Raw genomic sequence first — 230,686 nt, forward strand, 5'->3', positions numbered from 1 at the left:
GCGGCGGCCTGCTCTGCCTCGCCGCCGTCGCCGCGGTGGGCGCCACCACGGCGGATCTGCGCGGTCCGTCCGGACGGGGCCGGTCCGGCACCGCACCGGCCGGCGGCGGGGTGCTCCGCGCGAAGTGAGGTGTGGCGCGGGGACACCGGGCGGGGCGCTCCAGGCGGCTGCCGGGCGCCGCGGTGCGGACGCCGAGGATCAGGACCGGCCGGCGGCGGCCAGGGCGTCACGGATCCGGACGAGCGCGTGGCCGAGTTCGTCGTCGTCCTCCAGGTCGTCGGGCGGGGCCCTGAACGAGGAGACGACGAGGTTCAGGACATGGGCCTTGTCCGGATCGCGCGCGTAGGCGTCGAGCTTCTCCAGCCGTGCCGCGGCGACGGCCGACACATAGCGGACCAACGCGTAGTTGGAGCCGGCGAGTTTCCCGATGCTGTTGCCCCAGTTGCCGAGGCAGTGCACGACCTCCCAGGAGGGCTGTTCGAGGCCGTGCACGAGGGAGGCGATCTCGTTCTGCGCGTACTTTCGGGGCGGAAGGCCGAGGGCGAGCAGCAGCGCCTGGCTGTGGAAGAGGTACGACGCCTTGAACAGGCCCTGGTCGTAGTGGGCGTTGCCGAGCAGGTCGTAGCAGAGCCGGCGCTGATCCTGGATGCGTTTCCATATGCGGTCCGGGAGGTCTTCCTGCCGGTCCGGCATGAGGCGCAGGGTGAGCTGCGCCCACTCGATCGCACGTTCGGTCTCGCCGAGCCGTCTGCTGAGGGTGGCGACCGCGTAGGCCGCTCCGATCAACTCCGAGCGGGCGGCGACGTCGTCGGCGAAGAACTCGCGGTCGAGGATCGCCGTCACCGACTCGAACACCACCCTGGCCTCGTGGAGCCGCCCCTGGTCCCACAGGTCGTCCGCGAGAGCGACGGCGGGCCGGACCTCTTCGCGTATGACGTCGGCCCGGAACCCGCCCGGGTCGACGGGGCCCGCGTCCAGCACGTCCTGCACGACCTCGACGGAACTCATGCTGCGGGCGGCCAGGAACTTCGCGGCGGAGACCGTCACCACATCCGGAACGTCGACGCGCCGCCCCAGGATCCACGCGGTCTGCTGCTCCAGAACCTCGGTCCACACGCTCTCGACCAGATCCTTCGCACCGGTGTGCCACAGAGCGGCCCGCATGCTCCTGGAGGCGTCGAGATCGGGACTCCAGCACGCGATGACGACGTACGGCCGCAGCCGCTCCACCGGCGCATCCGACAGGGCGAGCGCCCGGGCCGCGTAGACGCAGGCGGTCAGCGAGACGGGGAAGACACGCTTGGCGAGGAGTTCGTCCGCCAGGGCGACGCAGCCCTCGAAGTCCTCGGCGCGGAGCAGTCGCAGGCACAGCCGCAAGGCGCAGCGGTCGGCGTACGCACCCCCGCCGGGCACCGTGCTGCCGACGCGGTCGTTGGCGAGCGCGGCGTCGTGTTCGCCGCGTCTGTCGAGGATGTCGCCGCGTAGGTAGCGCGCATCGGCCAGGACCGTGTCGGTCGCGTGCGTCAGCAGTTCGTCGACGACCGTCAGCGCCAGGTCGTGGCGGTCGAGCCGCAGCAGGCAGCCCACGCGGAGCAGGTCCAGGATCGAGCGGGTGCGCGGGTTCGCTTCCGTGAGATCCGCCGTGGCGAGCAGCCTCTCCGCCTCGGCGTGGCGCCCGGAGTCCATCAGCGCGAGGCAGCGCTGTTTGATCAGCCAGGGCGGCAGGGTGTCCGAGGGGGTCCGCAGGAGCCGGGCGGTCAGCCGGAGATGGGTGGGGAGGTCCTCACCGCGCCTGATCTCGTCCAGAAGCGCGTCCAGATGCCGGGCGAAGGTCTTCCAGTGCGGTGTGTCGGAGAGCCGCGAGGCCAGGGCCACCGCGCCCTGCCACCGGGACGTCTCATGCCTGCGCCGGTGTTCGCGCGCCTGCATGGTCAGGATCTCCACGCAATGCCCGGTGTTGTGCGGACCGTCCATGGCCATGTACAGGCCCAGCGCGTCCGCGAGATACGGCGCGGCCTCGTCGGCAAGGCCCGTCCGGGTCAGCTGCGCGGCGAGGTCGAGCAGGAAGTGGCCGCGTTCCTCCGGCCATGGGAAGAGGGTGAGGACGCGCTCGACCGCGTCCCGGTCGAAGGCGCCGCTGAGCAGCATCGCGCCGATGTGCATCTCCATGGCCTGACGTACCTGCAGCGGCCCCGCGCTGCGGTACGAGCCGTTGTTGACGATCAGCGAGGCCAGGTCGGCCTGGGACTGAGCGGTCAGGTCGACCACCGAACGAGCGATCCGCGCCGCCGTCTCGCTGTCCGCCGGACGCCACGCGTTGTCGGCGCGGTTCAGCTCCAGGACGACGGCCCGGGGTACGGGCGTGCCGGTCTCCCGGGCTTGCGGCCCTGCTGCCGCACGGGCGAGGGCGGCGCGGTCGACCTCGGCCTGTACGCGTTCCAGCCGGCGGCGGTCCCGGGCGCCGACCTCGTCCCACGCGTGGGGCCACGGCTGACGCGCGACGCGCCCGGCAGCCGACTCGGTCATGGCGTGAAAGCAGTAGTTGCGCAGGCTCACGGCGGCGGCGTCCGGGCCGAAGATCCGCTCCGGGCGGCGCAGCCGGTCCTCGAGGGTGCGGTAGTCGGGCAGCGCGAGGCTGGACGAGGAGTCGTACACGAGGTCCGGCGCACAGGCCGCGACGCGGAACACCCAGTCGTACCAGGGCGTCTGTCCCGCATCGGCCGACCGGAGGATCCGTCGGTGCACGGCCGCCACGATCCCCGGATGGTAGACGTCGAAGACCAGGTCGCCCGCCGACACCCGCCACGCCAGCCCCACCCGCCACGCCAGGTTCGCGAACCGGTCGAGCGCGTCGAACACACCACCCGCCTCCGACGGGCGGTGACGGTCGCTGCGCAGAAAACCCGAGGAACAGGACCGCAGGCCGGACAACAGGTCCGTCGCCGGCGGACCGCTTCGCCCGAGGAGTACGTCGAGCAGCCGGTCGAACCGGTCGGCGCCCGAAGGCTCTGCTTCCCGGGACGCGGCCGGCCGCGCCGGGTCGGGCAGCGCGTCGAACTCCTGACGGCTCCACGACGGCGCGGGCACCAGGACCAGATCCGGCGAAAGGGACGATCGTACGAGCAGCCGTGGGCTGCACATGACGAACACGACGTCGAGTTCCCGGCGTTCCCGCCCGGCGCCGAGGACGCGATCCAGGGCGACGAGCGGCATGTGGCCCTCCGCGACGCGGTCCAGCATCGTTTCCGGGCGGGTGAGCCCCGTCCAGTCATGGAACCGGATCAGGGGAGCGGAGGGGTCGTGACCGTCCTCCCGACGTTCTTCGAGCCCGGCGGAGACATCGGCCGGAGCGGGGGCCTCGATCACGCCGGGGCGCGTCACGAGAGCACCGGCCCACCAGGTCAGCCGCTGCCGCCACCGGTCGGCCTCCTGTGCGTCGGCGACCTGCACCACGGCCAGGCGACGGCCCGTGGCCGGCCGGGCGAACAATGAGGGCGCCGACGGCGGCGCCGCGTCGCCCGCGGCACGCCACGGCCGGGCGATCGTCGCGTTCTGCGGCTGGGTGCCGTCGTCGACCGCGTAGACGGCGAAGCTCGCCCAGGCGAAGCTGCCGATCCGCGCGGACGGCCCCGCGGGCGCCGGCGCGACGGCGCGGTGCAGTGTTCTGCGGCCCTCCGCCACCGCGCCGGTGAGCGTGCCTCCGTCCGCCAGCACCCGGTAGAAGCCGGTGGAGAAGAGCCGCACCTCGTCCGGGGTCAACCGGCGCCGCGAGGCGATCACGACGTCCACGCCCCGCCGGAAGGCCTGCCCGTGGACGGTGTCGCCGAGTTCGAGGTCGGTGGAGTCCGACTCGCACGAGGTCAGCAGCAGCGCGACCGGCGGATCGACGGGCAGGTCGTCCAGCACCGCGCCCACCGTGCGCGGCTGCGGACCGGCCTCGGACTCCAGGACCAGGTGCGGCACGAGCCGACTGCCCAGCTGATCGGGATCGGCCGACTCCAGCCGAGTCCCGTGCATGTCCGCGTGGATCAGGAAATACCGGTGGGCGGGCGCCGGGATCCGCCGCAGCGCGGCGCGTGACGTGCCGGGCAGCCACGCGGGCGGTGCATGACCCGACTCATGCAGATGCGTGGCCACATCGGCGATGGGCACGTCGAAGGGCACATCGTCGTCCAGGTACGGGCGTGCGGTCAGCAGGAGCGCGTCGCACGCGTCCGGGCGGGGCGTCGCCGTGGGACGCGACGCCGGTACGCGCACCACGGAACCGCCCAACGCGAACCACCGGGGGGCAGCGGGTTCGCCTGTGTCGAGCAGTTCCCAGAACGGCTCGCGGGCCCGGTCCAGCCCCCGGACGAGCACGGTCGGCTCGTCCTGGGCCAGAAACGCCGTCACGTCGTCGGCGGGGAAGGACTGAGTCAACCACGCCCACAGAGCACGACCGTAGGTCGCGACGTCCGCGTCCTCGTCGGACGTCAGCTCGTCGCCGAAGGCCCTCGCCCGCAAGAGGTCGGACACGCGCAGCGCCAGCCTGCCGCCGAGCCCGGGCCATTGATGCAGCGGCGCACGCGGCAGTCGGCGGCCGGCGAGTTCGGCGACACGCGAGCCGGACTCCGCGACCTCCAGGACCAGGGCGCCGCCGCTCACGGCACGTCGCTCTCCGCGTCGTCGTCGGAGTCGCCGTCGGGACCGGCCTGCGCCGGGGCATCCTCGAGACGCACCACCAGATGGACCGTCAGGTCCGTGGGCGCACGACGAAGCTGTTCCACCCGCGTCTCGGCGCCGTGCTTGCGGGCGCGGGCCGAGACGGCGCTCTTGACGAGCTGGATGAAGCCGTCCGCTGTGATCCCGCCCGCCACGAGGATCGCGAATTCGAGCAGGTGCGCGCCGACGGTGAAGTCCTCACCGATCTCCCGTCGCGGCGGCAGAACCCGTGCGGCCCGGGCCAATTCGTCGGGGAGCCCCCCGGGTTCGGCCAGCTCCTGGGCGAGGGCGGCACTCGGGCGGTCGAACTCGACCTCGACGACATCGCCCTGCCGTAGCACCAAGTCGGACACGGAAACTCCCTCACCGAAGACGGCCGTCAGAGCGGGCACCGCGGACACACACAGCTGAAAGCGGCTCGACCACCATATGCCTCGAACGCGTACACCGGTGGGTTCCGGACCAAATCGATGCGTCCGCCGCGCGGTTGAGGCGAACGGCGGTGCGGCCGGCGGTCAGCGGAGGCGGAACTGCGGGCCGTAGGTCTGGTCGGTGGCGCCCGGGATCGGGGTCTCCATCAGCTCCACGGCAGGGGTCTCCAGCCTGCGCATGTGCCGTACGGCGGTGCGCAGGCTGTGCCGGTCGCCCTCCGCCCACGCCGTGTCGAGCGCTTCCAGCAGCCGGGTGTACGTCGTGTCGAAGTCGTCCAGGAGCCGCCGGGCCCCGGCCGGCGGGCGGTCCCAGCCGCCGGCCGGGACGCGGGCCATGGGCCGGGTGTCGGGGAAGGGCACCGGGGCTCCGGTGAAGCGCCACTCGCCGTCGGTCTCCCGCAGCCGACGGCCGTGGTGGATCTCGGCGAACGCGTAGTAGTGCGCGATGTGGCCGTCCTCCTGGCCGTCGGACGGCGAGCGGGCGGTGCCCTCGCCCTGGTCCTTGATGATCTCGATCGCGTGCTCGACGTCCGCCGCACTGCCGACCGGCCGCAGCGTGTCCTCGCCGATCCGCTCGTGCAACTGCCGTTCGGTGGACAGCTCCGGCGCGAGCGCCCGGAACGCCTTCAGCAGCTCGTCGTAGAACAGACCGATGCTCATCGCGTCGTGCGCGCGGCCGGTGAGCGGCGCCGCGGGGGCCTCGATGGCCATCATCACGTCCCGCACCAGCTCCCTGGTCAGGCCGGACAGGTACACGGTGACCCCCGGATGCACGCCGCCCGGCAGCGGACCGGGGTAGACGGGCGCCGCCTCCTTGATCCGCGGCCGTCCGCCCAGGGCCGCCAGCAGGTTGCAGACGATGCCGAGGTGGTACATCTCGTCGGACACGATGCGCCGGATCAGCCGGGCGGCGTCGGTCTTGCGGTTCCTGACGGACCACCAGCCGCACAGGTACGGCGGGATCGTGGCGAACTCGATCTCCACGGCCACGTGCAGGGCCGCTCTGAGCCAGTCGATGTCGCGCTGCTCCCGGGGCACGGCGACCAGGCGGGCGGCGGCCCCGGGCTGTCGCGGTGTGCCCTGCCCGGCGGCGCCGGTGCGGGTGCAGGCTGCCGCCGAGATCGGCGTGCCCGCCGCGAGCGCCAGAAGACTGCGGCGCCGGACCGCGGCGCCGGCCGCCCTGCCGGAAGCCCTGCTCGCCTTCGCCACCACTGCCTCCCTGCCCGCCCGCGCTCCGGGCGCCGACCTCCGACCAGGTGCGCGAAGCTAGCAGTCCCGCCCGGCCGCGCCGCGCCGCCCGCCCCGCAGCACGCGCCTTCCCACGCCATCGGTCCACGGCCGGGAACTCCGCACCGGCCGGACCCGACTACGTACTGAATGCGCGGGGAGCGAACGGGGCGCACAGGCCGTCCGCGCAGGAGGGGCCACCGCCCGCCCGGCCGCCTCGTCGCTCAGCGCAGGGCCGCCACCAGCGCGTCGCTCGCCGAGCACCACCCCTGCCGCGCCTCCGCGAAACCCTGCTCCCGCAGCGTGCCGAGGTGCCGGCCCGGGGCCGTCGGACGGTCGGGCTCCGCCCCGGCGGGGCGCGGTTCGCGCGAGTCGCCCAGCAGGGCGAAGCGGCGGGCCGCCGGTTCGGCGAGGCGGTACGGGCCAGTTCCCGGACGCCGGGCAGGGCTGCCCCTCCGGGACCTGCCCCCGCTACGCCTCAGGGCTCGCGGTACTCCTGTTCCGGCCGCCCCGCCACCCCGTAGCGCAGACGCATCCGCAGCGCACCGCGGCCGACCATGTCGGCCAGATACCGCTGCGCGGTGGCGCGCGAGACGCCGATCATCGCGGCGACCTCACCGGCGGACAGCGGACCGGCGGCCTCCCGGACCGCGCGCAGCACCAGTTCCCGGGTCACGGTCTGCGCGGCGGTCGCGGTCCGGCGACCGCCGTCCCCGGTCCCGCGCAGGGCGGCCAGCGCGTCGTCCAGGGTCCGCTGGTCCACGGTGTCCGCGTCGGTCAGCTGCCGGTAGCGCACATAGCCGCGCAGCCGCCGGCCCAGCTCGTCCGGCGGGAACGGCTTGATCAGATACGCCAGCGCGCCCGCCGCCAGCGCCGTGCGCACCGTACGCCCCTCGGCCGCCGCGCTGAGCACGAACGTGTCGCAGGGCAGTGCCCGCAGCAGCTCCAGCCCCGGCCGGTCCGGCAGGTACAGATCCACGAGCGCGAGGTCGACCGGGGACTCGGCCCGCTCCAGGAGCGCCAGCGCCGCACCGGCCGAGTGCGCCGTGCCGGCGACCGCGCAGCCCGGCGTCTGCGCCACGACGTCGGCGTGCAGACCGGCGACCCGGAAGTCGTCGTCGACGACCAGGACGGACAGCGGCCGCCCCGGATCGGCGGCCGCGGCCGCGGGGCTGGTGCTCACGTGACGCACTCCGGAGGGAGGTCGGGGCGGGCGGGGGAGGAGGGCCGGGGGGCGCCCGCCTCCGTAGGGGTAGGGGTAGGGGTCCCGGAACCGGTCCCGGTCCCTGTCCCGGTCTCGGTTCCGGCACCGGGCCTGGTCCTGGTTCCGGTCCCGGGCCTCGTCCCGGTCCCGGTCTCGGTCTCGGTTTCGGTCCTGCTCTCGCTTTCGGCACTGGTGCCGGGGCGGGGGATCGGGGCGGTTCCGTAGGGCGTACCCGAACCGCTGCCCGCACCGGAGGGTGACGCGCCGGGGCCGTCCCCGGTCCCGGGAGCGTCCTCGTCGGCCCCGGCGGCGACGGCCTCGTCGTCCGCGAGCACCCCGGGCAGGCGGGCCACGAAGACGGCCCCGCCGGTGACCCGGTCGTCCGGACCGCCGGCCGCGCCCGCGACCGTGTCACCGATCGCGTCCCCGACCGTGTCACCGGCCGCGCCGTCGACCAGGTCACCGGGCGCGTCGCCGCTCGCGCCGGGGCCGTCCGCCGTCGCCCCGTCGCCCGTCGCGGCCTGCGGCGGCGCGCCCGGGTCCGTGAGCCGGAGGTCGCCGCCGCGGGCGCGGGCGACCTGGCGGGCCAGCGCGAGCCCGATGCCGCGCCCGGTCGGGGCGGCGGAGTCCGGCTCCTTCGTGGAGACCCCCTCCTCGAACAGGTCCGCGCGCCGCGCCGGGTCCACACCGTCCCCGCTGTCGGCCACGGTGATCAGCAACTCGTCGTCCACGCCGATGAGTTCGACCTCCACCCGGCGCGGGACGCGGCGCCCCGACCGCGCGGCGTCGACGGCGTTGTCCACGAGGTTGCCGAGGACCGTGGTCACATCGACGGGCGAGGTGACGGTCCGGCGCACCCAGGTGCCGCCGCCCAGCACCAGCGTCACCCCGCGCTCCCGCGCCGCGGCCGCCTTGGCGGACAGGAAGGCGCGCAGCGAGGAGTCCCGCAGGGCCTTGTCGTCGAAATCCGGCAGGGTCTCGCCGAGCGGCCCCGAGCCGAGCAGGGCCTCCAGATAGCCGGTGGCCCCGGCCGCCTGCCCGGAGCGCAGCAGCCCGAAGAGCACGTGCAGCCGGTTGGCGAACTCGTACCGCTGCGCCCGCAGCGCACCGCTCATGGTGCGTACGGCGTCCAGCTGCCGGGTCAGCGACTCCACCGCAGTACGGTCCTGGACGGTCAGGAGCGTGCCCAGCCGGCGCCCCTCGCGCCGCACGGTCCGCGCCGACACCACCAGGACGCGCTCGCGGACGACGGCCATCACCGCGCGCCCGGCGGTCGGCGTGCGCAGCACCGCGCGCACCCGCGGGGTCAGATCCAGCTCGGCGACGGGTGTGCCGGGCGCCGCGTCCACGCCGAGCAGTCTGCGCACCTCGTCGTTGGCGACCGTCACCCGGTCCCCGGCGTCCAGCGCGAGGACGCCCTCGCCGATGCCGTGCAGCACGGCCTCGTGCTCCTGCACCAGCGTGGCCAGCTCCTCCGGTTCGAGACCGAGGGTGAGCCGCTTCCAGCGCTGGGCCAGCAGCACGGACGCGGCGAGACCGACCAGCAGCGCCGCGACGAGCCAGCCCACGCCGCCGAGCAGAACCCGCGTCTGCGCGGCCCGCACGGCCGCGGCGGAGACGCCGACGTTCGCCTCGCCGACCACCTCGCGCGAGCCCGGCGCGCGCACCGGGACCTTGGCGACCACCTCCTCGCCGAGGTGGGCGTGGTGGCGGGCCAGCTCCTCGTGCCCGGAGAGCGCGACCGACGGGTCGGTGCTCACCGGGCGGCCCAGCTGCGCGGGGTCGGGGTGGGTCAGCCGGATGCCGCGGTCGTCGGTGACGACGACGAACAGCGCGCCGGCCGCGCGCCGCACCTCCTCGGCGCGCGCGTTGAGCGGGCTGTCGGCCAGGACGGCACGGGACACGTGTGCGGCGCCGCCGCCGGGCCGCTCGGCCGCGGCCGACCACCGGTCCGCGGCCGCGCGCACGGCGGGCTCCCCGGCCACGGTCCGGGCGACGGCGAGGGCCCGCTGCTGGTACTCGCGGGTGAGGCGCTGCTCGCTGTCGTACGCGAAGGCGCCGAAGGCGGTGCTCACGACCAGGGTGACCACCGCGCACTGCAACAGCACCGTACGGGTGCGCAGACGCAGATGCAGGCGCAGGCGCGGGCGCGGCCAGGCCCGGCGCCGCCGACGCGCCGACGGCCCATGGGGGCGGCCGGCGGCGGACGGGGGCGGTGCGGGTCTCACCGGCCCTACGGTAGCTCCCCCGCCGAGCGGTGAGCACAATGCGCACAACTCGCGGAAAGGCGGTTTCGCGGGTAACGCGCGCATGCTTCAAAGCCGCCGGGTCCGGCGCATAGCTTCCCCGCTGGGACACACGCGACGCGACCGGAACGCCCCCACGGGGCGCGGCCGGGCCGACCCGGTCCGGCGCCTGCAGGGCCGCGCCGGCGGCGTCGCGGCACGAGCCGCAACCGCAGGAGAACACATGCTCATACCGTGCGCAGCGTGGCGCGACGGCACCGTACGCACCGGCACCGCCCCCGACCGCAGCCCCCACATCGCCCCCGACCGCGGCCCCCACATCGCACCCGACCGCGGCCCCCTCACCGCCTCCGACCGCGGCCCCCTCCCGGCGGGCACGGCCTCCCTACGCCCGGTACGTCGTCCCGTACACCGCGTGCTCCGCACCTCCGCGACCGCCGGGCGGCGGCCGTGACGGGCCACGCGTGGCTGCTGCTGGCCACCCTCGCGGCGGCGATCGGCGTCCTGGTGCTGCTGATCAACTCACGGCTGAGGTTCCACCCCTTCGTGGCGCTGATGGCCGTGTCGATCGGCGTGGCGCTGGTGGCGGGCCTGTCCACCGAGCAGATCGCGGACTCGGTGGAGAAGGGCGCCGGGGACATCCTCGGCAACGTCGGCATCACCCTGGCGTTCGGCGCGATGCTGGGCCGGCTGCTGGCGGACTCGGGCGCCACCGAGCGGATCGCCCGGGTGATCGTGGACCGCGCCGGGACCGGCTCGCTGCCCTGGTACATGGCCGGGGCCGCGTTCGTCATCGGCATCCCGATGTTCTTCGAGGTCGGGCTGATCGTGCTGCTGCCGCTGATCTTCAGCGTCGCGCGCAGACTCCAGGCCGACGGCCGGATCAAGGGCTCGGCCCATGTCTATCTGGCCGCCCCCACCATCGCGGCGCTGTGCACGCTGCACGGCATGGTGCCGCCGCACCCCGGCCCGCTCATCGGCGTCCAGGGGCTGCACGCCGACCTCGGCACCACCATCCTGGTCGGCCTGATCTGCGCGGTGCCCACCATCGTGGTCTCCGGCCCGCTGTACGGCCGCTGGATCGCGCCGCGCCTGGCCGTGCACCCCGACCGGGAGCTGGTCGCGCAGTTCACCGGGGTGGCGGGGGCCGCCGAGGACGCGGACACGTCGTCGACGGCGGGCGGCGCCGCGCGGCCGGGCGCGGCGGGGGCCGGGGGGACCGGCGGCGTCGCGCTGGGCTGGGCCCTGGCGTCGGTGCTGGTGCCCGTGGTGCTGATGCTGTTGCGCACCGTCGCGGAACTGGCGCTTGCCGGGTCGAGCCCGGTGCGGCATGTGCTCACCTTCACCGGCGAGCCGGTGATCGCGATGTTCGCCGGGTTCCTGTTCGCGCTGTTCGCGCTCGGCTACCGCAGCGGGCACGCGCCGGAGAAGGTGCGCGAGTCGCTGACCGGGGCCATCAAGTCCGTGGCCGGGATCCTGTTGATCATCGCGGGCGGTGGCGCGTTCAACCAGGTGCTGGAGGACACCGGGATCGGCAAGGCCGTGGAGTCGGCCGCCACCGGGGCACACCTCAACCTCCTGCTGCTGGGTTGGCTGATCGCCCTGGTCCTGTCCTTCTCCACGGGTTCGGCGACGGTCGGCATCGTCGCCGCGACCGGCATCCTCGCCCCCATGGCGGGTGACGGAGGGGTGCAGAACTCCCTGCTGGTCGTCGCGATCGGCGCCGGCTCGATCGGCCTCAACTACGTGAACCACGCCGGTTTCTGGCTGGTCAAGGAGTCCTTCGGCATGACCCTCGGCCAGGCGACGAAGTCGCACACCGCGATCCAGACCCTCGTCAGCGTCTGCGGACTGCTGATGGCCCTGCTGATCTCGGTCCTCGTCTGACGCGGGCGATCCTGGTCTTCGTCCGACGCAGGCGATCTCGGTCTTCGTCCGGCGCGGGCGGTCCGGGACGGGTGACAGGGGCCGGCCCCGGAACGCGGGCCGCGCGTAAGGGAGTTGGAGCGGGGAGGGTGGGCGGAGGCCGGGGTCAGTCGACCCGGCGGGACATGAACAGCGCCACCTCGCCCGCCGACTCCGTGCCCTCGTAGAGCGAGGTGTCCAGTCCGCACAGGACGAAGCCCGCCCGCAGATAGGCGTGGACGGCGGGGGCGTTGACGCTGCTGACCTCCAGCCACACGTGCGCGGCCCCGCACTCCTTCGCGAAGCCGACGGCGTGACGCATCAGGGCCCGTCCGACGCCCCTGCCGCGCCACGCCGGGGCGACGGCGATGTCGCGGATGGTCAGGCGTCTGTTCCACGGGGCGAAGGAGGCCGTCACGAAGCCGCACACCTCGCCTCCGTCGAGGGCGACCACGGTCCGGCCCGGCCCGGGGCCGCCCTCGGCGTCCTCACCGCCGCCGTCGGCGTCGTCGGCGGGGAACACCTTGTGGACGGGAGGCTCCACCCGGGTCTCGACGACCCTGAAACCCCCGTCCCCGCCGGTCACTTCGAACACCGAGTCCGTCGTGAACGACGTGTCGATCCCGGCGACGGCCTCACCGTCCTCCGGACGCGCCACCCGGCAGACGACGGTCCCCGTCGTACCGGGCGCCGCCGCCCCTTCTGCCGTCCTCTTCATGACGCGATCTTCGCTCAGTTCCCGGCGTCCTGGCGAGCGGGTCGTTCGGGGATCGCCGGAATGACCTTCTCGGCGATCGCGGAGAGGCGGCTGTCGTCCGGGAGGGCCCCGGACTCGCTCCACACGGTGATGTCGTAGTGGCCGCCCCGGTCCTCGCGGTCGAGGGCGACGGTCAACGTCCTTGCGAGGGGCCCCTGTTCGACCGGTCCGCCGGTTCCCCCGGTCACGCCGCCGCCGAGGCTGATCTCGATCTTCATGGTGTGGTCCGAGGACAGGACGGCGGGCCGGCCGAGGACGGTGAGTGTCCTGACGTCCTGCTCGTCGCCGAACTTCATCAGCTTCACGTACTGGGCGGTCGTCAGATGGTTGTACGTGGCGGAGAGGTTCACGGAGTACGTGTCGAACGTGACCTTGGCCTCCGGCAGGGCGACCTTCTCGTCGGTGAGGGGCGCGGTGCCGTTGCTGCCCGAGGCCGTGTCCGCGATCTCTCCGGGCGTACCGAGGAGTTGGGCCAGGTCCGGCCGGTTGAGCGCCTCGCACAGCTCGTCCCCGGTGACGGCGCGGGGGTTCTCGCGGTAGGCCTTCGGCGGTGCCTCGGTCTCTCCGCTCGCGCACGAGGCGGCCTTCGGCGTGCTGTCGGCGGACGTCAGCCGGTCCGGAACCAGCCACAGCGCGACCCCGATCGCCGCGAACACGGCCACGGCCGCGAGGGCCTGCAGCCACCAGTTGGGCTCCTTCTCCGGAGCCGCTTGCTGCGGAGCCGCCTCCGGGACGGCCCTCGCCGGAACGCCCTTCTCCGCAACGGCCCTCTCAGGGGCGGCGTTCGCCTGGACAACGGGGCCCGGGTGCGGCGCCGCTCCCGCAGGGACCGGGCCCTGGACCGGGACCGAGGCCAGGGCCGGGGCCGAACCCCGGTTCCGGCGTGCGCGCACCGCGCGGACCACGCCCGCGACGCGGATCGCCGTGAAGACCAGGAACACCGTGCCGATACCGGCCGCGACCTTGTCGTGGTCGTGGACGGCGAGATACATGATGCGGACGCCGAACACGGAGCCGACCACGATGAGCAAGGGCTCACGGACCCAGAAGGGCAGGAGCCGGACGAGAAGACCGAGCATTCCTCGATCTGATCATGACAAGATCATATTCGCCACAGTGGACGCCAAGGTTCCGCAAAAAGGGCGCACAGCTCATCGAAAGGGGCGGCCTGCGGCCCCCTCGGCGGCCTGCGGCCCCCTCGGCGACCCGGGCCCCCTCGGCGACCCGGGGCCCCCGCGGCGATCCGGCGGCGCGCGCCCCCGCCCCCGCCGGGCCTTGCTCTACTTCGCGGGTTCCGACGGCGCCGCCGCCGTGCCCGCGAGGGTCGTGGAGGCGGTGAACAGGGCGTGGACGGCGGTGCGGACCTGCGTGTCGACCACCTCGGAGGTGGAGGCGTCGAGTTTGCCGTCGAGGTGGAGGAAGGCCAGTCCGTGGACGAGGGCCCACACGGTGGTCGACAGGGCGTCGGGGTCGACGCCGGGGAAGGCGCGGTGGACGATTCCGCGGACGTACTCGGAGATGACCGCGGTCGCCTTGACCCGCTCCTCGCTGCTGGGGTCGCAGGGCTCGGCGAACATCACCCGGAACAGGGGCGGGTGGTCCAGCGCGAAGCGGACGTAGGCGACGGCGACCGCGGCCAGATCGTCCGGCGTCGAAGGCGAGGGGTGCGCGGCGTCCAGGTATCCGGCGAGTTTCTCGTACCCCTGTGCGGCGACCGCGGAGACGAGCGCGTCACGGTCCGCGTAGTGGCGGTAGGGGGCCGTCGGCGACACTCCGGCCCGCCGCGCCACCGCCCGCAGGGACAGCCCGGAGCTGCCGTCCTCCTCCAGCAGTTCCCGCGCGGCGCGCAGGCAGGCGGCGCGCAGATCGCCGTGATGGTACGCACCCGCTTGCGGCACAGGTCACACTCCCTCATGTTTGCAGCGCTCACATCGTCGGTCTAATGTAAACGGTGTACACATTGTACGCGATGAACACGACGAGAAGGAATCTCTCATGACCAGCGAGCTGTTCTCACCCCTGTCCCTGCGCTCCGGTGCGGTGCTGCCCAACCGGACGGCCAAGGCGGCGATGGAGGAGAACATGGCCGGCGACGGTCAGCTGCCCGGTCAGGAGCTGCTGACGCTGTACCGGCGCTGGGCCGCCGGCGGCACCGGATTGCTGATCACCGGCAACGTCATGGTGCACGCCGAGGCGCTGACCGGCCCCGGCGGCGTGGTGCTCGACGCCGCCTCGCCGCTCGAGCCGTTCCGGGAGTGGGCCGAGGCCGGCAAGTCCGGCGGCGGGTCGATCTGGATGCAGATCAACCACCCCGGCCGCCAGGTCGCCTCCGACATGCCCGGCGTCGTGTGGGGGCCGTCCGATATCGGTGTCTCGCTGGGCAAGCACAGCAGCCGCTTCGGCCGCCCCACCGCCATGACCCCCGACCAGATCGAGGCCACCGTGACCCGGTTCGCCACCACCGCCCGCCGCGCCGAACAGGCGGGCTTCGACGGGGTGGAGGTCCACGCGGCGCACGGCTATCTGCTGTCGCAGTTCCTGTCCCCGCTGGTCAACAAGCGCACCGACCAGTGGGGCGGCTCGCTGGAGAACCGGGCCCGGATGCTGCTGGACGTCGTCCGCGCCGTCCGTGCCGCCGTCTCCCCGTCCTTCGCGGTCGCCGTGAAGATCAACTCGGCCGACTTCCAGCGCGGCGGCTTCGGCGCCGACGACGCCCGCCAGGTCATCGAGATGCTCGCACCGCTCGGCGTGGACCTGGTCGAACTGTCCGGCGGCAGCTACGAGAGCCCGGCGATGACCGGCCGCCCCGCCGACGCCCGCACCCAGGCCCGCGAGGCCTACTTCCTCGACCTGGCCAAGGACCTGGTCGGCACCAGCCCCCTCCCGCTGATGCTCACCGGCGGCATCACCCGGCGCGAGACCGCCGACCGGGTCCTCGACAGCGGCGTGGCGGTCATCGGCATGGGCACCGCCCTCGCCGTCACCCCCGATCTTCCCCTGCGCTGGCGCAGGGGCCAGGAGGCCGACCGGCACCTGCGGCCGGTGACCTGGTCCGACAAGGCCCTCGCCTCGGCGGCGAGCATGGCCCTGGTCCGCAACCAGATGCGCCGCCTCGCCGAGGGCGGCGAGCCCAAGCCCGGCACCCACCCGGCGCGCGCCCTGCTCTCCGAGCGACGCCACCAGCGGCGGTCCCTGCGCCGCTACCGCGCCTGGCTGCCCGCCGCGATGAACGCCGCGCGCTGAACGGGCCCGTACGGGACAGGCCCCTACGGGACGGGGGCCTGCGGGACAGGACCCGTACGGCACGGGATCCGTACGGCACGGGACCCGCACGGCGCCTCCGTGGGCGCCCTCCGACAGGCGACCGGCCGAGGCGCGGGGACGCCTCGGGCCGGCCGGAACGGTGCTCGTCAGCCGTAGAGGGCTTGACGGAGGGCGGCGGTGGTCTTGGCGACGGCGTCCTTGGCCGACCAGGTGTCGCGCAGCGCGTCGAGCATCATGAAGTCGTGCACGGTCTGCGCGTAGTGGAGGTGCTGGACGTTCACGCCGGCCGCGCGCAGCTTGCCGATGTAGGTCTTGGCGCCGTCGAGCAGGACGTCGGAGTCGGTGACGACGAGCGCCGGGGGCAGCCCGCGCAACTGCTCGGTGGTGGCCTTGGCGGGCGAGGCCAGCGGCTGGTTGCGGACGGCGGCGTCGGGCGCGTACTTGTCCCAGAACCACTTCATGTTGGCGCGGGTCAGCCAGCAGTTCTCCGAAAACTGCCGGTAGGAGGGGGAGTCGAAGTCCGCGTCGGTGACGGGGTAGAGCAGGACCTGCTCGCGGAACGCCGGGCCGCCGCGCTGCTTGGCCATCATGGTGACCGCTGCCGTCATGTCGCCGCCGACGGAGTCGCCGGCGACGGCGAGGCGCTTGCCGTCGATGCCGATCTCGGCGCCGTGCTCGGCCACCCACTTGGCGGCGGTGTACGCCTGCTCGATGGCGACCGGGTAGCGCGCCTCGGGGGAGGGCGTGTAGTTGACGAAGACGACCGCCGCGCGGGCGCCGTTCGCGAGCTGGCGCACCAGCCGGTCGTGGGTCTTCTCGTTGCCCAGGACCCAGCCTCCGCCGTGGATGAAGACGAGGCCGGGGAGCGTGCCCTTGACCCCGGCGGGGCGCACGATGCGCAGGGAGACCTCGCCGGTGGGACCGCCCTTGATCGTCTTCTCGCTGATGTCCGCGGGCAGTTCGGGCACGGGGCCGGCCTGGAGCTTGTCCAGGACCTCGCGGGCCTGCGCGGGCGTCTGCTCGAACAGAGGTTTGCCGTCCTGCGCGGCGAGCTGGTTGAGGAAGGACTGGGTGGTGCGGTCGAGCGCGACGGGAGGCATCCCGCAGGGGACGTTGCCGTGGGAGGTGTCGCCGCCGGCGGTGCCGCCGCCCGTGACGGCGGCGGCCGGGGCGAACGCCGCGGCGGGCGCGGCGCAGTAGCCGGTCAGGACCGTCCCGGCGACCACGGCCGCCGCCATGGCGAGCTTGGGCCTGCGGAGGCCTCGCCCGTCGAATGCACGCATGCGCTTCTCCTTTTGAGTGAATTCACCCCCCGGCGCACACCCTTCCGGGTGACGTCTCGGCTCGGCCAACGGGTGAACGCGCTCGGGTGATGCGGCAGCGCCGAAGGAGTGATGCTCGGTGGGAGACGGTTTCGGCGCACGGCCGCCGGTGCGGCCTCGTCCCGCGGCGTGCGGATCAGCTGCTTCCCGGCCGGTCCGTGCCGGCGGCGTTGACGTGGGCGGTGAGCAGGCGCAGCAGCTGCTTGGCGGTGGCGTCCTGTTCGGGGGTCAGCCCCATCGCCTGGCCGATGGCCAGAGGCACGGAGCGGGCCCGCTCCCGGAGTTCCGTGCCGGCCCGGGTCAGGGTGACGGCCACCGACCGCTCGTCGTCGGGGCGGCGCCGGCGGCTGATCAGACCCGCGGCCTCCAGACGCTTGAGCAGCGGGGAGAGCGTGCTGGAGTCCAGTTGCAGGGAGGCTCCCAGCTCGCGCACGGACACCGAATCCTGCTCCCACAGCGCCAGCATGACCAGGTACTGGGGATAGGTGAGCCCCAGCTCCTCCAGCAGGGGCCGGTAGCGCGTGGTGACCGATCGGGAGGCCGCGTACAGGGCGAAGCACAACTGGTCCTGCAGCAGGAGCGAACCCTGCTCGTCGGGCGAACCCTGCTTGGCGGGCGAACCCTGCTCGTCGGGGTGGTCCATGGCTCGGCTTTCCTCGCGTCGGCGGCGTCTCGGATCCTAACATTTCACGCCCCCGCGATGTGTTTGCGCCCGATTCAGTTGTGCACGATCTAATCGCGCTGTACTGTTCTTCCCGTGCTGACGGGTGGCCTCCCGGTCACCGGCACGCTCGAGAAGGAGCGACCTCATGTCCGAGAACAGCGACAGCCCGGTGCTGGAGCCGGCCGCCGCCGCCTTCGCCGAGGCCACCGCGAATCCGCCGTACCTCTTCGACCTGGGGCCGGTCGAGGGCCGCAAGGCGGTGGACGAGGTGCAGTCCGGCGAGATCGCCAAGCCGGAGATCGCCGAGGAGTGGGTCACCGTGGAAGGAGGCCCCACCGGTTCGGTCCGGGCCCGCGTCGTCCGGCCCGCCGGCGCCACCGGCACCCTGCCGGTGATCCTCTACATCCACGGCGCCGGCTGGGTCTTCGGCAACGCGCACACCCACGACCGCCTGGTGCGGGAACTGGCCGTGGGCGCGCGCGCCGCGGTGGTCTTCCCCGAGTACGACCTGTCGCCCGAGGCCCGTTACCCGGTCGCCGTCGAGCAGAACTACGCCGTGGCGCGGTGGATCGTGCGCGAGGGCGCGGCCAGGGGCCTGGACAGCACGCGGCTGGCCGTGGCCGGGGACTCGGTGGGCGGCAACATGTCCATCGCGCTGACGCTGATGGCCAAGGAGCGCGGCGATGTCCCGCTGGTGCAGCAGGTGTTGTTCTACCCGGTCACGGACGCGGCCTTCGACACCGAGTCCTACCACCGGTTCGCGGAGGGCTACTTCCTGCGCCGCGACGCCATGCAGTGGTTCTGGGACCAGTACACGACGGACGAGGCCGAGCGGGCCCGGATCACAGCCTCCCCGCTGCGCGCCACCCCCGAGCAACTGCGGGATCTGCCGCCCGCGTTGGTCATCACCGCCGAGGCCGACGTGCTGCGCGACGAGGGCGAGGCCTACGCCCGAAAGCTCCGGCGGGCCGGGGTCCCCGTCACCGCCGTCCGCTACCAGGGCGTCATCCACGACTTCGTCATGCTCGACGCCCTGCGCGAGACCCAGGCGGCCGGGGCCGCCATCGACCAGGCCGTCGCCACCCTGAGGGCGGCGCTCGGTACCGTGTGATCCGGTCGGCCCCCGCGACGCGGCCCGGTCGGTCCCCGCGACACGGCCCGGACGGCACCGTCGTCCGGGCCGCACGTCGGCCCACGGCACCGGCCTTCCGCGACGCCCCGATCGCCGCCGACCACTGTGACCCGCGCTGCCGTTCGGCACGTCCGCCGCACCGGGAGCGACCAAGAGGACGGACAGGAACACCCATGCCGCTCATCTGCCTCGTCCGCCACGGCCAGGCCTCGGCCGCCGCGGAGGACTACGACGTCCTGTCGGAACTCGGCCGCGCCCAGGCCGCCGCCGCAGGCCGGGAACTCGCCCGCCGCGAACTGCGCGACCCCCACCTCGTGTCGGGCACCCTCGACCGCCAGCGCGACACGGCGCGACTCCTCGCGGACGCGGGCGGGTTCAAGGGACCGCTGCGCCAGGACGCCCGCTGGAACGAGTACGACCACCTCGCCCTGCTGGCCCGGTACGCCCCCTCCTCGCAGGAGGGCGTGCGGAACCTGGAGGGCCGGTCCGTGCAGGACCTGCTCGATCACGCCCTGCTGGCGTGGATGCGGGACCCGCACGCGCCCGGCGGCGAGACCTGGTCCGCCTTCGCCGCGGGGGCGCGGGCCGCGCTGGCCGACCTGACCGCCGCGCTCGGCCGGGGCCGCGACGCCGTCGTCGTCACCTCGGGCGGCCTCCTGGCCGCGCTGTGCGGCACGCTGCTGTCGCTGCCGTACGAGGGAGTCGTCGCCCTCAACCGCGTGACCGTCAACGCCTCCGTCACCACCCTCGTGGCGGGCGGGTCCGGGACGAGGCTGCTGACCTTCAACGAGCACGCCCATTTCGCCGGCGACCGGCGCCACCAGCTCACCTACCGCTGAGCCGGACCGCAGGCCGCCCTCAGGCGGGCGCTGCCGTCGTCCGCGACATCGCCGTGGAGGCGGTGAACAGGGCGCGGACGGCGGCGCGGACCTGGGTGTCGACCACCTCGGGGGTGGAGGCGTCGAGTTTGCCGTCGAGGTGGAGGAAGGCCAGTCCGTGGACGAGGGCCCACACGGTGGTCGACAGGGCGTCGGGGTCGACGCCGGGGAAGGCGCGGTGGACGATCCCGCGGACGTACTCCGAGATGACGGCGGTCGCGGCGGCCCGTTCCTCGTTGTCCGGGTCGCAGGGCTCGGCGAACATCACCCGGAACAGGGCCGGGTGGTCCAGCGCGAAGCGGACGTAGGCGACGGCGACCGCGGCCAGGTCGTCCGGCGTCGAGGGGGAGGGGTGGGCCGCGGCCAGGCTCTCGGCCAGCTCCCGGTATCCCTGCGCCGCGACCGCGGAGACGAGTGCCTCGCGGTCCGCGTAGTGGCGGTAGGGGGCCGTGGCCGACACTCCGGCCCGGCGGGCGACCGCGCGCAGCGACAGCCCGGCGCTGCCGTCCTCCTCCAGCAGTTCCCGCGCGGCGCGCAGGCAGGCGGCGCGCAGATCGCCGTGGTGATACGTGTGGGACGGGGACACAGGTCACACCCTCTTGTGTCGGCGATGCTTGCGTTCTGCCCTGATGTAAGTGGCGCATACATGTTAGGTGATCGACGCGGGAGAAGGAAACGGGACGAAGATCCGGGCAGGCCAGGAGGGCGGCCTGTCGTGTGGACGGGCCGCCCTCCCCTCAGGGGCGTGGCTCGCTCGGGGCCACGGCCGTGCGCGAGTCGCCGTTCAGCGGACGCCGGCCGCCTTCATGACCTTCAGCGCGCCGGTGAGGAGAGCGGCCCACGCTTCGGGCGTGATCCGGGGCGGCGGAGAGAACCCCTGCACCCGCTGGTGGGCGACGGTCTGGGCCTCGGTGTACTTCAGGATGCCGTCGGCGCCGTGGCGGCGGCCGAGCCCCGAGTCGCCCATGCCGCCCATCGGCGCGTCGATGCTGCCCCATGCGGCGGCGAAGGCCTCGTTGACGTTGACGGTGCCGGCGTGCACACGGGCGGCGACGGCCCGGCCCCGGGCGCCGTTGCCCGACCAGACGCTGCCGTTGAGGCCGTACGGCGTCGAGTTGGCCAGCTCGATCGCCTCCTCGACGTCCCGGTAGGGGTAGATCGAGACGACGGGACCGAAGGTCTCGTGGGAGTGGAGCGTCATGTCGGGCGTGACGTCGGTGAGGATGGTCGGCTCGTAGAACAGCGGGCCGAGGTCGGGCCGCGCCTTGCCGCCGGCGAGGACCGTCGCGCCCTTGGCGACGGCGTCCTCGACATGGGTGCTGACGGTCTCCAGCTGGGACGGGTTGGTCAGGGAGCCGACGTCCATGCTGTAGTCGAAGGCGGCGCCGACCTTGAGCCGTTCGGTGCGGGCGACGAACGCCTCCACGAACCGGTCCCGGATCGACTCGGCCACATACAGGCGCTCGATGGAGACGCAGAGCTGGCCGGCCGAGGGGAAGCAGGCGGCGACGGCGCCGTCGGCGGCCTTGTCGATGTCGGCGTCGTCGAGGACGATCATGGCGTTCTTGCCGCCGAGTTCGAGGGACGCGCCGATCAGGCGCTCCCCGGCGTCACGGGCGATCCCGCGTCCGCTGGCGGTGGAGCCGGTGAACATCATGAAGTCGGCGCCCGCCATCAGCGCCCCGCCGATCGAACTGCCCCGGCCGATCACCATCTGCCACACCCCGGCGGGCAGCCCGGCCTCCTTCATGAGGTCGAGGGCCCACAGCGCGCTGAGCGCGGTCTGGGTGTCGGGCTTCTGGACGACGGCGTTGCCGGCGATCAGGGCGGGGATGGCGTCGCCGGCGGCCATGCTCAGCGGGTAGTTCCACGGGGAGACGACGGCGACGACGCCCTTGGGGTGGCGCAGCTCGGTGGTGTGGGTCAGCACCGGGATCGCGCCGCGCCGGCGCTTGGGCTGCAGGTACTTGGCGGCGTTGCGCGCGTAGTAGCGGGAGGTGATCGCGATGTCGGTCACCTCCAGGAACGCGTCGCGACGGGTCTTGCCGTTCTCCGCCTGCATCAGGTCCAGCACCTCGTCCTGGCGGGCGAGGACGAGATCGTGGAAGCGCAGCAGGATCTCCTTGCGCCGGCGGAACGACGTGGCGGCCCAGGTCTTCTGCGCGATGCGGGCGCGGGCGAAGGCGTCCTCGACGTCCGCGGGCGTGGAGACGGGCAGGTCGGCCAGCGGGGCGCCGGTGTACGGGGCGTTCGTGGTGACCCGCGCGGCGTCCGGCGCGGCGGTCACGTGGGCCGCCAGCCGTTCGATCCGGTCCGGAGCGAGCCAGGCGGGCAGGCCGACGGTGCGGCGGGCGGCGGCGGGAGCGGTGATGGCGGGCGGGGCGGCGGCGGCAGGGGTGGCGGCGTGGTCGGGGACCATGGTGGGGCTCCTTACTTCCGGCTCTGGACCGAGGTGGGGACCGGCATGTGCAGGGCCGCCTGGCCCTCGGTCATGACGTCGAGCTGGATCTGCCGGATCGGCTTGAGCGAACGCAGATCGTCGGCCATGCGGCCCTCCCCGACCTGGAGCCGGACGTCACGGGGGAGGAGCGCGGTGCCGGCCGACAGCACATTGGTCTGGTTCAGGGTCGAGTGCCAGGCGCCGTCGACCGTCGTGTACGAGGTGAGGGCGGAGACGCGCTCGCCGCTCGGGTAGACGGTCTGGGCCGGGGTGGCCACCGAGAGGGCCAGATCGGTCCCGCCGGTGGCGTTGGCCACCCGGGCGCTCGTGCGGTGGGCGTCGATGTCGACGTCGAGTTCGGTGACCCACTTGGGGAAGCCGTAGCCGTCGTGGCCCCGGACCTGCGCGATCTCGGTGCTGACCGGCAGGGACAGCACATAGGTGTCGAGGTGGTCGTTCTTGAGGGCGGCGACGAGGTCGAAGAAGCCGAGCTTGCCGTGGCGCGCGGGCTTGACGGCGATGCCGATGGCGGCTTCGGTGTAGAAGTCGATGTCGCACACGTCGTAGCGGAAGAACATCGCCGAGATCAGCCCGAGCCCCGGCGCGACCTCCAGCGGGGCCAGCTCCCGGGGAAGGCGGCTGCGGATCGCGCGGGACGGGGCCAGCGTCGTCAGCCGGGCGGTGGAGATCCGGTAGTAGAAGTTCGGGGTGAGTGTGGGACCGATGGGGGAGTCGACCTTGGTCTTGGGCAGCTTGCGGAAGAAGTCCACACTGCTGACCCTGGGGTCGCGGGCCACCTCGTCGAGATCGGTGGCCATCCGGTACCGGTCGTACAGGCCGCCCTTGGGGACCGCGACCGATCGGCCGCCGAGGTCGACCTTGACGGTGTCCTTCTGTGTCGTCGCCATGACGTAGCTCCCTCACTCGCTCATGTTTACGGTGCATACATGACTGTACGCCCGCCATGTATGCACCGTCAACACTGAGGGGTGCCGACTACTTCACCGCCGGTTTCCCAGGAGCGGTCCGGGATCGGGCGAGGGGAAGGGGAACGCGGGTCACGAGGCGCCCACCGTCATCCGGACCATGGCGCGGTAGCGCTCGGCGAGCGCCTGGGGAGTGTGCTCGCCCTCCGCGCGGTACCACTGGGAGACCCCGGTGCACATGGTCACGACCGCCCGGGCGGCCTCGCGCGGATACGGGGTGGTGAAGACCCGCCGCGCCACGCCGTCCTCGATCACGCGGTCCATCAGGCGCTGCTGGCGGTCGCGGGCGGCGATATAGGTGGTGCGGGCCTCCCCGGTGAGGCTGCGGATCTCGCTGGAGGCGATGAAGGCGAGATCCCGCCGGTGGGCGTGGAACAGCACGAGGCACTCCACGAGCAGGTCCAGCCGCCGCCGCACGTCGTCGCCGGCCTCCTCCAGGGCCGCGGTGCTGCGTCGCCACAGCTCGTCCATGGCGTGGGAGACGATCGCGACGAGCAGCGCCTGCTTCGAGGCGTAGTGGTGGTACAGGCCCGGCACGGACAGCCCCGCCCGGGAGGCCACCGTGCGGATCGTCGTCCCGTGGTAGCCGTGCTCCACGAAGCAGGACAGCGCCGTCTCCAGGAGGGGCGGCAGTCCGCCGACGGCGTACGTTCTCCAGGCCGTCCTGGCGTCGGTCTCGGTCACAGCGCTCCCCTTGCCCGGATTCTCCGTCGCGTCGGCACGCCAGTATGCGGGGCCGCCCGCCCGTGCCGACGGCAGACCCCTTGACACGGCGTCGCCGCCCCATCAGTCTCTCACCGAGCGACCGCTCGGTATGCCGACTTCACCGCGCCCCATTCCACCGAGCGACCGCTCGGTATCCCACGACGACGCACCACGACGCACCCCGACGACGCACCGCCCCGGGCGAACGCTCGGTCACTACGTACGGGCCCGCGGACGACGCGGGCGGAAGGGACGAGAAGTGACGGTTCCCGAGGACCCCGCGCGGGACTCCCTGCCCTCGACCGGTGCCGCGGCAAAGACGGCGGAGGCCCACGACTCCCTCGTGTCCGCCTGGCGGGCGCGGGTGGCGAGGAACCCGGACGCCGCGGCGCTGCGCTACTTCGACGGCGTCCTGTCCGCCCGGGAGGCGGACGCGGCCTCGGACGCCCTCGCGGCCGCGTTCGAGGCCCGCGGCACCCGGCGCGGCGACCGCGTCGGGGTGTACCTGCAGAACGTCCCGCAGTACGCCCTCGTGCTGCTGGCCCTGTGGAAGCTGGGCGCCACCGCGCTGGGGCTCAACCCGATGTACCGGCGGCACGAACTGCGCCGCATCGTCGACGACGCCGCAGCGGTCGGGATCGTGTGCGCGGACACCGACGTCGAGGAGACGCTCGGCACCCTCGCGGGAAGCACGGTCCGGTGGCTGATCAGCACGTCGGCGCTGGACTACCAGTCACGCGACGACCCCAGGGTCTTCACCACGACGGACCGCCCCGCCCCGGCGCCGGACGGCGATCTCGTCGCGCTGATCGAGGAGTTCGCCGGCTCCCGTCCCGCACCGGTGCGGCCGGCCCGGGACGACGTCGCGTTCCTGACCTACACCTCCGGCACCACCGGGCCGCCCAAGGGCGCCATGAACACCCACGGCAACGTCCTCAGCGTGGTGGAGAGCTGCCGTGCGTGGACCGGTCTGGGCGCCGGGGACGTCGTCCTCGCCGTCGCCCCGCTGTTCCACATCACCGGCGCCGTGGTCAACGCGGCCATCGCGCTGCTCTCGGACGCCACGCTCGTCCTCGCGGGCCGGTTCCGTCCCGAGGTGGTGCTGGACGCCTTCGCCGAGCACGGGGTCACCTTCACGGTCGGTTCCATCACGGCGTACAACGCCCTCTACGCGCTGCCCCACGCGAAGCCGGAGCACTTCGCGTCGGTGAAGACCCTGTACTCAGGGGGCGCGCCGATCCCGCCGACGACCGTCGAACGGTTCCGGGAACGGTTCGGCGTCTACATCCACAACGTCTACGGCATGACCGAGACGACCTCCGCCGTCATCGCCGTCCCCCCGGGACGGCCGGCGCCGGTCCACGCGCCCAGCGGGACCCTGTCCGTCGGGCTGCCCCTGCCGCACCTCACCGTGCGCGTCGTGGACCCGCACGGCCGCCCGGTGCCGAGCGGGGAGCAGGGCGAACTGGAGCTGAGCGGCCCGCAGGTGGTCCCCGGGTACTGGGGCAGGGCCGAGGCCACGGCGCAGACGATGCCGGCGGGCCGGCTGCGCACCGGCGACGTCGCGATCGTGGACGCGGAGGGCTGGGTCTACCTCGTGGACCGGCTCAAGGACCAGATCAACGTGTCCGGCTACAAGGTGTGGCCGCGCGAGGTCGAGGACGTGCTGTACGAGCACCCGGCGGTGCTGGAGGCCGCCGTCGTCGGCCGGCCGGACGCCTACCGCGGCGAGACGGTCGTCGCCTACGTCTCCCTCAGGTCCGGCCGGAGCGCCACCCAGGACGAGCTGATCGCCTTCTCGCGCGAGCGCCTGGCGGCCTACAAATGCCCCCGCCAGGTCCACTTCATCGCCGACCTGCCCAAGACCCAGAGCGGCAAGATCCGGCGCGCCCGACTCCGCGACGCCGCCGCCCCGGCGAGGCCCTCCGGGGCGACGGACTGACCGACGGGCCCGCATGGCACGGGGATTCGCCCACGGCGGCGAGTCCGCGACGGCCGACACCTGCGTCGCGGAGATCGCCCCCAGCGACCGCCGCGGCCTGTGGGGAAGCGTCGTGTTCGTCGCGATCTCCAGCGGGTCCGCCACGGGCCTCCCAGGCGGCGGCCCGCTCGCGGAGGTCCACCTCGAACCTCGGCCCCGGCGGTGACACCGAGGAACACGGGCCGGTGGAACGGCCGTTCAGTGTGCCGACGCGGTGACGTCGGCGACGAGGCGTTCGGCGAGGCGCTCGGACGACGGCGGGTTCTGGCCGGTGTACAGGTTGCGGTCCACGACCACGAACGGGAGCAGCGGCAGCCGGGCCTTGACGTAGTCGGCCCCGTTCTCCCGCAGCCGGTCCTCCAGCAGCCAGCGGGCCTTGCGGCCGAAGCTGTTGAGCTTCTCCTCCAGGTTGGACAGTCCCGTCATCCGGTAGCCGGCGAAGGGCCACGACCCGTCCTGGTCCGTCGCGGCGAGCGTCGCCGCCGGCGCGTGGCACAGCAGCGCCAGCGGCTTGCCCGAGGCGAGGACCTTCGTGAGCAGCGCGCCCGAGACCGGGTCGACCGACAGGTCCTCCATCGGTCCGTGCCCGCCCGGGTAGAACACCACGTCGAAGTCGTCCGGATCGATCCCGTCCAGCGACCGCGGACTGTTCAGCTCGGCCTCGATCGATTTCAGGTACGCGGCCACCTCGCGCAGCTTCGAGGGCCGGCCCGCCGTGCGGGACATGCTCAGCCGGTCCAGCGTGGGGGCCTTCCCGCCCGGCGTCGCGATCGTGATCTCCCAGCCGGCCGCGGTGAAGATCTTGTGCGGCATCGCCAGCTCCTCGCCCCAGAACCCCGAGGGATGCACCTCCCCGTCCCGCAACGTCCAGCGATCCGCCGCGGACACCACGAACAGCACCTTGGTCATGCCGACACTTCCTTCAGCCGGAACGGCTCCACCGCCGACGCGTTGGACCGTGCAACGGGACATGGCAGGCGCGCCCGGAACCATCGTCGGTCCCGGGCGGGTCCAGGGCGACCGCTCGCCGCACGGGACCCGTGCCCTCCATGGCAGACTACGTCACGCCTGGCACAGACTGCCACTCCTGGCACTGATACCCTCACGGCATGAGGGAGACCACCACGCCCGGCCTGCGCATGAAGACCCGCCGGGCCGTCACCGAAGCCCTGGCCGACACCGCCCTCGACCTCTTCGACACCGCCGGCTTCGACCAGGTCACCGTCGCCGACATCGTCGCGGCGGCCGGCATCTCCCAGCGCAGCTTCTTCCGCTACTTCAGCAACAAGGAGGACGTGGTCTTCGGCGACCGCATCCCCACCGCCGAGGAGGTCCGGGACGAACTGCTCCGGCACCTCGGCACGGACCCGGCGTGGGACGCGCTGTGCGCCACCTTCCGGACGGCCGCCGAGCAGATGGACGCCGACTCCGGACGCTGGAAGCGGGCGAGCCGCGTCATCTGCAACACGCCCGGTCTGCGCGCGCGGTACCTCGAGAAGCACCTGGCCTGGGCCGGCCTCCTGGTGCCCGAGATCGCCTCCCGGATCGACCCCGGCCCCGGCGATGCCGTGCTGAAGGCGCAGACGATGCTCAACACCGCGCTGGGCTGCTTCGACGTCGCCATCGCACGGTGGGCCGAGAGCGACACGGACCGGCCCCTCGCCGCTCTCGTCGACGAGGTGTTCGGCTTCGTCCGCATCCCCCACGACTGACCCCGGCCGGGCGCCGCGCCGCCGGGCCGGGGCCTGCCGGTCGGGAGACGGCGAAGGGCGGATCATCCGCCTGATCCAGGGCGCCCCCGGGAACGGGTGACCGCTCCCGGGGGCGCGGCGCGTGTGCGGCACTTCCCGCACGCCTGATGTTTACAGGGGTTACATCGACGCCTTAATGTAAACGATGCATACATACCAGAGGCGTCGAGACGAAATGGGAAACCCCGGATGCCCCGTGACCTGCTCCTGCCATCGCCCCCCTGCCCCCGGCGGGAGCCGCTCGACCGGATCGCCGAAGCGGCGGCGGAGGACCGAGTCCCGCCGGACGCCGCCCCGGAGGACGGCGCCATGAGGGACGACGACTGTCCGCCGGACGCCGCCGGAGAGGACGACGACTGTCCGCCGGACGCCGTCGCCCCGGCGGAGGGGCCGGGCGCCGCGACGGTATACGGGCCCGCCGAGGCCGCGGCGCCGACCGGGGCCGTGGCGTCCGTGTGGTCCGACATCTTCTCGACCGCGCATCTGCGCCTCAGCGAAGCCCGCGCCGTCGCCGCTGCCCCGGCTCGCCCGACCCCTCCGGTGCGGGACCTCTGACCTCTGACCCCTGACCGCGGACCCGCCCGCCCTCAGGAGCGCCCGCGCTACGACGGTGACGACGGTGACGGCGGGGGGTGCGGAAGCGGTAGCTCCGCCCAGATCACCTTGCCGTCCCGGGTGTAGCGCGTGCCCCATCGGGCGGCGAGTTGGGCGACGAGGAACAGGCCGCGGCCGCCCTCGTCGAAGGTCCTGGCGCGGCGCAGCCGAGGAGCGGTGGCGGCGGCGTCCGAGACCTCGCAGGTGAGCGTGGACTGGAGGATCAGCCGCAGCCGGATGGGCTCCCGCCCGTAGCGGATCGCGTTGGTGACGAGTTCGCTGACGACGAGTTCCGCGCTGAAGGCCAGTTCGTCCAGGTTCCAGGCGGTCAGCAGGCCGGTCGTGTACGAGCGTGCCCGGGAGACCGCCGACGGGGTGCAGGGCAGTTCCAGGGTGCCGACGTGATGGGCGTCCAGCCGGTGGGTGCGGACGAGGAGGAGGGCGACGTCGTCCGCCGGCCGGGACGGGAGCAGGGCGGTCATGAGCCGGTCGCAGGCGTCCTGCGGCGAGGAGCCGGTCCGCCGCAGGACGTCGAGGAGTTCGGTCAGCCCGAGGCCCGGGTCGCGGCCGGGGCCTGCTACGAGGCCATTGGTGAACAGGGCGAGGAGAGTGCCCTCCGCCAGGTCCAGCCGGGCGGTCTCGAACGGCAGACCCCCCAGTCCCAGCGGCGGACCGATCGGCGCGTCGAGGAAGTGGGGCGCGGCGGGGCGGCCCTCGGCCGCGGGCGGCACCACGGCGGGCGGCGGATGTCCGGCGCTGGCCAGCGCGCACTGCCCCGTCACCGGGTCGTAGACCGCGTACAGGCAGGTGGCGCTGATCCCGTCCAGGTCCCCGCCCTCCTCGTGCTGCATCCGGGTGACCACGTCATCGAGATGGGTGAGCAGTTCGTCGGGCATCAGATCGATGTCCGCAAGTGTGCGCACCGCCGTGCGCAGCCGTCCCATGGTGGCCGCGGCGTAGAGGCCGCGGCCGACCACGTCGCCGATGACCAGGGCCGTCCGGGCGCCGGACAGGGGGATCACGTCGTACCAGTCGCCGCCCACGCCGGCCCGGGTCCCGGAGGGGAGGTAGCGGGCGGCCGTCTCGACGGCGCCGCCCCGGTGCGGGAGGTCGGGCAGCAGGCTTCGCTGGAGGGCCAGCGCGGTGGCCCGTTCCTGGGTGTACATGCGGGCGTTGTCGATGTACACGGCCGCTCTGGAGGCGATCTCCTGCGCCAGGAGGAGGTCGCCGTCGTCGAACGGCGCGGCGGTGCGGTGGCGGAAGAGCTGTGCGACCCCCAGCGGGCTGCCGCGGGCCCGGAGCGGGACCAGCAGCATCGTGTGGATGCCGGAGTCGACGAGACGGCGGCGCTGGCCCTCGGAGGGGGTGAGCCACGCCGGGACGTCGCCGACGGTGACCCGGTGGCACAGGGGGCGTCCGGAGGCGAGCGCCTCGGCGGGGCCCGAGTCCCCCGCGAAGCTGTGCGTGCTGCCGGTGGGCAGCAGCGACTCGGGGCAGCCGTCGAGCACGGAGTGCTGGGCGACGCGCCGGACCGCGAGGGCGCCCCGCGCGGGAAGGGGGCCTTCGTCGCCGAGGACGGATTCGAGGAGGTCGACGGTGACGAAGTCGGCCAGATGGGCGGTCCCCACCTCGGCCAGTTCCTGAGCGGTGCGGGCGATGTCCAGCCGGGTGCCGATCAGCCGGCTGGCCTCGTTGACGACGATGAGCCGCCGTTGCAGCAGGCTGTCCCGTGCCTGCTGGAAGGCCGTCACCACTTGTTCGGAGGCGAGGTCGACGTAGCCGAAGGACCCCGTGATCAGGGTGTCGGCGACCTCGTTGCGCAGGGTCGGGTCGTCCGTCAGCCGGGTTGCCTCCTCCCGGACGATGGTCAGGGCGGTGGCGTGCCCGATGCGGTAGGAGCGCAGCAGCTCGGTGATCTCGCCGCCGCACTCCGCCAGACGCCTGGCGAACCCGATGGCGGCCTGCGGAGCCGGGACGGCGGCGAGGTCGGAGCCGTGTTCGAGCGCCCGCAGCACGGTGTCCACGTGTTCTTGAGCGGACCGGACGGCGAGGTCGGTGAGGTCCTCGTGCTCCCAGACGACCTCCTCGCGCATGCTCGACACCAGTCGGTCGACCAGCTCGTCCATGCGTGGCCGGAGCCGGAGCGCGATCTCGCGAAGAAATGCGTCGACATCGGTCCTCACCATCCGAATGTACCGGAATGTGAGGATCATCCCGGTGTGCGGCCCGGAGGCGAGCCGCCGGCCGTCGGCGGTGTCCGGCGGACGGGCCGCCGCCGGCCGTGTGGCGCCCGTCCGCGGCGCGGACGGGGACGCCGGGACCGGGTCAGTCCGTGGACAGGGTGGCGGCCGCGGCGCGGATGAAGGCCATGGCCGTCTCCAGGTCGCCCGGCCCGGACCGGTGCATCAGCTCGCCGATCACGCTCGCCACCGTGGCCGCCAGGATGCGCGGGGCGAAGTCGTCGGGCCGCCGGCCCTGCTCTTCGGCCAGGAGCCGGGCGCACGTCTTGGACGACCTCGGTCAGCCGGCCCCTGCACAGGCCCTTGAGCTGGGGGTCGGTCTGGAGCATCCGGTCGTGGAGCCGGTCGAACTCGCTCCGGGCCGCCGCCTGTTCGCGCAATCACTTCTCGACGGTGTCGAGGATGCCCTGCCCCTCGGGCCGGGCGTGCGGCGTCCGCGCCAGCTCGTCGACGAAGGCGTTGAAGTGCGCCATCGCCAGTTCGAGCTTGGACGGGAAGTACAGCGTCACCGTGCGGGGCGACACCTCGGCCGCCTCGGCGATGTCGGCGATGCTCGTGGCGTCGAAGCCCCGCTCCGCGAACGGTTCGTGGGCCGCGGTGAGGATCGCGTCCCCGCGCCGCGCCTTGCTGCGTTTCCCGAGGCTGTCACCCATGCCGTGATCTTCCAGCAGGGCCACGCCGACGGCCTGCCGGACGTGGCCGCCGCCGGCCCGGTCCCCAGCTTCCTCCCGGTCCTGCTGATCGGCGTGCTCTTCGGACTCGCCATGGACTACGAGGTGTTCCTCGTCAGCCGGATGCGCGAGCACCATGAGCACTCCGGGGACCCGGCCGAGGCGATCGCCGAGGGCATCTCGCGCAGCGCGCGGGTGGTGGTGGCCGCCGCCCTGATCATGGTCGCGGTCTTCGGCGGCTTCGTCTTCAACGAGGACCCGATCATCAAGTCCATCGGCTTCGCGCTGGCCTTCGGTGTGTTCGTCGACGCCTTCGTCGTCCGGATGACGCTCGTGCCGGCCGTGATGGCGCTGATCGGCCGGCACGCCTGGCGCATGCCCCGGTGGCTCGGCCGGCTGGTGCCGGAGGTCGATATCGAGGGCGCCCGCCTGCCGGCCGCTCGCGCGGCGGGCCCCGCCGGGGGAGCGGGCGTCGTCGTGGGTCGGGATACGGCGGCGGACAAGTCGGGCGCCCGCCTCTGACCTGCAATGTTGACACTGCACACTTCCATTTCTTAGTGTATGCATCGTAAACATTGGCTCCCGGGCCGGCCGGCGCGGGAGCCCCTCATCTCAGTCATGTGAACGGAGTGCCATGAAGGCGATATCCATCAGGGAACCCGGCGGCCCCGAGGTCCTGGAGTGGGTCGAGGCCGACGACCCGACGCCCGCCGCGGGAGAGGTGGTCGTCGACGTGGCGGCCGGCGCCCTCAACCGGGCGGACGTCATGCAGCGCTGGGGCCTCTACCCGCTCGCGCCGGGCACCTCCCCGTACCCGGGTCTGGAAGTCTCGGGCCGGATCAGCGCGCTCGGTGAGGGGGTGACCGGGTGGCAGGTGGGCGACGAGGTGTGCGCGCTGCTGACCGGCGGCGGCTACGCGCAGAAGGTCGCCGTCCCGGCGGGACAACTGCTCACGATCCCCGAGGGCGTCGGCCTGGCCGAGGCGGCGGCCCTGCCCGAGGTGACCGCCACGGTGTGGTCCAACATCGTCATGACGGCCGGGCTGAAGGCGGGCGAGACCCTCCTCGTGCACGGCGGCGCCGGGGGCGTCGGCACGATGGCGATCCAGATCGCCAAGGCGCTCGGCGCCCGTGTCGTCACCACCGTCGGCGGCCCGGAGAAGGTCGCGCAGGCGCGGGAGCTGGGCGCCGACGAGGCCGTCGACTACCGCACCCAGGACTTCGCCGACTTCGGCCCCTACGACGTGATCCTCGACGTGATCGGCGGTGACTACCTGGAGCGCAACATCCGCTCCCTGGCCGCCGACGGACGTCTGGTCGTCATCGGCCTCCAGAACGGCCTGGAGGGGCAGCTCAACCTGGCCGAGATCGTGTTCAAGCGCGTCTCCGTCCACGGCACCACCCTGCGCACCCGGTCCAAGGAGGAGAAGGCCGCGATCGTCGCCGAGGTGCAGAAGCACGTGTGGCCGATGATCGAGAGCGGCGCCGTCCGGCTGGTCATCGACCGGACCGTGCCCCTGGCCGAGGCCGCCGAGGCGCACCGGCTGATGGAGGCCGGCGGCCACACCGGCAAGATCCTGCTGGTGAACGAGTAGCAGGCGGGGGAACGTTCCCGGGCTCCTCCCGGGGAGGAGCTGCCGGGCGCTCCGGTCCCCGGTGTGCGGATCAGGCGGGTCCTCGCCTCGGGCGGGCCGCCGGCGCCGCCGCGCCGTGCGCCCGGCCGCCGCCCCCGTGCGGGTACCAGCTACCAGCCGCTCGCGGGGTATCCGCTCCCGGAGTGACCGCTCGGGGACTGGCTGCCGGCGGAGTGACTGCTCCCGGAGTGGCCGCTCGAAGAGTGGCGGACCGCCAGGAGCGCCGCCCTGATGTCCGCCGTCGCCCGCGGATCGGAGAGGGACCGGCCCGTCAACTCCTCGACACGGCGCAGGCGGTAGCGGACCGTGTTGGGATGGACGAAGAGGGTCCGGGCCGCGGCCCCGGCGGAACCGGCGGCGGCGAACCAGTGCTCCAGCGTTCGCAGCAGCCGGGACCGCTCCGCCGCCGGGAGATCGAGCACCGGCCGGAGGACCACCTCCACCAGGTGCGCGGCCTCGGCCGGAGCCGCGGAGACCACCATGGCCAGCGGATCGTCGTCGAAGCGGGCCACCCCGGGGCCCGCGCCCTCCAGCCCGGACAGGGCCAGACGGGCGAAGCGCAGCGCCTGCGGAGTCTCCCGCAGCGAGCGGAAACACGGACTGAGCCCCACACGTGCGCCGGTGCGGCGCAGCACACGCAGACACGTGTCCTGCGCCGACGCAGTGGGCAGGGCGATCAGGGCGAGCTGCTGGTCGGGCAACAGCCTCCAGGCGGAGGGAAGTTGCGCCTGCAGCAGGGCCGCCTCCGCCTCCGCGAGCGGTTCCCCGCCCGCCGCGCCGGCCTCCGCCACGGCGACCGCGTACGGCCCGTGCGCGGGCAGTCCCAGCTCGCGGGCGGCCTCCCACAGCGTGCGGTCGGCGATGACACCCGTGAACAGCGCCTCGGTCAGCGCCGAACGCCGCGCCCGCACATGTGAGGTCAGTTCCGCGGCCGTCTCCCGGTAGGCCGCCGCCACCGCCTCCGCGTACAGCCCGGACAGGGTCCAGAACCCCGCCGACTCCGACACCAGGAGATCGTCGGAGACCTCCGGGCGCGTCCGCGCCTCCGCGAGGATCGCCGTCCACAGCAGCTCGGAGCCGATCCGATACGCGTGCAGCGTGTCCGCCAGCGGCACCCCCTGCTCCGCGCGGACCCGTCCCGTCTCACGGGCCGGACTCGCGTCCGGGGCGCCCTCGCGGCACAACTGCGCCAGGACCAGGTCCGCGTTGGCGGCGCAGGAGCGGCACAGCGAGTCCAGGGGCACCAGGGACTCGTCGTTGTAGGAGTCGACGTCCGAGCGGATGCGCAGCGCCATGCGCTCGCCCAGTTCCGGAAGCCTCGCCCGCAGCGCGGCGGCCACACCCGAAAGTCTCGTCTCCACGGTCATCTCCGCAGCTTAACCCCGGTGAATTGTCGCCGGGAACAATCCCGCGGGCCGAGTGCTGTGCCCTCGCCCATAGGGCACGGCCGCATGTGGCGGCAATATGTCAGCGATGTAAACATACGGCGACACCGTGTAACGGAGGCGGGTCATGGCCAATCTGGCAGGGTTCCTCGTGGAGACGGCGGGGCGGCAGCCCGAACGCCCCGCGCTGCGCCTCGGGGAACACGTCATCACGTACGCGGAGCTGGACGAACGCAGCGCCCGCGCCGCCGCCCTGCTCAGGTCCGAGGGCATACGACCGGGGGACCGGGTCGCCCTGATGCTGCCCAACGTCCCCGAGTTCGTCGTCCTGTACTACGCGGCCCTGCGCGCCGGAGCGGTCGTGGTCCCGATGAACCCGCTGCTGAAGACCAGGGAGGTGGAGTTCCACCTCGCCGACTCCGGCGCGGTGCGCCTCTTCGAGTGGCATCAGGCGCCGGGCGAGGGCGCGCAGGGCGCTGCCGCCGCGGGCGTACGCCACACGGCCGTGGAATCCGCCGCGTTCGCCGCGTTGCTGGCCGGGCACGAGCCGCTGCCCGCCGTCGCCGACCCGGACGGCGAGGACATGGCCGTCCTGCTGTACACCTCCGGCACCACCGGCCGCCCCAAGGGGGCCGTTCTCACCCACGCCGGGCTGCGGCACAACACCGAGGTCAACAGCATCCGGATCCAGCGGATGACACCCGAGGACGTGGTGGTGGGCTGTCTGCCGCTGTTCCACATCTTCGGGCAGGTCTGCACCATGAGCGCGGCCGTGCGCAGCGGCGCCTGTCTCGTCCTGATCCCCCGGTTCGACCCGCAGACCGTCCTCGACGCCGTCGCCCGTGAGCGGGCCACTGTCTTCGAAGGCGTGCCGACCATGTACGCGGCGCTCCTGCAGCACCCGTCGGACGCGGACGTGTCCACGCTCAGGATGTGCATCTCCGGCGGCGCCTCGCTGCCGGTGGAGATCCTCCACGGCTTCGAGGAGCGGTTCGGCTGCCCGGTGCTGGAGGGCTTCGGCATGTCCGAGACCAGTCCGGTGGTCACGTTCAACCATCCCGACCGGCCGCGCAAGGCCGGCTCCATCGGCACCCCCATCCAGGACGTGGAGGTACGGCTGCTGGACGCCGACGGCAAGGACGTGCCCGCCGGCGAGATCGGCGAACTGGCCGTCCGGGGGCCCAACGTGATGAAGGGGTACTGGAACCGGCCCGAGGAGACCGCGGCCGCCCTTCCCGACGGCTGGCTCCGCAGCGGCGACCTCGCCCGCGCGGACGAGGACGGCTACCTGTACATCGTCGACCGCAAGAAGGACATGATCATCCGCGGTGGCTACAACGTCTACCCGCGCGAGATCGAGGAAGTGCTCCACGAGCACCCGGCTGTCGGCATGGCCGCGGTGCTCGGCGTCCCGCACGCGAGCCTCGGCGAGGACGTCGCCGCCGCGGTCGTGCTCCGCCCCGGCGCGCGGGCCACGCCCGACGAGCTGCGGCAGTACGTCAAGGACCGGGTGGCGGCCTACAAGTACCCGCGCCACGTGTGGCTGGTGGACAGGCTCCCCATGGGGCCGAGCGGCAAGATCCTCAAGCGGGAGATCACCGTGCCGACGCCGTGAGCCGGGCGCGGCGCGGGGCGCCGGACGGGCCGGCCGCCGCCTCTCGGGCGGCGGCCGGCCCCGGTCCGTCCCCGCGCGCGGTCAGGAGGCGAACGCCCGCTCCAGCCGGGGGATCAGGTCCCGCAGATCCTGTTCCCAGCAGTAGCCGTTGTGGCCGCCGTTGCACTGGGTGCCCCAGCCGGAACCGTCGCCGTAGTCGACGTAGTGGTACGGCATGCCGAGCGCGTCCATGCTGTCCTTGACGTGCTGGGCCGCGCCCTCGAGCCAGAACTCCGGTTCGGTGGGGACGCCGCCGCCGTTGCCCACGTAGACGGAGACGCCGATCCCGGCGAGCTTGTCCATGTGCGCGGCCGGATCGACCTCGTTCCACCGCCAGTCGGCGTTGAACACCGGATAGGGGGAGCCGAACAGGGCGTCGCTGTCCACGCCGGGCTTGTACGGGGAACTGCCGGGGTCGCAGGCTCCGGACGACGAGCCGCAGATCGCGCCGAGCGCGTCGGTGACCGAGGCGACGATGGCCAGCCGCAGGTCCATGGACCTGGCCGACAGGTCGATGTCCCCCGACAGGGACGCCGTCTGGCTGAACAGGTCGGGCCGGTCCTGGGCGTAGTGCAGGGCGCCGAACCCGCCCATGGAGACGCCGGCGACGGCCCTGGCCTTCTTGGTGGGGATGGTCCGCAGGTTCGCGTCGATGAACGGGATCACCTGCTTGAGGTGGAAGTTCTCCCAGTTCTGGGCGCCGATCTGGGTGTTCTGGTTCAGCCAGTTGGCGTACCAGCCGCGGGCGCCGCCGTCCGGAATGACGGTGATCATCGAGTCGGACATGGTCAGCGCCGGATAGTTCTGCTGGATCGGGTCGTCGGGCGAGCCGTGCAGGAAGTACAGCACGGGGTAGCGCCTGTTCGGGTCGTCGTAGTAGCCGCTCGGCAGAATGATCTTGATGTGGTGCTTGCCCGAGACCTCCGGCGTGGTCACCGTGATGGTGAAGTTGGTGGGACCGCCCACGGCCGTGTCGACCTGGGTCAGTCCGAACCCGTTCGTCAACGGCGGCGGTGCGGTGCCGTCGGCGGCCTGTGCCGGGCCGGCCGGCAGGGCCAGGGCCAGTGCGGCGGCGGTGACCATTCCGGTCGCCGTCAGTCGCAGGCGGTTCGATGTCCTTGCCACAGTGTGTCTCCTCGTGAGCCTTCGTGCGGTGCGGGGCGAATGGTGCCGGGGCGCGATGACGCCCTGGGAGGAGCACGCCGGAGACCCTCAGCGGCGTTCCGGCGTGCTCGCACGGCGATCTCAGTCCAGGACCTCGACCTCCAACTGCGGTGAGGCCGCGATCTGTTCCTCGGTGAAGCGCTCGGTCACCCACTGGCCCGCCGAGAACAGCCTCGTCTGATCGGCGTAGTGCGGCGAGGTCGGGTCGGCCGACTGGGAGTAGGTCAGCAGGGAGGAGGTCTGCGGCGGGCCGTCCGCGGTGAAGTGCACCTCCTGGATGAAACTGGACCCGAAGACGACGTCCGTCCGGCCGTCGACCTGGCCGGGGGTGATGACGTTCAGCACGCCCAGCTCGCCGATGGAGCCGTGGACCGGGATCTGCTCAGTGCCCCGGGTGACCTTCTGGACGTCCGAGAGCCGCGCGTTCAGCGGAATGCCGGCCTTGCGCAGGGCGAACACCGCGCGGGCGAGCGCGTCGCGGACCGCGGAGCTGCCCGGGTCGAGCGAATTCGGCGTGTGCACCGGGTCCTTGGCGTCGAAGGGCACCCGCCAGGGCAGCTTCTCGACGGCCTGCCCGCCGAGCAGATACGACCAGTAGTTGGCGAACAACCAGGAGCCCTGGCTGTCCGAGGTGTAGGCGTGACTCTTCCAGGCGGCCAGGATCGGGCAGGCTTCGCTCACATTGACCAGGTTGCCGTCGACCAGGACCGTCCCGAAAGGCGTGTTCCGGCACGCCGTCACCGTGCTGTCGAGTGCCAGGTCGGCCGCCCTGCTGTGGTCGGCGAACAGCGACTGCCGCATCGTCTCGGGGGTGAAGCCCTTGCCGGGCAGGCCGTCGGTGCCGTCGATCCGGTGCTGCGCGGTGAGGATCAGCTCCTGGGTGCGCAGCGACCGGGGCGCCGCCATGTCGCCCATCACCCGGGGGAAGGACAGCGGCTGCTCCGGATTGGCCAGCCAGGCGCTGTCGTTGGCGTTGCCCACGAAGTCGGAGCGGATGAGGCGAGGCTGCTTGCGCGGGTCCATCAGGCCCGGCGCGACCGCGTTCGGGTCGTCGGGCCAGTCGCACGCGCTGCGCTTGCCGTCGAGGATGGAGACCGGCGGCACGTTCGGCAGCCGCAGCGTCTGCTCGAACAGCAGCCGGCCGGTCTCGGTCAGGCACGCCTGCGCGTGCTCGTCGGTGATGTTCGGGGTCGCCTGGATGTCCGCGTACAGCGCGTGGCCCTCGCGGTCGGCGGCGACGGTGTTGAAGAAGGGGACGCCCTCGGTGGCCTCCAGGGTGCCGACCACGTCCTCGACGTCCTTGGCCTGGTCGAGGTGGAACCAGGTGTTCAGCGCCCGCAGGTTGTCCATGTTCACGTCGCGCACCGCGTGGGCGCTGACGGTCCACGGCAGCGGAACGCCCTGGACCGAGGTGGTGATCGGGCCGTAGCGGGTGGACCACAGCGTCCTGGTGACCTTGCCGAGGGAGCCGTCCGGGTTGCGCACGTCCACGGTGACCTGCTGCGAGGTCATCCGCTGCCAGACGCCGTCCACCAGGTAGGAGGTCGGGTCGAGCGGGTTCACCTGCACGTCGAACAGCCCGAACGGCGCGACCGTGGCGACCGTGTGGCTCCAGGCGACGTCGTTGTTGTGGCCGATGTTCACCGCGGGCAGCCCCAGCAGCCCGGCCCCGGAGACGTCGACCTTCCCCGGGATGGTCAGCTGGCTCTGCCACATCCGGTTCTTGCCCTGCCACGGGAAGTGCGGGTTGGCCAGCAGCATGCCCGTGCCGCCGGACACCCCCTGCGAGCCGACCGCCAGCGCGTTGCTGCCCATGCTCGCCCGCGCGCTCGCTGCCATGGCGTCGCGGATCCTCTGCGCGGTCCGCGCGGGCGAGGACGCGGGCGAGGACGCGGGGGAGGCGGGGGCCTTGGCCCTGGACGGCGACGCGGCCTTGGACCCGGACGGTGACGCCGCCTTGGACCCGGACGGCGACGCCGCCTTGGACCCGGACGGTGACGCCGCCTCGGCCCCGGACGGGTTCGCGGCGGCCGGCCCGGAAGGCGCGGCGGCGGACTGCGCGCCGGGCGGCGCGGCGTTCACCTCGCCGTCCAGCAGCGCGTCGGCGCTGCCCATGATGATCTCGGCGTGCGCGTGCCGGTAGACGTCCAGCTCCGTGATCGGCCGCACCCAGGCCGCGCCCCGGCAGGCCGGGTCGGTGATGGCGTCCACGCCCGTCTCGGCCAAGTACCGGTTGTACCCCCGCACATAGCCGCGGACGGCCTCCTTGACCTCCGGCTCCGGGCCCTGGGGCGCGGGCTGGTCGATCAGCCGCTCCACCACCCGGTCGTCGTTGATCCGCTGGAAGTACAGGTCGCTGGCGAGGTTGGTGGTGGTGTTCTGGTCCCGGCCGGGGCTCGCCCTGCCGTCCGGCCCCAGATAGCGCGACCTCTGGGCGTCGACCATCAGATACGTGTCGGCCAGGGTGCAGATGTTGTCCCTGGCGGCGGCATACCCGTATCCCAGCCCCAGCCCCTCCCAGTCGGAGGCGGTGATGTGCGGGATGCCGTACTCGGTGTAGCGGATCGTCGCCTCGGCGCTCCCCTCCCCGTCGGCGGGCGAGGCGGCGACCGCCGTCGTGCTCATCAGGGCGACCGCGGCCATCACCGCCATCGGCAGCCTCGATCTGAGTCTCCTGCGTGTCATCGAGCCGTCCCTCCCGTACCGGCGGCTTTGTCCGGACCCGGTCACGCTAAGGAGGGCCGATGAAATTCCCATGACGCCGCTGTGGGCGCGCGACGGTCCGGGCCGCCGGGTGACGGCTCCGCGACGGCCCCTCACCGCGGGCACGTGGGGCGTGAAAACCCCTCGCTGAACCGGGATTTCATCGTTTCTTCAACGCCCCTCGCCAGGATGATCCGGCCGCCGCGGGCTGTCCGCCCCCGTCCGGTCCGCATCCGTATCCCCAGCCATGGCGCGGCGATCGCCTCGTGCCGCCCCGGCACCGGCCGCGGCGCGCCAACCCGCACGACCGCCGGCACAGCGCCCGCGGCCCGCATCCCCGACCGACCCCGACCGACACCCAGTACGCCGCGACCGATCGACCGACCGAGTCCACCGCGGCGAACCGAACACGAAGGGACGCCATGTCCGACTCCGCACACCCCGACCGCCGTCCGCCCACCCGCCGGACCCTGCTCAAGGCCGGCGCGGGCGCCGCCCTGACCGCCGGCGCGCTCGGCGGCTCCCTCGCCGCGGCGCCCTCCGCCGCCGCGGCGCAGAACGGCGCGCCGCTGTGCGAACAGCCCGGCGACTCGGCCCGCGCACAGGGCCTGGGATCGGGCGACCTCGCCATCCCCTACCACCGGGAGCACGACGACACCTGGGGCTATGTCTTCGGCGACTCCTTCAGCGAACCCGCGCTCGGAGGCGAGTACCTCGGCTCCCCGGTCATGCTGAACCAGGCCTCCTTCGACGCCTCCGGCTCGACCCCGATCTCGTTCACCTGGGCCATGCCCACCGGAGGCGGCGCCCGGCAGCTGTTCGACTACCAGCACAACGCCGACAACGGCTACGGCTTCGAGGTCAGCCGCATCCCGAACGACTGCATCGAGTTCGGCGGCCGCACCTACATCCAGTACACCTCCGTGGAGGTCTGGCAGCCGCCCGCCGGCTACGACGGCTCGCGGATGTCCGGCGTCGCCTACTCCGACGACCACGGCGTCACCTGGCACGACTACCCCTACCACTGGGCCGGCGACACCCAGGGCGTCAACCAGTCCATGTACGGCATGTGGTCGTTCGCGGGCATCGACCCCGACGGCTGGCTGTACATCTTCTCCAAGCGCTGGAACGGCAGCCACCTCAACACCGGCGACGGCGGCGCGATCCAGCTCTTCCGGATCCGGCCGGAGGAGTTCCGGGCCGGCAACTTCGGAGCACAGGAGAACTGGGCCTACCTGGACGGCCGATGGCAGTGGACCCGCGCGGTCCAGCCGTCCGTGATCCTCTCCGGGAACAACATCGGCGAGTTCTCCGTCAAGCGCATCGGCGGCACGTACTGCATGAGCTACTTCGACGTCACCGACTACTCGATCTGCACCCGCACCGCCCCCCGGCCCGACGCCGTGTGGAGCGCGCCGAAGCCGCAGATCGTCGGCAACGCCGCCTGGCCGCCCAACCACTGGGGCAAGCCCCAACTCCCCTTCCTCTACGGCGGATACATCCACCCGGGCAGCGCGAGCGCCACCTCCCTCACCCTGATCGTCTCGCAGTGGAACGGCCAGCCCCACCAGTCGCCCTACCGCGTCCTGCAGTACGACGGCGTCAACCCGTGAGCCGCGCCCCGCACCCGCCCCTCTGCACCCGCCCCCACAGGAGGAGACAAGTGAGCACAGTCCGCTTACGCCGCGCGAGAGCGGGCGGCACCGTCCTGCTCGCCGCCCTCACGGTCCTGACCGTCCTCGGCGCCGGCCCCGCGAGCGCCGGCAGCACCGGGCCCGCGAGGATACCCGGCCCCCTCGGCAACGCCGCGCCCGCCACGGCGTACTGCGACATCCCCGCGCAGCGCGACATCGCGGTCACCCGCAAGGTCTACGAGGTCGGCCAGCGCATGAACGTGTCCCCGAAGGTCATGCTCGCCGGCTTCGAGACCGGCTGGGTCGAGTCCCGGATGAACAACCTGGCCTGCGGGGACCGGGACTCCCTCGGCGTCTTCCAGCAACGCCCCTCGCAGGGCTGGGGATCGCCCGAGCAGGTCCTGGACGTCGACTACGCGGCGTCCAAGTTCTTCGAGGTCGCCGAACAGATGGAACCCGGCATGGAGGGCAGCACCGCAGGCCAGCTCGCCCAGGCCGTCCAGCGCTCCGCCTACCCCGAACGCTACGACCAGGCCGAAGGCACCGCCGTGGCGCTGCGGGACGAGGCGTTCCAGCCCTACGGCACGATCGGGGCGAAGTACGGCGCCATGGGCGGTGCGGGCGGCGTCCTCGGCGCACCGGTCCGGGCCGAGGAGGCGGCCTCGCTCGGCGGGCGCTTCCAGCTCTTCCAGAACGGGATCATCCTGTGGCACCCGGATGTGGCGTACGCGGTGTACGGGGACATCCTGACCAAGTTCTGGGCGACGGACGCGGAGCGGCGCTGGGGTTTCCCGACGATGGACGAGGCGGATGCGTCGCGGGCGCCGGACGGGACGAAGGGGCGGTACCAGTTCTTCGAGCGGGGGCTGTTCCTGTGGTCGCCGGCGACGGGGACGCACGTCGTGCACGACGCGATCTACGACGCGTTCCACGCGGGCGGTCATGAGTCCGTCCTCGGGTATCCGACGACGGACGAGACGGACGAGGCCGGGGGCGGGCGGATGCAGCGCTTCCAGAACGCCACCATCCACTGGCGCGCCGACAAGGGCACCTGGATCACCGACAACTGAACAGGAGAACTCCCTTGAAGTCCCTTCACCGCAAGGTGCTCCGCACGGCGGCCGTCACCTCGGCGCTCCTCGTCGCCACCCTCTGCGCCGTACCCGCCGCGAACGCGTCGAGCCCCGACGGGCCGATCGGGCGGGGCGAGGCCATGGACCGCGCCTGGTCGTGGATCGCCGAGCAGGTGCCGTACAGCCAGTCCGGCTGCCATCAGAACCAGTTCGGCTGCTACCGCCCGGACTGCTCGGGCTATGTCTCCATGGCCTGGCACCTGAGCAGCTCCCTCACCACCTGGAGCCTGTGGGACGTCACCTTCGACATCCCGGCCGACGACCTCCAGCCGGGCGACGCCCTGCTGCGGGACTCGGGCGGCGTCGACCACGTGGCGCTGTTCGTCCGCTGGGCGGACCCGGAGCACACCCGGCCGGTGGTCCGCGAGGAGTACGACTTCGGCCATGTGGCCGAGGAACACGTGTGGAACGACGGGCTGCGCGGCTTCTCGCCCCGCCGCTACAACGCGCTGGACGACCTCGTGCCGTACGGCACCATCGCGGCCAAGTACGACAGCATGGGCGGTGCGGGCAGCGTCCTGGGACAGCCGATCCGGGGCGAACGCGACGCGTCGCTCGGCGGACGCTTCCAGCAGTTCCAGAACGGCATCATCCTGTGGCACCCGGATGTGGCGTACGCGGTGTACGGGGACATCCTGACCAAGTTCTGGGCGACGGACGCGGAGCGGCGCTGGGGCTTTCCGACGATGGACGAGGCGGATGCGTCGCGGGCGCCGGACGGGACGAAGGGGCGGTACCAGTTCTTCGAGCGGGGGCTGTTCCTGTGGTCGCCGGCGACGGGGACGCACGTCGTGCACGACGCGATCTACGACGCGTTCCACGCGGGCGGTCATGAGTCCGTCCTCGGGTATCCGACGACGGACGAGACGGACGAGGCCGGGGGCGGGCGGATGCAGCGCTTCCAGAACGCCACCATCCACTGGCGCGCCGACAAGGGCACCTGGATCACCGACAACTGACCCGCACCACCGGCACATCGCTCGACGGACAGACACGTCCCCGGGGCCGCCGGCTCAACCTCGCCGGCGGCCCTGCGCGGAACGGCCCTGCCCGACACGGGCCTGCCTGACACGCCCCTGCGCGAGACGGCTCTGCAGCCGGGCGTGGCGGAACTGGTACACCGCACCCGCCTGGCGCAGGACGCCGCGCTGATAGGCGTCGTCCAGGAAGGCGGCGACGGACCAGGGCAGGCGTCCGGTCAACGGCAGCCAGACCCGGGCGAGCAGACACCACTGGCCCCAGGCGGTCATGGTCAGCGTGTAGCCGAGCGCGCCGCCCAGACCGCTGATGGTGCCGAGCATGAGACTGACCATGGGATCCGCGACCAGCCGGCCCAGATGCCCCTGCAGCAGATCCACCACCACCCCGGCCCCGAGCCCGACCGCCGAGCCGAACACGGGAGCCCAGAAGCACAGTTGGGTGAGCACGGTGCGGCGGTCGGTGCGCAGGACACTGCCCGGGCTGACGGCGGAGACGACGTCGAGGGGCGTTTCGAGGAGGCCGAGGAGACAGAAGGTGAGCCCGGCGGCGCCGCCGAAGATCAGCCCGAAGACGATCGCGTCGATCAGCCCGAGGCTCAGCGCGGACGACAGCCCGGCGTGCCAGCTGAACGCGCGCACCAGGCCGACCGCGAACCCGTAGGCGCAGCCGAAGAGCGTGCCGCCCAGCGTGCCGATCACCAGCCGGGGACCGGCCCGCCACGTGGTGGTCTCGGGCCGGCCGCGGATGCGCAGCCGTACGGCGGACGGCCGGACGTCCTTGCCCGTGACCGTGTAGGTGAACCAGTGCACCAGCCCGAACAGGAATCCGGCCAGCAGGCCGACGATCGCCCCGTCGAGGAGGCCGTTGGCCAACGAGCCGCTGAAACCGACGGACATGACCGTGTCGACGAACCCGATGACCAGCGCGGTGACCAGGGCGGTGACCAGCGTGCGGGTGGAACGGCGCAGCCCGTGGCCGAGCCGCCACCAGGCCAGGTCCGGAGTCCTCAGCTCCGTCAGATGGCGGGCGAGATGGCCGAGCCAGCGCTGGACGCGCTCGGGGTCCCAGCCGCGCGCACCCGGACGGGCGCCGCGGTAGACGGTGGGCAGGAAGCTGTCGAGCAGGTGTTCTTCCAACTCCCGTACGCCGGGAAACCGTTCGGCGTCGAGCAGCTCGGCCGGATCGTGCTCCGGGGTGTCGCTGTAGACGGTGCGGGCGAGCGCCACCATCAGCGGCGTCGTCAGAACCGTGACGAGCGGGGCCGGCGACCCGTCCGGCGAGGGCTCGCGCAGCTTCTTCAGCACGGCCTGCCAGGCGCCCGCCGCCGGGTCCGAGCGGTCCGTCTTGCGGGTGGTGCGGGGCAGGTAGTGGTCCAGGTCGTCCAGGGTGAGATCGGTGAGTTCGATCGGCGCGGCCGAGGTCAGCACATCCGTCTCCTCGACCGCGGCGGCGTACTCGGCGGGCCGGCTGGTGAGCACGAGCGGCAGCGTGGTGGCGTTCAGGGCCTCCAGCGCGGGGCGGCGCAGCCCGTCGGCCATCTCGTCGAAGCCGTCCAGCACCGGCAGCACACGGCCGGAGTCGACCAGCGCGGAGGCCAGGCTGACCTTGCCGGGGCCCGGCGCGGCCGTACCCGGATGGTCGCGCGTCAACCGCTCGGTCAGCCAGTCGCGCAGGGTGACGGCCGTGGGGTCCCAGGCGCCGATGCTGAAGATCACCGGAACGGGCTCCGCAGGCATCCGCGACCTGAGATGGTCCAGGACGAAGCGCAGCGTCAGGACCGTCTTCCCGGACCCGGACCTGCCGAGGACCACCAGCCGCCCCGACGGGATGCTCCGGTAGGTCTCGGCGATGCCCTCCAGCCGGCCGCTCAGATCCAGCGGGCCGCTCGGAGCGCCCGGCGGGAGGCGGCGGATGTTGGCCCAGTGGTCGGTGAGCGTCTCGCAGGCGGCCTTCCAGCGCACCGGCAGCGGGTACGGGTCCTGGATCCGCCGCTGCTCCTCCTCGCGCTGCCAGCGGGCCGCCACCGCCTTCGCGAGCTGTTCGGCCGCCTCCGCCGGCGCGGTCTGCGCCGCCGAGAGCGGCGGAGGCGACGGCACGGCAGGCGGCGCCACGCCCGCCCCGGCTGCCGAGCCGTCGCCCGCCTCCGGCTCGCCCGCCCGCGCCTCGCCCCCTCCCGGAGAGCCCCCTCCCGGAGTGCCCCCCACCGGAGCGCCCGCCTCCGCCGCGCTCGCTTCCGCCTCGCCCCCCGTGCCGTCGCCCCGGCGCCCTGGGACGGCGGCGCCGAGTAACTCCTCGCGGTCCTCGCTGCGCAGGGCGAGCGCGTCGGCCAGCTGCTGCACCGTGGTCATCCGCGGGTTGCGGCGCTTGCCGGTCTCCAGGCCGCGGACGGTGCTCACACTGACACCGGAACGCCGCTCCAGCTCGTCCTGGGTCAGTCCCGCCTTCTCGCGCAGCCGACGCAGCACCGCGCCGAACTCACCGGCCACAGGTCATGGCCCTTCCCCCTTGAGTTGTCCGTTTCCGCAGGTCGGGACTCTAGCGCGGGCACCGGTCACATATGACCGGTTGAATGCTCTGTCCACATTTCCTGCACGACGGCCAGCCTCGACCACATCGACGTGAACGACCGGGGCGAGCGGATCGACCGGTCCGGAGAAACGGGGAGTGGCCATGCCGACGACGACCGCGGGCCGGTGCGACCGGGGCGTCACGCATCTCACGGCCGAGGAACGCGAAGTGCTCTACGCGCTCGGCTGCGGCCTGGGGGACGCCGAGATCGCCGCCGCCCTGGTCCTGCCCGAGGAGGTGGTGGCCGAACGGCTCGGCCGCGTGCTCGGGAAGCTGGGGCTGCGCGACCGGGCCGCCGCCATCGTGCACGCCTTCGACTGCGGTCTGGTCGTGCCGGGCCAGGGGCCGCGCCGGCCGGTACCGGGGAACACCGCCGCCCGCCGCACCGGCGCCGCGTCCGGCCCCTGGCTGCGGGTGTCGGTGCTCGGCCCGCTGCGCACGACGCTCGCGGGCCGGCCCGTGGACGTCGGCCCCGTGCGGCAGCAGGCCGTGCTGGCGGCGCTGGCCCTGAGCCCGAGCCGTTCCGTCAGCCGGGGACGGCTGCTGGAGGACGTCTGGGGCAGGGAGATGCCGGACGGCAACGTCGTGCCGGTCTACGTGTACCGGCTGCGCAAGATCCTGCGGCTCGGGGACCGCCCGGACTCGGTGATCCGGCGCGACCGGTACGGGTACGGACTGGTCCAGGGCATCGCCGAGGTGGACGCCCTGTGCATGGACGACCTCGTCACCCGGGCCGAGGCGGCCGAACGCGCCGGCGACCTGCCGGGGGCCGTACGGCTGTGCGACCGGGCGCTGGAGCTGTTCCGCGGCGAGCCGCTGGCCGGACTGCCCGGGCCGTTGGCCGAGTCGGAGCGGCTGCGGCTCGCACAGCGCAGGGTCGCCCTGGCACAGCGGAAGGCGGACTGGCAGCTGCGGCTGGGCCGGCGCATCGAGGCGATCACCGGGCTGTCCGCCCTGGCGCTGGAGGAGCCGCTGAACGAACCGGTCGCCGCGCTGCTGATGCACGCGCTGCGGCGGGACGGCCGGCGGGCCGAGGCCCTGGCGGTCTTCGACCGCATCGCCCGGCGCCTGGCCGACGACCTCGGCGTCGATCCCGGCGCCCTGCTCGTACGGGCTCGGCGGGCGGCCCTGCTCGGGGAGGACACCGGCCCCGGCCGGGGCAGGGCCGGTGCGGCGTGAACGGGGCGGCGGACGACCGCGAGCGCGCCGAGGAACTGCTGTTGGCGCGGATCTCCGCGACCGCCGGCCTGGCCCGGCTGGGCAGACGGCGCGTCACCTACCGGGCGCCACCCACCGAGCCGGGGCGGTGGACGGCCACCGCGCGGGTGCGGCGCCTGCTGTGGGCCGAGCCCGGGGCCGCCATGAGCCCGGGCGCCCGGCTGGACCTGTACGAGCACGGACTGACGGCCGCCGTCGGCCGACGGATCCACGCCGTCCGCTTCGACGCGACGGTGGTGCGCCGGCGCACGGTGCTCACCTCGCGCGGCCTCACCGGCGCCCTCGTGCTGGTGGACGTCCACGGCGCGCGGGTCGTGCTGCGCTGCGGCGGCTTCGGCCGCCCGCACGAGTGGTGGCCCGGGATCTGCCGGGCCGTCGTCGCCGCGCAGGCCCCGCGGGCGCTGGCCGCGCTGCGGCAGGGCGCACGGCTGGCCTTCGGCCCCCTGTGGGTCACCGCGGACGCCGTCGGCTCCGCCCGGACGTCCCTGCGCTGGACCCAGGTCCAGCGGATCGAGGTCCGGGGCGGTTTCGTCGCCGTCCGCGCCGACGGCCGCTGGCAGGTGTGGGCCACCGCCGCGTCCGGGATCCCGAACCTCTGCGTCTTCCAGGCCCTCACCGAACACCTGGCGGGCGCCGGGCGGAACGACGACTGACGCACGGTCCCTCGACCGGCTGCCGCCCGGCCCACCGAACACACGCCGAACACCCACCGAACACACGACGAACGCAAAACGACCGACGGACACAGACGGACACAGAAGGAGACAGTCATGGCCGACAGCTACCGGTACCGGTGCGGCGAGTGCGGGCACCGCACCTCCTGGGGGAGCGAGTCCGAGGGGGAGAAGGCGATCGAGAAGCACTACCGCCACAACCACCCGGCCGTCGTCCCCGGCGGGATGGTCGAGTTCCGCAAGGGATCGTCCGGCGGTGGCGGCGGCTGCCTGCTCGCCCTGGGCATCCTCGTCGTCATCCTGATCATCGCCTCGCAGCACTGACCGGGCACACGACTCCTGGGCGGCCACCGCCGGTCGGCACGGCACGGCGTGGGCGACCGTGCGATCCGCCGGGCGGCGTCCGCCCGGCGGAAGCCGTCACTTCTCCCAGCCGACCGTCTCCGGGAGCGGGTTGTAGAAGATGGTCGCGCCGACGTTGGCGAGGCCCTTCTTCACGCCGTAGGTGGAGGGGCCGCTGAACAGGGGGAGGAAGGCGTACTCCTGGAGGGCCTCGCGCTCCACCTCGTTGGCCTTGCGGGTCTGCTCGGTCAGGTCGCCGATCCGGGAGACGGCGCGGATCTGCTCGTCCAGCGCGGGCGTTCCGGCGCCGGTGAGGTTGGAGTCGCGGTCGGAGCAGTAGAAGTCGCACAGGTAGCGCGCGCCGAACGGGTCCATCGAGCGGTTGCCCGACAGGAACAGATCGAACTTGCGGTCGCTGAGGATGCGGGAGAAGTCCGCCTCCTCGGCCTTCCGTACGTCCAGGCGCACGCCCACCGACTTCAGCATGGCCGCGATCGCCCCGGCGGTGGCCTTGCCCAGCGGGTCGTCGCCGAGCAGCGGATAGTCGAGGGCGAGCTTCTGGCCGTTCTTGACCCGGATGCCGTCGCCGCCGGGCTTCCAGCCGGCCGCGTCGAGCGCCTTCTTCGCCTCCTCCGGGGCGTACTTCAGCACGGCCGCGACGTTGTCCTGGTAGCCCTTCTGGAAGCTGTAGAGGATGGCCGAACCGGGCAGCGGCTCCGAGTAGTCCAGGCCCTGGAACTGGATCTTGGCGATCTGCGCGCGGTCGACGCTCTCCTCGATCGCCTTGCGCACGGCCTTGTCGGCGAGGACGGAGGATCTGGTGTTGAAGTACAGCGAGTACTCGAAGGGGCTGCCGCCGCTCCGGATCTCCGTGCCCTTCAGTCCCTTGATCTGCTTCAGGCTCTCGGCGTCGACGGCGGAGACGTAGTCGAGCTGCCCGTTCTTGAAGGCGTTGACCGCCGCGGTCGTCTCCAGGTTGACGTAGACCCGCTTGTCGAGTTTGCCCTTCTTGCCCCACCACTTCGGGTTGCGGACGAAGGTGATGTCGCCCGAGTGGGCGTCCCACTTGCCGACGGTGTACGGTCCCGCGCCCCACTCCGGGTGGGCCTTCTTGACGTAGGCGTTGTTGAAGTGGGCGACCGTGGCGGCCTTGGGGTGCAGGAAGGTGGTGAACAGGGCGGACCAGGCGGGGTTGACGCCCTTGAAGGTGAGGACGGCCTGCTTGGCGTCCGCGCCCTTGGTGACCGAGGTGATCTGGGCGTAGCCGTCCGTGGAGGAGGCGGCGAAGGCCTTGTCGGAGCCGTTGTTCGCCTGCCAGGTGGCCTTGATCGCGGTCCAGTCGATGGGGGTGCCGTCGTTGAAGACCGCCTTCGGGTTGACGGTGAGGACGACCTTCTGGTTCCCGCCCTCGACGGAGACCTTCACATCGCTGAAGTAGTCGGGGTTGTACTGCACTTCGCCGGTGGGCGAGTAGGTGATGGCGTCGGCGTTGTACCAGGACCAGATCCGGCTGGCGGTCAGCGTGGAGTTCACGTTGAAGGGGTTGCCCTGGTCGTCGAAGGTGCCGACCGTGGTGTACGTGCCGCCGTCCCTGACCCGGTCGTAGGGCGTCGGGTTGTAGTCGGCGGCGGACGGCGCGGCCGAAGGCGCCTTCCCGGCGCCCGAGTGCGCCGAGCCGGTGCCGGACGAGGACTGGCACGCGGTGGCGGTGACGGAGACGGCGGCGATCAGGGCGACGGGCAGGGCCAGTCGTGTGCGCATGACGGGATTCCTTTCGGGTGGGCGGATCGGGCGCGGGCACACGGCACGGCGCCGCGGGTGCGGGCGCGCGTGCGGGCACGGGGGAGCGGCCCCGGGTGCCGGGGCCGGTGTGTGCCGGTGCGGTCAGACGGCGTGACAGGCGTAGCGGTGGCCGGGGCTGCCGGGTACCGCGGTCTGTGCGGGACGCTCGGTGCGGCAGCGGCGCTTCAGTTCCTCGCCGGCCTCGCGGTACAGCGGGCAGCGGTCCACGAAGACGCAACCCTCGGGCGGGCGCGCGGCGTTGGGCGGTTCGCCCGTCAGCACGACGCGTTCGCGGGTGCGTTCGCGCCCGGGGTCGGGGATCGGGATGGCCGACAGCAGCGCCCGGGTGTACGGATGCCGGGGGTCGGCGAAGATCGCCTCGGTGTCCCCGGTCTCCACGATGTGCCCGAGGTACATCACCGCGATGCGGTCGGAGACGTAGCGGACCACGGCCAGGTCGTGGGCGACGACGAGGTAGGCGAGGCCGAGTTCCCGTTTGAGCCGGGTCAGCAGGTTGATCACCCCGGCCTGCACCGAGACGTCCAGGGCCGACAGCGGCTCGTCCAGCGCGAGCAGCTTCGGCTCCGTGGCCAACGCCCGGGCGATGCCGACGCGTTGGCGCTGGCCCCCGGAGAGCGCGGCCGGGAAGCGGTCGCCGATCGCGGCGTCCAGGCCGACCAGGGCGAGGAGTTCGCCGACCCGGGTGCGGACCGCCGCGCGGTCGCGGCCGATCGCCCGCAGCGGTTCGGCCAGCGAGTGGAAGACGGGCATCCGCGGGTCCAGCGCCCCCAGCGGGTCCTGCATCACGATCTGCACGTCCCGCCGCAACCGCCGTACGGCGGCCGCGGAGTCGAGCGTGCCGACGTCGGTGCCGGCGATCTCGATCCGGCCGCCCTCGGGCCGGGCGAGCCGGAGGATCTCCAGCAGTGTGGTGGTCTTGCCGCTGCCGGACTCGCCCACCAGAGCGAGCGTCTCACCGGCGCGCAGCTCGAACCCGACCCCGCCCACGGCGTGCAGCGTGCCGATGCGGCGCTTGAGGACCGCGCCCTTGGTGATCGGGAACGTCTTGACGAGGTCCTCGACCCGCAGCACCACCTCACCGGCCGCCGCCCGCCCCTCGGGCGAGCGCGGTTCGACGGGCGCGGCGTCGCGCTTGGGGTCGAGGGAGCCGTCGGCGATCTCGGTGGCGCGCAGGCAGGCCACCTCGCCGTGCCCGGGGACCTGACGAAGCTCCGGCTCGGCCGTGCGGCAGGCGTCGAGGGCGACCGCGCAGCGCGGCGCGAAGGGACAGCCGCCGGGCAGGTCCACCAGGGCGGGCGGCTCCCCGCCGATCGGGACGAGGGGGCGGCGCGTGCCGCCGTCCACGGTCGGCACGGCGGCCAGCAGCCGCGCGGTGTACGGCATCGCCGGCCGGCGGAACAGCTCGGTGACGTCCGCGTGCTCCACGAACCGGCCCGCGTACATGACGGCGACGTCGTCCGCGTGGCCCGCGACGACCCCGAGGTCGTGCGTGATGAGGACGAGTCCGGCGCCGGTCTCGCGCTGGGCGAGTCTGAGCACGTCGAGGATCTGGGCCTGCACGGTGACGTCGAGCGCGGTGGTCGGTTCGTCGGCCACCAGCACGGCGGGCCGGTTGGCGATGGCCAGGGCGATCACCACGCGCTGGCGCATGCCGCCGGAGAACTCGTGCGGGAAGGCGGCGGCCCGGCCGCGTGGGTCGGGGATGCCGACGAGGTCGAGCAGCTGCACGGCCTGCTCCCAGGCCGCCCGCCTGGTCAGGTCCTGGTGGACGCGCAGCGCGTCGGAGAGCAGCCTGCCCACCGAGTAGATCGGGGTGAGGGCGGACAGCGGGTCCTGGAAGACCATGCCGATGGACCTGCCGCGTATCCTCGACAGCGCCCGGTCGTCGAGGCCGACGAGGTCCTGCCCCTCCAGCAGCACCCGGCCGCTCAGTCCGGCGGAGGGCGGCAGCAGGCCCATGATTCCCATGGCGGTGGCGGACTTGCCCGAGCCGGACTCGCCGACGACGCACAGGGTGCGGCCGGGCATGAGGTCGAAGCCGACGCCGCGCACCGCCTGGACGGGGCCGGCCTCGGAGGGGAAGGTGACCCTGAGGTCCCGTACGGACAGGACGGGCCGGGCGCCCTCGTGGGACGCGGGGTCGAGCTGCGGGGTCGCGAGGGTCATCGTCGGCCTCCTGCCGAGCCGGTCGCCGAGGTGGGGTCGAGGGCGTCGCGCAGGCCGTCGCCGATGAGGGTCATCGACACGGTGAGCAGGACGAGCAGCCCCGCCGGGAACGCGAAGAGCCAGGGGGCGCTGGTGACGGTGGTCGCGCCGTCGGCGAGCATGGTGCCGAGCGAGACGTCCGGGGTCTGGACGCCGAATCCGAGGAAAGACAGGGCGGTTTCGCTGAGGACGGTCGCCACGACGCCGAGCGTCAGGTTGACGATCAGCAGCGAGCCGAGGTTGGGGATGATGTGGCGCAGGATGATGCGCAGCGGGCCCACCCCCATGAACTCGGCGGCCTTCACGTAGTCCCGCTCGCGCAGCGAGGTCGACACCGACCAGATCACCCGCGCCGTGGACATCCAGCCGAACACGGTGAGCACCACGATCAGCACCCGCCAGTCGCCGGCCAGCCGGTGCGAGACCAGGGCGAGGATGAGGAACGAGGGCACGATCAGCAGGAAGTGGATCACCGCGAGGGTCGCCCGCTCGGTCCGGCCGCCGAAGTAGGCGGCGCCGGAGCCGATCACCGCGGCGAGGACGATCGTCAGCACCGACACGCTGACCGCGATCGTCAGCGAGCGCTGCAGGCCGTGCACGGCGCAGGCGTAGACGTCGTTGCCGCCCTGGTTGGTGCCGAACCAGTGCACGCCACTCGGCGGTTGGGTGAGCGCGGCGAAGTCGGCGTCGGTGTAGGCGTGGTCGGTGAGCCGGCCGCCGAAGGCCGCGAACAGCACCAGCAGCGCGAAGATCACCGCACCGGCGACGGCGAGGCGGTTGCGCGAGAAGCGCCGCAGATAGAGCCGGCCGAGGCCGAGGTGGGCGTGCGCGGGGGCGGGGTCCGCCGCGTGCGGCGGCAGCGTGTCCGGGCGGGCGGGGTCCGCCGCGTGCGGCTCCGCGGTCGGATCGGCGGGGCGGGCCGTCCGCGGCTTTGCCGCCGGGCCGGCGGAGGGCGCCGGGTGCGGCGGCTCCGCGTCCGGGCGGCCGGCTGAGCCGGCGGGGACGTCGGTGGTCGCGTCGCTGCTCACGTCAGCTCACCCGCACTCTCGGATCGAGGAAGACCGTGGCGATGTCCGCGAGGATCGCGCCGACCGCGGTCAGGGCCGCCGCGAAGGCGGCCGTGGCGACCGCGCCGTGCACGTCGTTCTTGCCGATGGTCTGCACGAAGTAGCGGCCCATCCCGTTCCAGCCGAACACCGTCTCGGTGATCACCGCGCCGGTGAACACGGCCGGGACGCTGAACGCCACGGAGGCCGCCGTCGGGATGAGCGCGGTCCGCAGCGCGTGCCGGCGGATCGCCTGCGCCCGGGTGAGCCCGGTGGCCTGCGCGGTGCGCACGAAGTCGGCGCCCAGCGTGTCGAGCAGCAGCGAGCGCTGGGTGAGGTGGTAGCCCACGTAGCCCATCAGCGTCAGCGACGCGGTCGGCGGGATCAGATGCAGCAGCCGGTCGCCGATCGTGGGCAGCAGACCCTCGACGTCGGGCGAGTTCTCCCCGGCGACGTAGAGGAAGTGCATCCCGGCGTGCTGGTTCAGCCAGATGGCGACGAACACCACGACGAGCGCGGCGACCGAGGCCGGGATGTTGAAGACCACGACGGACACGGCCTGCGAGATCCGGTCGGCCCAGCCGTACTGGCGGGCGGCGGTGTAGACGCCGAGCGCGACGCCGATCACCACGGACAGGACCGTCGCCAGGATCACCAACTCGGCGCTGACCAGGGCCCGGTAGCCCACCTCGCCGTTGACGGAGACACCGGTCGGGGACTTGCCCCAGTCGAAGTGCAGGGTCACCGAGGTGAACCAGTCCCACCAGCGGTGCACCAGCGGCTCGCGGGGGTCCAGGTTGTACGGCGCGAGCGCCCGGTCGATCTGCTCCTCGCTGCGCACCGGCCGCAGCTCCCGGTAGTTGGAGCGCGGATCGAGCAGCCAACTGGCCAGGAAGTACGTGGCGTTGGTCGCCACGGCGATCATCAGGAGCCAGCCGGCCGCCTTGCGGATCACATGGCGCACCATGTGCGGCACCTCCTCACCGCACAGATGGGGCGGTGCGCACGGAGAGCGCCGGGAGGTGAGGGCGGATACATGTGGGGGAGGCCTTCTGCGGATACGGATCGGAGACACGTGGGGGGTGTGATCGCCATCCTGGTCCGCACTGTGAGACGGCGCCAGGTCTCGCCGGGGGCTGCCACAAGGCCGACATGTCGCCGTAGCAAACACCCCGGCATACGACGCGAATCGGACCGCCGGCGTCCGGGCCCGGTTCCCGCAGGCCCCGACATTCACAGGGCTCACGGGGTGCAGCGGCGGCCCGGTCCGGGTATCCCCATCGAACTCGATGTTCGATCAGGCGGATGCGACGGGGGCGGAGCACATGGGAAGACGGGTCTGGACCGGCAGTGCCGGAGTGGAGGCCGCCGACGCGGTCTTCGCGCTGATGAGACGGCTCATCGACGGTTTCCGGGCGAACCCCCCGGTGACCCCGCTGGTGGTGCTCCAGGCCACCGAGGAGGACGACACCGGCGCCCTGGACCGGCGGGTCGCCCAGGTCGTGGAGTTCGTCCGCCAGAGCCAGCAGCCGCGCGGGCTGATCGCCAAGCGGCTCGACGGCGGGGGCGGCCCGGACCCGTACTCCTCGGCCGTCGACATGGTGCGCCAACTGTGCGAGCACTCCTGGGACAACGCACGGCAGTCGCAGTACAAACCCTTCAGCTTCCCGCGCTCGCGCCTGCTGCGGGCCATCGAGCAGGCCGCGCCCGAGGTCGGCGCCGAGGTGACGACGGTGTGGACGGCCGCGGAGCGCCGCGAGCGCCTGATGCGCCGGCTGGCCGAACTGCGCTGGCGGCCCGGCGGCGGCCCCGACGGCGAGGAGGGCCGGCGCCGCGCCCCGGCGCTCGCTGACACCGTCGGCGCGGTCGTCAACCCCTCCGGGTTCGTGGGGGCGATGTTCATCGCCTGCCTCAGCGTGCTGCTGGGCGAGGGCGGTTGGCGCACGGCCGTGTGGGGCGGCGCCCTGGCGCTGACGGTGTTCGGCCTGGTGCACCTGCTCGCGCGCAGCGCGCCGCCGCTGCTGTGGCTGCGCCGGGCCACCCGCTGGTTCGCGACCACCACCTTCCTGGCCCCGCTCAGCGACCGGCCCGCAGCCGCCGACTGGTCGCGCTGGCGGCCCGCGAAGTCCTGGGAGACCATCCGCGGACGCGCCTTCGCCGTCGCCCAGCAGGTGGTCGCCGCACAGGCCGGCGATGCGACGGCACGTCAGTTCCACCTCGAACTGCGGGTGCTGGCGCTGCTGGAGGACCTGCGCGAGAACTTCCGCCCGCGCGCCCTCGACCTGCGCCGCCGCAAGCGCACCGTGCCGCCCGTGGTGTACCTGCCCCGGGCCACCGAGGAGGACGGCGGCCTGCTCCTGCTGCGCACCCTCAGCGACGTCCGCAGCCGGCGCAGCGAGGTCGACCCCCTGCTCGTGCTGGCCGCGGTCCCGGCGGCCGAACGCCTGCGGCCGCAGGTCCCCGCCGACCCGGAGCCCGGCACCGCGCCGCACCGCCCCGACGCCGACGACGAGGAGGGGGCGTACGGGGCGGACGCCCGGTACCAGCGCTGGGTGACCAACCTCAACGCCGGCCAGTCCCCGGGCCGGGCCGCCACCCTGCCGTGGATCCTGTACATCCCGATGCCCGCCGACGAGCTGCGCCACCGGCACTCCGCGCAGCACTCCACCGACCGCATCCGCCGGACGCCCGCCTGGGTCCTGTGGTCCCGGCCCTGCCTCGCCGTGGTCCTCGCCCTCGGCCTGGCCGCGGGCTTCCTCGGCAACCGGTACCTCGCCGGACGCTACTGCGAGGGCCGGCTGCTCGGCTCCAACACCGACTCCGGCCGCTACGACGGCGAATGCGTCGGCGTCGCCACCGGGAACGTCCGGCTCGCCCAGGGCAACACGCTGAGCCTGTCCGGCGCCGGCAAGGGCGTCACGTTCGACGCGGTGGAGCGGGCGATCAGGGCCGAGAACGCGGCCATCGGGCCGCACGAGGCCCATGTGACGATCGTCTACGCCGGCCCGGTCACCGCCGCCCGGCAGGCCGACACCCGCAAGGGGCTGGAGGAGATCACGGGGGTCTACCTCTACCAGCACTACGCCAACGTCAGCACCGACCAGCCGACCAAGATCAAGGTCCTGCTCGCCAACGCCGGCGAGAACATGCTGCACGTGCTGCCCATGGCGCGGCACATCGCGGACCTGGCGCGCCGCGACCGCTCCGTCGTCGGCGTCGTGGGCATGGGACGCGACACCACCGAGACCGAGCAGGCCGCCCGCATCCTCAAGGGGGCCGGGCTGCCCGTGGTGAGCACCACCAACTCCGGCAGCCACCTCGCGCGCAGGCTCTCCAACTGGTTTGGGCTGGCCGCCACCGACGAGGAGGAGGCGAACGCCCTGAAGGTCGTCGCCCGCCAGCTGGCCGCCCGCGAGAAGGGCGCCCAGGGCGTCGTGCTGTCCCGGTCGGTCGGCAGCGAGAAGGACTTCTACACCACCGAACAGGCCAGGGTGGGCAAGCGGATGCTCGCCGAGGCGGGCTTCGCGCCGGCGCCCTCGCGGACGTACCGGCTCAGCGGCGAGGGCGAACCCGAACTGACCACCCCCATCGGCTACATCTGCGGCAGCCGGCCCGTGCCGAAGGCCCTCTACTTCGCCGGCCGGGTCGAGGACGTGCCCAACCTGATGTCCCAACTCGGCTCCACGCCGGGCTGTTCGGGCCGCGGCATCACCGTGTTCACCGGCGACGACCTCACCAAGAGCAACTACGAGGAGGGCGAGGCCCTGCGCATCCCCGACGAGGTCACCCTCTACCACTTCGCCCTCGCGCCCATGGACCTCGCGGCGACGACCGGCTTCTACATCGACGCCCACCGCGTCCTGATGGACCTGCTGCCGGCCGGAGCCCGGCGGACGGCGCTCACCGATCCCGCCCGGCCCTGGACCGACGGGCTGTTCTCCAGCGGCCAGACGGTGCTGTCCTACAGCGCCACGGCCGTGCTGTACCGGGCCGCGCGCAACGGGGACGTCCCGCAGACCGCCGCGGAGACCTGGGCCGATCTGCGCTGGCACCCCAACCCGAACCTGCCGGTCGGCACGGTCGGCTTCGCCGGCAGCCGGCCCTACGCCGACCAGCGCGGCCACGGATACGAGATCGTGCGGGTGAGCTACGACGGCGGCGAGGTGCGGTCGGTGAACGTGTGCGGTCGGCCCGCCGGCAGCGACGCGCCGCTCACCGCGCCGCCCGGCCCCGAGGGAGCCGACCCGCACACGATCTGCCGCCTGCGCTGACCCTGGCCCGCTTCAGCGGCTCCCATCACAGATCCCTGCGCATGCACACCCGCGGCCACCGGTCCAGGCCGTGGGCCGCCTCGCGCGCACGGATCTCCCGCAGACCGGGTGTGAGCATGTCCTCGGCCAGCACCCGGAAGCCGCAGCGGGTGTAGTAGGAGGCGTTCCACGGGACGTCGGCGAACGTGGTGAGGGTCAGGGCGGGGGCCTGCCGGCTCCTGGCGTGGTCGGCCAGATGCTCCAGCAGGGCCCTGCCCACCCCGCGCCGCGCGCTGCCGGGGTGCACCGAGACCTGCTCCACATGGAAGTCGCCGTCCACGCGGTCGGCGATCAGGTAGGCGACCGGGACGTCGGCCACGTCGACGGCCACCCAGGCCGCACCGTCGCGCCGGTACCGGGCGAGTTCGTCCAGCGCGAGCGGCTCGTCCTCGGCGATCTCCGGCATGCCGATGTCGTGGAAGCGCTGACCGGCGGCCCTCTCGATGTCCTGGAGAAGGGGCAGCTCGCTCACACGCGGGGGTCGGATGTCCATGTGATCATTGTCCGGGACGGGACGCCACAGGCGGCGCCCCGTCCCCGCGACCGCCCGCTCAGGCCGCCGAGTACGGCAGGAGTGAGCTGTCGATCCGCTCCCAGGCCGCCTTCAGCTCGGCGAGCAGCGCGGGCCGGTCGGCGGCGAGGTCGGCCTGCTCACGGGCGTCCGCGGCGAGGTCGTACAGGTGGTCCCTGCCGTCGGCGTCCTGGTAGTACTTCCAGTCGCCGCGCCGCAGCGCGCGGTTGCCGCGCACCCGCCAGAACAGATCGCGCTCGGGGACGTCCTCCCCGCGCAGCAGATGACCGGCCAGACTGTGCCCGTCCAGCGGGTACGCCGGGGCCGGCCGGGCCCCGCCCAGCTCCAGCAGAGTGGCGGTCCAGTCGGGGGAGTAGACGGGGGTGCGACTGACCTGGTGACCGTCGACGGCGGCCGGCCAGCGCAGCACAGTCGGCACCCGGATGCCGCCCTCCAGCAGCTCGGACTTGCCGCCGCTGAGCGGCCACTGGTGGGAGAAGCGCTCGCCGCCGTTGTCGCTGGCGAAGACGACGACGGTGTTCTCCTCCTGCCCGGAGCGGCGCAGCGCGGCGAGCACCTCGCCGATCGACGCGTCCAGGTTCTCCACCATCTCCTTGTACTTCTCCACCGAGCCGCCGTCGGTGTGCATGAGGGCGCCGAGGACGTTCCCGGCGCGGATGTCCGCGGCGATCCCGGCGGCCGTCTCCTCGTCGTCCTCGGTCAGCCACGGCCAGTGCGGGGTGGTGAAGTTGAGGTTCAGCAGCCAGGGCCGGTCGTGGCGGCGGCCCACGTACTCCACCGCCCGCTCGGTCAGGACGGTGGTGTAGTAGCGCAGGTCCTGGTAGGTGGTGTCGCCCTCGTACAGGTCGTAGTCGCCGAGCTGGCCGAGTTTCGAGAAGTACTCCAGCGCGCCGCCGAAGTTGCCGAAGAACTCGTCCCAGCCGGACTTGGTGGGGCTGTAGTCCGGGAGCCAGCCGCAGTGCCACTTGCCGATCAGCGCGGTCGCGTAGCCGGCCCGCTTCAACAGCGAGGCCACCGTGGGGTGGCGGGGGTCAAGGCCCTGAGTCCTGCTGCCGATGGGCTCGGCCAGACCGCCCTTGGTGCGGCCGGGGTAGCGGCCCGTGTAGAGGCTGAAGCGGGTGGGGGAGCAGGTCGCCGAACCGGAGTAGGCGTCGGTGAAGCGCACGCCCTGGCGGGCCAGCCGGTCCAGGTTCGGGGTGCGGATGTGCGGGGCGCCGTAGCAGGAGAGGTCGGCCCAGCCCATGTCGTCGCCGAGGATGAACAGGAAGTTGGGCCGCCGGCCGGGCCGGTACCCGCTCCTGGCCCGGAAGGGCCGCTCGGCCTCGTCCCGTGCGGCCGCGGACTGCGCCGCCGCGGCGGGGCCGGCGACGGCGGTGAGCGCACCGCCGCCCACCAGGCCACCGAAGGCGCGACGGGAAACACCTGATATGTCGGGCATGAGACATCCTTGTTCGGGCGGCCCTCGTGACGGGACGCGGATCAGCGGACGGGACACCACCGCGCACACCTCACGGCGCGGGCGGCCAAGGGGCCGTGTGCGCGCGGGGAATGCGGGAGAGGGTGTGGAACAGCTCTGGGCGAGCGGGGAGTTGGCCCGCCAAGGGCACACCGGACGACCCGGAGTGCCGGCCGGCGGAGGTCACCCAGCGGGCGAAAGGCTCTGCGGGCTCAGCGACAGAGAGCGCTGGACTGCCGGCACAGATCGACGTGCCGCCGCTCCACGAGCGCGGTGCACGCACGTCGGTGATCGGTGGGCAGCCTCATGACCAGGGAGGCTGCCAGCGGGAGACGCGCCGCGTCAAGCCACGTCCGCACAGCGGGACATGGCGGCGCGACGCGCCGTCCGGCGCCCGAGCGCAATCCGCTCGTGATCCGCGAACCCCTGTTCACGCTACGCGCGTTGACCATAGGCTCCGCACAGCTTCAACCGTCTCGTAGCCACAGAGGGAGACTCATGACCCACCCGACCAAGCCAAGACGGCGCACCCACCGGTTCCTCGGGGCCGTCGCCGCTTTGGCCACGGCCGGTGCGCTGACCGCCGCCGCCACCCCCGCGAGCGGATCGCCGACGGCCCATCGAGGGCACAGCGGGCACAGCGGTCGCACGGTCGACGTCCAACTGCTGTCGTTCAACGACTTCCACGGGAACCTGGAGCCGCCGGCCGGCTCCTCCGGGCAGGTCACCGAGACCGAGCCGGACGGCGCCACGAAGAAGATCGACGCGGGCGGCGTCGAGTACCTCGCGACCTCGCTGCGCACCGCGCGCAAGGGCCACCCGTACAGCGTCACGGCCGCGGCCGGCGACCTGATCGGCGCGAGCCCCCTGCTCTCGGGCCTGTTCCACGACGAGCCGACCGTCGAGGCGATGAACAAGCTCGACCTGGACGTGACGAGCGTCGGCAACCACGAGTTCGACGAGGGCGCGAGCGAACTGGCCCGGATGCAGAACGGCGGCTGCCACCCCAAGGACGGCTGCTACCAGCCCGGCCGGACCTTCAAGGGCGCCGACTACCCCTATCTCGCGGCCAATGTGACGGACGAGAAGACCGGCAGGCCGATCCTCGAGCCGTACTGGGTGTGGAAGCACGACGGCGTGAAGATCGGCTTCATCGGCGTCACGCTGGAGGGCACGCCGGACATCGTCACCGCCGAGGGCGTCAAGGGACTGAAGTTCCGGGACGAGGTGGAGACCGTGAACAAGTACGCGAACATCCTCGACAAGCAGGGCGTCAAGTCGATCGTCGCGCTCATCCACGAGGGCGGCGAGCCCGCGTCGCAGTCGTACGACTACGACTGCGACTCCCCGGGCGCCGGCGACGGCGTCTCCGGGCCGATCGTCGACATCGCCAAGCACCTCACACCCAAGGTGGACGCCCTGGTCACCGGCCACACGCACCAGGCGTACGTGTGCACGATCCCCGACCCGTCGGGCCGGCCGCGCATGGTCACCTCCGCCTCCTCGTACGGCAAGCTGTACACCGACACCACGCTGACCTACGACCGCCGCACCCGCGACATCGTCCGCACCAGCGTGAAGTCCGCGAACCACGTGGTCAGCCGCACCCAGCCGAAGGCCGCCGACATGACGGCGCTGATCTCCCGCTGGAACGCGCTGGCCGCCCCGGTGGCGAATCGGCCCGTCGGCTACATCTCCGGCGACGTCAACGGACGCGGTGCGACCACTCCCGAGTCCCCGCTCGGCGATCTGATCGCGGACGCCCAGCTCGCGCACGCCAGGTCGCTCGATCCCAAGGCCGTGCTGGCGCTGATGAACCCCGGCGGCATCCGCTCCGACCTGGTCCACAAGGCGAGCGGCGGTGAGGGCGACGGCGTCGTGACGTACGGCGAGGCGTTCACCGTCCAGCCCTTCAGCAACACGGTGAACCTGGTGGACCTCACCGGAGCGCAGCTGATCACCGCGCTCCAGCAGCAGGTCAGCGGCCCGAACGAGGCCTCGCCGAAGATCCTGCAGATCTCCGCGGGCCTGACCTACACGCTGGACCTCACCAAGTCGGGCGCGGCCCGCGTGGTCGCTGACTCCGTCCGGCTGAACGGGGCGGCCATCGACCCGGCCGCCACCTACCGCGTCGCGATGAACTCCTTCCTCGCGGGCGGCGGCGACGGCTTCACCGAGCTGGGCAAGGGGAAGAACCCCCTGGTCGGCGCGGACGACCTGAAGGCGTTCAACGACTACCTGACGGCCAACTCGTCGGCGAGCAGCCCGATCGCGCCGCCGGCGGCCGACCGGATCACGGTCGTGAAGTAGGCGCGCGAGCGGAGGAAGCGAGCGCGTGAGCGAGGCACGGGCGCCCTGCGGCGTCCGTGCCTCTTCCCTGTCCGCTGCCTGCCTACGGGAAGAACCGGCCCGCGCTCGGATGGTCCTGCGCGCCGTCCACGCGGATGTCGGCGCCGTCGACCCCGCCGGCGCGGCGCAGGACCGTCGGTCCTCGCCGCCGCCCCGTCCTCGTCGTGCGGGTCACGCGGTGGGCCGGGGGCCCGCCGCGCGGCGCAGCCGGTTGGCGATGGCCAGTCCCAGCCCCGTCTCCTCCGGCAGCGAGGCGACGATCAGGTCGCAGCCCCGCTGGTCGAGTTCGCGCAGGTGCCCGTACAGACCGCGCGCGTAGGCGGCCAGGGAGCCCGGGACGGGCACCACGGCGTGCGCCGGCACCGCGTCCTCGGTGAGGCCGGGCGGGAGGAGGACGCCCACCCGGTGTCCCAGCTCCCGGGCCCGTTCCGCCTCGTGGACGACCTTCTCCGGTGCGACGAGGACGACCCGCGCGCGCGGCGCGTAGTGGGAGGGATGCTGGCCCGGCACCCGGACGGTGCTGGTCGCGGGGACCGCGAGCGGGTGTCCCAGCGCCGCTTCGAGGTCCTCGCGCGTCACCCCGCCGGGCCGCAGGATGCTCGGCGTGTCGCCGGTGACGTCGACGATGGTCGACTCGACGCCGACCTCGCAGGAGCCGCCGTCCAGCACGAAGTCGACGGCGTCGCCCAGCTCCGCGCGGACGTCGTCCGCGGTGGTGGGGCTGACCGCGCCGAAGCGGTTGGCGGACGGGGCGGTGACGCCGCCGCCGAAGGCCGCCAGCAGCGCGAGGGCCACGGGATGGTCCGGCACGCGCACGGCCACCGTCTCCAGACCGCCGGTCGCCTCCAAGGGCACCCGGCGGCCGCGCCGCAGGACCAGCGTGAGCGGGCCCGGCCAGAAGCGTTCGGCCAGCAGCCGCGCCGTGGCCGGCACCTCCTCGACCCAGTCGTCCAGCTGCTCGGCACCGCCGAGGTGGACGATCAGCGGGTGGGAGGGCGGACGCCCCTTGACCTGGAAAATGCGCGAGACGGCCGCGGGGTCCTCGGCGTTCGCCCCCAGGCCGTAGACGGTCTCGGTGGGGAGGGCCACGAGCCCGCCGGCGCGCAGCACGTCGGCCGCCTTGGCGATGTCGGTCTCGATGTCAGTGGTTCTTGCCGTCACTCTCGCCATCCTAGGGCCTCTCGTTCGGGCCAGGCCGGGCTCGCGGGGTCTGGCACCGCTCCCCCAAGCTCTTCGAGCAGGGGGGACCCCCACGCCGCGTTGTCGTCGGTTGCCATGGCTCCGCCATGACGCCCTCCTCCGCCTTGCGATGCTCCCCCACTGCCTGAACGGCGTGGGAGGTGCCCCCATCACCAGACCCCGCTCCCTGATCCGGCCTGACCCAAACGAAAGACCCTAGGCCGTGTCGTCAAATTCCCGCCGTCCGCCCGGAGGGCGCGCTCTGCGGCGTCAGGTGCGTGCTCTGGGGGTCCCCCCTGCTCGGAGAGCTTGGGGGAGTGCCGGATCCTGACCCTCGTACTGGACGTACTCGGGTCTGGCTCCGGTGCGGCGAGAGTGCGTGCATGGCGTCGCGGAGCAGGCGGGAATTTGACGACACGGCCTAGGCGCAGGCCGGGACCCCGCGGCGGCCCCGGTCGGTCCCGCCCCCGGGGCGCGGCCCGCGCACCGGCCGCCGGAACCGGGGCCGTACCCGGGCCGCCGTGGCGAAGGCGGCCTCAGGCGTCGCCCATCACCAGTCCCTCGATGGTGTGTTTCTGTGTGAGGGGCCGCAGCGCGTCCACCACGGGGCAGTCCAGGTGCCGGCGCACGCGCTGCGGCAGCGACTCCCAGAAGGCCCGGGTGACCGCGGCGTCGTGCCGGTCGCCGTTGTCCGCCTCCGGTCCGTCGACGCCGAGGACCAGGACGGGCCGTGACCTGGCGGACTCGTTGCGCGTGCCGCGGTGGACGGTCAGGGCGGTGCGGCAGGAGATGTCGCCGCGCCGCGGGTACTTGCGCACGGCCAGCTCCTCGTACCGGCCGTAGTGCGACTTCGGCGGGAACATGCCGTGCCCGAACTCCGGGCCGTCGTCCCACTGGGTGCCCGGCGCGATCTCGAAGGGGCCCATGTCCTCCTCGGTGTCCACGCCGGTGACGTTGAAGGCGAGGGAGGTCAGCCGGTGCTCGCGCCGGGTCTCCTCGGGCATCGGGAAGTCACGGTGCCAGGGCTGGTCGACGGCGCCGGCCAGCGGGACGTCGAAGCCCAGCTCCACGATGCGGTAGTCCGGCCCGAGCACCGCGGTGCACAGCGACCGTACCCAGGGGTGGTCGACCAGCTCGACGAAGCCCCTGAGCTGCTCGGGGTGGATCTCCACGTAGTAGCGGTTCGGGCCGCGTCCCACGGCGCCGTCCGGGCGGGCCAGCGCCTCGGCGAACGCCTGCTCGATGTCCTCGCGGACCAGGTCGGCCCATTCGGGGGCGAACGCGCCCTTCCGGGCGGTGATGCCGTCGGTGTACAGGGCCGCCACGTCGGCCGACACGTCGACGGGCGTCGGGCCGGCGGCGGTGCCGGGATGGGCGTGCGGGGTCATGGGCGCCTCCTTGCGCTGCGGGCGGGATGGCTCCGGCTCATGGTTGCAGCGCTGCATGCAACGTTGCAATACCTGGTGCCGCCCCTTTCCCGCGGCCTTTGTCCCGCTGCCGCCGCCCGTGCCAAGATGGCCGCCGTGAGCAGTCGCCTGAAGGACGTCGCGGCCCTGGCCGGGGTGTCGATCCGCACCGTCTCCAACGTCGTCAGCGGCACCGGGCCCGTCGCCGAGGCGACCCGGGCCCGCGTCCAGGCCGCGCTGGACGAGCTGGGCTACCGGCCCAACCTGGCCGCCCGCAATCTGCGCGCCGGCCGCACCGGCCTGATCGGCCTCGTCATCCCCGAGCTGCACTCGCCCTACTTCGGGGAACTGGCCGGACTGATCGTCGAGGCGGCCCGGCAGCGTTCGTGGACGGTGGCCATCGACCAGACGTACGGCGACGGCGAGGCGGAACGCCGGCTGCTGGAGGGCACCGGAGGCTGGGTGGTCGACGGGCTCGTCATCAGCCCGTGGTCCCTGCGCCCGGAGGAGCTGACCGCCCGCGCCCGCGACCTGCCGCTGGTCCTCCTCGGCGAGCAGCCCGCGCCGGGACTGGCGGACCGGGTGGCGGTCGACAGCGTCCTCGCGGCCGACGAGGCGACGACCCATCTGCTGCGGACCGGACGCCGGCGCATCGCTGCGATCGGCCCGCAACCCCATCTGCACAACGGGACGGCACGCCAGCGGCTGGAGGGCCACCTGCGGGCACTGCGGCGCGCCGGACTGGAGCCGGAGGAGGCGCTGCGGCGGCCGGTGCGGTCCCTGCACCGCCGGGACGGGGCCGAGGCCATGACCGCGCTGCTCGACTCCGGCGCGCGGCCCGACGCCGTCTTCGCCTTCAGCGACGAACTCGCGCTCGGCGCGCTGCACGTGGCGCACGAACGAGGGCTGCGCGTCCCCGAGGACCTGTCCCTCGTCGGGTTCGACGGCATCGAGGACGGCCGCTACGCGCACCCGCCGCTGACCACGGTGGTGCCCGACAAGAAGCAGATCGCCGAACGCGCCCTGCAGTGCCTGGCGGACCGCATCCACGGCCCCGTGTCCCAGGTGCCGCCCCTGGACGTGGTGGTGCCCCACCGGCTGGAGATCCGGGGCAGCACCTGCCCGGTCCGGGACGTATGACGGTACGGCGCTCCGTCCCGCCCGGGGCCGGGGCCGGGTTCGCGGCCTGACGGACGGCCGCCGACGCACGCCCCGACGTCCCGTCGCCCGGCCCCGCAACGGATTTGCCGTGCGCCCCGACGTCCCGTCGCCTGGCCCCGCACCGGGTTTGCCGTGCTTCAACTCCCTTTGTGGCGAACCGCGTTGCACGGGGTGCGTCCGACGGTCACAGAGTGGTTGAGACCTCTTGTCGGCGTGTTCGCCGAGTACCTAGCCTCCAGGGTGTTGTGCAGAGCAAAACCGCCATTGCATATGTTGCAACACCTTGACCGGAGGTTCGCTCATGAAGCTCTCCGCAAGACACCCGGGCCGACGACTGGCCCTGTTGCTGGCCGCGGCCGTCGTCACCGCCACCGCCTGCGCCCCGCAGACGTCCGACAACTCCTCGGCCGGCAAGGACGAGAAGACCGGCACCCTGCGCGTCTGGCTGTTCCAGGAGGTCGACAACAAACCCAAGGAACAGGTGGTCGACCAGGTCCTCGCCGACTTCCGCGCCGCACACGAGGGCGCCGAGGTCACCGTCGAGTACATCCCCGTGGAGACCCGCGCCCAGCGGATCAAGGCCGCCTTCAACGACCCGAAGAGCGCCCCCGACGTCGTCGAGTACGGCAACACCGACACCGCCGGCTACGTCGAGGACGGCGGACTCGCCGACGTCACCGCCGAGTTCGGCGCCTGGGCCGAGGCCAAGGACACCGACCCCACCGCACGCACCTCGGTCACCGTGGCCGGCAAGGTCTACGGCGCGCCCTACTTCGTCGGCGTCCGCGCCCTGTACTACCGCACCGACCTCTTCCGGAAACTGCACCTCGCACCGCCGAGGACCATGACCGAACTCGCCGCCGCCGCACGGAAGATCCGCGCCGCCGAACCCGGCCTCTACGGCCTCGCCGTCGGCGGCGCCTACACCTACGGCGCCCTGCCCTTCATCTGGGCCGGCGGTGGCGCGCTCGCCACCGCCGAGGGCGGCTCCTACACCGCCGCGATCGACACCCCCGCCGCCCGCAAGGGCATCGAGGCGTACACGTCCCTGTTCGGCGACGACAACTGCCCCGCCGCCAAGTGCGCCGGGATGACCGGCAACGACACCGTCACCACCTTCGCCGCCGGCAAGGCCGGCATGGCCATCGGCGGCGACTTCAGCCACCAAGCCGTGGAAGCCGGCCAGGTCAAGGGCAAGTACGCGGTCGTACCGCTGCCCGGCGTCACCCCCGGCTCGGTCGCGCCCGCCTTCGCCGGCGGCAACAACATCGGCGTCCTCAGGAGCACCGCGCACCGCACCCTCGCCGTCGACCTGATGAAACGGCTCACCTCGAAGAAGACCCAGGGCGAGATGTTCGACGCGATGGGCTTCCTGCCGACCTTCACCGACGTGCGCGCCCAGATCGCCGCGAAGGAGCCGTTCGAGAAGCCCTTCGTCGACACCCTCGCCGCCGGCACCCGGTTTTTTCCGGACTAAGGACCGATGGAAGGCTGGCACGCGGCGGCCCGACTAGGTTGAGCGCATGACAAGCCTTGATCACCCCCAACTCTCCGGGTTGGGGCGGAACCCGTCGGCTCCTCAGGATGTCCTGGTACGTCTGGCTACACACAAGGCCGGCCGACACGGGATATCGCAGCGTCGCGGGCGGCTGGAGGACGCCGTTGTCGATGCTCTGCTGACGCAGGGCAACTGCAACACCGCTGTGGCCCTTCACGGGGACCGGATCTCCCCGAAAATGCGCCGAAGGATTGCCGAGCATCCCGATCCGGCGATCCGCAACGCGTTCACAGATTTTGTCCGCGACATGGTTGACCACAAGGTGCAGATCGGCATCGAAGCCCTGGAGGAAGCCTATGGCCAGTCGCGGATGATGCTCGCCAGCGCGCCGAGTCCGAGCCTGCGTGCCGCGGTCGCACGAGCTTGGTACGACCGGCCTATCACCGTGCAAGTGGAACTACTCGCTGACCCGGATCCGCAGGTCCGTGCAGCCGCCACCGAGCACAGGAATCCGGGTGTCCCGCCTGAGTGGAGGGAGCGTTGTCTTGCCGACCCCGCAGTGCGCACCAGCGTGGCACGCTATGTCCCACTCACATCGGAACAGTTTGCGCAGCTCATGCGGCACGAGGAAGAGGAGCTCCATCAGGCTGTCGCCGGTAACCCTCATCTATCGGCAGAGATGGTTGCCCAGCTCCTGGGCATCGACGACCCGCTCGTGCGGGTCGCGGTTGCGCAGAGTCGGCATGTGGACGCCGAAACCCGGGCGCGACTGTATGCGCTCGTAGAAGCCGAACGCGCGGACGGAAGCATCGAGGCGGAAGTGGCTCTGAGCTGGAACTTCGCCGAACCGGACTGGCTACGCGAGGCGCCTCTCGATGAGCAGATGTCCTACCTGGACTGTCAGTACACACCATTCCGGCGCGTACTGGCCTCCTGTCACGACCTGCCTGAAGAGGCATGGCGTCGGCTGGACAGCGACCCGGAACTCGTAGTCCGCCGTGCTGCCGCCCGTCGGCCGAACACACCACCGGAGGTTCTGGAAGGACTGGTCCGCGCTCACGGCGACGTATTGCACATCCGACCACTGCTCGTCGACCACCCCAACTTCCCTCGTGACGTGCTGCGCACGTTCGTCGACGAGCCAAGCCCGAACGTGCGCTACCTCGCCCTGGAGGACCCGGAACTGCCCCTGCCGTACCTTCAGCAGCTCGCCGCCGCTGCCGAGCCCTTCCTGCGCCGCGGGGTCGCCCGTCACCCCAACGTCACGGACGTGTTGCTGGAGCGGCTGCTCGGTGACCCGGACCCCCAGGTAGCCGACGACGCCGCTGCCAACTATGTGCTGCGGCCGACCCAGATGTATCGGATCCTTACCGCTGCTGGCTTGTGACCCCACGAGGGGCCCAGGCCCCAGGATTTCCCGGTTCTCGCGGAGGCGGCGGTGCGGGGTCGGTGAAGACGGGCATGCCGAGGTCGACCAGCTGTGGTCGGCCGTCGGCGGGGCGCGCTTGAGGCTTTGCAGCTTGGCGGTGGCGGCGTCGAGGCTGCCCTGGAGCCCATCGACCTCGCCGAGCCAGCCGTTGCCGCGGGCTTCGCGGATGCTTTCGCGGAGGTTGTGGATGATCTCGATGAGCCGTTCTCGCTGGCTAGGGTCGATTTGCAGGACGGGGCAGCGGATGCAGGCGTGCTCGTGCTTGCAGGGCGTTCCGTAGGGGCGGCCGCAGGTGCCCAGGGAGACCTTGCGCAGTTCGAAGTGCTGCTGGAAGTCGTGCCACTCCTGCTCGGTGGGTTCCCGGTATTCCTCGACGCGCCGCTCGGCCCGGCGGGGGTCGAGGAAGCCGCGGTAGGTCCGGATCAAGTCGTCCTGGAAGACGGCTAATGGTGGGCTCGGGTATCGGAACTCTCCGAATACCTGGCCGTGGACATGATCGACAGCGGTGTTCGACGCTGGCAGGCTGGCCTAATGCGGATACCCAGACGAGCAGCCAGAGTCGCAGTCCTGGACCCGGCAGGGTCGGTCTTCATGTTCCGGTATGACAACGAGGAAGTCGGCGTCCACTGGGCGATGCCCGGTGGCGGGCTGGACCCGGGTGAATCGCCGCTGCAGGCCGCTGAGCGCGAGTTGCGCGAGGAGACCGGATGGACCGACATCGAGATCGACGGCACCCTGCTGTGTCTGTGGGAACACGACTTCACCAGGGCAGGGGTGCCGGTTCGTCAGCACGAGCACATCTTCCTCGCGCATGGTCCCCGGCGGGACCCAGTCGGCGACCTTGCTGCTTCGCATGCCGCAGACAAGATCCTGCGGTGGCGATGGTGGTCGCCAGCTGATCTATCCGGTGATTGTGAGCCGTTGTGGCCGCCGCAGCTGCCCGAAATGCTCGCCGATGTGCGGAAAGGCGGTGCACCGGCGACGCCCGTCGACCTTGGTTTCGTCCGGAACGGGTTCGTCGGCGGGAGCTGATCCGGGGGACGGATCTCAGGAGCTGTTCCCGCGGCTGACCTCGGCTGCGTAGGTGCCCCAGTCTCCGGCGGCGGCTCGCTGCCATTTGACGGCGACGGTGATGTCGATCCCGAGGGTGCGGGCGAGGACCGCGGCGGGCAGTTCGGTGGCGAGCTGGAACAGGGCGGTCGAGCGGGTCTCGGCGAGCCTGATGCCGAGTTTGCGGAGTCGTTCGCCCATGGCCCAGACGCTGATCGGGCGGCCGGGCTGGCCGCCGGGGAAGAGCCAGGGCGAATCCGTCCGGGCGAGAACGGCATGGCTGCGGCGAACCGCGACCTGGTGGAGGGCAAGTTCGGCGACGGGGCTGGGCAAGTCGACGGGGACGGCGCCGAGGCGGAGGCGGACGGCTCCGTCGGTCTCCTCGATGTGGTCGACGGTGAGCCGGGAGATCGCCGCGGGCCACTGGGCATAGAGGAGCAACAGCAGGCCGGCGAGGCGGTCTCGCGGAATGTGTGCGCGCCGCCCTGCGCGGCTTCGTCGCGGCCCGGAGCCACAGGACGAAGTCCCGGACCTCTGCCGAGGTCGCACGGTTCCACTCGACATCGACCACGCGCAGCCACCGCCACCAGCGCAGTAGGTCGTAGGCGTAGCTGCGTACGCTGCCGGTCCGGTTGTCTCGGGCGATGAAGTCGATCAGGAACCTGCGGACCGGCTGCACGGCTTTCCCTTTCTCATCGAGGACCAGCCAGGGCACAACACCGGGGTCCGCAGCCACCCGCCCCCACGGCGGGAGCTGGATGGTGCGGATGTCACGGGATTGCTCGTTCAACTCCGTTGCGCTCCTTCGTTCTCGGATGGCGCAACGTCTACCGACTAGGCCAGGCGGGGGATGCGCTCCGGCCCGGCGTGTCTTTCCGTAGTCCGGTCAACGACTCCGTGCCGGCCACCCCCGCATGGGCCCAGATCGACTCCGCGCAGGTGCTGCCGACCATGTTCCAGCAGATCGTCAGCGGCAAGAAGGACGTCGAGTCGGCCGCCGGCGACGCGGCGAAGAAGATGAACGACGCGTTCGGCGCCGCCGGATGACCGCGACGCCCACCACCCCGCGCGGCGCGGTGCGCGAGCGGCCCCGATCCGTCCGCCGCCGCCCGCGCACATCCCCCCGGCCCGCCGGGCGCACCGCCACCCCCTGGCTGTATCTCGCCCCCGCCCTCGTCGTCCTCGGCGCCCTGCTGGTCTACCCCGTCTGCCAACTCGGCCTGATCTCCCTCCTGAAGTACACCCAGGCCCAGGTCAGCGGCGGCCGGCCGACCACCTTCCAGGGCCTCGGCAACTACGCCGAACTGTTCGGGGACGACCAGTTCTGGCACGTCCTGCTGGCCACCGTCGTGTTCGCGGCCGCCTGCGTGCTCGGCACGCTCGCCGTCGGCTGCGCCCTCGCCGTCCTGCTCACCCGGGTGCGCGCCGTGCCCCGCCTCGCGCTGATGCTCGCCGCCCTCGGCGCGTGGGCCACCCCGGCGGTCACCGGCTCCACGGTCTGGCTGCTGCTGTTCGACGCCGACTTCGTGCCCGTCAACCGGGTCCTCGGACTCGGCGACCACTCCTGGACGTACGGACGCTACAGCGCCTTCCTCCTCGTCCTGCTCGAAGTGGTCTGGTGCTCCTTCCCGTTCGTCATGGTCACCGTCTACGCCGGCATCCGCGCCGTACCCGGGGAGGTGCTGGAGGCCGCCGCGCTGGACGGCGCCTCCCCGTGGCGGATCTGGCGCTCGGTGCTCGCCCCGATGCTGCGGCCGATCCTGGTCGTGGTCACCATCCAGTCGGTCATCTGGGACTTCAAGGTCTTCACCCAGATCTACGTCATGACCAACGGCGGCGGCATCGCGGGGCAGAACCTCGTCCTCAACGTCTACGCCTACCAGAAGGCGTTCGCGTCCTCGCAGTACGGCCTCGGCTCCGCGATCGGCGTCGTGACGCTGCTGATCCTGCTCGCCGTGACACTCGTCCACCTGCGGCTGCTGCGCCGCCGAGGGGAGGAACTGTGAACCCCGTACGCCTCCGGGTGCGCCGGCCGGGGCGGCTCGCGGCCGAGGCGTCGGCGCTGCTGGCCGCCGCCGTGGTCGCCTTCCCGCTGTACTGGATGGTGCTGAGCGCCTTCAGACCCGCCGGGGAGATCGAGTCGGCCCAGCCGCGGCCCTGGACGACCTCCCCCTCGCTGGACTCGTTCCGACGGGTCTTCGGACAGCAGGAGTTCGGCCGCTACTTCCTCAACAGCCTCGTCGTCGCGGGCGCCGTGGTGATCGCCTCCGGGCTGATCGCGTTCCTGGCGGCGACCGCCGTCACCCGGTTCCGCTTCCGGTTCCGCACCACCTTGCTGATCATGTTCCTGGTGGCCCAGATGGTGCCCGTGGAGGCGCTCACCATCCCGCTGTTCTTCCTGATGCGGGACTTCGGCCAGCTGAACACCCTGGGGTCGCTGATCCTGCCGCACATCGCGTTCTCGCTGCCGTTCGCGATCTGGATGCTGCGCGGCTTCGTCAAGGCCGTACCGGAGGCCCTGGAGGAGGCCGCCGCCCTCGACGGGGCGAGCCGGTCCCGGTTCCTGTGGCGGATCCTGTTCCCGCTGGTCCTCCCGGGGCTCGTGGCGACCAGCGTGTTCTCCTTCATCTCGGCCTGGAACGACTTCCTGTTCGCGAAGTCGTTCATCATCAGCGACGTCTCCCAGTCCACGCTGCCGATGGCCCTGCTGGTCTTCTACAAGCCCGACGATCCCGACTGGGGCGGGGTGATGGCCGCCTCCACCGTGATGACGGTCCCGGTGCTGGTCTTCTTCGTGCTCGTGCAACGGCGGCTCGTCTCCGGCCTCGGCGGGGCGGTGAAGGACTGACGCGCCCCCGGCACCGCCCCGGGACCCGGTTCCGTCACGGCGCGTCGGCCGCGACCGCCGTGCCGGGCCGGGGCCGGCGGCGCGACGGGAGGTGGTGGAAGAACAGGTTGAGCGCCACCGCGGTGAGCGTGCCCAGCATGATGCCGCTCTCGAAGAGCACCCGCAGCTGCCGGGTCGGCATGTGCTCGGCGAACTGCGGATACGCGGTGGGCAGGAAGCCGATGCCGAGGCTCGCGGCGACCAGGACCGTGTTCCGCGCCTGCGACAGATCCGCCTTGGCCAGGATCTGCATGCCCACGACCGCGATCGTGGAGAACAGCACGACCGTGGCCCCGCCCAGGACCGCCGGCGGCATCGCGGCGACGACCGCGCCCACCTTGGGGACCAGCCCGAGCACCAGCATCATCACGCCGCCGGCCGCGACGACCCAGCGCGACGTCACCCGGGTGATCCGCAGCAGGCCCACGTTCTGGCTGTAGACCGTGGTGGGGAAGGAGTTGAGCAGACCGGCCGCGACCGTGGCCAGCCCGTCGGCGCGCAGCGCGCGGGCGATGTCCCGCTCGTCCACCTCGCGTCCGGCGACCTCCCCGACGGCGAAGAACTGCCCGATCGACTCCACCGCGATGATCACCATGACGAGGACGATCGACAGGACCGCCATCACGTCGAAGCGCGGCATGCCGTAGTGCAGCGGCGCCCGCATCCCGAACCAGGCGGCGTCGCCGATGCCGGAGAAGTCGGTCCGCCCGGCCAGTGCCGCGACCGCCGTGCCCGCCACCAGCCCCAGCAGGACGGCCACGGAGGCGACGAAACCCTTCGCGAACCGGTACAGCACGACGATGACGCCCAGCGTGACGGCGGCCAGACCGAGCTGCCCGGGCGTCCCGAAGCCGGGCGCGCCCGGGTCGCCGCCGCCCACCTGCCGGGCGGCGACCGCCATCAGGGTCACGCCGACGACGGTGACGACCGTGCCGGTGACCAGGGGCGGGAAGAAGCGGACCAGACGGCCGAAGACCGGCGCGACCAGGAAGAGCACGAGCCCGGCCGCGATCACCGCGCCGAACACGGTCGGCAGCCCGGCGCGCGCCCCGCCCGCCGCCACGCCGACCGACACCAGGGACGGCACGGCAGCCGTCGACATGCCCTGCACGACCGGCAGCCGGACGCCGACGCCCGGCAGGCCCACGGTCTGCAGCAGCGTCGCCACGCCGCACGCCACCAGTGCGGTGTTCACCAGCGAGGCCGTGTCGGCCGCCGACAGGCCCATGCCCTCGGCGACCAGGAGCGGCATGACGACGGCGCCCGCGTAGAACGCGAGGACGTGCTGGAGCCCCAGCGCGGCCAGCCGCCACCACACGGGCACGGTGTCGACGGCAGCGCCGCCGGCAGCGGTGCGCGTACGGCCCGCCCGGCCGCCGGACCGGTCACCGACGCCCTTGCCGCCCGCCGCCTCCGGAACACCCGGGGCGCTCGTCGCTCCGGTGCCGGCCGCAGCGCTCGCGGTGGGCGCCGCGGGTGTCGAGACCGTGCCGCCCGCCGACCGTGTCACATCCGTCATGCGTTCCTCCCCAGTCGTTCCGTCCGGCGCCGCCACGGCTCGGTCAGCGAGCCGAACCCGGCCCGCCGGACCAAGCGGTCCGCCAACTCGCTGGCGTACGCCGCCAGTTGCTCTTCGTCGATGCCGGGGCAATGGCCGTCCTCGAAGACGACCCGGCCGCCCACCAACGTCATCACCACGTCGCCCGCCCGCGCCGCGTACACGAGCGCCGACACGGCCCGGTGCACCGGCTGCACGGCCACTCCGCCGAGGTCCACCACCACCAGGTCCGCGAGCGCCCCGGGGCGGAGCACACCCGCGTCCGGCACACCCGCGTACCGGGCGCCGTCGCGGGTGGCCGCCTCCAGCACGTCCTCGCAGCGCACCCCGGCGGGATCGAGGGCGGCCAGCCGCTGCGCGAACAGCGTCTGCTTCATCACCTCGAACATGTCCTGCCGGCCGCCGGCGCTCGGCCCGTCCGTGCCGAGCGCCACCACCGCGCCCGACGCGCGCAGGGCCTGCCAGGGCATGGTGCCGGAGGCCAGATACGCGTTGGAGCAGGGATTGTGGGCGACGCCGGCGCCGGCCGCGCCGACCGCCGCCGTCTCCTCGGCGTCCAGCCACACCGCGTGGGCCAGGGTCGCGCGCCCGTCCAGCAGGCCCTCGCGGGCCAGCCAGGTCACCGGGCGGACGCCGTGGGCGTCCAGATAGCTCTGCGGGTCCTTGGCGCCCTCACTGCAGTGGGTGTGCCAGCGGACACCGTGTTCCCGGGCCAGGGCGACCGCGCCGGCGACGAGGTCCTGGTCCCCGTAGGAGAGGTTGAGCGGGGCGGGCCAGATACGGACGCGGGCGTCCGGACCGCGGACCGCCATGCACTGCCGGGTCAGCTCCAGTTCCTCCGCCGTGCCGTACCGGTACAGCGCGTCCGGCAGCCCGCGCGCGTCGGCCACCTTGGTGCGGTCGCCGAGCATGCCCCGGGCGACCGCGCCCCGCAGGCCAATCTCCTCGACGGCGTCGGCGACGGCGAGGACCGTCTCGGGGTCGGTGGGCGCGTAATGATGGTCCACGACGGTGGTGATGCCGGCGCGGGCCGCCTCCACGGCGCCCAGCCGGACGGCGGTCAGCGCGTCCTCGGCGTCGAGGTGCACGGCGTAGGGCCACATGAAGTGGTTGAGCCAGGGCCAGATCGGCTCGCCGTCGCCGATGCCCCGGGCCAGGGACTGGAAGAGATGGGTGTGGGCGTCGGTGAAGCCGGGCAGGACCGCCCGGCCACGGCAGTCGATCCTCCGGCGCGGCCGCCAGCGGGCCTCGACCTCCGGGGCCGGGCCGACGTCGACGATCCGGTCGCCGTCCACGGCCACCGACCCGTCGGTGTACACGGCGCGTTCGTCGTCCACGGTGACGACCTGCGCGCCGGACAGCAAGAGCGCGCAGGGGCGCGGTGCGGGCGGCATCGGCTGGTGCGACGCCGCCTCGGGGAGCAGCGGTTCGGGCATGGGCGTACCCCGCTTTCGGTCCGGGGGTGCCGGGACCGCCGCCGCGACCCGCGCGTCGGGGCGCGGGCCGCGGCGGTCGGCCGCCGGTGCTGGAGAAGGGAGAACGGGCGGGTCAGCCGCCGAAGTTGGCGGCGATCCGCTGCCGCAGATACTCCTCGGCGGTGATCGGCGCGTGGCGGCCGTCCGGCGAGGTGATCACGGCGTCCCGGTCGGCCTGCGCGAAGTAGGCGACCGAGTAGCGCGGGCCCTGGTCGCCGTCGGGAGCGGGCGGGGCGACACGGTGGAAGTTGGACAGCAGCCGGTCGCCGCTCCACCGCATCAGCATGTCGCCGATGTTGCAGGTGACCAGGTCGGCGCGGGCCGGAACCGGCGTCCAGGCCCGGGTGTCGGCCTCCTTGCCCGGGCACACCTGCAAGCCGTCCTGCCCGTCCCGCTGGAAGAGCAGCGTCAGACAGTCGAAGTCGGTGTGCGCGCCGGCCCGCCACGCGCCGTCGGAGCGTCCGCGCGCCGCCTCGGGCACGGCGTAGTAGTGCAGCAGGCGCAGCGTGCTCTGGTGCAGCGGGCCGGCCGGGTCGTGCCGCTCGGCGAAGAAGTCCCGGGCGAAGCCGAGGCGTTCGGCGAAGCAGGACAGGATCTGCTGGGCGAGGGCGTGGCAGCGCGCCTCGAACGCCAGCAACGTGTCGCGGAACCCGGCGAGTTCGTCCTCGCTCGGCCACAGTCCCGCCATGTGCGGGCGGGTGAGCTGATAGGACTCCTTCTCGTCCGGAAGGCCGGTGGAAGGGCGCACCTGACTGCGGTACTCCCAGCCCGCGTTGAGGCCCTTCTTGAGCGCGTGCCTGCGCTTGACCTGCTTCGGGAGCGCGAAGTAGGCCTCGGCGGCGGCGAACGCGGCGTCGGTCTCGGCGCGGGTGACGCCGTGACCGGAGAGCTGGAAGAAGCCGGTCTCCGTGGCGGCCTGCCACAGCTCCTCGGTGATCCGGGCGCGGCGCGCGTCGAAGTCCGTCAGATCGACGACCTTGATCTCGCGTGCCGCCGTCGCGGTGCCCGGGGCGCCGCCCATGCGCCGCTCGCGGTCGAGTTCGGCCTCGGCGTTCGGGGTGTGCGGGTCGTAGTGCTGGGTGGTCAACGTGGTTCTCCCTGTCCGGGACGCGCCGGGGACCTGCCCTGACGCGCGGGGGAACGAAGCGCGGTCACCGCCCCCGGCGCTTCCACCGGCCCGCTCGCGGCGGACCGGGCACGCTCGCGTACGGCCCTGCTGCCGACGCGTCGTGAACTGGCAGCCTCTCAGGGCCCTTTCGCGGGGCCCGCGGTGCTGCGCGATGACGAGGAGTCTCCCCGCCCGGTGTTACGGGCCCGCGACGCCTGGTGTCCTCCGCGTAAACGGTGCCGAGGGCCCCCGACGGTGCCGCGGGCGCGGGCCGACGGCCCGGGGCAGCGCCCTGTTGGGACACTCGCCGCCCAACGCCACTCGCCCACCGCGTTATTACGGCGTAATGGCGCATGACCTCCACCCGTCCGCGTCAAGGCCCGGCCCACCCGTCGCGGCGGCCGTCGGATGCCGGACCCTGGCCACGGGGGGAGCCGCGTACCCGGGTGGTACGGCGAGGAAGGCCCGGATGCCTGCCCGGCCCCGCCCCTTCACACCTCCTCACGAGCGGTGGCGGGATGTCCGGGCCCGGGGAGGGGGACGCGGCGCCGGGGGAGCGGAGGGGCGCGGGCGCAGCAGCGACAGGACGGCGGCCGCCGCGGGCAGACCGGCGCAGAGGACGGTCGCGTGCGCGAAAGCCGTACGCGGGGCGCCCGCCGGGGCCGACGTACCGCGCGGATAGCTGCCGGAGACGGCGCTCACGGCGACGGCCGCGGCGATCCGCTGCGCCATCTGGAGAATGCCGCCGGCCACCCCGGCGGCGTCGGCCGGGGCGTGCCGGAGGACCAGCGCCTGATCGGGGGAGACGGTGAGCCCGGCGCGCCCGCGGGCGCCCCTCACACGGGCGGCGCGCCGAACAGCCGGGCGGCGTCGAACATCGCCTCGACGGCCCGCCCCACACTGATCTGGCCGTTGCCGCCCACGATGTGCAGCCCGTAGGCGTCCTCCAGCGCCACGAGGTTCAGGGCCGCCGTCGACGTGTCCAGCAGGAGGTCGAACACCCCCGCCTCGGCTCCGCGCTCCAGCACGTGGCGGTACGTGGCCAGTTGCCGCTCGTACATCGCCTCGACCAGCGTGCTGTGCAGCGGGGAGCTGCCCGCCACCACGTCGAACTCGTACAGCAGCCGCATCAGCGCGTCGTCCGGTCCCGTCGGCAGCCCGGCGCGGATGGTCTCGCCGAGCAGCTTCGCCGGGTCCGCGATCGTGTCCCGCAGCGCGTCGCGCCGGTCGCAGAAGCGCTCCATGCCCGCGCGATAGGCCTCGCTCAGCAGCGCGTCCAGGTCGTCGTAGTAGTACAGGACCGCCCCCCGGGTCAGCCCCGCGCTGCGGGCCACGTCGGCGAGCGAGAGGGAGCGCAGCCCGGTGCTGGCGGTGGTGTCGATCACCGCCTGGATGAGGTGGGCGCGGCGTTCGTCCTGGTTCTTGGGGCGGGCCATGTCTTGACAGTAGCCGAGAACGTCATGACACTCGACCCATTCTTTGACGCCGACGTAAAAAAACTCGTGCCGCGTCTCCGCGCGCCCTCGCGCCCGTTCGCCGTGCGACCCAGAACCGAGGAACACCCATGCTCGACACCCTGATCACCGGCGCACGTGTGCGCACCTTCGACGACGCCCGGCCCTGGGCCGGCGCCGTCGGCATCACCGGCGGGCGCATCGCCTTCGTCGGCGAGGAGACGGACGCCCCCGCGGCCCGCGAACACCGCCGCCTGGACGGCGGCCTGCTCACCCCCGGCATCATCGACAGCCACAACCACCTGCTGCTCGGCTTCGACCCCGACGCCGTCAGCCTGGAAGGCGCCGACACGCTGGACGAGGTGCGCCGCCGCCTCGCCGAACTCGCCGCCGCCCGCCCGGACCTGACCTGGATCTGCGCCGAGAACGCCGTCTACTCGGTGGTCCCCGGCCGCCGCCCGCACGCCCGCGACCTGGCCGGCATCACCTCCCGCCCCGTCTTCGTCACCACCTACGACCAGCACTCGGTGTGGCTCAACGACGCCGCGATCCGCGCCCTCGGCCTGGACGAGGGCGGCGACATCCCCTGGGGCCGCCCCGAGCGCGACGCCGACGGCCGCGCGACCGGCTGGGTCACCGACTTCTACACCAGCGCCATGACGACGGCCGGCCTGGCCGGCCTCCAGCGCGACATCCCCATGTACTCCCCCCAGCGCCGCTACCGCAAGCTGCTCGGCAGCCTTGAGACGGCCACCGCCGCCGGCATCACCACCGTGGTCGAACCGCAGGTCCCGCTCGCCGAGATCGACCTGTTCCGGCGCGCCCAGGACGAAGGCCGCCTCAGCTCCCGCGTCATCGCCGCGCTCTTCCACCCCATGGGCTCCGACGGCGCCTTCCGCCGGGAGCTGCGCGCGGCGGCCGACTCCGCCCCGGGCGGCGACCGCCTCGCGTTCGGCCCCGTCAAGCTCTACGCCGACGACGTGATCGAACCCCACAACGCCTGGATGCTGGACGACTACGCCAACCGGCCCGGCCACCGCGGCCACCCCTCCGCGCCGCTCGGCGAACTCACCCAGGTCGTCACCGAACTGGACCGCCTCGGCTTCCAGACCCACACCCACGCCACCGGCGACGGCGGCATCCGCCTCGCCCTGGACGCCATCGAGCACGCCGCGCGCGCCAACGGCACCCGCGACCGCCGCCACGGCATCGTGCACGTCGAGTGCCTCGCCCCCGAGGACCTGCCGCGCTTCGCCCGGCTCGGCGTCACCGCCGCCATGCAGCCGCGCCACTGCTCCCCGGACCTGGTGGCCGGCACCTGGATGGAGAACGTCGGCGAGGCGCGCTGGGACCGCGCCTGGCGGCTGCGCTCCCTCATGGCCTCCGGCGCCCACGTGGCCCTCTCCAGCGACTGGCAGGTGGGCGAGATGGACCCGCTGGTCGGCTTCTACTCGGCCCTCACCCGGGCCGGGTTGGACGGCAAGGACGCCTGGACCCCGGCGGAGCGCCTCGGCCTCGACGAGACGCTGCGCGGCTACACCGCCGAGGGCGCCTGGGCCTGGCACCGCGAGGACGAGTACGGCGTCATCCGCGAGGGCGCCAAGGCGGACCTCGTCGCCTGGTCCGAGGACCTCTACGCGCTCGAACCGGACCCGGCGGCGCTGCTGCGGCAGCGGGCCGAGATCACCTGGGTGGGCGGCGAGATCGTCCACGAGGCCGCCACGGCGCGCACCACCGCCGGCCACTTCGGCGCCCTCACCACCTGCTCCGCCCACACCCGAGACGGTCACACCCAGAACACCCACACCCGAGACGGTCACCCCCACGGTCACACCCAAGGCGGACACACCCATGTCTGACGTCTCCTCGCACACCTCCGAGACCACCGCGACCACCCCCGGGGCGTCCGGGGCCACCGCCGAGGCGACCGACGGGACCGCCACCGCCGGGCACGCCGACGGCACTCCGGGCGGCGCACGGCTGCGACGTGGCCTGAAGCTCCGTCACATCGTCTTCCTCGGCCTCGCGTTCATGGCGCCGCTGGCGGTGTTCGACACCTTCGGCCTGGTCTCCGAGGAGACCGACGGCCATGTGCCGCTGGCCTACCTGGCCGTCCTCGTCGCGGTGGGCCTCACCGCGCTCAGCTACGCCCGGATGGCCCGCCGCATCACCTCCGCCGGATCGGTGTACACCTACGCCGGCAAGGCGCTCGGCGCACCCGTGGGCTTCCTGGTGGGCTGGTCCGCCACGCTGGACTACGTCCTGCTGCCCATGCTCAACGCCCTCCTGGCCGCGATCTACATGGGCGCCGTCCTCCCGGCGGTCCCGGCGTGGGTGTGGGTGCTGTCCACCGTGGTGATCTGCACGGCGCTGAACCTGGTGGGCGTACGGCTGGCCGCCAAGGTGAACGTGGCGCTGGTGATCGTCCAGGCCGGGGTGGCCGTCGCGTTCCTCGTCTTCGCGGTGCGCGCCGTCGTCACCCACGGCCACTCCTTCGGCACCACCGGGTTCGACCCGACGACGGTGCCGCTGCCCGACCTGTTCGGCGGCGCGTCCCTGCTCGCCCTGTCCTTCCTCGGCTTCGACGCCGTCTCCACGCTCTCCGAGGAGGCCGAGCGGCCGCGCCGGGACATCCCGCGGGCCATCCTGCTCATCGTGGCCGCCGCCGGGGTGTTCTTCCTCGCCGTCACCTACGTCATGCAGACGCTCTTCCCGGACGTCTCGGCCGTGGGCGACATCGTGGGCGCCTCGCCGCAGATCGCCCGGTACATCGGCGGCGCCGCGTTCCAGGCCGTCTTCGTGGGCGGGTATCTCACCGCCGTCCTCGGGTGCGGCCTGACGCAGCAGATGAGCGCGGCACGGCTGCTGTTCGCCATGGGACGCGACGGGATGCTGCCGCGCGCGGTCTTCGGGCGGGTCGATCCGCGCACCGGCGTCCCGGCCCTGAACGTGCTCGTCGTGGGCCTCATCGCCGCCTCCGCGGTCTTCCTGGACCTCGGCAGCGCCGCGTCGCTCATCAACTTCGGGGCGTACGTGGCCTTCGCCGCGGTGAACCTGGCGGTGATCGGCTTCTGGGTGCGCGACCGGCGCGCGGGGCGAGCGGAGGCCCGCGGGCCCGCCGCCGCGGTCCTGCAACTCCTGCTGCCGGCCCTCGGGCTCGTCGTGAACGTGGCCCTGTGGATCAGCCTGGACACACCGGCCAAGGTCGTGGGCGTCGTGTGGGCGCTGGCGGGCGTGGGCATCCTCGCCGTCCGCTCGGGCGGATTCCGCCGCCCGGTGCGCACCCCCGACCTGGAGGAGTGAACGCTCCTCGTCTGCGGCCGTCACGCCTGCCCGCGGCGCCGGGACCGGACGCGGACGCCGTCGCCCCGCACCACTGACGAGTCGGCGCACGGCGGGCGGTGCGGCACCGAGTCCGCGCGCGCCGCGTCTCATCCGCCGTAGGGGACCCAGGCGCGCTCGCCGGCCTCGTCGGAGCCGTACCAGTAGCGTGGCATTCCCTCGATGCCGGTGGTGCGGAAGGGGCGGCCGTGGTCGTCGATACGGATCGTGCCGGTGCGGCCCTGGCAGGACCAGTCGAGTTCGAGGTACCAGCGGGCGTCGTAGGCCTGTGTCGACGCGTCGACCAGCAGGGCCTCCGGGTCCTGGGCGGAGACGCGGTACGGGAAGTGCACGGCCGGAAGGGTGCGTCGGCTGTCGGCGCCGTCCTCGGGGCGGGCGACGGGACGGTCGACGTCGAGGTTCACGGTGAAGCGACGGGGCGTCAGCTCGCCGCCGCATCCCTGGTCCATGGCGTACGCGTTCCCGGCCGCGGGTTCGCCGCGGCTGACGACACGGACGCGGAGCGCCTCCAGGACCACGGCCGTCGACGACCGCCCCTGCACCGAGATCCGGACCATCGTCTGCCGCCCGTGCACCGCGCCCTGCGTCGCCGACCACACCCCGGCGTCCTGCTGCGACGGCGGCGGAGGCACCTGCGCGGGCGGCTTGTCGATGACGTAGTCGTGACCGCAGCCCATCGCCCACACCTGGGAGTCGGCGCTCCACGTGAGGGGCGAGCCGGTGACCGGGCCCTTCGCGGACGGGGCGGGCGTGCCGCCGGCGGAGGGAAGGGCGGGCGTCTTCCGTCGGGAGCCGGGCGAGACGGAGCCCGGGGGAGGGGCGGCGGAGCCGGCCGAGGACGACTCCGCCGAGCGGTGAGGTGCGTTCGGGGCGGTCGTCCGCGGGCCCGTGGAGCGGTCGGCGCCCGCCTCCGAGGAACGGTCGTCCGAGAGGGCGGAGGCGATGCCCAACGTGGCGAGCAGCGCGCAGGCGACGGTCGTGGACGCCAGGATCCGCCGGCGGCGGTACCAGGGGCGGGGAGTGGGCGGCGGCGCAGAAGCTCCGTCCGCTGAAGTGCTTTCCTCGGCGAGTGCCCCGTCCCCGTCCCCGTCCGCGTCCCGGTGCGCGTCCCCGCCCCCGCCCCCGTACCCGTCCCGGTGCGCGTCCGGCGCCGGAATCGCCGTCTCAGCTGCCGGAATCGCCGCCTCAGCCGCCGCCTGCACCTCCGTCTCCGCCTTTCCCTCCGCCGAACCTGCCGTACGTCCCCGCTGCCGGGCAGCCACCGCGGACAGCCAGAGCCGGTGCAGTTCGAGCCGTTCCTGCGGTGTCGCCCGGCAGAACGCCGCGAGCCGTTCCACCGGCGCGAAGTCCTGCGGCACCGCCTCGCCCGCGCAGTACCGGTGCAGCGTGGAGGTGTTCATGTTGAGGCGGCGGGCCAGGGAGCCGTAGCTCCGGTCCGTGCGGTCCTTCAACTGACGCAGCGCCGCCGCGAACTCCTCGACATCGTCTCGAGTCGACACCGTTCCCCCGTCGTCCGCTCGCGTCCCCGTATCCCAGGTGCTCGTATACCTGCACGTCAGATGGGCTGGGATGGTTCCACCGTCGGCGAGAGGCCGGCAGCCGTTGCGCCGGCCGCCGGTGACCGCCGATGCTCGTTGGTGTCGCACCGACCGGGCCGCACCCGGCGGGGCGCACCCGGCGGGGCGCAACGGCCGCGCCGAACCGGCCGGCCGGCGTAGGCCGGCCGATGTCGACCGGCACCCGACACGCATGCACCGCAGACCGCAACAGCAGACCGCAACCGGATTCATGCGTTCACCGCACTCACTCACTCACGGGGGACACCCATGCCCAGGCGCACACCAGCAGGCGCGCTCCTCGCAGTCGCCGTCACGGCTCTGACCGTGGCGCTCTCCGCACCGGCCACCGCCGCCGCTCCGAGGGCGCCCGGCTTCCTCGACGCCGCGGACCTGCCACCGCACCCGACCTCGTCCTGGACCGCCGGCAAGATCACCGCCGGCGTGCCGGAGGGGACGGACCAGGACACCTGTCTGCGGGCGCTGCCCGGTGATGAGCCCGCCTGGCACCGCGACTTCCGTACCGACCTGGACACGAACGCCCGGCAGATCACCGTGGTCCTGCCCGACATCCGTTCGGCGAAGCAGCTGACCTCGCGGCTGAACAGGGACGTCGCGTCCTGTGCGGCCCGCATCGAGCGGCAGGACCCGGACACGGAGGCCACCGGCGAGGACTACGGCGAGCTGCCCGTCGAGGAGGGCGCCCACGTCTACGGCGTCCACACCGAGACTTCCTGGGGCGCAAGCGACGTCCGCCTGCTGGCGGTCGGCCGGGACGGCCGCACCGTCACGGTCGTCAACTGGGCGCAGCTCGGCGGCTTCGAGGGCGCTCCGGTGACGGCCTTCGAGAAGACGACCGTCAGGGCCGTGAACAGGCTCCACTGACGGTGTGCTGGACGGTGGCCCTCCCGCCACGGGGGTCGGGAGGGCCGCCGCCCGGCACCACGACCGCAGCACAGCCCGGCCACGCACAGCCCCGGCCACACGACCACCGGGCCACACCACCCAGCCATATGACCACCGGGCCACACCACCCAGCCACCTGACCACCTGACCGCATGACCACCCAGCCACCTGACCACCCGATCACATGACCATCCGACCACGGATCACTCGAAACGGGGAACAGACATGAGCAGCAAGACCCGCACCGCCCTCGCCGCCGGCGTCCTCGCCGTCGCCCTCGGCCTCGGCGCCACCGTCCAGGCCTCCGCCGGAACCCCGCGCAGCGTCAGCGGCAAGCCGTCCGACGACATCACCCGCATCGCCGACTTCTACGGCGCCTACATCGACGCGGTGACCGACGAGGACAGCGGCGGCCTCGGAGCGGCCCTGCGCGGCCACTACCTCACCGCAGCCTTCCAGAAGGAACTGAACGCCTGGGAGGAGAAGAACCACGCCAACGGCGTCCTGCGCGCCCAGAACGTCCCGCTCGCCTGGAAGGTCACCGACAACGGCGCCGTCGGTCACACCGAGGCCGTGATCACCCTCACCTGGAGCAGGTCCAGCACGACCGAGCTGGTGGTCGACATGGCCCGCGACAGCCACAAGATCTTCCGTATCGCCGAGAAGGGCATCGGCGGGAAGTGACGACTCGCGACGAAGGGACGCTCGGACAGGACCGGACACCGTCGGCCTCTGCCGCACGTCGGCCAGAACACTGAAGTACGCGCCGGTCAGCAGCCCGCCCGAACGAGCGCGCACGGAGTCGGCTGGCGCCCGCCCCTGGTGGAGCGTCAACCGGAGGCCTTCGCGCTCGCCGGTGTTCCGTCCGGGGCGAACGAGTGGGGGAAGGTGAAGGCGTACGGCGCCGGGCCGGACGCGTGGAGGTGCTCCAGTCTGGAAACCCCGTCCTGCCAGGTGGGTATCACGCCGTCGGCGATCCACCAGCACACGTGACTCGGGTGGCCCGTCCGCTCGAACCAGTCGTGCCGCCTGTTGAGCGCCACGCGGTGCAGACCGGTGTAGACGGCGTCGAAGGCGGGTCGCAGGTCGGTCCAGACCGAGAGGGTCGCCGCCAGGGCGATCGTCTCCGCGGTGCGGCCCTTGTCGTACCAGGCCGGTACGGCGAACTCGCCCCATTCCCTCCAGTCCAGTTCGAAGTGCGTGCCGCGTTCCCCGTCCGCCGGTTCGGCGTGAGCGACGTATCCCGGATGCCGGCCGATCTGCTCGTAGACGCCCCCAGAGCTGTCGTGGAACTCCCGTACCAGAGGGGCGGGATCGGCGAGAGGCGCCTTGAGGGCGCCGAAGGTGTACAGAGCGAGGCGGGGCATGCGTCTCTCCTTGGCTGAGAGGGGCCTGGTGGGGGATTCCCCGACGGTCTCGAAACCCTCCGAGACTGCGGGCGTCGCCGAATGCCGGCATGACGATAGCCGCCTCCGCGGACCCTGTCGAAGTTGCGATTTCCCTGCACAAGTGGCCTCTCGGGGAAGCCGTCGCGGGAATTCGAGGGCAGCGGAGGCGCTCGCACCGGTCGCGGTCCGGGGAGCGGATGTTCCCGGTGTTCGGCGCCATCCCGTCGGGCTCGATTTTGTGCCGACTTCCCCTTTCCAAAAGGGAGTCGGAGATGCCTAATGGTCTCCACACCGTCATGGGTCACACGGCGTACGGGGGACTTGTGGAGACGAAGGGGACCTGGGGATCGCCGTCGATGCCGCCGGCGCCGCCGGGCGGCAAGACCGTCGATCTGCGGGTGAGCAAGCGGCTGCTGTGGCTGGGCGATGCCGCCTACCCACTGCACAACATCGTGCGGGTCTACACCGCCGAGTTCAGACCCAAACGCGTGCAGGCGTTCTGCTACTTCCTGATCGGGAGCGCCCTCGCGCTCTCGGTGGCGCACGCGCAGCCGGAGGTGCGCGGCGTCAGCCTCGTCGCGGTGGTCGTCCTGTTCGCATGGTTCGTCAAGGTGCTGACGTCACCGAGCAAGTACGCGCTGGCCATCGACACGTCCGGCGCCGCGAGCGCGCTGGTCACCCTGCCGGACCGGGAGGAGCTTCGAGGGCTCGTCGGCGCCATCGTGGAGGCAGTCGAGAATCCGGAGAAGGAACTCCATCTGCCGGTGCAGAGCGTCCAGTTCAACCGCAGTGAGTACCACTACGGCGACAAGGTCAATATGTACGGCGGTCTGGGCAACACGGGAATGCTGAAGAAGTGAGCCCTGCCACCGCCGACTTCGGCCGGGCCCAAGGGCGTTCGCGGCACCACCGGCCGGTACGGAGCCGGACGCACCGGCCGGTACGGAGCCGGACGCTAGGGTGTCGGCTCGCCCGAGGGGGCGGCCGTGCGGCGGGTGTTCCGGCGGATCAGCAGGGTGGCGGCGGTGAGGGACAGTGCGGTGAGCGTCGCGGGCACCAGGATTTCGGTGGTGTCTCCGTGCCACAGGCGCGCGTTGGTGAGCCAGGCCACCGGCAGGTCCACGAGGAGCAGGCCCAGGCCGGTCGGCCAGTAGCGGCGGCGGGACGTCTCCCGGATGCCCGAGACGATCAGGATCGCGGGGACGACGAGCATCAGCAGCGTCACCAGGACCCGGTTCGGGCGGGGATCGAAACTGTCGCCGCCGGGAATGAACAACGCCACGGCGGTCAGGACGACACCCAGCACGATCCGCCCCTTGCCGGGCCGGCTCTTCCGCACGGGGGCGACGACGAGCGCGGAGGCGGGCACCTGCGCCGGTGCGGCGGGATGCGGCGGGGCCGGTGTCGCGGGAGGCGGCGGGGCCGCCGCCGCGGCGATGCGGCGGGCGAGGGCGTTGACCGCGGTCATCGAGCCGTCCAGGCCGTAGACGAACAGCGCGATGCCGTTCTCGGCGGCGTACTCGACCGCGGTGGCGGCGTAGCCGCTGCCGGTGAAGAAGAGCAGGTCCTTGTCCATGGCCCGGCCGCGAGCGCCGAACAGGCGCTGCAGCTCGGGCCGTCCCACCGCGGCTGCCTGGTACTTGACCTGCCCGAGCGCCCGGCGCGAGCGCACGTCGACGCCGCCGTCGCTGCCGCCGGGCCGGGCCTGGGCATCCTCGTACCCCCAGTGCCGCATCCAGGCCGCGGCGTTGTGCTCGGCCTCCTGCCAGGACTGGATCTGGCGTCCGGCCGGAGGCTGCGGCGTTCTGACCGCCGAGGTGTTTTCGCTCGTCACAGCCATGAAGTATCGCCGACGTGAGCACGCCGCAGGCGCGGGGGCCGGTGCGGGCCTCCCCGCCGTGGCAAGCCGTCGGCGGCCGGCGCTGTGTACGGGGGTTCCGCTGGCCGGCCGGTGTCCACTCCGCCCTGCGCGCGGCGTACCGTACTCTTCAACTTGTTGCAAAGTTATCCGTCCGGCCGGTAACTTTCCGGCAAGTCAAAAGGTTCTCCGAGAAAGGGCGGGCAGGAGTGCTGCAGATCCGGCTGGGAGCCGAGCGGCCCGCCGACGCCGGTGACGGGCTGGGCCGCGCCACGGTCGGATGGCGTCCCGGGATGTCCGAGGACGAGGCCTGGCAGGCGGGTCGCGGCATCTGGAAGTTCAACGCCGACCGGGCCCTGTCCCAGGACGAGGTGCAGATCATCAACGTGGACGGCACGGTGCTCGCGGTCGCGAGGATCACCGGGATCTCCAAGCACGGCGACCGCTACGCTCTGGAGGGCGAGCTGTTGCGCGGGGATGCGCGGGTGGGCCGTCCCACCCCGAACCCGCACCTGTCCCGCAACCCCGTCACCTACGTCTGAGAGCCGTGGACCGATGAGCGACTTCGACGCGATCGACTCGCTGCTCGCCTCCCTCACTCCTCAGCCCGCGCTGCCCGAGGCGGAGGCGCGCCGCGACCTGCGGGAGCGGGCCGGCCTGTCGAAGGCCCAGGTGGCCCGGACCCTCGGGGTGAGTCCGTCCACGGTCACGGGGTGGGAGACGGGCCGGGACCCCTCCGGGGAGCTGAGGGCGAAGTACGCCTACCTCCTGGACGGCCTGGCCGCAAGGTTCGCCTCGCCTACCTCGCCTGCCTCGCCCGTCTCATCTGCGCCGCTTGCCTCGCCTGACTCGGCGGCGGCAGGGGAGGCCGCCGCGCCCGGGCCCGCAGGGGCCCAGAGCACGACGCCCCAGCCCACGGACCCGACCCCGGACTCGACCCCGAGCCCGACCCTGAGCCCGGACTCGACCCCGAGCCCGGCCACGGGGGGCGACGGGGACGACGTCGCGGCCCTGGCCGTGCCCGAGCCCTGTGTCCTGTGCGGGCGGCCTGCGCGCCACCAGGTCGCCGGTTTCCCCCAGCACCTCGATGCCGCCCAGTGCACCGCCCCGAACGCCCCCCCCGCCGAGCCCCCTGTCCCCACCGTCCCCGCCGAACTGCCGTCGAGCCGGACGACGGCCCCCGCCCACCCCGCGCCCGGCACCCGAGCCGCACCCCCCGCCCAGCCCGCGCCCGGCCCCCAGCCCGCACCCGGAGTCCAAGCCGGGGCCGGGGTCCGAACCGGAGCGGGCGCCCGGCGTCGGCGGACCGTGCCCGTTGTCGAGGCGTCGCCGGACCCCGTCGCAGCGGCCGTCGCCGAGGCGCTCACACGTCATGAGGGCGACGTGGAGGCGGCGACTGCGGCCCTCCTCAAGCGGGCCATCCCGGACGCGATGGCCCTGCTCGACGACTGCCGCAAGGGCGGCCGCTACGCCGTCGTCGCGCACCCCTGGATCCCCGACGTCCTGCGCAAGCAGTCCGCCCGCGGCGCCGACCAGATCTGGGAGGCGCGCCCCAAGTGGACCCGCCCGGAACTGCCCGAGGGCCGGCACGAGGTGACCGCCCTGGACATCAACGGCGCCTACCTCAGCGCGCTCAAGACACACCTGCCGCTCGGGCAGCTCGAGCACACCGTGGGCGACGTGCACGACCGCCGCCGCGCCGGCGTCCACCTGATCACCCCGCCCGAGTGGGAGCACGGCGCGTATCTGCCCAACCCGATCGGCAACCGCGACGAACCCGGCCCGCTCTGGGTCACCGAACCCACCCTGCGGCTGCTGCTGCGCCTGTCCGGCCCGAAGTACGCGCTGTGCGAACCTCCCGAGATCCACGAGTCGTTCACCTCGGGCGCCACGGAGAACCTGCTGGAGAAGTTCCGTGTCGTCCTCAAGGACGCCCGGGACCGGGCCCTCGCCGACGGCGACGAGGTGACACTGGAGTATGTGAAGGCGATGTACTCCAAGTTCGTCTCCACGATGGGGGAGTCGAACTACAACCGGGAGTTGTACCGTCCCGACTGGATGCACCTGATCCGCTCGCAGGCCTTCGCCAACCTCTGGGTCAAAGCGCTCAAGGCGCACGACTCCGGTCTGGCGGTCGTCCGTGTGATGGGCACCGACGAACTCCACGTCGTCGGCGACTGGCGGCGTGTCTTCCCCGAGGGCCGCGGGGTCGCGGAAGTGAAGGTCAAGGACGTCTACTCCGTCGGCGCCGCTCCCGAGACCCCGGCCGCCGCCGGCGACGCCGACGAGAACTGACAGGACGGGGAGACCTCACGTGCCGCAGCACACCATCGAGTTCGGCAAGTTCGGCGCCCAGGGCGTCAAGGGGCACGAGGCCGTCGCCCGCCAGCTCGACGCCCTCGCCGACTTCATCGCCTCTCCCGTCACCACCCGGCGCGGCCTCATGGCCCGCCTGCACTACCTCACCCGCACCCCCCACGCCCGCGCCGCCGCCCGGGAGGCGGGTCTGACCGTCACCGACCGCACCCTCAGGGCGTGGCTGGCCGGCGCCCGCAACCCCACCCCGCACAACCTCGTCCGGATCGACACCGCCTACCGCACGGTCCGCCGCCACAACATCGCCCGCTACCTCCTGGCCCGCCTCAACCGCAGGGGCCGCGGCACCCGCGTCGAGATCCACCCGCTCGACCAGTCCGGCGTCCGCCCTCCCCACCAGCGGTTCGTGGAGTTCCGCACCCTCAACGTCCGCCGCTGGGAGGCCATCGTCGACGCCTGGGCCGCCGGCGACGACCAGGCCCTGGACGACGCGTGGACGGACCAGATCATCGACCTCGGCTCGCAGTGGGGCCAGTACGAGTACGTCACCAACATCGGCTTCGCCGCCTGACCCTCACCCGCCCCCGGAGGCCCCCGGCCGTCACTCGTACCGGTACTTCAGCGAGTCCGCCTCCGCCTGCTCGATGTCGGCGATCGTCAGCTCCGGCATCCGCAGTTGCGCCAGCGTCACCTCGGCCGAGGTCGGCTGGGCGTCCGCCGGCAGCCACTGCTCCGGCTGCCACGCCCCGCCGCGCAGAAGCGACTTGGGGCAGTGCGGGTAGACCTCCTCGATCCCCAGCACCAGCGCACTGGCCGGCGGCTTGCCCACGGCGGTCAGCTGCGACAGCAGCTCCGGGCGGGTGGAGACACAGGCCCGGCCGTTCACCCGGAGCGTCGTGGTGCGCCCCGGCACGACGAACAGCAACCCGGCCCGTCCGGTGGCGATGACGTTCTGCAGGGTGTCCAGACGCTTGTTGCCGGTCGCGTCCGGTATCGCCAGCGTCCGCGCGTCCAGGACGGAGACGAACCCGGCGGGGCCGCCGCGCGGGGAGACGTCGCAGTTGCCCTCCGCGTCCGCGCTGGCGACCAGGACCAGCGAGGAGCAGGCGATCAACTGCCGGGTCTGATCGGTGAGTTCGGTCATCTGCTTGCGCAGCGCCGTGTCCTTGGGGAGTTCGTAGACCCGGCGCAGCGCCTCCCGGTCGGACACGGAGTCGAGGCGGAGCGAGTCGAAGGCACTGCCGGCAGGAGACGTCGTCATGCCACCGACCCTAAGGGGCCGGGCCTGTGACCGATCTCGGCGATGGGACGGGTTCAACAGGCGGTGGCCGCCCGTCGGTCGGCAGGCAGGTGGTCGGCCTCCAGCAGCACGGGGAAGGACGCCGCGGAGGACCTTCTCCACCGGCTGCCGGTCAGCGGCACCGGTCGCCGGTGGTCAGCGACGGTAGGCGGTGGTCGCGATGTCGACGAAGGACCGGACCAACGGGTTGGCGTCACCCTCGTTCCACACCGCCACCACACGGCTCGGCGGCATGTCGGTCAGCGGCACCACGACCAGCTCCGCCGGCAGATCGTGCCCCAGCGGAGCCAGGCCCACCGTGCCGTTCCACAGCACGGACTGCAGGCACTCCTGGACGGCGCGCACCACCGGCCCCTCGCGCGGCCTCCCGCCGTTCCAGTACGACTGCCAGAGGGGGTCGGTGCCCGGCGGGAACCGGAACCAGCGGCGGTCGCTCAGCTCCGCCAGCCGCAGCCCGTCCCGGCGGCCCAGCGGATCGTCGGCGCGCAGCACCACACCGACCGGATCGGCGCGCAGCGCACGCACGCTCAGGGCCGTCTCGTCGAACGGCGCCCGGGTCAGCGCGACGTCGACCAGCCCGGCGCGCAGCCCGCAGGTCGGGTCGGTCAGATCGGTGTCGCGGATGTGGATGTCGACGCCGGGGCGATTTCGGCGGAAGGCGGCGGCCAGCCGGGCCACCGCCGGGTCGGTGCTGTCGCCCAGGATGCCGATGGTGACGGCCGTGACGCCGGCCGCCGCGCTCACGCGCCGCCGGACGCGGTCGGCACGGTCGAGCAGGGCCCTCGCTTCGTCGAGCAGCACCGAGCCCGCCGGAGTGAGCCTGACGCCCGTGGGGGAGCGGGTGAACAGCGGCGCCCCGAGATCGGCCTCCAACTGCTTGATCGCCCGGCTCAACGGCGGCTGGCTCATATGCAGTCGGGTGGCGGCCCGACCGAAATGCAGTTCCTCGGCGACCGTCACGAAGTAGCGCAAGGTCCGTAGCTCCACGCTGCAACGATACCCACGAGGTATCGACGGCGTAGGACAGGTCTTGGACACCGGCAGGTGTTCGGCGGTGCACTCGTGAGCATGACCGACGAAGCGAAGACCAGCGAGCCGCACACCCGCCCCGCCGTATCGGTGGTGGGCGCCGGCGACGGCGAGACGATCGTGCTGGGCACCACGCGCATGCGGATCCTGGAGGACGGCAGCCACACCGGGCACCGCCTCGCGATCGCCGAATCCATCCTCGCCCCGCACACCCAGGGACCGCCGCAACACCGCCACGCCCGGCACGACGAGGGCTTCTACATCCTCTCCGGCACCGTGCGGTTCACCGTCGGGGACGAGGACCACGACGCCGCCGCGGGCACACTCGTGATGGTTCCGCCCGGCGCCCCGCACACCTTCGCCAACCTGACCGACCGACCCGCCGTCATGCTCAGCACCTTCACCCCCGACCTGTACGTGCAGTACTTCCGGGACCTCCAGGAGATGCTCGCCGACGGCCGGACGCCCACACCGCAGGCCGGCATCGACGCGATGAGCCGCTACGCGACCGAGCCCGCCACCGACCTCCCCTGAACGGAACCCATGAACATCGCCTACTGGAGCGTCGCGGGACCGCTCGCGCTCTTCTACCTCTACGCGGGCACGCTGAAGATGATCCGCAGCCGCGATCGACTCCGGCCGATGATGGCCTGGGTCGACCACATGCCCCTGCCCGCCCTCAGGGCGCTGGGGGCGGTGGAGACACTCGGCGCGACCGGCCTGATCCTGCCGCCGCTGACCGGCATCGCTCCCTCACTGGCGCCGGCCGCGGCGGTCGGCTTCGTCCTCCTGCAGGCGGGCGCGATCGCCGTCCATCTGCGGGGCGAGGACCGCCGCATCGCGCTCAACGCGGGGCTCGCCGTCGCCGCGGCCGTGACCGTCTGGCCGGCCACCCGGCTGTGACCGGCACAGTGCTCGCTGCGCATCCCGGCGACACCGAGGCCGCGCTTGTCGAGTACGAGCGGGCCTTGTTGGCCCGCGGTGCCGAGTCCGTCACCTTCGATGGCGCCGAGGTCCACGGGATCGACTCCGAGAACGACACAGCCCAGGCCATGCTCCAGATGATCACCGCGCGGAATTACGACTGAGCAGAGTCACGACTGAGATGTGTGCCGGTCGCAGACCAGCGGGCGGTCACCGTGGCGTCGCCGTCGGCGCCGCACGCGCTGGAGTGGGCGTACGCGGACGGCATGGGTGTCCGCGTACGGCTCGGGCCGTCCCGGGCGGCGTTCAGCCTGTCGCCGAGCGGGTGGGGTGCGGGACGGCGCCGTGTGCCAGGAGGCTGCGGGCGCAGTCGAGGACGGTCTCGCGGGCGGGACGGGGGCGCCAGTCCAGGAGGCGGTCGGCCTTGGCGGTGGTGTGGCGGTTGCGGCGCCCGAGGGCGGGAGTGATGTCGCGCAGGGACGGGTCGCGGAAGCGGGCGGCGAGGCGGACGGCGACGTCGGGGATCCGACGGGTGGAGACCCGGTCGGCGTCCGGGCCCAGTTCCTCGCGCAGGGCGCGGGCCATGTCCAGCATCCAGGTGAACTCACCGGTAGCCAGGAAGCGTTCACCCGCCGCGGCGGGGGAGGTCATGGCGCGGATGTGGACGTCGGCGAGGTCGCGGACGTCGACGATCTCCAGGCCGATACGGGGCACGCCGCGCAGGGCGCCGGTGAGCATCCGCTGGACCATGCCGACCGAGCCGATGGTGCCGGTCGTCAGGATCGGTCCGAGGACGGCGCCGGGCAGGATCGTGGTCAGCTCGGTGGGGCCGTCGCAGGAGACCATGAAGTCCCAGGCGGCGCGCTCGGCGAGGGTCTTGGAGCGGCGGTAGGGGATCAGGGTGGGATCGTCGGGGTCGGTCCACAAAGTCTCGTCGGTGACGCCCTCCTCGGCGTAGGAGGAGGGGCTGGCGGCGTTCGCCGCGGACGTCATCACCACACGCCGCACTCCGGCGGCGGTCGCGGCGCGCAGGACCCGCAGCGCGCCGTCGCGCGCGGGGGCGATCATGGCGTCCGAGTCGTCGGCGACGGCTCCGCCGAGCGGGGAAGCGACGTGCAGGACGTGGTCGACGCCCTCGACCGCCGCGTCCCAGCCGTCGTCCGAGGTGAGGTCGGCGACCGCGAACTCCAGCCGGTCGCCGGCGTCGGCCCCGGCGGCGACGGTCTCGCGCGCCACCTGCTCCTTGCTGTGGCCGCGCACGGTGGTCCGCACGCGGTACCCGCGCCGCAGGAGCTCCACGACGCACCATCCGGCGATGTAGCCGCTGCCTCCGGTGACCAGGACCGTTTCCGGCATGGCTGTCCTCCACGGGGTGTGACAAGATGAAACGGAAGGGCTTCCGCCTTGCCCTTCGAACGTAACGGAAGCCCTTCCGTTTAGCAATCGGACGATCGGATCGGAGCCGCCATGCCGCCGTCATCCGCCCGAGCCCCGCGCAGCGACGCGGTGAACAACCGGGCCCGCATCCTCGCCGTCGCCGCGGACGCCTTCGCCGCGTCCTCGGGGGTCTCCATGACGGCCGTCGCCAAGCAGGCCGGGGTCGGCGTGGGGACGTTGTACCGGCACTTCGCCACCCGCGAGGAACTGATCGTGGAGCTCTACCACCACGAGATCCAGAAGGTCATCGACCTCGCCCACTCCCTCGCGGCCGACCTGCCCCCGCTCGACGCGCTCCGCCGCTGGTTCGAGGAGGTGGCCCGCTACGGGAAACTCAAGCACGGCGTATCGGAGGTCATCCACGCGGCGACCAACGGCGGACTCGACGACAAGAACTACCAGCCGTTCCTGGGCGCCATCGCCGCCCTGCTCGACGCCGGCGTCGCGACCGGGGAACTGAAACCGGGCACCGACCCCGAGGACGTGCTCCTCCAGCTCAGCGTCCTGTGGCGGATTCCACCGGGCGAGGGCGCCGAGGCCCGCGCCGACCGCATCCTGGAACTCATCCTCGACGGCCTGCGCACCCGGCCCCAGGCCCCGGCGCCTGACCCCGCGCCAGACCTGCAGGATGATCTGCCCACCCCCTCCGGCCGGAGTGGAACGGCAACGAGGACACCCTCTCCGGCCTGAGCCGAAGGGGGTGTCGAGAGGACGAGCCGGGCTGTACGTTGCAGCACTAAATGAAATCACCCACACCGTCGGGTAAAGTCCCAGCTCAACAAGCGTCGCCCCCGCGCCCGCGGGGATGCTCCGGCCTCCGTGGTGGCCCCGTCGAGTCGAAGACCGTCGCCCCCGCGCCCGCGGGGATGCTCCGCGGGTTATCGCGGGTCCGACGGTCTGAAGGTGGTCGCCCCCGCGCCCGCGGGGATGCTCCGACCATGGGCGACTTCCTGCGGACTCACGACCGGTCGCCCCCGCGCCCGCGGGGATGCTCCGAAGGAGCTGCGCGAGGAACTCGCCGCCGAGTCGTCGACCCCGCGCCCGCGGGGATGCTCCGAAGTACGGCACGCATTTCACGTGGCAACAGATGTCGACCCCGCGCCCGCGGGGATGCTCCGGCCACCGACAGCGTGCGCGTCATGAACGCGATGTCGACCCCGCGCCCGCGGGGATGCTCCGATCAGCTTCGAGGATGTCGCCGGGTCCATGGCGTCGACCCCGCGCCCGCGGGGATGCTCCGTGGAAACCGGTGGTAGCGGGGGCCGCCGTGCAGTCGACCCCGCGCCCGCGGGGATGCTCCGGCCGCTACCGGATTCGATGCCGAGTGGATGACGTCGACCCCGCGCCCGCGGGGATGCTCCGATGCTCGCCGACACCGGCATCGACGGCCCGGTGTCGACCCCACGCCCGCGGGGATGCTCCGCCGCTGACGAATGCACGCCTCGGCGGCCCGGTGTCGACCCCGCGCCCGCGGGGATGCTCCGTCCACGACAGGCTGGTACCACGCCGGGATGGCGTCGACCCCGCGCCCGCGGGGATGCTCCGAGGACGGGTTCGAGGACTCGGTCATCGCGGACGTCGACCTCGCGCCCGCGGGGATGCTCCGCAGCTCGGAGAGATCGCCACCAAGGTCAAGGAGTCGACCCCGCGCCCGCGGGGATGCTCCGATCCAGGCCACGACCGAGGGCCGCACCGTGCGGTCGACCCCGCGCCCGCGGGGATGCTCCGTACCGCGCCCAGCGGCACGTGTTCGAGGAGAAGTCGCCCCCGCGCCCGCGGGGATGCTCCTCCGACGTCGCCCTCGCCGTCCACGTCAGTGCGGACCCCGCGCCCGCGGGGATGCTCCGGTCCGGCCCTCCGGCCGCTTGCCATTCGCGGAGTCGACCCCGCGCCCACGGGGATGTTCTGCTCCTGGAGGAGGCGGTGTGGATCGCAGATCGAGTCAGTTCCGACCTGGGTCGGGGCTGTGGGTTGCTGGCGTCGCGTATTTCGGGGCCGCGAAGCTCCTCTGGGCGTGAAGAGAGGAGTGTTTTTGCAGGTGAAGGACTGTTGTCAGTGGTGGCCTCTATGCTCCGGTGCTCAGTTGTGGTTGAGCGAGTGGGGGCGGGGTGGACGTTCGGGAACTGAGCGCTCGGTACGAGCCGTTGGTCGTGCGGGCGTTGGAGACGTTGTGGGGGAAGTCGCGGGAGCGGGCTGGAGGCAGTACCCATCTTCTTCTGGCGCATCTCTTGGACACGGCAGCGGTCGCGGAGTTGCTGTGGGACGGCTTTCTCGCGCGTTCGACGCGGTCGGCGCTTGACACGGTCGCGGGTGGGGCGGGGCGGGGACGGCGGTTGTTCGTCTGGTTGTGCGGGGTGCACGACTGCGGCAAGGCGACGCCGGTGCATCAGCGTCTGTGGCCGGAAGGCGCGGAGGCCGTGCGTCGGGCGGGGCTGACGTGGGTTGAGGCGGCTGCCGCGGCAGGGGTGAAGAAGCAGAAGCGGTGGCGTCATGACTGGGCCGGTGGGCTGATGGCGCGAGAGCTGCTGGCCGAGGCCGGGTGGGCTGCGGAACAGTTGGACTGGGTGTGGCCGCTGGTCGCCGGTCATCATGGGGCCTTTCCGTCGCTCAAAGACGTCCAGGAACCTCGGCCGGCGAAGGGGCAGTTGCGTGGGAGAGGCGCCTGGCGTCAGGTGCAGCACGCGGTCCTTGAGGTGTTCACCCGCGAGGTCGGGTTCGAGACGGTCGATGAGGTGCAACCTGCGGCCGTCCCGTCCAGGGCACTGCAGTTGCAGCTCAGCGGCCTGGTGGTCATGGCGGACTGGATCGCGAGTGACGAGCGTTTCTTCAAGGGTGTCGACGATCTGCGACTCGTGAGCCTGGATGCTTCTCGCGAGCGCGCGGTGTCGGCGTGGAAGGCCCTGGGACTGCAGGGAGGCTGGGGAGCCTTGGAGACGCCCGGACCGGAGGCGTTCCAGGATCGGTTCGGGTATGCGCCGCGGCCTTCGCAGGCGATGGTGGTCGAAGTGGTCCGTCGGATGGGTGGTCCGGGGATCGTGGTACTCGAAGCGCCGATGGGTGAGGGCAAGACGGAGGCCGCTCAGGCTGGGGCGGAGATTCTCGCGGCACGGTTCGGTGCGGACGGTGTGTTCATGGGGATGCCGACCCAGGCGACCAGCGATCCCATGTTCACCCGCACCCGCCAGTGGGTGGAGGGGATCGGAGAGCAGCTTGCCTCCCGGGTGGTACTGCTGCACGGCAAGAGGGCCTTCAACCGTGAGTGGAAGGCCCTGCTGGAGGATGCGGGGGAGCATGCGGACGAAGCGTTCTGCGGGGTGGACGAGTTCGGGTTGGAGGACGACCCGTACGGCATCGAGCCCGAGGCGCGCGGGACGCTGGAGCGGCAGGCGCCCGCCGAGTGGTTTCTGGGGGCGAAGCGTGGGCTGCTGGCGCCGTTCGTCGTCGGTACGGTCGATCAGCTGCTCTATGCGGCTACCCGCACGCGGCATGTGATGCTGCGGATGGCGGGCCTGGCCGGCAAGGTCGTGGTTCTCGACGAAGTGCACGCGTGCGACGTGTACATGAGCCAGTTCCTGCGGGAGGCGCTGCGCTGGCTGGGACAGGCCGGAGTACCGGTGATCGTCTTGTCGGCGACGCTCGCTCCCGTTCAGCGTCAGGCCTTGGTCGAGGCTTATCTGGCGGGTGCGGCCTCGCGTGAGGAGCTGTGGGTCGAGGTGCCAGCACCGCTGGGATATCCGCGTGTCACGGCGGCCTGGCTGTCGGCTTTTGGGGAGCCGCAGTTCGATGCGGCGGCGACGGGAAGCTGGCGCACGGACCTCGGTGTGGAGGTGTCGGTGGTGCCGGAGGCGGTGCCCGGCGCGCGCTGCTCACGCGAGGAGCGGCAGCGGTTGCAGGGCGAGGCGGATGCGAGGGTGGGGGAGCTGCTGGTCAGTGAACTCGCCGACGGCGGGACCGCTCTCGTCATCCGTAACTCCGTTGCCCGGGCGCAGAGTCTCTTCGAGGAGTTGCGTGGGCGGTTCGGGGACGACGAGGTGCGGCTGTTGCATGCCCGTTTCACGGCGACGCGGCGTGCCGATCTGACGGAGGAGTGCCTGCGCCTGCTGGGCCCGAGGACGCCGCGCTCTCGGAGCGGCCGATTGATCCTGGTGGCGACCCAGCTTGCCGAGCAGTCCTTCGATGTCGATGTCGACCTGCTGGTCACGGACCTGGCCCCGGTGGATCTTCTGCTGCAGCGTGTGGGGCGGCTGCATCGGCACGAAGACACATGGCGCCCGGACAGGCTGCGCGTCCCGCGGGTGTTCGTGACCGGGTTCGAGCCACGTGAGGGACGCGAGCCGGCGTTCGCGTTCGCCGGCGAGAAGATCTACGGCCGTCATCTGCTGCTGCGGACCGCTGCTGTGCTGCCCGGCGCGGGGGAGACGTGGTCGGTTCCGGGGGATGTACCCGGTCTGGTGGAGGAGGTGTACGGAGCCGATGCGTCGCTGCTGCCCGAGGCGTGGCAGGAGGCCGGTGAGGCAGCCCGTGAGGAGCAGGAGACGCAGGACCGGACCCGTGCCGAGAACGCCCGGCAGTTCCTGCTGACCCCGCACGGAGAGCACGAGCGGCGGACGCTGGCGGGTCTGCACTACGGAGGGTCGACCGCGGGCAGTGACGAGAGCTCTTTGCAGGCGGCGGTCCGTGACGGCGACGAATCCGCTGAGGTCGTTCTGGTGGTCCGTGACCAGGATGACGCGGTCTTCCGGACACTGGCAGGGCGCACGCTGAGTGTGAACGGCGATGTGGCACCGGACGTGCTGGATGAGGTGCTGGGTTCGGTAGTGCGGTTGCCGTCGAAGTTCACCGAGTCGGTGGCGGAGTTGAAGCCGTTGCCCGGATGGCACGGGCACCCGTGGTTGCGGAGGAGCCGTGCTCTGGTCCTGGACACCACGGGCAGGGCCCGGCTGGGCGACATCACGGTGTCTTACGACGACGAGTTCGGGTTCCGGCAGGTCTAGAGGGGCAGTGGCCGGCTCTGGCGGCTGTCACCGGGTGCAAGGTGGGGTGAGCCGCCGGGCTGGTGCCCGACGGCTCGTCGCCCCGCGTGGCGCGGGGTCGAAGTGGTTCCCGATCCGCTGTGCAAACAGAGAAGGGGATCATCCCCGCCGTCCGGCCATGGCGTACCCGTGGCTGGCCGGGGTCAACGGCCAGATTCTTGCACCTGATTGTGGAGAAGGCGCGCGCGTGGCTGACGCCGGCTGCTAGCGTCAAAACATAGAAGCTTCCATGAGGGGGAACTGATGGAGCACGGCTTTTCCCTGACGGACGAGCCCTGGCTGCGCTTACCGGCCGCCACAGGAGGCCCCGCGCGGGAGCGTTCGCTGCGCACGGCGTTGCTGGAGGCGCACGCCTTCGGTGACTTGGTGGTGGAAGTCCCCACCCAGAGGCCCGCCGTGTTGCGGCAGATCCTGCTGCCAGTGGTCCTCGACGCCCTGGGCCGTCCGGCCGACGAGCGGGAATGGGCGACCTGGTTCTCCGCGGGGCGGTGGACGGAGGAACAGCGTGCACGGCTCGAGGAGTATCTGGACGCGCACCAAGGGCTGTTCGACCTTTTCGACCCGGTGCAGCCCTTCGGGCAGGTTGCCGGTCTGCGTACCGCGAAGGGCGAGACGAAGAACGCCGGGCTGATCGTCGCGACCGCTGCCACCGGCAACAACGTGCCGCTGTTCGCCTCGCGTACGGAGGGCGACGCCTTCTCTCTGACTCCGGCGCAGGCGGCGCACTGGCTGCTGCACACGCACTGCTGGGACACCGCGGCGATCAAGACGGGCGCCGTGGGAGACCCGAGGGCGAAGGCGGGCAAGACGGTCGGGAACCTGACCGGGCCGCTCGGGCAGATGGGCGTCACCCTGCTGGTCGGTACGACGTTGTTCGAGACGCTGCTGCTGAACATCCCGGTCGGGGCTCCGCCGACATCGACCGACCGGCCGCAGTGGCGGAGGTGTGAGCCCGCGGACCCGCGGTCGGCCGGCACGCCCCAGTGGGAACAACGGTTGCCCGAAGGGCTTCTGGAGCTGTGGACCTGGCAGTCCCGCCGTATCCGGCTCTTCCCGGAAGCCACCCCAGAAGGCGTGCGGGTGACGCGCGTCCTGGTCGCCGCGGGAGACCGTATGCCGTACACGCCCGAGACCGAGCCGCACACCATGTGGCGCCTGGAGCCGACCGGCGGCCGGAACACGGGCAGCCGCAAGGGCGGCACCGTGCCGCCGCGCCGCCCCCTGCGCCTGCAACCGGGAAAGGCGGCCTGGCGTGGGCTGGATGCGCTCCTCGCCCCCGAGCGGGTGGCCCGTGAGGCCGGGGAGAAGACCAGCGGGTTCGCCACGAGCAAGCTCCTGGACCAGGTGGGCGCCCTGGCGCCCGACCTCGGCGAGGCCTATCCGCTGCGCGTGGAACTCTCCGGCATCGCGTACGGCAACCAGTCGGCCGTCATCGAGGACGTGATGTTCGACGCGCTGCCTCTCCCACCGACCGCACTGGAGACGGACAGCGACGTCCGGTCCGCTCTCCTCGAAGTGGCCGAGCAGGCAGAGCAGTTGGCGATGGCGGTCAACCACCTCTCGGCGGATCTACGGCGTGCTCTCGGTAGCGAACCGATTCCCTGGGACAAGGGACAGCGGCCCGGCGAACTCGTCCTGCATGCTCTCGACCCACTGGTGCGGCGCCTGCTGGCCGGAATGCGCGGAGTGGAGGACCTGGAACGGATCGAGGCCGGACAGCTCGCCTGGGAGCAGCTGGCGTGGCGTCGCACCTGGGAGATCGCCGACCGTCTCCTGCAGGCCGTACCCGTCGGAGCGTTCATGGGCAGGAGCATCACCCAGGGGGAGGGGAAGCCCGAGCGGACGTACCGCGTCTCGTCGGCCGAGGCGTCCTTCCTCCGGCGCCGTGCGGAGATCCTTCACCGGGCCGCCGCCGCCCGGCGGGACCACCCAGGCCCCGACGACCAGTAGACAACGCGGCAGCCTCCGGGGACACAGCTCCCGTCCGCCCCGCCCGGGCCCGGCCATCCGGCTGTGCCCCGCCCCCCGCAGCACCTTCTCGCACGCCCCGTGCGTCACAGCGTTCCTCATCACGTCTGGACACGGCCATGACCGAAGAAGATCCCGTCAAGCAGCGCATCTGGCACCGTTACATCGCCGCGGACGGCACGTGGCGCCGTGAGAACGGCTCCGCGGCCACGCGGCGCCCGCCCGGGGAGGACCTCGCGGTACTGCGCCGAGGCCTGAGCCGTCCTGCCGGAACCGTCTTGGAGATGTTCCCGTTCTACACCTGCCCGATCGACGACTTCGCTGCCCGCCGCGGCGAGGTGTCCGCCGAGCAGGAGGCCGAGCACATCGCGCTCGCCCTCTACGGCCTGCACCAGCAGAGCCAGGACAGGCCCATGCACCGCGACGGAGTCGGCCTCGGCCGCGCCATGCTCGCGCTCCGGCGCCACGACCGCACCAGCGACGAGGCCGTCGACTCCCGCTTCCAACAGGCATTCTCCGCAACATCGACGACCGCACTGCAGCAGCGTCTGCGCGGCCTGATCACCCAGCTCAAGGACATCAAGCAGCCCCTCGACTACAACCGCCTGATCTCCGACCTCCACGACTGGAACCGGCCTGACTCCCGCTCCCGCGTACGCCGCCGCTGGGGCCTGGACTACTACGGCTGGACCCAGCAGGCAACGGCCCCGCGATCCGGCCGCTGACCCACCCCGCACCATCTGACGTCCGCCCGACCGCGGACACCCCCGCATCCGCGACGACCGCGGACCGACCGACTCCCGCTCACCCGCACCACCTGGAGCAACCCGATGACACAGCGCCTCTACATCGACGTACACATCGTCCAGACCGTCCCGCCCGCGAACCTCAACCGGGACGACCAGGGAAACCCCAAGGAGGCCATCTACGGCGGAGTCCGCCGCTCCCGCGTCTCCTCCCAGGCGTGGAAGCGAGCGACCCGCCGACACTTCGACCTCCAGGCCCCCGAGCAGGACCGCGCCACCCGCACCAGGCGCATCACCAACGAACTCACCACGCGCATCTGCCGCGACACCGACCTGAACCGCGAGGCTGCCGCCCCCATCGCTGACGCCTTGCTCGCACAGCTCGGCCTGAGCCAGGGAAAGAAAGCCGGCGACACCGCCTACCTCCTCTTCTACGGCAACGCCCAGCTCGATGCCGTGGCCGCCCTCGTCACCGACCGCGCCGCCGACCTCGCAACCCTGGACGACAAGGCCCTCACCGAAGCAGTCAAGGAACTGCCCGTCGCGAAGACATTCCAGACCGGACACCCCGTGGGCGTCGCTCTGTTCGGCCGCATGGTCGCCGACATCCCCAAACTCAACGTCGACGCCGCCGTACAGGTCGCCCACGCGCTCTCCACCCACGAGACGCAGCTCGAGTTCGACTACTTCACCGCCGTCGACGACCAGAACGAGAAGGACGAGACCGGAGCCGGGATGATCGGCACCATCGGCTTCAACTCCGCCACCCTCTACCGCTTCGCCACCATCGGGTTCGCCCAGCTCACCGCCAACCTCGACGGTGATACCGAAGCCGCGCTCGACGCCGTCGACCGGTTCGTCGACAGCTTCGCCCTGTCCGTCCCCACCGGCTACCAGAACTCCTTCGCCCACCGGACCCGGCCCAGCCTCATCGCCGTTGTCGTACGCACCGACCAGCCCGTCAACCTCGTCTCCGCCTTCGAAGAGCCCGTCGCCGCGGAAGCCGGCATCCAGGCCGCCTCCGCGCGCCGCCTCGCCGAGGAGCACATCACCGCCACGCAGGTATGGGGCGACACCCCCCTCTACCAAGCGGCCAGCCACACCTTCACCACCCGCGAGCCCCGCACCAAGGACACCGTCGAGACCCTCACCCAGGCCTTCGGTGAACCCGTCACCTTCGCCGATCTGCGCACCACCCTGCGCACCCGCATCAGCGCCACCCTGGGGGAACAGGCGTGACGTCCACCGACCACACCTCCGTCCTCCTGCTGCGGCTCGCCGGCCCCCTGCAGTCATGGGGCGACCGCAGCACCTTCAACCGACGTGAGACCCGGCCCGAACCCACCAAGTCCGGAGTCGTGGGCCTGCTCGCCGCAGCCGCCGGCCGCTCGCGCCACGCCGCCGTGGACGACCTCGCCGCGCTGGGACTCGGCATCCGCATCGACCAGCCCGGCAGCATTCTGCGCGACTACCACACCGTCAGCGACTACCGCGGCCAGCCACTCCTGTCCGCCGCCGTGTCCGCCAAAGGCCTGCAGAAACCCACGTCCCCCGCCAAGCACACCCACATCACCCAGCGCTTCTACCTCCAGGACGCCGTTTTCCTGGCAGCCGTCGAAGGCCCCCGAGAACTCATCACCACCCTCGAACACGCCCTACGCCATCCCGCCTTTCCCCTCGCCCTCGGCCGCAGGTCATGCGCGCCCGCACAACCCCTGGCCCTGGGACAGCGCACCGGCACGCTCGAGGACGTGCTGCGCGCGGAGCCCTGGCAGGCAGCCCCCGCCGTACGCACACGGTGGGGCCGCCAGAACGGCAACGCCGCCCGCATCGACCTCCCCGCCACCCTCGACGACCCGGCAGGCGACGAAGTCCGCGACGACGTTCCCCTGTCCTTCGCCCCCACCAGCCGTACGTTCACCACCCGTCGTACCCGCCACACCTATCTCAGCGCCCCCACCGGCCTCACACCCGATCCCGCGCAGCCTCCGACCACCGGCGGCCACGACCCCTTCGCCCTCCTGGGCTGGTGACCGACATGCCCTACCTCTCCCGTATCCGCATCAACCCCCTGCGCGCCGAGAGCCGCAAACTCCTCGCCAGTCCCCGTGCCATGCACGCCGCAGTCCAAGGAGGCCTGCCCGGCCCGCCCGAACAGGAACGCACCCTGTGGCGCCTGGACGCAGACAACCCCCACCGCCCCCTCCTGTTCGTCCTCACCACCGGCAAACCGGACTGGACCCACCTCGTGGAACAGGCAGGATGGCCCGGCGCCGACGGTGAGCACTACGCCGTACGCGACTACGCCCCCCTCCTGCGGCAACTGGCAACCGGCCGCAGCTTCGCCTTCCGCCTGACCGCTAACCCCGTCCAGAACACCAACCGGCCCGACAAACTCACCCCGCGTCAGCAAGAGCGCATCGAAGCCGGCGACCGGCGCAGCTTCCGCCTCGGCCACCGCACCGCCACAGCCCAGCTCAACTGGTTCCTCACCCGCACCGCACGCTGGGGCTTCGACATCCCCACCGCACCCTCCCTGGACGGAACCCACGACACCGACAACCAACCGCCCCGGGACATCCGCATCATCACCCGTCAACGCCGCTCCTTCGGCAAAGGGCCCCTCACCCCCAAGGAAACCCACGTCGTCATGCACGCGGTCACCTTCGAAGGACGCCTGCGCATCACCGACCCCGCTCTCCTCACCGAACGCCTCCTGGCCGGCATCGGCCCCACCAAGGCCTACGGCTGCGGACTGCTCACCCTTGCCCCGCTCCCCGAAAGGGCATGACCACCCGTGCCCGACATCTGGTGGAAAGCCGACCCTCAGGACCTGCACCGCGTTGTCGACCGCGTCTCCAGTGTCTACGTCGAGCGCAGCCACCTGGACCGCGACGAGAACGCCGTCGTCATCATCAACAAACAGCAGACCGTCCGCGTCCCCGCGGCCATGGTGGCCGTCATGCTGCTCGGTCCCGGCACCCGCGTGACCCACGGAGCCATCCGGCTGCTCGCCGACTCAGGCACCACCGTGTGCTGGGTCGGCGAGCAAGGCGTACGCATGTACGCAGCCGGCCTCGGCCCGAGCCGCGGCGCCGGCCTCCTGCACCGCCAGGCCTGGCTCGTCACCCGGCCCAAGGAACGCCTCACCGTCGCGCGCGCCATGTACGGCATGCGCTTCCCCGGCGAAGACGTCTCCGCGCTGACCATGCAGCAACTCCGCGGTCGCGAAGGCACCCGGGTCCGCAAGTTCTACCGCGCCCAGGCGGAGCGCACCGGCGTCCCCTGGAACGGCCGCGTCTACAAGGCCGGCGATGCCTTCGCCGCAGGCGACGACCTCAACCGCCTCCTGTCCGCCGCCAACGCCGCCCTCTACGGCATCTGCCACGCCGTCATCATCGGGCTCGGCGCCAGCCCGGGCCTCGGCTTCGTCCACACCGGAAAGGCCACGTCCTTCGTGCTCGACATCGCCGACCTGTACAAGGCCGAGTACACCATCCCGCTCGCGTTCGACCTCGCCGCACAAGGTCTCACCGAAGAACGCGACGCACGACTGGGCCTCCGCGACCTCGTCGCCCGCGACAAACTGCTCAACCGCATCGTCACCGACATCAAGAACCTGCTGACCCCACAAGGCACGGACTTCGACGACTCCGAGTCCAACCACCTGTGGGACGAACACCTCGGCACCGTCCCGGGCGGCACCAACTACGGCCACGCGGACCTGTCGGCTCACGGAATGACCGACAGCCACATCGCGGTCATCGGCCCCGACATCAACGACACCGACCCCACACCATGACCGTCATCATCCTCGTCGCCGCCCCAGAGGGTCTCCGCGGGCACCTCACCCGGTGGATGGTCGAGGCAAGCGCCGGCGTGTTCGTCGGCAACCCCAGCCGCCGCATCCGAGACCGACTCTGGGAACTCCTGGCCACCCGCATCGGCGACGGCCAGGCCATCCTCATCGAACCAGCGGCCAACGAACAGGGGTGGGCCGTCCGCACCGCGGGCCGCGACCGCTGGCAACCGGTCGACTTCGACGGCCTGATCCTCTCGGCCCGCCCCAAAAAACAACCAAACGAAAACAGCCACCCCACCCGATAAAACCCCAGCCCAACAAGCGTCGCCCCCGCGCCCGCGGGGATGCTCCACCCGAGCCCGCGGTGAGGGTGTCTCGGTCCGGGTCGCCCCCGCGCCCGCGGGGATGCTCCGCCGCCGCCGAGCGCACCCCGGACACCCCGCCCGTCGCCCCCGCGCCCGCGGGGATGCTCCGCGCATCCTCACCTTCCCGCCGCCGCCGGTGCTGTCGCCCCCGCGCCCGCGGGGATGCTCCTCTGTTGCCTGGGGCAACCAATCGGCCAGGATTGTCGCCCCCGCGCCCGCGGGGATGCTCCGTGCTGCGGCCCCTCGGTGCTGTCGTAGGCCGGGTCGCCCCCGTGCCCGCGGGGATGCTCCGGTCCGCATCGTCGATACGGGCCCGCAGAGCCCTGAAGTCCTCGTAGGGCTGCTCGCGCGACTCAGCCCCCGGCGGATGGCTGCCGCCCTGGTCGTCCGGATGTATGAGAAGTCGCGTGAGCTGATCAAGAACTCTTCCACGACGCGCGACGTGGCAGGCGATGGCGGCGGTGATGCGATGGCCGTGCTCAGACACGCCCTCTCGCTCACTGGCGAACAGTCCCAGGGGGCCGGAACCCACTCCGATCGGTGGCGGCGAAGAGCCTCCAGGATGGCCGTCCTGGAGGCTTTCGTGTCTGGCTCCGGCGGAGGCAGGCAGCCCATCGCGGTCCGTCCGGGGAGGCCGGGAAGGAGCCCGAGTCGTCGACCTGCCCGGCTCCGGCCTTCCCGGGTCGCTCAGGGGGGAGAAACCGACGGGGGTGCCTCTGGTTGCCTCTGAGTGACCCAGGTCGATCCGGGAGCGAATCAGCGCGATCTCCTCTGACTGCCTCCGATCGCCTCTGCAACCCGTCCTAGCAAGTCAGAGCCGGTTCGCGCCCACAAAGCCGCAGGTCAAACGGGTGCGTCTGGAGTACGCCGGGTGCTGGCCGTGCGTCGTGGCCGGCCACCCCGGGCACCCCGGCCACTCCGGCCGTCACGGCGGACGCGGCCGGTCACGCGTACTGGATGCCCCACAGGTTGTTGTTCCGCTTGACCGGGGCGATGTTGCCGGACTTCTTCCAGAGCTTCACCTTCTTGCAGCCGCCGCCGAACTTCGGCTCCATGCGGTACTTGGTGACGCTGAAGCCCTTGGCCTCGTGGTACATCATCAGGCGGCCCCGGCTCTTGCCCTTCTTCTTCTGGACCGTGGCCGCGTACGTCCAGGTGTCCGACTTCGACCAGGTCTTGCCGACGGAGACGCTGAACGACGCCGACGCCTTGGCGAAGATGGCGCCTGCCTCGGTGCCGACCGTGGCGGTGCCAGTGGCCGTCCACGAGCCGGTCTTGTTCTTCGCGTAGCTGATGGTCACGCCCGGCTTCGCCCAGTCGCTGTGCACGTTGGTCGCACGCCAGACGGTCTTCTTGTCGCCGATCGAGTAGATCGGCGACGAGTCGCACGCGGCGCCGGCCGCGGCGGGCGCCGCGGAGACCGCCACCGCTCCGGCGCTCAGCAGAGCGGTGGAGAGCGCAACGCTCATGACACGCTTCACGTGTATCCCCCGGATCAAAGGTTGTCAGGAACACCTGCATTCTGTTGGCCGAATCGCTTGCCCGGTAAGGGATTTGAGTGACTGTTGAGGTTCAGCCGGCAAGTGGGGACGAGGTCGTCCCTTTGTGTGCGTTCCTGTGCTCCTTACCGCCGTGGGTCCTCACCCATGAGCCGCGGCGCCGCGGACGGACGAGAGGACCGCCGCCCCGCTGTGTAGGCTGGCCACCAGGCAGGACGCCGACCCCCGGGAGCAGGTATGGACGTGATCGTGGTCGGTCTGGGGGCGATGGGCAGTGCCGCGGTGCACCAACTCGCGCGGCGCGGAGTCGATGTGCTCGGCATCGACCGCCACAGCCCGCCGCACACCTTCGGTTCCAGCCACGGCGAGACACGGATCACCCGCCGGCTGACGCTGGAGGGCACCGAGTACGCCCCGCTGGCGGTCCGCTCCCACGACTGGTGGCGGCGCATCGAGGCGGAGAGCGGTGCGTCGGTGCTCACCGCGTGCGGTGTGCTGAACCTGGCCGACCGGGCCGCCGGCCCAAAGGTGTTCGCCGTCCACGAGCGGGCGGCGGCCGCCCACGGCATCGACTACGAGCTGCTGGACGCCGCCGCGCTGCGGGACCGGTACCCGCAGTTCCGCGTGGCGGACACCCGGGTGGGCCTGCTGGAACCCGGCGGCGGCTTCGTCCGTCCCGAGGCGGCGATCAGCGCCCAGCTGGACCTGGCGCAGCGGTACGGCGCGCAACTGCACCGCGGGGAACGGGTCGTGGCGGTCGAGGCCTCGGCGTCGGCCGTCACCGTCCGGACCGACGCGGCCGCCTACACGGCCGACCAGGTCGTGCTGTGTGCGGGAGGCTGGCTGGCGGGCCTGCTCGACGATCCCCGCCTCGCCCGGCTCTTCGGCGTCTACCGCCAGGTCCTGCACTGGTTCGCGGTCGAGGGCGCCGGGCAGGACTTCTCCCCCGAGCGTTTCCCCACGTTCATCTGGAACGGGGTGAGCCGGGCGGACGACTACTTCTACGGCTTCCCCTCCGTCGACGGCGCGACGGTGAAGGTGGCCACCGGACAACTCGACCACCGCACCGCCGACCCGGACGTGCTGGACCGGACCGTCACCGCGGACGAGGCGGCCGGCTTCCACCGGGCCATGATCAGCGGCCGGCTGCCGGGTGTGTCCGCCCGCGCCGCGCGCTCACAGGTGTGCATGTACACCGTGACACCGGACGAGGCGTTCGTCATCGACCGCCTGCCGGGCCGTGAGCGCGTACTGATCGCCTCCCCCTGCTCCGGCCACGGCTTCAAGCACTCCGCGGCGATCGGTGAGGCGCTCGCCGAACTGGTCACGGACGGCGCCACCACCCTCGACCTCACCCCCTTCGCGCTCGGCCGCTTCACTCGATAGGCCGGCGGGGCCGGTCATGGCGGGGCCGGCCCGCGCGCTCGCGGCCTTGCCGGCCGATCCGGTGCGCCGCGAGCGGTGGAAAAGGCGGTGAGCGAAGATCGCGCGAGCGGCAGACTGGCCTCATGACCGCACCGGATCTCAAGGCCGACCTCCACCACTACCTCCAGTCCGCCCGCGATGCCCTGCTGTGGAAGCTCGAAGGGCTCTCCGAGTACGACGTCCGCCGCCCGCTGACCCCGACCGGCACCAACCTTCTGGGCCTGGTCAAACATGTGGCCGGCGTGGAACTCGGCTACCTCGGTGACACCTTCGGACGGCCGTCCGGCGAGCCGCTGCCCTGGCTCGAGGACGGCGCCGAGCCGAACGCGGACATGTGGGCCACCGCCGACGAGTCACGCGCGTACGTCGTGGAGCTCTACCGCCGGGCATGGGCGCACGCGGACGCGACGATCGACGCACTGGCGCCGGACACCATCGGCAAGGTGCCCTGGTGGCCCGACGGCAAGGACGAGGTGACGCTGCATCATGCCGTGGTACGCGTCATCGCCGACACGCACCGGCACGCCGGACACGCCGACATCCTCCGGGAACTCATGGACGGGACCGTCGGGATGAACAAGGACAAGGACAGCATGGCGCCGGGCGACGCGGCGTGGTGGGAGAGCCATCGCAGCCGACTGGAGGGCGTGGCCCGGGAAGCCGGCCGGGACACGTGACTCCGGGCCGGGACACGGCCCCGGTGACACCCCCCGGTGCCTCCCCCGGCGGCACCGGCCCGCAGCGGTCCGCCGACAGCGACCCACCGGCCACGGCCGTCCGCACGGTGGCCGCCGCCGGGCGGAGGACGCCGCTCGCCGACCACCACCGGGGACGAGCAGCGAACGGCGTCCACCGCTGACGGAAAACAGGTTGGCCGAGCGTCACCGAGCTGCCACCATGCAACTGGTCTTCCTGCGGAGGGTTGTTGTTCGTCTTCGTCTGTGCACGGTGCGAGGCCCGGCTGACCGCCCCGCTGTCCCGTGTCTCCCTTCCTCTCCACGCCCGTCAGTGTTACGGCAACGGAGCCCAGCTCCCTGTGCTCATGGAGTCCGGGACGTTCGCCGTGGACCCGGAACCGTGGGGTCGGCCGTGGCGGATGTGGGACGAGATCGATCCGAGGGAGGCGGAGGCCCGCGGCATCTACGCACCGGTGCACGCCCTGTCCGACGGAGTGCCGGGGGCGATCGTCGTCGCGCCCGGCGATGTCCGCGGAACGCGGCTGATGCCCGACCGGCGTGGCGGCGCCTGCTGTGGCCTGGACGGGGCCGATGGCCCCAACATGGCCTGCCAGGCCTGTGACCTGCCCGTGGCGGCCAGGATCGACGACTGCTCGCTCTGGCAGGCGGTGCGGCTCAGCCCGGACGCGGTGCACCGCGTCCCCGTCGCGGGCGCCCAGGCCGCGCCGCTCTCGTGGGCGGAGCTGGTGGCGGAGGGGGAGAGCACGCCCCCGTCCGAGCCGATCGCCACATGGGGAGGCCGGTTGGGGACGAGCCACTACTGGTCGTGGAGTCCGCGCTGGGAGGCGGCAGCCGGCCATGCCCTCGCCCATCTGCTGGCGGCCTCCGAAGGGCAGCCGGTGCGGGTGCCGGCCGGCCTGACCACGGACGTGTTCCAGCGGGCGCTCGACGCCCTGCTGCCCGCCGGTCCCCGGAAGCGGCGCGCCGTCCTGGCCGGACCGGGACGGCCCGCCCCCGAGGCGGGGGCCGACATCGTCCTCGTACCGGTCCATCCGCAGACGGGCCGGACCTGGTCCCCGGCCGGTCCGGCCGCATCGGCCTACCGGGTGCCGCTCCCGCTGGGGATATGGCTGTGGCTGGTCTCCCCCCGGCCGGGCCTGCCGGTCCCGGCGTCGGGCGGCGTCTCCCCGGACGTCCTCCGCGACGACCCGCTCCCGCCGCGCCCCGATCGCCTGTTCCGGGCCGACCGGGGAACGTTCCGGCACACCCTGGCCCGGCTGCCGGCCGTGCGCAGCCCGTGGCTGCGCACGATCCACGACAACCTCGCCCACAATGGATACCCCGGCCTCTCCTAGCCCTGCGGCGACGTGCTCCCACGAAGCAAGCGACCGGACAGCGATCGACGGGGTACCGGGCCGTCACACGGCGCTGTCCGCACGTTCGTAGACGCTGATGTGGCGCCAACTGGCGGCGTCGTACGGCTCACCCTTCCAGCCGCCCCAGCGTTCGCGCAGCCGGAGTCCGGCGATGCGGGCCATGAGGTCGAACTCGGGCGGGTGGGCCAGGCGCAGCCTGATGGGGAAGAACCTGATGCCCGCGCCGCTGATGCGGATGTGGTTCAGGTCGAGGACCTGGGTCAGCGGGTCGTAGCGCCCGGCGTCGAGGTCGACGTGATCGAGGCCGACCTGCTCGGTGTCGAGGTACCGGTGCCCGGGGCGCGAGGGTGCGGTGGGGATGCGGCATTCGACGACGAACACGCCGTCCTCGGTGAGGTGGCGCGCGGCGTTCTGGAAGCAGCGGACCTGGTCGTCCTGGGTGAGCAGGTTGCCGATCGTGTTGAAGACCAGGTAGACCAGCCCGTACCTGCGGCCCGTGGTGACGCGGGACATGTCGCCCATGGTCACGTCGACCTGATCGCCACCCGGCTTCTCGCGCAACCGGTCGACCATGTCCCGCGACAACTCGATCCCGCCCACCCGTACCCCGGCCCGCAGGAGAGGCAGCGCGATGCGGCCGGTGCCCACCGCGAACTCCAGAGCGTCCCCTCGCCCGGCGAGCCCGGCCAGGAACTCGACCGTCTCGGCCTCGTCACCGCGGGGATCGTCGTCGTACCGCTGGGACACCTCATAGCCGAAGCTCGCCCCCGGATCGAACCCCTCCACGTGACGCCCCTTTCATAGTCGGCCCAGTCGTCGGCCCGGCCTGCCGCGGGATCGCGTACGGGCCGCACCATAGTGCGCAAGTTCCGTACGTAGCCACGCATTTGACGGCCGCTCACCGAGCCCGGAGCGCGAGCGGGGCCGCTCCGGAACTCAGGCCACGTCGATCGCCGGGACCTTCCGCCGCCGAGACGATCCACCGCGGGCGGCGCCCATGCGCCGGCACACCCTCGCCGTCACCGGACCACCGCCCTACGCGATCCGCACCTCCATGATCGGTGCGAGCTGGGCGGCCCACTCCGGGTACATCGCGAGCTTCCGGTCGTTCAACGCCATGATCTTGAGGCCGAGTTCCGGGTCCATGTCGTCGGAGAGGTCGGGGCCGACGGCGATCCGGGCCAGGTGCGGGAGGATCTCGTCGTCGCCCGCCACATGGGTCGGGTCGTGCATGTACCGCTCCAGGGCCGCCAGGTCCTCGATGCCGACGCAGTAGGCGTGTGTGAAGCCCTCCGCCGGGTCGCCGAGGTGCTGTCCGACCGTGGCGAACGACACCGAGTCGACGGATGCCGTCCGGCGCATCGCCGCGAGCACCTCCTCCTTCCGCTCCTCCGTCGTGCCGTCCCTGAAGGCGAAGCGCAGCGTGTGGATGATCACGGTCGTCCCGATCCCTCCCGTCGACGTTGCTGAACCAGTTGGTCCAGCAAGATGAACCCATGGGTTCAATAGCTAGACTGAACCCATGAGTTCAGCAGCGTCAAGTGGCGGCTCTGGTGGCCCTGGTGGCCCTGGTGGGGCGCGCAAGCGGGCCGACAAGCGGCAGGCGATCCTGGAAGCGGCCTTCACTGTCTTCGCCCGGCGCGGCTACGCGCAGGCGTGCGTGCAGGAGATCGCGCAGGAGGCGCGCGTCGCCAAGCCGACCGTCTACAGCCACCTGAACGACAAGGAGACGCTCTTCCGGCACGCCCTGGAGGCGGCGGCCGACGCCCTGGCGGCCGAGAACCTCGCCGCCGTCGAGCGGCTGCGCGACCTCGCCCCGGACGCCGACCTGCGGGCGGCCCTCACCGGCACCGCCGACCGGCTGCTGCGGATCTGCGGCAGCGAACGCGGCCGCGCCCTGAAGTGGCTGACCTACGCGCAGGTCGGCACGTTCCCCGACCTGGTCGACGCCGTCCTGGAACGCACCGGCCGCCGCCTCGGCACCGCGCTCGCCGACCGGCTGGCCCGCCTCTCCCTCGCCGGCCGGCTGCGCCCGTGCGCCCCCGAGCAGGCGGCCGAGCACTTCCTCGCCCTGCTCACCGCCCCGTACGAGGCCCGCTCGGCACTGGGCACCCGCCCCCTGCCCGCCACCGCCCTGCACGGTCTGGCGGAGGCGGCGGTGGACACGTTCCTGCTGGCGTACGCCGCCTGATCCTTCCCCGGCCGCGCCTGGCAGGCTCGTTCGACACGTTTCCAGCGGCACCCCGGGGCGAACACCGGCGGCCGGCGGCACCGGGCTCTCCCGCTTCCGCGACCGACGCGGCCGGACCCGGCTGCCGGACCCGACTGCCGACCGTGACTGCCGACCCCGACTGTCAGTGGTGGCTGCCAGGCTGGACGGATGGACCGTGATGACGAGCACCTGCTACGCCGCCGGGTCTACGGCGCCGACCACGACCGGCCGGGCCCGCGGCCCGACCGGCGCTACGCCGAACTGGTCGGCGGACCGCTGGACGGCCTGCTCCTCGACATCACCGGCTGGAGGCGGGACGAGACCGGCACCAGCGTCGCCCTCCGGACCGAGCTGGGACGGTACGGCGCCGGCGGCCGGTCCCTGTACGCCCCGCGCCGCGGCGCCCCGGACCGCTGGGACTGGACCGGCGACGCCCCCTGACCGCTCCGACCGCCCCGCCCGGCGCGGGCTGTCGATGAGCCGCGTCGGGTCAAGGGCGCTGATCGGCGTCGGGCGACGCGGTGGTCGGCGTCGGGTGACACGCTGTAGGGCGACACGCTGTCGCGCGGCGCGCTGTCGGCCGGCGCACTGTGGAGAACCCGACCATGGAGCCTCCGGCCGGCCGGATGGTTCGCCGGACGTGCCGTTCCTAGCGTTGCCTCATGTCGATCACACGGACTCGGATCAGCCGTCGGACAGCGACCGTGCTCGCCACCGTCCTTCTGGCGGTGTTCGTCCCGGCGGAGTCCCGAGCGGCGGCGGCCCCCGATCCTCCGTCCCGACTCCAGCGCGATGCCGACGCCCTGCGGAACGACGGCGTCACAGGTGTGTCGGTGCGACTGGAGACGCCCGACGGGGTGCGGACCGCCCGTAGCGGGGTCGGTGATCTTCGCACCGGGCAGCCCGTGGCCACGGACGGCTACCTGAGGATCGGCAGCACCACGAAGACGTTCGTCGCGGTCGTGGTGCTGCAACTCGCCGGCGAAGGACGCCTGTCGCTGGACGACACGGTGGACGCGTGGCTGCCCGGCCTGGTCCGCGGCCACGGCAACGACGGACGCGAGGTCACGCTGCGCCAACTGCTCCAGCACACCAGCGGGTTGCCCGACTACATCGGCGACGTCGTTCCCGAACTCAGCGCGGCCGGGTATCGCGCGAACCGCTGGACGACCTACACCTCCCGGCAGCGTGTGGCCCTCGCGATGCGGCACCGGCCGTCCTTCGCACCCGGCGCCGGCTGGGCGTACTCCAACACCGACTACGTCCTCCTGGGCCTCGTCATCAAGGCGGTCACCGGCCAGTCCTGGGAGCACGAGGTCCGGACCAGGATCCTTCGCCCGCTGCGGCTCGCCCACACCCTCGCCCCCGGCAACCGGCCGTTCCTGCCCGGCCCGCACGCCCGGAACTACCAGCAGTTCGAGCCGGCCGGTCCCTTGGCCGACACCACGGTCGCCTACCTGCCCTTCGACGCCGACGCCGACGGGTCGCTGATCAGCACGGCCGCGGACACCGACGGGTTCTTCACGGCACTGCTGCAAGGCAGGCTCCTGGCCCCCGCCCAACTGGCCGAGATGCAGCGCACCGTCGAGATCCCCGCCGACCGCGGCTTTCCCCGGGGCACGCGCGACGGGCTCGGCCTGGACTGGACACCGCTGTCCTGCGGCGGCGGATACTGGGGACACAGCGGCGACGGTTTCGGCTACCTGGTGTGGCCTGCCACGACCGCGGACGGCCGGAGCACCGTCACGGTCTCCCTGCACAGCCGACCGGGCGACGAAAACAGCGCCACGCGACAGCTCCACGACGTGACGGCCCTCGTCGACCACGCACTGTGCGCCGCTCGCCGATCGCCGACGTCCGCGGCGGCCGGTCACGCCAGGACGCACGTCACGCCAGGATCTCCACATACCCGTCGGTTCCGCGCACGCGGATGCGCTGCCCGTCCCGGATCAGCCGGGTGGCCCGCTCCACGCCCACGACGGCCGGCAGGCCGTACTCCCGGGCGATGACCGCGCCATGCGTCATCAGGCCGCCCACCTCCGTCACCAGGCCCGCGATCCCGACGAACAGCGGCGACCAACTGGGGTCCGTGAACGTCGTCACCAGGATGTCGCCCGCTTCGAGGTCGGCCTCGGCCATGTCGAGGACCACACGCGCCCTGCCCTCGACGGTCCCGGCGGACACCGGCAGACCGACCAGGGCCCCGTCCGGCACGTCGTCGCGCCGGTACGCACCGGTGACGGCCTCGCCGTCCGAGGTGAGGACCCGGGGCGGTGTGAGCGCCTGGAACGACCGGAACTCGTCCCTGCGGCGCCGGATGAGCCGCTGATCCACCCGGTGGGTGCGCACGACGTCGTGGAACTCCTGGAAGGTGAGGTAGAAGACGTCCTCCTTCTCCCGGAGCACACCGGCCCGCGCGAGGCGCTCGGCCTCCTCCAGCAGCGCCTGCTTGTAGACGAAGTAGCGGCTGACGATGCCGTACTTCGGGTACTCGCGGTAGCCGACGAAGGTCCGGACCCGGTCGATCATCCGCTGGGTCTCGTCGGCCTTCCGGTCCCCGTCCGGCAGGGCCCGCAGCCGCGCCAGCACGTCCCGCTCCTTCTCCCCGGCCCTCTGCCGCCCTTGCTCGAAACGCCGCGCGGCGGCGCCCGGCGCGAAGTTCCTGACGTTGTCGAGGATCGCGGGCACGAGCGTGAGGGGGCGCTCGCGCCAGCGCGGCCGGGTGATGTCGATCTCTCCGGCGCAGCGCATGCCGTAGCGGTCGAGATAGGCCTCGACGGCGTCCCGCGCCTCCGTCCCGCCCGCGAGGCCCGCCAGTCCGTCGAGGAAGTCCTCGTCCTCGGTCTCCCGCAGGAACGCCACCACCTCCGGGTACGGACGGATGACGTCCGCGACGTCGAGCAGCGCCAGGCCCATCTCCGAGGTGACGTTGCCGGGCGCGGACAGCGTGAGCGTGTCGGCCGCGTTCTTCTCGCCCAGCCACTCCTCCAAGTGGTCGTTGAGCCACCACGTGGCCTCCATCCCCGCCATGATCACTTGGATGCTCAGCGGATCACCGAGGACCCGCCTGTGCTCCTCGAAGGCCTCCAGCAGGAAGTCGAACAGCGCCGGTCCGGTCTTCGCCCGGATGCCGCGCTCCAGCGCGGCGATGGACGCCTGGCTGCGCTCGACCAGCTCGGCGACGACGGCGGGGTCGGTCGCGACCGGGGCGGGCGCGCCGCCGACGCCGCCGGCCGGGGGCCCGCCGGGACCCGTGTCCGGAAGGGACGGGACGAAACCGTCGCGGTCGAGGACGGTCTCCAGGGCGTTCCTGACCAGCGGATCGCCTCTCCCGATGACGTCCAGGAGACCGGCGCGGCTCGCGGGCGAGGCCAGCCGCCGGGTGACGTCGACGAACAGCCTGCCGCCGGCCTCGTGCATCGGCGTCATGGCCGTCAGCCGCCACATGGAGAGCCCCAGCGGCTTCATGGGGTCGGTCATCATCTGCTGGTGACCGACGGACACGTAGACATGAGGGTCCTCGTCGCCGGCCTCCGGTACGGGGAACAGCGTCGTGATCGGCCGGCTCTGCACGATGTGGAAACCGTCGTCGGCCAGGCACCATTCGATGTCCTGGGGACCGCCGAGCCGCGCCTCGATCCGCCTCCCGAGTTCCACGAGCCGCACCACCTGCGCATCCGTCAGCGCCGGCCGCTCCCGCCGCTCGGCGTCGGTCACCGCCTCCCGCGTACCGCCGGACGCCGGGGCGTGAACGGCACGCCGTTTCGCGGCGATCGTCCTGGCGACGACCTCGCCGTTCCGCACCTTGAAGACGTCGGGGTTCACCAGGCCGGAGACCAGAGCCTCACCCAGACCGAGGCCGGCGTCCACGGTGGCGGCCTTCCGGTCGCCCGTGACGGGGTCCGCCGTGAACAGGACGCCGGCCGCCAGCGGGAGAACCATGCGCTGCACCACCACGGCCATCCGGACCGTACGGTGATCGACGCCGTTGCGCTGGCGGTAGGTCACGGCCCGCTCGGTGAACAGGGAGGCCCAGCACCCGCGGATGTGCCGGAGGATCGCCGTCGGCCCCACGACGTTCAGGTACGAGTCGTGCTGTCCGGCGAAGGATGCGGTGGGCAGGTCCTCCGCGGTGGCGCTGGACCGGACGGCGCAGGCGACGTGCTCGCCGAGCCGGGCGAGCGCGCCGGTGATCGCCGCCGCCAGATCGGCCGGGACGGCGGTCTCCTCGATGGTCCGGCGGATCCGGGCACTGAGGGTGCGGATCGTCTCCCGGTCGTCCGGGTCCGAGCGCGCCAGCTCATCGAGCAGCTCGTCGAGCGACGGCGCTTGCGCCGTGATCCGCCGGAAGGCATCCGTCGTCACACAGAAACCGCCGGGCACGCGGATCCCGTCGATCCTCGACAGCGCCCCCAGCTGCGCGGCCTTGCCGCCGACGAGCGGAACCTCGGCCGCGTCGATCTCCCGCAGCTCCACCACGTACTGCTCGATCACCGCGGTACCTCCACGACATCCGCGCTCGGTCGCGCTGCGGCGGCCGGCCGCGCGAGCGGCCCCTTCCCGGCCGAGCCGTCTGCCGCGCAGGCCCTCGCCCAGGGCCGCTTCCCTTCCCGCACCGCGAGTCCCCTCGCCGGTGCGACGCCCTCGCCTCCCCCGTACATCCACAACGCATCACGCACGTCGTCCCCCGTCTTCGCAGGTCGTGGCCATGGCCGCCGATTCTGCGCCACCCCCCGGGCCTTGCCGCAAGCCCCCAGGTGAGCTATAAGTTGAGAGTGGCGAGGAGATTGCACTCCTTGCCCCTTTTCTTTGTGCGGACATTCCGTCGGTCCGTGGAGGCGGCGCGACCTGCCGAGTGACCGCCCCGTGCGCGGGCACGGCGCCGTGCCCGCGGGTGCCGGTGAGGTCGCAGGCGCTGAAGCCGTGAGCGCGTCCGCACCCGGGACACGGGCCGTCGTCGAGAGCCGGATCAGCCAGGCCGGGCCGGTTTCTGCGACGGCGGTCAGGAGGTGTCTTCCCGACGGACGCAGAAGGCGCCCGCGGCAGCCGCCAGGACCGCCGCCTCAGCGGCGCGTTCCGGCAGTCGCGGGTCCGGATCGGCACGCAGCAGCACCAGTTGGTGGTAGAGCGGCGCCGTGGCCGCGATCAGCAGGCTCCGCGCATCCGTGTGCGGCGCGGGGAGTTCACCGCGTTCGACGGCGCGCTCGACGAGGATCTCGCACTGGGCGTACCGGTCCGCCCACAACCGCGTCTGGGCCCGCGCGGCCTGCTCGGAGTGGAACGAGGCGGCCATCAGGGCGACGGCGAACGACGGCTGTACGACCAGCGATTCCTGGATCTCCTGGTTGAGGGCCGTCAGATCGCCGCGCAGCGAGCCGGTGTCCGGCGGCTGCCAGTCGATCTCGCCGGCGGCGTCGATGACGTCGACGAGCAGGCCGCCGACATCGCGCCAACGCCGGTAGACCGTGGCGCGGTGCACTCCGGCCCGCGTCGCGACGCCCTCCATCGTCAGTCCTTCGTGGCCTCTTTCAGCGAGTTCCGCGCGCACCGCGGCGAGAACCTGGGCGCGGACGCGGGCGGTGCGCCCGCCCGGACGGCGGTCCGCCGCCGTGTCCCGTGGTGCCGGTTCTGGTTCTGGATCTGGTTCTGTCATCGGCAATCAGTATCCGGTTGATCGAGGCGACAGGGCTGTGCCAGCATCTTAACGCGACAGTTGTCGCCATAGGCTCACCAGAGAGGAACCGCCTCCACGATGCCGCCCGTTCCCGCCGACCCCACCGTGCTCCACCCGATGCCCGAGCACCCGCGCGTGGTGCTGCTCAAGCCGCTGGTGAAGTCGCCGCTGATCGAGGCCGGTGACTTCTCCTACTACGACGACCCGGACGACCCGACCGCGTTCGAGACACGCAACGTCCTCTACCACTACGGTCCCGAGCGGCTCGTCATCGGCAAGTACTGCGCGCTGGGGACGGGCACCCGGTTCATCATGAACGGCGCCAACCACCGCATGGACGGCCCTTCCACCTTCCCGTTCCCCACCATGGGCGGCTCCTGGGCGGAGCACTTCGACCTGATCACCGACCTGCCCGGCCGGGGCGACACCGTCGTCGGCAACGACGTGTGGTTCGGTCACGGCGCCACGGTCATGCCCGGCGTACGCATCGGCCACGGCGCGATCGTCGCCGCCGGCGCCGTGGTCACCCGCGACGTGCCCGATTACGGCATCGTCGGCGGCAACCCCGCCCGGCTCCTCCGCACCCGCTACGACGCCGCGGACATCGCCCGCCTCCTCGCCGTCGCGTGGTGGGACTGGCCCGTGGAGCACATCACCGGCCACCTCCGGACGATCATGTCGGGGACCGTCGCCGACCTGGAGGCGGCCGCCACGCGGATCGCCCGTCCCTGACACCCCGCCCTCGCCGCACCGCCTCCCTGTACCGTCGGCGGGCCGGGAAAAACGGCTCCGGGCCGCTGTCCGCGTCTCCGGAGGGCGGCCGTGGAGATCACCTACGAACGTTTCGAGCCGGCCCACGCGGACCTGTGGGACACCACGCCGCTGTTCGATCTGCGGATCCGCTCCGGGCACCGGGGCGGGGCCTCGGGCGCCAGGCCCTGACCTGGCTCACCCGATACGTGTTCACCGAGTTCCCCCAGGCCCGGGGCGGATCGAGGGCACCACTCGTCAGGACAACGTGGCGATGCGCCGCGCCATCCGAAGCTGTGGTCACGTGAAGGAGCTGGGCCAGGCGATGGGGTCGACGGCGAGGAACGGCTCGCCGGCCACCGTCGCGGGGGTCGCCCCGGTGAACGTCATGATGTCCCGATGCAGATGGGACTGGTCGGCGTAGCCGGCGTCGGCCGCGACCCGGGCCGCCCGTTCGCCCGCGACCAGGCGGTGGGCGGCATGGTCGAAGCGGACCAGCTTCACGGCGCGCTTGGGCGGCAGGCCGAGCTGCGAGCGGAACCGCGACCACAGGCGCTTACGGCTCCATCCGACCTCGGCCGCGAGTCCGTCGACCCGGGCCAGGCCACGATCGCCGACGATGCGCCGCCAGGCCCAGGCCACCTCCGGGTCCACCGGCGGCCCCGCCTCGTGCCGGCGGGCGAGCAGCGCCTCCGTCAACGCGAAGCGGCCCTGCCACGACGGGACTTCGCCGAGCCGCTCGCGGATCCGGGACGCCTCCCGGCCCCACAGGTCGTCCAGGGACACGACGGTGTCGCCGAGGTCGGCGGGGGAGACGCCCAGGACCGCGCGCGCGATCACCGGGGACAGGCGCACCTGCACGCACTCGACATTCTCCCCCCGCGCCTGGACCGCGCCTCCGGCCCCGAGCCCCGGTCCGGCGACGATGCTTCCCCGCTGCTGCCGCCCGGCGGCCCAGTCGACGACGGGCGAGCCGACGCCGAACTCCAGGAGAAGCGTCACGGCCGGGTGCGGGACCATCCGCAGCCCGTCCAGTTCACGGACACGGAACCCGGCCATGGTGAGACCGGCCACCCGGCTGGGCCGCTGCGGGCACGCGACGTCCCACACAGCCGCGCCGTGCGTGAAAGTCCGCATCGTTTCATGGTAGTTGAGCCGGGAGGAACATTCGTCCAATCCCTCGGCGGGGCCCGGCGGCCACAGTGGGCTCATGACTGTTTCCGGCGGCGGACCGCACGTCGACGGCGGCGCCGAGCCCACCGAGAGTTCGATCCTGTCACTGGACGACGGCGACATCCACGTGTGCCAGGACGGCCCCCGCGATGCCCCCGCACTCCTGCTCGTCCACGGCTCCGCGTCCTCGACCCGCTCCTGGGACCCACTGGTTCCGATGCTGACCGGCTCCCACCACGTCATCCGGATCGACCTGCTCGGGCACGACCGGTCGGCCAAACCGGCGACCGCAGCTACGCGCTCCCGGACCAGGCACGCCGGGCCGGCGCGGCACTGGACCGGCTCGGCGTCGAGCACGCCGTGGTCGTAGGCCACTCCAGCGGCGGCGTGGCCGCCACCGCCCTCGCCGAACAGCGGCCCGACCTGGTGACCGCGCTCGCCCTCATCGACACCGGACCCGGCCTGGACGCCTTCATCGCACCGCAGCCCGCCGCGCCCGGACTCCCGCAGTGGCCGCCGACCGACGAGCAGCTCCGCCGGATGACGAGCACCGCCGTCAGCCGCGCGGGCCACCGGATTCCCCCGGAACTCCTGGAGGACGTCCGCCGCATGACCCTCCACACGTTCACCGCGACGATGCGGGCCACCCCGCCTACCTGGAGCAGCGGGCGCTCCCGGACCGACTGGCCGCCCTCGGCACACCACTACTGGTGATCTTCGGCGAGGACGACCGCAGGTGGCGATCCTCATCCGCCGCCGACTACCACGCCGTGCCGGGCGCGAAGGTCGAGTTGCTGCCCGGTCTCGGACACTCGCCCATGCTGGAGGATCCCCCACGGACGGCCACCCCTCTGCCGGCCTTCACCACGAGCCACGCCGCACGAGCCGTACGGACGGACCGACCGACGGCCTACAAGCGGACCGAACAACGCCGTACGGGCGGACCGAACGACGCCGTACGGGCGGACTGAATGACGCCGTACGGGCGGACTGAATGACGCCGAACGGACGGACTCAGTGACACCGAACGGACGGACCGAACGACAAGGAGGGACGCCATGCGGATTCTCGTCTCCGGTGCCGGCATCGCCGGCCCGGTGCTCGCGTACTGGCTCACCAGGCACGGCTTCTCCGTCACCGTCGTCGAGCGCGCGCCGACTCCGCGCAGGACCGGCGGCCACGCGGTCGACCTGTTCCGGCCCGCGATGGACATCTCGGAGAAGATGGGCGTGCTCCCGCGCGTCGAGGAACGGGCCACCGGCACCCGCCGGATGACCGTCCACCAGGAGGGCGCACGGCGCCCCGTCGAGGTGGACCTCTCCAAGATCTTCGGCGCCGCCTCCGGCCGGCACGCCGAGATCATGCGCGACGACCTGAGCGAGATCTACTACGACGCCACGCGCGACGACGTCGAGTACGTCTTCGGCGACTCGATCGAGACGCTCTCGCCCGACGGCGAAGTACGGTTCGAGAACGCGGCGCCGCGCCGCTTCGACCTGGTCGTCGGCGCGGACGGGCTGCACTCGAACGTGCGCCGCCTCGTCCTCGGCGACGAGTCCCGCTTCAGCGCCTTCATCGGCGCCTACCTCGGAGTGCTGACCCTGCCGAACGTCTCCGGGCTCGACGGCGAACTCCACCTCCACGTCGGCGTCGGCCGCACCGCCGGCATGTACGGCGCGCGGCACCTCGGGGATGCGAGGGTGTTGCTCCTGTTCCGCAGCGGGCACGAGCTCGACCACCACCGCGACGTGGCCCGGCAGAAGGAGCTGCTGCGCGGCGCGTTCGCGGGCATGCACCCTGACGTGGACCGCTGGCTGGACGAACTCGACCGCACCCCGGCGTTCTACTTCGACTCGATCACCCAGCTCCGTATGGACACGTGGTCGCGGGGGAGGGTGACGCTCGTCGGCGACGCGGGCTACGGCCCCGGCCCGGCCGTCGGCGGCAGCACCAGCCTGGCCGTCGTCGGAGCGTACGTCCTCGCCGGGGAGCTGGCGCGGGCGGGCGGCGACCACGAGCGCGCCTTCCCCGCCTACGAGCGGGCGATGGCGGAGCACGTGCGCGGCAGCCGCGCGGCCGCGCTCAGCGCGGCGAGGACCCTGATCCCCGCCTCACGCCTCGGTGTGCGGGGACTGGCCCAGGGCGCCCGCCTGATCTCCGCGCTGCCCGCGGGGCCGAGCCGCGCCCTTCTGCGCCTCACCGCCAAGAGCGCCCGCCTGCACAACTCCATGACCGTGGAGGACTATCCGCCGTCGTCCGCCGTATCTGAAGGAAAACCAGGTCGCGGCTCACGTGCGGCGGACCGGACGAGCGCGTCTTGTGGCGACGACTGCTGAGGAGAGGCCGCTGCCGACGCTGTGATCGACCCCTGCCCGGACGAGCGGCCCGAGGCGCGCGCCGACGACCGCACGCCGGCGGGCCGGGTTCAGGTGGCCGCCGGGGTTTCGGCGCCGAGCCCGGTGAGATAGGCGGTGAGGACGCGGGTGAGGCGGGGTTCCACCTCGACGGCGGCATGCGCCAGCCGGGGGTCGCTCGCGTACAGCTCGCGCAGGCGCGGCCCCGGGGTGGCCATCTGCCACAGCGCCCCCGCCATGCCGGTCGCCGTGGCGATCATGTCGACGGCCTGCAGCTCGGACAGGCCGAGCAGGCGGTGCAGTTCCCGTCCGATCCGTTGGACCTCCCCGAGCGGTCAGCGGACTTCGGCGAGCCCTACCCTCCAGAGCTGGCGCCCGAGCAGCGTCCGTGACAGATACGGCACACCCCTGTCAGGGGTGAACGCTTTCGCGTACGCGCGGCCTTCGCCGTACGACGTCACACCGCGTCCGGCAGGTTCATGAGCGCGAGTTCGGCCGGGTCGACCACGGCGATGAGCTCGGTGATGCGGCCGTCGGCGACGGTGAAGACGAGGAGGGAAAGCGGGGCGCCGTGCTCGTTCCAGGAGATGACGCCGGGGCGGCCGTCGATGATCGCCGCATGTCCTCGCGCCGCGCTGCCGGCCACTCGCGCGCGGGTGGCGACTTCGGTGGCCCCGAGCGTGACGAACGTGCCGTTCGCAGTGTGAACGGTGAACTTCACTTCGGGGTGGAGAACCTCCAGCAGCTGCTCGAACCGCCCGTCGCGGGCTGCGGCCAGGAAGGCCCGCACCACCTCGCGTTGTCGCCGCCCGGCGCCGGCCGGCTGCTGGGCGGCCCGCGCTTTCCTGCGGGCACGGCTGGCGAGCATCTTGGTGGCATCGGCGGATTTGCCGAGAACGGCACCGATCTCCGCGAAGGGCACGGCGAACACGTCGTGCAGCACGAACGCCAGCCGTTCATCGGGGCGCAGCGAGTCGAGGACCGTGAGGAGCGCGAGGCCGACGGAGTCTCCGAGCGCTGCGAGGTCCTCCGGGGCGGCAGCGTCGTCGAGTGTCACGGTGCATTCGGGCAGCTGGCCGTCGAAGGAGACTTCCGGACGTGCTCGGCCCGACCGCAGGACATCGAGGCTGATGCGGCCGACCACGGTGGTCAGCCAGCCCCCGAGGTTGTCGATGGTATCGGTGTCCTGGCGGGACAGACGCAGCCACGCCTCCTGGACCACGTCTTCAGCGTCGGCATGTGAGCCGAGCATCCGGTAGGCGACGGCGCGGAGCCGGTCGCGGTGGGCCTCGAAGGCATCGGCGATCGGGTCTGCGGGATGGGTGCCGGCCATGGTGTTACCTCCGTGGAAGCTGCTCCGTCACAGGGATGACGCGCACAGGCGCCGCAACGTAACCCGATGAAGGAGAGAACTCCCCCATGGAGAACCGGCTCAAGAACAAGAACGCGAACAACCCTAATGTATGGACCGCGATCCAGCGCCTCCAGAAAGCGATCGCCGCCGGCGGTGTCGACCCGAAACTGCTCGCGCTCGTCCATCTGCGCGCCAGCCAGATCAACAGCTGCTCGGCGTGCGTCCACGCCGGTGTCGCCGGCGGGAAGAAAGCCGGTGACACCGACGAGCGGCTGCACAACGTCGCAGCGTGGCGCGAGGCGCCGTTCTACACCGACGCGGAACGCGCGGCACTGGCGCTGGCCGAGGCCGCAACCCGACTGCAGGACGGTGCGCCGGGCGTCACCGACGAGATCTGGGAAGAGGCCGGCGCCCACTTCACCGAGGAACAGATCAACGCCATCAGCCTGGAGATCGCGCTCACCAACTTCTTCAACCGGATCAACCGCACCGTCAAGGAACCGGCGGGCAAGACCTGGGGCTGAGCCGGGCGTGACGTGAGATCGTCCGGTTACGCCACGGACGTCACCACCCCACCGCACTGACCGCGGCCGGGGTCGCCAGGGGTGAACACGCGCCCTACCGGAGGCTTCTTCCCCGCACCGAACGGCGTTCCTCCCCGGAATCTTCCTGCCCTGGGAGCGTGTTGCGCGCGTGTCGGTCCGATCCCGCTCACGTGGCGGTTGTAGGCCATCCGCCGGGAACGAAACGATTCTCGACGGGCGCCGCACCGGCGAGTGCCCTGGTCAGTGCGTGATGGCGGGGAATGAGGAGCAACCGTGAAAGCAGCGATGTTCTACGGCAAGGAAGACCTGCGGATCGAGGACGTGCCGGAACCGGCCGTCAGCCCCGGGCAGGTGAAGATCCGCAACGGGTATGTCGGCATCTGCGGTGGTGACGTGCACACCTACTTCCACCCGGAGGCCTCGCCCGTCGTTCTCTTCCGTCCCCATCCCATGACCGGCGCCCGGTTGCCGCAGCCCCGGGGACATGAATTCTCCGGGACGGTCGTCAAAGTCGGGGAAGGCGTCACCGGGATCGAGGTGGGCGATCGCGGCTCGATGTTCCCCACCGCCTACAGCTGCGGCACCTGCACGGCGTGCCGACTCCCGGCTTCGCCGGCTCGGCACACGGCGCCCACCGCAGGGCCCGGGTGCCGGACGGCGAGGCTTGGACCGCGGGAGCGGCGGCGAGCCCGGTGACGACGGCCAGGACGGCCATAGTGATCCCCACGACCACGGCCGTGCCCCGCGTGGCGATGCGCCACGGTAATGATCTGCCCCTGAGCGGCATGGACCCTCCCGGTGAGGAGTGCGGTTGTGTGAGGCGTGCGGACCCGGCCGGGGCGTTGTTGTTGTCACGTTAGAGGCGTTGTCGTCCGTGTCAGGGGCTTCTCCGGGTCGGATCGGGGACCGCTCAGGGACGATCGGGGTGCGCGGAGAAGACGGAGAAGACGGAGAACACGGAGAACACGGAGAACACGGGAGGCGAGGACACGGGAGGCGACGACACGGCTCGGCCGCCGGTTGCGGCCCTCGGCGCCGCCCCCGTACTGCCCGGCGAGGAGCTCCCGCCCCCGCACGCCAAGGGACTGGAGTTCAAGCCCCGCCAAGTCGCCCAGGAAGTCCCTTCAGTTCAGCCCTGCAGGATGCCGAGCCAGTCGATCAGCAGGTGGTTGACCTCGTCGGGGCGTTCCTGCTGGGCCCAGTGGCCGCAGCCGTCCAAGAGGTGGGAGGCCGACAGGCCGGGGAGGGTCGTGGGGTAGGCGTCGATGGCGTCGGACATCCAGGTGGTGGAGGCGTCCAGGGAACCGCCGATGAACAGGGACGGCTGCTCGATCGGGGCGCCGCGGTACGGGGCGAGGTCCTCCCAGTCCCGGTCCATGTTGCGATAGCGGTTGAGGGCGCCGGTGATCCCCGTGCGCTCGAACTCCCCGGCGTAGACGGCGAGGTCGTCCTCGCTCAGCCAGGCCGGGAGGACACCCGCGGGGAAGCGGTCGCGCAGCCGGCCGCCGCGGGCGACGAAGTGCGGGTCGGGCTCGCCCTGGGCGGGCATGGTGTCGGCGGACAGGGCCGCGTAGAAGCCCGCGAGCCAGCCCCGGACGTCGGGCTCGATCTCCGCCTCGGCGCGGCCGGGCTCCTGGAAGTAGGAGACGTAGAACTCCTGCTCGGGCCCGCCGATCTGGCCGAAGACGTCGGTGGGGCGGGGGCCGCCGGGCGGCGCGTAGGGGACGCTCAGCAGGCCGACGGCGCGGAAGACCTCGGGGTGGAGCAGAGCGGAGGCGGCGGCGATGTTGGAGCCCCAGTCGTGGCCGACGACCACCGCGCTCTCCTCGCCGAGGGCGCGTACGACGGCGACGTTGTCCTCCACCAGGTCGAGCATCCGGTAGGCGTCGGTCGCCTCCGGCTTGGCGGAACGCCCGTAACCGCGCACGTCGATCGCCACCGCCCGGTAGCCGGCCGCGGCGAGCGCCGGGAGTTGACGGCGCCAGGAGTACCAGGACTCGGGGAAGCCGTGCACGAGCAGGACCAGGGGGCCGGTGCCCTGCTCGACCAGGTGGAGACGGCCGGCCGGGCCCTGGACGGTGCGGTGGCGGAGTTCAGCGGTCGGCTCGGGCTGCATGGGCTTCTCCTCGGTTCGCGGCGGACGCGGCTACCGTCGATCATGGAGCGCGGCACCCGCCCGACGCGATCGGCTTTGCCGTTCTGGCAAACCCCGCAGGACAGAGCGGCGGAGCGGCACGGAAAGAAGGGACGGAGAAAGGCGGACGGCGCGGGCGGCACACCGCTCGCGAGGGGACCCCGGCGAGCCCGCCCCTGGAGATGCTGCTGACTGCCGAAGGAGCACGGCACTTCCCCGGCCGAACCGTCCGCCACGGCCTCCGCCCCCACGGCCGAGCCACGCCCCGGCGCTGCTGAGCTGCGGCGACGACAAGACGGTGCTGCCGTTGCCCCGGTACGTCGGTGCCGCCACATCCATCACCACGTCCTGCCCATCCCCCTCCGGCCCTCACCCCTTGAACGCCACCCCTCCCAACGCCGGTGCTGGCAGCCGGATCCAAGGGCTCAGGCGCACAAGGGACCTGCCACCATAGGCGGCATGCGCACGGTGGGGATCGATCTGTCAGCCGACCGTTCGAAGACGGCGATGTCCGTACTGGAGTGGAAGGACGGAACGGCCGTCGTCGAGCCGCCCTCACTCAAGTGCACCGACGACGTCCTGATCGGCGAGCTCACAGGGTTGCGCCCCGGTGATCGGGCCGGCGTCGACACGCCCTTCGGGTGGCCGGCCGAGTTCGTGCGCGCTGTCGGGGCCCACTTCGCCGCGGATCCCTGGCCGGGCCGCGGGCAGGACAGCGAACGCTACCGGAAGGACCGCCTGCGGTACCGGCTCACGGACCGGATCGTGCGCGACCAGATCCACCCGGTCGCACCCCCGCTCCCGGCACCCTTCGACCGGATCGGCGCCATGGTGGCGCGGTGGGCTCATCTGGAGGACGAACTGCACCGTCGTGGCGTACGTGTGGACCGGGCAGGCCGGGGGCCGATCTGCGAGGTGTACCCGAAGGCGTCCCGGCACCGCTGGCACCTTCTCAACGGCCCCCGACGGATGGACGCCCTGCTCGCCGCCGCACCCTGGCTGCGGTGCGACGCGCCCACGGCCCGCGCCTACGACGCCAGCGAGCACGCCTTCGACGCCCTGCTGTGCGCGCTCACAGCGCGAGCAGTGGCATGCGGCCTGACCGCGCACCCCGAGATGTCGCAGCTGCACAACGCCCGAACCGAGGGCTGGATCCACCTTCCGACACCGGGGTCGTTGCCGCTGCTGCCGCACCACGACGTGCGGTAGCGGGACGCCGATCGGATCGCGTGCGACCGCGGACGAGATCCTCGAACGCCTCGCACGCCATCTGCATAGAATCTCCATCTTGGAAGACTCGGGGCAGGCGAGGCGGCCGACCCCGTTCCGGAGCAGTCCTACGTACAGCGGGCGACGCCAGGGCGCTGTGATCCGCGCAGGCCGATCACGCGCCGGTCGCGTTCGATGTCAGACGTAGGCTCCTGTCGGAGAACAAGGGGGAGACGATGACCGACGACCGTAAGCCGACCGTGCCCGTGTGGACGCTGGCGACCGCTGACGTCCGAGTGCCGGGGTTGCCCGCGGGCGAGTCGATGACGGCTGAGCGTCTGGCCGAGTTGCGCGGAGCGTTGGCCGTCATGGCCGACGAGCCGATCGTCACCCTTGAGGTGCATCCGCTGCCCGACAAGGTCGACCGCGGTCGTGGCATCCTGCTCGACGCCGCGAGTCCCCTGGCACAGCACCTGTCACAGTTCGTCACGCAATCGACGCGGAGTTCTCTGACGGCGGCCAGAGCGACCGCTTCCGGCGAGAATCTGTATCGCATGGTGGTCCCGGCGAAGGTCGCCGCCCAGTTCGGGCAGGGCATCGTTCGCCCGATGGTGCCGAAGGGAGCGGCCGACGGCATCTACGGCGCGCTCGTGAACTCGTCCGGCAGGATCGCCGCCAATGCGAGTTTCGTGCCGGTCGGAGGAGCGGCAGCGGCGGGCACGGTCGGCGGGGCCGGTGCGACCGCCGGTGCTGCGGCCGCCGGCGGCACGGTGCTCGCCGTGGCCGCTCCGCTCGTGCTCATGGCCGTGGCGGTGGGGGTGAGCGCGCACGCCGACCACAAGCGTCAGCAGGCCATCGAACACATCACGGAACTGCTGGAGCAACTTCAGGAGGAGAAGCTCGACGACGAACACAGCGAACTCGACGGCTGCCGCGACGCCATCGACAAAGGCACGGCCATCCTGCTCGACCAGGGCAAGCTCGGTGTCTCGCTGGGACTCGACTCGGCGGTGCACGCCATCAACACAGCGCTGGGCAGAGCCGACCGCCGCCTTGCCCAATGGCGGAGTGCACTCGACAGACTGCCCGAGGGCGAGGCTGTCGAACTCGGCACTTTGACCAAGTCGTTCCCCGGCGTGGACGAGCATGGCGGCACTTTCCGCACCCACCTCCAACTCGCCTCCCTCGCCATAGCGCTGAAGCGGCGGGTGGTCGTCCTCCAGGCCGTCGAGCACGCCCAGAGCGACCCCGGCAACCCCTTCGAGAACTTCACCCGTGCACTCAAGCGCGATCAGCAGCGCCTCGACGAACTGGAGGCGAGCATCGCCGGCGTCCTGCTACGCCTGTCGGCGCTGGAGCTGGCGCGTCCGAACGGTTTGCGACCCGTCTTCACGACCAGTGAGGTCGATCGCCTCATGAGCGCGGCCCACCGGATTCACAAACTGGGCGACGGCGTCACGGTCAGCAGCCGCACCACAGACGTGGCGATCGAGATCGCCCGCGACAAGGACGGCTCGGTGCTCGTGTTCCCCGCGCTGCCCGCGTAGGCGCAGGCGCAGGCGCGGTCGCACTCACTCGGTGAGTCGTGCGAGGCTGCCCGAGTCCTCGCACGCGGTAGTGGCTCTCTTCGCGCAGGTGAACCGGCCGGAGCCGCGACCGAGGGGAGACAGCGGGGCACAGCGGAGGCGTCATCACATGAGCAAGTCGTCAATGTCGTTGCAGGGCGGGCAGGTTGACCGCCCTGCGGTCCGGGTCGGTGCTCTTGTGCCACTGTCACGGCCCGGGTGGGTCGAGGCGGGCCGGCACCTGCTTGCGGGGCTTGAGCTGGGTGTCGAGGAGGTCAACGACGCGGGTGGGATCGGCGGACGGCCGCTGGACCTGGTCGTCCGTGACACGGCGGCGGACCCGCGGCGGGCCGCCGCCGCCGTGGAGGAGCTGGCCGAACTGGGTGTGGCCGCGGTGGTGGGGGAGTACCACAGCGTGGTCGCCCGTGCCGCGGCCGCCCGGGCCGATGCCCTCGCCGTACCGTTCCTGTGCTCGTCGGCGGTTCTGGACGAACTCACCGAGCAGGACACCCCGTGGGTCGCGCGCCTGTGTCCTCCGCAGAGCCGCGGCTGGCGGTTCTACGCGGACCACCTCCTCGACTCGGGCCACCGCCGTATCGCCGTGGCGGTGCAGCCGAGCGTCTACTGGGCTTCCGGCACCCGCATCCTGCGCGACCACGTCTCCGCGCACGGCGGCGCCGTCGTCGAACTCGACATGGGAACACCGGATCCCACGGCCATGTGCGACGAACTCGTCCGGCACGGTGCGACGGCCCTGCTTCTTCTGGTCGGCCACCCGGAGCCGGCCGTGCCGATCGTGCGAGCCGTCCGTCGCGACGAGCGCCTCGCCGGTCTGTTGATCGGTGCTCCCGCCGGACAGCCGGAGTTCACGGAATGGGCGACCGCGTTGGGCGAGGACGGCGCCGCCGTGCCGTTCCTGCGCTACCTGCCCGAACACCTCACCACGCTCGGCGTACGCGTCGAGGCGCGGCTGCGAGCACGACTGCCCGCAGCCCCCTCCTTCGTCGCCTACGAGGGGTACGACACGGTCATCGTCCTCGCACACGTGCTGCGTTTCCACGGCACGGACCGGGAGGTCATCGCCGCAGCCTGGCCGCGCGTCGAGGTGGAGGGCACCCGCGGCCGGATCCGCTTCTCCCGCCCGTCCGGCAGCAGGGTGTGGCAGTGGACCTGGCCGAACCTCCAGATCGCGGACCGGGATCCGGCGCACCCCGGCCGCTTCCGCGTCCTGCGTACCGACTCCCGGCAGGAGCCCATGGATCGCCGGCCCGAGGGCGAGGACGGACTCGCCGGGTGAGGCGCGGCCGGCGGCCGCATCGCCCCCGGTACGACTCGCAGTTGAGCGATGCCGAGGGCACGTCGGTGATGTCCCGGCGTCGGCGCGGGATCTGCCGCGCACAATGGACCATACGGACAGGGGCGCCTCGCCGGATCATGGCGCCCTCGCCCGGATCACGGCGCCGTCGACGCCGTACGGGAGGACGCGTGGTGCCGTGCACCGGTGACGATGAGTGAGACGTTCTGTCCGCCGAACCCGAAGGAATTGCTGAGCACGGCCTCCTGGGGGACGTCTCGTCGCTCCGCGACGACGTCGAGGTCGATGTCGGGTCCGACGCCGGCCGCGGTGAGGTTGCGGGTCGGCGGGATGACGCCGTGCTCCACGCTGAGAACGGCGATGAGCGCCTCGATCGCGCCGGCCGCGCCGAAGAGATGGCCGAGCCCCGCCTTGGGCGCTGTCACGGTGGCGCGGCCGAAGACCTCCCGGATCGCGCGCGCCTCGGCGACGTCGCCGACCGGAGTCCCGGTGGCGTGGGCGTTGACGTGGCTGATCCGAGCGGGCGCCAAGTCGGCCTGTGCGAGGGCCTTTCGCATGGCGGAGATCTGACCGGTGCCGTCGGGAGCGGGCGCCGTGATGTGGTGCGCGTCGGCCGCGACACCGGCGCCCGCGAGGACCGCGTGGACGCGCGCGCCCCGGGCGGCGGCGTGCTCGGCGCTCTCGAGCACCACGACGGCGGCGCCTTCGCTGAGGACGAATCCGCTGCGGTCCGCGGCGAACGGACGGGATGCCGAAGCGGGTTCGGCGGTGTGCCGCGACAGCGCCTGCGCCTGGACGAAGCCCGCGACGGTGATCGGGGTGATCGCGGCCTCGGTCCCGCCGGCGATGACCACGTCCGCCTCGCCGGCACGGATGAGCCTGGCCCCCAGGGCGATCGCCTCGGCCCCGGAGGAGCACGCCGAGACGGGCGTGTAGACCCCGGCCCGCGCACCGTATTCGATACTGATCAGCGCCGCCGCCGCGTTGGGCATGAGCATGGGGACCGTACGCGGCGAGACGCGGCGCATCCCGGCCGTCTCCAGTACGTCGTCCTCCTTGAGCAGCGTCCGTACGCCGCCGATGCCCGTGCCGATCGCCGATGCGAGCCGTTCCGGATCCACTCGCGGGGCGCCCGCGTCGGCCCAGGCCTCGGCCGCCGCGACGAGGGCCGCCTGTTGCGAGCGGTCGAGCCGCCTGGCCCGCACCGGCGGCAGCGACTCGGCGGGGTCGACCGCCATCGTCCCCGCGACGGTCTCGGGAAGGCCGGTGTCCTCATGGCCGCGCAGGACGCCGCCGCGGATGCCGGACTCGCCGGCGAGCAGGGCGTCCCAGGTGGACGCCACGTCCGCTCCGAGCGGTGTGATCGCGCCGAGTCCGGTCACGACGACTTCAGTGCGGGGCATGCCCTTCAACCTTTCTTGTATGCGATACAAGACAACGGCTCTGTTGTATCACATACAATTACGGGGTGGAGAAGAAGCGAACCGAAGCCCGGGCGACCTCGTCCCGATCGCGTGACCGCGGCCGCGCGACGAGGCGCCGGCTGATCGAGGCGACCGCACGGCTCTGCAAGGAGCGGCCCGGCGCCGAGCTGAGCGTCGCGGAGATCGCGGACGCGGCCGGCGTCTTCCCCAATCAGGTCACCTACTACTTCGGCTCCAAGGACTCGCTGCTCGTGCACGCCGCCTTCCTCGGCCTGCTGCACGACGCCCGACGGATCGAGCGCATCGGCCGCCAGGCCCTCGACGCGGCGACGTTCCGGCGCAACGTCGCCCGCGCCGTGCTGGCCATGCCCTCCCTCCCCTCGGTCGCGCGAGCACTCGCCGCCGGGATCTCCAAGCCCGAACTCGCTCCCGTGGTCGACCGGCATCTCCAGCTGCTGTTCCGGCAGTCCGAGCATTTCGTCGGGCAGATGGTCGACGGCCGCGGCTGGCGGGCCCGTCGACCGCTCGACGTGGAGGCCAGGACGTTCTGGAGCACCGCGCTCGGAGCGGTGCTGCTCGTCCGCGCCGGGGCGCACGGCACCGTCGCCGACCTCGACCTCGCCGGAGCATTGACCATCCACGACGGCTCCGAGCACGCCTGACGAACTCGTGGACGGTAGGCGGTGCGGCATCGAGCCGTCGTTCACCGGTCATGGTCGTGAGGCGGGGACCGCACGCGTGGCATGGGCGACATCGCCCCCGTCCTGAAGCCGCTCCGCCGCGAAGCGGCACGCCTCGCACAGGGGCACGCCTCGCGCAGGTCGGACGAAGTCCCCGGGTGTGCTCAGCAGCCGGGTGCCGTACGGACGCCCGGCGGGGCAGTGGGTCAGGCGGCGACCAGAGAGGCGTGGATCCGGCTGACGGCACGCAGGATCTCGTCCCGGTTCTTCGCTCGCTTGACCCAGGCCGGCAGCGCGGCCTTCGCACAACCGGGGCACCGCACGATGATCAAGCCGATGAAGTCGTACTCGGTGCTGCGCGGGTCCAGGAACCGACGAGAGGGCGAGGCCATGCGGTGAGTATGCGACTGCCGTACGGGGCGACGCATGCCGATTCACGGCGCCTCGTGAGCTGCCGACGCCGGTCGACGCCGGCGCGTCGTCTGCTGCGCGCTTCGCCCGCGGCCCGGTGCAGGGCGGTCCGGCGAGCCGTCACGGGGCGGTCCGGCGAGCCGTCACGGGGCGGTCCGGCTGCCCGGCACAGGGCGGCCCGGCGGTCCGGCGCGGGGTGGTCCTGCTGCCCGGGGAACCGCTGATCCCGACCAGGACCCGAGCGGCTGGAGTCGTATCGGACGCGGACATCACTTCACCGTTCTGCACACGCCGACGAAAGATCCCGCGCCGGCGAACCTCAGGGAGACCAGTCCCGTCTCAGCTCCGCGCGGAGGTTCTCGACCAGCCCGCGAGCCGGTTCCTGGCGCCTTTCTGACGGCACCGCGTCGGCCGGTCGCCGCAGGTGTCAGCGCCGCGTCAGGGTTCGCCCGACGTCCGTCAGCGCTGCGTCAGGAGCCGGCGCAGGGCCGGGCCGGGCGGGCATAACGTCATCGGCGAGCCCCGTTCCGCCTCCCCGCGTTCGGGGCCGCCAAGCCCCTCGACGCGCCGCGGACCGCTCAGGTCCCGGCTCCCGGGACCGCTCGGGTCCCGGCTCCCCCGGAGGTATCCCATGGCAGACATCCTGTGCGGCGAAGACCCCGAACCCTCCGAACGGTTCCCGGCCGGACCCCTGTTCGTCCCCGTCCGGCCGGGACCCTCGGGGTGTGTCGCGCGAATCTTCCGCACACCTCTCGGCGACCGTACGGCCGTCGGCTTCACCTCCGAGAGCAGTCTGATCGCCACGCTCGGCCCCGAGCAGGCGTGGATCAGGCTGGCCGAGCCCGCGCTGCGCGCGCTGACCAAACCGCTCGGCATCGCCACCGTCACGGTGGACCCCCAGTTCACGGCCCGTCCCGCCCATCCCGCCCGTCGCGCCTGCCCCGTCGGGACGGCCCGTCGCGCCTGCCCCGTCCGGCCGGTGAACCCCGTCGTTCCCGCCCCCGCCCCGCGCGTCGGCTGAGAGGAAGGCCGTCATGACCACCGTTCCCGACAGTGCCGTCGCCCCCGTCGACGCCGACCTCTCGGTGTGGCCCGCGTCCGCCGCCGAGCCCCGCCCGGGCGCCCTGGCGGTGGGCGGCGTACCGCTCGCCGAGATCGCCGACCGCTTCGGAACCCCCGTCTACGTCCTCGACGAAGCCGAGGTCCGCACCCGCTGCCGTGCCTACCGCGATGCCTTCCCCGACGCCGAGATCCTCTACGCGGCCAAGGCCTTCCTGTGCCGCGCGATGATCCACTGGGTGGACGAGGAGGGCCTCGGGCTCGACGTCTGCTCGGCCGGCGAGCTGGAACTCGCCGTCACCACGGGCTTCCCCGCCGAGCGGATCGTGCTGCACGGCAACGCCAAGTCCCCGCGCGACCTGGAAACGGCGCTGCGGCTGGGCGTGGGCCGCATCGTCATCGACAGCCCGTCCGAGATCGCCCGGCTGGCCGCCGCCGTCGGCCCGCGCGGCCACCAGAAGGTCATGGTCCGAGTGGCGCCCGGGATCAGCGCCGGCGGCCACGAGAAGATCCGCACCGGCACCGAGGACCAGAAGTTCGGCCTCAGCATCTCCGACGGGTGTGCCCAGCACGCCATCACCCGGACACTGGACCAGCCGCAGCTCGAACTCACGGGCCTGCACTGCCACTTGGGCTCGCAGATCACCAGCGTCGAGCCCTATCTGACCGCCGTGCGACGCATCGCGGCCCTCATGGCCGGCCTCCACGGACAGCACGGCCTCGTCCTGCCCGAATTCGACCTCGGCGGCGGCCACGGCATCGCCTACCGCCCGGGCGAACCGGCCCTGGACCCGACCACCCTGGCCCGCGAGGTCCGCACCGAGCTGACCGGGGCGTGCGCGGCGGCGGGACTGCCCGTGCCCCGCCTGATCATCGAACCCGGACGGGCCATCGCCGGACCGGCGGGCATCGCCCTGTACCGGGTGCTCGCCGTCAAGCGCACCGGCGAGCGTACGTACGTCGCGGTCGACGGCGGCATGAGCGACAACCCGCGCCCCGCCCTGTACGGAGTGCGCTACGCCCCCCGTCTCATCGGCCGCCGCACCACCGCCGAACCGGCCCTCGTCACCGTCGTCGGCCGGCACTGCGAAGCTGGCGACGTGCTCGCCGCCGACGTCGAACTCCCCGCGGACGTACGCCCCGGAGACCTGCTCGCCGTCCCCGCCGCAGGCGCCTACCACCTCTCCATGGCCTCCGGGTACAACCTGGTCGGCCGCCCGCCGGTGGCCGCCGTACGCGACGGCCGTGCCCGGCTCCTCGTACGCCGGGAGTCCCTGGACGACATCCGCAGCCGCGACGTGGGCCTCTAGGCCGTGTCGTCAAATTCCCGCCTGCTCCGCGACGCCATGCACGCACTCTCGCCGCACCGGACCCAGACCCGAGTACGTCCAGTACGAGGGTCAGGATTCGGCACGCCGAGAGCACGCACCTGACGCCGCAGAGCGCGCCCTCCGGGCGGACGGCGGGAATTTGACGACACGGCCTAGGCCGAGTGCGGGGGATCGCGAGGCCACGGGTCCGGCTGTAAGGGGCGGAGGGGCCTTCAGGCCCGGGGCGAGAACGGCACGTTCGGGGCGGCCCCGCGCGAAGCGCGGTGCAATGCGGGGTCCTGAGCCGGCCGGCCGGGCGGCCTTCGCCGAGCCCCCGTTCGGGCCCGGTCTGCTCGATGAGTGAGGCCGGAGTGACATCGGCGCGTGTCGAGGGGCCGTCGTCCGGGAGATGAGGGAGCCTCGTGGCGTCGGACCAGAAGGCAGGCGCACGAGCGCAGGGAGAAGTCCATGGCGGATGAATCGCTGGAGCAGCTCGCCACCGAGGCCTGGCTGTACGGATACCCCCTGCTGACGGCGGAGGCGACCAAGGCCGTGATGACGGCCGTCCCGGCACGCGACGACGAGCGGCGCAAGGCGCCCGTCAACCAGTTCGCCTACATGCGCCGGACGCCGGACGCCTCGTTCACCGAGGTCGTCTCCCCGAACGCCGACACCCTGTACTCCAGCGCCTGGCTCGATCTGTCCCAGGAACCGCTGGTGCTGGCCCTGCCGGACTTCGGCGACCGGTTCTGGCTGGCGCCGATCCTCACCGCCTGGTCGGACGTCTTCGCCGTTCCCGGCCGACGCCTGGACGGCCCGACCGCCGGGCCGTTCCTCCTCGCCGGTCCGTCCTGGACGGGGGACACCCCGCCGGGCCTGACCCTGCTGCGGTCGCCCACCGCCATGAACTGGATCGTCGCCCGGTACGCGACCAGCGGTCCGCCGGACTTCCCCGCCGTGAACCGGTTGCAGGACCGTACGCGCCTGATCCCGCTGTCGGCGTGGACCGGCGACCCCGACGACCACACCCCGCCCACCGACGTCCCCGTCCCCACCGGCCACGACACCGCCACCTCTCCGGTCGACCGCGTCGAGGCCCTCTCCGGACGCGCGTACTTCTCCCGCCTCAACCGGCTGATGGTCGACAACCCGCCACACCCGGCCGACGCCGCGTTCCTGGACCGCGTCGCCGAGCTGGGCATCGCACCGGGCGCGGACCTCGAGAACCGGCCCCCGGAGGTGCTCGCCGCGCTGGACACCGCCGCCGCTCACGGGCCGGACACGCTGCGCTCGCTCATGGCCCGGGCCGAGTCCGCCGGCGGGCAGGTCAACGGCTGGACCGTGCACCGTGGTCTGGGCGAGTACGGCACCGACTACGCCAAGCGCGCCGTCATCACCCGCTTCGGCTACGGCGCCAACCTCGACGCCGACGCCCTCTACCCCCACGCCACCACCGACGCCGACGGCCGGCCCCTGGACGGCGCCCACGCCTACGTCCTGCACTTCGACGCCGGGCGGACACCGCCGGTGCGAGGCTTCTGGTCGCTGACGATGATGAACGACCGTCAGCTGTTCGTCGACAACCCCCTGGACCGGTACGCGATCGGTGACCGCAGCGGGATGACCACCAACCCCGACGGCTCCCTGGACATCCACATCCAGCACGACAACCCGGGGCCCGAACGCGAGAACAACTGGCTCCCCGCCCCCGAAGGAAGTTTCAACGTCTTCTTGCGCCTGTACTGGCCCGAACAGTCCGCCCTCACCGCCGCCTGGACCCCGCCACCCCTCCTCCGCCGAGACGCCGACGTCTCGTAGAAGCATCGACTTCAGTTCGGCGTGGTCCGCGTCCAGTCGTCGCGGCGGGCCGCGGGCGCTCGCCGCGCGGACCCGCCGCCGAACCGATGTGTCCACGACAATGTCACCTGACCCCTTGTCAGCGCATACGCCCCTCCTTACCTTTGTCCAGCGAGTGCTCGGCCCGGCGGGCTCACCGGCCCGTTCCGGTCATTGCCTGTTCCTCAGCGCACGACAGACCATGGAGGCGTCACATGCCCTTAGCCGTGCCGGATCTTCGCGAAGCCCACGGATTCCGCGACGCGGGACCGCTGGAGATCGACGACGAGGCGATCGTGTTCGAGGACGACGACCGGGGCGACCGCGAGCCCACGGCGTGTCTGGCCGACCCCTGGGTGACCGCCACCACCCGTTTCGCCTGTGACCTGAACTCGTAGCGGTGGCCGTCTCCATCGCCGGCCGCACCGCGTGGTCCGACGACACCTGGTCGTACCTGAACGATCCGCGGATGCCGGCGATGGAACACGGCTGGAAACTGCACGTCTCGGCGCGTCCCGGCGACCTCGACACCGTGACCGGGCTCGTCCTGCCGGTGCTCTCCCGGTACGTGTGCCACGCGAAGGTCGCCCGCGACCCGGAGACGCTGCGCCGCCTCAACTCCGGGACGGTGAGCGCCGGGGCCGTCGGCAAGGCGATCACCGTCTACCCGCTGCCCGGGACCCTCGTCGAGGTCGCCCGGGACCTGGCCGCCGTACTGCGCGACCGGGAAGGCCCGCGGGTCGTCAGCGACCGGCGGGTCGACCCGCGGGCCCCGGTCTACTACCGTTACGGCCCCTTCACGGGCGACTACCGGACCGGCCGGAGCGGGCGGCTCGAATCCGTCATGACCGGGCCGGACGGCCGCGTCTTCGACGGCCTGGCCGTCGGCCGCTACCGGTGCCCGCCCTGGGCCGAGGACCCCTTCGCGACCGCCGCCGGACCCGGCGCCGCACCGTCCGCACCCGGCCTGGGCGGCGGACGCTACACCGTCACCGCCGGCATCGCGCGCGCCGCCCACGGCAACGTCTACCGCGCCCTCGACACCACCCTCGGCCGGCCGGTGGTGGTCAAACAGGCGCGGGCCTTCGTGGGCGAGGACGAGTCCGGCACCGACGCCCGCCACCGGCTGCGCAACGAGCACACGGTCCTCACCGCGCTCGACGGCGTCCCGGGCGTACCCCGCGCACTGGACTACTTCGCCCACCGGTCGGACGAATACCTGGTGATGAGCGGCTGCGGCGACCGCAACCTCCGCAGGGAGATCCTGCGGAACGGCCCCTACCAGGACGACGGCGCCCGGCCGCGGCGCGCCCTGTCCGTCCTCGCCGTGCGGCTCCTGCGCGTCCTGGACGCGATCCACGGCCGGAACGTGGTCGTCCGCGACCTCAAGCCCGACAACGTCGTGCTCGACGCCTCAGGCCCCGGCCACTGCCACGTGATCGACTTCGGGATCAGCGAGTGCGCGGGCGCCGGACCGGGAGGGGCGACCCCCGGATACAGCGAACCGGTGCTGCGCGCGGCCGGACCGGCCGCCCCCGCCGACGACCACTACGCCCTCGGCGCCACCCTCTTCTTCGCCGCCACCGGCATGGACCCGGTGATCGTCGACACCGACCACGAGGTCAACCGGGACCGGACCCTGGCCTGCCTGTCCTGGGCCCTGCCCGGGCGCGCCCACCGGGAGATCCGGTCGACGATCACCGGCCTCCTCAGCTTCGAGGCGGCCGTACGGACCGCCGCCGCCGACCGGCTGCGCACCGGCACGGCCGGAGCCGCGCGCCGGCCCGCGCGGCGGACCACGCACCCCCGCGTCGACCGCGATCTGCTGGACGAGATCATCGAGCACACGACCGACTTCTGCGCCGGGGAGGCGGAGGCGATCGTGGACCCGGTGCGGGCCGCGCAGCTGAACGTCCCCACCTCGGTCGACGTCTACGGCGGCAGTTCGGGACTCGGACTGGAACTCCTCCACCATGCGCACCGGCCCCGGGTGCGTGCGGCCGTCACCGCCCTGGCGCACTGGACGGCGGAGCAGTCCAGGAACCTGCCGCCCGGCCTCTACACGGGGCGCACCGGAGTCCAACTCTTCCTCGCGGAGGCGGAGGCGGGATCGGAGGAGGGGCCGGGGGAGGCCCCGGGGGCGGACGCGGACGGTCGGTCCGCGCACCCCGCCCTGCCGGACCGCGGACCGGACGGGGGACCGCCGGAGGCGGACCTGATCGCGGGCGTCGCCGGAATCGGGCTCGGCCGGGTGCTTCTCGCCCGGCACGCCCTGCGGTCCGGTCACCGGCAGGCCGCGGACCGGCACCTCGCCGTCGCCGCCGACTGCGACCGCATGCTGGCCTCGGGCGCCGCCCGGCTGACCCCGGCCGGCTCCGACACGGCCGGCAGCGCCGCCCTGCGCGAAGGTGTGGCGCACGGCGAGGCGGGCGTCGTCGGCTTTCTGCTCGAACACAGCTTCCTGCTCGACCACGACGGCGCGACCGGGGCTGCGGAAGCGGCCGGTCGTGCCGAGAAGGCCGCCGCGCGTCTGGCCGCCGTGACACCGGACATCATCGCGGCGGCCGCCGAGCCGGGGGCGACACGCCGCTACGGCTCGTGGTGCCGGGGCCTGGCCGGCATCGGGACGGTACTCGTCCGGGCCGCCGAACGCCTCGACGAGCCCCGGTACCTCCACCTCGCGCAGCGGGCCGCACGCGCCTGCGCGGCACTGGCGCCGCGGATGCCGCTGGTCACGCAGTGCTGCGGACTGGCCGGGGTCGGCGACCTGATGGTGGACGTGGCGGAGGCGTCCGCGTCCGAGGAGTTCCGGGACGCGGCCGAGACCGTCGCGCTGCTCATCCTGAGCCGCAGCGGCGGCACCTGGTCCCGGCCCGTCTTCCCGGACGCGGGTCTCGCCCGGTCGAGCGCGACCTGGGCGGGCGGCTCCGCGGGCGTGCTGGCCTTCTTCAGACGACTGCGCGACCGGGGCGGCCCGCGGCTCGGCCTCGTCGCCTGAACCGTGTCACCGCCGGGCTGCCCATGCCTCACCTCGCCGGTCCTGCCCCGACCTCACGGCAGGAACAGCCGTGAGGCCGGCGGGCTCGTCGGGTCAGCCGCACTTGATGATCAGTGAGGTGACCACGGCGCAGGTGCGGGAGGCGGTGTCGTCGGCGGGGTCGGTGTCGGCGGGGGCGCTCGTGCCGCGCTTCGCCGTGACGGTGTAGGGCAGCCCCAGTGTGAGCGTGCCGACGGGGACGCTGAAGGTGCGCGTGGTGCTCGCGCCGGCCGCCAGCGCTCCGACGGCACAGGTGACGTGACCGCTGGTCGCGGCGCAGGAGTTGCCGGTGGCGGTCATCGGGGACGGCAGGGTGGCGGTGACCGTGGCGGACGTCAGGGCCGAAGGGCCGTTGTCGGTGAGGGTGAGGGTGTAGTCGATGCGGCCGCCGAGCAGCCCGGGAACCCCGGTGGCCGTCAGGGTCACGGCCAGATCGGCGGTGGGCGGGGCGAAGGCGATTCCGGCCGGGTGGCTGCCGACGGTGAAGGCGGAGTCGACGGTGCCGGTGGCGGTGTCGATCACCGTCACCGTGTCGGCGTCGGTGTCGGTGACGTACGCCCGGGCGCCGGCCGCGTCGAAGGCGACGGCCTCCGGCCCGGGACCGGCCGGGACGGTCGCGGTGACGGCGCCGGTGGCGGTGCTGAGGGCCGAGACGGTGTGGCTGCCGTAATCGGCGACGTACACGAGCGTGCCGTCCGGCGAGAGGGCCACCCCGTGCGGGGCGACGCCGACGGGCACGAGCGAGGTGACCGTGCCGGTGGCGGTGCTGACGACCGCGACCGAGCCGCCGTTGACGAGGGCGACGTAGGCGCGGGCGCCGGTCGGGTCGAACGCCACTCCGTACGCATGGGCGGGCAGCGCTATGGAGGAGGTGACGGTGTCCGTCGCGGTGCTGATCACCCAGAGGGTGTTGGTGTCGCTGTCGTTGGTGACGTAGACCCGGGCGCCGGTCGGGTCGACGGCCACGCCGACGGGGCGCACGCCCACGTCGAGGGTGGCGGTGACGGAGCCGGTGGCGGTGTCGACCACCGAGACGGTGTTGTCGGCGAGATCGGTGACGTACAGCCGGCCGCCGTCCGGGGTGACGGCCAAGGCGTACGGGAGGCCGCCGACCGGGACGGTGGCGGACACGGCCCCGGTGGCGGTGTCGATCACCGAGACGGTGCCGCCGGAGGTGTCGGTGACGTACGCTTCGGCGCCGTCCGGGCTGACGGCCACGCCGTGGGGTGCGCCGCCCACCGAGACGGTGGACGTGACGGTGTTGCCGCTGCTGTCGACCACCGAGACGTCGCCCGCGCCGCTGTCGGCGACGTAGAGGAGGGGGCCTTGCGCCACCGCGGCGTCGGCGGTGCCGAGACCGGCCACGCCGGCGACTGCCAGCACCAGGCTCACCACCAGGGCGGCCAGACGGCGGCGTGCTCTGTCACGCGACGGGCGGTCAGGAGACGGTAAGGACACCGATGGTATGAACATGGAGGTTCCTTCCCCATGGTCCGCGCTACGACGGCGGGGACCGGCGGGCCCCGGAAACCGACGGCAGCGCACTCACACGGTCCCACCACCGGTGGGCCACTGACCATCACCTGGGGAGGGACGAGGCCGGCCGGACACCTGGGGGCCTGTGCTCCGCGCGCGGCCGTCAGCGGAGCCGGACCCACCCCGGTCCTCCTGCACGCCGTCGGCCCCGGCCACAGGTGCGTGCTCCCGCTCGCCGAACGGCTCACCGACCGCCACCGGGCGGGCGCGGCCGCCACCGCAAGGTCACCGGAGGGCCACCGGTAGGTCACCGGGCGCGTTGCGCGGCCCACAGCGGCAGTTGCGCGAAGAAGTCGACGGCTTCCTCGCGCCACCGCCGCCGCCAGCCCGCCGCGACGGAAGCCGCCTCCTCGGCGCTACGGCGGATCTCGGCGCGCATCCGTGCGTCGACGCCGTGTCGAACGGCGATGTCACGGACCTGTTCGACGGTCTCCGCCCGGCAATTGGGGTCGGCGAGCGCTGACTCCACCAGCTCCCGCTCCCGGCCGGTCGTCGCCGCCAGGACCGCGCACACCGCGTAACTGCGGCGGCCCGCGCGGAGATCCGATCCGGCCGGTCTGCCGACCGCGTCGGCGTCGGCGAACAGGTCCAGGTAGTCGTCGCACATCTGCCCGCTGATCCCGACCAGCGTCGCGTACCGCGCGAGTTCCTTCTCATGGGCGGCCGGGTCCGCACCCGCCGCGAGCAGGCCGAGTTGCAAGGGGGCGAGCACCGAGTACCGGGCGCTCTTGTACTCGGACACCAGATCCAGCGTCGCACGGTCGGGCAGCGGGCCGAAGTCACGTTCCAGGTCGAGGATCTGCCCGACGACCGTGTCCGCGCCCGCCGTCGCCTGCACGGCCGCCATCGCCTGCCGCAGATCACGGGGCACGGGGGCGGTCAGGAGAACCCGCACCGACAGGAACGCGGCCAGGTCCCCGGCGAGGACCGCCAGCCCTAGCGCCGTCTGCGGGCGGTCGGCGAATCGCTCGCGGTAGGCGTAGTACACCGAGGCGGCCCCCCGGCGTACCGGCGAGTCGTCGACGATGTCGTCGTGGATCAGTCCGTGCGTCTGCAGCAACTCGATACTGAGCGCGGCCTCCTCCAGCCCGGCCACGGCATCGGCGGTCACCAGCCGGGCCGCCTCGTACAGCAGCGCGACCCTCAGCCGCTTCCCGCCGCGCAACGACATGTCCCGCACCAGCTCCAGCGCCTCGGGCGCGAACGAACCGCGCGGGAGCCGCTGTCGGGCCATCGTGTCGAAGTAGTCCGCGAACCGGGCGTCGAAGCGCTCCCGGTAGCCGGCGAGCCGCTCATGGACACCGGCCCCGAACTCAGCGGTCATTGCTCTCTCTCCAGGTCCAGGACGATCAACAGAAGCGGGGCGGAGCCGACACGGCCCGACTCAAAACCAGTTCGAGCGCCCTCTCCCGCATCATGACCGACGCCTGGCAGGGGAGAGACACCAACCCGGCGCAGCGGCCGCATCACGGCAGGCGCGGTTCCCTCATCGACACGCGCGAAAAGGCAGTGCGCGGCCCCCTGGTCGCCGGCGAGCACGGCAACAAGTCCGCCCCCCCGGGGATGCTCCGCCACTTCTGTGTCCCCGACCCGGCTTCCGTCAGGTGCGTACGCCGGAGACCGGTCGGCGGGCAGTGGCAGGCGGACGCGGGAACCAACGGCAGAAGCCGGACTCCGTGCTCGTCCGGCACCGCCCGATGCCGCCACGCTTCGGGAGATCAGCGCCCTGCGGCCGATCTGGCGGCCTGCTCGATCTTCGCGCGGTAGGCGGCACGGGCTTCCTCGTCGATCCGCTGCTCGTGTTCGGCGCGCAGCCCGGTCCGGCCGTCGAGGCCCTCTCGGAGGATGTCGGCGTGCCCGGCATGCCGGACGGTCTCGGCGAGGACATGGACCATGATGGCGAACAGGTTCGTGTCGGACCAGGGCTCCGGCCACCACGGCACGTGGCCGGGGGCGTCGAGGGGAAGCTCGCTGATCGTCGCGTCGGAGTGTCCCCACGTGCGCCGGTAGGACGCGAAGATCTGATCGCGGGTCTCGCCCTCGGACGCCCACAGATCGCTGCCGTCGTGGTCCTGCCACCGGGGCAGCGGTTCCGGGGAAGGACGGCCGAAGACCTCGCCGAAGTACCTGGCCTCGACGGTGGCCACGTGTTTGACCAGGCCGAGGAGGTTGGTCCCGGTCGCCGTCAAAGGTCGGCGGGCGTCGTATTCGGACAGGCCGTCGAGTTTCCAGAGCAGCGCCTCGCGGTCCCGCCGCAGTCTCCCGTGCAGGTTGTCCTTCGCGAACTCATCGATCATGCGGCATGAGCCTGCCATGGGCTGCCCGTGGCCTCAAGATCCCGTACGCGGACCGCAACGACCGGCAGAGCCGGGGCCTGGCCATGGCCACCGCCCTGAGCCGCTGCGAGAAGCTCGCGAGACGTGCCACGTGCCTGCCCCACACCCGGGCCCGGTGCCACCCGCCGAACCAACCGGTCCGACGGAGGCACCTGGTGCCGGACGCACGACGACGGCGCGAAGGCGAGGCCCAGTGGGCCGTCACCGATCCGGGTTGAGTTCCGTGTACACCGTCTGGACCAGCTCGTCGGCCTCGTGTGTGCCGGGGTCGTCGGGGACCTCGTAGTAGCCGCCCAGCGTGTTGATCACGCTCTTCTCGGAGGGGTCGAACTCGTGGGAGCCGTCTTCCCGTTCCTCGGCGGTCCGGGGGTCGGGCGCCCGCCACCACCACACCTTGTTCCGGATCTCCTCCTTCGACACAGGGCCCGTCAGGACGATGTCCCTGCCCTGGACCTTCCCCGTGATCCTGCCGGAGTTCGCATCGGCCGCCATGCGTCATCTCCCCTTCCGAAGCGCGGAGTCGTCAGCGACATCCGCCTGTCCGACACGGCAGCGGATACCCGGCCGGGGTAACCCCTATGCTCCGGACCGGCACACCCCCCCGGGTACAGCCACCCTGCCCGGCCACCCTGCCCGGCCACCCGGCCAGGCCACGGGCGGCTGGGGTCAGCGGACGGTGACGCCGAAGACCGGTGAGGCCGTCGCGCCGTTGACGATGCGCAGGTCGTTCTTGCCCTTGAGGCCGAGCTTGACCCCCAGCGAGTACGAGCCGCTGCGGGACACGGGGGCGGACGCGGGCAGGGAGACCCACTTGCCGTGCTGCTTCTGCTGGAGGGTCACGTTGCCGCCGGCCTTGATGCCGGTGGTCTTGCCGGTGACCCGGAACAGCTGCCAGGCCCGGACCGAGGACGTCGACGGCGTTGCGGTGATGGAGGCCTTGGCGGCCTGGTCCGTCTGCACCGCGGCCACGGGCGACGGGGTGTGCGTGGTCGCGGTGGCGGCCGTCGCCGTGCCCGCGAGGGCGAGGGAGGCGGCCCCCAGCGTGCCGACGACTGCCGTGCGCAGAGAGCGACGCTTCGAGATCATCACAGGTATGTCCCTTTCCGTATCGAGAATGCCTGCTCTTGCCGAAAGTGAGCTACATGCCGTTTGGCGTAGTCAGCTATAGGGATGGCACGGGAGGGACGTGCGTTCATCGACGTCATGTCCTTGGCCTGTAATAGCCGTTGAGGCGGCCGGGACCGCTCCGAGCATCCCGCCCCCCGGCACCCTCCGCGTCCCAGCGGGCGCTGCCCGGGGCGAGGAACTCGCAGCGATGGCCCCCTGGCCGTCCGTGCGCCGGCGGCAGTCCGGGGCGAAGCGGCGGCCGGCGGCCTCCTGAAGCACCGGAAGCCGACCGAACCGCTGGACCTCACCGAGCCGACGAGGCCCCGAGAACTAGCACTGCCGCGCCGCCTCCACGACGGGCCCGGGCGTGGCGGTACGGCCGTGTGCGGTACGGCCGGCGCCGCCCCGGACGGGCCGCGCACGGTCCCGGGCCGGGGCGCGCACGGTCCCGGGCCGGGGCGCGTCCGCCGTTGAGGCGTTGAGGCGTTGAGGCGTTCAGGTCAGGACAGCCAGCGCTTCCACACCTCCGGGTGGCCGTCCACCCACTTGCGCGCCGCGTCCTGCGGGCTCAGCTTCTGATCGGCGATCATCAGCGAGACCTCGTTCTGGTCCTCGGTGGTCCACCTGAACTTCTTCAGGAAGGCGGCCGCCTTGCCGCCGGACTTCGCGAAGCGCGCGTTGAGGAACTTCTTCAGCGGGGTGTGCGGGTAGGCGCAGGCCACCTTCGCCGGGTCCGCGTCGCAGCCCTCCTTGTACGGCGGCAGCTTCACCTCCGTCATGGGCACCTTCTCCGACAGCCACTGGGGCGTGTACCAGTACGTCAGGAAGGGCTTCTTCTCCTTGGCGAACTGCTTCATCTGGGTGATCTGCGCCGCCTCGGAACCGGCGAACACCACCTGGTAGTCCAGCTTCAGATTGGCCACCAGCGCCTTGTCGTTGGTGACGTAGGACGGGGAGCCGTCCATCAGCTGGCCCTTGCCGCCGCTCTCCGCGGTGCGGAACAGGGAGGCGTACTTGTCGAGGTTGCGCCAGTCGGTGATGTCGGGGTGCTGCTCGGCCAGGTAGGTCGGCACGAACCAGCCGATGTGGCCGGTCACCCCGAGTTCGCCGGCGTCGGCGATGGTCTTCTTGTCCTCGACGTACCGCTTCTCCTGGTCGGGGTGGCCCCAGTCCTCCAGGAGCGCGTCGACCCGGCCCTGGCTGAGCGCGTCCCAGGCCGGCACCTCGTCGACCTGCACGGTGTCGACGCGGTAGCCGAGCTGGTGCTCCAGGATGTACTGCGCGACGGCCACGTTGGACTGCGCGCCCACCCAGGACTGCACGGACAGGGTGACGGTCTTCGAGCCCTGCGCGCCGGCGAACGGGCTGGCCTGCTTGGTCATGTCGGCGGCGCCGCAGCCGGTGGTCAGTCCCAGCGCGGCGACGGCCGCCACCAGGGCGGTGGTGCGGATACGCATGTCAGGCTCCCTTCCCCGCGCGGCGCTCCGTCGGCTGGGTCACCCGGTCGAGCATCAGCCCCAGGCAGACGATGGCCGCACCCGCCACCAGCCCCGTCGCCAGGTCGCCCTGCGCGAGACCGAACACCACGTCGTAGCCGAGCGCTCCGCCGCCGACGAGACCGCCGACGACGACCACGGCGAGCACGAGCACCACGCACTGGTTGACGGCGAGCAGCAGGGCGCGCCGGGCGAGCGGCAGCTGGACCTGCCACAACTGCTGGGCGCCGGTGGCGCCCAGCGAGCGCGCCGCCTCCAGCGCACCCGGGTCGACCTGGCCCAGCCCCTGGCTGACGATGCGGATGACGGCGGGCAGGGCGTAGATCACGGCGGCGGCCGCCGCGGGGGCCCGGCCGACGCCGAACAGCGCCACGACCGGGATCAGGTACACGAACTGCGGCATGGTCTGGCAGACGTCGAGCACCGGGCGCAGGACCCGTTCGCACCGGGCGCTGCGGGCGGCGGCGACGGCGGCGCCGAGGCCGATCACCAGGGTGACGGCCACCGCGGCCAGTACCTGCGAGAGGGTGTCGAGGGACGGTTTCCACACCCCGAGGACGCCGATCGCCGCCATGGCCAGCGTCGCGGTGAGCGCGGTGCGCCAGGTGCCGATCAGCCAGGCCACCGCGGCCACGACGAGCAGCAGCCCCCACCACGGCAGCCACTGGAGGCCGTCGCGGATCGGGTCCAGCACCCAGGTGGTGAAATGGGCGGCCCAGTCGGCGGTGCCGCCGACGACGGGCACCCCGCTGTAGAGGTGGTCGACCATCCAGTCCTTGGCGGTGTTCACCGGCGCGGCGATGTCGGCGACCCAGCCGCCCGGCCAGGTCAGGGTGCCCGTGAGCCGGCCGATCAGGACCGCGGCGGCCGTCACGACGGCCAGGACGGACCAGCGGGCCGCGGTCCGCTGCGGCGTGGCCTCGGCGCCCGCGCCCAGCCGCTCGCCGACGGCGGCGGTGACCCGGTCGAGGACGACGGCGAGCAGCACGATGGGGATGCCGGCCGCCAGTGCGGCGCCCACGTCGACGGAGGCCAGCGCCTGGTAGACGCGGTCGCCCAGACCGCCGGCGCCGATCATGGACGCGATCACAGCCATGGACAAGGCCATCATGATCGTTTGGTTGACGCCCAGCATGATCTCCTTGCGGGCGAGCGGCAGCCGGGCGGTCAGCAGCCGCTGCCGGAAGGTGGCGCCGAGCGACTCCACCGCCTCCATCACCCCGGGGTCGGCCGAACGCAGGCCGAGCGAGGTCAGCCGCGCCATGGGCGGCGCCGCGTACACGACGGTGGCGAGGACGGCCGCGGGGACGCCGATGCCGAAGACCAGGACGACGGGCAGCAGATAGGCGAAGGCCGGGAGCACCTGCATGGTGTCCAGGACGGGGCGCAGAGCCCGCTCCAGGCGGTCGGACAGTCCGGCGGCGAGCCCGAGGAACGTGCCGAGGACGACGGAGGCGAGGACGGCCACGACCATCAGCGCGAGGGTCTGCATGGTCGGCACCCACATGCCGAGGGCCCCGCAGGCGAGCAGGGCGGCGGCGGTGCCGGCGGCGAGGCGTACCCCGGCCGCGCGCCAGGCGACGAGGGCGCCGAAGACCGTGACGCCGGTCCAGCCGGCGGCCAGCAGGGTCAGGTAGACCGCGCGGACGGAGAGGACGACGGCGTTGCTGATGTAGCCGAAGAAGTACAGGAACAGCGGGTGGCTGTCCCGGTTGTCGATGACCCAGTCGCCGGCGGAGGCGAGCGGCTTCGTCAGGTCGACGGTGAGGGCGTGCGGCCAAGTGGCGCCGGGCCAGCGGGCGGCGGCCCAGGGGGCGAGGACGGCGGCGACCAGGGCGAGCAGGAGGAGCTTGCCCAGGGCGCGGCTGCGCAGCAGGCGGGGAGCGCCGGTGCGGGAGGCGGGGACGGACAGCGTGGCCATCAGATCACCTCCGGACGCGTGCGCCGCGGGGGCGGTGACGCCTGGCCGCCGTGTCGCCGTTCGGCTCCCGTGGCCCGCGCGGCGGACCCGCCCCCGGATACCGCGTCAGGGACGTCGGACGCGGCGGCCGGACCGGTCCCGGGCGCGCCGGGCTCCGCGGCGAAGGCCACCGACGGCGTGTCGGCGGAGGAGGGAGACGAAGGGGCTTCCGCAGCGGCGGCGGAGGCGGGCGCGGGAGCTTCGGCGGCGGACGCGAAGGCGGGTCCGGAGGCTTCGGTGGCGGCCGAGGAGGCGGACCCGGGGGCTCCGGTGGCGGCCGAGTCGGTGTCCGGCCGACGTTCCGGGCCGGACGGGCCGGACGGGCCGGACGTTCCGGCGACCACGCCCAGCAGCGTGTCGGAGTCCACGACGCCGAGGCACCGGCCCGCGTCCATCACCCGGGCCGCGGTGCCCGCGCGGGCCACCGCCTCGATCGCCTCCGCGACCGTGGCCTCGGGACGGACCGCGGGACCGGTGGCCGCGTCCGCCGCCGACGCGGCGCGCATGGCCGTACGGACCGTCAGCACCTGTTCGCGCGGGACGTCCCGGACGAACTCGCGGACGTAGTCGTCGGCGGGGGAGCCGACGATCTCCTCGGGGGTGCCCAGCTGGACGACCCTGCCGTCGCGCATCAGGGCGATGCGGTCGCCGAGCTTGAGGGCCTCGGAGAGGTCATGGGTGATGAAGACCATCGTGCGGCCCTCCTCCCGGTGCAGGCGCACCACCTCTTCCTGCATGTCGCGCCGGATGAGCGGGTCGAGGGCGCTGAACGGCTCGTCGAACAGCAGCACTTCGGGATCCACGGCCAGGGCGCGGGCCAGGCCCACCCGCTGGCGCTGGCCGCCGGAGAGCTGGCCGGGCCGGCGCTTCTCCATGCCTTCGAGGCCGACCTTGGCGACGACCTCGGCGGCCCGCTCGCGCCGCTGCGACCGGCCCATCCCCTGGATCTCCAGGCCGTAGGCGACGTTGTCGAGGACCGTGCGGTGGGGGAGCAGGCCGAAGTGCTGGAAGACCATGGCGGCGCGGTGCCGGCGCAGTTCGCGCAGCCGGCCCTTGTCCATCGCGCGGACGTCCTCGCCGTCGATGGCGATCGTGCCGGCCGTCGGCTCGATCAGCCGGGTCAGACAGCGCACGAGGGTGGACTTGCCGGAGCCGGACAGGCCCATCACGACGAAGACCTCGCCCTTGCGGACGTCGAAGGAGACATCGCGGACGGCGGCGGTGCAGCCGGTGCGCGCCCGCAGTGCGGCGGCGTCCAGAGAGCTGAGCCCGGGGTCGGCGGGGACGCGGTCGGCCTTGGGGCCGAACACCTTCCACAGGCCGTCCACGGAGAAGACGGGGGCGTCGGTGGGCGGCTTGCGGGTGGGGACGGGGAGAGTCATCGGCGCTCGCCTCCGATCAGCTCGGCGGCCTTCTCCCCGACCATGAGCACCCCGATCATCGGGTTCACGGCGGGCATGGTCGGGAAGACGGACGCGTCGGCGATGCGGATGCCGGACAGGCCGCGGACGCGCAGCCTCGGGTCGACCACGGCCAGCGCGTCGTCGGCGGCGCCCATCCTGCACGTGCCGGCGGGGTGGTAGACGGTGTGCGCCACCTTGCGGGCGTACTCGCTCAGTTCGTCGTCGCCGACGATCCCGGGGCCCGGGCAGACCTCGCGCTTGAGCCAGCCGGCCAGCGGCTCCGCCTGGGCTATCTCACGGGCGATGCGCAGACCGTCGACGAGGGTGCGGGCGTCGTAGTCCTCCTCGTCGGTGAAGTAGCGGAAGTCCAGGGCGGGTTTCACCGACGGGTCGGCGCTGGTCAGGTACAGCCGGCCGCGGCTCCTCGGCTTGGGGATGTTGGGGGTCATCGAGACGCCGTACGCGGGACGTTCGTAGCCGAGCCGCTCCGGGTTGTCCGTGAACGGGATCTGGTAGAAGTGGAACATCAGGTCCGGGCCCGGCTGTTCGGGGTCGCGGCGCACGAACAGGCCGGCGTCGGAGTCCATCGCGGAGTTCTCCGGGATCGGGCCGTTCGTCTCCCAGACGATCACCGACTCGGGGTGGTCGAGCAGGTTCTCGCCGACGCCCGGCAGATCGTGCACGACCGGGATGCCCAGCGCCTCCAGCTCGGCGCGGGGCCCGATGCCCGAATGCAGCAGCAGCCGCGGGGAGTCGACGGCGCCCGCGCACACGACGACCTCGCTGCGGGCCCGCACCAGCAGCTCCTCGCCGTCCTTGGTGCGCACGTGGACGCCCTCGGCGCGGGTCCCGTCCAGCTCCAGCCGGTACGCCCAAGTCTCCAGGAAAATACGGAGGTTGGGGCGTTCGTCCAGCACCGGGTGCAGATAGGCGACGGAGGCGGAGGAGCGCTTGTTGTCCTCCGGGTGGTAGGCGAGGTCGAAGAAGCCGACGCCCTCGGCGAACGGCTTCTCGTTGAAGCCCTCGACGCGGGGCACCCCGAGCGCCGTCTGGGCGGCGTCGACGAAGTCGCGCGCGATGGCGTTGCGGTCCTTCTCGTCGACCGGGACGATGTTGTTCTTCAGGCGGGCGAAGTAGGCCTCCATGGGGACGGCGCCCCAGCCCTCCGCGCCGGCCCGCTCCCACTCGTCCCAGTCGGAGGGGAGCGGCTTGAAGGAGATCAGGGTGTTGTGCGAGGAGCAGCCGCCGAGGACGCGCGCCCGGCTGTGCCGGATGTGGGAGTTGCCGCGCGGCTGTTCGGTGGTCGGGTAGTCGTAGTCGAGGTCGCCGCCGAGCAGGCCCATCCAGCGGCGCAGGGTGAGGACGTCGTCGCGGCCGACGTCGCTCGGGCCGCCCTCGATGACGGCGACGGTGATGTTCGGGTCCTCGGTGAGGCGGGAGGCGATGACGGAGCCTGCGGTGCCGCCGCCGACGACGACGTAGTCGAATTCGTGGGTGTGATCCGGCATGGGGTGGCTACTCCTGTGGGGTGGGAGAACGAGCGGGTGTCGCGGCTGGTGCGCCGGCTGGGCGAGTGGGGGCTCAGCCGGCGAACCAGCGCACCGGCTTCGGCGCGAGGTTCTGGTAGACGTGCTTGGTCTCGCGGTACTCGGCGAGTCCGGCGGGACCCAGTTCGCGGCCGGTGCCGCTCTTGCCGAAGCCGCCCCACTCCGCCTGCGGCAGGTAGGGGTGGAAGTCGTTGATCCATACGGTGCCGTGCCGCAGCCGGCCGGCGACACGGCGGGCCCGCCCGGCGTCGGTGGTCCACACGGCGCCCGCGAGACCGTACTCGGTGTCGTTGGCGAGGCGTACGGCCTCGTCCTCGGTGCGGAACGTCTCGACGGTGAGGACCGGGCCGAAGACCTCCTCCCGGACGACCCTCATCTCGCGGTGGCAGGCGTCCAGGACGGTCGGCTCGTAGAACCAGCCCGACTCGGGGCGCTGCGCCGACGGTTCGGGCCGCTTGCCGCCGCAGCGCAGCACCGCGCCCTCGGTCAGCGCGGACGCGACGTACGCCTCGACCTTGGCGCGCTGCTGCTCGGAGACGAGCGGGCCGCACTCGACGCCGTCCTCGGTGCCGCGGCCAAGCCTGATCTGCTGGGCGCGGCGGGCGAGTTCGGCGACGAAGCGGTCGCGGACCGACTCCTCGACGATGAGACGCGCGCCGGCCGAGCACACCTGGCCGCTGTGGATGAAGGCGGCGTTGAGGGCCTGGTCGACGGCGGTGTCGAAGTCCTCGTCGGTGGCGCAGGCGTCGGCGAAGACCACGTTGGGGTTCTTGCCGCCGAGTTCGAGGGCGACCTTCTTCACGCCGGGGGCGGCCGCCTGGGCGACCTTGGTGCCGCTGGCCAGGCCGCCGGTGAAGGAGACCAGGTCGACGCCGGGGTGCTCGGCGAGCCGGGCGCCGACGGTGTGGCCGGGACCGGTGACGATGTTGGCGACCCCGGCGGGCAGCCCGGCCTCGGTGAGCAGCTCGATCAGCGCGACGGTGGTCAACGGGGTGATCTCGCTCGGCTTGACCATGAAGGTGTTGCCGGCCGCGAGCGCCGGGGCGATCTTCCAACTGGCCTGCAGGAGGGGGTAGTTCCAGGGCGTGATCAGCGCGCAGACGCCGACCGGCTCATGGACGACGACGCTGTGGACGTCGGGCGAGCCGGCGTCGACCACCCGGCCCGGGGCCTCGGCGGCGACCAGGTCGGCGAAGTAACGGAAGGCGTCGGCGACGCAGTCGACGTCGACGCGGCCCTCCTCCAGGGTCTTGCCGGCGTCGCGGCTCTCCAGCAGGCCGAGTTCCTCGCGGTCGCGCACCAGGAGGTCCGCGACGCGGCGCAGCAGCGCGGCGCGCTCGGCGACCGGGGTGCGGGGCCAGGGGCCGTGGTCGAACGCCTGCCGGGCGGCGGCCACCGCCTTGTCCGCATCCTTCTCGTCGCCCTCGGCGACCACGGCGAACGGCCGGGCGTCCGCCGGGTCGAGGATCTCGCGCGTCGCGCCGGAGCCCGCCTCGAGCCACTCGCCTCCCGCGTGGATGGTCGCCCGGACCTGTCGTTCCGTTCTGTCCACCATGATCAGTGCAGCCTTCCGTTCCTGTTCCGTACCCCTGCGTCACATCCGCGTCACGCTCGAGGACCGTGGCCACCTGCCCGACCCCGCGGACGGCATGCGCAATCGGTGACCGAAAGTGCGCGGCGTCACTGAAAAGACGGCCGAAAAGGGACGAAAGGGGGCGGCGGAGGGGTGCCCGGGGCGCCTCGGCCGAACGCGCCCCCGGTGGCCGGCGCTACTTCGGAGAATGGGCAGTGGACCGGGTCATGCGCGTCCAGACCCTGTACGCGGCAGGGCTGAACAGCAAGAAGATCGCGCGACTGCTGCCCTGCATACGCGACGCCGACGGCGGTCCGAGCGAGATCGCCGACGCACAGCTGGTCGACGAACTCGCCGCGGAACGGGACCGCATCGACCGGACGATCGCCGATCTGCTCCGCTCCCGCGAGGTGTTGAGCGACGTCATCGACATGGCGAGGGCCGGCCTGGACGCCGCCCACTGAGCCCACCCGGCGAGGAGACGGCCGGCATCGCGCGTCGCCGGCCGGACCGCGGAGGGCCGGCCGGCGCTCCTGCGCGTGGCTGTGTCCGGTCAGGGCCCTGATGGATCCGGCAGGGGACTCAGGTCCAGCATCATGTCGAGCGACGGGGAGCCGTCCGCCTCGGTGAAGGAGTCGACCGGTCGGAAGCCGTTCTTCTCGTAGTAGCGGATGGCACGAGGATTGTCGGCGCGGACGCCGCCCCACAGGATGATCCTCGTCCTGCCGAGCAGCCGTACCACCTCCGCGACGAGCGGGCAGACGAGCGTGCCGACGCCCCGGCCCTGGTAGTCGTCGGCCAGAGTGGGGCCGAAGCGGCAGTCAGTCGTCTCGGCGAGGCGGATGCCGGCGTCCCGGTAGCGGGCGATGTCCGCGGGAGTCAGAGCGAGGCTGAGTTCGAGCAGGCCGACGATCCTGCTGGACGGCACTTCCTCGAGCACCAGCCTGAGCTTGTCGTAGCGCGCGATCGCGTCACACAGCTCTTGGGCGGCCGCGCGGTCGTACCCGTCGAACGTGCTGAACCGTCTCGACGCGGAGGACAGCGCCCCGAGGAACCCGGCCAAGTGCCCCGTGTCGGCCCTGGTCAGTGGCCGGAAGACGAGTTCCGGACCGTCATGAGCCTTCAGGCGGCGTGCCAGGCGCAGGGGGTTCTCGGCGATCTCCGTCAACGTAAGCACCCCGGCGGCCTCTCTCCGTACCAGCTCCGTGAGACGAACCTACCGGTACGGCTGCCGAAGGTGAGTGGGCCGAGCCGGCTGACAGGACCTGGGGAACGCCCATGGCTTTACATACTTCGATGTGAATGTTAAGTTCGTAGCCATGTCGAAGGTTCCCTCCTCCCAGCTCGTCCTCGACGCCGCCTACCGCTGCTTCTGCCGCACCGGATACCGCCGCACCACGGTCTCCGACATCGTCGAGGAGGCGCAGATGTCGCGCCCGACGGTCTACAAGTACGTCGGGAGCAAGGAGGAGGCGATCGTCAAGGTCGTCCAGTCCCTGCTGGACCGGGCCGGCGTCGCGGCACGGGCGGCGGCCGAGGCGGCGGCGACGCCCGAGGAGAAGGTCCTCGCCGTGCTCACCGTGAAGCTGGAGGTCGCCATCCGGCTCTGGCAGGACAGCCCCGCACACGCCCAGGAACTGCTGACGGCCGCCACCGCCCAGGCCCCCGGCCTGGTCACCGCCTACACCGACGGCCTGGCCGCACTCCTGACAGCAGCCCTGGCAGAGGTCGTGCCGGACACCGCGCGGCAGGCCGCCGCCGTCCTGCTCACCTTCACCCGGGGCCTGGAGGACGACCTGCGCGACACCGACGCCGTACGCGAGGAACTCGCCGCGGGCGTCCAGATGATCACCTGCGGGGCGCTCGCCCGCTCCGTGTCCACCCCCGCCGGACCGCCCAGGCCGGACCCTGCCGAAAGGCGCCCCTCATGAACACCACCCCCGCCCCCACGTACTACCGCGACCAGCAGGCATGGCGCGACCTCCAGCGGTTCCTGCCCGAGCGGCTGCGCCTGACCGACGCCACCGCACCCGAGGAGGAGTTCTGGAACTGGCGCGGCCACCGCGTCCACCTCGACCGCTACCGCAACCCGGGCGCGAAGGCCAAGGTCGTCCTCCACCACGGCGTCGGCACCAACGGCCGCCAGATGTCCCTCATCCTCGGCGCCCCGCTCGCCGAACGGGGATTCGAGACCGTCGCCCTGGACAACCTCGGCTACGGCCTCACCCAGGTCAAGCCCGGAACCACCCCCTCCTACGACGACTGGGTCGACCTCGTCGTCGACTTCCTCGCCCACGAGCAGTCCCTCGACGACCGCCCCCTCGTCCTGTACGGGCTGAGCGCCGGCGGCATGCTCACCTACCACGTCGCCGCCAAGGCCCCCCGCGGCACCCTGCGCGGCATCGTCGGCATGACCTTCCTCGACCAGCGCGACCAGCGGGTCCGCGACGAGACCTCGCACGACAAGTTCACCGCCCGCGTCGGTGTCCCCCTCATGCGCCTGCTCGCGAGAACACCGGCCTCCGCCGCGAAGTACCCGATGAGCCTCGCGTCCAAGATGTCCGCGCTCGCCAACGACCCGGCCGCCATGAAGGTCCTGATGAAGGACCGCACCTCGGCCGCCAACTGGGTCAGCGTCCGCTTTCTCGACAGCTACGCCACCTACACCCCGGCCGTCGAGCCACAGGACTTCGACGCCTGCCCCGTGCTGCTCACCCAGCCGGCCGAGGACCGCTGGACCCCCCATCACCTCAGCGTGCCCGTCCTCTCCCGGATCTCCCGAGTCCCGGTCGACACCGTGCTGCTCGACAACGCCGGCCACTACCCCCTCGAAGACCCCGGCCTGCGGCAGATGGAGGACGCCATCGCGGACTTCGTCACCCGGACCACCGCCTGACCCGACCGGCCCGACCGCCGCCCCCGAGCCGGTAACTCCGTACTAGGAACTCCACACCGGGAACTCCGCACCCTTAAGTCAAGGTTAAAGTAAAGGCGTTGAAGTTCTTGACCGGCGCATGGCGGACGGGCATGGTTCCGGAGGACGCTCTCCCGTCCCCGCCCGCGGTGCGAGCGTGACGGCCGGTCCGGTCACGGCCGGCACGCGAGCGAGCCGGGGACCGTCGCCGATCGGGCGGGCACCGGGCCCGGCGGCAGCGTGAGGTCGTACGCCGGTGAGGCATCCGCGCAGCCGCGGCGCGAGGCCGTCGCGGCGGCGGACGGAGAGCGCGCTCCCGCACTGCCCGGCGACATCAAGGAGACTCCGTGATCGGCGAACCCGCAGCCCTGTCCCCTCCTAGATCCTTCCGCCTGACGGTCCTGGCCTGTGTGACGGTGCTCATCGCCGCCCTCACCCTGGCCGTCACGCAGTCCCCGGCCCGCGCCGCCGGAACCCTGCTCTCGCAGGGGAAGCCGGTCACGGCCTCCTCCACCGAGAACGCCGGCACCCCGGCCACCGCGGCGGTCGACGGCGACAACGGAACGCGCTGGTCCAGCGCCGCCGCCGACCCCCAGTGGCTCCAGGTCGACCTGGGCACCGGAGCGACGATCAGCTCCGTCACCCTGAACTGGGAGACGGCGTACGCCACGGCGTACCGGATCCAGACCTCCACCGACGGCACCACGTGGAAGGACCTCTACACCACCACGACGGGCCGAGGCGGCACCGAGAACCTCACCGTCGCCGGTTCCGGACGCTACGTCCGCCTCACCACCACCCAGCGCGCGACCCAGTACGGAGTCTCCCTCTGGGAGTTCCAGGTCTACGGAACGGCCGGCACCGCCGGCGCCTGCTCGACGGCCGACGCCGCACTCGGCAGGCCCGCCACCGCCTCCTCCACCGAGAACGCCGGCACCCCGGCCAGTGCCGCGGTCGACGGCGACAACGGAACGCGCTGGTCCAGCGCCGCCGCCGACCCGCAGTGGCTCCAGGTCGACCTCGGGTCCGTACAGACCGTCTGCGGCGTCCAGTTGAGCTGGGAGACGGCGTACGCGAAGGCCTACCAGATCCAGGTCTCCGACGACGGCGCCTCCTGGACCAGTGTCTACAGCACGACCACCGGCCCCGGCGCCACGGAACTGATCTCAACCACCGGCGCCGGCCGCTACGTTCGGGTCTACGCCACCACCCGCGCCACCCAGTACGGCTACTCCCTCTGGGAGTTCCAGATCTTCACCGGAGGGACGACGTCCCCGCCGGGCGACGGCGCGACGCTGCTGTCCTACAAGAAGCCGGCCACCGCCTCGACGTACCAGAACGCCAACAGCTGCCTCGACTGCACTCCCGCGAAGGCGTTCGACGAGGACCCGGCCACGCGCTGGGCGACCAGCGACGTCAACGGCTGGGTGGACCCGGGCTGGATCGCCGTCGACCTCGGCGCGAGCGCCCACATCACCAAGGTCGTCCTCCAGTGGGACCCGGCCTACGCCACCGCCTACCAGATCCAGACCTCGCCCGACGGCGTCAACTGGACCAGCATCTACTCGACTTCGAACGGCAAGGGCTTCAAGGAGACCCTGAACGTCGACGGCACGGGACGCTGGGTGCGGATGTACGGCACCGCGCGCAGCAACGGCTACGGCTACTCGCTGTGGACCTTCGACGTGTACGGCACGGGCGGCAGCCCCACCGCCCCGCCGGCGCCCCCGGCCGACCCGGGCAACCCCGGACACCTGGTGTGGAGCGACGAGTTCAACGGCCCGGCGGGCGCCAAGCCGGACACCGCGAAGTGGACCCAGGACCCGGGCAACGGCCAGAACGGCGAGCTGGAGTACTACACCGACGGCGACAACACCTCGATGGACGGCAACGGCAACCTCGTCATCGAGGCGCGCAAGGAGGCCGACGGACGGTACACCTCGGGCCGGATCAACACCTCGGACCACTTCGACTTCACCTACGGTCACGTCGAGGCGCGCATCAAGGTGTCGGGCACCCAGGGCCTGTGGCCGGCCTTCTGGCTGCTGGGCTCGAACTTCAAGACCGGCACCCCGTGGCCCAACTGCGGTGAGATCGACATCATGGAACACGTCGGCAAGGTCGCGGACTCCGTCTACTCCACCCTGCACGCCCCCGCGTACAACGGCGGGAACGGCTACGGCTCTCCCTACACGGTCGCGGGCAGCGACTTCGCCTCCGCCTTCCACACCTACGCCCTGGACTGGAACTCCAGCCGCATGACGTTCTCGGTGGACGGCAAGAGCTTCTTCACCGCGGACCGCTCGACGGTGGAGCAGACCCGGGGCCCCTGGGTGTACGACCACCCCTTCTACATCATCCTCAACAACGCGGTGGGCGGCGACTGGCCCGGAGCCCCGGACGCCACGACCGTGCTGCCGCAGAAGATGCTCGTCGACTACGTCCGCGTGTCGCAGTAGTCGGCGGCCGCCCCCGCCCCGGGCCGGGCCGGGCCACCGGTCCCGGCCCGGGGTCCGGGTCCGGTGGTCCGGCCGCCGGTGGCCTCTGCCCGGGTCCGCCGGCGGCGGCAGCGTCGTCGGCGGTCGGCCGGGCGGCCAGTCCCGTGAGTTTGGTTAGTGGTCGTTCCTGGGTGATTCCGGTTGCCTTTGTTCCATGCTAGGTTCCCCCTACCTCGGCTCAGGCCGCATGCCCGGGGTCGAGGTACGGGATCTGCCCGCGTGGTTGTCGTGGTTGTCATGCTCAAGCCATTTCACGGACCGCTGCGTGGACCGCCAAGGCGTCACCCCTGGCCTCCGGGAGACCTCATGCACGTCAGACACCTCGCCGCCGGCCTGACCGCCCTGCTGTGCGCGATCGTGACGCCGGCCGCCGCCGGTCCGGCCGCCCAGGCCGCCCAGGCCGAGTCCAACGGCGGGGTGCGCGTCATGCCGTTGGGCGACTCGATCACCGACGGGTTCAACGTGCCCGGCGGCTACCGGTCCGACCTGTGGCAGTACCTCGCGGCGGACGGGCACCGCGACGACTTCGTGGGCTCGCGGTCCAACGGCCCGGCCCGGCTCGGCGACCACGACCACGAGGGGCATCCCGGCTGGCGGATCGACGAGATCGACGCCCACGCGGCCGACTGGGTACGAGCAGCGTCGCCGCGCACGATCCTGCTGCACATCGGCACCAACGACATGATCCAGAACCACGACCCGGCCGGCGCCCCGGCCCGCCTGGCCGCGCTCATCGACCACGTGACCGCCGCCGCCCCGAACGCCGACGTGCTGGTCTCCGACCTCGTCCCGCTGGCCGACCCGGCCGCCGAGGAACGGGCCCAGCGCTTCGACGCCGCGGTCCCCGGCGTGGTCTCCGCCCTGGCCGCCCGGGGGCGGCACGTGCACTTCGTGCCCATGCACTCCGCGCTGACGACCGCCGACCTGGCCGACGGCGTGCACCCGACCGGCGGCGGATACTCCAAGATGGCCGCCCGCTGGTACTCCGCCCTGATCTCCTCACCGGTCACCCGCTGGGAGGCCGAGAACCCGGCCTACGCCGCGGTGCACCACGCCGACCTGCCGGCCACCCCCACGGCGTCCGGCGGCCGCAAGGCCGGCCACATCGACTACGCCGACAGCTACCTCCAGTACACGATCGACGCCCCCTACACCGGCGGCTACCGGATGTACGTACGGGCCGGCAACGGCATGGGGACCCGGTGCGGACACCTGCTGACCGTCGACGACGGCCCCGCCACCGCGGTCAGCCACCCCTCCCTGGGATGGGACGAGTGGGTGATCACCGGCGTGGACGTCCAGCTCCGCCGGGGCGCCAACACACTCAGGTTCGCCAAGGGCGAGTGCTACGCCGAGATCGACGCGATCGACTTCGTCACCCCGGGGGCGCCGACGCCGTGGATCTGAACCCCGCACCGGGGCGCAGGCGCCGCGCGCAGTGAGCGAGCCCCTGCCGCTCGGCACGGAAACGGAGACCGACCGACCATGGGAAGGGAACGATGAGGCTTTCTCGCCGTCTTCACGGAGCCGCGGCCATAGTGCTGTCCGGCCTCCTCACAGCCGTCCTGTCCCTGACGTCCGCCGAACCCGCCCAGGCGGGACAGACGGGCCTGCGGGCCGCGGACCCGAGTGTCCTCCGGGTCGGCGGCACCTACGTCTCGGTGCAGTCGACCGGCGGCGGCATCGCCGTGCGCCAGGCCCCTTCGACCGACGCGCTGGCCTCGGCGCCCGCCCGCCAGATCTGGTCGGACACCCGCGGCCTCGGCGAGGTCTGGGCCCCGGAGATCGTGCGGGACGGCGGCCGCTACTACATCTACTTCTCGGCGGGCCGCGGCAGCGCCCACCGGATGTACGTGATCAGCTCGGCGACCGCGGACAGCGGATACACCGCCGAGACGCGGCTCGCTCTGCCGGACGACAAGTGGGCCATCGACGGCACCCTGTTCACCTTCAACGGACAGCGCTGGTTCGTCTGGTCGGGCTGGGCCGGCGACACCAACGTCGAGCAGAACCTCTACATCACCCGCATGGACACCCCGACCACGCCGACCGGCGCCCGGCACATCATCTCGCAGCCGCGCGAGAGCTGGGAGCGGGTGGTCGGCAACCCGTTCATCAACGAGGCGCCGGAGGCCATCAAGGACCCGAACGGCCAGCTGCACATCGTGTACTCGGCCAACGGCAGCTGGAGCGACCAGTACTGCCTGGCCGACCTCAGGCTCCGGGCCGGCGGCGACCCGACGTACGTCTGGGACTGGTACAAGTCCAACGGCTGCCTGTTCGGCTCCCACCGGGCGACGATGATGGCGGGTTGGGACCCGACGCTGTACGTCGACGGCCCCGGCCACCACAGTTTCGTCCTGCTGGACGGGGACATCGCCACCAGCCCGCCCGCCGGCCCGAAGTTCCCCCTGATGTTCCACGCCGTACCCAAGGGAACCGCGTACTCGTGGGAGAACCGGTACTGGTACACCGGCAGCTTCTGCTGGTGGGGCAACACCACCTACAGCCGCGCCAACGTCCCCGGCCCGAACACCGACACCGGCTGGAGCCTGAAGTTCTTCGAGTAGGCGCCCCTCTCAGTGCTCCAGTGGGCCGGCCCGGTGCCCGAGGCCGGCCCCGGTGCGGCGGTTCCGCAGCCAGGGGGCGAGCTGGGCGACCCCCCACGCGACCTCCAGGACGAGGAACAGCCACAGCGTCCGTGAGACGCCGTTGAGCAGGGCGTACGCCATCCACGCCGAGAACAGGGTGCGCGCGATGCCGTCGAGGAGTCCGTGCACGGGGAGCGGCCAGACGATGCGCAGTGCGGCCCAGACGACCACCACCGAGCCCATCAGATTCGCGTACAGGATCTGCCAGGGATCGAGTGCGGGCAGAGTGCCCCAGCCGAGCGCCTCGCCCAGTGCGGACAGCGCGTCGTGCACCAGCGCGTACGTCCACGGCGTCACGAACCCCGCGGTGACGGCGAAGTCGTACCAGGCGCTCGCGCGTACGGTGCGAAGGTAGGCGGGGTGTGCGGGGATATCGAGAAGGGTCATGTCGAGGCTCCTGCTGTCGGGCTGTCAGCGACGCCTCACGCTAAACAGTGGAGTACGGTCCAAGGTCAAGTCCGCCATCCGAAGGGGGCGTTGAGGGTGCGCATCGGAGAGCTGGCCGCGCAGACGGGGATGACCAGGGACACGATCCGGTTCTACGAGAAGGTCGGTCTGATCGCGGGCCGGCGTCTGGCCAACGGCTATCGTGACTTCCCGCCCGAGGCGGTGGCCTGGCTGCAGTATGTCCGCGCCGCGCAGACACTCGGATTCTCGTTGGCGGAGATCGCGCGGACCGGCGAGGAACTGCGCGGGGTGCCGGACGCGTCGGAGGCGCTGTCCGCGCTGTTCGAGGAGAAGATCAAGCTGGTCGACGCCCGCATGTCCGAACTCGCCGCCCTGCGCACCGAACTCGCCGAGCGCGTCGGCACCGGATGCCCCTTGCGGGCAGTCGTCCCGGACGGGAACGGCGGCGGAAACCCGACCGGCCGGCCGTCGCCCAAGGCGCTCGGACCGGTCAACTAGACAACTCATCGCATGTGTCCTCGGCATGGCCGACCACCGGGACCACCGGGACTTCGACCCCTACGTCGGAACGGCCACACCGAGAGTCACCATCGGCGAGCGGGAGTTCCGGGACGAGCGCGTCGCGCGCCTTCACCAGGCTCGGTCTCCGCGAGGAAGAACGCCGCCGGTCGGCTGGGCTGGTAGAGGGAAAGCGCTACGACCGCGTGCTTTTCGGTGTCGGACCCGGCACCCATGACGCAAGCGGCGTCCGTCATGTGCGGGGCGGACGGTCAAGCCGGAGGGATGAGGACGCCGGGAAGGGCACCGGCCTTCACAGCGTCCTGGTCGACGGTCACGCCCGTGTAGGAACCCACAGCGGTGAACACCAGCTCGGGCAGGCGCTCGCCATGTTCCTCGAAGTACACGACGACTTCGGCCTCACTGGCCTCAGGCATCGACGGGAACACCGCTCCCGCAGCGCCGAGCGCGGCATCGAGGTCCGAGCCCTGACCGGTGTCAGTGCCGAAGGCAGCCCGGTACGCGCAAGCACCGGGCGCATGAATGATCAGCGGCGGGGGGCTGAAACGGTTGGCGCTCAGGCAGACGATCTCCTCGCCCTCGCAGGGGAACATCGACGCGCCCTTGCCTTGGTAGCCGGTCGCCCAGGTTGCCATGCCCCAGTCCTCCAGCACGTACGTCCACTCACCGCACGTGCCGTACATGGCGCGGTTGAGGCGGCGCGAGGGCCGGCCCGGCCGTCCGGTCGGCGCGCGCAGCTCCCTGCACGGGGTGCGCGCGGCCAACTCGTCGGGATCGGCGCCGAGATCGATGAGGAATCCGTCCGTTTCCACACCTCGGGCCAGGGTGAGTGAGATGCCGCCGAGCATGCCGGGCACGGCCGACGAAAGGGTGGTGTGATGATGCGCGCCCATCCACGCGATGCGGTCACTCATGCCGGTCAGACTATCGGCCGGTACTGGCGACGATCCTGGTTGAGGCAACGGCCTGGACGGCGCCGCCTGCACAGGTCGGCACGGCCAACGGATGCCCGAAGCCAGACCTGGACCAGCCCACCGACCGGCGCCCGGCATGCTCGGCCCGACGAAGGGCCGGGCCCGGCCGGCACCGGGCAAGCCGTCTCAGCCTCCTGCGGTGCGTACTCGGGACGCACTGGGAGCCCTGCCCGGGAACACCGCTGCGAAGACCGGTTCGTCCTCCGCACGCACCTGGTCAGGTGAGGGCGGGGCTCAATCGCGTGGTCACCTGCGTGGTGAGGATCTTGTCGATCACCTCACCCACGTAGCCGTCCATACCCTCGGTGAGGAGCCGGTCGGCCAGGCGGTTGCGGAACTCCTTGCCCTCATCGGTCTCGGCGGGGGCGGAGGTGTCGGACAGGACCAGGGTGTGCACCCGGTGCGGATGACGGAGCTGGAACTCCATGGTGATCTGGCCGCCCATGGAGACGCCCCCGACCACCGCCCGCTCGATGCCCAGGTGATCGAGGAGCGCGGCGAGGTCATCGGCGAAGTCGGATAGGAGGACCTTTCCGTGGGTGACGCTGCTCCGGCCGTAACCACGCAGGTATGGGGCGATGACTCGGTATCTGGCTTCGGTCAGCGCCCTGTCCTGGGGCGTCCACAGGGTGCGGTTGAAGGGGTGGCCGTGGAGCAGGAGGACCGCCGGCCCGGTCGAAGGACCGAAGTCGTCGTAGCGGATCGTGGCGCCGCGCAAGGCTGTGGCGTTCATGCCGAACCCTAACTCCATGATCAGCGGGTGCGCAGAAGGGCTCCGCCGATTGGCCAGGGCTCTTCCCCACGGCGACTGGTTCTCGGGCGACGTCATGAGCTGTCCCGGGGCGCAGGGCCTCACTCGGAGTGGTCACTACACGGAAGCTGTGCCGGGCCCCAGCTGGTATCTGACGCAACTGGGCCGTCGTCCCCGACGGATCGAGTGATGTTTCAGGAACTGGATGTGTTCGCGCTTCCGGTCCGCGAATCGCCCGGACCCGTCGGTGAGTTCACCTCGATCGAGGGAGATCCGACGACGGTGCTTCATTCATCGCCCCGGACCTGCTCCTGAGCTTCTGGCGCCCGTTCGCAGCCGACGATGAGCGGAGGAAGAACAGGGCCACTACTTCAACTCGGTCCTGCTGGCACGGCCTGGCTACTACGACACCCCCGCTCAGGCTGCGGAGCGACTCCAGCAGAACTCGTGACCGTCCCGCCAGGACGCCGACAGGACTCGTTCCCACAAGAGGCCGAAGCCGGTCCGCCCGTGCATCTGGCGCCTGAGCGTCTTGATCCGGTCCGCGAGGGTGGCGTGCCCAGCGCGGGTTCGGTCAGCGAACCGGTGGTGCCCAGTAGGCCATGTCGACCTGCTCTCGGCCGGCTCCGGAGTCTCCTCCGGCACCGACTCCGTAAAGATCGCGCGGAGCACGAGCGGTGACGGGAGGCGCACCGCTCAGCCGCCGCGCCGAGAGTACGAAGCCGCGGCACCACCGCCCTCCCGCCCGGGGAGGCCAGCGGGAACGCGAGAGCTGCCCGCCAGGCCAACGGTCACAGGGCGTAGGCAGCTCACGGAAGTTGGACCAGAAGCCGAGGAACGGCAGCGCACGGCAGGCAGGCAGTCCGGTCGATGCTGTGCGCAGAGCACCAGGCCGGGAGAATTCCGTTGTCGGACCCTCTCCGAGGCCGCATGCTTCGGACGTGACCACTGAGAACGACTTCTCCCACGCCACCGTCACCACGCGTGTCACCGTCCGCGATCTGCTGCCTCGGGATCTGCCGGCGTGCACCTGGTCCGGCTCAGCCACCCACCTGCGTCATGTGGAGCGAGAGCTGACGCGCGCCGCGGCGGGCGAGGTGGACTACCTGGCTGTATGTACTCCCGTCGACCTGCCGGTGGCGATCGGCGGCGTCGACTATCAGGTCAGCCAGGGAGCCGGAACCTTGTGGCAACTCGCCGTGCTGCCCGCGCTGCAGTCCTGCGGCCTGGGAACACTGCTCGTCCGCGCCGCCGAACAACGCATCCTGAACCGCGGGCTGCGCAGGGCCGAACTCGCCGTAGAAGAGGACAACCCCCGGGCACGCGCCCTGTACGAGCGACTGGGCTACGTCGCACATGGCCGCGAACCGGACGCCTGGGACGAGGAAGGACCTGACGGATCGATCCGCCGCCACGAGACGATGTGCATTCTCATGCGAAAGAGCCTCTGAGCCCCGTCCGGCGACACTCGCGCGACAAGGGCAGCGAGACGGCCGCCGTTCGGCTCCCCGGCTCAAGTGCCGGTGAGTATCCGACAGCCCGGCGTCAGTGCTGTCGTAACCGGCGGACCAAAAGCTCCGCACGCGAGAACGACGCCGTTCACGCCCGGCCCTTCAGCGGCGCCGCGACTCCGGCCGGTGCGGCACAGTGAAGGCCACGTGAAGGCCACGTGCCGGACCGCGGCCTTGAGGGAGACCCGCGTGCGGGACGAACCGGACCTGGTGCTGCCGGACAAGGCACCGGCGGTGACCGGCGTCGTCGGCCGGAAGATCACTCGCGACGGCGGCTGACGGTCCCGGTTCGTGGGAGGTGCCTTCCGCTCGAAGACGGCCCGCGTAGGATCACCGCCGAGGGGTGGTGGCATGACCATGAGGAACTCCCGGCGGCACTCCCGGTGGTGCGTGGCGATCGCGGCGACACTGCTGCTGGCCGGCTGTGGCGGCGGCGCCGAGAGCGTCAGCTGGAACGGCAAGGCCGTGGCGCTCACCAAGGAACAGGTGCGGGAGGTGTTGCCGGATGGCGAGGCCATGACGGGTTGGGAGGAGTCCGCTCGGCCCAAGTCCGTCGAGATGGACGCGTTCTACCGTTCGCAGGCCTGCCCCATCAAGGGCAACAAGGGCTGCGAGAACTCCCGCTTCTACGGTGCCGCGACCTTCCGGCACGACGACGGCGCCACCTCCGTCACCTTCCTGATCATCGCCTACGACAGCGAACAGTCCGCCCGGGCGGCGTACGACATGCTCTGGGACGGCGCCTACGGCAAGACGGTGGGACAGGGGGCCAAGACGTTCGGGATCGGGTCGATCGGTGACGAGCGCGACGCTCGATTCGGGGCCTCCGGCTACGGCGGCGAACCGGGCGCCGTGACCCAGACCCGGGTCGGCACGACGCTGCTGTGGACCAGGGCGGCTTCCACGGACAAGGGCGGCATCGACGAGGACGGAGTCCGGGACCTGGCCACGGTGCTCGCCAAGCGGGCCCGGCAGGCCCAGGACGGGGACACGCCGTCCGCCGCACTCGACGGCTGACCGGGCGGCCACGCCAGGATCCGCCCCGCTGCGGGCCGGCGCTCGAACCCGCCTGTCATGGCCGTGAGAGTCCAGCAGCGCGATCGGCCGGACCGGCATCGAAGCCGAACGCCTTACTGTCCTTGAGGCTTCCTCCTGTACGGGTGTCGACCAGGACCGGCTCGACATCCTCACCGCCCGCCGCCCCCACCCGCTCGACGACTGGGCCGCCCGCCACGGCCACCGGGTGCTGCTCATCCACCGTCTGGACGTCACCGACGCACCCCACGAAGGCACACCCGACAACGACGTCAGAGGCTCCTTCGAGCTCGACTTCTTCTGCGCCACGCAGATGCTCCGCGCCGTCCTGCCGGGCTTCGGCTGCTACAACGCTGCCGAATACGCCGTCGAACGGCTCACCGACGCGCTGCGGCACGAAGTGACACCGTGCGGCGGCCTGTGCGGCGGCATGCTCCCGTTGTCGTCGCTGTGCGCCTGGGCGCACTCCAACCCTCCAGAGCGTCACGCTCAGCGACCTGCCGGTGGGAGCGCCGTTCGTCAATGCCACCCGCCTCGGGCGGCCGTGTGGGCGCCCTGGCGGCATTCAGCCTGCCGCCAGGGCCGCGCCCAGCGGCGTGTGCTCGTAACGGACGGCCCGGCCGGTGCGAGTACGGGTGACCAGGCCGGCATCGCGCAGCACCGCCAGATGACTTCCGACGGTGCCGAGGCTCAGGCCGAGCTGGGCGACCAGCTGCGTCGTCGTCGCAGGTGTGTCCAGCGCGCGCAGCACCTCCGCGCGGTGCGGGCCGACCAGTCGGCTCAGGGCCTCGCCGCCCGGTGCACGCGCCGCCGGGCCGAGCAGGTCCGCGATGCCCCGGGCGGGATAGACCAGGGCGTAGGGCCAGGGCGGCTCGACGTAGCTGATCAGAGTGCCGAACACCGTCGGCATCAGCAGCAGGCCCTTGCCCGCCGGCCGGTGCCGGTCCCATTCGGTACGCGAGCCCGTGCGCACCTCGATGGTCCCGGCCTGCCCCTCGGAGCGCCAGCTCACCCGGGGGTCGAGATCGGACAGCGCCGCCGCCCAGCCGTACATCGCCAGATGCCCGGCGCGGCGGACGAGGTCGCGCTCCAGCACCGCCCGCAGCCGCGGCCAGTCCGGCTCGACAAGCGCCTGCCAGCTCGCCTCAAGTGCCTCGGCGAGGCGGGTGACCACGTCCGGTGCGTCGAGGACGCGCTGCACGTAGCGTGGCGGTGTCCGCAGTCCCGCCAGGTTGCGGGCCAGTTCCAGACGTGCGCGGCGCAGCGGCGTGGCCCGCACGGCGGCCAGTTCGGCGGCGAAGTCGCCGCCGGCGCCCGACGGCGGCGGATGGATGAAGTCGGCGTTGTAGGCGCCGCGGCGGAACAGCGTCGTCAGCGCCGCGACTGCGGGCACCTGCCGCCGCAGCTGCTGGTACCGGGGCGCGATGCGCTCGGCCCACGGCCGGAGCGGACCGGCGGTCTGCACGCCGGCTGCGACGCGCAGCGCCTGCATCGCCTCGCCCAGCGGCGAGATCGCGTAGCGGGTACGCGCCACGTCGACGGGTCCCACCTCGATGGCCAGCATGTTTTGCCTCCACGCGAAAGCATAGTCACCGCGGGTGGGCTGCCGTGATGCTGTCGGCCATGACCACCACGTCCGTCGCGCCACGTCCGGCCACCTATCGCGAGGTGTTCGCCGTCGGCCAGTTCCGCGTGCTCTTCGGCAGCTACACGCTCTTCCTGATCGGCGAGACGGTCCGGATGCTCGCCCTGTCCGTGACCGTCTACGCGGCAACCGGGTCGCCGCTGATGTCGGCACTGGCGTATGCGGCGGGCTTCCTTCCCTATGCCCTGGGCGGCACGCTGCTGCTGGCTTTCGCCGACCGCTGGCCCCCGCGCACCGTCATGATCGGCTACGAGGTGCTGCGCACCGCCGTCAGCGCCGTGCTCGCCGCCGGTCTGCTGCCGGTACCGGCCATGCTGGCGCTCGTGTGCGTGACGGGCCTGCCCAGCGCCGTCGCCTCCGCCTCGCGCACCGCCCTTCTGCCCGACCTGCTGGACGGCGACCGCTACGTGCTCGGCCGTGCCGTGTTCTCCATGACGGCCGGCGGCACACAGGTGCTCGGCTTCGCCGGCGGCGGCATGCTGATCGCCGCTGTCGGCGCGCAAGGCGCGCTCTGGATCACCGCCGCGACCTGCCTGGCCTCGGCAGGCCTGCTGCGACTGCGCCTGGCCGACCACCCACGCCGCCGCACCGGCGCCTCGGCCGGCATCAGCGAGACCTGGCAAGTGAACCGGGCGCTGCTGGGCCGGCCTGCGATCCGGGCGCTGCTGCTGGCGCAGTGGCTCCCACCGGCGCTGATGGTCGGCGCCGAGGGCGTGCTGATCCCGTACGCCGCCCAGGTCGGTGCGCCTGACGCAGCCGGTCTGCTGTTCACGGCGGTCGCCGCCGGGATGTTCACCGGCAACCTGATCGTCGGCCGCCTGGTACGCCCTGCGGACCGGGAGCGGCTGGCCCGCCCTCTGGCGCTCGCGCTCGGACTGCCGCTGCTGGGGTTCGCGCTGCACCCCGCCCCGGGATACGCCGCCATCCTGCTGACCGTGTCCGGCTTCGGCGTCGCCTACCAGCTCGCACTGGCCCGCAGGTTTCTTGACGAGGTGCACGAGACGCAGCGGGGTCAGGCGTTCGGCCTGCTGCTGACCGGGACGATGACGCTCCAGGGCCTGGCCGCCGCAGCCGGAGGCGCGCTGGGCGAGGTGGCGACCCCGGCGCTGGTCGTCACACTGGCCGGCGCGGCCTCCGCCCTCGCCGCCCTGGTGTCCTGGCGAACGCTGTCACCCACTCCCTGACAGCCCTCCACAACGCCGTCGTGGCCGACCGGCCGACGGCATCCGCCGGGCTGCGGCCTGTGGCATCCCGGGCGGCTCCGGAATCCCAAGGGTGGGTTGAAGGGATCGGCATCGGCGTTGTATCGGTCGGCTCGGGGGCACCGAGAATACGGGGCGTGGCCGTCACATGGAGGCATGCGCGGGTCGGTCGGCCTCTGCCGATGCCGCAGCCGGCCCGGGTCCTCCGGCCAACAGCCGCCCCGCATCCACCGCCCGACAGGCAAGGCCCTCAGGACCGCTGTGCGGCGGGCCGGCCGTCGGCTCACCTCCGCCTGCGCGGAGAGCACGGCCCGCCGTCCTGGGCGGGCCCGTCGGGCGCCACCCACCCTTGCTGCCGCGCGGGCGGACTCGCTCTCGAAGTCCCGGCCGTCTGATATCCGGTCGTGCCGGGGCGCGCCTGCTGGAATGATCCCGTTGCGTGGTCACTACCATGTGGCCTTAAGACACCCATCCGGCCGGTGCGTTGGACGCGCGTCGGCCGGGGTCGCCGATGCCGGGGACCGCTCCCCGGGCTGCGGTGATCTTCCTGTCCAGGAGGACCCCCCGCATGTTCCGACGAATAGGCAACGCAGTCGTCCGACATCCCGTCTGGACGATCGTGGCCTGGCTGATCGCCGCGGTGGCGATCGTCGCCACGGCTCCCGGCCTGCCTTCGAACAGTGACGAGAGCAGTTTCCTGCCGAAGAGTTACGAATCCATCAAAGCGGCGGACCTGCAGCAGAAGGCGTTCCCCAGCGCCTTCACGCCGTCCGCGATCGCGCTCTACCAGCGCACCGACGGCGGCCGGCTGACCGACGCCGACAAACAGGACGTCGCCCGGATCACCACCGAGCTGGGCAAGAAGCACATCGACCAGGTGCAGAAGGTCGTCCCCGGCCAGCCGTCCAAGGACGGCAGGTACGACCTGACCCTGGTCCAGATGGACAGCAAGAAGGCCGGCCAGCCCGAACAGGCCGACGCGGCCAAGGTGTTGCGCGACGACGTCAAGCAACTCGCCAAGGGCACGCACCTGGAGGTCAAACTGGGCGGCTCCGCGGCCCAGGCACTCGACCAGCAGGACTCGTCCAAACGCGGACAGGCACTGATCGGCATCGGCACCTTCGTCATCATCCTGGTGACGCTGCTGATCATCTTCCGGGCGCCGATCCTCGCCGTCCTGCCGCTGATCCTGATCGGCCTGGTGTCCGCCGTCGCCAACGGACTGATCGCCTACGCCACCAAGCTGTTCGGCCTCCAGGCCAACAGCTCGATCTCGTCGATCCTGATCGTCGTGCTCTTCGGCGTGGGCACGGACTACTTCCTGTTCCTGATGTTCCGCTACCGCGAACGCCTGCGCGCCGGCGACGAACCCAAGCAGGCCATGGTCAACGCGGTCGACCGGGTCGGCGAGGCCATCGCCTCCGCCGCCGGGGCGGTCATCATCGCCTTCCTCGCGCTGGTGCTGTCCACGCTCGGCTTCCTCAAGCAGATGGGACCGGCGCTCGCCATCGCGGTCGCCGCCACGCTGGTCGCGGGCCTCACCCTGATCCCGGCCGTGGTCTCGCTGATCGGACCGAAGGTCTTCTGGCCGTCCAAGTCCTGGCAGCGGGAACCGGAGAACGCCCGCTTCGCCGCCCTCGGCCGCGGAGTGCAGCGCCGTCCGGCGCTGACCGCCGGACTGTCCGGACTCGTCCTGGTCGTGCTGTCGCTGGGCATCCTGAACTTCAACGCCACCTTCGACCTGGCGTCCGGGTCCATGCCCAAGACCAAGGAGTCCATGGTCGCCCAGGACGAGATGCAGAAGGCGTACTCGGCGGGCGCGGCCGCTCCCACCGACGTCTACCTGTCCAGCACCGACGGCAAGCCGCTGGACCGGGGCGCGTTTGACTCCTACGCGCGCAGGCTCGGCGCCGTGGACGGGGTCGCGGACGCCCGGATGACCCAGGTCAACAAGGCGGGCACCACGGCGGACTTCACGGTCACGCTGAAGTACGAGGCGTCGACGGACAAGGCCATCGACGCCGTGGGCCGGGTGCGCGACGTCGCGCACGCCGACGCCCCCGACGGCACCGAGGCCCTGGTCGGCGGCATGTCCTCGATCTACAAGGACATCGACGCCGCGGTCAACCACGACTACCGCACGGTCTTCCCCGTCGCCGCGGTCCTCATCATGATCATCCTGGGGCTGCTGCTGCGCAGCGTGGTCGCGCCCTGGTACCTGATGGCCTCCGTGGGCCTGGGCTTCGGCGCCACCCTCGGTGCCACCGTGTGGATCTTCCAGAACGGCCAGGGGCATTCGGGTCTGATGTTCATGCTGCCGGTGATCATGTATCTCTTCGTGGTCGCCATCGGCACGGACTACAACATCCTCATGATCGCCCGGCTGCGCGAGGAGGCCCGCGAGGGCCGCGAACCGCGCGAGGCCGCCGGCATGGCGCTCAGGCACGCCGGGCCGACCGTCGCCGCGGCCGGCTTCATCCTGGCGGCCACCTTCGCCACGATGATGCTGGCGGGCAACTCGCTGCTCACGGAGATGGGTTTCGCCGTCTCCTTCGGCATCGCGGTCGCCGCCTTCGTGATGTCGATGTTCTTCACGCCCAGTCTCACCGCCCTCATCGGGCACGCGGCCTGGTGGCCGGGGCACGGCGACCGGGCCGCCGCGACCGGGACCGGCTCCGCCGACGCGCTCCCGGCCCATGGGAGCGAGGCCCACGGGGGCGAGGGCCACGACAACGTCGCCCACGATCCCGCGGGCCGCAGCAACTAGCGGCAGCGCGACGAGCGGCCCCGCCGGGCGGTGTTCCGGCGGGGCCGCTCGCTCGCGCCGGACACCACAGGGCCGGACACCACAGGGTCGGACCCCAGAGGGCCGGACCCCGGAGGACCGAGCTTCGCCGCCCGCACTCGGCGGCCGACGGCAGACTCGGCCGCACGAAGCCGGCTGCCGTGACGGGCACGAGCGAGCCCGCCGCCCGGGGAGGGCGTCGACCGTCTGCCGGGCAGGACTCAGATCGTCGCCGCGTCGATCACGAAGCGGTACCGCACGTCCGAGTTCAGAACCCGCTCGTACGCCTCGTTGACCTGGCTCGCCTCGATGAGCTCGATCTCCGCGCCCATGTTGTGCTCCGCACAGAAGTCGAGCATTTCCTGGGTCTCGGCGATGCCGCCGATCATCGAGCCGGCGAGGGTCTTGTTGCCGCCGATGAGGGAGAACAGGTTCAGGGAGATCGGCTCCTCGGGGGCGCCGACGTTGACCAGGGCGCCGCCCGTCTTGAGCAGGCCGAGGTACGCGCCGAAGTCCAGCGGCGCCGACACCGTGGAGAGGACGACGTCGAACGTGCCCGCCAGCTCCTCGAAGGTCTTCGGGTCGCTCGTCGCGTAGTAGTGGTCCGCGCCGAGCTTGAGGCCGTCGTCCTTCTTGCGCAGCGACTGCGACAGGACGGTGACCTCCGCACCGAGGGCGTGGGCGATCTTGACGCCCATGTGGCCGAGGCCGCCGAGGCCGACGACGGCGACCTTCTTGCCGGGGCCGGCGCCCCAGTGCTTGAGCGGGGAGTACGTGGTGATGCCGGCGCAGAGCAGCGGGGCGGCCACGTCGAGGGAGATGCCGTCGGGGATGCGCAGAGTGAAGGCCTCGTCGACCACGATCTTCTGGGAGTAGCCGCCGTACGTCGGCCGGCCGTCCTTGCCGACGCCGTTGTACGTCTGGACGCTCCCTCGGACGCAGTGCTGCTCCCGGCCGCTGCGGCAGGGCTCGCACTCACGGCAGGAGTCGACCATGCAGCCGACGCCGACGCGGTCGCCGACCTTGAACTTGGTGACGCCGGAGCCGACCTCGGAGACGACACCGGCGATCTCGTGGCCGGGAACCATCGGGAAGATGGCCTCGCCCCAGCCCTCACGGGCCTGGTGGATGTCGGAGTGGCAGATGCCGGCGTACTGGATGTCGATCAGTACATCGTGCTCGCCGACCGTGCGGCGCTCGATGGTGGTGCGCTCCAGCGGAGCCTTGGCACTGGGCGCGGCGTATGCGGCAACGGTTGTGGTCATGGCTCCCAGGGTGGCACCGCCGAGCACGTTCACCCAGGTCACCGCTTTGCGTACGCTCAGCGGTCCTACTACTGAGGGGGTCAGGCTCGTGGGCGTACGACCGGGAATACTGGACACCATGGATGCCGAACCGGACAACCCCGAGGGTCTCGACCAGCGCGCCGAGCTGAGCGAGTTCCTGCGCACCCGGCGGGCCCGGCTCAAGCCCGAGGACGTGGGAATCGCGACGATCGGACGGCACCGGCGGGTGCCGGGCCTGCGGCGCGAGGAGCTGGCGCAGCTGGCCGGGGTCTCCGTGGCGTACTACACCCGGCTCGAGCAGGGCAACGGGCGCAATGTGTCGGCGGAGGTCCTCGACGCCATCGCGCGCGCCCTGCGGCTCAGCGAGACCGAGCACGCGCACCTGACCCACCTCGCCAAGCCGAGGCAGCAGCGCAGGAGGCACCGGGCGCCGAGGCGGCAGCAGCCGCGCGTGGCGCTGCAGCATCTGCTCGACTCGATGGAGGGCGTGCCCGCGTACATCGGCGGGGCGCGCTCGGACATCCTCGCCTGGAACCGGACGGCGGCGGCCCTCTTCGGCGACTGGGGCGCGATGCAAGCCCACGAACGCAACTGGGCACGCCTGACGTTCCTCAACCCAAGCTACCGGGAGCTGTTCCGCGACTGGGAGCAGAAGGCGTCGGACATGGTCAGCTATCTGCGCCTGTACGCGGGCCGGCACCCGGACGACCCCGAGCTGTCGGCTCTCGTCGGTGAACTCTCCGTCAAGAGCGAGGAGTTCCGGAAGCTGTGGGCCACGCACGACGTGAAGGAGAAGGGCCACGGCGTGAAGCGGATGCGGCATCCGCTGGTCGGCGAGCTGAGCCTCGCCTACGAGACGCTGCACCTGCCGGACGACGACGGCCAGTTCCTGTGCGTCTATCACGCGGAGCCGGGTTCCCCCTCGGCGGAGGCGCTGCGCCTGCTGGCGAACTGGGGCACCGACGCCGTACGCGCGGGCAACGAGGCCCCACGCCCCTGACGTGCGGGCTCCCGCCCCCTCCCCGAGCCTCGCCGAACTCCTCCCGCTGATCACTACGTCCGGGCGTGCCGCCGTGCCGCCGAGCAGAAGACGGCCGGCGCCCTCACGCGGTCGGGAGGCCTTCGCGGCGACGGGCCGACCGGTACCCGGCATCGCGCCGACTCCCGCACGTCGGCTGCTGCCCACGCCCGCACACGCAAGCGGCTCCGCCGCCGCTCGAAGGGGACCGTCCCAGCCGTAAGGCCCGGAAACCCGCCTCACGGCGGGGTCTCGATCACCTCGCGAGCGCGCCGGGCGAACCGCTCCCGGCTCACCTCGACCGCGTCGACCACGTCTTCGAGACCGGTGCGGTACTCGTCGTGCGGCACCCCGCCTTCGATCATCCCGAGGCGCACCCTTTCGAGGTACGTCCGCAGGGACCTCACGTCCGACCACACGTTCACGGCCTGCGCGGCCACGGGTTTCGGCCCCATCAGATCGAGCCGCGCCTGCGCCTTGTAGAGGGCGTCCACCGCGGTGCCGAGTTCCTCGACGGCCGCGTGCAACACGTCCGCCGGAGGCGGGGCGTTCCCCGTGGAGGCCCTCGCCCCGTCCTGGTGGGCGACTCGGTGCAGCACGCTGTCGACCGGTTCCGCTGCCTTCATGAACGCGAGGTACGCCTCCAGACGTTCGTTCCGCAGCGCCCGACCGTGTTCGACCGCCCCCTGGTCACGCGCCTGCCGACGAGCAGCCGCATAGGTCAGCCACGAGGTGCACAGGGTGCCGGCGACGCCCACGCCGGCTCCCGCCAGGGCCGCCCATCCTTGGTCCATGCACTCCATCCTGATGGGGTCTGCCGCCGCGCGACACCTGTTCCCCAGAACTTCGTGTCTTCTACACTCGGACACTCGCGTAAGTCGACCAGATGCCACATACGACAGATCACAGCCGTGACTTGGAGGCCGGACACGTGGCCGCAGCAGCACCTCGCCGGTCGGGCGACCCGGCGGCGGGTCCCGAGGGTTCGGCAGAGCGATTCGCCTCTGACTTACGCGCACTCCGTACGTCGGCGGGCGGCCCGACGTATCGTCAGATGGCCGCGCGGACAGGCCAGTCGCCCAGCGCCCTCGCCAACGCCGCGAAGGGCGGGGAGCTGCCGCTCCTCGAAGTCGCCCTGGCCTACGCCGAAGCCTGCGGCGGCGACCGCACGGAATGGGAACGACGGTGGCGGGCGGCGCAGGCCGAGTCCGGCACCGCACCGACGCCGAGGCGCCGGTGGCCGGTCCTGGCCGCCGCCGGCGCCGCTGCGCTCGCCCTGGCGGTCGTCGCAGCGGTACTCGTAGATCGCCTCGCGCACGAGCCGCCACCGCCGGCCCTCGCCGCCGGCCCTTCCTCCCGCTTCTTCGCCGCCGACGACGTCTTCAACCAACGGCATCCGAGTCCCCGCCCGGAGCCCGACTCCGCGCAGATGGTCACCGATCTGCTGGCCCCGGGCCGGGTGCGGGTGTACTCCGGCAGCGCCGGGTTGCTCGTGCACCGAGCCACCCCCAGTACCCCGACCCACGAAGTCGTCCCGCGCGAACACGTCGATCAGTGGGGGCCCAACCCCTTCGAAGGCGTCCGCTTTCCCTGGGACGAGTCGTGGAAGGTACCGCGGTCGGCGCGCGAGTGGACCGTGGTGATCACACCGGACGGGCGGTCGCTGGAATGCCGGCGGATCGAGGTGCGGGACGGAAAACCGAGCTGTGAATGGGGAGCCGTGTCCGACATCCGCGGTTCGTCGGTCTCCGACAAGGGACAGGCCACCGGCAGCGGTCTGTCCCGCCTCGCCGGACTGATTACTGGTGCCGACTGGAAGTCCGGCCGCATCGAACACGCCCTTGCCTTCGGCACTCCGGACAACAACGGCCGGCACGTCTTCCCGGCGATCGGAAGCGACGGCCCCGGCCAAGGCCCCTGGCGCGAAGGGCAGTTCATCTGGCTGGACCGTGCGTACGACATCGACGCCGACACCACGCTCGAGCCGTACGAGCGGATGATCGCCAAGGCCTTGCAGGAGTACGGCGCGTTCGACGTCAAGAACGCCGACGAATTCGGTTTCACCGCCGAGTACGGCTCGAAGCCGCCAGGGTACGACGGAGACGGCTACGCGCCCCTCACCCACATCAAGTTCGGGAAGTATCTGCGAGTCGGGACGATCGCGCCTGCGTCCTGAACCGCGGCACCCCTCACCCGCCCCCGTCATGGCCTGAGGCGGGTGATCAGCCGTCGTATCCCGGCGAGGCCGAGGTGGATGAGCCGGGAGGATCCGTTTCTGCTGTGTCCGCGTCCTTGTCCGCGTCCAGCGCGCGGGCTCGCAGGCCGGCCGACCAGACAAACGGCAGCCGCCCGCTGCCGGAAGGCGATCTTCTGAGCCCGCGCACACCAGGCAGCCGATCCCGCCGCGGGCTCCCTTGTACGGCGTCGCCTGGCCCCGGAACCGCCCAGGAGCCGGCCCGGCCATGCGTGCCCGTGCCGGGTTACGGACGACGCGGCTGTCCCCCGTGAGAGCTACACGCAAGTGCGCTCCTCACGGGGACGCTCCGCGACCGCCCGATCCGTAGGTTCGTGACCAGCCGCGGCGCTCGGTCCGCGGATTCGGCGAAGGGCATCTCATGAGACTGGTCTGGCAGCTTCTGGCGGTCGCGGCAGTGGCGTTCATCGGCAGTCAAGCCGTGGCGGCGGTGGACGGGAACTCCTGGCTCACCCTGCTGCTCGGCCTGCTGTCGGCGGTTATCACCGTCCCGGTCTACCGCTGGGTGGTACGACGGACCGAGCACCGGCCGCCCGCGGAACTCGCTGCGAGCGGCGCCTGGAGCGCGACCGTGCGCGGCACTCTGATCGGCGCCGCCGCCTTCGGCGCGGTGATCGCCAACATCGCCTTCCTCGGGGACTTCCACGTCGACGGCCGGGGCTCGGTGACCGGCGCGATCGGACTTGTCGGATTCATGGCGGCCGCCGCCGTCACCGAGGAACTCCTCTTCCGCGGCGTGCTGTTCCGCATAGCCGAAGAACGCGTGGGCACCTGGTGGGCGCTGACCGCGACCGGGGTGCTGTTCGGCCTGTCCCACCTGGCCAACGAGCACGCCACGGTGTGGGGAGCCCTCGCCATCGCGGTCGAGGCAGGAGGCATGCTCACCGCCGCCTACGTCGCCACCCGCAGCCTGTGGCTGCCCATCGGGCTGCACTTCGGCTGGAACTTCGCCGAGTCCGGCGTCTTCAGCACCGAGGTCTCCGGAAACGGCGCCACCCACGGTCTCCTCGACTCCTCGACGTCCGGCTCCGCGCTGGTCACCGGCGGCAGCTTCGGGCCGGAGGCCAGCCTCTACTCCGTACTGTTCTGCGTCCTGTTGACGGCCGCCCTTCTGGGTCTCGCCCACCGCCGAGGCCGCCTCCTGCCCCGCCGCAACCGCGCCGAACGGGCCGCCGCCACGGCTACACTCGCCCAGTGAACAGGCCAGGCAGGACGCGCGCCCCTGCTCCCGGATCACCCCGAAGCGCAGTACTGGCGGCGAAAGCCGAGACCGACCCGGCCGTACGACCCCGGCTCCGCGCCGAAGAGCTTCGACACCGGGCCGTACGAGCCTGGCACCGCGCCGTGCCGCTGTGGCACCGCCTCCCCGTCTCGTCCCGGGACCTTCCGCTCGGGCTGCTCCTCCTCGTCGCCTCGGCGCTCCCCGGTTTCCGGGGCAACGGGACCAGCGTCGGCGACGTGGCGACCCGCCCGCTCGACGCCCTGGCCGCCGCCGCCCTCGCCCTGGAATGCCTGCCGCTCGCCCTGCGGCGGCGCTCGCCGGCGCTCGGCCTCGCCCTGGTCTCGCTCGGGTTCTGCCTCGACCAGCTGCGCGGCTACCACACGTTCGCCGGCACCGCCCTGCCCATCGCCCTGCTCAGCGCGGGCGCCCACCTGCACCGGCACCGGCGCGGCACCGCGGTCCTGTTCTCCGTGGCGTACGTGCCGCTCGCCGTCACGCTCGCGCACACCGGCCGGGGCGGCGAGCGGGCGAGCGGATTCGTCACCTTCTACCTCGCGCTGGCCCTCGCCTGGGGCGTCGGGGCCTGGCTGCGCGCCGACCGTGCCACGGAGGCCGAGCGCCGCCGACGCGTCGCCGACGACACCCGCGCGGAGGAACGCACGCGCATAGCCCGCGAGTTGCACGACATCGTCACCCACCACGTCACCGCGATGGTCGTGCAGGCCGAGGCGGCCCGCTACCTGACCGCCGCGCCGGAACGCCTCGACGAGACGCTCAGCGCCGTCACCGACACCGGCCGGCAGGCCATCACCGACCTGCGGCACCTGCTCGACCTGCTCGAACCGAGCCACGGCCCCGGCCGGAGCACAGGCCGAGGCGCCGAGCCGAGGACACCGGCCGCCGGCGCACTGCGCACCCTCGTCGAACAGGCCCGACGGGCCGGGCAGCCGGTCGAGTTCACCGAGGAGGGCGCCCCGGCCGTGTCGGCGGGCAGCGCCGACCTCGTCGCCTACCGGGTGGTGCAGGAAGCCCTGACCAACGCCCTCAAGCACGACCACGGCGGCCTGACCACGGTCCGGGTCCGCCACACGGACAAGGAGATCACCGTGGACATCGGCACGGACGGCACCGGCTCGCCCGCCGCGTCCCCCGGCGGCGGCGGACGGGGCCTCGCCGGGCTGCGCGCGCGGGTCGACGTCCTCGGCGGCGACTTCGACGCGGGCGCGCGCGCCGGCGGGGGCTTCGCCGTACGGGCCCGCATACCTGTGGGCGGCGCGGCGTGAGCGCACCGACCCGGGTCCTGGTCTGCGACGACCAGATGCTGATCCGTACCGGGCTGGTCACCATCATCGGCGCCCAGCCCGACCTCGAGGTGGTGGGCGAGTGCGGGGACGGCCGGGCGGCGGTCGACCTCGCCCGGCGGCTGCGTCCCGACGTCGTGGTGATGGACGTACGGATGCCGGTGCTCGACGGCATCGAGGCCACCCGCCTGCTGGCCGGGGCCGGGGTGGAGAATCCGGTCAAGGTCCTGGTCGTCACCACCTTCAACCTCGACGAGTACGTCTACGAGGCCTTGCGCGCGGGCGCGAGCGGGTTCCTCCTCAAGGACGCGCCCCCGGACCAACTCCTGCACGGCATCCGCACGGTGGCCGCGGGCGCCGCCCTGCTGGACCCCGACGTCACCCGCCGGCTTGTCGGCCGCTATGCCGCCCGCATCCGCCCGCTCGACGACGGCAGCGCGGCCGAAGCTCCGCTGACCCCCCGCGAGCTGGAGGTTCTGCGCCTCATCGCGGACGGCCTGTCCAACGGCGAGATAGCCGGGAGCCTCCAGATCAGCCAGGAGACCGTCAAGACCTTCGTCTCCCGCATCCTCGCCAAGCTGGGCCTGCGCGACCGTGTCCAGGCCGTGATCTACGCCTACCGCCGGGGCCTGGCGAGCTGAGAAGCGAGAAGCGAGAAGCGGCTGACGCTCTTCGCGCTGACGCTCTTCGCGCGGAGCCGCCGCCGCGTCGGCGGTCGCGGCCCGGTGCCGGCCTGCCCGCCGTGCCGGACCGTGCCGGGCCGAGCCGGGCCGAGTGGATCAGCCCACTGCCCACGGCCTGCGGTGTTGACCGGCTGCCCCGGCTGCCCCGGCGGCCCCGGCTGCGTCGCGGCGGGGCCGGTCCGGCTCCGGCCGATCTGCGCGGCGACGTGCCTGATCTCCGCCTCGCCACAGGCGGTGCGCACGCCGGACGTGCTGCAGCCGACGCGGCGGGCGAGTTCCTCCTCACCCAGAACTACGACTCCGGCTACGCGCGACACCCCCATGCTTCTGACGGGACGGCCCTCGGCGATGTGATGCCGTCCTTACCGAGCTGCTGCGGGGGCCGTTCGGCTGCCGGATCGGATCGCCCCGAACTCGTGGGGGGATGATCGAATAGCGGAGCCCCGGATGGGGTAGAACCGATGCTGGGCCTTCCCTGGAAGACCCGGTTACTCACCCCGGCCGGCACCCCCGGCGAGATCGAAGGACGCAGTATGGCCAGCGGCACCGTGAAGTGGTTCAACTCCGAGAAGGGCTTCGGTTTCATCGCCCAGGACGGCGGCGGACCGGACGTCTTCGCCCACTACTCGAACATCTCCGGCAACGGATACCGCGAGCTGGTCGAGGGCGAGCCGGTCACGTTCGACGTCACCCAGGGCCAGAAGGGTCCCCAGGCCGAGAACATCGTCCGCGGCTGACGTCCCCGCCTCCCAGGGAGAGGTCCGCTTCACGGACGTCCAGAACCTTCAGCTCGAGCTGCAGCCATCACCCCTGGGCAGCCCGCGAGCCCCGGACCATCGGTCCGGGGCTCGTTCGCGCATCAGCAGGACGTCGAGGCGCTCCGGCAGCCGCGCACGCCACGTTCCCACGGGTCATCGATGCGTCTTCCGTGATCGGGAGTTACCCCGAACGGCTTACAGGAGTCCGGCCTGCGGTCAGACCGTGACGACGATCTTCCCTGCGTGGAGTCCTTTCTCCAGACGGCGGTGAGCTTCGACCACGGTGTCGAAGGTGAACACCTTGTCGATGGTCGGCCGCAGCGCGCCAAGGCGCACACCGGCGGTCAGGAAGGCCGCCATGCGTTTCACCACGGCGGTGTCGAGAGTGTGCTCGAAGCTGCGGTAACTGAAGACCGTGAGCGGCGCGCTTCTCGGGAAGGGTGTGGGCCGGGGGTCCAGAAAGCCGGCGGCGACCAGTGTCCCGTCGGGGCGCAGCGCCTGCAGGAGCTGCTGCTGCCCGGGGCCCATGACCATGTCCAGGGCGATGTCGGCGCCCCTCCCGCCGGTGCAGTGGCGGACGGCTTCGACTACGTCCATGTGGTCGGTGGCGATGACGGCGGCGGCGCCGGCGGCGAGGAGGTCGTCCTTCTTCTCGCTGTGCCGGGTGAGGGCGATCGGCACGGCGCCGATCTGACGGGCGATCTGCATCGCCGCACGACCGACGCCGCCGGACGCGGCGGAGATGAGGACGTGGTCGCCGGGCCGCATCCCCGCCTTCTCGACGAGCGCCCCGTAGGCGGTGGAGTACGCGACCCAGATCGCCGCCGCCTCCGTGACGGCGAGCCCGGCGGGCCGGGCGATGACCTGGGCCGCCGGGAGCGTGATGTGGTCGGCATAGCTGCCGTTGCTGCCGGCGTCCGGAACGGCAGCGAGGATGACCGGATCGCCGATCTCCAGCCCGCTGGTCCCGGGGCCCAGCGCATCGACGACCCCGGTTCCCTCGACGCCGAGCCGAGCGTGCGGCAGGGCGACGGGCCCGGGCGAGGAACCGGAACGCATCATCTGGTCGAGCGGGTTGACGGCGAACGCCTCGATCCTGACCCGGACCTCCCTCTCGGACGGCTCGACGACCGGCGCCTCGACGATGTGCATGACATCGGGCCCACCGAACTGGTCGAACACCACGGCTCGTGACATGTTGACTCCTCCGCATCGGGTGTCTGTTCCCCTGCTCACCCAAGACGTTACGGAGCCGTGCGTTACCTCCTGGTACCTTCGATTCCCATGCAGAACGCGGCCGGACCAGCCTTCCTCGCCGACTGCCCCACGCGCCTGGCGGTCGAGATCATCTCCGACAAATGGGCCGTCCTCGTGCTCTTCGGGCTCAGCCATCAGCCCCGCAGACACGGCGAACTCGTCGACCTCATCGGCGGCGTCTCGCGCAAGGTCCTCACCCAGACGCTGCGCCGGCTGCAGACCTATGGTCTGGTCGCACGCCGTGCCGAAGCGCCACGGCGGGTCGAGTACAGCCTCACCGATCTCGGGCGGACCCTTGTCGAGCCCATCGAAGTCCTGACGACGTGGGCCAGGGACCACGGCGGCGCCATCGTCGCGTTCCAGGAGGCAGCGCGAGTCGCTACGCCAACTCAGGCTCGCGCAGCGGATTGACCTCGGCGAGGGGGGCCTCGCCGGCGGGCGGCGGTAGGTCCCCGCGGTGGCTGCGCAGTCGTGGGGGCCACGCTCTTCGACGGGCCCCGGCTTTCCGGGGCCGCACCGGTCGCGCTGCCCGCCCGGGCCGCGACTCCACCGCGGGCAAGGAGCCGAAGCGGGCTCCGGCCTGCCCCTCGACCGACGGGTCCGCGTCCTGGCCGGGCTCGCCGACGACCCCGACGAGACAGCCCTGACCGGGAGGTGTTCGCCAGCCGGATACGGCCCGTGCGCGCGGCCGCGAAGCACGAGCGAGCCGGCCGGCTGTCCGCCGCGCCGTGTGACCGGTTGGTTACGACTGGCACGGCGAGCACCACCTTCGCGGCGGAGAGACTCTTCCAAGCGGACCGGCCGGCGACGGGACCCGACGTCTTCCCCCCCGGGGGACCGGCCGGCGACGAAACCCGACACCTACGGATCCCCCGTGTCTAGCGAGCCAGCGCGCTTCCGCAGCCCCTGGCCGGACCCTCGTCCGATGCCCACGTGCCCCCGCGCCTGCGTACCGTCGGAGTACGACACGGTCGGCCTGCCCCCGTTCCCCGGCCACATGTCCACGCCGGGCGCCGAGCACCCGGCGCTTGCCCGGCACCCCGCGTTCTCCTGCGCGCCGCGTCCGGTACGCCCGGCTACGTCGCCCCGACGCGCGTCTTCAGGCGGAGCAGTACTTCAGGCGTAGTAGTAGGAGTACAGCCCACCGGACTTGTACTTCTGCCCCTTCTTGCAGGCCACGTAGGAACCCCGACGGTCACCCACCCAGCGCTGCGGGCCGAAGTAGCGGTGACCGCTCGCACCTACACCATCAGGCGACGGCAGACCCTCTCAAAGACTCACGAACCGCCCTCTGAGGCAGCGAGTTCCGACGGTTCCCATCCCCGCTAAGGCACTGAGCCCCGCGCTTCACTTGCCGGAGATCTTGGCACGGGCATCGGCCAACAGCTGGAAGGCATGCTTGCGGTCCTGTTCCAGCGTGCCGTCGACTCCGTCGACGGTGACCGTGATCAGCTTCCTGCCCTCGCCCGCATAGGCGTCCACCCTGCCGCCGACCAGGAACTCCTCGGGAGGGTCGGCCCGGTAGGTACCACACGACCCCTTGGCCCCTTTGAAAGTCTCGGTGACTCCGTCGGCCGACGTGGCGTGACACTTCCCGCCAACGTACTCGGCCACCTGGGAGGGATCCTTCCAGTCGAGGACCTCCAGCGAGAGCTTCGCGACGGTGTGGAGCGGCCCGCTCCCACTGCGGCCCGCCTCCCTGACCGAGATATTGACCAGGCACGACCCCTTGCCGTCCTGGAAGTGCCCGTTGACGCCAGCGAACTTGTTGTCGCCGAGCGCCGCGGCGACCGTTTCCGGCTTCAGGTAGTGGCCGCAGCCCGTGTCCACCCCCTTGGTCAGCGCTGGGGTCACCGAGGGGCCGGTCTCGCTCCTGCCGCCTCCTCCACAGCCGGTCATCAGCAGCAACACCACAACCAACCCGGCCCCAGCAGACCCGCCGCGACGCATCTCCGCCCCCATCACCCTGGCGCATCACCGCTACCCGTTCATGGAGAAAAGACGATAACAGCCATGCCAGAGGCCGTGGTTGAGCCCGCCACTCAGCGGAGGCGTAGAGCAGGACGACCGCACCAACGGAGCTGGAACCACGCCGAGACAGCCGAGCCGGACCAGAACGCATGAGACAGGTGCCACCAACAGGTCCCAGCGAACCAGACCGACAGAGACTCCGGCTCCCGTCGCGTCCCCAGCTGATCAGGGCGTCGTAGGTCACGTTCCTTCCGTACTGCCTCCAACGCCTTGCCGACGACCCGCACCTGTCGGCGTCCACGCTGTTCGACGAGGTGGTGGGGCTCGGCTATGAGGGTGCGTACTCGACGTTTACCCGCGCCCTTCGCCGCTATCAGGTCCGGCCGCACTGCGAGCCCTGTCATGCCTCGACCGGCCGCAACGTCGCGGTGATCGCGCATCCATCGGGCGAAGAGATCCAGTTCGACTGGCTGGAGTTGTCCGATCCGCCCGAAGGGTGGGGGGTGGGTGGGCACGCGCATCTGCTGGACGGGGCTCTCGCGCATTCGGGCCGGTGGAGGGCGGTGCTGGCGGAGTCGGAGGACTTCCCCCATCTGGTCCAGGCCCTGGACGATATCGTGCGCAAGTCGGGCGGGATAGCCCGCCGGTGGCGCTTCGACCGGATGGCCACCGTCTGCTATCCCTCCAGCGGCCAGGTCACCGCGGCGTTCGCCGCCGCGGCCAAGTACTACAGGGTTAGGATGGACATCTGCCCGCCCCGTCGCGGCAACCGCAAGGGAGTGGTGGAGAAGGCCAACCACTCGGCCGCGCAACGCTGGTGGCGCACGGTTCCCGACGGGCTTACGGTCGTGCAGGCCCAGTCCAGGGGTCGACAAGCTCTCGCTCCGGATGGACGACCGTCGCCGGCGGATCGAAGGAGCGGTCACCACCGTCGGCGAGCTCGCCGCGGCCGAGCCCCTGCTCGACATCCCGGTGCGGCCGTTCCCGGCCGAGCTGAAGGTCGAGCGGACCGTCAGCCCGCGGAGCCTGGTCGCGTTCGACGGCAACTTCTACTCCCTTCCGCCCGGCCTGCCCGGCGTCACGGTCAAAGCCCTGCACCGGCTCGGCGAGGACGACCTGCGCATCGCCGCCGCCGGCCGGGCCGTGGTGGCCTGCCATCGCCGGGCCCAGCGAGGCGCTGGGCAGACCGTCCGGGACGACGGACACGTCATCGCCCTGGAGAGGGCGGTGCTGTCCTCCTTCTCCGACCGGGCCCCCTGCAAGACCAAGGTCCGCAAACCGCCGTCAGCCGCAGCCCTGGCCGAAGCCGAGCGTCTGCGCGAAGGACCGGCTGCCGGCAGTTCAGCCGAACGGGTCGTGATCGACCTGACCCACTATGACGCCGTGGCCGACCGGCTGCGGAGTGCCCCCTCACTCGTAGGAGGAGAGCCGGGAGTGAATACGTCACTGATGCAGGTGAGCGAAGCCCGCCGGTTTCCAGCAGCTCAGAGGCCACCTGTCCTACCTCGAACTCAACGACGCAGCAGAGGCGCTGAACGGGTCCTGGACGAGGCCCGCACCGAGCGGATGTCACTGACCGCAGCCCTGGAACGGCTCCTTGAGATCGAGGTCGAAGCCACCGAAGCCTGCAAACTCGCCGCCCGGCAATGGTTCGCCTGTCTGCCCGAGCCCTGGACCCTGGCCGACTTCCACTTCGCCGCCCAGCCCGGCGTTGACGAGAAGCTGATTCGCGACCTGGCCACCTTGCGCTTCCCCGACTACGCCTTGAACCTGCTGTTCGTCGGCCCTCCCGGGGTGGGCAGGACCATGCTGTCAGTGGCCCACGGACGAGCGGCCGTCGACGCCGGCCACCGCGTCTACTTCACCACCGCCGCGGAACTCGCTGCCAAGTGCCACAAGGCCGCCCTCGAAGGCCGCTGGAAAACCTGCATGCGCTCCTTCGCAAGTCCGAAGCTTTTGATCATCGACGAGCTCGGCTATCTGCCGCTGTCCGAGGACGGCGCCTCGGCCCTGTTCCAGGTGATCAACCAGAGGTATCTCAAGTCCAGCACGATCCTGACGACCAACGTCGGGATCGCCGACTGGGCCGGATCCTTCGGTGACGCCACCGTCGCGGCCGCCATGCTCGACCGGCTCCTGCACCGAGCTGCCGTCGCCGGCATCGACGGCCCCTCCTACCGGCTCCGCGGCCACCAAAACCAGGCCGACGCCCTGTGCAAGGGAGTCAACGCACGTGTCTCCTGACCCCAGCGAACAGCTCAACCCCGCGCCCGCCAACTGCCCAGTCTGTGAGGGCGAGTTCATGCCGAGCCCGAGACAGATCTACTGCTCTCCCCGCTGCCAGAGGCCGTATGCCCCGACAGCGGCGGCGAACACTCGCTACCGCTCCGCTCAGAGGCGGACGGCTCGGACGGACCAGTCGAGGGCCGATGCGAGGCTCTGCGGCGAGGGCCGGCCGTTGATCACTCCGACCAGCTGGAAGTATCGGTCCCGGCGCGGGTCGCTCATGCTCACCAGCCGGGTCAGCAGCAGGAGGCGCAGTCCGGCGTCGTCGGGGCGGCCGAGGGTGTGGGCATGGTGAGCCGCAAGCGCCGTGACGATCGCATGGGCTTGGCGGGAGGCCGGGGCGATGCCCGCTGCCAGGGCGGGACCGGCCTGGTCACGGACGACTGCGGCGAGGTCGCGGCGCGGTACCGTGGTGTCGCCTTGTGCCTGTTCGGACGCGTGGCAGCGACCTCGGGCAGCGAGATGTCCTGGTTGATGACCCTGCGGATTGTGGGCAGGTCCAGTCCCAGGTTGCGCAGGGTCCGTACACCCGACATTTGAACGCCATGCTCGACCAGCCCAGCGGCTGCGCCCGTCGGATCGTCGTCTCCGAAACCCAGTTCGGCCCCGTAGAGGACCCCGACACTGTCACCGCGATGAATGCGGAACTCGCCCGCTACAACGCGACCGCCCACGCGGTGGCCGACGGGCACGGCGCGCTGTTCCTGGACGTGTGGACGCCGTTCACCGCTGCCGCCCGGCACCTGACCGGCGAGCCGCCGCCCTGTGGACCGAGCTTGGCGATACTGTCCTGCTCCAGCAGGCCGAGCGACTCCTTGCCCAGCCCCGCATCGTCGAGGAACTCCAGGACTACCCGCTCTTGGAGCGCGACGCCGCGCTGACCGCGTACGGGCCGTCCGGCGGCTGAAAGGCCCGGGGCCGTCCGGCGTTGGTCGGCCACCGCCGGACGCCCCGGCACCTGCACCTCGTGCCCGCTTCGTGATCTTCGAGGGAGTTGACCCGTGGCCCTGCCGGGCCGCACACACAGGCGCTCACCGGCGCGTTACCCCTGCTCGACACCGGCAGCTTGACAGCCTGGGGCCGACCGTTGGCCGAGAAGCTCCCCGTGGGCGGCAGGTTGCTGGTCGCGGGCAACAGCGGCTCGGCGACCGAAGCTCAGCACCTGACCTCCGGACCCGGCCCGCCGCTACGGTGGGGGCCATGCAGCCTGTCACTGTGTCGATCAGCGTGTCGCGGACGCCAGAGCAGATCTACGAGTTCCTCGAGGTCATGGCGCATCATGAGCGCTTCACCGACCACTACCTCTCCGGCTGGTGCTGCGACGGCCCGGCCCGGGGTGTCGGGTCGCGCGCCACGGTCACCGCCACCCTGGCCGGTGCGAGGACCGAGGTGACCATCGAGACCGTCGAGGCGGACGCCCCGCGGCGCCTGGTCGAACGCAACGTCAGCGCGGCCGGGCGGCGGCTGGCCCAGGGCACCTACACCATCGAGCCGCTGGGCGGCGGCGCGAGCCGCGTCACGTTCACGTACGCCTGGCGGCGCGCTCCGTTCGCCGACCGGCTGCTGGCTCCCGTGGTGCGGACCATGATGCGGCGCGCCAACCGCACCGCCCTGCGCCGCCTGGCCGCCGAGCTGACCCGTTCCTGACGCGGCCCCGGGTGACGGGCGGGGGCGGGCGCCCGGCCGGCGGCCAGGTGCCCACCCCCGCCCTTTCCGTCAGGTGCTGCTCGTGGTGGACGACTGCAGGACCGTGCAGCCGGAATCCCACCAGGGGAGATCCGCGCGGATCTCGTCCAGCCGGTGCTCGGAGTAGTCCGGCAGGCCCTCGGGGATTCCCGCGGCCTGCAGGAGATGGAACTCGGCCGCCGTGCCGGAGAGGGAAAGCTCACCGTCCGGAAAGAGGCCGATGTCCATCCGCCATTCCCTCCTGGCCACCGAGGGCACGCTGTTCATGATGGCGAAGGGGAGCAGCGTGCGTTCCAGCGGCTCCTCCTCCCACCGGAACGTGTGCAGTCCGCGGACCACCAGGAGAGCGGCGTTGCCCGTGTCGTACTGCAGGGCGGTGCGCATGTCCAGGAGGAGTCCCGCACGGCCCGTGGGAGGGGACACCCGGCAGTCCAGGAGGTGCACCTCCTGCAGCGCGGCTTCCTCCCGCAGCGGGTCCCAGTCGACGGGGTCCGCCCGCGTGACGTCAGCGGTGCCGGTGAACAGTTCTTCGATGGAGATCATGGGATCGGGATGCGGTAGTAGGGATCGGACTTCGCGATGTCGGCCCGTCCGGTCAGCGGGTGCACGGTCTGTCCCGCGGCGTTCAAGTATTCCACGTACCCGTTCGGGTACTGGAACTTGCCCTTTGTGACCGGATCCATGACCCGGACGTAGGTGACCTTGTCGCTGAGTCCGTTGGCGACGGCCTCGCTCTTCTTGATCTCGTACACCCACCCCTTGAGGTTGTTGGCCGTCGCGACGGCCTTGCGGCCCTTGGGGAGCCACAGCTTCTCACCCTTGGGGTCGAGGACGTCGGCGATCAGGCACCGGCTGTTGTGGACCAGTACGGGGGTGCCGCCGGCCAGCAATTCGACCTTAAGCCCAAGAAACGACCCAGACGCGAGTCCACTCAGACGTCCACGGACAGCACATCAGGTGATGCCGCATCAGGCAGTGATCGGGCTGGCGTCGTCACCAGTGAGCAACGCCTGCACCTGGTACAGCAGCCAGCTCCTGCTTGCCCCGGCGGTCGGCGACCGACCGCAGAGAAGAACTCAAGGCCTAGCAACGGAGTGCGCCGACAGCCGCCCGGCGCCCAGACAGTGTTCCGGGCCCCAGGGCACAGTCTCAGTTGCGATGGCGGACGGCCAGCGCCTGTCATCAGCATCGACTTGACCCCGGATCAAGCCCCGTTCCCCATAAGGAGCATGAGGCACGCCCCGGCATACGCGCCGGTCCTTCCAGACCGCTGGCTCCTGCGACTGTTCGTCCAGCGCTCGGGAGTTGGTGGCGCCAACGGTGAATGCTTCTTGATCGTCCAGGCCTCCAGTCGAATCTCAGATTTCCCATAGTTTTTTGCTTCCATAAGTCGCCATACACTCGAAGCAGGGTTCATCCACTAACCAAGAGTCAGACAGCGGGCAGTCACCGCCTCAAGCGTCCGCGATGGCGAGGCTTCTGGGAACAGAACCCGGCGTACAGTCCGGACGGGCACCAGCAACCCATCGGCGCAGCCGCGCAGTTGCGGAATCCGCTGTGAGGTCTCATTGATGCTGCGGTGACCGCCCGTCGTTGACCTGCACTGCCGCAGGTGCCTTGTGACGGCTTGTGGGCGCTGTATGGGCTGTCTGAGCTGTGGTGCTGCAGATTGGATGAGATTGCCGCACATGTAGTGAGAATGCCTTTACGGCCGAGACGGGGACTCGACTCCGGTGCTCAGCTGATGGTGGTCTCGCCCGCGGTCGCGCATCACACCGCCAACGATCATGATGCGATGCGCCGACCAGGCGCTGTGGCAGGTCCCTCGCTTGTAGCTTTTGCGTCATCCTCCTGGCCGGTCACCTCGAGTGCGGATACGCCGGTGGCACCGCAGGACTCACAGGTGCTTCTCCGCTTCTGCCTTGGCCGGGGCGATCAGGCTCCGCAGGATGTCGCCGCTACCTGGCGCCCTTCCACGTAGACGCGCAGACCGCACCCGTCCATGTGGGTCGCCGGTGCGTGCCTGGCACGAGTACGAGCCCGGGGCGGGTTGCCTGCTACGGCGGTGCGGAGGCTGTGGCGCCTCGGGATGTCAGTGGGGTGCTGGACACTGGTCATGCGTGAGTGCGGCTGTGAGACCAGGGGGACCGACGCGAGTGACGATGCCGTCCAGCTCGAGCGGCGTATCCGCTTCGCCTTGAGTGTTCTGGGCGAGAGCAACAGCCATCACGAGTTCGAGGCCCTGTGCCTGGGTTTGGCTCGTCGGAGGATCACTAGCAATCTGCTGCCGGCGACCGGCCCTGTCAGCAGTGGCGGGGACCAGGGGCGGGATGCCGAAAGCCACTGGACCGACATCCCCCGGGAACTGCCCGGCACGTCTTTGTTCGCGTCGCTGGCCTCCACCCAGCGGGTGGTGATGGCCTGCACCATTCAGGCCGCCGGTGTCCCGGGCAAGATCAGAAGGGACCTTGCCTCGATCTGCGGGCAGGGAACGCCTGTTGACCGCGTCATCTACTTCACGGTGACCGCTGTGCCTGCCAAGAAACGGCACGACCTGATCGATGAAGCTGCCCGGACACATCAGGTTGACCTGGAGATCTGGGACGCGGCCGCCCTCGCCCTCCATCTTGCCGACTACGACCTGTTCTACCTCGCCGTCCAGTACCTCCACCTGCCCTCCGACCTAGCTCCGTCACGCCCGGACGGAGCCGGTGAACTGCCTGACTGGTATGTCGAAGCCTGCCGGCGATGGCGGGCGAGCGACGAGCCGGCCTGCACCCTGGGCGACCTGGTGGACCTGCGGGCTCCGTTGCGGCACGCCACTTCCCACAAGGAGGCTCGCGCCGACCTGCCGGAGTGGATCGGCTACGCACGGGCCCTGCTTGCTGCCGCAGCGGGGAAGCACACCGCTCTGCGGGCTCGCTACGAGATCGTCGTGGCGACCCTGCGCGGCCTCGGCGACATGCATTCGACGGACCAACTGGCCTGCGAGTTCTTCGGCATGGTCACCGTCGACGACACCCTCACCGACCCGGGAATCCTCGAGGACGCCGTCATGCTCCTCCAGTACGGGTTCGGGGCGCTGGCGCGCTCTCTCACCGCGCTGACCGCCGACGACCTGTGCCGCTGGCAGCGCCTGCTCACAGACAAGATCGACTGCCTGCTGGACGCGGACCCACCCGCCAACGCCATGGCCCATCTGCTGGCCATGCGGGCCCGCCTGGCCCTGCACGCTGACATGACCGCCGACTTCGAGACCGTGCCCGAGGATCTGCCGACCGTCGCGGAGGTCACCGCAGCCGTCGTCGCAGCAGTTGAGGCTGGTGAGCCGATCCCTGCCCTGCAATCGCAGCCGCCGATAACGGACCTCGACACGGGCATGAAGATCCTGCTCCGGCTGGGCCACCACCTGGACAACGCGCCGATGTTCCCCATCGAGCGCACCGCCGATCTCTTCGACTACCTCACTCCTGTACTGGTGGACCATCCGCTCTACCGGGAAGTTCGTGACCTGCTCGATAAGGCCACCGACCGGGTTACCGGCCAGACCGCACGAGGTGAACGCGCCCAGTCCCGGGGCCACGCCCTGATCAAGAGCGGCCGCCTCCCGCAAGCGCTCCAGGAGATCCACGAAGCCAAGGTCAACTGGCTGCGCGGTGACACCCTCGAGGGCGGCCTGACCATGCTGTTGCTGTGCGCGCGCCTCTACAGCGAACTCGGCCTGCCCATCGCCGCCAAGCAGTACGCGCTCGCAGCAGCCGCCGCCGCGAAGACCGGACCAGGCCCCGAGCTCAACCACTATGTCCCCCGCAGCATCATCCTCGCCGCCCAGTACGACCGCCAGGCCGGAAACTGGATCTCCGCCACCCGCCTGTTCTGCATCGGCCTCATGGCACAGAACGCCTACTGCGACGAGCCGTACAACCCCGAACGCTACCCGTACGTCTGGGAGATGATGGCCGACCAGGCGCTCACGCTGCGCATCGCCAGCGCCCTGCGGCCCGGCTTCGTCTCCCTGATCCGCGTGATCACCGCTTCCGTGGGCATCGACACCCTCATCGACGACCTGCTCGCCCCGACCGCCGACAGCCCCACAGCAACCGAAGAGACATACACCGAGGAGGCCGACGTTCAAGGAATGGGACGGCCTTTCAGTGACGCCGGCCCTACACGCCGCTGCGTCTGGAACGCGCTCGGCGTCGACTGGGAGATTACCTGTCCGAATGAACACCTCTCGGTGCTGGCCGCGGAACGCTACACCGCAGCACTCCAGGTATTCCTTGGTGAACTCGCCACACAGGACCCGCTGTTCCTGCCCGGACGCGTCAGCGTCGAGATCCACGCAGATGCCAACCTGCCGCACGACCAGCCCGCCGCCTGCCACCACAGCGCCGAACGGGACATCAACCGGTGGAGGCTGCGCCTGCACGCCGGGCGCCTGCCCGCCGGCGCACCCGCAGACCTGGAAACAGAGCCGTCCCGTCTGCTCACCGTCCTGATCAAAGTGGTGCTCTCCCAGTCGCTGCTCTCTGACGAGGCATTCATGCACCTCGTCGAGCAGGCACTCGCCGGGGGCCTCTGGCACAAGCTCCTCGTCGGCCGCCCCTACGACGAACTAGCCGACTTCCTGGAGCCGGAGATCTACCAGACGATGGCCGTGCTCGCCGACCCGGCCGTCGGAGCAGGCACGCCCCAGGGTCAGGCGAATCCGGCTGCTCTGCCGGCCCGGACTGGCCCCGGCCCCGGCTACGAGCATAAGGGGGCCCTCGACGCCGTCCGTAGCCGCTATGCCGTGATGCTCCCCATCGTGCGCCACACCCTTCCCCGCCTGTCCGCGGACCCCGCCTTCCGCCACAGGGCGATGCAACTGCGAGAGGAGGGGTGGCGCGACTGGCATCTGCTGACCGCCATCGCCAACGCCGTCGGAAACCATCGTGCGCGGCAGCAGGGCCTGCACCCCTTTCCGGGCGATTCTCCGGAGCACCGGGCCCGCATTCTCGCCGCCATGCAGGCTCCCGAGCGTCCCGATGACCCGCCTGTCCCCGCAGAGGCATTCACCGAAAGTGCCTTGCGGACACACCTGTCGGTCGCCGCGGTGAGCACGGCGCACTCCCTTGGCCTTGTCGTCCGTCACGGCTTCCTCGACCGGCAGGCACTGCTGTCGGTGCTGGGCGACCGGTACGGCTACTGGACGAACGACGTTGAGCACGATGACCCGTTCGACTGGCCGGCTGCGGAGGACGTCATGACAATTGATCAAGGACGCGCCTGACTCGCAGCCCGGACGGGCGCCAGCGTCCAGCTCCTCTTGATCCGTGGCGCTCCGCTCGCGTGGCCGGAGCTGCAGAAACCCCTTTGAGGAGGGCGTCCGACCGGGTGATCCATGGTGTTTCCGCTTGCCCCGTGACGGGAGTGCAATGGCCCGTCCAGCCGGCCACGAATGACTTCGGCTCGTCTGGGCTGTATCTCCGCGAAGTCCCGGAAGGGCCCGGAGCGGTGGCTGTAGGGAAATGGTCACGGCTCCAGGCAGCTGGCTCGCCGATGTCCTAGTGCTGCTGACTCGCGATTTTATTGAAGGACGTTTGGTAGGCCTCCAGTGCGGTCTGGGCACGGTCCTGGTCACCGCCGAACAACCCACTCGTGAGGGGGCCCCATTGGGCACCGTGAGTGCCGAGCTCGTGTACAAGGTCGGCAGCGGGGTTCCCGTGGTTGTGTGACCGCCAGGTTGACCGCCCGTACCAGTGGGAGCGGCTCCACGAAGGCCTTTGCGGGTTTGCGGCCGCACGCGTGTTCGCTACATCCTGGGCGAGCACACCCAGCACCGCTTCGGCCCGGTCGAACTCCGTGCTGTACGCGTCATCGTCCGGCCACTGGTCTGAGAAGATCGGGCGAAGGACGTGATGCAGCCACTCGGCGACCGGCGTGTAGTACTTGCCGACCTTGCGCTCCGTGAAGTCGCTCAGCGCCTCGTCCAAGTTCCTCCCCGTCGTGGCGGCGCGCGCGAGGGCATTAGGGACCCAGTCCGCGGCGCCACCGAATGGCTTGTACGGATAGGTTGCTTCGATGATGGGCGTCGGCTTCTGCTCGTACCTGTCCCTGATCGACGGGTCGATGACGAGCGACTTGAGGTTGGCCCAGTTGCCGCTCGATGTGCACGCGAGCGCGGCAGTCATGATGCTGACCACGCCCGGCAGGTGGCGGAGTTCAATGAGTGCCGGCGTCCCGCTCTCCGGTTTGGCCGCCGCCGTGACGAAAGAGCGAATGCCGCTTGCCCAGGGCGTCAACGATTCGGGCGTTCCCCAACGGGACGCCACCTGAAGTGACGCACAGAACGGCTCCGAGAGGACCCAGAGGTCTTGTGCCTCCTTGGCGATACGAACGATCTGCTCCTCGTTCGTGCCGTGCAGCGGTCCGCTCAGCCGGTCCGTGTCTTTGAGGACCGCGAGCACACGCTGGACTTCATGTGAGACCAGGTCGTGCATTTCGATGCGCCGTGTGGGTTCGAGGAGCATCTCCTTGGTGAGCCGCTTGAGGAGGTCTGCCCGGCCTGCGGACGTCACCTGCTCGACGGCGGCGAGGGTGGTAGCCGGGTCGGGTCTCTTCTCGCCGAGCAGGCGGCTGATCGTGGTGACGAGCCTGGCCGCGTGGGCGGTGTGGTCCTTGCCGAACAGGTCCGAGTAGTTGAGGTCGCTCAGCACGCGTCCTGCCCCGAGGTCCCAGTCGGGGACGTCGCCCGCGTCGAGTCTCACGGGGATCAGCCAGACGCGTCCGGGTGGCATGCTGCGGAACTCCTCGACGGCGAGGGTCAGTTCCTCGTTCATGTAGGACTTGTCCTTGGACCGGGAGTTGTCCGAGAAGCAGGCCAGGAAGACGAGGGATCCGTCTCTGATCGCCGCTCGGATCTTGGCTTTCCAGGCGTCGCCCGGCCCGAGATCCTTGCGATCGCGCCAGTACGGGATCTGGGCCGCCTCCAGGACCGAGCAGAGGCCGTCCACCTGATCCGAGTCCTCGCGGACGTAAGAGATGAAGACGTGTTTGGATACTTCGTCGTTCATGCGTCGGATGATAAGTCCCAGCTCTGACACTGGTGAGTGGTGTGGGACAGGCCCAGGGGCGGCTGGTGCTCTGTGGGAAGCGCCTGAAAAGGGATTCCCCAGTGGCGTGCAGGTGGCCTGTCAGGTGATGGGAGTGGGGCGAGGCCAGCCTCGATCACCGTGCTCAGGTCGAAGTCGGCTTGGGCCGCGGGCGGGCGCTCCTGGGAGATCCGCGGATTGGCGACGTCGAGGGCAGACAGCCCGGCTTGCAACCTTTGCGGCGTCGGCCGGTTCAACGCGGTGGACTGGTGCGAGAGATGCCCCGGTTGACTCCCGGTGTCACTTCCTGCCGCGGGTGCGTCCGGGGGAGCGCACGGAGGGCAGATCGTCGCGCGAGTTGTCCGCGTCGAGGGCGTCGGCGGGCATCTGGCGGTAGGAGTGGAGCAGCTGGGCTATGAGGGCCGGACGGACTTCGGCCGCGGTGACGAGTGCGGCCAGTATCTGGGACCGCGATGTCTGCTCCCCGGCTGCGGCTGCGGCCCGGACCAGGACGTCGAGCCGTGTGTCCACGTCCTCCGGCCAGTCGACCAGTGTCTTGCGGCGTGGACGCTGCCACAGCAATTCCACACGTCCCCCTCGGTGACAGATTATCTATATCGAATATATATTGAGTTCATGGTGACGGTGTTGCAAGAGCGTTCGGTGTACGAGGTCTTAGAGCGCGGCCCTTTGTCCGAGATCCGTGTGGCGGGCCGTTCGCTGGTTCCCACTGCGGTGTTCGATACCTACTGGCGTTTCGCGGCGGCGCGGCAGAAGGTGTACGAGGCGCGGCTTGCCGGGGGAGAGGGGCCGTTCACCGACGATCCGATCCTGCAGCGCTACCGCTTCACCAACTGCTTCCGTGCTGCTGACCGGGTCAGCCAGGACTTGATCGGCGACGTGATCTACCGCGGTGACCAGAGGTGGGAGGAGGTCTTCTTCCGGACGCTGCTGTTCAAGATCTTCAACAAGACCTCGACGTGGCGGCTGCTGGAAGCGGCGCTGGGCGAGGTGCGGTGGGACGCCTACGACTACCGGGCCTTTGACCGGGTGCTCTCCCGCGCTTTCGCCGCGGGGCAGCGGCTGTACTCGGCCGCCTACATCGTGCCTCCGCCGCAGCTCGGCGAGCAGCGCAAGCACCAGAACCATCTGCGGCTGCTGGAGATGATGATGGAGGCCGGCGCGCCGCAGCGGGTGCTGTCCGCGCCGACGCTTGAGGACGCCTACCGGGTTCTGCTGGGTTTTCCGGCGATCGGGCCGTTTTTGGCCTACCAGTTCGTGATTGATCTCAACTACGCGGCGCAGATGCCGTTTTCGGAGATGGACTTCGTCGTCGCCGGACCCGGTGCGCGCGATGGGATCCGCAAGTGTTTCGGGGCGGCGGCCGACGGCATCGAGGCGGACGTCATCCGCTACATGGCCGATACCCAGGACGAGCACTTCGCCCGGCTGGGGCTCGCCTTCGCGGGGCTGCGCGGGCGTCGGCTGCACCTGATCGACTGCCAGAACCTGTTCTGCGAGGTCGACAAGTACGCCCGGGTCGCCCACCCGGACATCGCCGGGATCAGCGGCCGCAGCCGCATCAAGCAGACCTACCGGCGGCGGTTCGACCCGATGCCGGCTTGGTTCCCGCCCAAGTGGCAGCTCAACACCAGCCGCTGACTAGGGGGGATGCGGCGCCGTTCCCGTCGGCGGGTTCTCATGCCGCCAGACGGCTGGTGCCGGTCAGCAGGGGACGCAGCTGGGTGATGGGACCGTCCAGCCGGGCGTGCCCGGCCACCACGGTCAGGGTTCCGCAAGGCAGTTCGGCCTGCTGGGCGATGTAGGCGAGCAGGCGGCCCAGGCCGAGGTAGTTGCCGTAGGCGCGTTCGAACATGTAGTGGCTGCGGTACATGGCCATGGCGTGGACCCGCAGGTCGCGGTCCAGCTGGAGGCAGATGTGGCTCAGGCAGGGGAAGCCGATGTAGCTGTTGTCCTTGCCTGCGGTGTGGACCAGCAGGTCCGCTCCGGTGTCCTCCTGCGCGTCCGCGGGTGCGGCCAGGTCGAGCTCGTAGGCGGCGGCGATCTTGTTGCCCGCGGCCTGGGACCGCAGCCGGGTGATGACGGCGCCGAGCTGGTCGACGCCGGTCTTCGACGCCGCCGGGTAGGACACCAGGCGGCCGAAGTAGGTGCCGCGCTGGTTGCCGGGGTACCGCTTGATCACCTGATACATCCGCCGGTAGCGCTCGGCGAGTTCGTCCGGCCCTGCGCACCGTGCCGCCAGGGCCGCGGGAAACAGGGTGCTGGCCACGGTCTCCAGCGGCCACAGCCCGTGCGCGGTGCGCAACCGGTCCAGCTCGCTGCGCAGCGCCGCGTCGTCGCTGGTCGGATCGGCGATGCGCACCACCGTGTGCAGGCCGGTCCGGCCCGGGTTGTCCTTGCGGTCCAGCGCGTTGCAGGCGGCGACCCAGGCCTGGGCGACGTCGCGTCCGGTCACGGTGAAGCTGTGCATGAGCCCTCCCGGTACGTACGGTGTGTTCCTGCAGCCCCCGTGCTCAGGCGGGCCAGACCTCGTCGACCCCGCAGCGCGGGACTTCGCGCACTACTGTCAGCCGCAGCGGATGTTCGTGCGCGGGCATGACGACCTGCACCGAAGCTTCCTCGCCCGGTGGCATCTCGGCGGTCATCACAGCGGCTGTGAGTGGGGCCGGTCCGTCGCTCGTCCACTGCTCCAGCCCGTTGGGCAGCGCATCGAAGGCCGCGCCGGGCAGATGTAGTATCAGGACATCGGCCGCATCGGCATAGACGGTCTGGCCGTCCGCCGCCTCTGTGATCACGTGCACGTGCGCCTGCCCGGGCAGTTCGGCGCCGCCCGCCAGCGAGCTGCGCAGGCCGGCGGGCGGAATCCTGCTCCACTGGGCGGCTCGGCCCGCATCCAGCAGCCGCAGGTTCACCAGGTGGCGTACCGTCCCGGCGTACGACGTGCCCAGCTCGCGCGCCACCCGGTAGACGTCTTCGGGACGCGACGGCCGGCCGCCGCAGATTCTTCCCAGCGCTGCCCGCACCGCCGGCAGCGGCATCAGGAACCACGCCGCGAACGCCTCCGCCGTCTTCTCCTCCTGGGGCCAGCTGCCGTCGCCCCAGCGCAGCGCCGGATCCATCTCCTCGTCGGCGGCCGTGCGGTGGCCCAGCCGGTGATGCCCCAGCTCATGTGCGGCCGTGTGCCGCTGGGTGACGGCGTTGAGCGAGGCGTTCAGCAGCACGGCCGGCCCCTTGTCGGCGGGGGAGAAGTACACGCCGAACAGCCGGGGCATCGGCTTCGACATCCCGACGACGCCCGCCGCTCGCAGCGCCCGGTGCACGTGGACGTACCGTGTGCGGTCGACGCCGAGGTCGCGGTGCGCCTGGACCGCGGCGATCGACGCGATCCGGTGCGCCAGGGCCCAGTTCACGCCGTCGGACTCCCTCCGCCGGCGCCCTGCTCCTCGCGCTCTGCCGCTCGCCGCAGCGTGAGGTACTCGGCGAACTCCAGCACCGTCCTGGCGTCCCCGTCGGTGAGCTTGGCCAGCGCCCGCGGCAGACCGGCCAGCGAGTACTCGCTGGCGTCGGCGTCCTTCTCCTCGGCCAGGAAGTAGGCGACCGGCTGCCGGTACAGGCGGGCCAGCTTCTTCAGCTCCAGGCTGTCCACCCGCCGCTCGCCGCGCTCGATGTCGCTGATGGCCGAGCGCGGGATGCCGGTGGAGTCCGAGACGAACTGCTGGGACATGTTCAGGTAGTCGCGGGTCTTCTTCAGCCGTTCACCGAGCCGCACCAGCTCAGGGTCGCGGCCACGGCTGTCGTGGGGGGAAGGGGTCATGGCTGCTGCCTCTCGACGATGGCGTCCAGTACCGCTGCGGAGAAGGCCCGCACCGACCGGGTGGCCTGGGCTGCTTCCCGGTCTGCGGGGATGGCGACGTGGTAACGCTCCTCGATACGCGTGAGGATCTCGACCACCAGGAGTGAGTCCACGGGCAACTCGCGACCGCCCTGCTCCAGTTCGGAGCGCAGTTCGTCGGGGGAGGCGCCCTCGTACTCGGCCAGGAAGTCGATGACGACCGAGGTGATGTCGTCCATGCTCGGTGTGCCTGTGTTCGACAACTCTCCCCAATCGTCTGCGTTTCCAACGACGCTGTCGTAGCATACGACACGTTGTCGGGTAGGCCAACGGGGCTGTCCCAAGATCAGACAGGCATGTGTGTGGACTTCAAGCGCTACCAGGAAGCGGCCGTCAAAACCCTCCAACCTGCGGCGGAGGGCACCGATCCCGTGCTCGTCCCCCTTCTCGGCCTCGCCGGCGAAGTCGGCTCCCTGACCACCGCCTACAAGAAATTCCTGCGCGACGGCCCCGCCTTCGAGCAGGGCAAGCACCAGTTACGCGAAGAACTCGGCGACGTCCTTTGGTACATCGCAGCCCTGACCCACCGCTTCGGCCTCGACCTCGACGACGTGGCCGCCGCCAGCCTGGAGAAGACCAAAGACCGCTGGCGCACCACCCCCCGCGACGAACACACCCCTTTCGACGCCGACTTCCCCGCCCACGAACAACTGCCCCGCAACACCACACTCACCTTCACACCGACGAAGACCGACGACGGCCGCACCGTCGTCGTCCTCACCCGGGAAGACGGAACTCCCGCCGGCGACCCGCTCACCAGCGCCTCGCACGTCGAAGACGGCTACCGCTTCCACGACATCTTCCACCTCGCCCACGCCACCGTCCTCGGCTGGTCACCCGTCACCCGCTTCCTGCTGGGCCGCAAACGCAAAAGCGACCCCCGCACCGACGAAGCCGAAGACGGCGGCCGCGCCATCGCCATCGAAGAAGGCATCTCAGCCCTCGTCTTCTCCTACGCCGCCCGCCACCGCTACCTCACCGACATCAAGCACATCGACCACGAACTCCTCGCCACCATCGGCCACATGACCGCCCACCTCGAAGTCAGCATCTGCCGCGCCGCGGACTGGGAGCACGCCATCCTCACCGGCTACGCCGCCTGGCGGCAGCTGCGTGAACACGACGGCGGCACCGTGCACCTCGACCTCGATCAGCGAACTCTCACCGTCACCCGGAGCTGACGGCACAGCGGTTGCAACGCCCTGGCCGGGGACACGCCATAGCGCCTCCGACGGCTGTGCCCTGCGGGCATCGGCAGAGCACAGGGCGCCTCCGGAGCGGCTGCCCCCGGCGGCGCCGTGGGCGTCCGAGTGCATAGAGCCGCACGTGGACGCCGGCGGCCGTTTCAGGCCGGTAGGTCGAGGTAGCGGGCGGCGTCGTGGAGGACGTCGCGGGTGAGGGCTTCGGTGCCGTCGAGGATGGAGAGTTGGGCGGCGATGCCGGTGAGGGGAATGAGGTGTTCCATGAGGCCGTCGGTGATGCGGTAGAGCTCTTCGTCGTGCTCCAGGAGACTGCCGGGCTTGTGGTGGCGCAGCCTCAGTCGGCTGTCGAGGGTGGCCAGGACGGCGGGCCATTCGTCGGGGTGTTCGATGCAGCGGGGTGGGAGCCGGTTGACCCAGAGGGTGGGGACCGAGCGTTCCCGGATGGCGGCGGTGGCTTCGGTGGGGCGGCGCAGGGCGGGGAAGCGGGCGGCGCGGGCTTCGCGGAGGATGTCGCTGGAGCCGATGCCGCTCCAGAAGACGGTCAGCCCGAGTTCGTCGGCGAGGTAGTCGAAGAAGTCGAAGGTCGGCTGCAGGTCCTCGGCGCGTAGCCGGTCGATGCCGTCGACGAGGCAGACCTCGGTGCGGGCGTGGCGCATGATGTGGACGGCGGGGCCGGTGAAGTCCTTCATGCGCTGCACCGGCCGTTGCTCGGTGTCGGGCCGGTACAGGTCCCAGCCGATGAAGACGGCCAGGGCCGCTGACCAGTCGGCGGGTGTGCCGGGTTCGGGCGGGGCGTTGACGCAGACGACGGGGATGCGGCTGTCGTCGATGCCGTGGAGTTTCTCGCGGCGCCCTTGGTGGGCCAGCCCGATGTGGTGGAGCAGGGTGCGCTTGCCGGTGCCGCGGCAGTCGCTGTCGATGGCGACGTGCTGGCAGGGGTGGCGGCGCTCGCCGTTGAGGCGCAGCAGCCGCCGTGCGGTCTTCAGTCCGGTGGCGATGTCGGTGGTTTCGACGAGGCCGAGTCGGGCGTGGCAGCGCACGCGGGGGTCGTCCTCGTCGGCGGGCGCCGAGTCGTCGGCGGGCGGGATCGGGGGAGGAAGGGGCTGGTGCCGTACGCGTGCGCGCCAGCCTTGCAGGATGGTCGGCGGTCCGGGAGGCAGGGGCGCCGGTGTGGGGGCCGGGGCGCTTTGCGGGTCGCGTACGGGGGTTTTCACCGGTCGTCTTCTTTCCGCTCGCTGCCTGGTCCGGTGCCGGGCGGGGGAGGGGCGGAGCTGCTGCCGGGCGGGCGGGGGGTGTTTGGGGCGCCGGGTGCGGCGGGGCCGGGCAGGGAGGCCAGGAAGTCGTCCAGGCTCCAGCCTGCGCCGCGGGCGGTCTCGGGTGTGTCGAAGAGGTCTGCGGCGGGGCGGTCCAGGCAGCGGAAGGGGCGCACGGAGCCGGGGTCCAGGGGCGGCAGGCCGTCGGCGTAGGGCTTGGCGGGAGCGGGCGGCGCGGGGCGGGGGTCTGCGGCCGGTGCGCGCGGGCTCGGTCTGGCCGCGGCGGGTGAGGGCCCGGCGGCCAGGTTGCGCAGCAGTTGGGCGGTGGCCCGGGTGATGGCGGCTTCGTCACGGCGGCTGCCGCCGGCGGCGAGGTGGAGGCGCAGGGCCTCGGACCAGGTTTCTTCGGTCCACCGGTCGTTGAGGAGCCGGCGGTGGATGAAGGGCACCTCGACCCACGGGTCGGCGCCCGGTTCGGCCCGGTGGTTGAACAGCCAGGCGACGTCGGGGCGGTCGGGGCAGTAGTGGACCTCCCAGCGGCCCTGCTGCGTTGTGATGCCGGACGGCCCGTGGAAGAGGTCCAGCTTGCCCCGGTCCAGGTTGTAGGTGCGGTTGTTGATCTGGAAGCCCTTGCGGCTGACGCGGACCCATACCGCGGGCAGGAGTTTGCGGTTCTCCTGCGCGCTCAGCGCGGTGGACCGGTAGCCGCGCAGGGAGATCAGCGCCGCGTACATCTGGTTGGGGGTCAGGCGCAGTCCGGGGGTGAAGGGGGAGCGCAGCGCGGTGTGGGGGGTCTGCTGCCAGTGCAGGACCACCCACTGCTCGAACAGTTCCTGCAGTTCGCTGATGGTCCACAGGGGCTGCTTGCGGACGCGTTTGCCGCGCAGGTCCAGGCGGTGGTGGGTGTAGGAGGCGAGGTACTGGCTGAAGCCGGTCTTCACCGCCCGCATGGCGCGCTCGACGACGGCCTTGTCGACGGCGGTGCGCAGCCGTGCCTCGCGCACCTCGATGCCCAGGGAGTGGCAGGCGCGGGTGAAGTCCTGGGAGATGAATGGCGAGCCGTGGTCGATGACGAGTGTCTCGGGCTTGATGACGGGCCGGGCGGCGGAGCCGGCGAAGCGGGGGTCGGCCGCCAGGAGGTCTTCGAAGGGGAGGTCGGAGCCCTCCATGAAGGTTTCCGGCGCCCAGCCCGGGCGGGCGGGCAGCGGGGCGGTGGTCTGGGCGACGACCTGCATGGTGTCGAAGGAGCGGGTGGCCCGTCCGGCGGCCCAGCGGCCCGTTCCGCCGGTGCGGCCGGTGCGCTTGGGCACGAGGAGGGAGCCCACGATGCTGCGGGTGGCCACGTCGACGGCGATGGTGAGTTCCACGGAGATGCCCCGGCCGTCGTCGCCCAGGACGAGGACGTCCAGTCCGGTGGTGTCGATCTGCACCAGTTCCCCGGGCCAGCGGGCCCAGGTCGCCCGCCGGGCTCCGGGCCGCCCTGCGGAGACGGCGGGGCCGGCCGCGTGGCGGGCCGCGGCGTCGTGCGCGTTGTGCGCGGTGATCCCGAGCTTCTCCAGCAGCCGGTAGTACGTCGCCGTGCTGATCGCCAGCCCCCGGGCGGTCTCCGGGTCGGCGAGCAGGTCCCCGTAGCGGGCCCGGACGGTCTGCTGTACCCGGTCGATCAGCCGGGACAGGGTTCCCGGGGACAGGCCCCTCTCGCGTTCGTCGTCCAGGATCTCCCACACGAGGTCGACCACCCGCGCATCGACGCGCCCGTGCGGGGCCGTACTGCGCAGGCTGCGCCGGTCGACCAGGCCGATCAGGCCGTCCCTGCGCCAGGCCGCGCACTTTCGTTCCACGGTGGCCGCGGACACCGGGGTCCCGGACAGCGTCAGCTGGTCGGCTTTGGCCTGGTAGCGCTGGCGCAGGGTGCGCCGCCGCGGGTCGAAGGCAGGCCGGGGCTGGCTGGTGGCGGCGACGTTCGGGGCCTGCTGGTGCAGGACCTCCTTGACGTGCCGCTCCCACACCAGGGCCGCCTTGCGCACATCCTTCGGCAGCGCACGGAACTCGCCTGCGCGGCCGGACAGCGCACTGCGCGGCGCCGCCCGGTCGAGCACGGCGAAGTCGGGGGCCGAAGTCACGGCCGTCTGCAGGATGATCAGCGGCTCTGCCGGCTGTGCGGGTTCGGCCGGCTGCGCGGTGTCGAGGAACAGACGCGGCCCGTGGAAGGCGGTGACGTGCCAGGAGGCGCCGCGGAAGCGGATGGTGTCCCCCACCGCCAGGGTGTCGGCAGCGGCGGGCGCCCCGGCGCCTGCGGCGCGCGCCGAAGCCGAGGTCACCTGTCCTCACCCTGCCATGCCGCCGATGACGGGGTGAGAGGGACACTCATGTCGGTGTGCAGGTGCCGTGCCCAGATCAGGTGGTAGGCCAGGTCCACCCCCACGTGCGGGGGCAGGGCGGCGGCGCGTACCGCGCAGCGGATGGTGCGCGGTGAGGCGAACTGCCGGGCCAGCAGCCGGGCCTGTTCCTCCTGAAGCCACCGCGGGCTGCGGGCGGCGTAGAGGAGCTGGAGGTTGTCCAGTTCCACCCCGGTGGGGGGTTCCATAACCCGGACCTGCCAGCCGGCTGCCGCCGCAGCCACCGCCAGCACCTCCTGCTCGGCCTGCCACCGGCCGGTGGGCTGTTCCGGCTTGACGCAGATCACCTCGCGCCGCCCGCCGCGCAGAGCGACGAACGCCGGCCGCAGGCGGTGGCGGCGCCCCTGGCGGCTCCAGCGCAGCTCCATCGGCGCCGCGCTGCGCAGTCCCACCGCGGGATCGCGGTCCAGGAGGATGGCGCAGTGCTGCTGCCGCAGCGAGCCGCAGGCCAGCAACTGGTCGGTGGCCGAGGCCCACGCGTTGGTGACGAACGACTGCCGTCCCGGGTAGGGCACAGGCTGCTCCAGTGGTGCCAGTTCCTCGAACGGCACTTCGCCGGCCTGTGCCACCGGGTGTTCGCGCTGCCGTCCGAACCGGTCGAGGTAGCGGACTGCGATCTCGCCTGCACTGACCAGGCCCCCTGGCACGTCCGTCCCCTTCGCCTCTTCGCGGCAGCCCGCACGGCGCGTGCCCCGCCCCAGCATCCAGGCACCGGCAGGGCCGACGCAGCCGTAACCGCCTTCACCCCACGATCGGGGGAGCCAGACGCAAGCGCGTGCGAAAAACGGTGCGCTGCTGGGAGCCGGCGGCTCATACGGCGGCGAACGGGTCGCTCCAGTCCCAGGGCAGACAGCAGCGATCCTCCAGCGATGCCTGGTTCTCGTCGTCGCGGTGGACCAGCGCCGTCACCGGCCGCCGCCGGCCGCCGGCCTCGTCATCCCCTGCGGCCGGCGCGCACCGCTGGTGCCGGTCGAGCCACTCGGCCACCGGGACCTGCCACCTGCCCGGCGTCAGCGCGAGCGTGTCCGCCAGCTGGGCCAGTTCGGCCATCAGCCGGGACTCGGCCGCAGCCCAGGGCCCGCCGGGCCCGGCCGCGCGCCGCTGCTCGTAGCGCAGCAGCGCCCGGGCCACCTCCAGCGCCTCCGGATACACCAGTAGCCACGCCGTCTCGACGTCTGCGGGCTGCAGTCCGGCCCGGCCGGCCCGTTCGATCCAGCGGGGGGTGAACGGGTCGCGCCGCCACCACCAGCCGGTCAGGGCGAAGGCGTCCGCGACCAGCACCGCCCCACCCGGCCCGAACCGCCGCTCGAGCCGGCCCCGCCCGCGGTGCGCGCGCACCGACTCCGGCAGCCGGGCCAGGTCCACGCCGCCCGGACCGCCCTGACGTACGTGGGTGAACCGGCCGTGCCGCTCGCAGATCCTCCATCGGTCCGGCCACACCAGCCACACCTCGCCCCAGTGCCCGCCCCGCGCCGCCGCGCACAGTCCGCAGGCCGGCACCAGATAGTGCGCCAGCGGCCGCCACGGCCATTCCCACCGCGGCTGCTCGCCCGGCAGGAGGTGCGGCTCACGCAGGTGCGGCAGGGCCCACCGCAGCCGCGCAGACGGCACGCCCAGCAGCTGCGCGAGCCGGTCGGCTGCCGCACGGCTCAAGAACACCTCGGCCAGATGCGGCTGCAGGGCCTGCTGCCCATCCGGCCCCTCACCCAGCTCATCGAGCAGGAAACCGACCCCCACTCCCTGAGCCCCGGCCACCCGCCACAACAACGAGCAGGTCGACTCGTGCGCCACGAAACGAACCGGCCGCCGCGGCAAGCTCCGTGCCCACACCGCGCTTCCCAACACCGTGCCCCCGCCCCGGGCCCCGAGCAGGTGGTCACGGCGCCACCCGACCGCACAGCCCCGTCTCCCGTCCCCGCGTTTTGCCCGGCCACCTCTCCAGCGGCGCCGCGCAGCCGCCCGGCCCGTGACGATCAAAGCCCGCGCGGCACTGCGCACTCGCGTTCCCTACCACGGCGCGCCCTGTTCCCGCCGGAGGGTTCACCCTCTGGGGTGAGGGGGCCCGAGGAAGCGTCCCGCGCCGCGCGCCCGTGCGCATCCTGCCCCTGGAAGCGTCATCAACTCGAGCCCAGGGAGCGTCCTGTGCTGCACGACCTGTCTGCCAGGCGCCTGCCCAGCGAACTGTGGGCGCGCCAGCGCGCCGCGGCGGACAGCGTCCTCAACGACTTCGCCATGGGCCGGCCGCGGGTGCAGGTCATCATGCCGTGCGGCACGGGAAAGACCCATCTCGCCGTCCACATCGCCCACGAAGTCGCCCCCGACAGCCGCACGCTGACCGTGATGCCGACCCTGGAACTGCTCAACCAGACCGCCCGCGTCTGGCACACCTCCGGCCGGGGCGGCCACTACCTCGGTGTGTGCTCCGACAAGCAGACCAGCGAACCCCTCCTGAGCGGCGTGCTCACCATGACAGGAGACCCGGCCCGGCTGGCCGCCGCCATACGCGCCGCCGACGGGCCCGTCAGTGTCTTCGCCACCTACGCCTCACTGCCCAAACTCGTAGAGGCCCACCGGCGCCACCTGCTGCCGCGCTGGGACATCGCGATCGTCGACGAGGCCCACCGCACCGCCGGCGCCCGCGGCAAACCGTGGGCCGTCATCCACGACGACGACGCCATCCCAGCCCGCCACCGGCTCTACCTCACCGCCACACCCCGCATCTGGGACGTCAACCGCGGCATCACCACCGAGCCGATCGCCTCCATGGACGACCCCGATCTCTACGGCCGCATCGCCTACCGCTACTCACTGGCCGAAGCCATCCACGAAGGACGGCTCGCCGACTACCGCATCGCCGCCCCCGAAATCCACAACCCGCAGCTGCACGCCTTCCTGGCCGGGCGCACACGCAAGGGGGCCCGCCGCACCCCCCAGGCCGACGCCATGCGCGTGGCGGCAGCCCAGCTGGCCCTGCTCAAAGCACGCGAAGATCACGCGATTCGCCGCGCGGTCGTCTTCAGCCGCAGCATCATCCAAAGCGAGGCCTTCGCCGAAACCTTGCCCGAAACCGCCGCCGCCATCCCCGGCGGCCACGCCGAGAACCTGTGGGCCGCCAGCGTCCACTCCCGCAACAGCCGCACTGCACGGCGAGAGCGCCTGGCACGCTTCGCCCGCCCCCCGCAAGACACGCGCGAGGGACGGCTGGCGGAGCTGAGCGTGCTGTGCAACGTCCGCCTGTGCGTCGAAGGCGTCGACTTCCCGCTGGCCGACTCCGTGCTCTTCGCCGACCCCAAGCAGAGCACCATCGACATCGTCCAGGCGATCGGCCGCGCGCTGCGCATCGGCCCCGGCATGAACAAGATCTCCACCCTGGTCATCCCCGTATTCTTCGGGCCCGGGCAACGCGCCGAGGAAGCGGCGTTCGGCACCCCGTACCACCTGCTGCACCAGGTCATGATCGCCCTCAAGGCGTACGACGAGCACTACTTCTACCGCCTGCCCGTCCGCGGCCCCCGGCTGCTGCTGCCCGCACCCGCTTCCGCCGTCCGGCCCGCACGCGCCCCGGAGATCGCCCCGCACCTGATGCTGCGGATCATGGAACCGGAGCCCGACGTCTGGGAGACCGGGATGGCCTGCGCGCAGGCATTCTTCGACGCCCACGGACACCTGGACGTCCCCAGCAACCACATCACCCCCGACGGCTTCCACTTGGGCTGCTGGCTCGGCTACCAGCGCGCCCTCAAAGCCGCCGGGAACCTCTCCGCGGTCCGCGTCGCCGCGCTGGCCACCTGCAACATGCCCTGGCCGCACCCCAAGGACAGTACCGAGAGCTTCCTGGACATCGCCCACGCCTACGCCCGCGAACACGGCCACCTGCTCCCCGAACCGGCTCAGGCCTATAAGGGCCGCCCCCTGGGCGAGTGGCTCGCCGAGCAGCGCCGCCAGGCAGCCGACGGCACCCTGCCCGCCCCCTACCAGCGCGCCCTGAAGGACATCGACCGCTGGTGGAACCCCACCTGGCCCGAACACTGGCAGCGCATGTGCGCCCGCGCCCGCAGCCACGGCGACACCCTGGCCCTCTGGGCCGGCCCACTGCCGGCCGACGCGGACCCCGTCACCCGCTGGCTGGACGAGCAGTTCGACGCCTTCCCCGCCCTCGCCAAGGGCCAGCAGGCACAACTGGCCGCACTGCCGCTGCAGCGCGACCCCCTGGCCCTCGCACTGCGCCGCCCCCTCGGCAGCCAGGCCACCGCCCACGCCCACGGCCTGCGCGCCGCCCGGCGCTTCTACCGCAGCCACCAGCACCTGCGCGTCCCGGCCCACTACGCCGACGAACACGCCCACCCCCGTTTCCCCCTGGGCCAGTGGATCGCCGACCTGCGCACGCTCGCCGGCGCGGGCCGCCTCAGCCGCGAAGAGATCGACTCCGTCGAAGCCCTGGCCATGGAATGGGTTCCCGGACTCCAGTGCGACAGCATCCCGGCCACACTGCCCGGGACATCCACGGACACCACCCCCGAGGCCGGCGACACCACCACCGGCGAGCACCGGCCCGCCCAGCCGCCGCAGCCGGACGCCGCCGAAGCGCCCGAAATCGATCAGGAGTTCTGGCTCGCGAGCGGCGAACCGCGGCCCGCCCATCTGCCCGACGTCATCCTCAACGGCGGCCGGCGCATGCTACTGAGCATGCCGGCCGGGGCAGGCAAGACCATGACGGCAGCGAAAGCGGTCCACCGGACCGCGAGCGCCTCATGCCTGGTCCTCGGCCCCGACCTGCGCTACCTCCACCATGTGGCCAAGACCTGGCGCATGGTCCGGCGAGGACCGCTCGCCGCGATCAACATGCGGCCCACCCACAGCGGCAAGGCGGGCGACAGCCTGGCCAGCGCCGGCCAACTGGCACACTGGATGGCACTGCAACCCCCCGGCGCCCTCGTCCTGGCCCGCTACTGCGACGCCGGGCTCATCGCCAAGAGCCACCGCGACCACCACCTGCCGCCCTGGGAACACCTGGTCATCGAGGAAGCCCACCGCACCGCCGAAGGCGTCATCGGCCCAGACCATCCACACGCCGTGATCCACTACGACGACGGCATCCTCGCCTACAACCGCCTCTACCTGACGGCCACGCCCCGCATCCCCCGCGAACTGGCTCCCGCAGAAGGCCGAAAAGATGTCACCTGGGCCGTGGACATGCCGGCCCAACCGATCTTCGGCACCCACCACCCCGGCGTGGAACGCCCCAAACTCGTGGACAAAGGGCTGCTCAGCCCCTACCAGGTGATGCGGATTCGCGTGCCCGAACCGCCCGGATTCCCCCTCTGGCGCGCCCAGGCCGTCGGAGCGGCCCACCTCATCGAACAGCACCGCCTGCGCCGCGTGGTGGCCGTACTCGAGAACAAGAAACAGGCCGAAGCCTTCGCCTGCCAGCTGGCCGTGCGCATGCTCGACGCGGAGATCCTCACGTCCGGGGAGGGGGCCGTACCCTACGCGCACGGCCAGCCGGTCATCCGGTGCCAGCGCGCGACGGACCCCATGCCCTCCGACCTCGACGCCATCGTGCTCCCCTCGCCCCACTACATCGCGACGGACCTGGTCAACGCACTCTCGCCCCTGATGGGCCAGCACGTACAACGCGCCGCGCAGACAGTGATCATCATCCCTGAGCCCATCTCCCCGCACGAGGACGACACATCAACCCTTTCCTGGGTGCTGCGTCGCATCGGGGCGGCTCTGTGGGCGCACAACCCGGCCGGCATCCCGTGAACCCCCTGCCACGGCACGGCCTCGCCCCGCAGCGGCACGGCCAGGACAAGCGGCACGGCCGGGAGATTGCCTGTGCCGTCCGTGACGGACAGGGCGGAACTCATGGGACAGGTGACCCGCTGGTCGCGGAGCGGGTGGCACCGGGGGCTGCGGGCCGGCCCCAGGGGGCACGTAACCGGGTCCGCCGGCGGCACGGTGCGAGGCGGTTGTGCGCTCTGTCTGAGCCTTCTCTGCCGGACGGCGGTCCGACCGGGGCGGCGCGGGCACCGTTGGCGAGTCGCTAGTCCTGGGGGGCGTACATGATGACAGCCATGCCGATGAGGCAGATAGCGGCTCCGATCAGGTCCCAGCGTCCGGGCCGGTACCCGTCGGCGATCATGCCCCAGGCCAGCGATCCGGCGACGAACACACCGCCGTACGCGGCCAGGACCCGGCCGAAGGCCGCGTCGGGCTGCAGCGTGGCGACGAAGCCGTAGATGCCCAGGGCGATGACGCCCAGGCCGACCCACAGGACGCCTTTGTGTTCCCGGACGCCTTGCCACACCAGCCAGGCGCCGCCGATCTCGAAGAGTGCGGCGAGGACGAACAAAGCGACGGAGCGGGCTACGAGCATGGCGGGGGCGTTCTCATCTCTGGACGGCGGAGTCAGGGCGTCGGCGTGAACAACTCAGCCAGTATTGTTGCGCCTTGCTCGGGCGAGCGGACTTCCAGGTGCATCGAAGGGCCGTCGAGCTGGATGCGGAAGTCGTAGAAGGGGCAGCACTGCTGCTCGGCGACGGCGAGCTCGGTGAGGGTGGCAGCACGATCGATGGGCACGGTGAGGCGCAGACCGTCGTCGATGGCTTCGGGCGTGCTCCCGGAGAGGGCCACGTGCCAGCGCTTGGCGCGTTCACCCAGCGAGGAGGAGGCGAGGCTGCACGCCACGGGGGAGGAGCGCCATCGAGGAGTGTCCTCGTCCGCGGTCGCGGCGTCCTCGTCTTCTTCCGGGGGCCCCGGTTCCACGCTGGTGACGGCGTCGCACGCGGGGTCGCACGGGCCGGTCCGGGAGGGGAGCCCGTCGAGTCGTCCGACCACCGTGCGCAGCGTCGCGATGAAGGCGCCCAAGCCGGTGATGTGCTGCTGGGCCTCTTCGATACGCGTGTCCAGGCGGGAGCGCAGTTCTGTCTTGACGTCGACGCAGTCACCGTCGTCCCGGATCTTCAGCAGGTCAGCGATTTCCTCAAGGGGCAGGCCGAGCTGCTTGGCCGTGGCGATGAAGGCAAGCCGTTCCACCGCGTCCTCGCCGTAGAGCCGGTACCCGTGAGTGCTCCGGGCGGCCGGGAGGAGGCCGATCTTCTCGTAGAACCGCAGTGTGCTGGGGCGCAGTCCCGTGCGCTCGGCAAGCTGGGAGATCAGCATGGTGCTCACGGGAGGAACCGTAGACCTTCAAGTCGTCTTGAAGGTCAAATCCGGCTGCACCGCATCCCACCCGGCGGTCCCGGCCGTTCACGGCAGCGGTCGACCGGTAGGGGGATTACTCCCGGGGCGGGTCCCCCTGCGCCCGATTGTCCCGGTACCGAACGACTGCGAGGGAGGCGGCGAGTGTGGCGAGCGCGATGGTGAACAGGATGCGGGCGACGGCATCGTCCGCATCCGTCGCGGTACAGGCGAGGGCGGCGCTGCCTGCAGCGGCCAGGAGCAGGACGACGATGAGGACGATGCCGGAGTGCGAAGCGCGTCTGGGCACGATGGTCCGCCTTTGGCCAAGGGTGCTCGGGTGGGCTCTGCTGCCGGGAAAGCTGTCGGAATGTCGGTCCCGGGCCACGGGCGCCGTCATGATCGCCAGCTCGGACCGTGCGCGCGAACGGCATGGGCGGAGGCGTCCGTGTGCAGTACCAGCAGGGCGCTCATCTCCTGCTGGAGCTCTTGAAGCAGCACCATCGCGGCTTCCAGCCTGCCCAGGTGCCGGCGCAGCACATGCTCGGTCCTGGGACCCGGCGCGCCGTCCCGGACGGACAGGAGTTCGGTGATTTCGGCCAGGCTCAGACCGAGACGCTGCGCCGACCTGATGAACCGCAGGCGGTCCAGAACGGCCTCGTCGAAGCGGCGGTGGCTGCCTCGTGCTCTGTCGTGCGCGGTGAGTAGGCCCAATCGGTGGTAGTAGCGCACGGCGCTGGTGCTGAGTTCGGAACGGGCGGCGACTTCGGCGACCGTCAGGAGGTGTGTCACGGCTGGTTCACTCACCTTGGGGAGGCAGGTCCTTGATCCACTGAGGGTCTGCACTGACCTCACCCGTCCGGGAGGCCCCGCCAGGAGAGCCGATGGTCACGAAGAACTCCTCGTTCGCCCTGATGTAGTCCTTCCACTCCTCGGGCACATCGTCCTGGTAGAAGATGGCCTCGACCGGGCAGACGGGCTCGCACGCCCCGCAGTCGACGCACTCGTCGGGGTGGATGTACAGCATCCTCTCGCCCTCGTAGATGCAGTCCACGGGGCATTCCTCGACGCACGCCTTGTCCTTCACGTCGACACAGGGCTGAGTGATGATGTAGGCCACGGGATTGTCCTTCGCGGCCGGCGGAGCCGGCCAGATGAGGGGGCGGACGCGGGCATGGATGTCCGCGTCCGCCGGGCGAAACGTCTCATCAGTGCCTGCGCCAGGCCGCCTGGCGTGACGAGCTGCCGCTGTGCCTGACGCGCAGGGCGCTGCCGCAGGGGACCGCGGCCCCCACGGCGGCGTCAGGCCGCGGTCAGCAGCCGCAGTCGGAGCTCTTGCCGCCGGCCTTGCCCGCGCTGACCGTCGCGCCCACCTTGGCCGGTGCCTGCTCCTTGGCCGGCGCGCCCTCCGGGCGCTTGACGGCCCGGCCGATGGCCATGGCCTCGATGAACTGCCACGCCCCCGGCATCTTCGTCTCGTTGAGGTCGACCACCTCCAGGGAGGAGGAGGCCAGCGTGTCGAGCGTGGGCCGGTTGCAGTGGCACTCGTTGCCGAACCAGTACCAGCCGAGCTGCACCAGGTCCTGGCGCCGCGCGATGCGCGGGTCGCGGTTGCGCACGTGCTCCAGGAACAGGTACTGGCCGCCCGGCTTGAGGACCCGCTCGATCTCGCGCAGGGCTACGTCCGGGTCCGGCACGGTGCACAGGATCATCGCCGCCGCGACCGTGTCGAAGTGGTTGTCGGGGAACGGCAGACGCTCCGCGCCGGCCACCGTCAGCTGAATGCGCCGCGGGTTGTCGCGGATCTTCTCCTCGAGCTTGGCCACCATCGGCGGGTAGGGCTCGGTGAGGATCAGCTCCTCGACGGCGTCCGGGTAGTGCGGCAGGTTCAGGCCGGTCCCGGTGCCGAGCTCGATCGTGCGCCCGTACGCGGGGGCCAGCATCTCGGCACGCTTCTCCGCCAGACCGTGCTTCTCCACGTGGGACAGGAACTTGTCGTACATCCCCGCGAAGACATACTTGCCCCACGTTGCGTTGTAGGCCTTCTTCAGAAGGTTAGCCACGTCTCTCCCTCAGAGCAGTCACTTTCGCTCCCCCATTCGGGAAGCCCTTAAACCGAGCGCGTGTCGATGCGTTGCCGTGCGCACTTTCGTGGGTCTAGCCAGTGCCCCGAGAAGCCATGTCCATATGCTGGCCGCCCGTGCAGACCGAGCGTTTCGTGCATGTTGCATGAAACGCTCTTCACCCGCGAGCGGGGCAGGGCGGCCGCTGTCCTTTCTGTCTGGAGCTGAGGCCTGGATGGCTGATCTCTCGAACGGTAGTGTGGCCGTTGAAGTCAGCTTCAAGTCAACACCGCGGGGGAGTCATGGACGACGCGTTGCTGTCGATAAGCGAGGTTTCACGAAGGGCCGGCATAGCCACTTCGGCCTTGCGGTACTACGAGCGATGTAGCTTGATCCCCGAGGGCGCGAAGGTCGCCGGCAGGCGGCACTACCCGCCTGCTGTCCTGCACCGACTCTCGGCGATCAAGATCTGCCAGAAGATCGGGTTCAGCCTCGCGGAGATCTCCGACCTGCTGCAGGGCACCGGGGTCGGGGGCAGCGTGTGGCAGAGCATCGCCAGAGCCCGCCGCTCCGAGATCAAGCGCGAGATCGCAGACCTGAACGCCCTGCTCCAGCTGATCGACCAGACCCTGGACTGCGACTGCCGGACGCTGTGCGACTGCCCGCACATGCGGCCTGACGGGCACTTGGAGGCCGGTGGCCAGGGCGGCAGGCCGGGCGCCTGCTGCGAACTGGATTCCTGGCCTTCCCGGACGCCGGGGCTGTGACGCCGCCTTCGCCGGCCGCGCCCGCACCGGCCGCGGGGCCGGCCGGCGAAGGCAGTACTTCCGGCCATGATCCGCAGGATGCCCCCTTTCCCGGATCATGCCTGCACGGAGGAATTTTTGCCCCTCCTTTAGGGTAACCGGAATGCCGTGTTCTTTTGCGCCCGTGCACGGAGGGCCGCATATTGTTTTCGGCCATCGTCTTCCGGCCACGGGTTATATGGTTGCGCAGTCGGTCGCCGTGGTCTAACTTCTGCACCGTCGAGCGCTGCCACCGTGAGTCATTCACGGATTGCCGGAGTCGCCGTTTTATCGGCCGACTCGAACCACTCATTGCCATTTCCGGGCTGAGTGAGTGCGCCGCTTTCTTCCGTGCCTGTTCCAGAAACATCGCCGCCCAACAGCTGACGGCCTGAGGCCGTCCATCTCGGCCGGAGCAATGAAATTGATCGAAGACAGTCCTGAGACAGTGCTGCCCAAACGATCGGACGGGCCTGGTGCGGGCACGGAGACACAGATGTTCCCGGGCCGCAGCCACCTGCCCGTCACCTCCTCGTGGATGACCGCAGTCCTGGTCGCCACGGGCGGCTCGCTCATGGTCGTGGTGTCCCTCGGCGCCATGGCCGCAGAACTCGGCAACATGTCGATCTGGGTGTGGATCGCCACCGCCGCGGTGGGAGGCGCACAGTGTCTGCTGGTCGCCGAACTCGCGGCCCGCTTCCCCGCACGGGCGGGCGGCACCGCGCAGTTCGCCTACCGCGTCCGCGCACAGGGCTCCCCGACGATGGGAGCCCTGTCGGCCTGGTGCTACTGGTTCGCCTGGACACCGGGCATCGCGGTCAACCTCGTCCTCGTGGGGACTTTCCTCAGTGATCAGTGGCTGCCGGGCGTCTCGCCCATCGTGCTGGCACTCGCGATCGCCGCGGTCCTCTACTTCGTCACCGCGCTGGGGCTGAAGCTGTCCACCCTGATCAATGCGGTGCTGGCCGTCGTCGCGGTCGCCGTCGTCCTGGTCATCGTCCTGAGCCCCGTCGCCCGCCCCCACGCCGCCGACTTCTCGCAGGTGTTCCCCTCGGTCCTGCCCGACGACGCCGGAGCCCACGGTCTGGGAGCACAGCTGGCACTCATCGCGAAGTGGGGCTTCGTCGCCAGCTGGTCCGCCTACTCCGCAGAGATGGCCTCCACCGTGTGCGCGGAGATCAGGCAGCCCGAACGCACCATGAAGCGGGTCATGTCGACCTCCGCCGTCATCTGCTTCGCCGCCTTCGCCGCCGTGCCCATCGCGATGTTCGCGCTTTCGGGCGTCAAGGGAATCCAGGAGGACCCCTTCGACGTCTTCGCCCACGCCGGCCACGTGCTCCTGGGCCCCACCGGCGAAGTCTTCGTCCAGCTGGGACTGATGGCCGTCCTCATCCTCGGGGCCGAGACCTTCATCATCGGATCGTCCAGGACCATCTACCAGATGGCACAGGACGGCCACCTCCCCGCCTACTTCGGGAAGATCAACAAGCGCGGGGCGCCGGTCGGCTCCATCGCCTGGGACGCGGTGGTCATCGGGCTGCTCCTGATCGTCTTCGGCACCAACGTGGTGGACGTGGTGGCCGCCGCGAACTTCGGCTACATGTCCGTGTTCGTCCTCCTGCCCATCGCCTACCTCGTCCTGCGCAAACACCCGGCCGGCCGGGCCGGCAGCTTCCGGTTGGGCAGATACGCCCGCCCCCTGGCCGTATTCCTCTGCGCGGTGAACGCGGTGCTGCTGGTCTTCGGCGGAGTGCAGTGGGGCGGCTCCGTCATCCTCATCGGCCTGTGCGTCAGTCTCGTGATCCTGCCGATCTCCTTCTTCACCCGCCGGCACCGCGCCAAGACGGCACCCGCGCCGGCACCGGAGGCCGAGCTTGTCCCCTGACGCCCCGGCGCACAGCTCCGGGGAGACTGCCGTGCCCGGCCGCGCCCTGTCCTTCAGCGCCTTCCTCCCCGACGGCATCGATGCCGTCGCCCGGGGAGGAATCGCCGGCAGCCAGGCGCGTCTGACCCCGGCCCTGCGCGCCGTCCACCAGTGCCTGCTGCGCCAGCCTCGACCAGGGGCAGGGGCCCGCCACCGCATCCGTCGCAGACCTCGCCCGACGGCACGGCCTTCCCCCCCGACGCGGCCCTCGAGGCCCTCGCCGCCGCGGATCTCGTCCACCTCAACACCGCCGGGGACCAGGTAGAGATCGCATACCCGCTGTCGGCTGCGCCCTCCCCGCACCGGGTCGACATCCACAACGGGCCCTCACTGGCCGCCATGTGCGCGATCGACGCCCTGGGCGTCCCCCTCATGGCAGGCACCGCCGCCACGATCGTCTCCCACGCTCCCGACACCGGCCAGCAGATCCGGGTGAGCCGTCGGCGGGACGGACATCGGCACTGGGAGCCGGCCGCCACCGTGGTCGTCCTGGCCACCGCCACCTGCACCGGACGGATCGCCTACGCCTGCCGGCACACCGCGTTCCACGCTGCGCACGAGCAAGCGCACCGGCACCTGAGAGACAGCGCGCTGCAGCAGGGCCAGATCCTGACCCAGCAGCAGGCCCTCGCCATCGCCGAGACGGAGTTCGGCCTCCTTCTGACAGAGGACAGCCGCTGATCCCCGAAGGACAAAACACGACCCCGCCGCCCCTTTGAAGTCCGCCGCGGCCCTGCGGCCCTGGCACAAGACAGCTACCGGCCCCGACTGCCCGCCCTGCGCGCCGCAAGCGGCTGCCGGCCTCGACGAACACGGGAGATTCATCGTGTCGACCCTGTCCACCACACCCGACCTGGACGCCTCGTACGCGCAGTCCCTCAACGGCATCGACTTCGCGGTCGCCGACCTTGCACTGGCCGAGTTCGGCCGCAAGGAGATCCGGCTGGCCGAGTACGAGATGCCGGGCCTGATGGCCCTGCGCGCCGAGTACGCCGACACCCAGCCCCTGCGGGGAGCCCGCATCTCGGGCTCCCTGCACATGACCGTCCAGACGGCCGTCCTCATCGAAACCCTGGTCACCCTGGGCGCGCAGGTGCGCTGGGCCTCCTGCAACATCTTCTCCACCCAGGACCACGCCGCGGCGGCCGTCGTCGTCGGACCCGAGGGCACTCCCGAAATACCGGGCGGTGTACCGGTGTTCGCCTGGAAGGGAGAATCCCTGCAGGAGTACTGGTGGTGCACCGAGAAGATGCTGACCTGGCCCGACGGACAGGGCGCGAACCTGATTCTCGACGACGGCGGTGACGCGACCATGCTGATCCACAAGGGCGCCGTGTACGAGCGCCTCGGACGCGTCCCCGAGGCACAGGAGACGGACTCCGAGGAGTGGACCGTCGTCCTGAATCTGCTCCAGGCCTCCTTGAACGCTGTCCCCGGCAAGTGGACCGCGATCGCGTCACGGATCTTGGGGGTCACGGAAGAGACCACCACGGGCGTCATGAGGCTGGACCGTATGGCGGCCGAGGGCGAGCTGCTCTGGCCGGCCATCAACGTCAACGACTCCGTCACCAAGTCCAAGTTCGACAACAAGTACGGCATCCGGCACTCCCTCATCGACGGCATCAACCGCGGTACCGATGTCCTGATCGGCGGCAAGGTCGCCGTCGTGTGCGGATACGGCGACGTCGGGAAGGGAGCTGCGGAGTCGCTGTCCGGCCAGGGCGCCCGCGTGGTGGTGACCGAGATCGATCCCATCTGCGCCCTGCAGGCCGTGATGGACGGCTACCAGGTCGCCCGGCTGGAGTCCGTGCTGCCGGCCGCCGACATCGTGATCACGACTACGGGCAACAAGAACGTCGTCATGGCCGAGGACATGGCGCACATGAAGCACCAGGCGATCCTCGGTAACATCGGGCACTTCGACAACGAGCTGGACATGGCGGGCCTGGCGAAGTACGACGGCATCCGCAAGATCAACATCAAGCCCCAGGTCGACGAGTGGGTCTTCCCGGACGGGCACTCGGTCATCGTGCTGTCCGAGGGGCGCCTGCTCAATCTCGGCAACGCCACCGGCCACCCGAGCTTCGTCATGTCCAACAGCTTCTCCAACCAGGTGATCGCTCAGATCGAGCTGTTCACCAGGCACGCCGAGTACGGACGAGGCGTCCACCGGCTCGCCAGGCATCTCGACGAGAAGGTCGCGGCGATCCACCTCGAGGCACTGGGCGGTGAACTCACCACGCTCACGAAGGAACAGGCCGACTACATCGGCGTCGAGATCGACGGACCGTTCAAGTCCGAGCTCTACCGGTACTGACAGACAGACCGTCAGGCCGCTGGGCCGGCTGCGGGGGTTCGACGCTCCCCGCAGCTGGCCCGTCCGCGTTGACACACACCAACTCGAGGGGGAGAACGTAGACTTGAAGACCATGGACTCGACGACGCGCGCTCAACAGGGCCTGTCTGTCGCGGCGTTGGCCCGGATAGCCGGGACCACCACGGACACCATCCGCTACTACGAGCGGCTGGGACTCCTGCCCAAGGCTCCCCGCAACGGAGCCGGCTACCGGCGCTACGGAACCGACGCGATCGACCGCATGAAGTTCATCCAGGGCACCCAGCGGCTCGGCCTGAGGCTGAGCGACATCGCTGACCTGCTCAGCATCCGCGACACCGGGGCCTGTCCCTGCGGAGATGCCGCCGTGGTGCTGCGCAAACGGATGGACGAGGTCCACACCGAGGTCGAACGACTCTCCGCGCTCTACGGAGAGCTGGCGAAGATGGTGGAGCAGCTGCCCAGCCAGCAGTGCCCGGATCCGGCTCCCGGCGTGTGGAAGCCGCAGCCGGCCGAGTCGGCCTGAGGCGTGGTGGCGGCCGGCCCGTCATGCCGCCGTCCGCCACCACGCCGCTCACTGCGGGGCCGCAGCGTGTGGTCAGGAGTTTCCTCCCACCGCGCTCTCGTGCAGATCGCTGCGCCGGATGAGGGTGAAGACCAAAACCGCGCCCACCGCGGCGACCAGTGCGCAGAGGCGGACCACTTCGGTGAGGCTGTCCACGTAGGCGGTTCGGGCCGCCGCGTTCGCGGCGTCCAGCATGGACGGCGGCACCAGTCCGCTCAGGTCGTTCGCTGTTCCGGTGGCGACTTCGTGGGCCACGGAATCGGCCCGGTCGCCCAGCTGCCGGCCGACGTCGGAGCCGGTGAACGCCGAGACGACGCACCGCTGGAACAGGGCGCCGAAGCCCGAGACGCCCAGGGCGACCCCGGCCTGCTGGAACGTCTGGCCCACGCCGGAGGCCATGCCGGCTCGGGCGGGGCCGACGATGCCGACGGTGACCGCCGCGCGCGGCGGATTGAACATTCCCATCCCCGTCCCGGTCACGATCAGGCTCGGGAGCAGAGCGGTCCAGTCGCTGGAGGGATGCACGAGGGTGACCAGCCCCAGCCCGACGGCGATCAGCGCGATGGCCGTGCCCAAAAGGAGGCCGGGCGAGACGGCGGCGCCCAGCCGGCCGGTCAGCAGGGCCACGACGAACAGGGTGAGGGTCAGGGGCAGGAAGCGCACTCCGGTCTGCCATGCCGAATAGCCCAGGGCGTTTTGCATGTAGGAGATGAGCAGGAAGACAGAGGCCAGGCTGGCCGCGTTGTTGAGGAAGGTGCCCCAGGCGACGCCGTTGAACGAACGGATCCGAAACAGTGAGAGATCCAGCATGGCCGCCCGGCCCTTGCCCTGCTGGACGGCGGCGAAGACGGCCAGCAGGACGGCGCCGATCCCGAACGCGAACAGGATCGGCGGGCAGTCCCACCCCATCGAGTTGCCTGCCATGAGCCCGAACAGCAGCAGGGCCAGCGCCAGCCCGAAGGTCGTCATGCCGGCCCAGTCGATGCCTCGGGAGTCGGGGTCGCGGAACTCGCGCAGCTTGCGCACCGTGGGCAGCAGCGCGAGCAGGCCGATCGGAACGTTGACCAGGAAGATCCACCGCCAGCTCAGCGCCGTGGTCAGCGAGCCGCCGATCAGCGGCCCGAACGCGAACGCCAGGCCGCCGACACCGCCCCACACGCCGAACGCGGTCCCGCGGGCGCGGGCCCCGCGGAACTCCTGCCCGATGAGCGCGAGTCCGACGGAGAACAGCATGGCGGCGCCCACCCCCTGGACACCGCGGGCGAGGTTGAGCATCCAGGGGTTCACGGCGAGACCGGCGGTCAGGGAGGCGAAGGTGAAGACCACCAGCCCCAGCGTGAAGATCTTCTTGCGTCCGATCTGGTCCGCGAGTGAACCGCTGGACAGCAGGAACGCGGCCATGGACAGGGTGTATGCGGCGATCACCCACTGCTGTTCGGCGAAACTCGCGTGCAAAGCCTCGCGCAGGCTGGGCAGTCCGACGTTGACGACGGTCACGTCGAGCAACAGCATGAACGTGGTGACGCACACGACGGCCAAGGTCCACCCGCGGACATGTGAGGAACTGCCGTCCCCGTGACGCGTCACGTCCCCTTGACGGGCCGTATCAGATGACATATCGGTCTCTCCTCGTCGGGCATGCGTCCACGGGAGTGTCGTCGTTGAACCTCGCTTCAAGTCAACGCCGTGGACCACGTAGGAGCCCAGCCACCGGGGGATGTGGCCGGGCTCCTGGTCAGTGGGGGTTCATCCTCTGCGGTCGGACGCGGCCGTGCCGTTCACCGAGGCCGGCGAGCAACCGCAGCCACCGTCGGCGGAGCAGCTGTCGGCCTCGGCCACCACCTGGGCAGGCACCGCGGTCACCGGCTCCTGCGTGCCGCAGCTGGGACCGCACCCGCAACCGCCGTCCAGTTCGCCACCGCTGTGCACGGCCGGCGGCTCGATCTGATGCACGGGCAGGGCCGGACTCTGCGTGCCGCAGCTGGGACCGCAGCCGCAGCCGTCCTCGTCCGAGGCAGATGCCGCCGCGGCCGCGGCAGGCTGCGCCGAGGAGGCGGAGGCGGAAGAGGCCTTGGAGGACGTGATGGAGCCGGCCGCCCGCAGCGACGAGTGCAGCCGCAGGAGCCGCAGCCCGTTGGCGATGATCACCAAGGCCCAGGCCTCGTTGATCAGCACGCCTTCGGTGAGGGTGAACCGTCCGCCGATCGCGGAGACCACCAGGAACAGAATGACGGCCAGGGACAGGGCGATGTTCTGTGCGATGACCCGGCTCGCCCGACGCGCGAGCGCGACCGCGTAGGGGAGCTTGTTGAGGTCGTCGGCCATCAACGCGACATCGGCTATCTCCAGCGCCACGTCGGTACCGGCCGCGCCCATGACGATGGCCACGTCGGCCGTGGCCAGCGCCGGTGCGTCATTGACGCCGTCGCCCACCATGGCCGTGATGCCGGACTGCTTGATCGAGGCGACGGCCGTGCTCTTCTCGTCGGGCATCAGCTGGGCCCGGACACTCTCGATGCCCACCCGGTTGGCGATCGCCCGGGCGACCCGCTCACGGTCGCCCGTGAGCATCGTGGTGTGCGTGATGCCGACCTGCCGCAGGGACTTCAGCGCGGTCACCGACTCCGGACGCAGCTCGTCGGCGACGCCCAGCAGCCCGACAAGGCGCTCATCCACGGTGACGGCGACGGGAGTACCGCCGGCGTCCTCGACCGCGTCCAGCGCCGCCTGCGCGGCAGAGTCGCGGCTCAGGTCGCCGACCCTGCCGACCACCACCATCGCGCCGTCGACCACGGACCGGGCGCCGACACCGGGGATAACCTCGACATCCGAGGCGGGGGCGACAGCGATCCCGCGGCCCCTCGCCGCCCGTACGATCGCCTCGGCGATCGGGTGGGTGGCTCCGGCCTCCACGGCCGCCGACAGCGCCAGCAGCTCGTTTTTGTCGAAGGAAGAAAGCGGGTGCACCTGCAGGAGAGTGGGCCGGCCCAGCGTCAGCGTGCCGGTCTTGTCGAACGCCACCGCCTTCAGCTTCGACAACTGCTCCAGATACGCGCCGCCCTTGATCAGAACCCCGTCCCGGGCCGCCCGCGCGACCGCCGAGACGACACTGACCGGCACCGACAGCACCAGCGAGCACGAACACGACACGATGAGCACGACCAGCGCCCGGTACAGGGCGTCGGTGTAGGAGATGTCGAACACCTGCGGTCCGAACGCGGCCATCAGCACCGACAGGGCGATCATGATCGGCGTGTAGATCGAGGCGAACTTGTCGGCGAACCGCTGCGCCTGGCCCCGGTTCTGCTGGGCCTCCTCGACCTCCTTGATGACCCGCGCCAGCACCGTGTCCTCGAACGGCTTGGCGACCTGTATGCGCAGCGCCGCGTGCCCGTTCAGGGTGCCGCCGTACACCTCGGCACCCGGCTCGACCTCCACGGGCATGGACTCACCGGTGATCGCGGATGCGTCGATCCACGACGACCCCTGCACGACGGTGCCGTCGGTGGGCAGCCGCGAACTCGGACGGACCAGGACCACGTCCCCGACCTGGAGCTGCTCGACCTCGACCTGCTCGACAGTGCCGTTGGAGGCGAACCGCTCCGCCATCGTAGGGCTGAGGTCCATCAGCTTCTGGATGGACTTGCGGGCCCGGTCGGCGACATAGCTTTCCAGGACCACACCGAGCGAGAAGATCACCACAACGCAGGCGGCCTCGGTCGCCTTGTCCAGTGCCAGCGCGCCGATGACCGCGACGACGAGGAGAACGTTGATGGACACCCGCTTGGCCCTGAGCATCATCAGGGCGGTGCGCGCGGGATAGACGATGCCGACGGCCACACACGCGTACGCGAAGATCTCGGCGATCGACTCGTACTGGGCGTAGCAGCCGAGGGACTCGACCACCACGAGAAGCGCGGCCGCGATCTCCAGCAGGATCATCTCAGGGCGCAGCCACCAGCGGGAACGCTTGGTGGGCTGCTCGGCCGACTTGCCGGCGCCGGCGGCGTGCGCGGGTTCGAGGACCAGGCCGGACGCGTTCGCTGTCCGCAGCAGCACGTCGTCGTCCAGCGTTGTCGGAGCCTCGATCACGAGGGTTCCCGTGGCGGACAGCACGCGTACGTCACGTACGCCGGGAACACGGCGCAGTGCTGTCAGATCACTGGCGCATTCGACGCAGCCGGATATCACCCGGTAGCGGCGCGCTCCGACGTCGGCTTCGGGCGGGGCAGCCACGTTACCGCTGGTAGAGGCGGCGAACTCGTTCACCTTGGTCACCTGCCTGTTGGTGGGGAACTGAGCTAACTGGGCCGAGCGTAAAGTTTGGAGTCAGGTCCAAGGTCAAGCCTTTTGGCGCCCCGATTTCACTGCGGTGAGCAGTGCCCTCGGCGTCCGCCCTGGGGCCTGGCCGAAACGGCTTGACTTAAAGCCCGGTTCAACGGCAAGACTCGCGCCCTGGCAGCAGCCCCCGGCATCAGCCGTATGCGGCAGCGCCGGTCACATGCGTCGTTTCGCACCCCATGGGTGGTGTTCATTCAGCAGGTTCGGCTGCCCGGCCTGGCCTCGAAGGGGGAATGGAAATGGACGATTCTTCGGAGCCTTCGATCGAACGCGCCGTCGAGACGATGGCCCTGGGCGTCGAGTCGGACGGCCCGGCGGAGGACCGCCGTGCCTACATCAGCGTAGGCCTCATCGACCTGCTGTCGACGATCACAGGAGTGCCGGCCTGTGACATCCCGGAGGAGGCCCCGCTCACCGTCGAGTCGCTGCAGGCGACCGTGCTCTGCACCGTCCTCGACGCAGCCTTCGACGTGCAGGTCCCCCTGTCCATGCTGACCACCGGCGCCTGCGTTCCCGAACTCACCGAGCTCCTCCTTGCCACCGCGTCGGACAACCGCAGCCACCGCGCACCCGAAGCCCTGGCCGACCCCGCGGCCGGCTGCGAGCCGTTCGACCTCACCGACGTCCAGCAGGCATACCTGCACGGCCGGGACTCCGCTCACGAACTCGGCAATGTCGACGCCTCCTTCTACGTCGAGCTGGACACCCAAGAGGTGGACATCGACCGCTTCGAGCAGGCGATGCGTGCGGCTATCGCCTGCCACGACATGCTCCGCGTCGTCATCCTCGAGGACGGGCGCCAGCAGGTCCTGCCCGAGGTGCCCGACTTCGTCATCGGCAGGGAGGACCTCTCGTCGCTGCCTGCCGATGACCAGCACGCCCGTCTTGAGGCGCTGCGCGCCGAGGCGACGGCGAAACGGCGTGACGTCACCCAGTGGCCGCTGTTCGACCTGTACGCCACGCGCCTGGACGAGCGCCGGACCCTGCTGCGCTTCAGCATCGACCTCCTGGTCTGCGACGGCGCATCGTTCGCGGTGCTCATCGAAGAACTCGCCGGCCGCTACGAGAACCCCGGGCGTCAGTGGCCGGTGCCCCACCTGACCTTCCGGGACTACCAGCGCGCCGTCACCGGACCTGGACACCAGGACAAGCAGGAAAAGGCACGCGCCTACTGGACCGAGCGACTCGACAGCCTTCCCGCAGCCCCCCTGCTGCCCCTGGCAGGCCCGCTGGCGGCCATCGACACCCCCTGCTTCAACCGCCGCCACCACGCCTTGTCCGCACCGCAGTGGCAGAGCTTCAAGGCCCGCGCAGCCGCGCGGGGACTCACTCCCTCAGCCGCGCTGGCCACCGCGTATTCCGACGTCCTCGCCCGCTGGTCGCAGTCTCCCGACTTCACGATCAACGTGACCGTCAACAACCGCAAGCCCGTGCACGAGCACGTCAAGCGGGTCATCGGGGACTTCACCACGCTCACGCTGCTGGACGTCCGCTCGGACGCCGGCAGGCCGTTCACCGAACGGGTCGGCGCCCTGCAGACGCAGCTGTGGCGAGACCTGGACCACAGCGAGTACAGCGGCATCCGAGTCATGCGCGAACTCGCGCGCCGCTCCGGGCCCGCATCAGCGATCGCACCCGTGGTCTTCTCGACGTTCGTCGGCTCCGGCTTCAGCGACGACTTCGCCCCCGACTGGCTGCACGGCATCCACTACACGCTGGCCCAGGCGCCACAGCTCACCCTGGAATGCCTGACGCTCGAATTCCGCGGCGAGTTGCACATCACCTGGGACTCCGTCGACGACGCATTCGCGCCCGGACTCCTCGACGACATGTTCACGGCCTACCGGGACCTCGTTCAGCAGCTGGCCCAGAGCGACGCCGCGTGGGAGCAGCAGGCAACCGTGCACCCGCCTGAGCGCCAACTGGCCGTGCGGGAGCGGGCGAACGCGACCACGGCAGCGGCCCCCGACGCCCTCCTGCACCGTCTGGGAACAGCGCTGGCACACCGCAGCAGCGAACCCGCAGTGATCACCGCGGACCGCGTCCTCAGCTACGGCGACCTGGACCGCATGGCCTGCCGTCTCGGCCGCGCGCTGCGCAGGACCGGAGTACGCCCCAACCAGCTGGTCGCCATCGTGATGGACAAGGGCTGGGAGCAGGTCGTCGCGGTCCTGGCCATCCTCTACTCCGGCGCCGCCTACCTCCCCATCGACGCGACCCTCCCTCCCGACCGCATCCGCCGCCTCCTGGCCCTCGGCGAGGCCGACATCGCCCTCACCCAGACCGCGGTGCGCGACCGCCTCAACTGGCCCAGCGAACTCACCGTCTTCGACGTCTCAGACCCCAGCCGCTGGTGGCACGAGATGGACGGCCCCCTGGAGGACGCACAAAGCGCCACCGACCTCGCCTACGTCATCTTCACCTCCGGATCGACCGGCGAACCCAAGGGCGTCATGATCGACCACCGCGGGGCAGCCAACACCTGCTGGGACATCAACACCAAGTTCGGCGTCGGCCCCGGCGACCGCGTGCTGGCACTGTCCTCGCTCAGCTTCGACCTGTCCGTCTGGGACATCTTCGGAGTCCTCGCAGCGGGCGGAGCACTCGTGCTGCCCGAACCGGACGCCGGCCGGGACCCCCAACGCTGGGCCGAACTGGTCACGCAGCACGACGTGACCATCTGGAACACCGTCCCCGCGCTCATGCAGATGTACACCACCTACGCGGAGGCACAGCCCTCCTACGACGCACTCGGCCCTCTGCGCCTGATCCTCATGTCCGGCGACTGGATCGAGGTCTCGCTGGCGGACCGGATCCGGGCACAGAAGACCGCACCCGCCGACATCATCAGCATGGGCGGCGCGACGGAAGCATCCATCTGGTCCATCTACCACCCCATCGGCGCGCCCCTGCCCGGATGGAAGTCGGTCCCCTACGGCAAGCCGCTGGCCAACCAGACCTTCCACGTCCTGGACGAGCACATGCGGCCCTGCCCGGACTGGGTGATGGGGCAGCTCTTCATCGGCGGTGCCGGCCTCGCCCTCGGCTACTGGCGCGACCCGCAGCGCACCGGCGAGCGGTTCGTCGTCAATCCGCACACCGGCGAGCGCCTGTACGACACCGGCGACCGCGGCCGCTACCACCCCGACGGGAACATCGAATTCCTCGGCCGCGCCGACGGCCAGGTCAAGGTGAACGGCTATCGCATCGAACTCGGGGAGATAGAGCACACGCTCACCGGACACCGCGACGTCAAGCAGGCGATCGCCGTCACCGAGGGCAACAAACTCCTGGCCTTCGTCACGCCGCATCCCGAAGTCATCGAGCAACTCGACGACGAGGCACGAGCGCAGGTCGCCGACTGGCAGCAGATCTTCGACTCGCTGCGCAGCGAGACCTCCGAACAGACCGCCGGGTGGACCGACAGCTTCACCGGCCAGGTGATCCGCGAACAGGACATGGCCGACTGGGCCGACATCACCGCGCGCCGCGTCCTGGCGCACCGCCCGCGCCGCGTCCTGGAAATCGGGTGCGGAGCCGGACTGATCGCCACCCGGCTGCTGCCCGAGTGCGTGCAGTACACGGGAACCGACCTGTCCGCGCGGACCCTCAAAGACCTCGGCCAGCGTCTCGTGCAGGACGGCACCGCCGACAAGGCCATCCTGCTGCAACGGGAAGCCACCGACCTCGAAGGCGTGCCGCGCGCCTACTACGACTGCGTCGTCATCAACTCCGTCGCCCAGTACTTCCCCTCAGCCGACTACCTCCTGGACACGGTGCGCAACGCCCTTACCACCCTGCGGCCCGGGGGAGTGGTCTACCTCGGCGACATCCGCGACCTGCGACAACTGCGCCCCTTCCACCTCGCGGTCGAGCGCGCACAGGCCGGCCCGCAGGATCTGGTCCGGGACCTGGCCTGGCGCCTGGAGCAGCGCGAGCTGACCGAGACCGAACTGGCCGTCTCCCCCCGCCTCTTCTGGTCCGACCTGGGGCACCCGGCCGCGATCCTTCCGCGGCCGGGCAACCCGGCCACCGAAATGGCGGACTACCGCTACGACGTCGTCGTGTTCAACCACGCAGGCGCGCCAGCACCGCTTCCCCCCACGCTGGTCTGGGCCGACCGCGCACAGACGATGCCGGAACTCGAACAGGCTCTCAGCCGCCAACTCCCCTCGCTCTGCCTCCAAGACGTGCCCAATGCGCGGCTCAAGCACGCCGGCGCCTGGGCGGCGCGCCTAGACGATGCGGCATCGGCCAACCTGCCGCTCGCCGAATTCGACAGCATGGTGTGGCCGCAGGCCGAGGCAGACCGATGTCTCATGCCCGCGACGCTCCTCGACCTGGCGCACCGCAACGGATACGCCTGCGAGTTCTTCACCCGCCCGCAGGCGGCACCCGGCACATTCGACGCAGTGTTCACCCTGAGTCCGCGCGACGCTGAAACAGCAGTGCACGCCTACGCGTTCACCCACCCCGCCCCCGCCCCTGCCGAGGCGGAGGCCACCTCCAACGTCCCGCTCCTCGCACGGCGGGTGGCCGCCCTCCCGTCCCGGCTCATCCAGCACGCACGCAAGACGCTCCCCTCCTACATGGTGCCCAGCGACATCGTCGTGCTGGCCGGACTGCCCCTCACCGCGAACGGCAAGGTCGACGTCGCCCGCCTCCACGACAGCGCCGCCCGCAACCGCAAGCAACCCCCCGCACTGGAGGCCGCAGAACCCGCAGACATCGTCGAGCAGACACTGGCCACCGCCTGGCAGCAGGTCCTCGGCCTGACGCGCGTGTCGGTCAACGACGACTTCTTCAAGACCGGCGGCGACTCCCTGCTCGCCGTGCAGCTCAGCCGAGCGGCAGGCGAGGCCGGCATCACCGTCACGGTGGCCGAGGTGTTCGCGCACCCCACCATCGCGGAACTCGCCGGCCTCATACGCCAGCGCCGGCCCGGCCACGACGAAGCCCCGGAACCGGCCGGACTGCCCCGCATCGTGCCGGCCCCACAGGAACGGTTCACCCCCTTCCCCCTCACCGACCTGCAGCAGGCCTATCTGCTGGGGCGCAACGGCTTCTTCGACCTGGGCAACGTCGCCGCCTCCTTCTACGTCGAGGTGGACGCCCCCGAATTCGACCCGGAACGCCTGTCTGCCGCCCTTGAGGGCATGGTCCACCGCCACGACATGCTGCGTGCCGTCATCGGGCCGGACGGTCAGTGGCACGTCCAGGCCGAAACGGCGCCGATTCCCATACCCGTGATCGACCTGCGCCACCACACCGCGGCCGAAGCGGAAACCGAACTCGCAGCGGTCCGCCGCGAATGCAGCAGCCGGATATTCGATCCCGGACAGTTCCCGCTGTTCGACGTCCGCGTCAGCCAACTTGACGGATCCAGCCGCCTCCACATCAGCCTGGACCTGCTGATCGCAGACGGCGGGACCGTCACGGTCTTCCTCACCGAACTCGCCGCCCGCTACGCAGCCCCCGACCGCCACTGGCCACAGCTCGAAGTGACCTTCCGGGACTACCAGAACGCCATCGGGCAGGCGCAGAACAGCCCCCGCTACCAGCGCGCCCGCGACTACTGGACAGCACGCGCCGCCGACCTGCCCCCGGCCCCCCGCCTTCCCCTGGCCGCCGACCCCGCAGACATCACCGAACCCACCTTCACGCGGCGCACCCACCGTCTGCCCGCCGACGCCTGGCAGGCCCTGCGCGAGCGAGCCGGGCAGCACGGCATCACCCCCTCCACAGCCCTCGCCACCGCCTACGCCGAGACCCTCAACGCATGGTCCGACGGGAACCCGTTCACGTTGAACGTCACCGTGAACAAGCGGCTGCCTCTGCACGACCAGATCACCGACGTGATCGGCGACTTCACCGCCATCAGCCTGCTGGAGGTGACCACCGACCCGGCCGCGAGCTTCGCCGACCGGGCCAGAACGATCCAGGCGCAACTGGCCAGGGACCTCGACCACAACGAGTTCACCGGGATCAAAGTGCTCCGGGAGATCGCGCGGCTGCACGGCCCCGACCGCGCAACGATTCCGGTGGTCTTCACCAGCGCCCTCGACTCCGCCGGCGCAGACTTCGGGCAGGCGGTCAGCGGTCTGGGCACGATGACGGACAGCATCGTGCACACCCCGCAGGTCCACATCGACCACCAGGTGTTCGAGTACGACGGAGAACTCGTACTGAACTGGGACTCGATCAACGAGCTCTTCCGCGCCGAGGACATGGACCAGCTGTTCCACCGGTACATCGACCTGGTGGCCCGCCTGGCCGCAGACGAAGCCGCGTGGCAGAACCCGGCCTCGCGCCCCACCGGGCCCCGCGACCTCGAGCAGGCCGACTCTCATGCCCTCTCGGCCGTCGCCGTGGACGCCTCCCCGCTCTCGGCGGCGACGACCGAAGCCGCCCAACGGACCCTCACCCGGATCTGGGGGGAAGTGCTGGGCATCGACGACGTGCCCCTCACCACCGAGTTCACCCGACTCGGCGGCGACTCCCTGCTGGCCATGCAGGTCATCGCCCGGGCCGCGGGCGCCGGCCTCTACATCACCCCCCGCGACTTCTTCGCCCACCAGACCATCGCCGCGCTCGCCGCCTACCAGAGCGGCGCCGACACCGCCGCCCGCCCGGCCGGGACCGGCTCCCGACCGCCCCGCGAGGGCGGCCTCGCCCTCCTGCCCCGCCAGCAGGTCCTGCTCGAGGAATGGAAGCACCCCGCAGAGCACAACTACGTGCTGCTTTTCGACGTCGCCGAGCCGCTGGACCGCACCGCCCTGAAGGTGGCGCTGCGCTCCTTGCTCAAGCACCACGAAGCACTGCGCCTCTCGGTCACCGCGGGGGAGTGCGGCCACACCGGCCATCTCACGGCGCTGGACCAGCTCGACATCCCTCTCACCTGGGTCGACCTCGCCGGCGTCTCGCAGGAGACGGCCGCACAGACCGTCACCGATGTCAGCCTTCAGCTGCAGTCCTTGATCGACATCGCTGCCGCC

The 230,686-nt window shown here is 71.7% G+C and carries 185 protein-coding genes, 7 pseudogenes and 2 CRISPR repeat arrays (1 of these 194 cut by a window edge); of the genes and pseudogenes, 98 read left to right on the forward strand and 94 right to left on the reverse strand.

Annotated elements, in window-relative coordinates; translation table 11 throughout:
• Positions 1–198 precede the first annotated feature (198 nt).
• The 5 genes from K7787_RS01040 to K7787_RS01060 all read right to left on the reverse strand — a co-directional run bounded on the left by K7787_RS01040 (position 199) and on the right by K7787_RS01060 (position 9,791).
• Positions 199–4,644 (reverse strand): hypothetical protein, encoded by a 4,446-nt coding sequence (locus K7787_RS01040; protein ID WP_223000136.1) that lies wholly within the window; start codon positions 4,642–4,644, stop codon positions 199–201.
• Positions 4,641–5,054, reverse strand: a complete 414-nt coding sequence (locus tag K7787_RS01045) for a hypothetical protein (RefSeq protein WP_308036267.1) — start codon at positions 5,052–5,054, stop codon at positions 4,641–4,643. Before K7787_RS01045 ends, K7787_RS01040 begins: the two co-directional genes overlap by 4 nt.
• Before the next feature lie 162 nt (positions 5,055–5,216).
• Positions 5,217–6,341: a ferritin-like domain-containing protein gene (locus K7787_RS01050; protein ID WP_223000138.1), complete on the reverse strand. Its 1,125-nt coding sequence runs from the start codon at positions 6,339–6,341 to the stop codon at positions 5,217–5,219.
• Between the two features lie 496 nt (positions 6,342–6,837).
• Entirely contained in the window at positions 6,838–7,542 is a 705-nt protein-coding gene (locus K7787_RS01055; protein ID WP_223000139.1) for a response regulator transcription factor, read from the reverse strand.
• Positions 7,539–9,791: a sensor histidine kinase gene (locus K7787_RS01060; protein ID WP_308036268.1), complete on the reverse strand. Its 2,253-nt coding sequence runs from the start codon at positions 9,789–9,791 to the stop codon at positions 7,539–7,541. Before K7787_RS01060 ends, K7787_RS01055 begins: the two co-directional genes overlap by 4 nt.
• Positions 9,792–10,259: 468 nt before the next feature.
• Here K7787_RS01060 and K7787_RS01065 point away from each other — a divergent pair, with 468 nt between their 5' ends.
• On the forward strand, positions 10,260–11,696 hold the full coding sequence (locus K7787_RS01065; protein ID WP_050790938.1) for a GntP family permease: 1,437 nt from the start codon (positions 10,260–10,262) through the stop codon (positions 11,694–11,696).
• A gap of 145 nt (positions 11,697–11,841) precedes the next feature.
• Here the strand turns inward: K7787_RS01065 and K7787_RS01070 are convergent, their stop codons facing one another.
• The 3 genes from K7787_RS01070 to K7787_RS01080 all read right to left on the reverse strand — a co-directional run bounded on the left by K7787_RS01070 (position 11,842) and on the right by K7787_RS01080 (position 14,369).
• The gene (locus K7787_RS01070; RefSeq protein WP_223000140.1) at positions 11,842–12,432 is read right to left on the reverse strand and encodes a GNAT family N-acetyltransferase; all 591 of its coding nucleotides are present in this window, start codon (positions 12,430–12,432) and stop codon (positions 11,842–11,844) included.
• 14 nt (positions 12,433–12,446) lie between these two features.
• Positions 12,447–13,550 carry a DUF6215 domain-containing protein gene (locus tag K7787_RS01075; RefSeq protein ID WP_223000141.1) on the reverse strand — a complete coding sequence of 368 codons (1,104 nt, stop codon included), beginning with the start codon at positions 13,548–13,550 and terminating at the stop codon, positions 12,447–12,449.
• Positions 13,551–13,751: 201 nt separating this feature from the next.
• A complete protein-coding gene (locus tag K7787_RS01080) occupies positions 13,752–14,369 on the reverse strand; it encodes a TetR/AcrR family transcriptional regulator (RefSeq protein ID WP_223000142.1) in 618 nt (205 codons plus the stop codon).
• A 97-nt stretch (positions 14,370–14,466) separates the two neighbouring features.
• Between K7787_RS01080 and K7787_RS01085 the strand changes: the two genes are divergently transcribed.
• The gene (locus K7787_RS01085; RefSeq protein ID WP_223000143.1) at positions 14,467–15,714 is read left to right on the forward strand and encodes an NADH:flavin oxidoreductase/NADH oxidase family protein; all 1,248 of its coding nucleotides are present in this window, start codon (positions 14,467–14,469) and stop codon (positions 15,712–15,714) included.
• A gap of 167 nt (positions 15,715–15,881) precedes the next feature.
• Here the strand turns inward: K7787_RS01085 and K7787_RS01090 are convergent, their stop codons facing one another.
• Both K7787_RS01090 and K7787_RS01095 read right to left on the reverse strand, forming a co-directional pair.
• Positions 15,882–17,018: an alpha/beta hydrolase gene (locus K7787_RS01090; RefSeq protein ID WP_247720417.1), complete on the reverse strand. Its 1,137-nt coding sequence runs from the start codon at positions 17,016–17,018 to the stop codon at positions 15,882–15,884.
• Between the two features lie 175 nt (positions 17,019–17,193).
• Positions 17,194–17,700, reverse strand: a complete 507-nt coding sequence (locus K7787_RS01095; RefSeq protein ID WP_247720418.1) for a MarR family winged helix-turn-helix transcriptional regulator — start codon at positions 17,698–17,700, stop codon at positions 17,194–17,196.
• 166 nt (positions 17,701–17,866) lie between these two features.
• Between K7787_RS01095 and K7787_RS01100 the strand changes: the two genes are divergently transcribed.
• Positions 17,867–18,832: an alpha/beta hydrolase gene (locus tag K7787_RS01100; protein WP_164388130.1), complete on the forward strand. Its 966-nt coding sequence runs from the start codon at positions 17,867–17,869 to the stop codon at positions 18,830–18,832.
• 194 nt (positions 18,833–19,026) lie between these two features.
• Positions 19,027–19,692: a histidine phosphatase family protein gene (locus tag K7787_RS01105; protein WP_223000144.1), complete on the forward strand. Its 666-nt coding sequence runs from the start codon at positions 19,027–19,029 to the stop codon at positions 19,690–19,692.
• Between the two features lie 19 nt (positions 19,693–19,711).
• Here the strand turns inward: K7787_RS01105 and K7787_RS01110 are convergent, their stop codons facing one another.
• The 4 genes from K7787_RS01110 to K7787_RS01125 form a co-directional block, all read right to left on the reverse strand.
• A complete protein-coding gene (locus K7787_RS01110; RefSeq protein WP_223000145.1) occupies positions 19,712–20,317 on the reverse strand; it encodes a TetR/AcrR family transcriptional regulator in 606 nt (201 codons plus the stop codon).
• A gap of 198 nt (positions 20,318–20,515) precedes the next feature.
• Positions 20,516–22,150, reverse strand: a complete 1,635-nt coding sequence (locus K7787_RS01115) for a succinic semialdehyde dehydrogenase (RefSeq protein ID WP_247720419.1) — start codon at positions 22,148–22,150, stop codon at positions 20,516–20,518.
• Between the two features lie 11 nt (positions 22,151–22,161).
• Positions 22,162–23,079: an acetoacetate decarboxylase family protein gene (locus K7787_RS01120; protein WP_223000146.1), complete on the reverse strand. Its 918-nt coding sequence runs from the start codon at positions 23,077–23,079 to the stop codon at positions 22,162–22,164.
• Positions 23,080–23,229: 150 nt separating this feature from the next.
• Complete coding sequence (locus K7787_RS01125) at positions 23,230–23,841, reverse strand: TetR/AcrR family transcriptional regulator (RefSeq protein WP_308036269.1); 612 nt, start codon at positions 23,839–23,841, stop codon at positions 23,230–23,232.
• Positions 23,842–24,121: 280 nt separating this feature from the next.
• Here K7787_RS01125 and K7787_RS01130 point away from each other — a divergent pair, with 280 nt between their 5' ends.
• Entirely contained in the window at positions 24,122–25,804 is a 1,683-nt protein-coding gene (locus K7787_RS01130) for a class I adenylate-forming enzyme family protein (RefSeq protein ID WP_223000148.1), read from the forward strand.
• A 13-nt stretch (positions 25,805–25,817) separates the two neighbouring features.
• Entirely contained in the window at positions 25,818–26,009 is a 192-nt protein-coding gene (locus K7787_RS01135) for a hypothetical protein (protein WP_223000149.1), read from the forward strand.
• A 32-nt stretch (positions 26,010–26,041) separates the two neighbouring features.
• On the opposite strand, the gene K7787_RS01140 is transcribed toward K7787_RS01135, so the two are convergent.
• Positions 26,042–26,752, reverse strand: a complete 711-nt coding sequence (locus K7787_RS01140) for a type 1 glutamine amidotransferase domain-containing protein (protein WP_223000150.1) — start codon at positions 26,750–26,752, stop codon at positions 26,042–26,044.
• 200 nt (positions 26,753–26,952) lie between these two features.
• On the opposite strand from K7787_RS01140, the gene K7787_RS01145 reads away from it, so the two are divergent.
• Positions 26,953–27,555 (forward strand): TetR family transcriptional regulator, encoded by a 603-nt coding sequence (locus K7787_RS01145; RefSeq protein ID WP_247720420.1) that lies wholly within the window; start codon positions 26,953–26,955, stop codon positions 27,553–27,555.
• A 348-nt stretch (positions 27,556–27,903) separates the two neighbouring features.
• Positions 27,904–28,149, forward strand: coding sequence for a hypothetical protein (locus K7787_RS01150; RefSeq protein WP_223000151.1), 246 nt, complete (start codon positions 27,904–27,906; stop codon positions 28,147–28,149).
• Positions 28,150–28,196: 47 nt separating this feature from the next.
• Here the strand turns inward: K7787_RS01150 and K7787_RS01155 are convergent, their stop codons facing one another.
• Both K7787_RS01155 and K7787_RS01160 read right to left on the reverse strand, forming a co-directional pair.
• Positions 28,197–30,374: an ATP-binding SpoIIE family protein phosphatase gene (locus tag K7787_RS01155; protein WP_223000152.1), complete on the reverse strand. Its 2,178-nt coding sequence runs from the start codon at positions 30,372–30,374 to the stop codon at positions 28,197–28,199.
• A 434-nt stretch (positions 30,375–30,808) separates the two neighbouring features.
• The gene (locus K7787_RS01160) at positions 30,809–31,081 is read right to left on the reverse strand and encodes a TetR/AcrR family transcriptional regulator (RefSeq protein ID WP_223000153.1); all 273 of its coding nucleotides are present in this window, start codon (positions 31,079–31,081) and stop codon (positions 30,809–30,811) included.
• 6 nt (positions 31,082–31,087) lie between these two features.
• Here K7787_RS01160 and K7787_RS01165 point away from each other — a divergent pair.
• Positions 31,088–31,621, forward strand: a pseudogene (locus K7787_RS01165) (MMPL family transporter); the annotation flags it as partial.
• A 112-nt stretch (positions 31,622–31,733) separates the two neighbouring features.
• Positions 31,734–32,693, forward strand: a complete 960-nt coding sequence (locus tag K7787_RS01170) for an NAD(P)H-quinone oxidoreductase (RefSeq protein ID WP_164388124.1) — start codon at positions 31,734–31,736, stop codon at positions 32,691–32,693.
• A gap of 149 nt (positions 32,694–32,842) precedes the next feature.
• Here the strand turns inward: K7787_RS01170 and K7787_RS01175 are convergent, their stop codons facing one another.
• Positions 32,843–34,072, reverse strand: coding sequence for a PucR family transcriptional regulator (locus K7787_RS01175; protein ID WP_223000305.1), 1,230 nt, complete (start codon positions 34,070–34,072; stop codon positions 32,843–32,845).
• 172 nt (positions 34,073–34,244) lie between these two features.
• Between K7787_RS01175 and K7787_RS01180 the strand changes: the two genes are divergently transcribed.
• Positions 34,245–35,732 carry a long-chain-fatty-acid--CoA ligase gene (locus tag K7787_RS01180; protein WP_223000154.1) on the forward strand — a complete coding sequence of 496 codons (1,488 nt, stop codon included), beginning with the start codon at positions 34,245–34,247 and terminating at the stop codon, positions 35,730–35,732.
• 81 nt (positions 35,733–35,813) lie between these two features.
• Here K7787_RS01180 and K7787_RS01185 read toward each other — a convergent pair whose 3' ends face one another.
• Together K7787_RS01185 and K7787_RS01190 are read right to left on the reverse strand one after the other, a co-directional pair.
• Positions 35,814–36,854 (reverse strand): alpha/beta hydrolase, encoded by a 1,041-nt coding sequence (locus K7787_RS01185; RefSeq protein ID WP_019981153.1) that lies wholly within the window; start codon positions 36,852–36,854, stop codon positions 35,814–35,816.
• Positions 36,855–37,016: 162 nt separating this feature from the next.
• Complete coding sequence (locus K7787_RS01190) at positions 37,017–39,620, reverse strand: penicillin acylase family protein (RefSeq protein ID WP_223000155.1); 2,604 nt, start codon at positions 39,618–39,620, stop codon at positions 37,017–37,019.
• 440 nt (positions 39,621–40,060) lie between these two features.
• Between K7787_RS01190 and K7787_RS01195 the strand changes: the two genes are divergently transcribed.
• From K7787_RS01195 to K7787_RS01205, 3 genes are read left to right on the forward strand one after another with little or no spacing between them, the layout of a single operon-like run.
• Complete coding sequence (locus tag K7787_RS01195; RefSeq protein WP_223000156.1) at positions 40,061–41,251, forward strand: glycoside hydrolase family 183 protein; 1,191 nt, start codon at positions 40,061–40,063, stop codon at positions 41,249–41,251.
• A 50-nt stretch (positions 41,252–41,301) separates the two neighbouring features.
• Positions 41,302–42,342: an LGFP repeat-containing protein gene (locus K7787_RS01200; RefSeq protein WP_223000157.1), complete on the forward strand. Its 1,041-nt coding sequence runs from the start codon at positions 41,302–41,304 to the stop codon at positions 42,340–42,342.
• A gap of 14 nt (positions 42,343–42,356) precedes the next feature.
• Positions 42,357–43,364: an LGFP repeat-containing protein gene (locus K7787_RS01205; RefSeq protein ID WP_223000158.1), complete on the forward strand. Its 1,008-nt coding sequence runs from the start codon at positions 42,357–42,359 to the stop codon at positions 43,362–43,364.
• A 54-nt stretch (positions 43,365–43,418) separates the two neighbouring features.
• On the opposite strand, the gene K7787_RS01210 is transcribed toward K7787_RS01205, so the two are convergent.
• Entirely contained in the window at positions 43,419–45,872 is a 2,454-nt protein-coding gene (locus tag K7787_RS01210; protein WP_223000159.1) for a helix-turn-helix domain-containing protein, read from the reverse strand.
• Between the two features lie 184 nt (positions 45,873–46,056).
• On the opposite strand from K7787_RS01210, the gene K7787_RS01215 reads away from it, so the two are divergent.
• The 3 genes from K7787_RS01215 to K7787_RS01225 all read left to right on the forward strand — a co-directional run bounded on the left by K7787_RS01215 (position 46,057) and on the right by K7787_RS01225 (position 48,170).
• Positions 46,057–47,133: an AfsR/SARP family transcriptional regulator gene (locus tag K7787_RS01215; RefSeq protein WP_223000160.1), complete on the forward strand. Its 1,077-nt coding sequence runs from the start codon at positions 46,057–46,059 to the stop codon at positions 47,131–47,133.
• Complete coding sequence (locus K7787_RS01220) at positions 47,130–47,825, forward strand: DUF6585 family protein (protein ID WP_223000161.1); 696 nt, start codon at positions 47,130–47,132, stop codon at positions 47,823–47,825. The genes K7787_RS01215 and K7787_RS01220 overlap by 4 nt, the downstream gene beginning before the upstream one ends.
• A 117-nt stretch (positions 47,826–47,942) precedes the next feature.
• Entirely contained in the window at positions 47,943–48,170 is a 228-nt protein-coding gene (locus tag K7787_RS01225; RefSeq protein WP_019981145.1) for a hypothetical protein, read from the forward strand.
• Between the two features lie 96 nt (positions 48,171–48,266).
• On the opposite strand, the gene K7787_RS01230 is transcribed toward K7787_RS01225, so the two are convergent.
• The 4 genes from K7787_RS01230 to K7787_RS01245 all read right to left on the reverse strand — a co-directional run bounded on the left by K7787_RS01230 (position 48,267) and on the right by K7787_RS01245 (position 54,209).
• The gene (locus tag K7787_RS01230) at positions 48,267–49,949 is read right to left on the reverse strand and encodes an ABC transporter family substrate-binding protein (protein WP_223000162.1); all 1,683 of its coding nucleotides are present in this window, start codon (positions 49,947–49,949) and stop codon (positions 48,267–48,269) included.
• A gap of 123 nt (positions 49,950–50,072) precedes the next feature.
• A complete protein-coding gene (locus tag K7787_RS01235; protein ID WP_223000163.1) occupies positions 50,073–52,157 on the reverse strand; it encodes a dipeptide ABC transporter ATP-binding protein in 2,085 nt (694 codons plus the stop codon).
• Positions 52,154–53,056 carry an ABC transporter permease gene (locus K7787_RS01240; RefSeq protein ID WP_223000306.1) on the reverse strand — a complete coding sequence of 301 codons (903 nt, stop codon included), beginning with the start codon at positions 53,054–53,056 and terminating at the stop codon, positions 52,154–52,156. Before K7787_RS01240 ends, K7787_RS01235 begins: the two co-directional genes overlap by 4 nt.
• 169 nt (positions 53,057–53,225) lie before the next feature.
• On the reverse strand, positions 53,226–54,209 hold the full coding sequence (locus K7787_RS01245; RefSeq protein ID WP_223000164.1) for an ABC transporter permease: 984 nt from the start codon (positions 54,207–54,209) through the stop codon (positions 53,226–53,228).
• A 358-nt stretch (positions 54,210–54,567) separates the two neighbouring features.
• On the opposite strand from K7787_RS01245, the gene K7787_RS01250 reads away from it, so the two are divergent.
• A complete protein-coding gene (locus K7787_RS01250) occupies positions 54,568–57,513 on the forward strand; it encodes a type 1 periplasmic-binding domain-containing protein (protein ID WP_223000165.1) in 2,946 nt (981 codons plus the stop codon).
• A 25-nt stretch (positions 57,514–57,538) separates the two neighbouring features.
• Here K7787_RS01250 and K7787_RS01255 read toward each other — a convergent pair whose 3' ends face one another.
• From K7787_RS01255 to K7787_RS32370, 3 genes are all read right to left on the reverse strand, one after another.
• Entirely contained in the window at positions 57,539–58,045 is a 507-nt protein-coding gene (locus tag K7787_RS01255) for a GNAT family N-acetyltransferase (protein WP_223000166.1), read from the reverse strand.
• Between the two features lie 58 nt (positions 58,046–58,103).
• A complete protein-coding gene (locus K7787_RS01260; RefSeq protein WP_223000167.1) occupies positions 58,104–59,522 on the reverse strand; it encodes a sulfatase family protein in 1,419 nt (472 codons plus the stop codon).
• A 230-nt stretch (positions 59,523–59,752) separates the two neighbouring features.
• Entirely contained in the window at positions 59,753–59,992 is a 240-nt protein-coding gene (locus K7787_RS32370) for a putative leader peptide (protein ID WP_372456589.1), read from the reverse strand.
• Positions 59,993–60,038: 46 nt separating this feature from the next.
• Between K7787_RS32370 and K7787_RS01265 the strand changes: the two genes are divergently transcribed.
• Positions 60,039–61,850, forward strand: a complete 1,812-nt coding sequence (locus tag K7787_RS01265) for a bifunctional metallophosphatase/5'-nucleotidase (RefSeq protein WP_223000168.1) — start codon at positions 60,039–60,041, stop codon at positions 61,848–61,850.
• 210 nt (positions 61,851–62,060) lie between these two features.
• Here the strand turns inward: K7787_RS01265 and K7787_RS01270 are convergent, their stop codons facing one another.
• Both K7787_RS01270 and K7787_RS01275 read right to left on the reverse strand, forming a co-directional pair.
• Complete coding sequence (locus tag K7787_RS01270) at positions 62,061–63,059, reverse strand: L-threonylcarbamoyladenylate synthase (protein WP_223000169.1); 999 nt, start codon at positions 63,057–63,059, stop codon at positions 62,061–62,063.
• Positions 63,060–63,604: 545 nt separating this feature from the next.
• The gene (locus K7787_RS01275) at positions 63,605–64,456 is read right to left on the reverse strand and encodes a phytanoyl-CoA dioxygenase family protein (protein WP_223000170.1); all 852 of its coding nucleotides are present in this window, start codon (positions 64,454–64,456) and stop codon (positions 63,605–63,607) included.
• A 135-nt stretch (positions 64,457–64,591) separates the two neighbouring features.
• Here K7787_RS01275 and K7787_RS01280 point away from each other — a divergent pair, with 135 nt between their 5' ends.
• The 5 genes from K7787_RS01280 to K7787_RS01300 all read left to right on the forward strand — a co-directional run bounded on the left by K7787_RS01280 (position 64,592) and on the right by K7787_RS01300 (position 69,594).
• On the forward strand, positions 64,592–65,614 hold the full coding sequence (locus K7787_RS01280; protein ID WP_223000171.1) for a LacI family DNA-binding transcriptional regulator: 1,023 nt from the start codon (positions 64,592–64,594) through the stop codon (positions 65,612–65,614).
• 322 nt (positions 65,615–65,936) lie between these two features.
• On the forward strand, positions 65,937–67,112 hold the full coding sequence (locus tag K7787_RS01285) for an extracellular solute-binding protein (protein ID WP_247720423.1): 1,176 nt from the start codon (positions 65,937–65,939) through the stop codon (positions 67,110–67,112).
• 46 nt (positions 67,113–67,158) lie between these two features.
• The gene (locus K7787_RS01290) at positions 67,159–68,520 is read left to right on the forward strand and encodes a hypothetical protein (RefSeq protein WP_223000172.1); all 1,362 of its coding nucleotides are present in this window, start codon (positions 67,159–67,161) and stop codon (positions 68,518–68,520) included.
• Positions 68,521–68,613: 93 nt separating this feature from the next.
• Positions 68,614–69,009 carry a hypothetical protein gene (locus K7787_RS01295; protein WP_223000173.1) on the forward strand — a complete coding sequence of 132 codons (396 nt, stop codon included), beginning with the start codon at positions 68,614–68,616 and terminating at the stop codon, positions 69,007–69,009.
• Between the two features lie 84 nt (positions 69,010–69,093).
• Positions 69,094–69,594 carry an NUDIX hydrolase gene (locus K7787_RS01300; protein ID WP_223000307.1) on the forward strand — a complete coding sequence of 167 codons (501 nt, stop codon included), beginning with the start codon at positions 69,094–69,096 and terminating at the stop codon, positions 69,592–69,594.
• Positions 69,595–69,609: 15 nt separating this feature from the next.
• Here K7787_RS01300 and K7787_RS31505 read toward each other — a convergent pair whose 3' ends face one another.
• Together K7787_RS31505 and K7787_RS31510 are read right to left on the reverse strand one after the other, a co-directional pair.
• Complete coding sequence (locus K7787_RS31505; protein ID WP_247720425.1) at positions 69,610–70,053, reverse strand: hypothetical protein; 444 nt, start codon at positions 70,051–70,053, stop codon at positions 69,610–69,612.
• Positions 70,054–70,099: 46 nt separating this feature from the next.
• Positions 70,100–70,348: pseudogene (locus K7787_RS31510) on the reverse strand (site-specific integrase); the annotation flags it as partial.
• Between the two features lie 161 nt (positions 70,349–70,509).
• Between K7787_RS31510 and K7787_RS01315 the strand changes: the two are divergent.
• From K7787_RS01315 to K7787_RS01325, 3 genes and pseudogenes are all read left to right on the forward strand, one after another.
• Positions 70,510–70,659 (forward strand): annotated as a pseudogene (locus K7787_RS01315) (extracellular solute-binding protein); the annotation flags it as partial.
• On the forward strand, positions 70,656–71,618 hold the full coding sequence (locus K7787_RS01320; protein ID WP_247720426.1) for a carbohydrate ABC transporter permease: 963 nt from the start codon (positions 70,656–70,658) through the stop codon (positions 71,616–71,618). The pseudogene K7787_RS01315 and the gene K7787_RS01320, both read left to right, overlap by 4 nt.
• The gene (locus tag K7787_RS01325) at positions 71,615–72,460 is read left to right on the forward strand and encodes a carbohydrate ABC transporter permease (protein WP_009192836.1); all 846 of its coding nucleotides are present in this window, start codon (positions 71,615–71,617) and stop codon (positions 72,458–72,460) included. The genes K7787_RS01320 and K7787_RS01325 overlap by 4 nt, the downstream gene beginning before the upstream one ends.
• 34 nt (positions 72,461–72,494) lie before the next feature.
• Here K7787_RS01325 and K7787_RS01330 read toward each other — a convergent pair whose 3' ends face one another.
• The 5 genes from K7787_RS01330 to K7787_RS01350 all read right to left on the reverse strand — a co-directional run bounded on the left by K7787_RS01330 (position 72,495) and on the right by K7787_RS01350 (position 78,076).
• Positions 72,495–74,018 (reverse strand): nucleobase:cation symporter-2 family protein, encoded by a 1,524-nt coding sequence (locus tag K7787_RS01330; protein ID WP_247720427.1) that lies wholly within the window; start codon positions 74,016–74,018, stop codon positions 72,495–72,497.
• Positions 74,015–75,493: an amidohydrolase family protein gene (locus K7787_RS01335; RefSeq protein ID WP_247720428.1), complete on the reverse strand. Its 1,479-nt coding sequence runs from the start codon at positions 75,491–75,493 to the stop codon at positions 74,015–74,017. The genes K7787_RS01330 and K7787_RS01335 overlap by 4 nt, the downstream gene beginning before the upstream one ends.
• Positions 75,494–75,605: 112 nt before the next feature.
• Positions 75,606–76,553: a 2OG-Fe(II) oxygenase family protein gene (locus K7787_RS01340; protein ID WP_308036275.1), complete on the reverse strand. Its 948-nt coding sequence runs from the start codon at positions 76,551–76,553 to the stop codon at positions 75,606–75,608.
• Positions 76,554–77,141: 588 nt separating this feature from the next.
• Complete coding sequence (locus K7787_RS01345) at positions 77,142–77,480, reverse strand: hypothetical protein (protein ID WP_247720429.1); 339 nt, start codon at positions 77,478–77,480, stop codon at positions 77,142–77,144.
• Positions 77,477–78,076: a TetR/AcrR family transcriptional regulator gene (locus K7787_RS01350; RefSeq protein WP_223000175.1), complete on the reverse strand. Its 600-nt coding sequence runs from the start codon at positions 78,074–78,076 to the stop codon at positions 77,477–77,479. The genes K7787_RS01345 and K7787_RS01350 overlap by 4 nt, the downstream gene beginning before the upstream one ends.
• Positions 78,077–78,204: 128 nt before the next feature.
• Here K7787_RS01350 and K7787_RS01355 point away from each other — a divergent pair, with 128 nt between their 5' ends.
• Together K7787_RS01355 and K7787_RS01360 are read left to right on the forward strand one after the other, a co-directional pair.
• The gene (locus K7787_RS01355; RefSeq protein WP_223000176.1) at positions 78,205–79,953 is read left to right on the forward strand and encodes an amidohydrolase; all 1,749 of its coding nucleotides are present in this window, start codon (positions 78,205–78,207) and stop codon (positions 79,951–79,953) included.
• Positions 79,946–81,397 carry an APC family permease gene (locus K7787_RS01360; RefSeq protein WP_223000177.1) on the forward strand — a complete coding sequence of 484 codons (1,452 nt, stop codon included), beginning with the start codon at positions 79,946–79,948 and terminating at the stop codon, positions 81,395–81,397. The genes K7787_RS01355 and K7787_RS01360 overlap by 8 nt, the downstream gene beginning before the upstream one ends.
• A gap of 128 nt (positions 81,398–81,525) precedes the next feature.
• Here the strand turns inward: K7787_RS01360 and K7787_RS01365 are convergent, their stop codons facing one another.
• Complete coding sequence (locus K7787_RS01365) at positions 81,526–82,935, reverse strand: helix-turn-helix domain-containing protein (protein WP_223000178.1); 1,410 nt, start codon at positions 82,933–82,935, stop codon at positions 81,526–81,528.
• 327 nt (positions 82,936–83,262) lie between these two features.
• Between K7787_RS01365 and K7787_RS01370 the strand changes: the two genes are divergently transcribed.
• Together K7787_RS01370 and K7787_RS01375 are read left to right on the forward strand one after the other, a co-directional pair.
• The gene (locus tag K7787_RS01370; RefSeq protein ID WP_223000179.1) at positions 83,263–83,877 is read left to right on the forward strand and encodes a hypothetical protein; all 615 of its coding nucleotides are present in this window, start codon (positions 83,263–83,265) and stop codon (positions 83,875–83,877) included.
• Between the two features lie 246 nt (positions 83,878–84,123).
• Positions 84,124–84,582: a hypothetical protein gene (locus tag K7787_RS01375; RefSeq protein WP_223000180.1), complete on the forward strand. Its 459-nt coding sequence runs from the start codon at positions 84,124–84,126 to the stop codon at positions 84,580–84,582.
• Between the two features lie 146 nt (positions 84,583–84,728).
• Here K7787_RS01375 and K7787_RS01380 read toward each other — a convergent pair whose 3' ends face one another.
• The gene (locus K7787_RS01380; protein ID WP_223000181.1) at positions 84,729–85,265 is read right to left on the reverse strand and encodes a DUF3291 domain-containing protein; all 537 of its coding nucleotides are present in this window, start codon (positions 85,263–85,265) and stop codon (positions 84,729–84,731) included.
• Between the two features lie 293 nt (positions 85,266–85,558).
• On the opposite strand from K7787_RS01380, the gene K7787_RS01385 reads away from it, so the two are divergent.
• On the forward strand, positions 85,559–86,146 hold the full coding sequence (locus tag K7787_RS01385) for a DUF6232 family protein (RefSeq protein ID WP_223000182.1): 588 nt from the start codon (positions 85,559–85,561) through the stop codon (positions 86,144–86,146).
• 95 nt (positions 86,147–86,241) lie between these two features.
• On the opposite strand, the gene K7787_RS01390 is transcribed toward K7787_RS01385, so the two are convergent.
• Positions 86,242–87,126 (reverse strand): restriction endonuclease, encoded by an 885-nt coding sequence (locus tag K7787_RS01390; protein WP_223000183.1) that lies wholly within the window; start codon positions 87,124–87,126, stop codon positions 86,242–86,244.
• Between the two features lie 227 nt (positions 87,127–87,353).
• Here K7787_RS01390 and K7787_RS01395 point away from each other — a divergent pair, with 227 nt between their 5' ends.
• From K7787_RS01395 to K7787_RS01405, 3 genes are read left to right on the forward strand one after another with little or no spacing between them, the layout of a single operon-like run.
• On the forward strand, positions 87,354–87,686 hold the full coding sequence (locus tag K7787_RS01395) for a hypothetical protein (protein WP_019981121.1): 333 nt from the start codon (positions 87,354–87,356) through the stop codon (positions 87,684–87,686).
• A 13-nt stretch (positions 87,687–87,699) separates the two neighbouring features.
• On the forward strand, positions 87,700–89,439 hold the full coding sequence (locus tag K7787_RS01400) for a helix-turn-helix transcriptional regulator (RefSeq protein ID WP_223000184.1): 1,740 nt from the start codon (positions 87,700–87,702) through the stop codon (positions 89,437–89,439).
• Between the two features lie 19 nt (positions 89,440–89,458).
• On the forward strand, positions 89,459–90,031 hold the full coding sequence (locus tag K7787_RS01405; RefSeq protein WP_009192853.1) for a hypothetical protein: 573 nt from the start codon (positions 89,459–89,461) through the stop codon (positions 90,029–90,031).
• 30 nt (positions 90,032–90,061) lie between these two features.
• On the opposite strand, the gene K7787_RS01410 is transcribed toward K7787_RS01405, so the two are convergent.
• Entirely contained in the window at positions 90,062–90,721 is a 660-nt protein-coding gene (locus K7787_RS01410; RefSeq protein WP_223000185.1) for an MSMEG_1061 family FMN-dependent PPOX-type flavoprotein, read from the reverse strand.
• 174 nt (positions 90,722–90,895) lie between these two features.
• A complete protein-coding gene (locus K7787_RS01415) occupies positions 90,896–91,747 on the reverse strand; it encodes a LysR family transcriptional regulator (protein ID WP_308036270.1) in 852 nt (283 codons plus the stop codon).
• 81 nt (positions 91,748–91,828) lie between these two features.
• Here K7787_RS01415 and K7787_RS01420 point away from each other — a divergent pair, with 81 nt between their 5' ends.
• The 3 genes from K7787_RS01420 to K7787_RS01430 are packed head-to-tail and all read left to right on the forward strand — an operon-like array spanning position 91,829 to position 92,877.
• Positions 91,829–92,323 carry a cupin domain-containing protein gene (locus tag K7787_RS01420; RefSeq protein ID WP_223000186.1) on the forward strand — a complete coding sequence of 165 codons (495 nt, stop codon included), beginning with the start codon at positions 91,829–91,831 and terminating at the stop codon, positions 92,321–92,323.
• Positions 92,324–92,332: 9 nt separating this feature from the next.
• Positions 92,333–92,692: a DoxX family protein gene (locus K7787_RS01425; RefSeq protein WP_223000187.1), complete on the forward strand. Its 360-nt coding sequence runs from the start codon at positions 92,333–92,335 to the stop codon at positions 92,690–92,692.
• Complete coding sequence (locus K7787_RS01430; protein WP_223000188.1) at positions 92,689–92,877, forward strand: hypothetical protein; 189 nt, start codon at positions 92,689–92,691, stop codon at positions 92,875–92,877. The genes K7787_RS01425 and K7787_RS01430 overlap by 4 nt, the downstream gene beginning before the upstream one ends.
• A 142-nt stretch (positions 92,878–93,019) precedes the next feature.
• Here K7787_RS01430 and K7787_RS01435 read toward each other — a convergent pair whose 3' ends face one another.
• Positions 93,020–94,069, reverse strand: a complete 1,050-nt coding sequence (locus K7787_RS01435; RefSeq protein ID WP_223000189.1) for an NAD-dependent epimerase/dehydratase family protein — start codon at positions 94,067–94,069, stop codon at positions 93,020–93,022.
• Positions 94,070–94,180: 111 nt separating this feature from the next.
• Here K7787_RS01435 and K7787_RS01440 point away from each other — a divergent pair, with 111 nt between their 5' ends.
• From K7787_RS01440 to cas2e, 9 genes are all read left to right on the forward strand, one after another.
• On the forward strand, positions 94,181–94,840 hold the full coding sequence (locus tag K7787_RS01440) for a TetR/AcrR family transcriptional regulator (RefSeq protein WP_247720430.1): 660 nt from the start codon (positions 94,181–94,183) through the stop codon (positions 94,838–94,840).
• 94 nt (positions 94,841–94,934) lie between these two features.
• Positions 94,935–96,058: a CRISPR direct-repeat array (repeat unit 29 nt; unit sequence GTCGACCCCGCGCCCGCGGGGATGCTCCG).
• A gap of 242 nt (positions 96,059–96,300) precedes the next feature.
• Entirely contained in the window at positions 96,301–99,144 is a 2,844-nt protein-coding gene (gene cas3, locus K7787_RS01445) for a CRISPR-associated helicase Cas3' (RefSeq protein ID WP_308036276.1), read from the forward strand.
• Between the two features lie 282 nt (positions 99,145–99,426).
• The gene (gene casA, locus K7787_RS01450) at positions 99,427–101,133 is read left to right on the forward strand and encodes a type I-E CRISPR-associated protein Cse1/CasA (protein WP_223000191.1); all 1,707 of its coding nucleotides are present in this window, start codon (positions 99,427–99,429) and stop codon (positions 101,131–101,133) included.
• A 137-nt stretch (positions 101,134–101,270) separates the two neighbouring features.
• Positions 101,271–101,876, forward strand: coding sequence for a type I-E CRISPR-associated protein Cse2/CasB (gene casB, locus K7787_RS01455; protein WP_043262374.1), 606 nt, complete (start codon positions 101,271–101,273; stop codon positions 101,874–101,876).
• A 105-nt stretch (positions 101,877–101,981) separates the two neighbouring features.
• Entirely contained in the window at positions 101,982–103,136 is a 1,155-nt protein-coding gene (gene cas7e / locus K7787_RS01460) for a type I-E CRISPR-associated protein Cas7/Cse4/CasC (RefSeq protein WP_223000192.1), read from the forward strand.
• A complete protein-coding gene (gene cas5e, locus K7787_RS01465; RefSeq protein ID WP_223000193.1) occupies positions 103,133–103,930 on the forward strand; it encodes a type I-E CRISPR-associated protein Cas5/CasD in 798 nt (265 codons plus the stop codon). Before cas7e ends, cas5e begins: the two co-directional genes overlap by 4 nt.
• Positions 103,931–103,935: 5 nt before the next feature.
• Positions 103,936–104,688, forward strand: a complete 753-nt coding sequence (cas6e, locus tag K7787_RS01470; RefSeq protein ID WP_197073970.1) for a type I-E CRISPR-associated protein Cas6/Cse3/CasE — start codon at positions 103,936–103,938, stop codon at positions 104,686–104,688.
• Positions 104,689–104,694: 6 nt separating this feature from the next.
• Positions 104,695–105,699 (forward strand): type I-E CRISPR-associated endonuclease Cas1e, encoded by a 1,005-nt coding sequence (gene cas1e / locus K7787_RS01475; RefSeq protein ID WP_223000194.1) that lies wholly within the window; start codon positions 104,695–104,697, stop codon positions 105,697–105,699.
• Complete coding sequence (cas2e, locus tag K7787_RS01480) at positions 105,696–106,004, forward strand: type I-E CRISPR-associated endoribonuclease Cas2e (RefSeq protein ID WP_019981104.1); 309 nt, start codon at positions 105,696–105,698, stop codon at positions 106,002–106,004. Before cas1e ends, cas2e begins: the two co-directional genes overlap by 4 nt.
• Positions 106,005–106,022: 18 nt before the next feature.
• Positions 106,023–106,355: direct repeats of the CRISPR family, unit length 28 nt; unit sequence GTCGCCCCCGCGCCCGCGGGGATGCTCC.
• Between the two features lie 653 nt (positions 106,356–107,008).
• Here cas2e and K7787_RS01485 read toward each other — a convergent pair.
• Positions 107,009–107,533, reverse strand: a complete 525-nt coding sequence (locus K7787_RS01485) for a hypothetical protein (protein WP_247720431.1) — start codon at positions 107,531–107,533, stop codon at positions 107,009–107,011.
• 267 nt (positions 107,534–107,800) lie between these two features.
• Here K7787_RS01485 and solA point away from each other — a divergent pair, with 267 nt between their 5' ends.
• From solA to K7787_RS01500, 3 genes are all read left to right on the forward strand, one after another.
• Entirely contained in the window at positions 107,801–108,949 is a 1,149-nt protein-coding gene (solA, locus tag K7787_RS01490; protein ID WP_223000196.1) for an N-methyl-L-tryptophan oxidase, read from the forward strand.
• Between the two features lie 122 nt (positions 108,950–109,071).
• Positions 109,072–109,665 (forward strand): DinB family protein, encoded by a 594-nt coding sequence (locus K7787_RS01495; protein ID WP_223000197.1) that lies wholly within the window; start codon positions 109,072–109,074, stop codon positions 109,663–109,665.
• A 248-nt stretch (positions 109,666–109,913) separates the two neighbouring features.
• A complete protein-coding gene (locus K7787_RS01500; RefSeq protein WP_223000198.1) occupies positions 109,914–111,020 on the forward strand; it encodes a hypothetical protein in 1,107 nt (368 codons plus the stop codon).
• Positions 111,021–111,083: 63 nt separating this feature from the next.
• Here the strand turns inward: K7787_RS01500 and K7787_RS01505 are convergent, their stop codons facing one another.
• Entirely contained in the window at positions 111,084–111,827 is a 744-nt protein-coding gene (locus K7787_RS01505; RefSeq protein WP_223000199.1) for a methyltransferase domain-containing protein, read from the reverse strand.
• Between the two features lie 249 nt (positions 111,828–112,076).
• Positions 112,077–112,478, reverse strand: coding sequence for a Dabb family protein (locus tag K7787_RS01510; protein WP_019981100.1), 402 nt, complete (start codon positions 112,476–112,478; stop codon positions 112,077–112,079).
• Positions 112,479–112,563: 85 nt separating this feature from the next.
• Here K7787_RS01510 and K7787_RS01515 point away from each other — a divergent pair, with 85 nt between their 5' ends.
• The 3 genes and pseudogenes from K7787_RS01515 to K7787_RS01525 form a co-directional block, all read left to right on the forward strand.
• Entirely contained in the window at positions 112,564–113,232 is a 669-nt protein-coding gene (locus K7787_RS01515; protein ID WP_223000200.1) for a TetR/AcrR family transcriptional regulator, read from the forward strand.
• A 189-nt stretch (positions 113,233–113,421) separates the two neighbouring features.
• The gene (locus tag K7787_RS01520; protein WP_223000201.1) at positions 113,422–113,694 is read left to right on the forward strand and encodes a hypothetical protein; all 273 of its coding nucleotides are present in this window, start codon (positions 113,422–113,424) and stop codon (positions 113,692–113,694) included.
• Positions 113,695–113,915: 221 nt separating this feature from the next.
• Positions 113,916–115,097 (forward strand): annotated as a pseudogene (locus K7787_RS01525) (serine hydrolase domain-containing protein); the annotation flags it as partial.
• A 43-nt stretch (positions 115,098–115,140) separates the two neighbouring features.
• Here K7787_RS01525 and rph read toward each other — a convergent pair.
• Together rph and K7787_RS01535 are read right to left on the reverse strand one after the other, a co-directional pair.
• Complete coding sequence (gene rph, locus K7787_RS01530; protein WP_223000202.1) at positions 115,141–117,747, reverse strand: rifamycin-inactivating phosphotransferase; 2,607 nt, start codon at positions 117,745–117,747, stop codon at positions 115,141–115,143.
• Positions 117,748–118,255: 508 nt separating this feature from the next.
• Complete coding sequence (locus K7787_RS01535) at positions 118,256–118,906, reverse strand: TetR/AcrR family transcriptional regulator (protein WP_223000203.1); 651 nt, start codon at positions 118,904–118,906, stop codon at positions 118,256–118,258.
• Between the two features lie 99 nt (positions 118,907–119,005).
• Here K7787_RS01535 and K7787_RS01540 point away from each other — a divergent pair, with 99 nt between their 5' ends.
• Positions 119,006–119,659 (forward strand): CatB-related O-acetyltransferase, encoded by a 654-nt coding sequence (locus tag K7787_RS01540; RefSeq protein WP_164393136.1) that lies wholly within the window; start codon positions 119,006–119,008, stop codon positions 119,657–119,659.
• Positions 119,660–119,977: 318 nt separating this feature from the next.
• Here K7787_RS01540 and K7787_RS01550 read toward each other — a convergent pair whose 3' ends face one another.
• Positions 119,978–120,814, reverse strand: a complete 837-nt coding sequence (locus K7787_RS01550; protein ID WP_223000204.1) for an AraC family transcriptional regulator — start codon at positions 120,812–120,814, stop codon at positions 119,978–119,980.
• A gap of 73 nt (positions 120,815–120,887) precedes the next feature.
• On the opposite strand from K7787_RS01550, the pseudogene K7787_RS01555 reads away from it, so the two are divergent.
• Both K7787_RS01555 and K7787_RS01560 read left to right on the forward strand, forming a co-directional pair.
• A pseudogene (locus K7787_RS01555) lies at positions 120,888–121,821 on the forward strand (alpha/beta fold hydrolase).
• Positions 121,822–121,908: 87 nt separating this feature from the next.
• Positions 121,909–123,186, forward strand: coding sequence for an FAD-dependent oxidoreductase (locus tag K7787_RS01560; RefSeq protein WP_223000205.1), 1,278 nt, complete (start codon positions 121,909–121,911; stop codon positions 123,184–123,186).
• A gap of 89 nt (positions 123,187–123,275) precedes the next feature.
• On the opposite strand, the pseudogene K7787_RS01565 reads toward K7787_RS01560, so the two are convergent.
• Both K7787_RS01565 and K7787_RS01570 read right to left on the reverse strand, forming a co-directional pair.
• Positions 123,276–123,536, reverse strand: a pseudogene (locus tag K7787_RS01565) (TetR/AcrR family transcriptional regulator); the annotation flags it as partial.
• A gap of 125 nt (positions 123,537–123,661) precedes the next feature.
• The gene (locus K7787_RS01570) at positions 123,662–124,537 is read right to left on the reverse strand and encodes a sigma-70 family RNA polymerase sigma factor (RefSeq protein ID WP_223000206.1); all 876 of its coding nucleotides are present in this window, start codon (positions 124,535–124,537) and stop codon (positions 123,662–123,664) included.
• Positions 124,538–124,623: 86 nt separating this feature from the next.
• On the opposite strand from K7787_RS01570, the gene K7787_RS01575 reads away from it, so the two are divergent.
• Both K7787_RS01575 and K7787_RS01580 read left to right on the forward strand, forming a co-directional pair.
• On the forward strand, positions 124,624–125,082 hold the full coding sequence (locus K7787_RS01575) for a carboxymuconolactone decarboxylase family protein (RefSeq protein ID WP_223000207.1): 459 nt from the start codon (positions 124,624–124,626) through the stop codon (positions 125,080–125,082).
• A 306-nt stretch (positions 125,083–125,388) separates the two neighbouring features.
• Positions 125,389–125,799, forward strand: a complete 411-nt coding sequence (locus K7787_RS01580; protein ID WP_247720432.1) for an alcohol dehydrogenase catalytic domain-containing protein — start codon at positions 125,389–125,391, stop codon at positions 125,797–125,799.
• 433 nt (positions 125,800–126,232) lie between these two features.
• Here K7787_RS01580 and K7787_RS01585 read toward each other — a convergent pair whose 3' ends face one another.
• Positions 126,233–127,219, reverse strand: a complete 987-nt coding sequence (locus tag K7787_RS01585) for an alpha/beta fold hydrolase (RefSeq protein ID WP_223000209.1) — start codon at positions 127,217–127,219, stop codon at positions 126,233–126,235.
• 477 nt (positions 127,220–127,696) lie between these two features.
• On the opposite strand from K7787_RS01585, the gene K7787_RS01590 reads away from it, so the two are divergent.
• The 3 genes from K7787_RS01590 (at position 127,697) to K7787_RS01600 (ending at position 131,308) form a co-directional block, all read left to right on the forward strand.
• On the forward strand, positions 127,697–128,446 hold the full coding sequence (locus K7787_RS01590) for a DUF429 domain-containing protein (protein ID WP_223000210.1): 750 nt from the start codon (positions 127,697–127,699) through the stop codon (positions 128,444–128,446).
• Between the two features lie 236 nt (positions 128,447–128,682).
• The gene (locus tag K7787_RS01595; RefSeq protein WP_223000211.1) at positions 128,683–129,993 is read left to right on the forward strand and encodes a hypothetical protein; all 1,311 of its coding nucleotides are present in this window, start codon (positions 128,683–128,685) and stop codon (positions 129,991–129,993) included.
• Positions 129,994–130,156: 163 nt separating this feature from the next.
• A complete protein-coding gene (locus K7787_RS01600) occupies positions 130,157–131,308 on the forward strand; it encodes an ABC transporter substrate-binding protein (RefSeq protein ID WP_223000313.1) in 1,152 nt (383 codons plus the stop codon).
• A gap of 155 nt (positions 131,309–131,463) precedes the next feature.
• Here the strand turns inward: K7787_RS01600 and K7787_RS01605 are convergent, their stop codons facing one another.
• Positions 131,464–132,729, reverse strand: a complete 1,266-nt coding sequence (locus K7787_RS01605; RefSeq protein ID WP_223000212.1) for a beta-ketoacyl-[acyl-carrier-protein] synthase family protein — start codon at positions 132,727–132,729, stop codon at positions 131,464–131,466.
• Positions 132,730–132,794: 65 nt separating this feature from the next.
• Here K7787_RS01605 and K7787_RS01610 point away from each other — a divergent pair, with 65 nt between their 5' ends.
• On the forward strand, positions 132,795–133,412 hold the full coding sequence (locus K7787_RS01610) for a TetR/AcrR family transcriptional regulator (RefSeq protein WP_223000213.1): 618 nt from the start codon (positions 132,795–132,797) through the stop codon (positions 133,410–133,412).
• Positions 133,413–133,636: 224 nt separating this feature from the next.
• On the opposite strand, the gene K7787_RS01615 is transcribed toward K7787_RS01610, so the two are convergent.
• A complete protein-coding gene (locus K7787_RS01615; RefSeq protein ID WP_009192891.1) occupies positions 133,637–133,822 on the reverse strand; it encodes a hypothetical protein in 186 nt (61 codons plus the stop codon).
• Between the two features lie 650 nt (positions 133,823–134,472).
• On the opposite strand from K7787_RS01615, the gene K7787_RS01620 reads away from it, so the two are divergent.
• The 5 genes from K7787_RS01620 to lanL all read left to right on the forward strand — a co-directional run bounded on the left by K7787_RS01620 (position 134,473) and on the right by lanL (position 141,044).
• A complete protein-coding gene (locus K7787_RS01620) occupies positions 134,473–134,862 on the forward strand; it encodes an SAV_915 family protein (protein WP_223000214.1) in 390 nt (129 codons plus the stop codon).
• Positions 134,863–134,875: 13 nt separating this feature from the next.
• Positions 134,876–136,210 (forward strand): diaminopimelate decarboxylase, encoded by a 1,335-nt coding sequence (gene lysA / locus K7787_RS01625; protein WP_223000215.1) that lies wholly within the window; start codon positions 134,876–134,878, stop codon positions 136,208–136,210.
• A gap of 468 nt (positions 136,211–136,678) precedes the next feature.
• Positions 136,679–138,028, forward strand: coding sequence for a DUF1254 domain-containing protein (locus K7787_RS01630; RefSeq protein WP_223000216.1), 1,350 nt, complete (start codon positions 136,679–136,681; stop codon positions 138,026–138,028).
• 233 nt (positions 138,029–138,261) lie between these two features.
• Positions 138,262–138,444, forward strand: coding sequence for an SflA family class IV lanthipeptide (locus K7787_RS01635; RefSeq protein WP_009192895.1), 183 nt, complete (start codon positions 138,262–138,264; stop codon positions 138,442–138,444).
• A 2-nt stretch (positions 138,445–138,446) separates the two neighbouring features.
• Entirely contained in the window at positions 138,447–141,044 is a 2,598-nt protein-coding gene (gene lanL, locus K7787_RS01640) for a class IV lanthionine synthetase LanL (protein WP_223000217.1), read from the forward strand.
• A 93-nt stretch (positions 141,045–141,137) separates the two neighbouring features.
• Here lanL and K7787_RS01645 read toward each other — a convergent pair whose 3' ends face one another.
• The 10 genes and pseudogenes from K7787_RS01645 to K7787_RS01690 all read right to left on the reverse strand — a co-directional run bounded on the left by K7787_RS01645 (position 141,138) and on the right by K7787_RS01690 (position 154,023).
• Positions 141,138–142,556 carry a YVTN family beta-propeller repeat protein gene (locus K7787_RS01645; protein WP_223000218.1) on the reverse strand — a complete coding sequence of 473 codons (1,419 nt, stop codon included), beginning with the start codon at positions 142,554–142,556 and terminating at the stop codon, positions 141,138–141,140.
• A gap of 310 nt (positions 142,557–142,866) precedes the next feature.
• Positions 142,867–143,943, reverse strand: a complete 1,077-nt coding sequence (locus tag K7787_RS01650; protein WP_223000219.1) for a polyprenyl synthetase family protein — start codon at positions 143,941–143,943, stop codon at positions 142,867–142,869.
• A gap of 394 nt (positions 143,944–144,337) precedes the next feature.
• The gene (locus K7787_RS01655; RefSeq protein WP_223000220.1) at positions 144,338–144,916 is read right to left on the reverse strand and encodes a DinB family protein; all 579 of its coding nucleotides are present in this window, start codon (positions 144,914–144,916) and stop codon (positions 144,338–144,340) included.
• A 240-nt stretch (positions 144,917–145,156) separates the two neighbouring features.
• Entirely contained in the window at positions 145,157–145,447 is a 291-nt protein-coding gene (locus K7787_RS01660; protein WP_223000221.1) for a hypothetical protein, read from the reverse strand.
• A 174-nt stretch (positions 145,448–145,621) separates the two neighbouring features.
• Positions 145,622–146,041, reverse strand: a complete 420-nt coding sequence (locus K7787_RS01665; protein WP_043262382.1) for a hypothetical protein — start codon at positions 146,039–146,041, stop codon at positions 145,622–145,624.
• Positions 146,042–146,562: 521 nt separating this feature from the next.
• Positions 146,563–147,519: an ABC transporter substrate-binding protein gene (locus tag K7787_RS01670; RefSeq protein ID WP_223000222.1), complete on the reverse strand. Its 957-nt coding sequence runs from the start codon at positions 147,517–147,519 to the stop codon at positions 146,563–146,565.
• A gap of 1 nt (position 147,520) precedes the next feature.
• Complete coding sequence (locus K7787_RS01675) at positions 147,521–149,479, reverse strand: ABC transporter permease (RefSeq protein WP_223000223.1); 1,959 nt, start codon at positions 149,477–149,479, stop codon at positions 147,521–147,523.
• A 350-nt stretch (positions 149,480–149,829) separates the two neighbouring features.
• A pseudogene (locus K7787_RS01680) lies at positions 149,830–150,900 on the reverse strand (quaternary amine ABC transporter ATP-binding protein); the annotation flags it as partial.
• Complete coding sequence (locus K7787_RS01685) at positions 150,897–152,429, reverse strand: GMC family oxidoreductase (protein WP_223000225.1); 1,533 nt, start codon at positions 152,427–152,429, stop codon at positions 150,897–150,899. The gene K7787_RS01685 and the pseudogene K7787_RS01680, both read right to left, overlap by 4 nt.
• A 73-nt stretch (positions 152,430–152,502) precedes the next feature.
• The gene (locus K7787_RS01690; protein ID WP_223000226.1) at positions 152,503–154,023 is read right to left on the reverse strand and encodes an aldehyde dehydrogenase family protein; all 1,521 of its coding nucleotides are present in this window, start codon (positions 154,021–154,023) and stop codon (positions 152,503–152,505) included.
• A 128-nt stretch (positions 154,024–154,151) separates the two neighbouring features.
• On the opposite strand from K7787_RS01690, the gene K7787_RS01695 reads away from it, so the two are divergent.
• Positions 154,152–154,505, forward strand: coding sequence for a MerR family transcriptional regulator (locus tag K7787_RS01695; protein ID WP_372456590.1), 354 nt, complete (start codon positions 154,152–154,154; stop codon positions 154,503–154,505).
• A gap of 89 nt (positions 154,506–154,594) precedes the next feature.
• On the opposite strand, the gene K7787_RS01700 is transcribed toward K7787_RS01695, so the two are convergent.
• A complete protein-coding gene (locus K7787_RS01700; RefSeq protein ID WP_223000227.1) occupies positions 154,595–155,218 on the reverse strand; it encodes a GNAT family N-acetyltransferase in 624 nt (207 codons plus the stop codon).
• Positions 155,219–155,360: 142 nt separating this feature from the next.
• Here K7787_RS01700 and K7787_RS01705 point away from each other — a divergent pair, with 142 nt between their 5' ends.
• From K7787_RS01705 to K7787_RS01725, 5 genes are all read left to right on the forward strand, one after another.
• The gene (locus K7787_RS01705; protein ID WP_223000228.1) at positions 155,361–155,972 is read left to right on the forward strand and encodes a TetR/AcrR family transcriptional regulator; all 612 of its coding nucleotides are present in this window, start codon (positions 155,361–155,363) and stop codon (positions 155,970–155,972) included.
• Entirely contained in the window at positions 155,969–156,937 is a 969-nt protein-coding gene (locus K7787_RS01710; protein WP_223000229.1) for an alpha/beta hydrolase, read from the forward strand. Before K7787_RS01705 ends, K7787_RS01710 begins: the two co-directional genes overlap by 4 nt.
• 428 nt (positions 156,938–157,365) lie before the next feature.
• The gene (locus K7787_RS01715) at positions 157,366–159,414 is read left to right on the forward strand and encodes a discoidin domain-containing protein (RefSeq protein WP_223000314.1); all 2,049 of its coding nucleotides are present in this window, start codon (positions 157,366–157,368) and stop codon (positions 159,412–159,414) included.
• Between the two features lie 345 nt (positions 159,415–159,759).
• Positions 159,760–160,860, forward strand: coding sequence for a GDSL-type esterase/lipase family protein (locus tag K7787_RS01720; RefSeq protein WP_223000230.1), 1,101 nt, complete (start codon positions 159,760–159,762; stop codon positions 160,858–160,860).
• A gap of 92 nt (positions 160,861–160,952) precedes the next feature.
• Positions 160,953–162,023, forward strand: a complete 1,071-nt coding sequence (locus K7787_RS01725) for a glycoside hydrolase family 43 protein (RefSeq protein ID WP_223000231.1) — start codon at positions 160,953–160,955, stop codon at positions 162,021–162,023.
• Between the two features lie 9 nt (positions 162,024–162,032).
• Here the strand turns inward: K7787_RS01725 and K7787_RS01730 are convergent, their stop codons facing one another.
• Positions 162,033–162,491: a hypothetical protein gene (locus K7787_RS01730; protein WP_223000232.1), complete on the reverse strand. Its 459-nt coding sequence runs from the start codon at positions 162,489–162,491 to the stop codon at positions 162,033–162,035.
• Positions 162,492–162,587: 96 nt separating this feature from the next.
• Between K7787_RS01730 and K7787_RS01735 the strand changes: the two genes are divergently transcribed.
• The gene (locus K7787_RS01735; protein WP_223000233.1) at positions 162,588–163,010 is read left to right on the forward strand and encodes a MerR family transcriptional regulator; all 423 of its coding nucleotides are present in this window, start codon (positions 162,588–162,590) and stop codon (positions 163,008–163,010) included.
• A 272-nt stretch (positions 163,011–163,282) separates the two neighbouring features.
• On the opposite strand, the gene K7787_RS01740 is transcribed toward K7787_RS01735, so the two are convergent.
• Positions 163,283–163,945 (reverse strand): hypothetical protein, encoded by a 663-nt coding sequence (locus K7787_RS01740; protein ID WP_223000234.1) that lies wholly within the window; start codon positions 163,943–163,945, stop codon positions 163,283–163,285.
• A 277-nt stretch (positions 163,946–164,222) separates the two neighbouring features.
• Positions 164,223–164,738 (reverse strand): alpha/beta fold hydrolase, encoded by a 516-nt coding sequence (locus tag K7787_RS01745; protein ID WP_223000235.1) that lies wholly within the window; start codon positions 164,736–164,738, stop codon positions 164,223–164,225.
• Between the two features lie 959 nt (positions 164,739–165,697).
• Here K7787_RS01745 and K7787_RS01750 point away from each other — a divergent pair.
• Both K7787_RS01750 and K7787_RS01755 read left to right on the forward strand, forming a co-directional pair.
• Positions 165,698–166,207: a GNAT family N-acetyltransferase gene (locus K7787_RS01750; protein ID WP_078512213.1), complete on the forward strand. Its 510-nt coding sequence runs from the start codon at positions 165,698–165,700 to the stop codon at positions 166,205–166,207.
• Positions 166,208–166,618: 411 nt separating this feature from the next.
• Complete coding sequence (locus tag K7787_RS01755; RefSeq protein ID WP_223000236.1) at positions 166,619–167,284, forward strand: hypothetical protein; 666 nt, start codon at positions 166,619–166,621, stop codon at positions 167,282–167,284.
• Positions 167,285–167,339: 55 nt separating this feature from the next.
• On the opposite strand, the gene K7787_RS01760 is transcribed toward K7787_RS01755, so the two are convergent.
• Positions 167,340–167,699: a hypothetical protein gene (locus K7787_RS01760; protein ID WP_223000320.1), complete on the reverse strand. Its 360-nt coding sequence runs from the start codon at positions 167,697–167,699 to the stop codon at positions 167,340–167,342.
• Between the two features lie 168 nt (positions 167,700–167,867).
• Positions 167,868–168,866, reverse strand: a complete 999-nt coding sequence (locus tag K7787_RS01765) for an ArsR/SmtB family transcription factor (protein ID WP_247720433.1) — start codon at positions 168,864–168,866, stop codon at positions 167,868–167,870.
• Between the two features lie 59 nt (positions 168,867–168,925).
• Between K7787_RS01765 and K7787_RS01770 the strand changes: the two genes are divergently transcribed.
• Positions 168,926–170,131 (forward strand): MFS transporter, encoded by a 1,206-nt coding sequence (locus K7787_RS01770; protein WP_247720434.1) that lies wholly within the window; start codon positions 168,926–168,928, stop codon positions 170,129–170,131.
• A gap of 586 nt (positions 170,132–170,717) precedes the next feature.
• Positions 170,718–172,916: an MMPL family transporter gene (locus tag K7787_RS01775; protein WP_247720435.1), complete on the forward strand. Its 2,199-nt coding sequence runs from the start codon at positions 170,718–170,720 to the stop codon at positions 172,914–172,916.
• A gap of 239 nt (positions 172,917–173,155) precedes the next feature.
• Here the strand turns inward: K7787_RS01775 and K7787_RS01780 are convergent, their stop codons facing one another.
• Positions 173,156–174,199, reverse strand: coding sequence for an NAD(P)-dependent alcohol dehydrogenase (locus K7787_RS01780; RefSeq protein ID WP_223000238.1), 1,044 nt, complete (start codon positions 174,197–174,199; stop codon positions 173,156–173,158).
• 118 nt (positions 174,200–174,317) lie between these two features.
• On the opposite strand from K7787_RS01780, the gene K7787_RS01785 reads away from it, so the two are divergent.
• Positions 174,318–175,220: a helix-turn-helix domain-containing protein gene (locus K7787_RS01785; RefSeq protein ID WP_223000239.1), complete on the forward strand. Its 903-nt coding sequence runs from the start codon at positions 174,318–174,320 to the stop codon at positions 175,218–175,220.
• A 257-nt stretch (positions 175,221–175,477) separates the two neighbouring features.
• On the opposite strand, the gene K7787_RS01790 is transcribed toward K7787_RS01785, so the two are convergent.
• Positions 175,478–176,032, reverse strand: a complete 555-nt coding sequence (locus K7787_RS01790) for a hypothetical protein (RefSeq protein WP_247720436.1) — start codon at positions 176,030–176,032, stop codon at positions 175,478–175,480.
• A gap of 260 nt (positions 176,033–176,292) precedes the next feature.
• On the opposite strand from K7787_RS01790, the gene K7787_RS32220 reads away from it, so the two are divergent.
• The 5 genes from K7787_RS32220 (at position 176,293) to K7787_RS01815 (ending at position 181,435) form a co-directional block, all read left to right on the forward strand.
• A complete protein-coding gene (locus K7787_RS32220; RefSeq protein WP_308036271.1) occupies positions 176,293–177,414 on the forward strand; it encodes an XRE family transcriptional regulator in 1,122 nt (373 codons plus the stop codon).
• A gap of 439 nt (positions 177,415–177,853) precedes the next feature.
• Complete coding sequence (locus tag K7787_RS01800; protein WP_169437423.1) at positions 177,854–178,690, forward strand: CPBP family intramembrane glutamic endopeptidase; 837 nt, start codon at positions 177,854–177,856, stop codon at positions 178,688–178,690.
• 146 nt (positions 178,691–178,836) lie between these two features.
• Complete coding sequence (locus tag K7787_RS01805) at positions 178,837–179,997, forward strand: sensor histidine kinase (protein ID WP_223000242.1); 1,161 nt, start codon at positions 178,837–178,839, stop codon at positions 179,995–179,997.
• Positions 179,994–180,656: a response regulator gene (locus tag K7787_RS01810; protein ID WP_223000243.1), complete on the forward strand. Its 663-nt coding sequence runs from the start codon at positions 179,994–179,996 to the stop codon at positions 180,654–180,656. Before K7787_RS01805 ends, K7787_RS01810 begins: the two co-directional genes overlap by 4 nt.
• 575 nt (positions 180,657–181,231) lie before the next feature.
• A complete protein-coding gene (locus K7787_RS01815) occupies positions 181,232–181,435 on the forward strand; it encodes a cold-shock protein (protein ID WP_009192932.1) in 204 nt (67 codons plus the stop codon).
• A gap of 237 nt (positions 181,436–181,672) precedes the next feature.
• Here the strand turns inward: K7787_RS01815 and K7787_RS01820 are convergent, their stop codons facing one another.
• On the reverse strand, positions 181,673–182,653 hold the full coding sequence (locus tag K7787_RS01820) for a zinc-dependent alcohol dehydrogenase family protein (RefSeq protein WP_223000244.1): 981 nt from the start codon (positions 182,651–182,653) through the stop codon (positions 181,673–181,675).
• An 87-nt stretch (positions 182,654–182,740) separates the two neighbouring features.
• On the opposite strand from K7787_RS01820, the gene K7787_RS01825 reads away from it, so the two are divergent.
• Complete coding sequence (locus K7787_RS01825; protein ID WP_223000245.1) at positions 182,741–183,124, forward strand: winged helix-turn-helix transcriptional regulator; 384 nt, start codon at positions 182,741–182,743, stop codon at positions 183,122–183,124.
• A 936-nt stretch (positions 183,125–184,060) separates the two neighbouring features.
• Here the strand turns inward: K7787_RS01825 and K7787_RS01830 are convergent.
• Complete coding sequence (locus K7787_RS01830) at positions 184,061–184,624, reverse strand: hypothetical protein (RefSeq protein ID WP_223000246.1); 564 nt, start codon at positions 184,622–184,624, stop codon at positions 184,061–184,063.
• Between the two features lie 948 nt (positions 184,625–185,572).
• Between K7787_RS01830 and istB the strand changes: the two genes are divergently transcribed.
• From istB to K7787_RS01850, 3 genes are all read left to right on the forward strand, one after another.
• Entirely contained in the window at positions 185,573–186,928 is a 1,356-nt protein-coding gene (gene istB / locus K7787_RS31520) for an IS21-like element helper ATPase IstB (protein WP_247720437.1), read from the forward strand.
• Positions 186,929–187,515: 587 nt separating this feature from the next.
• The gene (locus K7787_RS01845) at positions 187,516–187,851 is read left to right on the forward strand and encodes an SGNH/GDSL hydrolase family protein (RefSeq protein WP_223000247.1); all 336 of its coding nucleotides are present in this window, start codon (positions 187,516–187,518) and stop codon (positions 187,849–187,851) included.
• A 319-nt stretch (positions 187,852–188,170) separates the two neighbouring features.
• A complete protein-coding gene (locus K7787_RS01850) occupies positions 188,171–188,617 on the forward strand; it encodes an SRPBCC family protein (protein ID WP_223000248.1) in 447 nt (148 codons plus the stop codon).
• A 69-nt stretch (positions 188,618–188,686) separates the two neighbouring features.
• On the opposite strand, the gene K7787_RS01855 is transcribed toward K7787_RS01850, so the two are convergent.
• Both K7787_RS01855 and K7787_RS01860 read right to left on the reverse strand, forming a co-directional pair.
• Positions 188,687–189,199, reverse strand: a complete 513-nt coding sequence (locus K7787_RS01855) for a hypothetical protein (protein WP_223000249.1) — start codon at positions 189,197–189,199, stop codon at positions 188,687–188,689.
• Positions 189,196–189,546, reverse strand: coding sequence for a hypothetical protein (locus tag K7787_RS01860; protein ID WP_223000250.1), 351 nt, complete (start codon positions 189,544–189,546; stop codon positions 189,196–189,198). Before K7787_RS01860 ends, K7787_RS01855 begins: the two co-directional genes overlap by 4 nt.
• Before the next feature lie 1,226 nt (positions 189,547–190,772).
• Here K7787_RS01860 and K7787_RS01865 point away from each other — a divergent pair.
• A complete protein-coding gene (locus K7787_RS01865) occupies positions 190,773–193,928 on the forward strand; it encodes a hypothetical protein (RefSeq protein ID WP_223000251.1) in 3,156 nt (1,051 codons plus the stop codon).
• 274 nt (positions 193,929–194,202) lie between these two features.
• On the opposite strand, the gene K7787_RS01870 is transcribed toward K7787_RS01865, so the two are convergent.
• Both K7787_RS01870 and K7787_RS01875 read right to left on the reverse strand, forming a co-directional pair.
• Positions 194,203–195,711 carry a toll/interleukin-1 receptor domain-containing protein gene (locus K7787_RS01870; RefSeq protein ID WP_223000252.1) on the reverse strand — a complete coding sequence of 503 codons (1,509 nt, stop codon included), beginning with the start codon at positions 195,709–195,711 and terminating at the stop codon, positions 194,203–194,205.
• A gap of 318 nt (positions 195,712–196,029) precedes the next feature.
• Positions 196,030–196,317, reverse strand: coding sequence for a hypothetical protein (locus K7787_RS01875; protein ID WP_223000253.1), 288 nt, complete (start codon positions 196,315–196,317; stop codon positions 196,030–196,032).
• Positions 196,318–196,365: 48 nt separating this feature from the next.
• On the opposite strand from K7787_RS01875, the gene K7787_RS01880 reads away from it, so the two are divergent.
• Positions 196,366–197,391 (forward strand): nucleotide kinase domain-containing protein, encoded by a 1,026-nt coding sequence (locus K7787_RS01880; RefSeq protein ID WP_223000254.1) that lies wholly within the window; start codon positions 196,366–196,368, stop codon positions 197,389–197,391.
• Between the two features lie 37 nt (positions 197,392–197,428).
• Here the strand turns inward: K7787_RS01880 and K7787_RS01885 are convergent, their stop codons facing one another.
• Genes K7787_RS01885 through K7787_RS01900 form a run of 4 tightly spaced genes read right to left on the reverse strand, consistent with a single transcriptional unit; the run spans position 197,429 to position 199,821 of the window.
• On the reverse strand, positions 197,429–198,220 hold the full coding sequence (locus K7787_RS01885; RefSeq protein ID WP_223000255.1) for a thymidylate synthase family protein: 792 nt from the start codon (positions 198,218–198,220) through the stop codon (positions 197,429–197,431).
• 43 nt (positions 198,221–198,263) lie between these two features.
• On the reverse strand, positions 198,264–199,160 hold the full coding sequence (locus K7787_RS01890) for an ImmA/IrrE family metallo-endopeptidase (protein ID WP_223000256.1): 897 nt from the start codon (positions 199,158–199,160) through the stop codon (positions 198,264–198,266).
• Positions 199,157–199,564: a helix-turn-helix domain-containing protein gene (locus K7787_RS01895; RefSeq protein ID WP_223000257.1), complete on the reverse strand. Its 408-nt coding sequence runs from the start codon at positions 199,562–199,564 to the stop codon at positions 199,157–199,159. Before K7787_RS01895 ends, K7787_RS01890 begins: the two co-directional genes overlap by 4 nt.
• Positions 199,561–199,821: an acyl carrier protein gene (locus K7787_RS01900; RefSeq protein WP_223000258.1), complete on the reverse strand. Its 261-nt coding sequence runs from the start codon at positions 199,819–199,821 to the stop codon at positions 199,561–199,563. Before K7787_RS01900 ends, K7787_RS01895 begins: the two co-directional genes overlap by 4 nt.
• A 117-nt stretch (positions 199,822–199,938) precedes the next feature.
• On the opposite strand from K7787_RS01900, the gene K7787_RS01905 reads away from it, so the two are divergent.
• Positions 199,939–200,823, forward strand: a complete 885-nt coding sequence (locus K7787_RS01905; RefSeq protein WP_223000259.1) for a nucleoside triphosphate pyrophosphohydrolase family protein — start codon at positions 199,939–199,941, stop codon at positions 200,821–200,823.
• A gap of 164 nt (positions 200,824–200,987) precedes the next feature.
• Here the strand turns inward: K7787_RS01905 and K7787_RS01910 are convergent, their stop codons facing one another.
• The 4 genes from K7787_RS01910 to K7787_RS01925 all read right to left on the reverse strand — a co-directional run bounded on the left by K7787_RS01910 (position 200,988) and on the right by K7787_RS01925 (position 206,287).
• Positions 200,988–202,058, reverse strand: a complete 1,071-nt coding sequence (locus K7787_RS01910) for a P-loop NTPase family protein (protein WP_223000260.1) — start codon at positions 202,056–202,058, stop codon at positions 200,988–200,990.
• Positions 202,055–204,418: an integrase gene (locus K7787_RS01915; protein WP_223000261.1), complete on the reverse strand. Its 2,364-nt coding sequence runs from the start codon at positions 204,416–204,418 to the stop codon at positions 202,055–202,057. Before K7787_RS01915 ends, K7787_RS01910 begins: the two co-directional genes overlap by 4 nt.
• Entirely contained in the window at positions 204,415–205,143 is a 729-nt protein-coding gene (locus K7787_RS01920) for a hypothetical protein (protein WP_223000262.1), read from the reverse strand. Before K7787_RS01920 ends, K7787_RS01915 begins: the two co-directional genes overlap by 4 nt.
• Before the next feature lie 163 nt (positions 205,144–205,306).
• Positions 205,307–206,287 carry a TniQ family protein gene (locus K7787_RS01925; protein ID WP_223000263.1) on the reverse strand — a complete coding sequence of 327 codons (981 nt, stop codon included), beginning with the start codon at positions 206,285–206,287 and terminating at the stop codon, positions 205,307–205,309.
• A 351-nt stretch (positions 206,288–206,638) separates the two neighbouring features.
• Between K7787_RS01925 and K7787_RS01930 the strand changes: the two genes are divergently transcribed.
• Positions 206,639–210,262 carry a DEAD/DEAH box helicase gene (locus K7787_RS01930; RefSeq protein WP_223000264.1) on the forward strand — a complete coding sequence of 1,208 codons (3,624 nt, stop codon included), beginning with the start codon at positions 206,639–206,641 and terminating at the stop codon, positions 210,260–210,262.
• A gap of 280 nt (positions 210,263–210,542) precedes the next feature.
• Here the strand turns inward: K7787_RS01930 and K7787_RS01935 are convergent, their stop codons facing one another.
• The 6 genes from K7787_RS01935 to K7787_RS01960 all read right to left on the reverse strand — a co-directional run bounded on the left by K7787_RS01935 (position 210,543) and on the right by K7787_RS01960 (position 213,741).
• A complete protein-coding gene (locus K7787_RS01935) occupies positions 210,543–210,875 on the reverse strand; it encodes a YnfA family protein (RefSeq protein ID WP_223000265.1) in 333 nt (110 codons plus the stop codon).
• 32 nt (positions 210,876–210,907) lie between these two features.
• Positions 210,908–211,660 (reverse strand): MerR family transcriptional regulator, encoded by a 753-nt coding sequence (locus K7787_RS01940; protein WP_247720470.1) that lies wholly within the window; start codon positions 211,658–211,660, stop codon positions 210,908–210,910.
• Positions 211,661–211,775: 115 nt separating this feature from the next.
• Complete coding sequence (locus K7787_RS01945) at positions 211,776–211,988, reverse strand: hypothetical protein (RefSeq protein ID WP_223000267.1); 213 nt, start codon at positions 211,986–211,988, stop codon at positions 211,776–211,778.
• Positions 211,989–212,074: 86 nt separating this feature from the next.
• A complete protein-coding gene (locus tag K7787_RS01950) occupies positions 212,075–212,470 on the reverse strand; it encodes a MerR family DNA-binding protein (protein WP_223000268.1) in 396 nt (131 codons plus the stop codon).
• A gap of 7 nt (positions 212,471–212,477) precedes the next feature.
• Positions 212,478–212,798: a ferredoxin gene (fdxA, locus tag K7787_RS01955; RefSeq protein ID WP_223000269.1), complete on the reverse strand. Its 321-nt coding sequence runs from the start codon at positions 212,796–212,798 to the stop codon at positions 212,478–212,480.
• A 193-nt stretch (positions 212,799–212,991) separates the two neighbouring features.
• Positions 212,992–213,741 (reverse strand): class I SAM-dependent methyltransferase, encoded by a 750-nt coding sequence (locus K7787_RS01960; protein WP_223000270.1) that lies wholly within the window; start codon positions 213,739–213,741, stop codon positions 212,992–212,994.
• 302 nt (positions 213,742–214,043) lie between these two features.
• Between K7787_RS01960 and K7787_RS01965 the strand changes: the two genes are divergently transcribed.
• The 5 genes from K7787_RS01965 to K7787_RS01985 all read left to right on the forward strand — a co-directional run bounded on the left by K7787_RS01965 (position 214,044) and on the right by K7787_RS01985 (position 219,311).
• Positions 214,044–214,508, forward strand: a complete 465-nt coding sequence (locus K7787_RS01965; protein WP_282107217.1) for a MerR family transcriptional regulator — start codon at positions 214,044–214,046, stop codon at positions 214,506–214,508.
• 514 nt (positions 214,509–215,022) lie between these two features.
• A complete protein-coding gene (locus K7787_RS01970; RefSeq protein WP_223000272.1) occupies positions 215,023–216,411 on the forward strand; it encodes an APC family permease in 1,389 nt (462 codons plus the stop codon).
• Positions 216,412–216,561: 150 nt separating this feature from the next.
• Positions 216,562–217,131 (forward strand): organomercurial lyase, encoded by a 570-nt coding sequence (gene merB / locus K7787_RS31530; protein WP_223000273.1) that lies wholly within the window; start codon positions 216,562–216,564, stop codon positions 217,129–217,131.
• Positions 217,132–217,303: 172 nt separating this feature from the next.
• A complete protein-coding gene (ahcY, locus tag K7787_RS01980) occupies positions 217,304–218,767 on the forward strand; it encodes an adenosylhomocysteinase (protein WP_247720474.1) in 1,464 nt (487 codons plus the stop codon).
• A 112-nt stretch (positions 218,768–218,879) separates the two neighbouring features.
• A complete protein-coding gene (locus K7787_RS01985; protein ID WP_223000274.1) occupies positions 218,880–219,311 on the forward strand; it encodes a MerR family transcriptional regulator in 432 nt (143 codons plus the stop codon).
• A gap of 72 nt (positions 219,312–219,383) precedes the next feature.
• On the opposite strand, the gene K7787_RS01990 is transcribed toward K7787_RS01985, so the two are convergent.
• Complete coding sequence (locus tag K7787_RS01990; protein ID WP_223000275.1) at positions 219,384–220,880, reverse strand: MFS transporter; 1,497 nt, start codon at positions 220,878–220,880, stop codon at positions 219,384–219,386.
• Positions 220,881–221,096: 216 nt separating this feature from the next.
• Positions 221,097–223,628 (reverse strand): heavy metal translocating P-type ATPase, encoded by a 2,532-nt coding sequence (locus tag K7787_RS01995; RefSeq protein WP_223000276.1) that lies wholly within the window; start codon positions 223,626–223,628, stop codon positions 221,097–221,099.
• A gap of 302 nt (positions 223,629–223,930) precedes the next feature.
• Here K7787_RS01995 and K7787_RS02000 point away from each other — a divergent pair, with 302 nt between their 5' ends.
• Positions 223,931–230,686 carry the 5' portion of a non-ribosomal peptide synthetase gene (locus K7787_RS02000; RefSeq protein ID WP_223000277.1) on the forward strand. It continues 948 nt past the right edge of the window, so 6,756 of the gene's 7,704 nt are visible here — the first part of the coding sequence; its start codon is at positions 223,931–223,933; its stop codon lies off the right edge, out of view.

It is taken from the genome of Streptomyces sennicomposti (assembly GCF_019890635.1).
Classification (GTDB): Bacteria; Actinomycetota; Actinomycetes; order Streptomycetales; family Streptomycetaceae; genus Streptomyces; species Streptomyces sennicomposti.

What these genes read in the sequence shown, in the direction of transcription:
- K7787_RS01070 (WP_223000140.1), bottom strand. Translation starts at nt 12,432, where the DNA reads ATGAAGAGGACGGCAGAAGGGGCGGCGGCGCCCGGTACGACGGGGACC.
- K7787_RS01075 (WP_223000141.1), bottom strand. Translation starts at nt 13,550, where the DNA reads ATGCTCGGTCTTCTCGTCCGGCTCCTGCCCTTCTGGGTCCGTGAGCCC.
- K7787_RS01085 (WP_223000143.1), top strand. Translation starts at nt 14,467, where the DNA reads ATGACCAGCGAGCTGTTCTCACCCCTGTCCCTGCGCTCCGGTGCGGTG.
- K7787_RS01090 (WP_247720417.1), bottom strand. Translation starts at nt 17,018, where the DNA reads ATGCGTGCATTCGACGGGCGAGGCCTCCGCAGGCCCAAGCTCGCCATG.
- K7787_RS01095 (WP_247720418.1), bottom strand. Translation starts at nt 17,700, where the DNA reads ATGGACCACCCCGACGAGCAGGGTTCGCCCGCCAAGCAGGGTTCGCCC.
- K7787_RS01100 (WP_164388130.1), top strand. Translation starts at nt 17,867, where the DNA reads ATGTCCGAGAACAGCGACAGCCCGGTGCTGGAGCCGGCCGCCGCCGCC.
- K7787_RS01105 (WP_223000144.1), top strand. Translation starts at nt 19,027, where the DNA reads ATGCCGCTCATCTGCCTCGTCCGCCACGGCCAGGCCTCGGCCGCCGCG.
- K7787_RS01115 (WP_247720419.1), bottom strand. Translation starts at nt 22,150, where the DNA reads ATGGTCCCCGACCACGCCGCCACCCCTGCCGCCGCCGCCCCGCCCGCC.
- K7787_RS01120 (WP_223000146.1), bottom strand. Translation starts at nt 23,079, where the DNA reads ATGGCGACGACACAGAAGGACACCGTCAAGGTCGACCTCGGCGGCCGA.
- K7787_RS01135 (WP_223000149.1), top strand. Translation starts at nt 25,818, where the DNA reads ATGGCACGGGGATTCGCCCACGGCGGCGAGTCCGCGACGGCCGACACC.
- K7787_RS01140 (WP_223000150.1), bottom strand. Translation starts at nt 26,752, where the DNA reads ATGACCAAGGTGCTGTTCGTGGTGTCCGCGGCGGATCGCTGGACGTTG.
- K7787_RS01145 (WP_247720420.1), top strand. Translation starts at nt 26,953, where the DNA reads ATGAGGGAGACCACCACGCCCGGCCTGCGCATGAAGACCCGCCGGGCC.
- K7787_RS01150 (WP_223000151.1), top strand. Translation starts at nt 27,904, where the DNA reads ATGAGGGACGACGACTGTCCGCCGGACGCCGCCGGAGAGGACGACGAC.
- K7787_RS01155 (WP_223000152.1), bottom strand. Translation starts at nt 30,374, where the DNA reads ATGGTGAGGACCGATGTCGACGCATTTCTTCGCGAGATCGCGCTCCGG.
- K7787_RS01160 (WP_223000153.1), bottom strand. Translation starts at nt 31,081, where the DNA reads ATGGGTGACAGCCTCGGGAAACGCAGCAAGGCGCGGCGCGGGGACGCG.
- K7787_RS01170 (WP_164388124.1), top strand. Translation starts at nt 31,734, where the DNA reads ATGAAGGCGATATCCATCAGGGAACCCGGCGGCCCCGAGGTCCTGGAG.
- K7787_RS01180 (WP_223000154.1), top strand. Translation starts at nt 34,245, where the DNA reads ATGGCCAATCTGGCAGGGTTCCTCGTGGAGACGGCGGGGCGGCAGCCC.
- K7787_RS01185 (WP_019981153.1), bottom strand. Translation starts at nt 36,854, where the DNA reads ATGGTCACCGCCGCCGCACTGGCCCTGGCCCTGCCGGCCGGCCCGGCA.
- K7787_RS01190 (WP_223000155.1), bottom strand. Translation starts at nt 39,620, where the DNA reads ATGACACGCAGGAGACTCAGATCGAGGCTGCCGATGGCGGTGATGGCC.
- K7787_RS01195 (WP_223000156.1), top strand. Translation starts at nt 40,061, where the DNA reads ATGTCCGACTCCGCACACCCCGACCGCCGTCCGCCCACCCGCCGGACC.
- K7787_RS01215 (WP_223000160.1), top strand. Translation starts at nt 46,057, where the DNA reads ATGCCGACGACGACCGCGGGCCGGTGCGACCGGGGCGTCACGCATCTC.
- K7787_RS01225 (WP_019981145.1), top strand. Translation starts at nt 47,943, where the DNA reads ATGGCCGACAGCTACCGGTACCGGTGCGGCGAGTGCGGGCACCGCACC.
- K7787_RS01230 (WP_223000162.1), bottom strand. Translation starts at nt 49,949, where the DNA reads ATGCGCACACGACTGGCCCTGCCCGTCGCCCTGATCGCCGCCGTCTCC.
- K7787_RS01235 (WP_223000163.1), bottom strand. Translation starts at nt 52,157, where the DNA reads ATGACCCTCGCGACCCCGCAGCTCGACCCCGCGTCCCACGAGGGCGCC.
- K7787_RS01245 (WP_223000164.1), bottom strand. Translation starts at nt 54,209, where the DNA reads ATGGTGCGCCATGTGATCCGCAAGGCGGCCGGCTGGCTCCTGATGATC.
- K7787_RS01250 (WP_223000165.1), top strand. Translation starts at nt 54,568, where the DNA reads ATGGGAAGACGGGTCTGGACCGGCAGTGCCGGAGTGGAGGCCGCCGAC.
- K7787_RS01255 (WP_223000166.1), bottom strand. Translation starts at nt 58,045, where the DNA reads ATGGACATCCGACCCCCGCGTGTGAGCGAGCTGCCCCTTCTCCAGGAC.
- K7787_RS01260 (WP_223000167.1), bottom strand. Translation starts at nt 59,522, where the DNA reads ATGCCCGACATATCAGGTGTTTCCCGTCGCGCCTTCGGTGGCCTGGTG.
- K7787_RS32370 (WP_372456589.1), bottom strand. Translation starts at nt 59,992, where the DNA reads ATGGTCAACGCGCGTAGCGTGAACAGGGGTTCGCGGATCACGAGCGGA.
- K7787_RS01265 (WP_223000168.1), top strand. Translation starts at nt 60,039, where the DNA reads ATGACCCACCCGACCAAGCCAAGACGGCGCACCCACCGGTTCCTCGGG.
- K7787_RS01270 (WP_223000169.1), bottom strand. Translation starts at nt 63,059, where the DNA reads ATGGCGAGAGTGACGGCAAGAACCACTGACATCGAGACCGACATCGCC.
- K7787_RS01275 (WP_223000170.1), bottom strand. Translation starts at nt 64,456, where the DNA reads ATGACCCCGCACGCCCATCCCGGCACCGCCGCCGGCCCGACGCCCGTC.
- K7787_RS01285 (WP_247720423.1), top strand. Translation starts at nt 65,937, where the DNA reads ATGAAGCTCTCCGCAAGACACCCGGGCCGACGACTGGCCCTGTTGCTG.
- K7787_RS01290 (WP_223000172.1), top strand. Translation starts at nt 67,159, where the DNA reads ATGACAAGCCTTGATCACCCCCAACTCTCCGGGTTGGGGCGGAACCCG.
- K7787_RS01300 (WP_223000307.1), top strand. Translation starts at nt 69,094, where the DNA reads ATGCGGATACCCAGACGAGCAGCCAGAGTCGCAGTCCTGGACCCGGCA.
- K7787_RS01320 (WP_247720426.1), top strand. Translation starts at nt 70,656, where the DNA reads ATGACCGCGACGCCCACCACCCCGCGCGGCGCGGTGCGCGAGCGGCCC.
- K7787_RS01330 (WP_247720427.1), bottom strand. Translation starts at nt 74,018, where the DNA reads ATGACGGATGTGACACGGTCGGCGGGCGGCACGGTCTCGACACCCGCG.
- K7787_RS01335 (WP_247720428.1), bottom strand. Translation starts at nt 75,493, where the DNA reads ATGCCCGAACCGCTGCTCCCCGAGGCGGCGTCGCACCAGCCGATGCCG.
- K7787_RS01340 (WP_308036275.1), bottom strand. Translation starts at nt 76,553, where the DNA reads ATGGGCGGCGCCCCGGGCACCGCGACGGCGGCACGCGAGATCAAGGTC.
- K7787_RS01350 (WP_223000175.1), bottom strand. Translation starts at nt 78,076, where the DNA reads ATGGCCCGCCCCAAGAACCAGGACGAACGCCGCGCCCACCTCATCCAG.
- K7787_RS01355 (WP_223000176.1), top strand. Translation starts at nt 78,205, where the DNA reads ATGCTCGACACCCTGATCACCGGCGCACGTGTGCGCACCTTCGACGAC.
- K7787_RS01360 (WP_223000177.1), top strand. Translation starts at nt 79,946, where the DNA reads ATGTCTGACGTCTCCTCGCACACCTCCGAGACCACCGCGACCACCCCC.
- K7787_RS01370 (WP_223000179.1), top strand. Translation starts at nt 83,263, where the DNA reads ATGCCCAGGCGCACACCAGCAGGCGCGCTCCTCGCAGTCGCCGTCACG.
- K7787_RS01375 (WP_223000180.1), top strand. Translation starts at nt 84,124, where the DNA reads ATGAGCAGCAAGACCCGCACCGCCCTCGCCGCCGGCGTCCTCGCCGTC.
- K7787_RS01380 (WP_223000181.1), bottom strand. Translation starts at nt 85,265, where the DNA reads ATGCCCCGCCTCGCTCTGTACACCTTCGGCGCCCTCAAGGCGCCTCTC.
- K7787_RS01385 (WP_223000182.1), top strand. Translation starts at nt 85,559, where the DNA reads ATGCCTAATGGTCTCCACACCGTCATGGGTCACACGGCGTACGGGGGA.
- K7787_RS01390 (WP_223000183.1), bottom strand. Translation starts at nt 87,126, where the DNA reads ATGGCTGTGACGAGCGAAAACACCTCGGCGGTCAGAACGCCGCAGCCT.
- K7787_RS01400 (WP_223000184.1), top strand. Translation starts at nt 87,700, where the DNA reads ATGAGCGACTTCGACGCGATCGACTCGCTGCTCGCCTCCCTCACTCCT.
- K7787_RS01410 (WP_223000185.1), bottom strand. Translation starts at nt 90,721, where the DNA reads ATGACGACGTCTCCTGCCGGCAGTGCCTTCGACTCGCTCCGCCTCGAC.
- K7787_RS01420 (WP_223000186.1), top strand. Translation starts at nt 91,829, where the DNA reads ATGACCGACGAAGCGAAGACCAGCGAGCCGCACACCCGCCCCGCCGTA.
- K7787_RS01425 (WP_223000187.1), top strand. Translation starts at nt 92,333, where the DNA reads ATGAACATCGCCTACTGGAGCGTCGCGGGACCGCTCGCGCTCTTCTAC.
- K7787_RS01435 (WP_223000189.1), bottom strand. Translation starts at nt 94,069, where the DNA reads ATGCCGGAAACGGTCCTGGTCACCGGAGGCAGCGGCTACATCGCCGGA.
- K7787_RS01440 (WP_247720430.1), top strand. Translation starts at nt 94,181, where the DNA reads ATGCCGCCGTCATCCGCCCGAGCCCCGCGCAGCGACGCGGTGAACAAC.
- casA (WP_223000191.1), top strand. Translation starts at nt 99,427, where the DNA reads ATGGAGCACGGCTTTTCCCTGACGGACGAGCCCTGGCTGCGCTTACCG.
- casB (WP_043262374.1), top strand. Translation starts at nt 101,271, where the DNA reads ATGACCGAAGAAGATCCCGTCAAGCAGCGCATCTGGCACCGTTACATC.
- cas7e (WP_223000192.1), top strand. Translation starts at nt 101,982, where the DNA reads ATGACACAGCGCCTCTACATCGACGTACACATCGTCCAGACCGTCCCG.
- cas6e (WP_197073970.1), top strand. Translation starts at nt 103,936, where the DNA reads ATGCCCTACCTCTCCCGTATCCGCATCAACCCCCTGCGCGCCGAGAGC.
- cas2e (WP_019981104.1), top strand. Translation starts at nt 105,696, where the DNA reads ATGACCGTCATCATCCTCGTCGCCGCCCCAGAGGGTCTCCGCGGGCAC.
- K7787_RS01485 (WP_247720431.1), bottom strand. Translation starts at nt 107,533, where the DNA reads ATGAGCGTTGCGCTCTCCACCGCTCTGCTGAGCGCCGGAGCGGTGGCG.
- solA (WP_223000196.1), top strand. Translation starts at nt 107,801, where the DNA reads ATGGACGTGATCGTGGTCGGTCTGGGGGCGATGGGCAGTGCCGCGGTG.
- K7787_RS01495 (WP_223000197.1), top strand. Translation starts at nt 109,072, where the DNA reads ATGACCGCACCGGATCTCAAGGCCGACCTCCACCACTACCTCCAGTCC.
- K7787_RS01515 (WP_223000200.1), top strand. Translation starts at nt 112,564, where the DNA reads ATGAGTTCAGCAGCGTCAAGTGGCGGCTCTGGTGGCCCTGGTGGCCCT.
- K7787_RS01520 (WP_223000201.1), top strand. Translation starts at nt 113,422, where the DNA reads ATGGACCGTGATGACGAGCACCTGCTACGCCGCCGGGTCTACGGCGCC.
- K7787_RS01535 (WP_223000203.1), bottom strand. Translation starts at nt 118,906, where the DNA reads ATGACAGAACCAGATCCAGAACCAGAACCGGCACCACGGGACACGGCG.
- K7787_RS01540 (WP_164393136.1), top strand. Translation starts at nt 119,006, where the DNA reads ATGCCGCCCGTTCCCGCCGACCCCACCGTGCTCCACCCGATGCCCGAG.
- K7787_RS01550 (WP_223000204.1), bottom strand. Translation starts at nt 120,814, where the DNA reads ATGCGGACTTTCACGCACGGCGCGGCTGTGTGGGACGTCGCGTGCCCG.
- K7787_RS01560 (WP_223000205.1), top strand. Translation starts at nt 121,909, where the DNA reads ATGCGGATTCTCGTCTCCGGTGCCGGCATCGCCGGCCCGGTGCTCGCG.
- K7787_RS01570 (WP_223000206.1), bottom strand. Translation starts at nt 124,537, where the DNA reads ATGGCCGGCACCCATCCCGCAGACCCGATCGCCGATGCCTTCGAGGCC.
- K7787_RS01575 (WP_223000207.1), top strand. Translation starts at nt 124,624, where the DNA reads ATGGAGAACCGGCTCAAGAACAAGAACGCGAACAACCCTAATGTATGG.
- K7787_RS01580 (WP_247720432.1), top strand. Translation starts at nt 125,389, where the DNA reads ATGTTCTACGGCAAGGAAGACCTGCGGATCGAGGACGTGCCGGAACCG.
- K7787_RS01585 (WP_223000209.1), bottom strand. Translation starts at nt 127,219, where the DNA reads ATGCAGCCCGAGCCGACCGCTGAACTCCGCCACCGCACCGTCCAGGGC.
- K7787_RS01590 (WP_223000210.1), top strand. Translation starts at nt 127,697, where the DNA reads ATGCGCACGGTGGGGATCGATCTGTCAGCCGACCGTTCGAAGACGGCG.
- K7787_RS01595 (WP_223000211.1), top strand. Translation starts at nt 128,683, where the DNA reads ATGACCGACGACCGTAAGCCGACCGTGCCCGTGTGGACGCTGGCGACC.
- K7787_RS01600 (WP_223000313.1), top strand. Translation starts at nt 130,157, where the DNA reads ATGTCGTTGCAGGGCGGGCAGGTTGACCGCCCTGCGGTCCGGGTCGGT.
- K7787_RS01605 (WP_223000212.1), bottom strand. Translation starts at nt 132,729, where the DNA reads ATGCCCCGCACTGAAGTCGTCGTGACCGGACTCGGCGCGATCACACCG.
- K7787_RS01615 (WP_009192891.1), bottom strand. Translation starts at nt 133,822, where the DNA reads ATGGCCTCGCCCTCTCGTCGGTTCCTGGACCCGCGCAGCACCGAGTAC.
- K7787_RS01620 (WP_223000214.1), top strand. Translation starts at nt 134,473, where the DNA reads ATGGCAGACATCCTGTGCGGCGAAGACCCCGAACCCTCCGAACGGTTC.
- lysA (WP_223000215.1), top strand. Translation starts at nt 134,876, where the DNA reads ATGACCACCGTTCCCGACAGTGCCGTCGCCCCCGTCGACGCCGACCTC.
- K7787_RS01630 (WP_223000216.1), top strand. Translation starts at nt 136,679, where the DNA reads ATGGCGGATGAATCGCTGGAGCAGCTCGCCACCGAGGCCTGGCTGTAC.
- K7787_RS01635 (WP_009192895.1), top strand. Translation starts at nt 138,262, where the DNA reads ATGCCCTTAGCCGTGCCGGATCTTCGCGAAGCCCACGGATTCCGCGAC.
- K7787_RS01645 (WP_223000218.1), bottom strand. Translation starts at nt 142,556, where the DNA reads ATGTTCATACCATCGGTGTCCTTACCGTCTCCTGACCGCCCGTCGCGT.
- K7787_RS01650 (WP_223000219.1), bottom strand. Translation starts at nt 143,943, where the DNA reads ATGACCGCTGAGTTCGGGGCCGGTGTCCATGAGCGGCTCGCCGGCTAC.
- K7787_RS01655 (WP_223000220.1), bottom strand. Translation starts at nt 144,916, where the DNA reads ATGATCGATGAGTTCGCGAAGGACAACCTGCACGGGAGACTGCGGCGG.
- K7787_RS01660 (WP_223000221.1), bottom strand. Translation starts at nt 145,447, where the DNA reads ATGGCGGCCGATGCGAACTCCGGCAGGATCACGGGGAAGGTCCAGGGC.
- K7787_RS01665 (WP_043262382.1), bottom strand. Translation starts at nt 146,041, where the DNA reads ATGATCTCGAAGCGTCGCTCTCTGCGCACGGCAGTCGTCGGCACGCTG.
- K7787_RS01670 (WP_223000222.1), bottom strand. Translation starts at nt 147,519, where the DNA reads ATGCGTATCCGCACCACCGCCCTGGTGGCGGCCGTCGCCGCGCTGGGA.
- K7787_RS01675 (WP_223000223.1), bottom strand. Translation starts at nt 149,479, where the DNA reads ATGGCCACGCTGTCCGTCCCCGCCTCCCGCACCGGCGCTCCCCGCCTG.
- K7787_RS01685 (WP_223000225.1), bottom strand. Translation starts at nt 152,429, where the DNA reads ATGCCGGATCACACCCACGAATTCGACTACGTCGTCGTCGGCGGCGGC.
- K7787_RS01690 (WP_223000226.1), bottom strand. Translation starts at nt 154,023, where the DNA reads ATGGTGGACAGAACGGAACGACAGGTCCGGGCGACCATCCACGCGGGA.
- K7787_RS01705 (WP_223000228.1), top strand. Translation starts at nt 155,361, where the DNA reads ATGTCGAAGGTTCCCTCCTCCCAGCTCGTCCTCGACGCCGCCTACCGC.
- K7787_RS01710 (WP_223000229.1), top strand. Translation starts at nt 155,969, where the DNA reads ATGAACACCACCCCCGCCCCCACGTACTACCGCGACCAGCAGGCATGG.
- K7787_RS01720 (WP_223000230.1), top strand. Translation starts at nt 159,760, where the DNA reads ATGCACGTCAGACACCTCGCCGCCGGCCTGACCGCCCTGCTGTGCGCG.
- K7787_RS01725 (WP_223000231.1), top strand. Translation starts at nt 160,953, where the DNA reads ATGAGGCTTTCTCGCCGTCTTCACGGAGCCGCGGCCATAGTGCTGTCC.
- K7787_RS01730 (WP_223000232.1), bottom strand. Translation starts at nt 162,491, where the DNA reads ATGACCCTTCTCGATATCCCCGCACACCCCGCCTACCTTCGCACCGTA.
- K7787_RS01740 (WP_223000234.1), bottom strand. Translation starts at nt 163,945, where the DNA reads ATGAGTGACCGCATCGCGTGGATGGGCGCGCATCATCACACCACCCTT.
- K7787_RS01745 (WP_223000235.1), bottom strand. Translation starts at nt 164,738, where the DNA reads ATGAACGCCACAGCCTTGCGCGGCGCCACGATCCGCTACGACGACTTC.
- K7787_RS01755 (WP_223000236.1), top strand. Translation starts at nt 166,619, where the DNA reads ATGACCATGAGGAACTCCCGGCGGCACTCCCGGTGGTGCGTGGCGATC.
- K7787_RS01765 (WP_247720433.1), bottom strand. Translation starts at nt 168,866, where the DNA reads ATGCTGGCCATCGAGGTGGGACCCGTCGACGTGGCGCGTACCCGCTAC.
- K7787_RS01770 (WP_247720434.1), top strand. Translation starts at nt 168,926, where the DNA reads ATGACCACCACGTCCGTCGCGCCACGTCCGGCCACCTATCGCGAGGTG.
- K7787_RS01775 (WP_247720435.1), top strand. Translation starts at nt 170,718, where the DNA reads ATGTTCCGACGAATAGGCAACGCAGTCGTCCGACATCCCGTCTGGACG.
- K7787_RS01780 (WP_223000238.1), bottom strand. Translation starts at nt 174,199, where the DNA reads ATGACCACAACCGTTGCCGCATACGCCGCGCCCAGTGCCAAGGCTCCG.
- K7787_RS01785 (WP_223000239.1), top strand. Translation starts at nt 174,318, where the DNA reads ATGGATGCCGAACCGGACAACCCCGAGGGTCTCGACCAGCGCGCCGAG.
- K7787_RS01790 (WP_247720436.1), bottom strand. Translation starts at nt 176,032, where the DNA reads ATGGACCAAGGATGGGCGGCCCTGGCGGGAGCCGGCGTGGGCGTCGCC.
- K7787_RS32220 (WP_308036271.1), top strand. Translation starts at nt 176,293, where the DNA reads ATGGCCGCGCGGACAGGCCAGTCGCCCAGCGCCCTCGCCAACGCCGCG.
- K7787_RS01800 (WP_169437423.1), top strand. Translation starts at nt 177,854, where the DNA reads ATGAGACTGGTCTGGCAGCTTCTGGCGGTCGCGGCAGTGGCGTTCATC.
- K7787_RS01815 (WP_009192932.1), top strand. Translation starts at nt 181,232, where the DNA reads ATGGCCAGCGGCACCGTGAAGTGGTTCAACTCCGAGAAGGGCTTCGGT.
- K7787_RS01820 (WP_223000244.1), bottom strand. Translation starts at nt 182,653, where the DNA reads ATGTCACGAGCCGTGGTGTTCGACCAGTTCGGTGGGCCCGATGTCATG.
- K7787_RS01825 (WP_223000245.1), top strand. Translation starts at nt 182,741, where the DNA reads ATGCAGAACGCGGCCGGACCAGCCTTCCTCGCCGACTGCCCCACGCGC.
- istB (WP_247720437.1), top strand. Translation starts at nt 185,573, where the DNA reads ATGGACGACCGTCGCCGGCGGATCGAAGGAGCGGTCACCACCGTCGGC.
- K7787_RS01845 (WP_223000247.1), top strand. Translation starts at nt 187,516, where the DNA reads ATGCTCGACCAGCCCAGCGGCTGCGCCCGTCGGATCGTCGTCTCCGAA.
- K7787_RS01850 (WP_223000248.1), top strand. Translation starts at nt 188,171, where the DNA reads ATGCAGCCTGTCACTGTGTCGATCAGCGTGTCGCGGACGCCAGAGCAG.
- K7787_RS01855 (WP_223000249.1), bottom strand. Translation starts at nt 189,199, where the DNA reads ATGATCTCCATCGAAGAACTGTTCACCGGCACCGCTGACGTCACGCGG.
- K7787_RS01865 (WP_223000251.1), top strand. Translation starts at nt 190,773, where the DNA reads ATGCGTGAGTGCGGCTGTGAGACCAGGGGGACCGACGCGAGTGACGAT.
- K7787_RS01870 (WP_223000252.1), bottom strand. Translation starts at nt 195,711, where the DNA reads ATGAACGACGAAGTATCCAAACACGTCTTCATCTCTTACGTCCGCGAG.
- K7787_RS01880 (WP_223000254.1), top strand. Translation starts at nt 196,366, where the DNA reads ATGGTGACGGTGTTGCAAGAGCGTTCGGTGTACGAGGTCTTAGAGCGC.
- K7787_RS01885 (WP_223000255.1), bottom strand. Translation starts at nt 198,220, where the DNA reads ATGCACAGCTTCACCGTGACCGGACGCGACGTCGCCCAGGCCTGGGTC.
- K7787_RS01895 (WP_223000257.1), bottom strand. Translation starts at nt 199,564, where the DNA reads ATGACCCCTTCCCCCCACGACAGCCGTGGCCGCGACCCTGAGCTGGTG.
- K7787_RS01900 (WP_223000258.1), bottom strand. Translation starts at nt 199,821, where the DNA reads ATGGACGACATCACCTCGGTCGTCATCGACTTCCTGGCCGAGTACGAG.
- K7787_RS01905 (WP_223000259.1), top strand. Translation starts at nt 199,939, where the DNA reads ATGTGTGTGGACTTCAAGCGCTACCAGGAAGCGGCCGTCAAAACCCTC.
- K7787_RS01935 (WP_223000265.1), bottom strand. Translation starts at nt 210,875, where the DNA reads ATGCTCGTAGCCCGCTCCGTCGCTTTGTTCGTCCTCGCCGCACTCTTC.
- K7787_RS01940 (WP_247720470.1), bottom strand. Translation starts at nt 211,660, where the DNA reads ATGCTGATCTCCCAGCTTGCCGAGCGCACGGGACTGCGCCCCAGCACA.
- K7787_RS01965 (WP_282107217.1), top strand. Translation starts at nt 214,044, where the DNA reads ATGGACGACGCGTTGCTGTCGATAAGCGAGGTTTCACGAAGGGCCGGC.
- K7787_RS01970 (WP_223000272.1), top strand. Translation starts at nt 215,023, where the DNA reads ATGTTCCCGGGCCGCAGCCACCTGCCCGTCACCTCCTCGTGGATGACC.
- K7787_RS01985 (WP_223000274.1), top strand. Translation starts at nt 218,880, where the DNA reads ATGGACTCGACGACGCGCGCTCAACAGGGCCTGTCTGTCGCGGCGTTG.